Annotated in this window: 217 protein-coding genes, 3 tRNA genes and 1 pseudogene (1 of these 221 only partly in view); 130 read left to right on the top strand and 91 right to left on the bottom strand. The window is 67.3% G+C overall.

The genetic code is table 11. The features are described from left to right. The 3 genes from OCGS_RS12265 to OCGS_RS12255 form a co-directional block, all read left to right on the top strand. A protein-coding gene (locus OCGS_RS12265; RefSeq protein WP_007427569.1) for a heme lyase CcmF/NrfE family subunit crosses the window boundary here: on the top strand, positions 1-651 show its final stretch. The gene continues 1,326 nt to the left of window position 1, outside the view; 651 of the gene's 1,977 nt are visible here — the last part of the coding sequence; its start codon lies beyond the left edge, outside the window; it ends in the stop codon at positions 649-651. Then, positions 648-1,097, top strand: a complete 450-nt coding sequence (locus OCGS_RS12260) for a cytochrome c-type biogenesis protein (protein ID WP_007427568.1) — start codon at positions 648-650, stop codon at positions 1,095-1,097. The genes OCGS_RS12265 and OCGS_RS12260 overlap by 4 nt, the downstream gene beginning before the upstream one ends. 67 nt (positions 1,098-1,164) lie before the next feature. After that, a complete protein-coding gene (locus OCGS_RS12255) occupies positions 1,165-1,941 on the top strand; it encodes an enoyl-CoA hydratase-related protein (RefSeq protein ID WP_007427567.1) in 777 nt (258 codons plus the stop codon). Between the two features lie 54 nt (positions 1,942-1,995). Here OCGS_RS12255 and gltA read toward each other — a convergent pair whose 3' ends face one another. After that, positions 1,996-3,291: a citrate synthase gene (gene gltA / locus OCGS_RS12250; RefSeq protein ID WP_007427566.1), complete on the bottom strand. Its 1,296-nt coding sequence runs from the start codon at positions 3,289-3,291 to the stop codon at positions 1,996-1,998. Between the two features lie 52 nt (positions 3,292-3,343). Further along, positions 3,344-4,804 (bottom strand): glutamate--tRNA ligase, encoded by a 1,461-nt coding sequence (gene gltX / locus OCGS_RS12245; RefSeq protein ID WP_007427565.1) that lies wholly within the window; start codon positions 4,802-4,804, stop codon positions 3,344-3,346. A gap of 63 nt (positions 4,805-4,867) precedes the next feature. On the opposite strand from gltX, the gene OCGS_RS12240 reads away from it, so the two are divergent. Further along, a complete protein-coding gene (locus OCGS_RS12240; RefSeq protein WP_007427564.1) occupies positions 4,868-7,030 on the top strand; it encodes a ComEC/Rec2 family competence protein in 2,163 nt (720 codons plus the stop codon). On the opposite strand, the gene lexA is transcribed toward OCGS_RS12240, so the two are convergent. From lexA to tyrS, 5 genes are read right to left on the bottom strand one after another with little or no spacing between them, the layout of a single operon-like run. Then, positions 7,024-7,758 carry a transcriptional repressor LexA gene (lexA, locus tag OCGS_RS12235; protein WP_040610979.1) on the bottom strand — a complete coding sequence of 245 codons (735 nt, stop codon included), beginning with the start codon at positions 7,756-7,758 and terminating at the stop codon, positions 7,024-7,026. The genes OCGS_RS12240 and lexA overlap by 7 nt on opposite strands. Positions 7,759-7,817: 59 nt before the next feature. After that, positions 7,818-8,990, bottom strand: a complete 1,173-nt coding sequence (locus OCGS_RS12230; protein WP_007427562.1) for a molybdopterin molybdotransferase MoeA — start codon at positions 8,988-8,990, stop codon at positions 7,818-7,820. Beyond that, positions 8,987-9,460, bottom strand: a complete 474-nt coding sequence (gene moaC / locus OCGS_RS12225) for a cyclic pyranopterin monophosphate synthase MoaC (RefSeq protein WP_007427561.1) — start codon at positions 9,458-9,460, stop codon at positions 8,987-8,989. Before moaC ends, OCGS_RS12230 begins: the two co-directional genes overlap by 4 nt. A gap of 4 nt (positions 9,461-9,464) precedes the next feature. After that, on the bottom strand, positions 9,465-10,274 hold the full coding sequence (trpC, locus tag OCGS_RS12220) for an indole-3-glycerol phosphate synthase TrpC (protein ID WP_040610978.1): 810 nt from the start codon (positions 10,272-10,274) through the stop codon (positions 9,465-9,467). Between the two features lie 46 nt (positions 10,275-10,320). Then, positions 10,321-11,574 (bottom strand): tyrosine--tRNA ligase, encoded by a 1,254-nt coding sequence (gene tyrS, locus OCGS_RS12215; RefSeq protein WP_040610977.1) that lies wholly within the window; start codon positions 11,572-11,574, stop codon positions 10,321-10,323. A gap of 61 nt (positions 11,575-11,635) precedes the next feature. Between tyrS and OCGS_RS12210 the strand changes: the two genes are divergently transcribed. From OCGS_RS12210 to OCGS_RS12195, 4 genes are all read left to right on the top strand, one after another. Beyond that, positions 11,636-12,724: an anhydro-N-acetylmuramic acid kinase gene (locus tag OCGS_RS12210; protein ID WP_007427558.1), complete on the top strand. Its 1,089-nt coding sequence runs from the start codon at positions 11,636-11,638 to the stop codon at positions 12,722-12,724. Positions 12,725-12,824: 100 nt separating this feature from the next. After that, positions 12,825-12,908, top strand: a tRNA-Leu gene (locus OCGS_RS12205). Positions 12,909-12,933: 25 nt separating this feature from the next. Further along, entirely contained in the window at positions 12,934-14,283 is a 1,350-nt protein-coding gene (gene tig, locus OCGS_RS12200) for a trigger factor (RefSeq protein WP_040611010.1), read from the top strand. 15 nt (positions 14,284-14,298) lie between these two features. Next, positions 14,299-15,324: a glycosyltransferase family 2 protein gene (locus OCGS_RS12195; RefSeq protein ID WP_007427556.1), complete on the top strand. Its 1,026-nt coding sequence runs from the start codon at positions 14,299-14,301 to the stop codon at positions 15,322-15,324. Positions 15,325-15,381: 57 nt separating this feature from the next. On the opposite strand, the gene rplI is transcribed toward OCGS_RS12195, so the two are convergent. The 4 genes from rplI to OCGS_RS12175 all read right to left on the bottom strand — a co-directional run bounded on the left by rplI (position 15,382) and on the right by OCGS_RS12175 (position 17,239). Continuing rightward, positions 15,382-16,038 (bottom strand): 50S ribosomal protein L9, encoded by a 657-nt coding sequence (gene rplI, locus OCGS_RS12190; RefSeq protein ID WP_007427555.1) that lies wholly within the window; start codon positions 16,036-16,038, stop codon positions 15,382-15,384. A gap of 11 nt (positions 16,039-16,049) precedes the next feature. Continuing rightward, entirely contained in the window at positions 16,050-16,277 is a 228-nt protein-coding gene (gene rpsR, locus OCGS_RS12185) for a 30S ribosomal protein S18 (RefSeq protein ID WP_007427554.1), read from the bottom strand. A gap of 12 nt (positions 16,278-16,289) precedes the next feature. Then, positions 16,290-16,646: a 30S ribosomal protein S6 gene (gene rpsF / locus OCGS_RS12180; protein ID WP_007427553.1), complete on the bottom strand. Its 357-nt coding sequence runs from the start codon at positions 16,644-16,646 to the stop codon at positions 16,290-16,292. A 146-nt stretch (positions 16,647-16,792) separates the two neighbouring features. Next, entirely contained in the window at positions 16,793-17,239 is a 447-nt protein-coding gene (locus tag OCGS_RS12175; RefSeq protein ID WP_007427552.1) for a DMT family transporter, read from the bottom strand. A gap of 138 nt (positions 17,240-17,377) precedes the next feature. Between OCGS_RS12175 and fabD the strand changes: the two genes are divergently transcribed. The 5 genes from fabD (at position 17,378) to mltG (ending at position 22,060) form a co-directional block, all read left to right on the top strand. Beyond that, positions 17,378-18,310, top strand: a complete 933-nt coding sequence (gene fabD / locus OCGS_RS12170; RefSeq protein WP_007427551.1) for an ACP S-malonyltransferase — start codon at positions 17,378-17,380, stop codon at positions 18,308-18,310. After that, positions 18,310-19,047: a 3-oxoacyl-[acyl-carrier-protein] reductase gene (fabG, locus tag OCGS_RS12165; RefSeq protein WP_040611009.1), complete on the top strand. Its 738-nt coding sequence runs from the start codon at positions 18,310-18,312 to the stop codon at positions 19,045-19,047. The genes fabD and fabG overlap by 1 nt, the downstream gene beginning before the upstream one ends. Positions 19,048-19,226: 179 nt before the next feature. Then, positions 19,227-19,466 carry an acyl carrier protein gene (locus OCGS_RS12160; protein ID WP_007427549.1) on the top strand — a complete coding sequence of 80 codons (240 nt, stop codon included), beginning with the start codon at positions 19,227-19,229 and terminating at the stop codon, positions 19,464-19,466. 180 nt (positions 19,467-19,646) lie between these two features. Then, on the top strand, positions 19,647-20,909 hold the full coding sequence (fabF, locus tag OCGS_RS12155; protein WP_040610976.1) for a beta-ketoacyl-ACP synthase II: 1,263 nt from the start codon (positions 19,647-19,649) through the stop codon (positions 20,907-20,909). Further along, positions 20,909-22,060 carry an endolytic transglycosylase MltG gene (gene mltG, locus OCGS_RS12150; RefSeq protein ID WP_007427547.1) on the top strand — a complete coding sequence of 384 codons (1,152 nt, stop codon included), beginning with the start codon at positions 20,909-20,911 and terminating at the stop codon, positions 22,058-22,060. The genes fabF and mltG overlap by 1 nt, the downstream gene beginning before the upstream one ends. Before the next feature lie 59 nt (positions 22,061-22,119). Here the strand turns inward: mltG and OCGS_RS12145 are convergent, their stop codons facing one another. Beyond that, positions 22,120-22,557: an RrF2 family transcriptional regulator gene (locus OCGS_RS12145; protein WP_007427546.1), complete on the bottom strand. Its 438-nt coding sequence runs from the start codon at positions 22,555-22,557 to the stop codon at positions 22,120-22,122. Positions 22,558-22,636: 79 nt separating this feature from the next. On the opposite strand from OCGS_RS12145, the gene OCGS_RS15330 reads away from it, so the two are divergent. Next, a complete protein-coding gene (locus tag OCGS_RS15330; RefSeq protein WP_007427545.1) occupies positions 22,637-22,792 on the top strand; it encodes a hypothetical protein in 156 nt (51 codons plus the stop codon). Beyond that, positions 22,789-23,208: a group III truncated hemoglobin gene (locus OCGS_RS12140; protein ID WP_007427544.1), complete on the top strand. Its 420-nt coding sequence runs from the start codon at positions 22,789-22,791 to the stop codon at positions 23,206-23,208. The genes OCGS_RS15330 and OCGS_RS12140 overlap by 4 nt, the downstream gene beginning before the upstream one ends. Here the strand turns inward: OCGS_RS12140 and OCGS_RS12135 are convergent. Then, a complete protein-coding gene (locus OCGS_RS12135) occupies positions 23,193-24,269 on the bottom strand; it encodes a helix-turn-helix transcriptional regulator (RefSeq protein WP_007427543.1) in 1,077 nt (358 codons plus the stop codon). The genes OCGS_RS12140 and OCGS_RS12135 overlap by 16 nt on opposite strands. Before the next feature lie 197 nt (positions 24,270-24,466). Between OCGS_RS12135 and OCGS_RS12130 the strand changes: the two genes are divergently transcribed. The 19 genes from OCGS_RS12130 to cysE all read left to right on the top strand — a co-directional run bounded on the left by OCGS_RS12130 (position 24,467) and on the right by cysE (position 40,081). Then, entirely contained in the window at positions 24,467-25,096 is a 630-nt protein-coding gene (locus tag OCGS_RS12130) for a LysE family translocator (protein ID WP_007427542.1), read from the top strand. A gap of 190 nt (positions 25,097-25,286) precedes the next feature. Beyond that, positions 25,287-25,616, top strand: a complete 330-nt coding sequence (locus tag OCGS_RS12125) for a hypothetical protein (protein WP_007427541.1) — start codon at positions 25,287-25,289, stop codon at positions 25,614-25,616. Further along, a complete protein-coding gene (locus OCGS_RS12120; protein ID WP_083848259.1) occupies positions 25,537-26,883 on the top strand; it encodes a DNA-packaging protein in 1,347 nt (448 codons plus the stop codon). The genes OCGS_RS12125 and OCGS_RS12120 overlap by 80 nt, the downstream gene beginning before the upstream one ends. 34 nt (positions 26,884-26,917) lie before the next feature. Next, positions 26,918-28,078, top strand: a complete 1,161-nt coding sequence (locus tag OCGS_RS12115) for a phage portal protein (RefSeq protein WP_007427539.1) — start codon at positions 26,918-26,920, stop codon at positions 28,076-28,078. Positions 28,079-28,153: 75 nt separating this feature from the next. After that, complete coding sequence (locus OCGS_RS12110; protein ID WP_007427538.1) at positions 28,154-28,705, top strand: HK97 family phage prohead protease; 552 nt, start codon at positions 28,154-28,156, stop codon at positions 28,703-28,705. Positions 28,706-28,751: 46 nt separating this feature from the next. Beyond that, entirely contained in the window at positions 28,752-29,939 is a 1,188-nt protein-coding gene (locus OCGS_RS12105; RefSeq protein ID WP_007427537.1) for a phage major capsid protein, read from the top strand. Positions 29,940-30,102: 163 nt separating this feature from the next. Next, positions 30,103-30,684, top strand: a complete 582-nt coding sequence (locus OCGS_RS12100) for a head-tail connector protein (protein WP_007427536.1) — start codon at positions 30,103-30,105, stop codon at positions 30,682-30,684. Then, complete coding sequence (locus OCGS_RS12095) at positions 30,684-31,022, top strand: head-tail adaptor protein (protein WP_007427535.1); 339 nt, start codon at positions 30,684-30,686, stop codon at positions 31,020-31,022. Before OCGS_RS12100 ends, OCGS_RS12095 begins: the two co-directional genes overlap by 1 nt. Continuing rightward, complete coding sequence (locus tag OCGS_RS12090) at positions 31,019-31,429, top strand: DUF3168 domain-containing protein (protein ID WP_007427534.1); 411 nt, start codon at positions 31,019-31,021, stop codon at positions 31,427-31,429. Before OCGS_RS12095 ends, OCGS_RS12090 begins: the two co-directional genes overlap by 4 nt. Positions 31,430-31,450: 21 nt before the next feature. Then, positions 31,451-31,864, top strand: a complete 414-nt coding sequence (locus tag OCGS_RS12085; RefSeq protein ID WP_007427533.1) for a phage major tail protein, TP901-1 family — start codon at positions 31,451-31,453, stop codon at positions 31,862-31,864. Continuing rightward, positions 31,861-32,178, top strand: a complete 318-nt coding sequence (locus OCGS_RS12080) for a gene transfer agent family protein (protein ID WP_007427532.1) — start codon at positions 31,861-31,863, stop codon at positions 32,176-32,178. Before OCGS_RS12085 ends, OCGS_RS12080 begins: the two co-directional genes overlap by 4 nt. After that, positions 32,175-32,396: a rcc01693 family protein gene (locus tag OCGS_RS12075; RefSeq protein WP_007427531.1), complete on the top strand. Its 222-nt coding sequence runs from the start codon at positions 32,175-32,177 to the stop codon at positions 32,394-32,396. Before OCGS_RS12080 ends, OCGS_RS12075 begins: the two co-directional genes overlap by 4 nt. Beyond that, a complete protein-coding gene (locus tag OCGS_RS12070; RefSeq protein ID WP_007427530.1) occupies positions 32,380-33,039 on the top strand; it encodes a phage tail tape measure protein in 660 nt (219 codons plus the stop codon). The genes OCGS_RS12075 and OCGS_RS12070 overlap by 17 nt, the downstream gene beginning before the upstream one ends. Positions 33,040-33,096: 57 nt before the next feature. Further along, positions 33,097-33,729, top strand: a complete 633-nt coding sequence (locus tag OCGS_RS12065) for a DUF2460 domain-containing protein (RefSeq protein ID WP_007427529.1) — start codon at positions 33,097-33,099, stop codon at positions 33,727-33,729. Next, positions 33,726-34,613, top strand: coding sequence for a DUF2163 domain-containing protein (locus OCGS_RS12060; RefSeq protein ID WP_007427528.1), 888 nt, complete (start codon positions 33,726-33,728; stop codon positions 34,611-34,613). Before OCGS_RS12065 ends, OCGS_RS12060 begins: the two co-directional genes overlap by 4 nt. Next, on the top strand, positions 34,610-35,041 hold the full coding sequence (locus tag OCGS_RS12055) for an NlpC/P60 family protein (RefSeq protein ID WP_007427527.1): 432 nt from the start codon (positions 34,610-34,612) through the stop codon (positions 35,039-35,041). The genes OCGS_RS12060 and OCGS_RS12055 overlap by 4 nt, the downstream gene beginning before the upstream one ends. Before the next feature lie 2 nt (positions 35,042-35,043). Further along, positions 35,044-38,937, top strand: coding sequence for a baseplate multidomain protein megatron (locus OCGS_RS12050; RefSeq protein ID WP_007427526.1), 3,894 nt, complete (start codon positions 35,044-35,046; stop codon positions 38,935-38,937). Beyond that, positions 38,934-39,275 (top strand): DUF7742 family protein, encoded by a 342-nt coding sequence (locus tag OCGS_RS12045; RefSeq protein ID WP_007427525.1) that lies wholly within the window; start codon positions 38,934-38,936, stop codon positions 39,273-39,275. Before OCGS_RS12050 ends, OCGS_RS12045 begins: the two co-directional genes overlap by 4 nt. Then, positions 39,272-40,081 (top strand): serine O-acetyltransferase, encoded by an 810-nt coding sequence (cysE, locus tag OCGS_RS12040; protein WP_007427524.1) that lies wholly within the window; start codon positions 39,272-39,274, stop codon positions 40,079-40,081. The genes OCGS_RS12045 and cysE overlap by 4 nt, the downstream gene beginning before the upstream one ends. Here cysE and OCGS_RS12035 read toward each other — a convergent pair. Further along, positions 40,072-40,689, bottom strand: coding sequence for a thiamine phosphate synthase (locus tag OCGS_RS12035; protein ID WP_007427523.1), 618 nt, complete (start codon positions 40,687-40,689; stop codon positions 40,072-40,074). The two genes, cysE and OCGS_RS12035, sit on opposite strands and share 10 nt — an antisense overlap. An 85-nt stretch (positions 40,690-40,774) precedes the next feature. On the opposite strand from OCGS_RS12035, the gene OCGS_RS12030 reads away from it, so the two are divergent. Genes OCGS_RS12030 through OCGS_RS12020 form a run of 3 tightly spaced genes read left to right on the top strand, consistent with a single transcriptional unit; the run spans position 40,775 to position 44,158 of the window. Further along, positions 40,775-41,494 (top strand): RNA methyltransferase, encoded by a 720-nt coding sequence (locus tag OCGS_RS12030; RefSeq protein WP_007427522.1) that lies wholly within the window; start codon positions 40,775-40,777, stop codon positions 41,492-41,494. Positions 41,495-41,552: 58 nt separating this feature from the next. Then, positions 41,553-42,692, top strand: a complete 1,140-nt coding sequence (gene ctaA / locus OCGS_RS12025; RefSeq protein WP_007427521.1) for a heme A synthase — start codon at positions 41,553-41,555, stop codon at positions 42,690-42,692. Beyond that, on the top strand, positions 42,689-44,158 hold the full coding sequence (locus tag OCGS_RS12020) for a carboxypeptidase M32 (RefSeq protein ID WP_007427520.1): 1,470 nt from the start codon (positions 42,689-42,691) through the stop codon (positions 44,156-44,158). The genes ctaA and OCGS_RS12020 overlap by 4 nt, the downstream gene beginning before the upstream one ends. Here OCGS_RS12020 and OCGS_RS12015 read toward each other — a convergent pair. From OCGS_RS12015 to OCGS_RS15555, 5 genes are all read right to left on the bottom strand, one after another. Beyond that, positions 44,146-44,919 (bottom strand): glycerophosphodiester phosphodiesterase family protein, encoded by a 774-nt coding sequence (locus OCGS_RS12015; RefSeq protein ID WP_007427519.1) that lies wholly within the window; start codon positions 44,917-44,919, stop codon positions 44,146-44,148. The genes OCGS_RS12020 and OCGS_RS12015 overlap by 13 nt on opposite strands. Then, positions 44,919-46,226 (bottom strand): HlyC/CorC family transporter, encoded by a 1,308-nt coding sequence (locus tag OCGS_RS12010; RefSeq protein ID WP_007427518.1) that lies wholly within the window; start codon positions 46,224-46,226, stop codon positions 44,919-44,921. The genes OCGS_RS12015 and OCGS_RS12010 overlap by 1 nt, the downstream gene beginning before the upstream one ends. A gap of 63 nt (positions 46,227-46,289) precedes the next feature. Beyond that, positions 46,290-47,213 (bottom strand): tyrosine recombinase, encoded by a 924-nt coding sequence (locus tag OCGS_RS12005; RefSeq protein ID WP_007427517.1) that lies wholly within the window; start codon positions 47,211-47,213, stop codon positions 46,290-46,292. Beyond that, the gene (locus OCGS_RS12000) at positions 47,210-48,745 is read right to left on the bottom strand and encodes a hypothetical protein (RefSeq protein ID WP_007427516.1); all 1,536 of its coding nucleotides are present in this window, start codon (positions 48,743-48,745) and stop codon (positions 47,210-47,212) included. Before OCGS_RS12000 ends, OCGS_RS12005 begins: the two co-directional genes overlap by 4 nt. Next, positions 48,735-48,869 (bottom strand): hypothetical protein, encoded by a 135-nt coding sequence (locus OCGS_RS15555; protein WP_007427515.1) that lies wholly within the window; start codon positions 48,867-48,869, stop codon positions 48,735-48,737. The genes OCGS_RS12000 and OCGS_RS15555 overlap by 11 nt, the downstream gene beginning before the upstream one ends. A 144-nt stretch (positions 48,870-49,013) precedes the next feature. Between OCGS_RS15555 and OCGS_RS11995 the strand changes: the two genes are divergently transcribed. Then, positions 49,014-49,565, top strand: coding sequence for a shikimate kinase (locus tag OCGS_RS11995; RefSeq protein WP_156801047.1), 552 nt, complete (start codon positions 49,014-49,016; stop codon positions 49,563-49,565). After that, a complete protein-coding gene (aroB, locus tag OCGS_RS11990; RefSeq protein WP_007427513.1) occupies positions 49,562-50,683 on the top strand; it encodes a 3-dehydroquinate synthase in 1,122 nt (373 codons plus the stop codon). Before OCGS_RS11995 ends, aroB begins: the two co-directional genes overlap by 4 nt. Here the strand turns inward: aroB and ssb are convergent. Next, positions 50,680-51,186 (bottom strand): single-stranded DNA-binding protein, encoded by a 507-nt coding sequence (gene ssb, locus OCGS_RS11985; protein ID WP_007427512.1) that lies wholly within the window; start codon positions 51,184-51,186, stop codon positions 50,680-50,682. The genes aroB and ssb overlap by 4 nt on opposite strands. A 146-nt stretch (positions 51,187-51,332) precedes the next feature. Here ssb and OCGS_RS11980 point away from each other — a divergent pair, with 146 nt between their 5' ends. Further along, on the top strand, positions 51,333-51,929 hold the full coding sequence (locus tag OCGS_RS11980) for a lytic transglycosylase domain-containing protein (protein WP_007427511.1): 597 nt from the start codon (positions 51,333-51,335) through the stop codon (positions 51,927-51,929). Here OCGS_RS11980 and OCGS_RS11975 read toward each other — a convergent pair. From OCGS_RS11975 to miaA, 6 genes are all read right to left on the bottom strand, one after another. Beyond that, the gene (locus OCGS_RS11975) at positions 51,926-52,771 is read right to left on the bottom strand and encodes a DUF1206 domain-containing protein (protein WP_007427510.1); all 846 of its coding nucleotides are present in this window, start codon (positions 52,769-52,771) and stop codon (positions 51,926-51,928) included. The genes OCGS_RS11980 and OCGS_RS11975 overlap by 4 nt on opposite strands. Before the next feature lie 31 nt (positions 52,772-52,802). Further along, positions 52,803-54,887 carry a dipeptide ABC transporter ATP-binding protein gene (locus tag OCGS_RS11970; protein ID WP_007427509.1) on the bottom strand — a complete coding sequence of 695 codons (2,085 nt, stop codon included), beginning with the start codon at positions 54,885-54,887 and terminating at the stop codon, positions 52,803-52,805. A 73-nt stretch (positions 54,888-54,960) separates the two neighbouring features. Then, positions 54,961-56,403 (bottom strand): ABC transporter permease, encoded by a 1,443-nt coding sequence (locus OCGS_RS11965; protein ID WP_007427508.1) that lies wholly within the window; start codon positions 56,401-56,403, stop codon positions 54,961-54,963. A 9-nt stretch (positions 56,404-56,412) separates the two neighbouring features. Further along, on the bottom strand, positions 56,413-57,459 hold the full coding sequence (locus OCGS_RS11960; protein ID WP_007427507.1) for an ABC transporter permease: 1,047 nt from the start codon (positions 57,457-57,459) through the stop codon (positions 56,413-56,415). Positions 57,460-57,530: 71 nt separating this feature from the next. Continuing rightward, positions 57,531-59,210 (bottom strand): ABC transporter substrate-binding protein, encoded by a 1,680-nt coding sequence (locus OCGS_RS11955; protein WP_007427506.1) that lies wholly within the window; start codon positions 59,208-59,210, stop codon positions 57,531-57,533. Between the two features lie 152 nt (positions 59,211-59,362). Beyond that, positions 59,363-60,256: a tRNA (adenosine(37)-N6)-dimethylallyltransferase MiaA gene (gene miaA, locus OCGS_RS11950; protein WP_052026187.1), complete on the bottom strand. Its 894-nt coding sequence runs from the start codon at positions 60,254-60,256 to the stop codon at positions 59,363-59,365. 70 nt (positions 60,257-60,326) lie between these two features. On the opposite strand from miaA, the gene pyrH reads away from it, so the two are divergent. From pyrH to lpxB, 13 genes are all read left to right on the top strand, one after another. Next, complete coding sequence (gene pyrH / locus OCGS_RS11945) at positions 60,327-61,070, top strand: UMP kinase (RefSeq protein WP_007427504.1); 744 nt, start codon at positions 60,327-60,329, stop codon at positions 61,068-61,070. Positions 61,071-61,145: 75 nt separating this feature from the next. Then, positions 61,146-61,709 (top strand): ribosome recycling factor, encoded by a 564-nt coding sequence (gene frr / locus OCGS_RS11940; protein WP_007427503.1) that lies wholly within the window; start codon positions 61,146-61,148, stop codon positions 61,707-61,709. A gap of 50 nt (positions 61,710-61,759) precedes the next feature. Beyond that, on the top strand, positions 61,760-62,476 hold the full coding sequence (uppS, locus tag OCGS_RS11935; RefSeq protein WP_040610974.1) for a polyprenyl diphosphate synthase: 717 nt from the start codon (positions 61,760-61,762) through the stop codon (positions 62,474-62,476). Next, the gene (locus OCGS_RS15495) at positions 62,473-63,261 is read left to right on the top strand and encodes a phosphatidate cytidylyltransferase (protein WP_007427501.1); all 789 of its coding nucleotides are present in this window, start codon (positions 62,473-62,475) and stop codon (positions 63,259-63,261) included. The genes uppS and OCGS_RS15495 overlap by 4 nt, the downstream gene beginning before the upstream one ends. Continuing rightward, on the top strand, positions 63,258-64,430 hold the full coding sequence (gene dxr, locus OCGS_RS11925; RefSeq protein ID WP_007427500.1) for a 1-deoxy-D-xylulose-5-phosphate reductoisomerase: 1,173 nt from the start codon (positions 63,258-63,260) through the stop codon (positions 64,428-64,430). The genes OCGS_RS15495 and dxr overlap by 4 nt, the downstream gene beginning before the upstream one ends. Positions 64,431-64,458: 28 nt before the next feature. Continuing rightward, positions 64,459-65,817 carry an RIP metalloprotease RseP gene (gene rseP / locus OCGS_RS11920; RefSeq protein ID WP_007427499.1) on the top strand — a complete coding sequence of 453 codons (1,359 nt, stop codon included), beginning with the start codon at positions 64,459-64,461 and terminating at the stop codon, positions 65,815-65,817. Between the two features lie 63 nt (positions 65,818-65,880). Further along, positions 65,881-66,006: a hypothetical protein gene (locus tag OCGS_RS15550; RefSeq protein ID WP_007427498.1), complete on the top strand. Its 126-nt coding sequence runs from the start codon at positions 65,881-65,883 to the stop codon at positions 66,004-66,006. A gap of 113 nt (positions 66,007-66,119) precedes the next feature. Further along, positions 66,120-68,507 carry an outer membrane protein assembly factor BamA gene (bamA, locus tag OCGS_RS11915; protein ID WP_007427497.1) on the top strand — a complete coding sequence of 796 codons (2,388 nt, stop codon included), beginning with the start codon at positions 66,120-66,122 and terminating at the stop codon, positions 68,505-68,507. Then, positions 68,461-69,078, top strand: coding sequence for an OmpH/Skp family outer membrane protein (locus OCGS_RS11910; protein ID WP_007427496.1), 618 nt, complete (start codon positions 68,461-68,463; stop codon positions 69,076-69,078). The genes bamA and OCGS_RS11910 overlap by 47 nt, the downstream gene beginning before the upstream one ends. Before the next feature lie 66 nt (positions 69,079-69,144). Further along, positions 69,145-69,603 carry a 3-hydroxyacyl-ACP dehydratase FabZ gene (gene fabZ, locus OCGS_RS11905; RefSeq protein WP_007427495.1) on the top strand — a complete coding sequence of 153 codons (459 nt, stop codon included), beginning with the start codon at positions 69,145-69,147 and terminating at the stop codon, positions 69,601-69,603. A 13-nt stretch (positions 69,604-69,616) separates the two neighbouring features. Further along, the gene (gene lpxA, locus OCGS_RS11900) at positions 69,617-70,414 is read left to right on the top strand and encodes an acyl-ACP--UDP-N-acetylglucosamine O-acyltransferase (protein ID WP_007427494.1); all 798 of its coding nucleotides are present in this window, start codon (positions 69,617-69,619) and stop codon (positions 70,412-70,414) included. Then, positions 70,411-71,238 (top strand): LpxI family protein, encoded by an 828-nt coding sequence (locus OCGS_RS15490; protein WP_007427493.1) that lies wholly within the window; start codon positions 70,411-70,413, stop codon positions 71,236-71,238. Before lpxA ends, OCGS_RS15490 begins: the two co-directional genes overlap by 4 nt. Continuing rightward, on the top strand, positions 71,235-72,386 hold the full coding sequence (gene lpxB, locus OCGS_RS11890) for a lipid-A-disaccharide synthase (protein WP_040610973.1): 1,152 nt from the start codon (positions 71,235-71,237) through the stop codon (positions 72,384-72,386). Before OCGS_RS15490 ends, lpxB begins: the two co-directional genes overlap by 4 nt. Here the strand turns inward: lpxB and mnmA are convergent. Next, on the bottom strand, positions 72,383-73,528 hold the full coding sequence (gene mnmA / locus OCGS_RS11885; protein WP_007427491.1) for a tRNA 2-thiouridine(34) synthase MnmA: 1,146 nt from the start codon (positions 73,526-73,528) through the stop codon (positions 72,383-72,385). The two genes, lpxB and mnmA, sit on opposite strands and share 4 nt — an antisense overlap. Before the next feature lie 141 nt (positions 73,529-73,669). Between mnmA and sciP the strand changes: the two genes are divergently transcribed. The 4 genes from sciP (at position 73,670) to recG (ending at position 79,202) form a co-directional block, all read left to right on the top strand. Continuing rightward, positions 73,670-73,948 carry a CtrA inhibitor SciP gene (gene sciP, locus OCGS_RS11880; RefSeq protein WP_007427490.1) on the top strand — a complete coding sequence of 93 codons (279 nt, stop codon included), beginning with the start codon at positions 73,670-73,672 and terminating at the stop codon, positions 73,946-73,948. Positions 73,949-74,051: 103 nt separating this feature from the next. Continuing rightward, positions 74,052-74,765: a response regulator transcription factor CtrA gene (gene ctrA, locus OCGS_RS11875; protein ID WP_007427489.1), complete on the top strand. Its 714-nt coding sequence runs from the start codon at positions 74,052-74,054 to the stop codon at positions 74,763-74,765. A 64-nt stretch (positions 74,766-74,829) separates the two neighbouring features. Next, positions 74,830-77,118 carry an NAD-dependent DNA ligase LigA gene (gene ligA / locus OCGS_RS11870; protein WP_156801045.1) on the top strand — a complete coding sequence of 763 codons (2,289 nt, stop codon included), beginning with the start codon at positions 74,830-74,832 and terminating at the stop codon, positions 77,116-77,118. Further along, on the top strand, positions 77,115-79,202 hold the full coding sequence (recG, locus tag OCGS_RS11865) for an ATP-dependent DNA helicase RecG (protein ID WP_007427487.1): 2,088 nt from the start codon (positions 77,115-77,117) through the stop codon (positions 79,200-79,202). Before ligA ends, recG begins: the two co-directional genes overlap by 4 nt. Before the next feature lie 314 nt (positions 79,203-79,516). On the opposite strand, the gene OCGS_RS11860 is transcribed toward recG, so the two are convergent. Then, on the bottom strand, positions 79,517-79,966 hold the full coding sequence (locus OCGS_RS11860; RefSeq protein ID WP_007427486.1) for an iron-sulfur cluster assembly scaffold protein: 450 nt from the start codon (positions 79,964-79,966) through the stop codon (positions 79,517-79,519). Between the two features lie 64 nt (positions 79,967-80,030). Between OCGS_RS11860 and hisI the strand changes: the two genes are divergently transcribed. After that, complete coding sequence (hisI, locus tag OCGS_RS11855; RefSeq protein ID WP_007427485.1) at positions 80,031-80,390, top strand: phosphoribosyl-AMP cyclohydrolase; 360 nt, start codon at positions 80,031-80,033, stop codon at positions 80,388-80,390. Here the strand turns inward: hisI and gluQRS are convergent. Genes gluQRS through gyrA form a run of 4 tightly spaced genes read right to left on the bottom strand, consistent with a single transcriptional unit; the run spans position 80,371 to position 85,743 of the window. Further along, a complete protein-coding gene (gene gluQRS, locus OCGS_RS11850; protein WP_007427484.1) occupies positions 80,371-81,231 on the bottom strand; it encodes a tRNA glutamyl-Q(34) synthetase GluQRS in 861 nt (286 codons plus the stop codon). The genes hisI and gluQRS overlap by 20 nt on opposite strands. Beyond that, complete coding sequence (gene trmFO, locus OCGS_RS11845; RefSeq protein WP_007427483.1) at positions 81,231-82,577, bottom strand: methylenetetrahydrofolate--tRNA-(uracil(54)-C(5))-methyltransferase (FADH(2)-oxidizing) TrmFO; 1,347 nt, start codon at positions 82,575-82,577, stop codon at positions 81,231-81,233. Before trmFO ends, gluQRS begins: the two co-directional genes overlap by 1 nt. A 39-nt stretch (positions 82,578-82,616) precedes the next feature. Continuing rightward, positions 82,617-82,961 carry a DoxX family protein gene (locus OCGS_RS11840; protein WP_007427482.1) on the bottom strand — a complete coding sequence of 115 codons (345 nt, stop codon included), beginning with the start codon at positions 82,959-82,961 and terminating at the stop codon, positions 82,617-82,619. A 10-nt stretch (positions 82,962-82,971) separates the two neighbouring features. Further along, positions 82,972-85,743, bottom strand: coding sequence for a DNA gyrase subunit A (gene gyrA / locus OCGS_RS11835; protein ID WP_007427481.1), 2,772 nt, complete (start codon positions 85,741-85,743; stop codon positions 82,972-82,974). A 141-nt stretch (positions 85,744-85,884) separates the two neighbouring features. Between gyrA and OCGS_RS11830 the strand changes: the two genes are divergently transcribed. Further along, positions 85,885-86,184 (top strand): usg protein, encoded by a 300-nt coding sequence (locus tag OCGS_RS11830; protein WP_052026185.1) that lies wholly within the window; start codon positions 85,885-85,887, stop codon positions 86,182-86,184. Between the two features lie 4 nt (positions 86,185-86,188). Here OCGS_RS11830 and OCGS_RS11825 read toward each other — a convergent pair whose 3' ends face one another. Beyond that, the gene (locus OCGS_RS11825) at positions 86,189-86,491 is read right to left on the bottom strand and encodes an FtsB family cell division protein (RefSeq protein ID WP_007427479.1); all 303 of its coding nucleotides are present in this window, start codon (positions 86,489-86,491) and stop codon (positions 86,189-86,191) included. 138 nt (positions 86,492-86,629) lie between these two features. On the opposite strand from OCGS_RS11825, the gene OCGS_RS11820 reads away from it, so the two are divergent. Next, positions 86,630-88,228, top strand: a complete 1,599-nt coding sequence (locus OCGS_RS11820) for an acyl-CoA dehydrogenase family protein (RefSeq protein ID WP_007427478.1) — start codon at positions 86,630-86,632, stop codon at positions 88,226-88,228. Positions 88,229-88,248: 20 nt separating this feature from the next. Here the strand turns inward: OCGS_RS11820 and OCGS_RS11815 are convergent, their stop codons facing one another. The 5 genes from OCGS_RS11815 to hpt all read right to left on the bottom strand — a co-directional run bounded on the left by OCGS_RS11815 (position 88,249) and on the right by hpt (position 91,835). Continuing rightward, positions 88,249-89,421 carry a type III PLP-dependent enzyme gene (locus tag OCGS_RS11815; RefSeq protein ID WP_040611001.1) on the bottom strand — a complete coding sequence of 391 codons (1,173 nt, stop codon included), beginning with the start codon at positions 89,419-89,421 and terminating at the stop codon, positions 88,249-88,251. Between the two features lie 250 nt (positions 89,422-89,671). Next, the gene (locus tag OCGS_RS15325; protein WP_007427476.1) at positions 89,672-89,848 is read right to left on the bottom strand and encodes a hypothetical protein; all 177 of its coding nucleotides are present in this window, start codon (positions 89,846-89,848) and stop codon (positions 89,672-89,674) included. Further along, positions 89,845-90,750 (bottom strand): cytochrome c, encoded by a 906-nt coding sequence (locus OCGS_RS11810; RefSeq protein WP_007427475.1) that lies wholly within the window; start codon positions 90,748-90,750, stop codon positions 89,845-89,847. The genes OCGS_RS15325 and OCGS_RS11810 overlap by 4 nt, the downstream gene beginning before the upstream one ends. 4 nt (positions 90,751-90,754) lie before the next feature. Then, positions 90,755-91,228: a c-type cytochrome gene (locus OCGS_RS11805; RefSeq protein WP_007427474.1), complete on the bottom strand. Its 474-nt coding sequence runs from the start codon at positions 91,226-91,228 to the stop codon at positions 90,755-90,757. Positions 91,229-91,295: 67 nt separating this feature from the next. Next, positions 91,296-91,835: a hypoxanthine phosphoribosyltransferase gene (gene hpt / locus OCGS_RS11800; protein WP_007427473.1), complete on the bottom strand. Its 540-nt coding sequence runs from the start codon at positions 91,833-91,835 to the stop codon at positions 91,296-91,298. A 63-nt stretch (positions 91,836-91,898) separates the two neighbouring features. On the opposite strand from hpt, the gene OCGS_RS11795 reads away from it, so the two are divergent. After that, positions 91,899-92,348 carry a type II toxin-antitoxin system RatA family toxin gene (locus tag OCGS_RS11795; protein WP_007427472.1) on the top strand — a complete coding sequence of 150 codons (450 nt, stop codon included), beginning with the start codon at positions 91,899-91,901 and terminating at the stop codon, positions 92,346-92,348. Then, positions 92,345-93,640, top strand: a complete 1,296-nt coding sequence (locus tag OCGS_RS11790) for an MmgE/PrpD family protein (protein ID WP_007427471.1) — start codon at positions 92,345-92,347, stop codon at positions 93,638-93,640. Before OCGS_RS11795 ends, OCGS_RS11790 begins: the two co-directional genes overlap by 4 nt. Here the strand turns inward: OCGS_RS11790 and OCGS_RS11785 are convergent. The 3 genes from OCGS_RS11785 to OCGS_RS11775 are packed head-to-tail and all read right to left on the bottom strand — an operon-like array spanning position 93,578 to position 95,720. Continuing rightward, positions 93,578-94,078, bottom strand: a complete 501-nt coding sequence (locus tag OCGS_RS11785; RefSeq protein ID WP_040610972.1) for a CinA family protein — start codon at positions 94,076-94,078, stop codon at positions 93,578-93,580. The two genes, OCGS_RS11790 and OCGS_RS11785, sit on opposite strands and share 63 nt — an antisense overlap. Continuing rightward, a complete protein-coding gene (locus OCGS_RS11780; RefSeq protein WP_007427470.1) occupies positions 94,075-94,566 on the bottom strand; it encodes a phosphatidylglycerophosphatase A family protein in 492 nt (163 codons plus the stop codon). The genes OCGS_RS11785 and OCGS_RS11780 overlap by 4 nt, the downstream gene beginning before the upstream one ends. Next, a complete protein-coding gene (locus tag OCGS_RS11775; RefSeq protein ID WP_007427469.1) occupies positions 94,563-95,720 on the bottom strand; it encodes a bifunctional 2-C-methyl-D-erythritol 4-phosphate cytidylyltransferase/2-C-methyl-D-erythritol 2,4-cyclodiphosphate synthase in 1,158 nt (385 codons plus the stop codon). Before OCGS_RS11775 ends, OCGS_RS11780 begins: the two co-directional genes overlap by 4 nt. An 81-nt stretch (positions 95,721-95,801) precedes the next feature. Here OCGS_RS11775 and dusB point away from each other — a divergent pair, with 81 nt between their 5' ends. From dusB to OCGS_RS11745, 6 genes are all read left to right on the top strand, one after another. Beyond that, the gene (gene dusB / locus OCGS_RS11770) at positions 95,802-96,806 is read left to right on the top strand and encodes a tRNA dihydrouridine synthase DusB (protein WP_007427468.1); all 1,005 of its coding nucleotides are present in this window, start codon (positions 95,802-95,804) and stop codon (positions 96,804-96,806) included. Further along, the gene (locus OCGS_RS11765) at positions 96,803-97,867 is read left to right on the top strand and encodes a two-component system sensor histidine kinase NtrB (protein ID WP_007427467.1); all 1,065 of its coding nucleotides are present in this window, start codon (positions 96,803-96,805) and stop codon (positions 97,865-97,867) included. Before dusB ends, OCGS_RS11765 begins: the two co-directional genes overlap by 4 nt. A 4-nt stretch (positions 97,868-97,871) precedes the next feature. Then, positions 97,872-99,224, top strand: coding sequence for a response regulator (locus OCGS_RS11760; RefSeq protein ID WP_007427466.1), 1,353 nt, complete (start codon positions 97,872-97,874; stop codon positions 99,222-99,224). Positions 99,225-99,304: 80 nt separating this feature from the next. Then, complete coding sequence (locus tag OCGS_RS11755; protein ID WP_007427465.1) at positions 99,305-101,575, top strand: sensor histidine kinase NtrY-like; 2,271 nt, start codon at positions 99,305-99,307, stop codon at positions 101,573-101,575. After that, a complete protein-coding gene (gene ntrX, locus OCGS_RS11750) occupies positions 101,572-102,996 on the top strand; it encodes a nitrogen assimilation response regulator NtrX (protein ID WP_007427464.1) in 1,425 nt (474 codons plus the stop codon). The genes OCGS_RS11755 and ntrX overlap by 4 nt, the downstream gene beginning before the upstream one ends. Before the next feature lie 3 nt (positions 102,997-102,999). Continuing rightward, on the top strand, positions 103,000-103,863 hold the full coding sequence (locus tag OCGS_RS11745; protein ID WP_007427463.1) for an alpha/beta fold hydrolase: 864 nt from the start codon (positions 103,000-103,002) through the stop codon (positions 103,861-103,863). Here OCGS_RS11745 and OCGS_RS11740 read toward each other — a convergent pair. Beyond that, positions 103,839-104,303, bottom strand: coding sequence for a YajG family lipoprotein (locus tag OCGS_RS11740; protein ID WP_007427462.1), 465 nt, complete (start codon positions 104,301-104,303; stop codon positions 103,839-103,841). The genes OCGS_RS11745 and OCGS_RS11740 overlap by 25 nt on opposite strands. Before the next feature lie 89 nt (positions 104,304-104,392). Between OCGS_RS11740 and trkA the strand changes: the two genes are divergently transcribed. The 4 genes from trkA (at position 104,393) to hflX (ending at position 108,930) form a co-directional block, all read left to right on the top strand. Beyond that, positions 104,393-105,769: a Trk system potassium transporter TrkA gene (gene trkA, locus OCGS_RS11735; RefSeq protein ID WP_007427461.1), complete on the top strand. Its 1,377-nt coding sequence runs from the start codon at positions 104,393-104,395 to the stop codon at positions 105,767-105,769. 2 nt (positions 105,770-105,771) lie between these two features. After that, a complete protein-coding gene (locus tag OCGS_RS11730; RefSeq protein ID WP_007427460.1) occupies positions 105,772-107,289 on the top strand; it encodes a potassium transporter TrkG in 1,518 nt (505 codons plus the stop codon). Between the two features lie 128 nt (positions 107,290-107,417). Beyond that, positions 107,418-107,657 carry an RNA chaperone Hfq gene (gene hfq / locus OCGS_RS11725; RefSeq protein WP_007427459.1) on the top strand — a complete coding sequence of 80 codons (240 nt, stop codon included), beginning with the start codon at positions 107,418-107,420 and terminating at the stop codon, positions 107,655-107,657. Positions 107,658-107,679: 22 nt separating this feature from the next. Beyond that, complete coding sequence (hflX, locus tag OCGS_RS11720; RefSeq protein ID WP_007427458.1) at positions 107,680-108,930, top strand: GTPase HflX; 1,251 nt, start codon at positions 107,680-107,682, stop codon at positions 108,928-108,930. Positions 108,931-109,117: 187 nt separating this feature from the next. Here the strand turns inward: hflX and OCGS_RS11715 are convergent, their stop codons facing one another. From OCGS_RS11715 to OCGS_RS11705, 3 genes are all read right to left on the bottom strand, one after another. Continuing rightward, positions 109,118-109,567, bottom strand: a complete 450-nt coding sequence (locus OCGS_RS11715) for a hypothetical protein (protein ID WP_007427457.1) — start codon at positions 109,565-109,567, stop codon at positions 109,118-109,120. 273 nt (positions 109,568-109,840) lie between these two features. Beyond that, positions 109,841-111,247 (bottom strand): type I glutamate--ammonia ligase, encoded by a 1,407-nt coding sequence (gene glnA / locus OCGS_RS11710; RefSeq protein WP_007427456.1) that lies wholly within the window; start codon positions 111,245-111,247, stop codon positions 109,841-109,843. A 32-nt stretch (positions 111,248-111,279) separates the two neighbouring features. Continuing rightward, positions 111,280-111,618: a P-II family nitrogen regulator gene (locus OCGS_RS11705; RefSeq protein ID WP_007427455.1), complete on the bottom strand. Its 339-nt coding sequence runs from the start codon at positions 111,616-111,618 to the stop codon at positions 111,280-111,282. Positions 111,619-111,807: 189 nt separating this feature from the next. Here OCGS_RS11705 and OCGS_RS11700 point away from each other — a divergent pair, with 189 nt between their 5' ends. Further along, positions 111,808-113,310 (top strand): bifunctional ADP-dependent NAD(P)H-hydrate dehydratase/NAD(P)H-hydrate epimerase, encoded by a 1,503-nt coding sequence (locus tag OCGS_RS11700; protein ID WP_007427453.1) that lies wholly within the window; start codon positions 111,808-111,810, stop codon positions 113,308-113,310. 8 nt (positions 113,311-113,318) lie between these two features. Here the strand turns inward: OCGS_RS11700 and modC are convergent, their stop codons facing one another. From modC to modA, 3 genes are read right to left on the bottom strand one after another with little or no spacing between them, the layout of a single operon-like run. Beyond that, positions 113,319-114,395, bottom strand: a complete 1,077-nt coding sequence (gene modC / locus OCGS_RS11695; RefSeq protein WP_007427452.1) for a molybdenum ABC transporter ATP-binding protein — start codon at positions 114,393-114,395, stop codon at positions 113,319-113,321. Continuing rightward, entirely contained in the window at positions 114,392-115,090 is a 699-nt protein-coding gene (gene modB / locus OCGS_RS11690; RefSeq protein ID WP_007427451.1) for a molybdate ABC transporter permease subunit, read from the bottom strand. The genes modC and modB overlap by 4 nt, the downstream gene beginning before the upstream one ends. After that, a complete protein-coding gene (gene modA, locus OCGS_RS11685) occupies positions 115,087-115,836 on the bottom strand; it encodes a molybdate ABC transporter substrate-binding protein (RefSeq protein ID WP_007427450.1) in 750 nt (249 codons plus the stop codon). The genes modB and modA overlap by 4 nt, the downstream gene beginning before the upstream one ends. Positions 115,837-116,036: 200 nt before the next feature. Between modA and OCGS_RS11680 the strand changes: the two genes are divergently transcribed. The 5 genes from OCGS_RS11680 to OCGS_RS11660 all read left to right on the top strand — a co-directional run bounded on the left by OCGS_RS11680 (position 116,037) and on the right by OCGS_RS11660 (position 121,530). Then, a complete protein-coding gene (locus tag OCGS_RS11680; protein WP_007427449.1) occupies positions 116,037-117,653 on the top strand; it encodes a peptide ABC transporter substrate-binding protein in 1,617 nt (538 codons plus the stop codon). Between the two features lie 64 nt (positions 117,654-117,717). Continuing rightward, a complete protein-coding gene (gene oppB / locus OCGS_RS11675) occupies positions 117,718-118,641 on the top strand; it encodes an oligopeptide ABC transporter permease OppB (RefSeq protein ID WP_007427448.1) in 924 nt (307 codons plus the stop codon). Positions 118,642-118,649: 8 nt separating this feature from the next. Then, positions 118,650-119,576: an ABC transporter permease subunit gene (locus tag OCGS_RS11670; protein ID WP_007427447.1), complete on the top strand. Its 927-nt coding sequence runs from the start codon at positions 118,650-118,652 to the stop codon at positions 119,574-119,576. Further along, positions 119,576-120,538, top strand: coding sequence for an oligopeptide/dipeptide ABC transporter ATP-binding protein (locus tag OCGS_RS11665; RefSeq protein WP_007427446.1), 963 nt, complete (start codon positions 119,576-119,578; stop codon positions 120,536-120,538). The genes OCGS_RS11670 and OCGS_RS11665 overlap by 1 nt, the downstream gene beginning before the upstream one ends. Next, positions 120,535-121,530: an oligopeptide/dipeptide ABC transporter ATP-binding protein gene (locus OCGS_RS11660; RefSeq protein ID WP_007427445.1), complete on the top strand. Its 996-nt coding sequence runs from the start codon at positions 120,535-120,537 to the stop codon at positions 121,528-121,530. The genes OCGS_RS11665 and OCGS_RS11660 overlap by 4 nt, the downstream gene beginning before the upstream one ends. 10 nt (positions 121,531-121,540) lie before the next feature. Here the strand turns inward: OCGS_RS11660 and OCGS_RS11655 are convergent, their stop codons facing one another. From OCGS_RS11655 to OCGS_RS11640, 4 genes are all read right to left on the bottom strand, one after another. After that, complete coding sequence (locus OCGS_RS11655; RefSeq protein WP_007427444.1) at positions 121,541-121,912, bottom strand: HesB/IscA family protein; 372 nt, start codon at positions 121,910-121,912, stop codon at positions 121,541-121,543. Positions 121,913-121,946: 34 nt separating this feature from the next. Next, positions 121,947-122,312, bottom strand: a complete 366-nt coding sequence (locus OCGS_RS11650) for an SUF system Fe-S cluster assembly protein (protein ID WP_007427443.1) — start codon at positions 122,310-122,312, stop codon at positions 121,947-121,949. A gap of 66 nt (positions 122,313-122,378) precedes the next feature. Beyond that, positions 122,379-124,070, bottom strand: a complete 1,692-nt coding sequence (locus tag OCGS_RS11645) for a mechanosensitive ion channel family protein (protein ID WP_007427442.1) — start codon at positions 124,068-124,070, stop codon at positions 122,379-122,381. After that, positions 124,067-125,455: a RimK family alpha-L-glutamate ligase gene (locus tag OCGS_RS11640; RefSeq protein WP_007427441.1), complete on the bottom strand. Its 1,389-nt coding sequence runs from the start codon at positions 125,453-125,455 to the stop codon at positions 124,067-124,069. The genes OCGS_RS11645 and OCGS_RS11640 overlap by 4 nt, the downstream gene beginning before the upstream one ends. A 131-nt stretch (positions 125,456-125,586) precedes the next feature. On the opposite strand from OCGS_RS11640, the gene tgt reads away from it, so the two are divergent. The 4 genes from tgt (at position 125,587) to OCGS_RS11620 (ending at position 130,282) form a co-directional block, all read left to right on the top strand. Continuing rightward, positions 125,587-126,714: a tRNA guanosine(34) transglycosylase Tgt gene (tgt, locus tag OCGS_RS11635; RefSeq protein ID WP_007427440.1), complete on the top strand. Its 1,128-nt coding sequence runs from the start codon at positions 125,587-125,589 to the stop codon at positions 126,712-126,714. A 163-nt stretch (positions 126,715-126,877) separates the two neighbouring features. Then, positions 126,878-129,277: an endopeptidase La gene (gene lon / locus OCGS_RS11630; protein WP_007427439.1), complete on the top strand. Its 2,400-nt coding sequence runs from the start codon at positions 126,878-126,880 to the stop codon at positions 129,275-129,277. A 318-nt stretch (positions 129,278-129,595) separates the two neighbouring features. Continuing rightward, the gene (locus tag OCGS_RS11625) at positions 129,596-130,195 is read left to right on the top strand and encodes a hypothetical protein (RefSeq protein ID WP_156801044.1); all 600 of its coding nucleotides are present in this window, start codon (positions 129,596-129,598) and stop codon (positions 130,193-130,195) included. Positions 130,196-130,207: 12 nt separating this feature from the next. Further along, a tRNA-Val gene (locus OCGS_RS11620) sits at positions 130,208-130,282 on the top strand. A gap of 38 nt (positions 130,283-130,320) precedes the next feature. Here the strand turns inward: OCGS_RS11620 and trpD are convergent. Together trpD and OCGS_RS11610 are read right to left on the bottom strand one after the other, a co-directional pair. Further along, positions 130,321-131,340: an anthranilate phosphoribosyltransferase gene (trpD, locus tag OCGS_RS11615; protein ID WP_007427437.1), complete on the bottom strand. Its 1,020-nt coding sequence runs from the start codon at positions 131,338-131,340 to the stop codon at positions 130,321-130,323. Then, on the bottom strand, positions 131,337-131,918 hold the full coding sequence (locus tag OCGS_RS11610) for an anthranilate synthase component II (protein WP_007427436.1): 582 nt from the start codon (positions 131,916-131,918) through the stop codon (positions 131,337-131,339). Before OCGS_RS11610 ends, trpD begins: the two co-directional genes overlap by 4 nt. A 139-nt stretch (positions 131,919-132,057) precedes the next feature. Here OCGS_RS11610 and OCGS_RS11605 point away from each other — a divergent pair, with 139 nt between their 5' ends. The 4 genes from OCGS_RS11605 (at position 132,058) to OCGS_RS11590 (ending at position 136,431) form a co-directional block, all read left to right on the top strand. Continuing rightward, complete coding sequence (locus OCGS_RS11605; RefSeq protein ID WP_007427435.1) at positions 132,058-132,495, top strand: hypothetical protein; 438 nt, start codon at positions 132,058-132,060, stop codon at positions 132,493-132,495. A gap of 70 nt (positions 132,496-132,565) precedes the next feature. Beyond that, on the top strand, positions 132,566-133,483 hold the full coding sequence (gene rarD, locus OCGS_RS11600) for an EamA family transporter RarD (protein WP_007427434.1): 918 nt from the start codon (positions 132,566-132,568) through the stop codon (positions 133,481-133,483). Positions 133,484-133,549: 66 nt separating this feature from the next. Next, positions 133,550-134,599 carry a LysM peptidoglycan-binding domain-containing protein gene (locus OCGS_RS14620; RefSeq protein WP_052026182.1) on the top strand — a complete coding sequence of 350 codons (1,050 nt, stop codon included), beginning with the start codon at positions 133,550-133,552 and terminating at the stop codon, positions 134,597-134,599. A 29-nt stretch (positions 134,600-134,628) separates the two neighbouring features. Next, a complete protein-coding gene (locus OCGS_RS11590) occupies positions 134,629-136,431 on the top strand; it encodes an ABCB family ABC transporter ATP-binding protein/permease (RefSeq protein WP_007427432.1) in 1,803 nt (600 codons plus the stop codon). 16 nt (positions 136,432-136,447) lie between these two features. Here OCGS_RS11590 and OCGS_RS11585 read toward each other — a convergent pair whose 3' ends face one another. After that, a complete protein-coding gene (locus tag OCGS_RS11585) occupies positions 136,448-140,173 on the bottom strand; it encodes an efflux RND transporter permease subunit (RefSeq protein ID WP_007427431.1) in 3,726 nt (1,241 codons plus the stop codon). Beyond that, positions 140,170-141,384: an efflux RND transporter periplasmic adaptor subunit gene (locus OCGS_RS11580; RefSeq protein ID WP_007427430.1), complete on the bottom strand. Its 1,215-nt coding sequence runs from the start codon at positions 141,382-141,384 to the stop codon at positions 140,170-140,172. The genes OCGS_RS11585 and OCGS_RS11580 overlap by 4 nt, the downstream gene beginning before the upstream one ends. A 206-nt stretch (positions 141,385-141,590) precedes the next feature. On the opposite strand from OCGS_RS11580, the gene OCGS_RS11575 reads away from it, so the two are divergent. The 3 genes from OCGS_RS11575 to der are packed head-to-tail and all read left to right on the top strand — an operon-like array spanning position 141,591 to position 145,114. Beyond that, the gene (locus OCGS_RS11575) at positions 141,591-142,244 is read left to right on the top strand and encodes a hypothetical protein (RefSeq protein ID WP_007427429.1); all 654 of its coding nucleotides are present in this window, start codon (positions 141,591-141,593) and stop codon (positions 142,242-142,244) included. Continuing rightward, complete coding sequence (locus OCGS_RS11570; protein ID WP_007427428.1) at positions 142,234-143,592, top strand: outer membrane protein assembly factor BamB family protein; 1,359 nt, start codon at positions 142,234-142,236, stop codon at positions 143,590-143,592. Before OCGS_RS11575 ends, OCGS_RS11570 begins: the two co-directional genes overlap by 11 nt. 43 nt (positions 143,593-143,635) lie before the next feature. Further along, complete coding sequence (der, locus tag OCGS_RS11565) at positions 143,636-145,114, top strand: ribosome biogenesis GTPase Der (RefSeq protein WP_007427427.1); 1,479 nt, start codon at positions 143,636-143,638, stop codon at positions 145,112-145,114. Between the two features lie 3 nt (positions 145,115-145,117). On the opposite strand, the gene OCGS_RS11560 is transcribed toward der, so the two are convergent. The 3 genes from OCGS_RS11560 to OCGS_RS11550 form a co-directional block, all read right to left on the bottom strand. Further along, entirely contained in the window at positions 145,118-145,801 is a 684-nt protein-coding gene (locus OCGS_RS11560) for a tryptophan-rich sensory protein (RefSeq protein WP_007427426.1), read from the bottom strand. Positions 145,802-145,826: 25 nt separating this feature from the next. Then, positions 145,827-147,104: a serine--tRNA ligase gene (gene serS, locus OCGS_RS11555; protein WP_007427425.1), complete on the bottom strand. Its 1,278-nt coding sequence runs from the start codon at positions 147,102-147,104 to the stop codon at positions 145,827-145,829. Between the two features lie 70 nt (positions 147,105-147,174). Further along, on the bottom strand, positions 147,175-147,816 hold the full coding sequence (locus tag OCGS_RS11550) for a trypsin-like serine peptidase (RefSeq protein WP_007427424.1): 642 nt from the start codon (positions 147,814-147,816) through the stop codon (positions 147,175-147,177). A 137-nt stretch (positions 147,817-147,953) separates the two neighbouring features. Between OCGS_RS11550 and yajC the strand changes: the two genes are divergently transcribed. From yajC to OCGS_RS11480, 14 genes are all read left to right on the top strand, one after another. Then, on the top strand, positions 147,954-148,277 hold the full coding sequence (yajC, locus tag OCGS_RS11545) for a preprotein translocase subunit YajC (RefSeq protein WP_007427423.1): 324 nt from the start codon (positions 147,954-147,956) through the stop codon (positions 148,275-148,277). Between the two features lie 36 nt (positions 148,278-148,313). Beyond that, entirely contained in the window at positions 148,314-149,990 is a 1,677-nt protein-coding gene (gene secD, locus OCGS_RS11540) for a protein translocase subunit SecD (protein ID WP_007427422.1), read from the top strand. Positions 149,991-149,994: 4 nt separating this feature from the next. After that, positions 149,995-150,963, top strand: coding sequence for a protein translocase subunit SecF (secF, locus tag OCGS_RS11535; protein WP_007427421.1), 969 nt, complete (start codon positions 149,995-149,997; stop codon positions 150,961-150,963). Between the two features lie 9 nt (positions 150,964-150,972). Next, positions 150,973-151,326, top strand: a complete 354-nt coding sequence (locus tag OCGS_RS11530; RefSeq protein WP_007427420.1) for an Mth938-like domain-containing protein — start codon at positions 150,973-150,975, stop codon at positions 151,324-151,326. 24 nt (positions 151,327-151,350) lie between these two features. Continuing rightward, the gene (ccmA, locus tag OCGS_RS11525) at positions 151,351-151,971 is read left to right on the top strand and encodes a heme ABC exporter ATP-binding protein CcmA (protein ID WP_007427419.1); all 621 of its coding nucleotides are present in this window, start codon (positions 151,351-151,353) and stop codon (positions 151,969-151,971) included. Beyond that, a complete protein-coding gene (gene ccmB / locus OCGS_RS11520) occupies positions 151,968-152,624 on the top strand; it encodes a heme exporter protein CcmB (protein WP_007427418.1) in 657 nt (218 codons plus the stop codon). The genes ccmA and ccmB overlap by 4 nt, the downstream gene beginning before the upstream one ends. Positions 152,625-152,675: 51 nt before the next feature. After that, the gene (locus tag OCGS_RS11515) at positions 152,676-153,416 is read left to right on the top strand and encodes a heme ABC transporter permease (protein WP_007427417.1); all 741 of its coding nucleotides are present in this window, start codon (positions 152,676-152,678) and stop codon (positions 153,414-153,416) included. Beyond that, positions 153,416-153,565: a heme exporter protein CcmD gene (gene ccmD, locus OCGS_RS11510; RefSeq protein WP_040610993.1), complete on the top strand. Its 150-nt coding sequence runs from the start codon at positions 153,416-153,418 to the stop codon at positions 153,563-153,565. The genes OCGS_RS11515 and ccmD overlap by 1 nt, the downstream gene beginning before the upstream one ends. Beyond that, the gene (locus OCGS_RS11505) at positions 153,558-154,118 is read left to right on the top strand and encodes a DsbE family thiol:disulfide interchange protein (protein WP_007427415.1); all 561 of its coding nucleotides are present in this window, start codon (positions 153,558-153,560) and stop codon (positions 154,116-154,118) included. The genes ccmD and OCGS_RS11505 overlap by 8 nt, the downstream gene beginning before the upstream one ends. Beyond that, positions 154,115-155,281: an RsmB/NOP family class I SAM-dependent RNA methyltransferase gene (locus OCGS_RS11500; RefSeq protein ID WP_007427414.1), complete on the top strand. Its 1,167-nt coding sequence runs from the start codon at positions 154,115-154,117 to the stop codon at positions 155,279-155,281. The genes OCGS_RS11505 and OCGS_RS11500 overlap by 4 nt, the downstream gene beginning before the upstream one ends. Positions 155,282-155,380: 99 nt before the next feature. Continuing rightward, the gene (locus tag OCGS_RS11495; protein WP_007427413.1) at positions 155,381-157,660 is read left to right on the top strand and encodes a hybrid sensor histidine kinase/response regulator; all 2,280 of its coding nucleotides are present in this window, start codon (positions 155,381-155,383) and stop codon (positions 157,658-157,660) included. A gap of 145 nt (positions 157,661-157,805) precedes the next feature. Continuing rightward, on the top strand, positions 157,806-158,879 hold the full coding sequence (recA, locus tag OCGS_RS11490; RefSeq protein WP_007427412.1) for a recombinase RecA: 1,074 nt from the start codon (positions 157,806-157,808) through the stop codon (positions 158,877-158,879). A 126-nt stretch (positions 158,880-159,005) separates the two neighbouring features. Beyond that, positions 159,006-161,660, top strand: a complete 2,655-nt coding sequence (gene alaS / locus OCGS_RS11485; protein WP_007427411.1) for an alanine--tRNA ligase — start codon at positions 159,006-159,008, stop codon at positions 161,658-161,660. Between the two features lie 2 nt (positions 161,661-161,662). Further along, positions 161,663-161,947 (top strand): DUF1330 domain-containing protein, encoded by a 285-nt coding sequence (locus OCGS_RS11480; protein WP_007427410.1) that lies wholly within the window; start codon positions 161,663-161,665, stop codon positions 161,945-161,947. Positions 161,948-161,980: 33 nt separating this feature from the next. On the opposite strand, the gene typA is transcribed toward OCGS_RS11480, so the two are convergent. The 4 genes from typA to OCGS_RS11460 form a co-directional block, all read right to left on the bottom strand. Further along, positions 161,981-163,798, bottom strand: a complete 1,818-nt coding sequence (gene typA, locus OCGS_RS11475; protein WP_007427409.1) for a translational GTPase TypA — start codon at positions 163,796-163,798, stop codon at positions 161,981-161,983. 55 nt (positions 163,799-163,853) lie between these two features. Then, positions 163,854-164,762 carry a mechanosensitive ion channel family protein gene (locus OCGS_RS11470; RefSeq protein WP_007427408.1) on the bottom strand — a complete coding sequence of 303 codons (909 nt, stop codon included), beginning with the start codon at positions 164,760-164,762 and terminating at the stop codon, positions 163,854-163,856. A 60-nt stretch (positions 164,763-164,822) separates the two neighbouring features. Then, positions 164,823-166,034, bottom strand: coding sequence for an NADP-dependent isocitrate dehydrogenase (locus OCGS_RS11465; RefSeq protein WP_007427407.1), 1,212 nt, complete (start codon positions 166,032-166,034; stop codon positions 164,823-164,825). Positions 166,035-166,131: 97 nt separating this feature from the next. Next, on the bottom strand, positions 166,132-166,785 hold the full coding sequence (locus tag OCGS_RS11460; protein WP_007427406.1) for an alpha/beta hydrolase: 654 nt from the start codon (positions 166,783-166,785) through the stop codon (positions 166,132-166,134). Positions 166,786-166,950: 165 nt separating this feature from the next. Between OCGS_RS11460 and iscR the strand changes: the two genes are divergently transcribed. From iscR to OCGS_RS11395, 13 genes are all read left to right on the top strand, one after another. Then, positions 166,951-167,412, top strand: coding sequence for a Fe-S cluster assembly transcriptional regulator IscR (gene iscR / locus OCGS_RS11455; protein ID WP_040610970.1), 462 nt, complete (start codon positions 166,951-166,953; stop codon positions 167,410-167,412). After that, positions 167,409-168,476 (top strand): cysteine desulfurase family protein, encoded by a 1,068-nt coding sequence (locus OCGS_RS11450; protein ID WP_007427404.1) that lies wholly within the window; start codon positions 167,409-167,411, stop codon positions 168,474-168,476. Before iscR ends, OCGS_RS11450 begins: the two co-directional genes overlap by 4 nt. Beyond that, positions 168,473-170,011 (top strand): Fe-S cluster assembly protein SufB, encoded by a 1,539-nt coding sequence (gene sufB / locus OCGS_RS11445; RefSeq protein ID WP_007427403.1) that lies wholly within the window; start codon positions 168,473-168,475, stop codon positions 170,009-170,011. The genes OCGS_RS11450 and sufB overlap by 4 nt, the downstream gene beginning before the upstream one ends. Further along, entirely contained in the window at positions 170,011-170,235 is a 225-nt protein-coding gene (locus OCGS_RS11440) for a hypothetical protein (RefSeq protein ID WP_007427402.1), read from the top strand. The genes sufB and OCGS_RS11440 overlap by 1 nt, the downstream gene beginning before the upstream one ends. Before the next feature lie 46 nt (positions 170,236-170,281). Next, the gene (gene sufC, locus OCGS_RS11435) at positions 170,282-171,037 is read left to right on the top strand and encodes a Fe-S cluster assembly ATPase SufC (RefSeq protein ID WP_007427401.1); all 756 of its coding nucleotides are present in this window, start codon (positions 170,282-170,284) and stop codon (positions 171,035-171,037) included. After that, a complete protein-coding gene (locus OCGS_RS11430) occupies positions 171,037-172,338 on the top strand; it encodes a SufB/SufD family protein (protein WP_007427400.1) in 1,302 nt (433 codons plus the stop codon). The genes sufC and OCGS_RS11430 overlap by 1 nt, the downstream gene beginning before the upstream one ends. 4 nt (positions 172,339-172,342) lie before the next feature. Then, entirely contained in the window at positions 172,343-172,834 is a 492-nt protein-coding gene (locus OCGS_RS11425; RefSeq protein ID WP_007427399.1) for a YIP1 family protein, read from the top strand. Next, the gene (locus tag OCGS_RS11420) at positions 172,831-173,421 is read left to right on the top strand and encodes a YIP1 family protein (protein ID WP_007427398.1); all 591 of its coding nucleotides are present in this window, start codon (positions 172,831-172,833) and stop codon (positions 173,419-173,421) included. The genes OCGS_RS11425 and OCGS_RS11420 overlap by 4 nt, the downstream gene beginning before the upstream one ends. A 9-nt stretch (positions 173,422-173,430) precedes the next feature. Continuing rightward, complete coding sequence (locus OCGS_RS11415; protein WP_007427397.1) at positions 173,431-174,651, top strand: cysteine desulfurase; 1,221 nt, start codon at positions 173,431-173,433, stop codon at positions 174,649-174,651. A gap of 60 nt (positions 174,652-174,711) precedes the next feature. Then, positions 174,712-174,788, top strand: a tRNA-Arg gene (locus OCGS_RS11410). An 89-nt stretch (positions 174,789-174,877) separates the two neighbouring features. Then, a complete protein-coding gene (locus tag OCGS_RS11405) occupies positions 174,878-175,750 on the top strand; it encodes an ABC transporter permease (RefSeq protein WP_007427396.1) in 873 nt (290 codons plus the stop codon). Beyond that, the gene (locus tag OCGS_RS11400; RefSeq protein ID WP_007427395.1) at positions 175,747-176,544 is read left to right on the top strand and encodes an ABC transporter permease; all 798 of its coding nucleotides are present in this window, start codon (positions 175,747-175,749) and stop codon (positions 176,542-176,544) included. The genes OCGS_RS11405 and OCGS_RS11400 overlap by 4 nt, the downstream gene beginning before the upstream one ends. Next, positions 176,541-177,638 (top strand): ABC transporter ATP-binding protein, encoded by a 1,098-nt coding sequence (locus tag OCGS_RS11395; protein ID WP_007427394.1) that lies wholly within the window; start codon positions 176,541-176,543, stop codon positions 177,636-177,638. Before OCGS_RS11400 ends, OCGS_RS11395 begins: the two co-directional genes overlap by 4 nt. 17 nt (positions 177,639-177,655) lie before the next feature. On the opposite strand, the gene OCGS_RS11390 is transcribed toward OCGS_RS11395, so the two are convergent. The 8 genes from OCGS_RS11390 to OCGS_RS11355 form a co-directional block, all read right to left on the bottom strand. Next, the gene (locus OCGS_RS11390; RefSeq protein WP_007427393.1) at positions 177,656-178,270 is read right to left on the bottom strand and encodes a TetR/AcrR family transcriptional regulator; all 615 of its coding nucleotides are present in this window, start codon (positions 178,268-178,270) and stop codon (positions 177,656-177,658) included. Further along, complete coding sequence (ppk2, locus tag OCGS_RS11385) at positions 178,263-179,144, bottom strand: polyphosphate kinase 2 (RefSeq protein ID WP_007427392.1); 882 nt, start codon at positions 179,142-179,144, stop codon at positions 178,263-178,265. Before ppk2 ends, OCGS_RS11390 begins: the two co-directional genes overlap by 8 nt. A 42-nt stretch (positions 179,145-179,186) precedes the next feature. Beyond that, positions 179,187-180,155, bottom strand: coding sequence for an alpha/beta fold hydrolase (locus OCGS_RS11380; protein WP_007427391.1), 969 nt, complete (start codon positions 180,153-180,155; stop codon positions 179,187-179,189). Beyond that, complete coding sequence (gene metA, locus OCGS_RS11375) at positions 180,130-181,047, bottom strand: homoserine O-acetyltransferase MetA (protein ID WP_007427390.1); 918 nt, start codon at positions 181,045-181,047, stop codon at positions 180,130-180,132. The genes OCGS_RS11380 and metA overlap by 26 nt, the downstream gene beginning before the upstream one ends. 10 nt (positions 181,048-181,057) lie before the next feature. Beyond that, on the bottom strand, positions 181,058-181,912 hold the full coding sequence (locus tag OCGS_RS11370) for a hypothetical protein (protein ID WP_007427389.1): 855 nt from the start codon (positions 181,910-181,912) through the stop codon (positions 181,058-181,060). Positions 181,913-181,980: 68 nt separating this feature from the next. Then, positions 181,981-183,168, bottom strand: coding sequence for an OmpP1/FadL family transporter (locus OCGS_RS11365; RefSeq protein ID WP_007427388.1), 1,188 nt, complete (start codon positions 183,166-183,168; stop codon positions 181,981-181,983). Between the two features lie 154 nt (positions 183,169-183,322). Further along, complete coding sequence (gene guaA / locus OCGS_RS11360) at positions 183,323-184,909, bottom strand: glutamine-hydrolyzing GMP synthase (RefSeq protein ID WP_007427387.1); 1,587 nt, start codon at positions 184,907-184,909, stop codon at positions 183,323-183,325. A gap of 53 nt (positions 184,910-184,962) precedes the next feature. Further along, positions 184,963-185,301 carry a DUF6477 family protein gene (locus OCGS_RS11355; RefSeq protein ID WP_007427386.1) on the bottom strand — a complete coding sequence of 113 codons (339 nt, stop codon included), beginning with the start codon at positions 185,299-185,301 and terminating at the stop codon, positions 184,963-184,965. A gap of 232 nt (positions 185,302-185,533) precedes the next feature. On the opposite strand from OCGS_RS11355, the gene OCGS_RS11350 reads away from it, so the two are divergent. Then, entirely contained in the window at positions 185,534-186,535 is a 1,002-nt protein-coding gene (locus tag OCGS_RS11350; protein WP_007427385.1) for a DUF6456 domain-containing protein, read from the top strand. 63 nt (positions 186,536-186,598) lie between these two features. Here OCGS_RS11350 and OCGS_RS11345 read toward each other — a convergent pair whose 3' ends face one another. Then, positions 186,599-188,137, bottom strand: a complete 1,539-nt coding sequence (locus tag OCGS_RS11345) for a catalase (protein ID WP_476638833.1) — start codon at positions 188,135-188,137, stop codon at positions 186,599-186,601. A 139-nt stretch (positions 188,138-188,276) separates the two neighbouring features. Here OCGS_RS11345 and lipA point away from each other — a divergent pair, with 139 nt between their 5' ends. Continuing rightward, entirely contained in the window at positions 188,277-189,224 is a 948-nt protein-coding gene (lipA, locus tag OCGS_RS11340) for a lipoyl synthase (protein ID WP_007427383.1), read from the top strand. 36 nt (positions 189,225-189,260) lie between these two features. Further along, on the top strand, positions 189,261-190,379 hold the full coding sequence (locus tag OCGS_RS11335) for a S1C family serine protease (RefSeq protein WP_007427382.1): 1,119 nt from the start codon (positions 189,261-189,263) through the stop codon (positions 190,377-190,379). 7 nt (positions 190,380-190,386) lie between these two features. On the opposite strand, the gene mepK is transcribed toward OCGS_RS11335, so the two are convergent. Then, entirely contained in the window at positions 190,387-190,956 is a 570-nt protein-coding gene (mepK, locus tag OCGS_RS11330) for a peptidoglycan L,D-endopeptidase MepK (RefSeq protein WP_040610969.1), read from the bottom strand. Positions 190,957-191,309: 353 nt separating this feature from the next. On the opposite strand from mepK, the gene OCGS_RS11325 reads away from it, so the two are divergent. Genes OCGS_RS11325 through OCGS_RS11310 form a run of 4 tightly spaced genes read left to right on the top strand, consistent with a single transcriptional unit; the run spans position 191,310 to position 195,532 of the window. Continuing rightward, positions 191,310-192,902, top strand: coding sequence for a L,D-transpeptidase family protein (locus OCGS_RS11325; protein WP_007427380.1), 1,593 nt, complete (start codon positions 191,310-191,312; stop codon positions 192,900-192,902). A gap of 36 nt (positions 192,903-192,938) precedes the next feature. After that, positions 192,939-194,030 carry a UDP-3-O-(3-hydroxymyristoyl)glucosamine N-acyltransferase gene (gene lpxD / locus OCGS_RS11320; protein ID WP_007427379.1) on the top strand — a complete coding sequence of 364 codons (1,092 nt, stop codon included), beginning with the start codon at positions 192,939-192,941 and terminating at the stop codon, positions 194,028-194,030. Positions 194,031-194,060: 30 nt separating this feature from the next. Then, positions 194,061-194,327, top strand: coding sequence for an acyl carrier protein (locus tag OCGS_RS11315; protein ID WP_007427378.1), 267 nt, complete (start codon positions 194,061-194,063; stop codon positions 194,325-194,327). Continuing rightward, a complete protein-coding gene (locus tag OCGS_RS11310; protein ID WP_040610968.1) occupies positions 194,324-195,532 on the top strand; it encodes a beta-ketoacyl-[acyl-carrier-protein] synthase family protein in 1,209 nt (402 codons plus the stop codon). Before OCGS_RS11315 ends, OCGS_RS11310 begins: the two co-directional genes overlap by 4 nt. Before the next feature lie 39 nt (positions 195,533-195,571). On the opposite strand, the gene OCGS_RS11305 is transcribed toward OCGS_RS11310, so the two are convergent. Further along, a complete protein-coding gene (locus OCGS_RS11305; RefSeq protein WP_007427376.1) occupies positions 195,572-196,252 on the bottom strand; it encodes an invasion associated locus B family protein in 681 nt (226 codons plus the stop codon). 241 nt (positions 196,253-196,493) lie between these two features. Next, positions 196,494-198,977 carry a penicillin acylase family protein gene (locus OCGS_RS11300; RefSeq protein ID WP_007427375.1) on the bottom strand — a complete coding sequence of 828 codons (2,484 nt, stop codon included), beginning with the start codon at positions 198,975-198,977 and terminating at the stop codon, positions 196,494-196,496. Positions 198,978-199,081: 104 nt separating this feature from the next. Between OCGS_RS11300 and OCGS_RS11295 the strand changes: the two genes are divergently transcribed. Continuing rightward, complete coding sequence (locus tag OCGS_RS11295; protein ID WP_007427374.1) at positions 199,082-199,954, top strand: NAD(P)-dependent oxidoreductase; 873 nt, start codon at positions 199,082-199,084, stop codon at positions 199,952-199,954. A gap of 5 nt (positions 199,955-199,959) precedes the next feature. On the opposite strand, the gene trpE is transcribed toward OCGS_RS11295, so the two are convergent. The 4 genes from trpE to hemB form a co-directional block, all read right to left on the bottom strand. Further along, positions 199,960-201,471, bottom strand: coding sequence for an anthranilate synthase component I (gene trpE, locus OCGS_RS11290; protein WP_007427373.1), 1,512 nt, complete (start codon positions 201,469-201,471; stop codon positions 199,960-199,962). A 3-nt stretch (positions 201,472-201,474) separates the two neighbouring features. Further along, positions 201,475-203,334, bottom strand: a complete 1,860-nt coding sequence (locus OCGS_RS11285; RefSeq protein WP_007427372.1) for a peptidylprolyl isomerase — start codon at positions 203,332-203,334, stop codon at positions 201,475-201,477. A gap of 73 nt (positions 203,335-203,407) precedes the next feature. Next, positions 203,408-203,968: a lipid-binding SYLF domain-containing protein gene (locus tag OCGS_RS11280; RefSeq protein WP_007427371.1), complete on the bottom strand. Its 561-nt coding sequence runs from the start codon at positions 203,966-203,968 to the stop codon at positions 203,408-203,410. 124 nt (positions 203,969-204,092) lie between these two features. Continuing rightward, positions 204,093-205,106 (bottom strand): porphobilinogen synthase, encoded by a 1,014-nt coding sequence (gene hemB, locus OCGS_RS11275; RefSeq protein ID WP_007427370.1) that lies wholly within the window; start codon positions 205,104-205,106, stop codon positions 204,093-204,095. A gap of 107 nt (positions 205,107-205,213) precedes the next feature. On the opposite strand from hemB, the gene OCGS_RS11270 reads away from it, so the two are divergent. Beyond that, positions 205,214-205,741: a hypothetical protein gene (locus tag OCGS_RS11270; RefSeq protein ID WP_007427369.1), complete on the top strand. Its 528-nt coding sequence runs from the start codon at positions 205,214-205,216 to the stop codon at positions 205,739-205,741. Here OCGS_RS11270 and OCGS_RS11265 read toward each other — a convergent pair. After that, complete coding sequence (locus OCGS_RS11265; protein ID WP_007427368.1) at positions 205,738-206,883, bottom strand: sensor histidine kinase; 1,146 nt, start codon at positions 206,881-206,883, stop codon at positions 205,738-205,740. The genes OCGS_RS11270 and OCGS_RS11265 overlap by 4 nt on opposite strands. Positions 206,884-207,022: 139 nt before the next feature. On the opposite strand from OCGS_RS11265, the gene mfd reads away from it, so the two are divergent. After that, positions 207,023-210,529: a transcription-repair coupling factor gene (gene mfd / locus OCGS_RS11260; protein WP_007427367.1), complete on the top strand. Its 3,507-nt coding sequence runs from the start codon at positions 207,023-207,025 to the stop codon at positions 210,527-210,529. A 20-nt stretch (positions 210,530-210,549) separates the two neighbouring features. On the opposite strand, the gene OCGS_RS11255 is transcribed toward mfd, so the two are convergent. Both OCGS_RS11255 and OCGS_RS11250 read right to left on the bottom strand, forming a co-directional pair. Then, positions 210,550-210,897: a CsbD family protein gene (locus OCGS_RS11255; protein WP_007427366.1), complete on the bottom strand. Its 348-nt coding sequence runs from the start codon at positions 210,895-210,897 to the stop codon at positions 210,550-210,552. Between the two features lie 58 nt (positions 210,898-210,955). Beyond that, positions 210,956-212,764: an extracellular solute-binding protein gene (locus OCGS_RS11250; RefSeq protein WP_040610967.1), complete on the bottom strand. Its 1,809-nt coding sequence runs from the start codon at positions 212,762-212,764 to the stop codon at positions 210,956-210,958. A gap of 314 nt (positions 212,765-213,078) precedes the next feature. Here OCGS_RS11250 and OCGS_RS11245 point away from each other — a divergent pair, with 314 nt between their 5' ends. Further along, positions 213,079-213,852: a 3-hydroxybutyrate dehydrogenase gene (locus OCGS_RS11245; RefSeq protein WP_007427364.1), complete on the top strand. Its 774-nt coding sequence runs from the start codon at positions 213,079-213,081 to the stop codon at positions 213,850-213,852. Positions 213,853-213,905: 53 nt separating this feature from the next. Further along, complete coding sequence (locus OCGS_RS11240) at positions 213,906-214,937, top strand: patatin-like phospholipase family protein (RefSeq protein ID WP_007427363.1); 1,032 nt, start codon at positions 213,906-213,908, stop codon at positions 214,935-214,937. Here the strand turns inward: OCGS_RS11240 and OCGS_RS11235 are convergent, their stop codons facing one another. The 3 genes from OCGS_RS11235 to OCGS_RS11225 form a co-directional block, all read right to left on the bottom strand. Next, positions 214,938-215,642, bottom strand: coding sequence for a DUF502 domain-containing protein (locus tag OCGS_RS11235; protein WP_040610984.1), 705 nt, complete (start codon positions 215,640-215,642; stop codon positions 214,938-214,940). It abuts the gene before it with no gap. Positions 215,643-215,724: 82 nt separating this feature from the next. Further along, positions 215,725-216,660, bottom strand: a complete 936-nt coding sequence (locus tag OCGS_RS11230; protein WP_007427361.1) for a pseudouridine-5'-phosphate glycosidase — start codon at positions 216,658-216,660, stop codon at positions 215,725-215,727. Further along, positions 216,657-217,556 (bottom strand): PfkB family carbohydrate kinase, encoded by a 900-nt coding sequence (locus tag OCGS_RS11225; protein ID WP_007427360.1) that lies wholly within the window; start codon positions 217,554-217,556, stop codon positions 216,657-216,659. The genes OCGS_RS11230 and OCGS_RS11225 overlap by 4 nt, the downstream gene beginning before the upstream one ends. Before the next feature lie 234 nt (positions 217,557-217,790). Between OCGS_RS11225 and rpsB the strand changes: the two genes are divergently transcribed. Next, on the top strand, positions 217,791-218,666 hold the full coding sequence (gene rpsB, locus OCGS_RS11220) for a 30S ribosomal protein S2 (protein WP_007427359.1): 876 nt from the start codon (positions 217,791-217,793) through the stop codon (positions 218,664-218,666). A 94-nt stretch (positions 218,667-218,760) separates the two neighbouring features. Next, the gene (gene tsf, locus OCGS_RS11215; RefSeq protein ID WP_007427358.1) at positions 218,761-219,648 is read left to right on the top strand and encodes a translation elongation factor Ts; all 888 of its coding nucleotides are present in this window, start codon (positions 218,761-218,763) and stop codon (positions 219,646-219,648) included. 60 nt (positions 219,649-219,708) lie between these two features. On the opposite strand, the gene aroQ is transcribed toward tsf, so the two are convergent. The 6 genes and pseudogenes from aroQ to pstC all read right to left on the bottom strand — a co-directional run. Continuing rightward, positions 219,709-220,146, bottom strand: a complete 438-nt coding sequence (aroQ, locus tag OCGS_RS11210; protein WP_007427357.1) for a type II 3-dehydroquinate dehydratase — start codon at positions 220,144-220,146, stop codon at positions 219,709-219,711. Positions 220,147-220,203: 57 nt separating this feature from the next. Beyond that, positions 220,204-221,310, bottom strand: a complete 1,107-nt coding sequence (locus OCGS_RS11205; RefSeq protein ID WP_007427356.1) for an AI-2E family transporter — start codon at positions 221,308-221,310, stop codon at positions 220,204-220,206. After that, positions 221,310-222,023, bottom strand: a complete 714-nt coding sequence (gene phoU, locus OCGS_RS11200; RefSeq protein WP_007427355.1) for a phosphate signaling complex protein PhoU — start codon at positions 222,021-222,023, stop codon at positions 221,310-221,312. The genes OCGS_RS11205 and phoU overlap by 1 nt, the downstream gene beginning before the upstream one ends. Positions 222,024-222,026: 3 nt before the next feature. After that, a complete protein-coding gene (pstB, locus tag OCGS_RS11195) occupies positions 222,027-222,788 on the bottom strand; it encodes a phosphate ABC transporter ATP-binding protein PstB (RefSeq protein WP_238538254.1) in 762 nt (253 codons plus the stop codon). Positions 222,789-222,831: 43 nt separating this feature from the next. Then, a pseudogene (gene pstA / locus OCGS_RS11190) lies at positions 222,832-224,170 on the bottom strand (phosphate ABC transporter permease PstA). Then, the coding region (gene pstC, locus OCGS_RS11185) for a phosphate ABC transporter permease subunit PstC (protein ID WP_040610966.1) at positions 224,167-225,081 on the bottom strand (915 nt) is incomplete at its 5' end. The pseudogene pstA and the gene pstC, both read right to left, overlap by 4 nt.

Raw genomic sequence — 225,081 nt, 5'->3', positions numbered from 1 at the left:
CAGACCGGCGGCGCGATGCTTGCGCCTGTCGCGGCGGTCCTTGCGTCGTGGCTGATCCTGGGGGCGCTGGCCGAACTCTGGACCCGCACACGGCGCGCCGACGGCATCGGCGGCCAGCTGCGGCGGCTGCGCAATCTTCCGCGCGCTGATTGGGGCAAGGCGGTCGCCCATGCCGGGTTCGGCGTCACGCTGTTCGGGATCGGCGCGATGACCGCCTGGACGGTCGAGGATATCCGCGTCGCCAAGATCGGCGAACCGTTCGAGGTGGCGGGTTATACCGTCGAACTTCGGGACGTGCGCCGCGCGGCCGGCCCCAACTATACCGCCACGCGCGCGGCAATCGCCATCGGCCGGGACGGGCGGCAGGTCGCGCTTTTGCATCCCGAAAAGCGCGTTTATCCGGTTGCGCGGATGCCGACGACCGAGGCCGCCATCGACGGCGGCATCACCCGCGACCTTTATGTCGTGATCGGGGATCCGCAGGACGGTGGCGGCTGGGCGGTGCGGACCTTCGTCAAGCCTTTCGCCAACTGGATCTGGGCAGGTGCCATTGTCATGGCCCTGGGCGGCGTTCTGTCGCTGTCGGACCGGCGGCACCGTGTCGCTGCCGGGGCCCGGTCCGCGCGTCGCACGACGGTGCCTGCGGAATGATCCGCGCCCTTCTTCTGATCCTCGTGCTGGCGACCCCGGCCTTCGCTGTCCAGCCGGACGAAGTGCTGGACGATCCGGCGCTGGAAACCCGCGCGCGCGAGCTTTCCAAGGGCCTGCGATGCCTCGTCTGCCGGAACGAAAGCATTGACGAAAGCAATGCCGACCTCGCCCGCGATCTGCGCCTGCTGGTGCGCGAGCGGCTTGTCGCGGGCGATACGGATGCCGAGGCGCTGGCCTTCATCACCGACCGTTACGGCGAATATGTCCTGCTCAGCCCGCCGGCGACCGGATCGACGCTGATCCTGTGGCTGGCGGGGCCGGCGATGCTGGTGGCGGCGGGCGGTCTGGCCGCCGTCTATCTGCGCCGCCGCGGCCGGACGGCCGACCGCGACGATCCGCTGGACCCGTCCGAGGAGGCCCGGCTGCGCGAGTTGCTGCGCGACTGACCCCGCGTTTCTGTTCCATTGCCCCGCGAAGCGGCTAGTCTGCGGCCGACCCTTCGGAGAGAGCATCATGGAATACCAGACCATCCGTCTGACCGATCTGGACGGTATCGCCCGCATCGCATTGAACAGGCCCGACGTGATGAACGCGCTCAGCACGCAGATGCGCGCCGAGATTACCCATGCCGTCAAGGACGCAAGCGCCCGGTCGCGCGTGATCGTCCTGACCGGCGAGGGGCGGGCGTTCTGTTCCGGCCAGGATCTGGGCGATGGCGGCAATGCTGCGAACATGGATCTGGAACGCGTGCTGCGCGACGAATACGAACCGATGCTGCGCGCGATCTACGATTGCCCGGTGCCGACGCTGGCGGCCGTCAACGGGGCCGCCGCCGGGGCCGGGGCGAATCTGGCACTTGCCTGCGATGTCGTCATCGCGTCAGAGGTGGCGGTCTTCCTGCAAGCCTTCACGCGCATCGGCCTGATCCCCGATGCGGGCGGAACCTATTGGCTGCCGCGTCAGGTCGGATTCGCGCGGGCCATGGGGGCCGCCCTGTTCGCAGAACCTGTCAGCGCGCGTCAGGCGGCCGAATGGGGCATGATCTGGGAAGCGATCCCCGAGGCCGAGTTCGACGCGCATTGGCAGGCCCGCGCGCGGAAACTGGCCGACGGGCCGACGCTGGCCTATCGACACGTCAAGACGGCGCTGCGGCAAAGCTATGGCAACGACCTCGAAACGCAATTGCAGCTCGAGGCGCGGTTGCAGGGCGATGCGGGACAAAGCCGGGACTTCAAGGAAGGGGTCATGGCCTTCCTTCAGAAGCGTCCGGCGGAATACGAAGGCCGGTAGTCGCGTTGCCGGACGGATGAAGGCCCGCCTGGAAGGGCGGACCTTGCATCGTTCTCAGCGGTTTTCGACGTCCACGTAATCGCGGTAGGTCGCGCCGCAATAAAGCTGCCGGGGGCGACCGATCTTGAGCTGCGGGTCGCTGATCTGTTCCTTCCACTGGCTGATCCAGCCGACCGTTCGCGCCACGGCGAAGATCGGCGTGAACATCGCGGTCGGAAAGCCCATCGCATCGAGGATGATGCCCGAATAGAAGTCCACGTTCGGATAAAGCTTCTTTTCGGCAAAATAGGGGTCTTCCAGCGCCAGTCTTTCCAGCTCCTTGGCGACCTGAAGCGTCGGGTTGTCCTCAATCCCCAGCAGATCCAGAACCTCGTCGGCGCTTTCCTTCATTACCTTCGCGCGCGGATCGAAGTTCTTGTAGACGCGGTGCCCGAACCCCATCAGCCGGAACGGATCGTCCTTGTCCTTGGCGCGCGCGATGTATTCGGGGATGCGATCCACGGTGCCGATCTCGCGCAGCATCTCCAGCGCGGCCTGGTTCGCCCCGCCATGCGCCGGACCCCAGAGGCACGCGATGCCAGCCGCGATGCAGGCGAACGGATTGGCGCCCGACGAGGAGGCCAGCCGCACGGTCGAGGTGCTGGCATTCTGTTCGTGATCCGCATGCAGCGTGAAGATGCGGTCCATCGCGCGGCTGAGGACGGGGTTGACAACATATTCCTCGGCCGGAACCGAAAAGCACATCCGCAAGAAGTTCGACGCGTAGTCCAGATCGTTGCGCGGATACACGAACGGCTGGCCGACGTGATACTTGTAGGCCATCGCCGCGATGGTCGGCATCTTGGCGACGAGACGGATGCTGGCGACCTCGCGCTGCCACGGATCGGCGATGTCGGTGCTGTCGTGATAGAACGCGCTCATCGCGCCGACGACACCGACCATGATCGCCATGGGATGCGCGTCGCGGCGGAACCCGCGGAAGAAGTTGTGCATCTGTTCGTGCAGCATCGTGTGCTGCGTGACCCGATTCTCGAAATCCTCGAGCTGCGCGGCTTGCGGCAATTCGCCGTAAAGCAGCAGATAGCACACCTCCAGAAAGTGCGACTGAGACGCTAGCTGGTCGATGGGATAGCCGCGGTGCAGCAACTCGCCCTTGTCCCCGTCGATATAGGTGATCGTGCTGTCGCAGGCCGCGGTCGAGGTGAAGCCCGGATCGTAGGTGAAGACGCCGGCCTGACCGTAAAGCTTGCGGATGTCGATCACCTCGGGGCCTGCGGTGGGCGTGAGGATCGGCATGTCATAATCCGTGCCGCCGATGGTCAGCCTGGCTGTCTTCTTGTCATCCGCCATGTGAATATCCCCTTGTTTTCAAAGGCAGGCTGCATCGCCCACCTGCCTGGCATCACTTCTGAACGGGGTCGGCCCGGCATGTCCCGGCCGCCATCCGCAGCCGCGCCAGGGTTTCGTCGCGACCCAGCACGATCATCATGTCGAAGACGCTGGGCGTGGCCATCCGCCCGACCAGAGCGGCCCGCAGGGGGGCGGCAATCTGGCCCAGTCCCAGATCGCGCTTTTCGGCCTGCCGCGCGATCTCAGCCTCCAGTTCGTCCCGCGTCCAGCTAGCATTTTGCAGGTGCGGCGTCAATTCGTCCAGCAGGGCGCGGCCCTTGTCGTCCAGCACCTTGGCGGCCTTGTCGTCGGGTATGACCGGGCCGTCGATCAGGGCGAAGCGGGCCTTCTCCAGCAGGTCCGGCCAGGTCCGCGCCCCTGTCAACAGCGGCACGGCCGCGCGCAACGCCTTCGCTTGCGGGGCGGTCAGTGCCGGCTGGCCGGTTGCCGCCAGAAAGTCCGCGACGCCGGCCAACACCTCGTCGGTGGACATGGCGGCGATGTGGCGTCGGGACAGGTTGTCGAGCTTCTTGAAATCCAGCCGCGCCGGTGCGCGGCCGATACCGTCCAGCCCGAACCATTCCACCGCCTGATCGATGGTGAAGAATTCGTCGTCGCCATGACTCCAGCCCAGCCGGGCAAGATAGTTGCGGAGGGCAGCGGCGGGATAGCCCATCGCACGGTATTCCTCGACCCCCAGCGCGCCGTGCCGCTTGCTCAGCTTCTTGCCGTCCTCGCCGTGGATCAGCGGGATATGCGCCCAGACGGGTTCGTCCCAACCCATCGCGCGCCAGATCAGCAATTGCCGCGCGGCGTTGTTCAGGTGGTCGTCGCCACGGATCACATGCGTCACGCCCATATCGTGATCGTCCACCACAACGGCCAGCATATAGACCGGCGTGCCGTCGCTGCGCAGAACGATCATGTCGTCGAGCTGGTCGTTGCGAATCGTGACGCGCCCCTGCACCGCGTCGTCGATCACTGTCTCGCCCTCGCGCGGAGCCTTGACGCGCACGGCATAGGGGCGGTCGGGCCATGTTGCGGGATCGGCGTCGCGCCAGGGGCTGCGGAACAGCGTGCTGCGCCCCTCGGCCTGCGCGGCGTCGCGGAACGCCTGGATTTCAACCTGCGTGGCGAAGCAGCGATAGGCGGTGCCCGCATCCAGCATCGCCCTTGCCACCTGCGCGTGACGATCCGCATTGGCGGCCTGACTGATCGCCTTCCCGTCCCAGTCCAGCCCCAGCCATGATAGGCCCTCGACGATGGCACGGGTCGCGTCTTCGGTCGACCGGGCGCGGTCGGTATCCTCGATCCGCAGCAGAAAGCGGCCGTCATTCGCGCGGGCGAAAAGCCAGTTGAACAGCGCCGTGCGCGCCCCGCCGATATGCAGATAGCCCGTGGGCGACGGTGCAAAGCGCGTGACGACCGGCCGCATTCCGGTGGCGGTGCTGGAGGATGCGGCGGCATTAACCATTCGGAAACCATTCTGCGACGATGCTGCGCGCGGGTGTAGTCAATCGGTTGAAAGGTGACAAGCGTGCGCGCCGCCAGCCAAATCCGCCCCGACGCCCTGCGTCCGGCGTCGATCGCGGGCGCTTTGGGCCGGCGCGTTCTGCCTCGTCTGGCACTGTTCGATGCACAGCGGGGCATGCTGTTTTGCTGGATCCCTGTCTGTCTTGCCATCGGGATCGGCGGCTGGTTCGCGCTGCCATCCGATCCGACGCCGCAGGACTGGATGCTGGTCGCCGCGGGCCTCGGTCTGTCCATCCCGGTCATGGCCGCGGGGGCCTGGCGCTGGCCGGTCGTCGTGGGGCTGGTCTGCATTCTTGCCGGGTTCGCCCTGGCCGGGCTGCGCGGGCAGATGGTGGACGCGCCCGTTCTCGGTTGGCGCTATTACGGCCCGGTCGAGGGGCGCATCGTCGCCATCGACAGATCGGCCTCGGACAAGATGCGCCTGACTCTCGACCGGGTGGTGCTGGACCGGACATCGCCCGCCCGCACGCCCGCACGCGTCCGCGTCTCCCTGCACGGCGATCAACGCTGGCTGGACCCCGCGCCCGGCATGGTCGTCATCATGACCGCGCATCTCGGTCCGCCCGAAGGCCCCGTCGAACCGGGCGGCTTCGACTTTCAGCGCATGGCCTGGTTCGACCGGCTGGGCGCCGTCGGCTATACCCGCACCCCCGCGCTGCTGCTGGAAGGCAGCGATGCCGCCCTGCCCATCGCGCGGCTGCGGCGGCATATCAGCCGGTCCGTCCAGCAAATCCTGCCGGGCGAGACGGGCGCCTTCGCGGCCGCTATCCTGACCGGCGACCGATCGGGGATGCAGGACGATACGCTTGCCGCCCTGCGCGCGGCGAATACGGCGCATCTTCTGGCGATCTCGGGCCTGCATATGGGGTTGCTGACGGGCTGCGTGTTCGTCGCCCTGCGCACCGGGATGGCCGCGATCCCCGCCTTGGCGCTGCGCCATCCGATCCGCAAATGGGCGGCCCTCGGCGCTCTTGCCGCCGGGGCGTTCTATCTGGCGCTGTCGGGCGGCAACGTGGCGACGCAACGCGCCTTCGTCATGGCGGCGGTGATGCTGGGCGCGATCCTGCTGGACAGGCGCGCGCTGACGCTGCGCGCCGTCGCGGTCGCCGCCATCATCGTGCTGGTCCTGCGCCCGGAAGAGCTGACCGGACCGGGGTTCCAGATGTCGTTCGCGGCCACCGTCGCGCTGGTCGCCGCGTTCCGGGGCCTGCGCGGATGGCTGCCGCCGGGTCTTCCGCGCTGGGGCAGGGCGGTTATCGGGCTGGTCGTGTCCTCGGCCGTTGCCGGGGCAGCGACGGCCCCGATCGCTGCCGCGCATTTCAACCAGCTGTCGCAGCTGGGGCTGGCGGCCAACCTCGCCTCGGTTCCGCTGATGGGGGCGGTGGTGATGCCGGCGGCGGTGCTGGCCGCCTGCCTGACGCCGCTGGGGCTGGGCTGGATCGGGCTGGCGATCATGGCGCCGGCCATCGACTGGATCCTCTGGATCGCCCACACCATCGGCGGCATGGACGGCGCGCTACGGATGGTGCCCAGTCCCGGCCCCTGGGTACTGCCGTTGGTTGCGCTGGGGGCGCTATGGTGGATACTGTGGCAAGGGCGCGGACGCTGGGCGGGATTGCTGCCTCTTGCCCTTGCGGCATCGCTCTGGGGCGGGGTCGAGCGGCCCGATCTGCTGATCTCGCCCGACGGCGCGCTGATCGGGTTGGATGTCGGCGGCCAGCGCGCGCTGAACAAGCCCAAGGGGCAGGGATTCGTGGCATCGAACTGGCTGGAGAATGACGGGGACCGGGTCGATCAGGCCCAAGCGGCGGAACGGCCCGGTCTTGCGCGGGACGCGGACGGATTGACGACCTTCTCGCTTGGCGGGCAGCGCATCGCCCATATCGCCGGGCGCAATGCGGCCGAAAGGGCCGCGGCCGCCTGCGGACGGATGGACATCGTCATCATGTCGGGCACCGCAGACGGGCCGGACGATACCAGCAAGCCCCACGAACTGACCGCCCGTTGCGAAATCATCGACGCCACGACCCTGCGCCGGACAGGGGCCATCGCGATGTGGGCCGCGGCCGAGGGCGACGGCCTGCACCGCCTTACGGTTCGTGATGCAAGCGGACGGCGGGCATGGAACGCCACCGCGTGGCGGTCGCGCGCGTCCAGGGATCAATAGGTGCGGATCAGTCCGACCAGACGGCCCTGCACCTTGACCTGATCGTCGCGGAACACCCGCGTTTCATAGGCCGGATTGGCCGCTTCCAGTGCGATCATGCCATTCTTGCGGCGCAGCCGCTTCAGCGTCGCCTCGTGACCCTCGACAAGCGCCACCACGATGTCGCCGTTATCGGCGGTCGAGGTTTCGCGGATCACCACCACATCGCCATCGTTGATGCCGGCGTCGATCATCGAATCGCCCTTCACCTCCAGCGCGTAATGGTTGCCGTGGCCCGACAGCATGGAACCGGGCACGGCGACGTTATGCGTGGCTTCGCTGATCGCCTCGATCGGGACACCGGCGGCGATCCGGCCCATCAACGGCACATCGATGGCGTTCGCCGCCACCGTCATCGCGCCGCCGGGCGCCGGAATATCGGGCCGGTCGCCGTCGATCACGCGGGGCGAGAAGCCGCCGCCGCGCGACACCGGGCTGGCATCGAAGGACGGCAAAGGCTGGCCAGCCTCCATCGCGTCAGGCAGGCGCACGATCTCGATGGCACGGGCACGGTGGGGCAGGCGGCGGATGAAACCGCGTTCTTCCAAGGCGGTGATCAGGCGATGGATACCCGATTTCGACCGCAGGCCCAGTTGTTCCTTCATCTCGTCGAAGGACGGTGGCACGCCGTCGCGCTGAAGCCGCTTGTTGATGAAAGCCAGCAGTTCCAGTTGTTTGCGTGTCAGCATCGGCGGCCCCTTCACCCCATGTTCCCTGGGGTTCTAGGTCTGTTCCCGATTCGTGTCAATCATGCGATGGCGATGCACTCGACCGTCTCGCCGATCCCCCGCGGCGGATCGTGCGGCGGACGCACCAGCAGCGCGTCCGCGTCCGACAGGATCCGCAGCAGCGACGAATCCTGCCGGTCGAAGGGCTGGATGCCGTCCGCCCCGTTCGTCGCGCGCATGTAATGTTCGCGGTCGCCGTTTGCGTCGATTTCCGTCGCCAGCCGGGCATTGAAACGGGGCGCGGGGCCGGCGGGCAGCCCCTGCAACACGCGCAGGACCGGCAGCACGAACAGGATGCCGCAGATCATCGCCGAAACGGGATTGCCAGGCAGACCGATCATCGGCGCGCCGTCGATGCGGCCCGCCATCAGCGGTTTGCCGGGCCGCATGGCGACCTTGTGAAAGGCCGGCACCATGCCTCTTTGCGCGGCGATCCCCGCCACAAGGTCGTGGTCGCCGACCGATGCGCCGCCGACGGTGACGACCAGGTCCGCGCCCCGTGCCAGATCGAAGGCGCCGTTCATCGACGCGGCATCGTCCCGCGCGATGGGCACCATGTTGGCGATGCAGCCCGACGCCTCGAACATCGCGGCCAAGCCATAAGTGTTGCTGGCGAAAATTTGGTCGGGACCCGCGGCCTCGCCCGGCGCGACCAGTTCGTCGCCGGTGGCGATCAGCGCGACCTGCGGCTTCCGCGTCACCGGAACCGCGCCCGCGCCCATCGCGGCCAGCAGCGCGATGTCTGCGGGGTTCAGCGCGCGTCGCGGGAAATGGGTGTCGTCCTTGTGAAAGTCGCCGCCCGAGGGGCGGATGTTCCGCCCCGGCTCGGCCCGTTCGGTAAACGTTACGGTCTGGCCGTCGCGCACCGCGTTTTCCTGGATCACGACCCGATCGGCGCCGGTCGGCAGGGGCGCGCCGGTAAAGATGCGTACTGCCTCGCCCAGACCGACGCGGCCTTGGAACCGCGCGCCGGCGGCCGATTCGCCGATCACGCGGAAGGATGCGCCCGGCGCCGCGTCGTCGGCAATGGCATAGCCGTCCATCGCCGACGCGGCAAAGGGCGGCTGATCGCGGAAGGCGGCGACGGGGCGCGACATCACGCGGTTGCGCGCCTGACGCAGGGGCACGGTTTCGCTGTCCAGCGGATCGACCAGCGCGAAAAGCCTTTCCAGCGCCTCGGTGACGGAAATCACGGCGCGGCCTCGAACAGGCCGGACTTGCCGCCTTCCTTGCGCAGCAGCCGGATGCCGTCGATGACCATGTCCTTCTGCGCGGCCTTCAGCATGTCGTAGATCGTCAGGCACGCGACCGATACGGCCGTCAGCGCCTCCATCTCGACCCCCGTCTGGCCGCCGGTGCGCACCGTCGCCGTCACCCGCAGACCCGGCAAGGCGGGATCGGGGTCGATGTCGATGGCGATGCGCGTCAGGGGCAGCGGATGGCATAGCGGGATCAGGTCGGCCGTGCGCTTGGCCGCCATGATGCCGGCCAGCCGGGCGACGCCCGCGACATCGCCCTTGGCCGCCCGGTCGTCGGTGACGAGGGCCAGCGTCCCCGCGGCCATGACGACACGACCCTCGGCCACGGCCTCGCGGGCCGTGACGGGCTTGCCGGACACATCGACCATATGCGCCTGACCCTTGCCGTCGAAATGCGTCAGCATTGCATTACATGCCCCGCGCGGTCAGCGGGCGTGCCAGTAGGTCTCGGGTCGCCTGGGCCACGTCCGGCTGCCGCATCAGCGCCTCGCCCACCAGGAACGCCCGCGCGCCATAGCGGGCCATGTCCGCCAGATCGGCCGGCGTGAACAGGCCCGATTCGGAAACGATGGTGCGGTCCGCGCCCACCAGCCGCGACAACCGCCGCGTCGTGTCCAGCGATGTGTCGAAGCTGTGCAGATCGCGGTTGTTGATCCCCATCAGCGGCGACGACAGCTTCATCGCGCGGTCCAGCTCCGCCTCGTTGTGAACCTCGATCAGCACGTCCATCTGCCAATCGCGGGCCGCCGATTCCAGGTCCTGCGCCAGCGCGTCGTCCACGGCGGCCATGATGATCAGGATGCAATCGGCCCCAAGCGCGCGGGCTTCGGCCACCTGCCAGGGATCGAACAGGAAATCCTTGCGCAACACCGGCAGGTCGCAGGCCGCGCGCGCCGCCTGAAGGTGGCTTTCGTGGCCCTGGAAGGACGGCGCGTCGGTCAGCACCGACAGGCATGCGGCCCCGCCCGACGCATAGGCGCGCGCAAGGGCGGCGGCATCGAAATCCTCGCGGATGATGCCGCGCGACGGGCTGGCCTTCTTGATCTCGGCGATCAGGCCGTACCCCTGCCGCGTCGCCCCGATCAGCCGGTCGGCGAAGCGGCGCACCGAAGGGGCCGACCGGGCATCGGCCTCGATCTGCGCCTGCGGGCGTTCGGCCTTGCGCGCCGCGACCTCGTCGAGCTTGTAGCTGCGGATGCGGTCCAGAATGGTCGTCATCGCGTCTGCGGCGTCCCAAGCCGCGCCATGCAGGTCAAGCGCACCGTCATCGGGCCGCAAGCGTGACGAGGGCGTGGCGCTTGCGCCCGGCGCTCAGCTTCAGCGGCGCGGCGAAGGCCCCCGCATCGAGGACAAGGCCCGGATCCGTCAGCGGCGCATCGTCCAGCCGCGCGCCGTTCTCGGCGATGAGGCGGCGCGCCTCCTTGCCGGATTTGGCCAATCCCGCGCGCACCAGAACCTGCACGATCGAAATGCCGTCCGCCACGTCGCCCGCGCTCAGTTCCAGCGTCGGCAGCGCATCGCCGGAACCGCCATGCTCGAACACCTCGCGCGCGGTGGCCTCGGCCTGCACCGCCGCGTCGCGGCCGTGGCAGAGCGTCGTCACCTCGTTGGCCAGCACGATCTTGGCGGCGTTGATCTCGGACCCGCCCAGCGCGCCCAGCTTGCGGCATTCGTCCAGCGGCAGTTCGGTGTAAAGCCGCGCGAACCGTTCAACGTCGGCATCGGTCGTGTTGCGCCAGTACTGCCAGAATTCATAGGGGCTCAGCATGTCGGCGTTCAGCCAGACGGCGCCCTGCTGCGACTTGCCCATCTTGCGCCCGTCGCTGGTGGTCAGAAGCGGCGTCGTCAGTCCGAAGACATGCGCGTCGTCCACACGCCGCGCCAGGTCGATCCCGTTGACGATGTTGCCCCACTGGTCCGATCCGCCCATTTGCAGGACGCACCCATACCGGCGGTGCAGTTCCAGAAAGTCGTAGGCCTGAAGGATCATGTAGTTGAATTCGAGGAACGACAGCGACTGTTCGCGGTCCAGCCGCGACTTGACCGATTCGAACGACAGCATCCGGTTGACGCTGAAATGCCGGCCGATGTCGCGCAGGAAGGACAGGTAATTCAGCCCGTCCAACCATTCGGCATTGTCCACCATCAGCGCGCCGCCGCCGCCGTCGTCGTAATCGAGATACTTGGCGAAGACCCGCTTCATCCCGGCGATGTTGGATTCGATCTGCGCGCTGGACAGCAGCGGGCGTTCGTCGGCGCGAAAGCTGGGATCGCCCACCTTGGTCGTGCCGCCGCCCATCAGCGTGATCGGCCGCCCGCCCGTGCGTTGCAGCCAGCGCAGCATCATCACGTTGACCAGATGCCCCACATGCAGCGAACTGGCCGTCGCGTCATAGCCGATATAGGCGGTGAGCCCGTTTCGCGCCGCCGAATCCAGACCTTCGGGATCGGTGCAGTCGGCGATGAAACCGCGTTCCATCATCACCTGCATGAAATCCGATTTCGGCTGGTAGGTCATCGGTCGAGCGTCCATCCTGCGATGGGTCCGCTATAGCGGCGGCAGGATCGAAGGGAAAGGCATGTCGGGACCGCCACATCCGCTGCGGGCGCTGGGGGCGATGTCGGGCACGTCGCTTGACGGTGTGGATGCGGCCGTTGTGGTGACGGACGGCGAGGCGATCCACGGCTTCGGGCCGGTCGCCTATCGCGCCTATGCGCCGGACGAGGTCGCCCTCCTGCGCGCGGCTCTGGGCCGCTGGGACGGTTGCGACAGGGCCGCGCGGCTGGTCGAGGATGCCCATGCCGACGTGCTGGCGGGTTTCGATGCGCCCGATATCGTGGGCTTTCACGGCCAGACCGTCGCCCATGACCCCGAGGCGGGGCGCACCCGTCAGATCGGCGACGGCGCGGCGCTGGCCCGGCGGCTTGGCGTCAAAACGGTGTGGGACTTTCGCAGCGAGGATATGCGCCAGGGCGGGCAGGGCGCGCCGCTGGCGCCGTTCTGGCACCATGCCTGCGCGCGCTGGATCGCGGCCGATGCGCCGCTGGCGTTTGTCAATCTTGGCGGTGTGGGCAACCTGACCTGGGTTGATCCGCGCATCGCAAGGCCCGAAACGCCGGGCGCGTGCCTTGCCTTCGATACCGGACCGGCCAACGCGCCGCTGAACGACCTGATGCAGCAGCGCCTGGGTCGCGCGATGGATGCGGACGGGGCGCTGGCCCTGCGCGGCCGGGTCGATGACGGGGTGCTTGCGCGGCTGGCGGCGCTGCCGTGGTTCGCGCGACGCCCGCCCAAATCGCTGGACCGCGACGCCTTTGCCTGGCTGAACGCCGCGGTGGCGGGGCTAAAGGACGCGGATGCCGCGGCGACGCTGACGGCCTGCGCCGCGCGCGCGGTGGCGCTTGGCATGGCGCATTGCCCTGCGCCGCCGTCGCGGCTGCTGGTCACGGGCGGCGGGCGGCGCAACCCCGCCATGATGGCGCGCCTCGCGGCCGAGATCGGCTGCCCGGTCGATCCGGTCGAAGCCGTGGGCCTCGACGGCGACATGCTGGAAGCGCAGGCTTTCGCCTATCTGGCGGTGCGGGTTCTGCGCGGTCTGCCGACATCGTGTCCGGGCACGACGGGGGCGGCGCGGCCCGTCTGCGGCGGGCGGATCGACGGGCCGTGACGGCGCGCGCTTTTGCCCTCGCATCCCGAAGGCCGCTTTGCTAGGAAGGCGCGGATTTCGGGGCGGCCCCTGCCTGCTTGGCCGGGTCGTCTTGCTGTTTGCGGGTGTGGCGGAACGGTAGACGCACTTGGTTTAGGTCCAAGCGCCGCAAGGCGTGGGGGTTCAAATCCCTTCACCCGCACCATGAGACGTAAAGGATGAACGGCACCATGCAGGTCAACGAGACCCTGAAAGACGGCCTCAAGCGCGGCTACAACGTCACCATCACGGCGGACGAACTGAACGCCAAGGTGACAGAAAAGCTGGAAGAAGCCCGCCCGTCGGTCGAGATGAAGGGCTTTCGCAAGGGCCGCGTGCCCATGGCGCTGCTGAAAAAGCAGTTCGGTCCCCGCCTTCTGGGCGAGGCGATGCAGGAAGCCGTGGACGGCGCGATGTCCTCGCATTTCGAGCAGACGGGCGACCGTCCGGCCATGCAGCCCAAGGTCGAGATGGCCAACCGCGACTGGAAGGAAGGCGACGACGTCGAGGTATCGCTCAGCTACGAAGCGCTGCCCGACATTCCCGACCTCGACGCCTCGACCCTGTCGCTGGAACGTCTGGTGGTGACGGCCGACGACGATTCGGTTCAGGAAACGCTGCAAACGCTGGCCGACAACGCCAAGAATTACGAGACCAAGAAGGGCGGCAAGGCCGCCAAGGGCGATCAGATCGTCCTGGATTTCGAGGGCAAGATCGACGGCGAGCCGTTCGAGGGTGGCAAGGCCGAGGATTTTCCGCTTGTCCTGGGGTCGGGCAGCTTCATCCCCGGCTTCGAGGATCAGCTGATCGGCGCCAAGAAGGGCGAGACGCCCGATGTGACGGTCAATTTCCCCGATGACTACCAAGCCCCCAACCTTGCCGGCAAGGAGGCGGTGTTTTCCTGCACGGTCAAGGAAGTGAAGAAGCCCGTGGCCGCCGCGCTGGATGACGAGCTGGCCAAGAAATACGGGGCCGAGGATCTGGATGCCCTGAAGGCCCAGATCGCCGAGCGGCTGTCGGCCGAATACGCCCAGGCCGCCCGTGCGGTGATGAAGCGCAACCTGCTCGACCGTCTGGACGAGACCATCAGCTTCGAGCTGCCGCCCAGTCTGGTGGATGCCGAGGCGAACCAGATCGCGCATCAGCTTTGGCACGAGGAACACCCGGACGTGCAGGGCCACGACCATCCCCAGATCACCCCCACCGACGAGCATCGCAAGCTGGCGGAACGGCGCGTGCGTCTGGGCCTTCTGCTGGCCGAAGTGGGCCGCAAGGCCGAGATTCGCGTGACCGATGCGGAAATGACGCAGGCGGTGATGAACCAGGCGCGCCAATATCCCGGTCAGGAACGCCAGTTCTTCGAGTTTGTGCAGAAGAACGAACAGGTCCGTCAGCAGCTTCAGGCGCCCATCTTCGAAGACAAGGTGGTGGACCACATCTTCGCGCAGGCCGATGTGACCGAACGCAGCGTCACCAAGGACGAGCTGAAGGCCGCCGTCGATGCGCTGGACGAGGACGAGGCCGAGGCGGCGACCGCCTGACATCCCTATATCCGCGTGACCCGCGATGCGATCCTGCGCGCGGCCGAGGCTGAAGTCTCGGTCGCGCGCAACGCGCCCCTGCCGCGCCCCGGCCTGCCGATGGTCACGCTGGTGCGCAACGAGATGGCGCTGCTGCCTCCGTTCCTGGCGCATTACCGCGATCTGGGTATCGGACATTTCTTCATCCTCGACGATGCGTCAGACGACGGGACGGCGGCCTATCTGGGCGCGCAGGACGATGTCAGCCTGATCGTCTCGCCACACCGCTATGGCGATCCGGTGACGCAGGCCGATTATCCCTATGCGGGGCCGGTCCGGCCGGGGATGCGGCGCAACAACCTTTGGAAGTCGTTGCTGCTGGCCCGCTTCGTCGGCGAAGGCTGGGCCGCGCAATGCGATGCGGACGAATTCATCCATCTGCCGCCGGGCACGGATCTGGCCGATGTCGCCGACCGGCTGGATGCCCAGGGCGCCAACGCCGTTTGGGCTGCGATGATCGACCTCTATCCCCGCCAAGCGCGGGACGTGCTTGGTGGGGGTGCGGCCGATCCCGCCTATTTCTTCGACGGCACGCGCCACGTCACGCTGTCCGGCAGGCGCGTGCCCCGGCACCGCTATGAAAGCGCCCGGCACCGGCTGGCGGTGACGGCGGGCGTCGCCCGGCCGCTGCCGTTCCATCGCAGGATGCAGCTTCGGCTTGTCGGGCGCAGTCAGGGGCCGTCGGGAACGCTGGTCAAGCAACCGCTGGTCCGCTGGCACCCCCAGGCCCGGCATCTGACCGCGCATGTCACGACGCTGGATCGTCCCAGCCGGTCGGTCCTGCTGCCGCTGGCGCATTACTATTACCACCACGGCACGGGCGCCAAGCTGGACGGGATCCTGGCAAGCGGCGGTTATAACAAGGGCAATGCCGCCTATCGCCGTCTGGCCGCCGTCCTGACGGCGCTGGACGGGCGCGGCATCCCGCTGACCTGCCCGCTATCGCGGCCGCTGGACGGCTATGCGGGCTTTGCCGCGACGGGGAACGCGGCCGGTCTTTAGAAAACGCAAAAGGCCGCACCCGAAAATGCGGCCTTCCGTCCGTCGGTGGCGCGGGGATCAGTCCCGCGGATCGCCCAGCTTCGATTCCAGTTCGGACTTTTCCAGCACGGCGGGCTTGCCGGTGCGCTGCTCGACTTCCGATTCGTCCTCGTCCAGTTGCGCGGCGCCCAGATCGTCGAAAAGCTGCTCGATCTCGAATTCGGCGGCGGCTTCTTCCTCGGCGGCGAGTTCCTGGATGGACTTGCCCGACGCCTGAAGCTCGGCCTCCTCGGGGCTGCGGGCGACGTTCAGCTTGATCGTCGCCTCGACCTCGGGGTGCAGCGTGACCAGCACGGTGTGGATCCCCAGTTCCTTGATCGGGGCGGTCAGGCTGACCTGACGGCGATCAACCGAGAAGCCCGCCTCGGTCGCCGCGTCGGCCGCATCGCGGGTCGAGACCGACCCGTAAAGCGCGCCGCCGTCGGATGCGGACCGGATCACCACGAATTGCTGGCCGTCCAGCTTGTCCGACAGTTTCTGCGCCTCGCGCTTCGATTCGAGGTTGCGCGCCTCGAGCTGCGCCTTCTGGCCCTCGAACGCCTCGATATTGGTCTTCGAGGCCCAGAGCGCCTTTTTCTGGGGCAACAGATAGTTGCGGGCGTAGCCTTCCTTGACGGACACGACATCGCCCATCTGGCCCAGCTTGGCCACGCGTTCCAGCAGAATGACTTGCATCGTCGTTCCCCTTATTTGACGGCGTAGGGCAGCAGGGCGAGGAACCGCGCACGCTTGATCGCCTGGGCGAGCTTGCGCTGGTTCTTCTGCCCGACGGCGGTGATGCGCGACGGCACGATCTTGCCCCGCTCGGAGACATAGCGCTGCAACAGGCGCGTGTCCTTGTAGTCGATGGTGGGCGCGCTGTCGCCGGCGAAGGGATCGGTCTTGCGACGGCGGAAGAAGGGTTTGGCTGCCATGTGTCTGTCTCCTTACGGGCGGCGCGGACGGCGATCGTCGCGATCGTCGCGCTTCTGCATCTGGATGGACGGTCCGTCCTCGTGCTTGTCGACCTTGATGGTCAGAACGCGCATCACGTCCTCGTGCAGGCGCATCAGGCGCTCCATCTCCTGCACGGCGGCGGCGGGCGCGTCCGAACGCAGATAGGCGTAATGCCCTTTGCGGTTCTTGTTGATCTTGTAGGCCATCGTCTTGACGCCCCAGTATTCCTGATCGACAAGCTTGCCGCCGTTATCGGACAGCACCGTTCCGAAATGCTCGATCAGGCCCTCGGCCTGGGTGTTCGACAGGTCCTGCCGGGAGATGAAGACATGCTCGTAAAGCGGCATGGATATTCCAGTTCAGTCAGGGGCGCATTTCATAGACCGGGCATCGACGCCTTCCGCGGCCGGGTCACGAGAGGCTGCGCCGTTCAGGTGAGTTGCGGAAAGCCCGCGGGCCTTAGCGCGAAAGCGCATCGCGTGCAAGGCGCGCCCTAGAAACGCGACAGCATCAGCCCGCCCGCCACCATCAGCGCCGCCGCGATCCGGGTCGGCGATACTTCGCGCACCGGCAGGCCGAAGGGCCCCACCGCGTCGATGAAAAGCGCCATGCCGAGCTGGCCCAGAATAAGCGCCGACACCGCCGTCAGCACCCCCAGCGCGGGCAGTCCGGTAATCATCGCCCAGACATAGAACGCGCCCAGCAGGCCGCCGGTCAGCAGAACCGGCGACGCCGTTGCGGCGCGCACGAACCCGCCGCCATGCCCCAGCGCCACCGCCAGAGCCGTCAGCGCCGCGAAGCCCACCCCGAACGAGATGGCCGCCGCGACCAGGCCGCTGGCCGAGAGGCGCGCAAGCGCCACGTTGATCGGCGCCTGCGTGGCCAGCGCGGTCCCGGCCGCGACGATCAGGGCAAGGGACAAGGCGGGGGGAATCGACATGGCGGTCCTTTCGGGTCACTGTCCCGCATCTGCCGCCAGATCGCCGCAAGGTCCAAGGGGCAATTGGCCGGGACCGGCCGGCGTTGCGGTCGGGCGGCGCAGCGGCTATCCCGCGCCCGAACGTCTGGGAGGTTTCGCATGGGACTGGCACTGGTATTTCCTGGGCAGGGGGCGCAGGTTCCCGGCATGGGGCGCGATCTGGCCGACCGCTGGCCCGAGGCGCGCGCCGTCTTCGACACGGTGGACGACGCGCTCGGCGAGCGGCTGTCGGACGTGATCTGGGGTGACGATGCCGACGCGCTGACCATGACCGCCAACGCGCAGCCCGCGCTGATGGCCACGTCGCTGGCGGCCCTGGCGGCACTGAAGGCCGAAGGCTTCGATATGGGCCGGGTCGATTTCGTGGCGGGGCATTCGCTGGGCGAATATTCCGCGCTGGCGGCTGCCGGATCGCTGGACATCGCCGATGCCGCCCGCCTGCTGCGCCTGCGCGGGCAGGCGATGCAGCGCGCCGTGCCGGTGGGCGAGGGCGCGATGGCGGCGCTTCTGGGGCTGGATTTCGCCGCCGCCGCCCGCATCGCGGCCGAGGCGGCGGGCGATGGCGTCTGCCAGGCGGCGAACGACAACGATCCGGGCCAGGTGGTGATTTCGGGTCACAAGGCTGCGGTCGAACGGGCCTGCGCGCTGGCGAAAGAGGCGGGCGCCAAGCGCGCCGTGATGCTGCCCGTCTCGGCCCCGTTCCACTGCGCGCTGATGGAACCCGCGGCCGAGCGGATGGAAGCGGCTCTTGCCGATGCGCGGATCGGCGCGCCGGCCATGCCGCTGGTCGCCAACGTGACCGCCGCCGGCGTGACCGACCCCGAGGAGATCCGGCGCCTGCTGGTCGCGCAGGTGACGGGATCGGTCCGCTGGCGCGAAAGCGTGCAATGGATGGCGGGCCACGGCGTGACCGGGATGTGGGAAGTGGGCGCCGGCAAGGCGCTGGCCGGCATGATCCGCCGCATCGACAAGTCGGTGGCGGTGCGCAGCATCGGCACGCCCGACGACGTGATCGCGGCAATGGAGGGATGATGTTCGATTTGACGGGCAAGGCGGCGCTGGTGACGGGCGCTTCGGGCGGCATCGGGGCGCAGATCGCGCGCACGCTGCACGGCGCGGGGGCGGCGGTGGTGCTTTCGGGCACGCGCGAGGGGCCGCTGGACGATCTGGCGCGCGACCTGGGCGACAGGGCCTGGGCGGTGCCGTGCGATCTGTCGGACGCCGACGCGCTGGCGGCGTTGCCTGGACGCGCGGCCGACGCCGCGGGATCGCTTGACATTCTGGTGAACAACGCCGGCATCACCCGCGACGGGCTGATGCTGCGGATGTCCGACGACGACTGGCAGGCGGTGCTGGACGTGAACCTGACGGCGGTGTTCCGGCTGACGCGGGCATCGTTGCGCGGCATGATGAAGGCGCGCTGGGGACGGATCGTCAACATCTCGTCCATCGTCGGGCAGACGGGCAATCCGGGGCAGGCGAACTATGCCGCCGCCAAGGCGGGCATGGTGGCCATGTCGAAATCGCTGGCATCCGAGGTCGCGTCGCGCGGCATCACGGTGAACAACGTGGCGCCCGGATTCATAGCGACGGCGATGACCGACAAGCTGACCGACCGGCAGCGCGACGACCTTCTGGCCGGCGTGCCCGCCGGACGGATGGGCACTCCGGAAGAGATCGCGGCGGCGGTGCTTTACCTCGCCTCGTCCGAGGCGGGCTATGTCACCGGCGCCACGCTGCACGTCAATGGCGGGATGAGCATGGTGTGACGCCGGGCGCGCGGTGAAACCGTTTGCGCCTTCCGGGCGATATGGTATGAGCGGCGCACATTTTCGGGGCGCCCGGAACACCCGCGTCCCCTCGGCGCGTTCCATCCCCGGACGGAAGCGAAACGGCCTTGGGGCCTGACAGGAAGCGGGCATGTCGCCCGAAGAACAAAGGAAGACACATGAGCGAGAGCGACATCGCAACGCGCGTTCGGAAGATCGTGGTCGAGCATCTGAGCGTGGACGAGGAAAAGGTGACGGAGAACGCGTCGTTCATCGACGACCTGGGTGCCGACAGCCTCGATACGGTCGAGCTGGTCATGGCCTTCGAGGAGGAGTTCGGCATCGAGATCCCCGACGACGCCGCCGAAACGATCCAGACGTTCGGCGATGCCGTGAAGTTCATCAAGGACGCCGTCTGAGGCCTTCGCCCCGGCGACGACCCTACGACGACCCGACGGCGCGCCTTTCAAGGGCGCGCCGTTCCGCGTTGCGGCGGCGGGTTTCGTGCCGGATAACCGCCGACCGGGCGGTTTCGCGGCCTTTCCTCGCCGGTTCGCGGCGTGTATCAGCGGGCGACAGGCGGAAACATGGGGCGCGGTATGCGGCGAGTTGTCATCACCGGACTTGGCATGGTCTCTCCTCTGGCCAGCGGGGTCGAGGCCACATGGACGCGGCTTCTGGCCGGACAATCGGGCGCCGGAAGGATCACCCGGTTCGACGCATCGCATCTGGCGACCGACTATGCCTGCGAAATCCCCCTGGGCGACGGATCGGACGGGACGTTCAACGCCGACGACTGGATGGAGCCGAAAGAGCGGCGCAAGGTCGACGATTTCATCCTCTACGGGATGGCGGCCGCCGAACAGGCCATCGCCGATGCCGGGCTGGGCGACCTGACCCCGGAAGAAAAGCTGCGCGTCGGGGTGATGATCGGATCGGGCATCGGCGGTCTGCAAAGCATCGCCGAGACGGCGGTGGTGCTGAAGGAACGCGGGCCGCGGCGGGTGTCGCCGTTCTTCATTCCGGGCGCGTTGATCAACCTCGTCAGCGGGCAGGTTGGGATCCGCCACGGTTTCAAGGGGCCGAACCACGCGCCCGTCACCGCCTGTTCCACCGGCGCCCATGCCATCGGCGACGCCGCGCGGCTGATCCAGTGGGAAGATGCCGACGTGATGGTCGCGGGCGGCGCGGAAAGCCCCATCAGCGAAATCGGCATTGCCGGATTCAACGCCTGCAAGGCCTTGAGCACGCAGCATAAAGACGATCCGCAGCGGGCGAGCCGCCCGTGGGACGCCGACCGCGACGGGTTCGTGATGGGCGAGGGCGCGGGCGTCGTCGTCCTGGAGGAATACGAACGCGCCAAGGCCCGCGGCGCGACCATCTATGCCGAGGTGATCGGTTACGGCCTGTCGGGCGACGCCTATCACATCACCGCGCCGCCGCCCGATCACGAAGGCGCCGAACGCGCGATGCGGGCCGCCATCGCGCGGGCGGGGATCCGGGCGGACGAGATCGACTATGTCAACGCGCACGGCACCTCGACCATGGCCGACACGATCGAGATGGGGGCGGTGCAGCGGGTGCTTGGCGATGCGGCCGCCAAGGCCACGATGTCGTCCACCAAGTCGTCCATCGGGCATCTGCTGGGTGCCGCGGGCGCGGTCGAGGCGATCTTCGGCACGCTGGCCATCCGTGACAACGTGGCGCCGCCCACGCTGAACCTGGAAACGCCGCCCGAGGATGCGGTGATCGACCTTGCGCCCAAGGCCAAGGTCGAGCGGCGGATCGACACGGTGCTCAGCAATTCCTTCGGCTTCGGCGGAACGAACGCGGTGCTGATCCTGCGGCGGGTCGACGGCTGATGTGGCGGCACGTCGCCTCGAACGGGCTGACGCTGCTGATCGTGGCGCTGGCCGTCGTGGGCGGTGCCATCGCCTGGGGCGTGCGCCAGTTCGACACGGCCGGGCCGCTGGAAACGGCGATCTGCGTCAAGGTCGCGCCGGGATCGTCGATGCGCCGGGTGTCCGAGGATCTGGAGGCGCAGGGTGCCGTCAGCAGCGGCGCGATCTATCGTATCGGTGCGAATTACAAGGAAAAATCAGCCGATCTGAAGGCCGGCAGCTTCCTTGTGCCCGAAGGCGCGTCAATGGCCGAGATCCTGGATATCATCACGCGGGGAGGGCAATCGACCTGCGGGACAGAGGTGGTCTATCGAATCGGGGTCAATGCGCGCGAGGTGCAGGTGCGCGATTTCGATCCGGCGACGGGCAGTTACGGCGAGGTGACGGCGTTCGATCCGGCGGACGAGCCGCCAACGGAATACCGCGATGTCAGGGACGCGACAGATACCCGTTACCGCATCGCACTGGCCGAGGGCGTGACGAGCTGGCAGGTGGTCGATGCGCTGAAGGCGGCCGATTTCCTGACCGGCGAGGTCGAGGCCGTGCCGCCCGAGGGGATGCTGGCGCCCGACAGCTATGAGGTGCGACCTGGCGACGAGCGGGGGGAATTGCTGAACAAGATGAAGGCGTTGCAGGAGGCCCGTCTGGAAGCCGTGTGGCGCAACCGGGCCGCCGACCTGCCGATCGAGACGCCCGAGGACGTGCTGACGCTGGCGTCGATCATCGAGAAGGAAACCGGGATTCCCGACGAGCGGGGCACGGTGGCGAGCGTGTTCGTCAATCGGCTGAACGCTGGGATGCGGTTGCAGACGGATCCGACCGTGATCTATGGCGTGACGAATGGCGAGGGCGTGCTGGGGCGCGGGCTGCGGCGCAGCGAGCTGGACCGGCCCACGCCCTATAATACCTATGTCATCAATGGCTTGCCGCCCGGTCCCATCGCCAATCCAGGGCTGGCGAGCCTTGAGGCGGCGGTCAATCCGCCCGAAACGGACCTGCTTTACTTCGTGGCGGACGGGTCGGGCGGGCATGCCTTCGCGCGCACGTTGGACGAACACAACGCCAATGTGGCGCGCTGGCGGGCGCTGGAGGCGCAGCGCGCCGGGCAGTAGCGTCGGCGCGAAACGTACAATTTGTACAGTTCGGACGCCGAAACGTACAATTCGGCCCGTCAGCGCGGCGGCAGGTCCAGCAGCGCCGCCAGGGCGCGGCGGGGGCGGGTCACATCGGCCAGCGTGTAGGCGTCGAGGGTGGCGAAGAACGCCTCGCGCGCGTCGGCGAGGGGACCGCGCAGGCCGCAGGCGGGCAGGATGCGGCACGATCTGTCCGACCCGAAACATTCGACCACCGGATCGTCGCGGCGCAGGGCGCGCACGACCTGGCCGATGCGGATGTCGGCGGCGGGGCGCGCCAGGGTCAGGCCGCCGCCGCGACCGCGTTCCGAGGTGACGAACCCCTGACGCACGAGTTCGGTCGCGACCTTGGCCAGATGATTCTCGGATATGCCGAACCGCGCCGCGATGTCGCTGGCGGGGATGCGGGCCGGGGCGCCGACCGCGAGGGTCATCAGGACGCGAAGGGCGTAGTCGGTGAACTTGTCGAGCTGCATGGTGCATAATTGGCATTTGCAATGCGGAATTGGAAGGCTTATAAATCCGCATCCGCGATACCTGTTTGGGGGCGATGCCATGAAACTGTCCGAAGCGTTCCTGTGGCCCGGAACCAAGGTATGCGAGCGTCTGGGCGTGGACCCCGAGGGCGAGGCGGCGCTGATCCGCTGGTTCGTCAATACGCTGGTCTATCTGGTCGTCAGCCTGATCGTCGTGGTGATCGTCGTCACGTGACCGTCCCGCCGCGCATTCCCGTCACCCCGGCCGAGATCGACCGTGTGGTCGCCCGGTTCTATGCCCGTGTCCGCCGCGACCCGGATCTGGGGCCGGTCTTTGCCGCGCATGTCGCCGACTGGCCGTCGCACGAGGCCAAGATCGCGCGGTTCTGGCGCAACGCGCTGCTGCTGGAACGCAGCTATGACGGCAACCCGATGCAGGTCCACGCGGCGGCCGGCAATGTCAGGGCCGAGCATTTCCCGATCTGGCTGAGGCTGTTCGACGCCACGCTGGAGGAAGAACTGCCCCTGACGCTGGCGCAGACCTGGTCGGCCATGTCCCATCGGATCGGACGGGGGTTGAGTTACGGGCTGCCGACGGGGGCGGGGTGCCGGTTTTGTGAGGAGCGGACGGCCGTTCAACACGGTGCGTGACCGGTGAGGATCAGTTGCACCAGTTCGGCCTGGGCGTGGGTATCGGTCTTGGCGAAGCTGCGTTTGAGGTTGAGCTGCACCGATCCGAGCGTCAGGCCGGTATCGGCGGCGATGGCGGCGGTCGTGGCGCCTTGCGCCAGACGCAGCACGATGTCGGCTTCCCGCGCCGTCAGGCCGAGATGCCGCTGCGCGGCACGGGCGGTCCAGTCGAGCGGGCGGGCAGCGCGCAGGCCGACTACGATGGTGCGGTCGTCGCGATAGGACGGTCCGGCCTCGAACGTCAAGTTGGCATAGCGGGGGCCGTCGCGGAGGATGACAGGCGCGGGTTCGCGGGCCGCGACCATGCGCGTCAACTGGTCGGCATATTCGGCTGCCGTCACGGGATCGCGCGGTTTAAGCATTTGGCCCCTCGCGGTCAACACCCCCCTACTCAGGGCAGCGGTGGCGGCGGCGTTCGACAGCAGCAGGCGGCCGGACAGGTCGATCAGGAAGGCGGGATCGGGTTCGGCGCCGTCGAGCCGCGCCAGGGCGGCGGCCTTGGCGAAGCGGACCCGCACGCGCATGGCGCGGGTGACGCAGGACAGCATCGCCTGCACGGCCCTTTCTTCTTCCGGGTCGAGCCAGTCGCGGCCCGTGTAGCAGCCCAGGGTCGCGAAGGCGAACCGCCCGTCTGTCGAAGGACAGGAAATCGCACCCGCCTCGCCGACGCCGCTGGGCAGCCAGAAGTCGTTGTAATACTCGGTCGTCTGAAGATAGGCGCGGTCGATGTAGCGGCCGAAATGGTCGAACTTGCCCGGCTCCATCCTCGGCAGCATTTCGGCTTGGGGGCTGGTTTCGGCGGTGGCGAACCGTTGCTGCACCAAGGCCAGAAGGTCGGGATCGGTCCGGGTGTGGCCGCTGAAGACCATCTGGCCGTTTTCGGGATCGTTGTAGGTCGCGACGCTGCGCACCCGACCGATGGCCTGGCACATCGTTTCCAGCGCGGCGCCCGCGTCCTCGGCGCCCTCTACGATGTCCCACGCGGCATTTTGAACCGCTGCGATCGCGTCCATGCCGGTCATCGTGCCTGTCCTTCGTTAACAGGATTCTTCCCGTCGAGGTTGACGTTAGGGCAGTCGCTTCTGCAACCATAGGCCATTCGGCTCGCTCGCGCTCGATTTATTTTCGTCTGATACCAAACGGGTATGGCGCATCCCGGCCGGGACTGGACAGGCTGCGATTGTGCGCGTGTCTTTGGCCCTCGGTCGTGGGGGGATCCATGCAAGACCTTCTTGGCGTGATCGACCCGGCGATGGTGGGGTTCATGTTCGCGACCACCGCCTTTCCGGGGCCGAACGCGGTGCTGATGCTGTCGGTCGGATCGCGTTACGGGGTGCGGGCCGGCCTGCCTGTCCTGCTGGGATTCGGCATCGGCAATGCCGCGGCCAAAGGCGTGACGGCGGCCGGGATGCGATGGGTCGCGTCGCTCGATCCGATGGTGATCGAGGTCGCGCAGTGGATCGCCATCGTTTTTCTGGCGTGGTTCACGATCCGCATCCTGCGCCGGAAGGCCCCGCTGCAAGCGAAGGGCGGGGCCGTCACCGGCAAGGCGCGGTCGCGGCCGGGGCAGGTCGTGGACGGCATCGGGTTCCAGTTCTGCAATCCGAAGGTCTGGGTGACGGGGTTCGCCGCCGCCGCGATCTTCTGCACGCCCGACGTGAACGAGGTGGGGCATGCAATGTCCTTCGCGGCCGTCGCGTTTCCCTGCGTGCTGGTCGGGGCGGGGATCTGGCTGGTCGTCGGTCAGCAGGGCGCGCGGTGGCTGACGGCGCCCATGATCGTGCGCGGGCTGGATCTGATGCTGGTCGGCCTGCTGGCATTGGCGGCGGTGCCGATCCTGTTTCTCTGACTGACGGTTAACCCCTCGTTAACCCTCCCCGCCAACCCCCTGTCACGACTGTCCAATCCGCCCGCGCCGTCACCGCGCGCCGGTTGTCCGCGGCTTTAACCCCGCGAGGCTAGTGTTGGCGGTGCTGGAAGGGGCGGACGGGTTTCGGACGCTTCTCTCGACCGGAGGCCAAACTGGGGGTGGGGCAGGCATGACGGTCACAAGGCTATCGGACGACGAGAGGGATTCCGAGACGCTGCTGGAAATGGCGGAGATCCATTATCGCGACGTTCTGGGGGAAATGGAAATCCTCATCCAGTGCGTCCGCGACCGGGACGATCTGCCCGAAACGGAAACGAAGCGCGTGCTGACCGCCTATCGGCGGGCGGTGCAGACGCTTTACGACGAAAGGAAGCGGGTTGAGGACCTACGACGCAAGCAGCGCGGCATCGTCGGCGACTATGCCATCGACTTCGACGCGGCCCGGACCGAGATCGCGCGCCGACTGGATCGCCTGCGCGCCACGCGCGGTGCGGGCTGAGTTCCTGGACAATCTGAGCGAGGGGGCGCTGCTGGCGCTTCCCTACCTGTTCGAATTCTGGGCGATGCCGCACCAGATGCCGCCCGAGGGCGACTGGCGGTCCTGGGTGATCCTGGGGGGACGGGGCGCCGGCAAGACGCGCGCGGGCGCCGAATGGGTGCGGTCCATGGTCGAGGGGGCGCGCCCCCTCGATCCGGGCCGGGCGCGGCGGGTGGCGCTGGTGGGCGAGACGCTGGAGCAGGTGCGCGAGGTCATGGTGATGGGCGAGAGCGGGATCCTGGCCTGTTCGCCGCCCGATCGGCGCCCGGTCTGGGAAGCGTCGCGCCGCAGGCTGGTCTGGCCCAACGGCGCGGTGGCGACCTGCCATTCGGGGCACGACCCCGAGTCGTTGCGCGGGCCGCAATTCGACGCGGCCTGGGTGGACGAACTGGCGAAGTGGAAGCGGGCCGAGGAGGCTTGGGACATGCTGCAATTCTGCCTGCGGCTGGGCGACGATCCGCGCCAATGCGTGACGACGACGCCGCGCAATGTCGAGGTGCTCAAGCGGCTGCTGGCGGCGGAGGGCACGGTGCGGACCCATGCGCCGACCGAAGCCAACCGCGCGAACCTGGCGGGCAGCTTCCTGGCGGACGTGATGCAGCGCTATGCGCAGACGCGGCTGGGCCGGCAGGAGCTGGAGGGCGAGCTGCTGGAGGATGTCGAGGGCGCGCTGTGGACGCGTGCAATGCTGGATCTGTGCCGCATCCGGTCGGCGCCGGGGCTGCGGCGGGTGGTCGTGGCGGTCGATCCGCCGGTGACGGGCGGGGCGCGGGCCGATGCCTGCGGGATCGTGGTGGCCGGCGTCACGGCCGAAGGGCGCGGCGTCGTGCTGGAGGATGCCAGCGTGGCGGGCGCGTCGCCCGCCGCCTGGGCCGAGGCGGCGGTCGCGGCCTATCGCCGTCACGGGGCGGACCGGCTGGTGGCCGAGGTCAACCAGGGCGGCGATCTGGTCGAGCAGGTCGTGCGGCAGGTGGACCGCACGGTCAGTTACCGCGGCGTTCACGCGTCGCATGGCAAGGTGGCGCGGGCCGAGCCTGTGGCCGCACTCTATGAGCAGGACCGGGTGTGGCATCTGGCCGGGTTGCAGGCGCTGGAGGCGCAGATGTGCCAGATGGCGGTCGGCGGTTTCCGGGGCGCGGGCAGTCCCGACCGGGTGGATGCGCTGGTCTGGGCGCTGAGCGAGCTGATGCTGCGGCGCGATGCGCGGCCGGGGGTGCGGTCGCTGTGAGCGGATATTCGGAACGATCGGGCGGGGGATTGTGATGCTGGGATTTGGAAAGAAGGCCACGATGCAGGGCAAGGCCAGCGCCGCGGGGCGCGTGGCGCTGCCGGGGATCGTCTATGGCGGGTCGGGCCGGGTGGCGTTCAGCCCGCGCGACACGGCATCGCTGGTGCGCAGCGGATTCCAGGGCAATCCCATCGGATTCCGCTGCGTGAAGATGCTGGCCGAGGCGGCGGCGGCGCTGCCGCTGGTGCTGACCGAGCGCGGCGAGCGGGTCGAGACGCATCCCGCGCTGGGCCTGATCGCGCGGCCCAATGGCGGGCAGGGCCGCGCCGAGATGCTGGAGGCGCTTTACGGGCAGCTTTTGCTGTCGGGCGACGGCTATGTCGAGGCGGTGGGGTTCGAGGACGGGCTGCCGGCGGAACTGCACGTGCTGCGGTCGGACCGCATGTCGGTGGTGCCGGGGGCGGATGGCTGGCCGGTCGGCTATGACTACAGTGTCGGCGGGCGGGCGCATCGTTTCGCCGTCATCGACGGGCTGTCGCCGGTTTGTCACGTCCGCAGCTTTCATCCGCTGGACGATCATTACGGGCTGAGCCCGATGCAGGCGGCGGCGGCGGCGATGGACGTCCACAATTCCGCGTCGCGGTGGAGCAGGGCGCTGCTGGACAATGCGGCGCGGCCTTCGGGGGCGATCGTGTTCCAGGGCGGCGACGGCGTTCTGACGCCCGAGCAGCACGACCGCCTGGTGGCCGAGATGGAGGCGCATCACCAGGGCGCGCGCAATGCCGGGCGGCCGATGTTGCTGGAAGGGGGGCTGGACTGGAAGCCGATGGGATTCTCGCCCTCGGACATGGAGTTCCAGAAAACCAAGGAGGCGGCGGCGCGCGAGATCGCGCTGGCCTTCGGGGTGCCGCCGATGCTGCTGGGGATACCGGGCGACGCCACCTATGCCAATTACGCCGAGGCGAACCGAGCCTTCTATCGGCTGACGGTGCTGCCGATGGCGGGGCGCGTGGTGGCGGCGCTGGCGCATTGGCTGGGCACCTTCGCCGGCACGGATCTGGATCTGCGCGTCGATCTGGATCTGGTGCCCGCCCTGGGGGTCGAGCGCGAGGCGCAGTGGCGGCGCGTGGCCGACGCGGCCTTCCTGTCGGACGACGAGAAGCGCGCGCTGCTGGGACTGCCCGCAAGGGGCTGATCCGCGGCGGTGCAGGCGGGGGGCGGCGCAATGCGGGGCCGTCCCCCCGGTGAGGCGATCCCGAGGGAGTGGGCGATGGAACTGGAACGGAAATATTGCGGCGCCGGCGAGGCGCTGCGCGTGATCGAGGACGAACAGGGCACCGGCGTGGCGGGATATGCGTCGCTGTTCGGGGTGGCCGATCAGGGCCGCGATGTGGTGGCGGCGGGGGCCTATGCGGCGACGCTGGCAGCGCTTTCGGCGCGCGGCGGGCGGGTCAAGATGCTGTGGCAGCACGATCCCGCGCAGCCCATCGGCGTCTGGGACGAGGTGCGCGAGGATGCGCGCGGCCTGTGGGTCAAGGGGCGCATCCTGACCCAGATCAAGCGGGGCCGCGAGGCGGCGGCGCTGATCGCGGCGGGCGCGCTGGACGGGCTGTCGATCGGGTATCGCGCCAAGCGCGCCAGCCGCGACGCGCAGGGCCGCCGGGTGCTGCACGAGCTGGAGCTTTGGGAAGTGTCGCTGGTGACGTTCCCGATGCTGCCCGAGGCCCGGATCGGCGCCTCGGCGGGTGCGAAGGGGGCGGATCCCCTGCGCGGGATGGCGGCGCTGCTGCGGCAGGCCGGCCGGGATCTGGCGGGCGGCTGACGCCCGGCGGGATTAGGACGAGAGGCAAGTAACGAAAGGGATGGCGATGGATGCGACCGGGACGAACCGGGCGGACGGGGAAGGTGCGCCCGACGCCCAGGGCGAAATGAAGGCCGCGCTGGCCGAGTTCGTCGGCGAGCTGAAGGGCTTTCGCCAGGGGATCGAGACGAAGATGCAACAGCACGAGGAGCGGATGACCATGCTGGACCGTAAGACGATGATCGCGGGCAGGCGCCCCGCACTTGCCGCCGCCGCCGAGGTGGAGGTGCCGCACGCCAAGGCGTTCGCCGCCTATGTGCGGTCGGGCGACGACGAGGGGTTCCGCGGGCTGGAGCCCGAGGGCAAGGCGATGAGCACCGCCGTCGCGGGCGATGGCGGGTTCCTGGTGGACCGCCAGACCAGCGAGACGATCCGCGCCGTGCTTTATTCCAGCGCGTCGATCCGGTCGGTCGCCAATGTCGTCAATGTCGAGGCCACGTCGTTCGACGTGCTGGTGGACACGACCGATATGGGTGCGGGCTGGGGCAGCGAGACCGGGCCGCAGGCCGAGACGGGCACGCCGGTCTTCGACCGCATCGTCATCCCGCTGCACGAGCTGAACGCCATGCCCAAGGCCAGCCAGCGCCTGCTGGACGACGCGGCCTTCGACATGGAAGGGTGGCTGGCCAACCGCATCGCCGACAAGTTCGCCCGCGCCGAGGCCGAGGCGTTCGTCAAGGGCAACGGCGCGGACAAGCCCAAGGGGTTCCTGGCGCATCCCAACGTCGCCAATGCGAGCTGGGCCTGGGGCAAGCTGGGCTATGTTCCGAGCGGCGCCAACGGCAGCTTCGCCAGCGCCGATGCCATTGTCGATCTGGTCTATGCGCTGGGCGCCCGATACCGCGCTAATGCGACCTTCGTGATGAACTCGAAGACCGCGGGCGTGGTGCGCAAGCTGAAGGACGCGGACGGCCGGTTCCTGTGGTCGGACGGGCTGGCGGCGGGCGAACCCGCGCGCCTGATGGGCTATGGCGTGCTGATCGCCGAGGACATGCCCGACATCGCGGGCGGCGCGCTGGCCATCGCCTTCGGCGACTTCCGCGCCGGCTATACCGTGGCCGAGCGGCCCGACCTGCGCATCCTGCGCGATCCGTTCAGCGCCAAGCCGCATGTCCTGTTCTATGCCACCAAGCGCGTCGGCGGCGATGTCAGCGACTTCGCGGCGATCAAGCTGATGAAGTTCTCGGCCAGCTAGGGCCGGGGGGCGTCCGTTCCGCGCATCGCGGGCGGGCGTCCGGCGGGCGCGCGTGGCCCCTAATCGTCCAGCTACACCTCCGTCCGAGCGAGGCGGGGGGCGCGTGCCCGTCACCGGATCCGGGGATGCCGGGGCGGTGCGGATCCAAGGACAGGAGGACCGAATGTATCTGACGGAAGACAACGTGCCGCAGGCCGCACTGCCGATCGGGCCGCTGCGCGCCCATCTGCGGCTGGGCAGCGGTTTCGCCGACGACGGCGTGCAGGACGGCGTGCTGGAGGCGTGCCTGCGCGCCGCCCTCGCCCGGATCGAGGCGCAGACGGCGCGGGCGCTGGTGCGGCGCGGATTCGTGCAGCATCTGGCGGCCTGGCGCGATCTGGGGCGCCAGTCGCTGATGCGCGCCCCGCTGGAGGCGGTGACGGCCTTGCGCATCGTCGATGTCGGGGGCGCGGTCGAGACGGTGGATCCCGCCCGCTATCACGTCGAGCGGGACCATGCGCGGCCCTGCATCGCGGCGCGCGGCTTCGTGCTGCCGGGGATTCCGGTGGGCGGGCGGGCCGAGATCGCCTTCGTCGCTGGGTTCGGGCCGGACTGGTCGGACGTGCCGGGCGATCTGGCGCTGGCCGCGCTGACGCTGGCCGCCGCCATCTACGAGGAGCGGGCGGGCGCCGACGGGCTGCCCGGATCGGTCGCGGCGCTGCTGGCGCCCTGGCGGCCGGTCCGCATCTGGGGGGGGCTTGTGTGATGCGCGACGTGGCGCTGACGCGGCCCCTGGTGCTGGAGGCGCCCTTCGGGGCGGCGGACGGCGCGGGCGGCCATGTCGAGACATGGGAGGCGCTGGGCGTGCTTTGGGCGGACGTCCGGCTGCGGGGCGGCGGCGACGGGCAGGCCCCCGGCATCGCGCTGGGCCGGACGCGGCTGCGCATCACGGTGCGCGGCGCGCCGCAGGGATCGCCGCGCCGCCCGGTGCCGGGCCAGCGGTTCCGCGACGGGGCGCGGGCCTTTCGCATCGACGCGGTGAGCGAGGCGGATCCCGCCGGCCGCTATCTGACCTGCCTGGCCGAGGAGGAGGTGGCGGCATGACCTATGCGATGGCGGCCCCCCTTCAGGCGGCGGTGTTCCAGGCGTTGAGGGCCGATCCGGCAGTGGCGGCGCTGACCGGCGGGGCGATCCACGACGCGGTGCCGCCCGGCCCGGTGCCCGGCCTTTACGTGACGCTGGGCGACGAGGACGTGCGCGAACGGGGCTGCAAGGACGCGGGCGGCGCGCGGCACGACTTCACGCTGCGGGTGGTCAGCGACGCGGCGGGTTTCCGGCAGGCCAAGCAGGCGGCGGCGGCGATCTGCGACGCGCTGCTGGCGGGATTGCCGCCCCTGCCGCGGGGACGGATCGCGGGGCTGTGGTTCGTGCGGGCGCGCGCCCGGCGGATCGGCGGCGGTGCCGCGCGCGAGATCGAGCTGCGCTTTCGGGCGCAGGTGATGGACGAGTGACAGGATACGGGAGCAGGCGACATGGCGGCACAGAACGGCAGGGATCTTCTGATCAAGATGGACATGACCGGCACCGGCACGTTCCAGACGGTGGCGGGGCTGCGCGCGACGCGGCTGGCCTTCAACGCGCAGAGCGTGGACGTGACCAGCCTGGAAAGCACCGGGGGCTGGCGCGAATTGCTGGGAGGTGCCGGCGTCAAGTCGGCGGCGCTGACGGGGTCGGGCATCTTCAAGGATGCAAGCACGGATGCGCGGGCGCGCAGCGTCTTCTTCGACGGCGCGGTGCCCGAGTTCCAGATCGTCATTCCGGGCTTCGGCACGGTCAAGGGGCCGTTCCAGATCACCGGGCTGGAATATGCGGGCGCGCATGACGGCGAGGCGACGTTCGAGATGTCGATGGCATCGGCGGGCGCGCTGAGCTTCGCGCCGCTATGAGCGCGAACCCCTGGGCCGGAGAGGTCGCGCTGACCTTGAACGGCGAGGTGCTGACGGCGCGGCTGACGCTGGGCGCGCTGGCCGAGCTGGAGGCGGCCCTGGGCACCGGCACGCTGGTCGAGCTGGTCGAGCGGTTCGAGACCGGCCGCCATTCGGCGCGCGACGTGCTGGCGCTGGTCGCGGCCGGTCTGCGCGGCGGCGGCTGGCGGGGCACGGCCGCCGACCTGCTGACCGCCGAGATCGGCGGCGGCCCGGCCGAGGCCGCGCGGGTGGCGGCACGGCTGCTGGTGCGCGCCTTCGCCCCGGCCGAATGAGCGCGCGGTTCGACTGGCCCGCCCTGATGCGCGCCGGGATCGGCGGGCTGGGGCTACGCCCGGCGGAGTTCTGGGCGCTGACGCCGATGGAGCTGCGGCTGATGCTGGGGAGCGGCATCGCGGCCGCCCCCCTGGGACGCGACCGGCTGGCCGAGCTGTCGGCGGCGTTTCCCGATTTCGAGACCTGCACGGAGGACGAGGATGGACCGCGAGATTGAGGCGCTGGACGACGATCTGGTGCAGCTCGAGCAGAGCCTTGGCGGCGCGCGCGCGGTGCTGGCCGCCTTCGACGGCGAATTGCGCGCCATGCAATCGAGCGCCAGCGCCACCGGCCGCGAGGTCGGCGCGCTGAGCAACGGCATCCGACGGGGGCTGAAGGCGTCGTTGGAGGGGCTGATCTTCGACGGCATGAAGCTGAGCGATGCGATGAAGGGCGTGGCGCAGTCGATGATCGGCGCCGCCTACAAGGCCGCGATGGGGCCGGTGAGCAAAGGCCTGGGCGGGCTGCTGAGCCAGGGGGTCGAGGGGGTGATGGGGGCGCTGACGCCGTTCGCCAAGGGCGGGTCGTTCGCGCAGGGGCGGGTGATGCCCTTTGCCACGGGCGGCGTGGTGTCGGGGCCGGTGGCGTTTCCGATGCGCGGCGGCACCGGCCTGATGGGCGAGGCGGGGCCCGAGGCGATCATGCCGCTGCGGCGCGGCCCCGACGGCAAGCTGGGCGTGCAGGCGGCTGGCGGCGGTGGCGGGGGGGTAAACGTGGTGATGAACATCTCGACCCCGGATGTCGAGGGATTCCGCCGGTCGCAAAGCCAGATCGCGGCTCAGATGGGCCGCGCGCTGTCGCGCGGATCGCGCAACCGCTGAGGCGAAAGGCGGCGCGGGGATGCGCGGAGCCGGAAATGACGGACAGGAGGTGCGGCAATGGCCTTTCACGAGGTGAGATTTCCCGTCGCGCTGAGCTATGGCTCGGCCGGCGGACCGGAGCGGCGGACCGAGATCGTGGCGCTGGCCAACGGGTTCGAGGAGCGCAACACGCCCTGGGCCCATTCGCGCAGGCGCTATGACGCGGGCGGCGGGCTGCGGTCGCTGGACGACGTGGCGCGGCTGGTCGCGTTCTTCGAGGCGCGGCGCGGGCAGTTGCACGGGTTCCGCTGGAAGGACTGGGCCGATCACAAGTCCTGCGGCTGCGGGGCGGTGCCGGGCGCGGGCGATCAGGCCATCGGCACCGGCGACGGCACCGAGCGGCGGTTCCGGCTGGTGAAACGCTATGGCGACGGCGCGTCGGATTATCTGCGCCCGGTGACGAAACCCGTCGCGGGCAGCGTCAGGGTCGCGGTGGCGGGCGTGCCGCAGGCCGAAGGCGCGGATTTCACCGCCGATCCGGCGACGGGCTTCGTGACCTTCGTGCGCGCGCCGGTGGCGGGCGCGGCGATCACCGCGGGGTTCGAGTTCGACGTGCCGGTGCGGTTCGACACCGACCGGCTGAGCGTCTCGGTCGCGACATTCATGGCGGGCGAGATTCCCGACGTGCCGGTCGTCGAGGTGCGGGTATGAGCGGTTTGGATGCGGGGCTGGCGGCGCATCTGGCGGGGGGCGTGACCACCCTGGCGCGCTGCTGGCGGGTGACGCGGCGCGACGGGCGGATGCTGGGCTTTACCGATCACGATTGCGACCTGGCCTTTGGCGGCGTGACCTTTCGCGCCAGCGACGGGCTGAGCGCGCGGGCGGTCGAGCAGACGACGGGCCTGGCGGTGGACAATACCGAGGCGCTGGGCGTGCTGAGCGATGCCGGGCTGACCGAGGCCGACATCGCGGCGGGGCGCTATGACGGGGCCGGGGTGACGGCGTGGCTGGTGAACTGGGCCGATCCGGCGCAGCGGATGCGGCTGTTCCAGGGCGAAATCGGCGAGATCGCGCGCAGCGGCGGGGCGTTCCGGGCCGAATTGCGGGGACTGACCGACCTGCTGAACCAGCCGCAGGGGCGGGTCTATCAGACGGCATGCAGCGCGGTTCTGGGGGACGGCGCGTGCAAGGTCGATCTGACGCGGGCCGATCTGTCGGCGGAAGTGAGCGTCGATGCGGTCGAGGGGGCGGTGCTGATCCTGCCGGCGCTGGCGCGGTTCGCGGACCGCTGGTTCGAGCAGGGGCGGCTGGTGGTGCTGACGGGGGCGTCCGCGGGGCAGGTGCGGGTGGTGAAGAACGACCGCAGGACGGGCGAGGCCCGGCGGATCGAGGTCTGGGACGCGCTACGCGGCGGCATCGCGCCGGGCGACCGGGTGCGGCTGGAGGCGGGCTGCGACAAGCGGGCGGAGACATGCCGCGCCAAGTTCGCCAACATGGCCAACCATCGCGGCTTTCCGCATCTGCCGTCCGAGGACTGGCTGATGGCCTATCCCGCCGGCGACGCGACGCATGACGGCGGGAGCCTGCGCGAATGAGCGCCGTCGTGGCGGCGGCGCGCGGCTGGATCGGCACGCCCTATCTTCACCAGGCAAGCTGCCGGGGGGCCGGGGCCGATTGCCTGGGGCTGATCCGCGGGGTCTGGCGCGAATTGCAGGGCGCCGAGCCTGTCGCGATGCCGCCCTATACGCCCGACTGGTCCGAGCCGCAGCGCGAGGAGCGGCTTTGGCGGGCGGCGGCGCGGCATCTGGTGCCCTGCGACGACCGGCCCATCGCGCCGGGCGACGTGCTGCTGTTCCGCATGCGCGAGGGCGGGGTCGCCAAGCATCTGGGGATCGCCGCCGGAACGGGCGAGCTGCCCACCTTCGTCCATGCCTATTCGGGGCATGGCGTCATCGAAAGCGCGCTGGGCGCGCCCTGGCGGCGGCGCATCGTGGCGCGCTTCGCCTTTCCGCAGGAGGTCTGATCATGGCGACACTGGTATTGGGGGCCGTGGGGGCGGCGGCAGGCGGTGCGCTGGGCGGCGGGGTGCTGGGGCTGAGCTCGGTCGTGATCGGGCGGGCGCTAGGCGCCACGCTGGGCCGCGTCGTCGATCAAAGCCTGCTGGGGGCGGGCAGCGAAGCGGTCGAGACCGGGCGCGTCGACCGTTTCCGCCTGACCGGCGCGGGCGAGGGCACGCCCATCGCACGGCTGCACGGGCGGGTGCGCGTCGGCGGTCAGGTGATCTGGGCGTCGCGGTTTCTGGAATCGTCCGAAACGCAAGGCGGCGGCAAGGGCGCGCCGTCGCGACCCGAGGTGCGCGAATACGGATACAGCGTATCGCTGGCCATCGCCCTTTGCGAAGGCAAGGTCGCCGGGATCGGGCGCATCTGGGCGGATGGCCGCGAGATCGGGCGCGACGAGGTGCAGTTGCGCCTGCATCCGGGCGACGACCGCCAGCAGCCCGATGCGAAGATCGAGGCGGTCGAGGGGACGGGCAACGTGCCGGCCTATCGCGGGCTGGCCTATGTGGTGATCGAGGATCTGGATCTGGCGCCCTTCGGCAACCGGGTGCCCCAATTCACCTTCGAGGTGATGCGCGGCGAGCAGGCCGCACCCGCCGGTGCGTCGCCCGACCTGGCGGCAGGCGTCCGGGCGGTGGCAATGATGCCGGGCACGGGCGAATACGCGCTGGCCACGACGCGCGTGCGGCTGGAGGACCGGCCCGGCGTGTCGGCCTATGTCAACGTCAACAGCCCCGGCGGCAAGACCGACTTCGCGGCCTCGCTGGACGCGCTGGGGGCGGAGTTGCCCCGCTGCGGATCGGTGTCGCTGATCGTGTCGTGGTTCGGCGACGATCTGCGCTGCGGAGCGTGCAAGGTCGTGCCCAAGGTCGAGCAGACGGCGTTCGACGGCAAGGAGATGCCCTGGACGGTATCGGGGCTGAAGCGGCGTGACGCGGCCACGGTGCCGGTCCGTGACGGTGGCGTGATATACGGCGGCACGCCTGCGGATGCGTCGGTGGTGGAAGCCATCGCGGCGATGCGCGCGGCCGGGCAGGCGGTGATGTTCTATCCGTTCCTGCTGATGGAGCAGGGGCCGGGCAACGGCCTGGCCGATCCGTGGTCGGATGCCGCGCACCAGCCGGAACTGCCGTGGCGGGGGCGGATCACGCTGTCGAAGGCGCCGGGGCAGGCGGGATCGCCCGACGGCACGGCGGCGGCGGCGGCCGAGGTCGCTTCGTTCTTCGGGACGGCGCGCGTCGCGGATTTTGCGGTGACGGGGCAGCGCGTGCGCTGGACCGGGGGGGCAGATGACGGCTATCGCCGGTTCATCCTGCATTACGCGCATCTGTGTGCCGCGGCGGGCGGGGTGGACAGTTTCTGCATCGGGTCCGAGATGCGCTCGCTGACGCAGATCCGCGATGCGGGCGGGTTTCCGGCGGTCGAGGCGTTCCGGCAACTGGCGCGGGACGTGCGCGCGATTCTGGGACCGGACGTGAAGATCGGCTATGCGGCCGACTGGTCGGAATATTTCGGCTATCGCCCGCAGGACGGATCGGGCGACGTGTTCTTCCACCTCGATCCGCTTTGGGCCGATCCGGCGATCGATTTCATCGGCATCGACAATTACATGCCGCTGGCCGATTGGCGGGACGGCGACGACCATGCCGATGCGGGATGGGGGACGGTCCACAACCTCGATTATCTGCGCGCAAACGTCGCGGGCGGCGAGGGGTTCGACTGGTATTACGGATCGGCGGCCGAGGATGCTGCGCAGATCCGCACGCCCATCGCGGACGGCGCCCATGGCGAGGATTGGGTCTTTCGCTACAAGGATCTGGTCGGCTGGTGGAGCAATCCGCATCACGACCGACCGCGCGGGCTGCGCAAGGCGACCCCGACGCCCTGGGTGCCGCAATCGAAGCCGATCTGGTTCACCGAGATCGGCTGTGCGGCCATCGACAAGGGCGCGAACGAGCCCAACAAATTCCTGGACCCGAAATCGTCGGAATCGGGTTTGCCGAAATATTCCAGCGGCCGGCGCGACGACCTGATGCAGATGCAGTTCCTGCGCGCGTCGTTCGATCACTGGTCGGATCCGGCCAACAACCCGGTGTCGGACGTTTACGGCGCGCCGATGGTGGACGTGACGCGCGCGCATGTCTGGGCCTGGGACGCGCGGCCCTATCCGTATTTTCCCGGGAACGCGGATCTGTGGTCGGATGCCGACAACTACTATCGCGGACACTGGATCACCGGGCGGGCGACGAACCGGGCGCTGGCATCGGTGGTGCGCGAGATCTGCGCGGAATCGGGCGTGCGCGGGATCGATGTTGGTCGGCTTTACGGTCTGGTGCGTGGCTATGTGCAGGGCGACGTGCAATCGGCCCGGGCGGCGTTGCAGCCCCTGATGCTGGCCTACGGGTTCGACGCGGTCGAGCGGGCGGGAACGCTGGTCTTCCGGTCGCGAACGGGGCGGGCGGTGGCGGCCATCGACGCAGGCCAGGTGGCCGTCAGCGGCGAGACGGAGGGCGATGTCGAGCATGTGCGCCTGCCCGACGCCGAGAAGGTGGGGCGGCTGCGGCTGACCTATACCGATGCAGGGGGGTCGTTTGAGACGCGCAGCGCCGAGGCCGTCTTTCCCGACGAGCGCAGTTTCGCGGTGGCGGCGTCCGATCTGCCGCTGGTGCTGACGCAGGCGGAAGGGCGCGCGATCACCGAACGTTGGCTGGCCGAGGCGCGGGTGGCGCGCGACCGTGTGCGGTTCGCGCTGCCGCCCTCGCGGCTGGGGCTGGGCGCGGGCGACGTGGTGACGCTGGGCGACAGTCTGTGGCGGATCGACCATGTGGAACAGGCCGGCCTGCAACTGATCGAGGCGGTGCGGACCGAACCGGGGCTGCACGAGCCGAGCGACACGGCGGAAAGCGCCATGCGCCTGCCGCGCTATGCCGCACCCGTGCCGGTGCTGCCGGTGCTGCTGGACCTGCCGCTGTTGCGGGGGACCGAGGCGCCCCACGCGCCCCATGTCGCGGCGGCGGCGCGGCCCTGGCCGGGATCGGTGGCCGTTTACGGTTCGGCAACGGGATCGGGATACGACCTCGATGCCACGCTGCCCGTTTCGGCGCGGATCGGGGTCACGCAGACGCCGCTGCATCGGGCGGCGTCCGGCATCTGGGATCGCGGGCCGGCGCTGCGCGTCCGCATGATCGGCGGCGCGCTGCAACGGATCGAGGACGCGGCGCTGCTGGCCGGGGCCAACGCGATGGCGATCGGCGGCGGCGCGGATGACATATGGGAGGTGTTTCAGTTCCGCGAGGCGGAGTTGGTCGCGCGCGACACGTTCGATCTGTCGATGCGGCTGCGAGGGCAGGCGGGCACGGACGGGGTGATGCCCGACGAATGGCCCGCGGGCAGCCGCGTGGTGCTGCTGAACCGGGCGGTGCGGCAGATCGACCTGCGGCCCGACGCGCGCGGGCTGGCGCGGCACTATCGCATCGGCCCCGCCGGGCGGCCGCTGGACGATCCGGCTTTCGTCGAGGAGGAGCGGGCGTTTGCCGGCGCGGGGCTGCGCCCCTATGCGCCGGTGCATTTGCGGGTGCGCGAGGCTGGCGGCGGGCTGGACGTGACATGGATTCGGCGCACCCGGATCGGCGGCGATAGCTGGCTGGGGCTGGACGTGCCGCTGGGCGAGGAGGACGAGCGGTATCTGGTGCGGATCCGGCGCGGCGGGGCGATTTTGCGGCAGGTCGAAACTGACCGTCCGGCCTGGCATTACGGCGCGGCGGACCGGGCGGCGGATGGGCCGGGCGTGCGGTTGGAGGTCGCGCAGGTCTCGACAGCCTACGGGCCGGGGCCGTTCGGGGTGCGCGATCTGCCATGAATGCGCGCGCGCCGCGGATGGGCGACCTGATCGCGCTGGCGCGTGCCTGCCTTGCCCAGCCCGCGCATCGCCGGGCCTGGGTCGCGCGGCGCATCCTGGCGGAAGCGGCCCGTGCGGGGACGTGGCGGCGCGCGACGGGTCGCGTGCATCCGCTGTGGGGGGACGGGTCGGTCGCGGCGGCGGCGTTGCGGCGGCGCTGCGCGGCCGAGCCGCCGCTGGAGGACGCCGAATGGCGCGCCTGCCTGACTCTAGGTCTCGACGCTTTCGCCGGGGGTGTCGGCCAGCGCGATTCGCGTCTATATTGTCGTGACACGCCGCCGACCGGAGCCTTCCCATGACCCTGCAAGCCCGCAACATCGCGACGCTGGATCCTGTCTGGTCGCGCATCCGGCTCGAGGCGCAGGACGCGGCCGAGGCCGAGCCTTTGCTGGGCGGGCTGATGCATTCGGCGGTCCTGCATCATCCGACGCTGGAACGCGCCATCGCGTCGCGCGTGGCGCTCAAGCTGGTCTCGGGCGAGATGTCCGAGCAGATCCTGCGCGAGATCGCGGACGAGGCGCTGGGCGACGACCCTGCTTTGGGCGATGCCGCCCGCGCCGATCTGGTCGCTACGTTCGAGCGCGATCCGGTCTGCCACCGGTTTCTGCAACCCCTGGTCTATTTCAAGGGATGGCAGGCGGTGCAGGCCTATCGCATCGGTCACTGGCTGTGGCTGAAAGGGCGCCGCGATCTGGCCTATTTCATCCAGATGCGGGTGAGCGAGGTGTTCGGCATCGACATCCATCCCGGCGCGCGGATCGGGCGCGGCATCATGATCGACCACGCCCATTCCATCGTCATCGGCGAAACGGCGGTGGTAGGCGACAACGTGTCGATGCTGCATTCGGTGACGCTGGGCGGGACCGGCAAGGAGGAGGAGGACCGCCACCCCAAGATCGGCGACGGCGTGCTGATCGGGGCGGGGGCCAAGGTGCTTGGCAATATTCGCGTGGGCGCGTGCTGCCGGATCGCCGCCGGGTCCGTGGTGCTGGAGGACGTGCCGCCCTGCAAGACGGTCGCCGGCGTTCCGGCGCGGATCGTCGGAGAGGCGGGCTGTTCGCAGCCATCCGTGACGATGGACCAGTTGCTGAACGGTCAGGTCTGATCCAGCGCCCGGTTCAGTTCGGCCAGCCGGGCGGCGGGGTCGGGGGATAGCCAGACTTCCTCGCCCAGGGCGATGAAGTCGGCGAAGGGGGCGAGGGCGGCGAGCAGGGCGGCGTCGAAGCCGCCTTCGGCCACGACCGGCAGCTCGATCATCTCGGACCACCAGGCGAAAAGGTCGCGGTCTGCCAGCGTTCCGTCGCCGGGCGCCGCCCCGCCGACCGGGCCGAAGGCGATGTAATCGGCCCCCGCTTCGCCCGCGTTCATTCCGTCGTGCCGCGACGTGCCGCAAAAGGCGCCGACGATGGCGTCCGGCCCCAGTTCGGCGCGGGCATGGCGGACATTGCGCGCCCCGTCGCGCAGATGCACCCCGTCGAGCCCCGCCCGCTGCGACAGCGCGACATGATCGGCGATGACGAGCGCCACGTCGCGCGGTTCGGTCACGGCGCGCAGGGCGTCGGCGGCGCGCAGCAACGTATCCTCGTCGCGGGTGGCGAGGTCGAGGCGCAGGCAGGCGACCGGCGCGGCATCGAGCGTGGCCGATAGACGGCCGCCGAAATCCGCGTCGATCGCGGGCGGCGTGACAAGATAGATCTGCGGGCGGTCGGTCATCGTGTGTCCCTTCGGCGTGCCCGCGTTCTAGCGGGCGATGCGGGGTTTGACCACGGGCGCCTTGGCCCCTATCAGCCGAAGCGCCATGCAGCCTGTCTTCGTCCTCGTGCGCCCTCAACTGGGCGAGAATATCGGTGCCGCCGCCCGCGCCATGCTCAATTTCGGGCTGACCGAGATGCGGATCGTGGCCCCCCGCGACGGCTGGCCCAACCCCCGCGCCGAGGCTTTGGCCGCCGGCGCGTCGCGCGTGCTGGACACGGCGACGATCCACGACGATCTGCCATCGGCCATCGGCGATTGCGCTCATGTGCTGGCCACCACCGCGCGGGCGCGCGATCTGACCAAGGACGTGCACGACCCCCAGCGCGCGATGACGCTGGCGCGGGACCGCGGCGCCGGGGGCGAGCGGGTCGCGATCCTGTTCGGGCCGGAACGCGCGGGGTTGGAGAACGACGATGTGGCGCTGGCCACCGGCATCGTCACGGTTCCGGTCAACCCCGACTTTCCGTCGCTGAACCTGGCGCAATGCGTCCTGTTGATGGGATACGAATGGCGGCGGCAGAAGGCCGCGCCGGCGGCCACCCCGTCCGAGCCGCGCGCGACCGTGCTTGAGGTCGAGCATCTGGCGCGCCAATGGGAAGCCCGGCTGGAGGCGGCGCAGTATTTCTTTCCGCCCGCCAAGGCCGCGCATATGCGGACGGGTCTGCGCAACCTGTGGTCGCGGATGCCGCTGACGACGCGGGACGTGGCGATCCTGCACGGCGCGCTGCGGCAATTGGTGCGGCGGCACGGCGATGGCGGCTGACTTGCGGCCCCCGGCCCGCGCGCATAGCTTGCGCGGCGATTGACGGGGGGCCCGAGCGATGGCAGGCAAGCGCGCGATATTCGAGGAAGTCGGCACGGCCGAGAAGACCGCGCCCAGGGGTGGCATGATCGACGCGCGCCCGCGCGGGGCACGGCGCGGCGTAATGTGGTGGCTGATCGCGCTGTTCGTTCTGGTCGTCGTGATGATCGCCGTGGGCGGGCTGACGCGGCTGACCGATAGCGGGCTGTCGATCACCGAATGGCGGCCCGTCACCGGGGCCATCCCGCCCCTGAACGCCGCCGACTGGCAGGCCGAGTTCGACCGCTATCGCGCGATCCCCGAATACCGGTTGCAGAATAGCGGCATGAGCCTGGCGGAGTTCCAGGTCATCTATTGGTGGGAATGGGGGCATCGGCAGCTTGGCCGCGTGATCGGGCTGGTCTGGGCGGCGGGCTTTCTGGGCTTTCTGGCCGCGCGCAAGATCCCGCCCGGCTGGACGGCGCGGCTGCTGTTGCTGGGGGCGCTTGGCGGTTTGCAGGGACTTGTCGGGTGGTGGATGGTGTCGTCGGGGCTGGAAGGGACGCGCCTCGATGTCGCGTCCTATCGGCTGGCGGTGCATCTGGGCCTGGCTTTCGTCATCCTCGGCGTCATCGCGTGGTATGTGCTGTCGCTGCGCCGGACCGAAGCCGATCTGATGCGGGCGCGCCGCGCGGGCGAGCCGGCCTTGCGCCGCTGGACGACCGTGCTGGCCGCCGTGACGTTCTTGCAGATCGTCTGGGGCGCGCTGGTGGCGGGGATCGACGCGGGACGCAATTATGTGGACTGGCCGCTGATGGCGGGCGGGTTCCTGCCGCCCGATCCGTTCCAGCTTAGCCCCTGGTGGCGCAACTTCTTCGAGGATGACGGGCTGGTCCAGTTCGTGCACCGCATCATCGCCTATGCATTGCTGGCGCTGATCGTCGCCGCCTTCCTGCGCGCGCGCCGCTCGCCCTATCGCGCCAGCCGCGCGGCTTTTCACGGCGTGCTGGGCATGGCGGTGTTGCAGATGGTGCTGGGCATCGCGACGGTGATGTATTCCGCGCCGTGGTCCCTGGCGATCCTGCACCAGTTCGGCGCGGTGGTGCTGTGGGTGCTGGTGCTGCGCGCCCGGCACCAGACGATCTGGCCGCGCGCGCAATCGCTGAGGGATGCCGCATGAGCGCCTATGACGATCTGATGGATTTCCAGCGCGAGACCGAGGCGCTGGCGCAGGTTGCGGGCCGGCTGGGCTGGGATCAGGAAACGGTGATGCCGCGCGGCGCCGCCCATCAGCGCGGCGAGGAGATGGCCGCGATGGAGGGCGTGCTGCATGCGCGGCGGTCCGATCCGCGCATCGGCGACTGGCTGGACCGGGCCGAGGCCGCAGACGACGTGGCCGCCGCCAACCTGCGGCTGATCCGGCGAATGTTCGACCGCACGGCCAAGGTGCCCGCCAGGCTGGCGGCCGAGCTGGCGCGCGTCACCTCGCTGGCGCAGGGCCAATGGGCCGAGGCACGCGCGGCCGAGGATTTCGCCGCCTTTGTGCCGGTGCTGGCGCGCGTGGTCGATCTGCGGCGCGAGGAAGCGCAGCATCTGGCGCAGGGCGGCGATGCCTATGACGCGCTGCTGGACGATTACGAACCGGGCGCCACCGCCGAAAGCCTGACGGCGATGTTCGGTGCATTGCGCCCGCGTCTGCTGGCGCTGCGGGACGCGGCCCTGGGATCGCCGCATCAGCCCGTGCCGTTGACCGGCACGTTTGGCGAGGGCGGTCAGCTTGCCATCGCGACCGAGCTTGCGACCGCCTTCGGCTACGACTTCACGCGCGGGCGGATCGACAAGGCAGTGCATCCGTTCAGCAGCGGGTCGGGCGCGGATGTGCGCATCACCACCCGCACCGCGCCGGACGATCCGTTCAACTGCTTCTATTCCACCGTGCACGAGGTCGGCCATGCCGCCTATGAGCAGGCGATCGACCCTGCCTTCGCGCTGACGCCGCTGGGGCAGGGCGTGTCGATGGGCGTGCACGAATCGCAGTCGCGCCTCTACGAGAACCAGCTTGGCCGCAGCCGCGCCTTTACCGGCTGGCTGCACGGACGGATGACGGCGACATTCGGCGATACGGGCCTGGAGCCGGACGCGTTCTATGGCGCGGTGAACCGGCTGCATCGCGGGTTCATCCGCACCGAGGCCGACGAGGTGCAGTATAACCTGCATGTCCTGCTGCGCTTCGATCTGGAACGCGCGCTGATCGACGGAACGCTGGCCCCCGCCGAGCTGGAGGAGGCGTGGAATGCCCGCTTCCTGACCGATTTCGGCTATCCGGTGGACCGTCCGTCGAAAGGGTGCCTGCAGGACGTGCACTGGTCGGTGGGGCTGTTCGGATATTTTCCGACCTATACGCTGGGCAACGTCTATGCCGGGTGCCTGCATGCGGCGCTGCGGCGGGACCTGCCCGATCTGGATGCGGCCCTGACGCGGGGCGACACGTCGCCCGCGACGGGCTGGCTGCGCGAGCGTCTGCAACGCTGGGGCGGGCTGCGCGGGCCGCGCGCGACCGTGGCCCACGCGACGGAGCAGGAGCCGTCCGAAGGTCCGTTGCTGGATTATCTCGAGGCGAAGTTCGCGGCGATCTATCGGCTTTGAGCCCAGATACCGCGATGGCGGAAGACCTCGCGCAGCGTGTCGGCCCGGTCGCTCATCACGCCGTCGACACCCAGATCCAGCAGCCGTTCCATGTCGGCCGGATCGTCGATGGTCCAGACATGGACATGCGCGCGGGCGCCGTGGGCCGCCTTCAGCAGACGCCGCGTGACCAGCGGGATGCCGTGCCAGTGCGTCGGGATCTGCAAGACCGGGGCCCCGTCCGTCGCCAGCGGCAGGCCCCAGCCGCGCAGCCAGTGCCGCGCGACGCCGCCCTGCGCAGGCGACCAGCACAGGCGCGGACCCAGCGCGTCGCGGATGGCCCGCGTGCGGCGGATGTCGAACGATCCGATGCAGACGCGCTCCACGGCATCCGCACCGGCAATGGCGCGGATCGTCGGGGCGACCGCGCCGTCGGTCTTGGCGTCGAGGTTCAGGTTCAGCCGCGGATGATCCGACAGCACCGCGTCGAGCCGCGTCAGCCTGCCGCCGCCCGCGACCGCGGCGTCGCGCCAATCCGACCAGTCCCGATCCGCGATGCGGCCCGGCCGGCCCATCAAACGGTCGGTCCGGTCGTCGTGGAACAGCACCGCAACGCCGTCGCGGGTCGCCTGCACGTCCGTCTCGACATGGGTGAAGCCCATTGCCACGGCGGCGTCGATGGCTTCGGCGGTGTTTTCGGCGCAACCATCGGCGAAACCGCGATGGGGGAAGGCGATGGGGCCGCCGGTGTCGAGATAGGGAAACCCGGTTTCGACCGGCATTACAGCGGGCGGATGCGCAGGCGGGTGATGCGGTTGTCGATGCGCTGCATCACCTCGAACCGGAAGCCGTGGAAGCTGAAGACCTGGCCCTGGGTGGGGATCGTCTGCGCCTCGTGGATGACCAGCCCGGCAATGGTGTTGGCCTCGTCGTCGGGCAGTTGCCAGTCGGCCGCGCGGTTGAGGTCGCGGATGGTCATGCCGCCATCGACGATATAATCGCCGCCTTCGGTGCGCCGCAGGGGATGTTCGGGATCGAGGTCGAACTCGTCCGTGATTTCGCCGACGATTTCCTCGAGGATGTCTTCCAGCGTGATCAGGCCCTGAAGCGCGCCGTATTCGTCCACGACCAGCGCGAAATGGGTGTGCCGCACCAGAAACTGCCGCATCTGTTCGTCCAGCGTCGTCGTCTCGGGCACGAAATAGGGCGGCATGGCGACTTCGGTGATGTCGAAATCGGTCATCCGGGCACCGTTGGCGGCGGCGTCGGGGCGGCGGTCCCACATGGCGCGCAGCAGGTCCTTGGCATGGACCACGCCGACGATGTTCTCGTGGCTGTCGCGATAGACCGGCAGGCGGGTATGGGGCGAGCGCAGGCATTGTTCCAGGATTTCGGCCGCGGGCATGTCGCCGTCCACCATCTCGATCTGCGAGCGGTGGCGCATCACTTCCTCGACCGTGCGGTCGCCCAGATCGAGCGCGCCGAGGATGCGGTCGCGGTCCTCCTTCTCGACCATGCCTTCGGAATGGCCCAGCGTCAGCGCGCCCTCGATCTCGTCTCGAAAGGCGTGGATCTGGCCGTGCGGGTCGGTCTGCACGCCGAAGCCGCGCAGCACCAGCCGCACCAGCAGCCGCACCGCGCCGACGACGGGCGCGAAAACCCGCACGACGATGCCGATGGGCGCGCTGACCATGCTGGCGGCCTTTTCGGCGTTGGTGATCGCGTAGGTCTTGGGCAGCACCTCGGCGAAGATGAGGACGAGGAAGGTCATCACCAGCGTCGCCAGCGCCACGCCGCTGTCGCCTAGAACGCGTGTGAACAGCGCGGTGGCCAGCGACGTGGCCAGGATGTTGACCAGATTGTTGCCCAGCAGCACCGACCCGATCAGGCGTTCGTTGTCCTCGGTGATGTCCAGCGCACGCGCGGCCCCGCGCGATCCGCGGTCGGCCTGGCTGCGCAGCTTGCCGCGCGACGCGGCCGTCAGCGCGGTTTCCGACCCCGAAAAGAACGCGGACAGGACCAGCAACAGCAGGATCGCCCCGACGGTGACGATCAGCGCGGTGTCGAAGATGGGGGCGGCGGGATCCATGCGGGTCCGAAGGTTGCGAAGACAGCCCCGCTTATGCGCAAGCGCCGTCCCGGTGACAAGCCGTCAGTCCGACCCGGCCAGCGGATGCCGCGTCAGCACCAGATCGTGCAGTGCCCCGTCGAGGACATGGGTATAGATTTCGGTCGTCGCGACATCGGCGTGGCCCAGCATCGCCTGAATCGATATCAGATCCGCGCCGCCGGCCAGCAGATGCGTTGCGAAGGCATGGCGCAGATTATGCGGCGTCACCTTGTCGGGCGCGACGCCCGCGCTGGCGGCCAGCGTCTTGGTCAGCCCGTGAAACCAGTTGCGCGTCAGATGCCCCGCCTTGCCATGCGACGGAAAGAGATAGCGCGCGCCCGGTCCCTGAACGCCCATATCCTCGCGCAGCGACAGCCAGGCGGCCAGCGCAGCGCGCGCGGGGGCCGACAGCGGCACCAGCCGTTCGCGCCCGCCCTTGCCCTTGACCAGCAGCATCCCCGGATCGCCCCGCGCCGCCGCCAGCGGCAGCGTGACCAGCTCGCTCACCCGCATGCCGGTGGCATAGATCAGTTCCAGCAGGCAGGTGTTGCGCAACCGTTCGGCGCGGGTGCGTCCGGTGATGCGGGCGGCGTCGATCAGCTTCTCGACTTCGGCCAGACTGAGCGTGCGGGGCAGACGGCGGGCGCGGCCCGGCCCGCGAATCTGGATGGCGGGATTGTCCGGTCGCCAGCCTTCGTCGAAGGCGAAGCGGTAAAGCTGCCGGATCGCCGAAAGGCGCCGCGCGCGGGTCGCCACGACAAGGCCCTGCGCGTCGCAGTGAACCATATACGCCTCGATATCCTCGCGCGTGGCGGCGATCAGGTCCAGATCGCGGCGGTCCAGCCAACCGGCGAAATCCTTCAGATCGCGCGCATAGGCCAGCTGCGTGTTGCGCGCGGCGTTCATCTCGGCCGCCTGCGCCTCGAGGAAGGCCTCGATCCGGCGCATGGTGCCGGCGGCGATCATATGCGGCGATCCAGGATCAGCAGGTCGAGCGCCGCGTCCCGCGCGGTGTCGTCCTGGCCCGCCGCCCGCAGGATCGCCAGACCGTCGTGCAGGGCGTCGGGATTGCCCGCCTCGCCCGTCTCGATCAGATCCATCGCCATCAGCAGCGCCTCGCCGATGCGGCCGGTCTGTAGCATCTCGCCGGCCCGCGCGGGGGGCGGCGCGTCGAACCCTTCGGCGATGGCGCGTTCGCGGTCCGACGCGGCCGCCGACGGATCGGGCGCGCTGCGCGCCAGCGAAAGAAGGAAAGGCGGGAGCGCGTTCGCCGCATCGGTCGCAAGGATGCGGTCGCGTGCGGGGGACAGCACGCCGATTTCCGCCAGCGTCCGCGCCGCCCCCCCATCGAGGTCGAGCCGCGACAGCGCAGGCCCGTAATGCGCCGCGAAGGCATGGGCCAAACCCGCCGCGCGCATTGCGTCCCAGAGATCCGGCAGCAGATCGGCCACGGCGCCTGCATCGCCCGCCTGCATCGCGGCATCGAGGTCATGCGCCAGCCTGACCCGGTCCCAGACGCCGCCCGATGCCGCCGCCTGCCGCGCCCCATAGACCGACCAAAGCTGCGATCCCGAAATCGCGCCCGCCCGCGCCAGCCGTTCGGCCGCCTCGATCTGCGCCTTCCAGCCGACGGTGTGGCGCAGGTCGGAATGGGCGAAGGCCAGCGGCAGCGACGCGGTGCCGATGGGCAGTCCGATCGCCTCGAACAGCGCGAATTGCAGCGGCGAGGGCTGGCGCGGCGGGATCAGGCTGGCGGCGGGTTCGGTTCCGTCGTCGAGGAACGCGGACAGCAGCGCCGCCTCGGCCGGGCCGACGACGCCAAGCGCGCTGGCCGTGTCCAGCGTCAGTGCCGCCGTCGCCCAGTCGCCGCCCCGCGCCAGGCAGAACACCCTTGCGGCATAGGTCGGCGTGATCGCGGGCAGCGCCTGCATCCGCGCGCAGCCCAGATCCTCGTGCCCGGTCAGCAGCGCGATGTCGAACCAGCGGCGGAAATGGCGCGGCTCCTCGCGCTCGGCCCGGTCGAGAAGGGCGCGCGCCGCGTCGATGTCGCCCATCGCCAGCAGCGCGTCGATCCGCGCGAAGAACAGGACCGCTTCGGGGCCGCTGTCGGCGGGCGGCTCGGCGGCGCTTTGCAGCATCGCGCGCAGCAGATCGCGCAGGGCAGGCAGCGCGCCCGCGCGGTCGTGCGACAGCGCGCGCGCCAGATCCGCCGAGGCCGAGCCGTGCCAAAGATCGTCGGGCAGGCCCACGCGTTCGGCGGGCAGCAGGCCCACCCGGTCGGGCGCGGGCGCCCCCAGCGGCGCGACCGTCACCTGTCGCGGCAGCGCGTTCACCGCCACGTCGGTCGCGGGCGCGCGGCGGGGTTTCGCCGCCGTCGCGGGCTTGCGCACCGAATCCGACAGCCAGTCGATGGCCGAAAGCGGCGTCTGCGCCGCGACCGGCCCGGCGGTCAGAAGGGTGGCCAGCGCGCAGGCGGCCAGGTGGGCGCTATTCGGCATCCAGCGTCACCGGCACTTTCATCTCGCGGCTGTCGGGCGACATGGTGCCCAGATAGGCGAACCCCGTCAGCCCGATCAGCGCCAGCACCGCCAGCACCAGCAGCAGCTTGATCAGTCGGAACATCGGCTCGGTCCTTCACGCTCGTCCTCGGGGCCGTTGCCGGCACGCGGCGCGTCTGCGGCGCCGTCGCGGGGTTTATAACTGGTCTTTCGGGCAAGAACACGCCATTCCGGGCCGAAGGACACGATTTCAGCGGGACTGCGCCATTTGCGATTGAGGTTGCACAAGACGGTGGTGATGGTCGGCATGATGGGTGCGGGCAAGACCGCCGTGGGGCAGGCCGTGGCGCGGCGGCTGGGGGTCGCGTTCCTCGATTCGGATGCCGAGATCGAGCGCGCGGCCAACCGGTCGGTCGCCGAGATCTTCGCCCGCGACGGCGAGCCGTTCTTCCGCCGCAAGGAAAGCCAGGTTCTGGCCCGTCTTCTGGCGGGCCGGCCGGGCATCCTGTCGGTCGGCGGCGGGGCGTTCCTGTCGGCCGACAACCGCGCGGCCATCGGGCGCGACGGCGTGTCGGTCTGGCTGCGCGCCGATCTGGATCTGTTGTGGACCCGCGTGCGCCGCAAGGATACCCGCCCGCTGCTGCGCACCGACGATCCGCGCGCGACGCTGGCCGCCATCCTGTCGCAGCGCGAGCCTGTCTATGCGCTGGCCGATCTGGTGGTGGACACCGCGCCGAACCTCACTATCGAGGCGACGGCCGGCCGCGTCGTCGAGGCGCTGGCGACCCGTCCCGACGTGCTGGACAAGGAAACGACATGAGACAGGACATTCCCGTCGATCTGGGCGCGCGCAGCTATGTCGTGCGCATTGGGCCGGGCCTGCTGGCCGAGGCAGGCGCGCAGATCGCCCCGCTTCTGGCGCGGCCGCGCGTGGCGATCCTGACGGACGAGAACGTCGCAGGGCTGCATCTGCCCGCGCTGGAAAGGGCGCTGGCCGCCCAGGGCATCGACGCCGCCGCGCTGGTCCTTCCCGCCGGAGAGGAAACGAAGGGCTGGCCCTGCCTGCAACGGTCGCTGGACTGGCTGCTTGCGCGAAAGGTCGAACGGCGCGACATCGTCATCGCCCTGGGCGGCGGCGTGATCGGCGATCTGGCGGGTTTTGCCGCGGCGATCCTGCGGCGCGGGGTGCGGTTCGTGCAGGTCCCCACCAGCCTGCTGGCGCAGGTGGACAGTTCCGTCGGCGGCAAGACTGGCATCAACGCCGCCGCGGGCAAGAACCTGATCGGCGCGTTCCATCAGCCCAGCCTGGTGCTGGCCGATACGGACGTGCTGGCGACGCTGCCGCCGCGCGACTTTCTGGCCGGTTACGGCGAGGTGGCGAAATACGGGCTGCTGGGGGATGCGGCCTTCTTCGAGTGGCTGGAGGCGAATGGCCCGGCGCTGGCGGCGAGCGACGGCGCGCTGCGGATGCAGGCGGTGGCCACGTCCGTCACGATGAAGGCCGCCATCGTCGCGCGCGACGAGACCGAGGAGGGCGAGCGCGCGCTTCTCAATCTCGGGCATACCTTCTGTCACGCGCTGGAGGCCGCGACGGGCTATGGCGACCGGCTTCTGCATGGCGAGGGGGTGGCCATCGGCTGTGCGCTGGCCTTCGATCTGTCCGCGAGGATGGGTCTTTGCCCGCAGGAGGATCCGGGCCGCGTGCGCGCGCATCTGCGGGCGATGGGCATGCGTGCGGATCTGGGCGATATTCCCGGCGATCTGCCGGATGCCGAGGCGCTGGTCGGCCTGATGGCGCAGGACAAGAAGGTGCGCGACGGACGCCTGCGGCTGATCCTGGCGCGCGGGATCGGGCGGGCCTTCGTGGCGGAGGACGTCCCGCCGCCGCTGATCGCGCAGGTGCTGCGCGACGCGGCCGCGGAACCGCGCCGGTCCTAGAACGGAATCTCGTCGTCCAGATCGTTCGACGGGCCGCCATAGCCGCCCCGCCCGCCGCCGCCGCCGCCGCCCTGCGACGATCCGCGCGATCCGCCCTGGTCGTAGTCGCGGTCGTCGGAATAGCCGCCGCCGCCCGAACCGCCCCCATCGCCGCGTCCGTCCAGCATGGTCAGCGTCGAGGTATAGGGCCGCAGCACGACTTCGGTGGAATAGCGGTCCTGGCCGGACTGATCCTGCCATTTGCGGGTCTCGAGCTGCCCTTCCACATAAATCTTCGAGCCCTTCTTCAGGTATTGCTCGGCAACGCGGACCAGCGGCTCCGAAAAGATCGCGACGCTGTGCCATTCGGTCTTTTCGCGCCGTTCGCCGCTGTTCTTGTCCTTCCAGGTCTCGGACGTGGCAATGCGCAGGTTGCAGACCTTGCCGCCGTTGCCGAAGGTTCGCACCTCGGGGTCGCGTCCCAGATTTCCGATCAGGATGACCTTGTTGACCGAACCCGCCATCGCATTCCCCTTGGTTCTGTGCCGGTCGATTCCGGCCGTTCGCGCGGACCCTACACCGCCCGCCCGGCGGGGGAAACATGCCTGCGGCGGCTGGATCCGGCCCTACCCTTGGGTTAACGTCCCCGCGACCAGAGCCCGGAGTGCCCATGAAACCGTTCGCCCTGATCTGCGCCGCAGCCCTTCTGTCGCCCGCACCCGCGCTGGCCGACATGCTGGTATCGACCAAGAACGGCCCCGGACCGGGCCGCGCCAGCCAGTTCAGCTTTCTCGACGGACGGGGGGCCACGCAATATGCGGGATCCGTCCGGTTGCAGCCCAAGGTGGCCAAGCCGATGGGCCGCACGGCCGACGGGGCGCTGCCGCTGTTTACCGGGCGCTATGACGGGCCGTATCTGGCCATCGCGCGCGCCGCGGCCCGCAGGCACGGTGTGCCCGAGGATCTGTATCTGCGGCTGGTCCAGCGCGAATCGGGCTGGAACGCCGCCGCCGTATCCCATAAGGGCGCGCTAGGACTGGCGCAGTTGATGCCGGGGACGGCGGCGCTGTTGCGGGTCGATCCGGCCGATCCCGAACAGAACCTCGACGGCGGGGCGCGCTATCTGGCGATGCAGTATCGCAAGTTCGGCACATGGCAACTGGCGCTGGCGGCCTACAATGCCGGGCCGGGCGCCGTCGAGCAGCATGGCGGCGTGCCGCCCTATGCCGAGACGCAGGCCTATGTGCGCGTGATCCTGGGCAGTTAGACCGCGTCCTTGAAGCGCGTCGCCAGCGTTTCGAGGTCGTCGCCCTGCGCCTTCGGCACGATGCGATAGGCGGCGTTGACGGCCAGGAACAACGCGAAGCTGAGCAGCCCGACGCAGAGCAGCCCGACCAGGATCCGCCCGTAAGCCTGCGACGACACCCAGTCGAAGGCCTGTCCCATGCCCCCCGCTTCGCTGGGATCGGCGGTGAAGGCGGCATAGACCAGCAGCGCGCCGATGATGCCCACCACCAGCCCCTGCGCCGCGACGCCGCCGCGCAGCGCCGGGTCCCAGTTGCGGGTAAAATGATTGCCGATAAGGTGTTCGCGGTAATCGCGGCCCCAGGCTTTCTTCAGGTAATAGCCCCCCGCGCCGATGGTCAGCAGCCCGCCAATGCCGACGATCCACCGGCCCGCGGGCCAGCCCATCACCGTCGCCGTGGCGCTGGCGATCGCGGATTGGTCGCCGCTGCCTGCCGACGTGAACAGCACCGCCAGCGCGCCGATGCCGATGGCCAGATGGATCAACCCGGTCACGACCATCCCCAGACGGGCCACGATTCCTTCGCCGTCCGATCCGTAATCCTCCAGATCCCAGATGGCGTCGATCAGGCGCCACACCGCATAGGCCAGCAGCCCCAGAAAGACGGCGATCAGCACGGTGGCGCCCCACCACGAATCCTCGAGCTTCTGGAAGGCCGACGATGTGCCTTCCGCCTGTTGTCCGTGCCAGATCGCCCAAAGGGCAAAGCCGGCGACAGCCAGATAGACCAGCGCGCGGCCGGCATAGCCCACCCGCATGACCGGCACGGCCCAGCCGAAATCCGTCTCGTTCGTTCCGGGCATCGTGGCGTCCTTTCTGGAATGTTGATGCGAGTCAGTCGTCCGCCAGCGTAATCACCGGCTCCATCGAGTCGAGCTTTTCGCGGCTGAGGTGGCACTTGATCTGATGGCCGCCCTCGATCGTCACCATCGGCGGCACGATCGTTTCGCACAGACCGCCCGGCACTTCGGATTTCCAGCGGCAGCGGGTCTGGAACGGGCAACCCGGCGGCGGGTTCATGGCCGACGGCACGTCGCCTTCCAGCACGATGTGCTTTTTCTGCACGCGCGTGTCGGCGATGGGCACGGCGGACAAAAGCGCTTCGGTATAGGGGTGGTAAGGAGGCGCGAAGACCTGTTCGGTCTTCCCGATCTCAACCACGTGGCCCAGATACATGACCAGCACCCGGTCGGCCAGATACCGCACGATGCCCATGTCGTGGCTGATGAACAGCAGCGTGGTCCGATGTTCGCGCTGAATGTCCATCAGCAGGTCGGTCACGGCGGCCTGCACGCTGACATCGAGGGCGCTGACAGGTTCGTCCGCCACCACGATCCGCGCGTCGCCGGCGAAGGCGCGGGCGATGCCGACGCGCTGTTTCTGGCCGCCCGACAGTTGGCGCGGCATCCGGTCGGCGAATTCGCGCGGCAGCTTCACCAGATCGAGCAGCGTCAGCATCCGTTCGCGGCGATCCGCCTCGCTGTCGCCGATGCCGAACACCTCGAGCGCGCGGGTGATCTGGCGACCCACTGTCATCGACGGGTTCAGCGTGTCGAAGGGGTTTTGGAACACCATCTGGATGTCGGCCACGGTGCCGGTGGTGCGGTCGGCGATGGCGGTGTCGCCGATGGGGCGGTCGTCCAGAAGGATCCGCCCCTCGGTCGCGGTTTCCAGCCCCATCAGAACCTTGGCGAAGGTGGATTTGCCGCAACCCGATTCCCCGACAATGGCCAGCGTTTCGCCCTCGCGCGCATCGAAACTGAGCGTCTCGTTCGCCTTGACGACCTTGGGGTCGCCGCCGGAAAAGAGTGTGCTGGCATCGCTTTCGTAGTATTTCTTCACGTTGTCCATGCGAAGAACAACGCGGCCGGGTTCGGTGCGGTCGGTCTGCGCGACCCCCAGCGGCAGGGCCTGCCAGTCGATCTCCTCGAACCGCAGGCAGCGGGTGCGGTGGCGGTCGTCGTCCTTGACGGCAAACATCGGGATCGGCTTCGCGTCGCAGCGGCCTGCCTGGAAATAGTCGCAGCGCGGGCCGAAATTGCAGCCGGGCGGGCGTTCGTGCGGCAGGGGGAAATTGCCGGGAATGGCGACCAGCGGCTTGGTGTTCTTGTCCGCGCCCGGAACCGGGATCGAGCGAAAAAGAGCTTGCGTATAAGGGTGTCGCATCCTGTCGAACACGTCCTCGATGCTGCCCGTCTCGACCGCTTCGCCCGAATACATGACGCAAAGGCGGTCGCAGGTTTCCAGCACAAGCCCCAGATTGTGGCTGATGAACAGCATCGAGGTGCCGTATTTGCGGCCCAGGTCGCGGACCAGTTCCACGACCGCCGCCTCGACCGTCACGTCGAGCGCGGTGGTGGGTTCGTCCAGGATCAGAAGCGAGGGGTTGGCCATGAGGGCCATGGCGATGACGATGCGTTGCTGCTGGCCGCCCGAAAGCTGATGCGGATAGGCGTCGAGGATGCGTTCGGGGTCGGGCAGCTTGACATCAGCCACCAGTTCCAGCGCGCGGGCGCGCGCCTCGGACCGGGTGATGCTTTCGTGAATCCGTGGGACTTCCATGAGTTGCCGGCCGACCTTCATGGCCGGGTTCAGGGACGCCATCGGTTCTTGATAGATCATCGCGATCTCGCGGCCGCGAATGTCGCGCAATTCGCCCGGCGACATTTCCGCCAGATCACGGCCCTTGAAGCGGATGGTGCCGCCGGTGATGCGGCCGTTGGCGCCCAGATCCTGCATCACCCCCAGGGCGACGGTGGATTTGCCGCAGCCGGATTCGCCGACGAGGCCCATCGCCTCGCCCGGCATGACGCGGCACGAAAAGTCCATGACCGCAGGGATTTCGCGGTCGCGGGTGAAGAAGGAGATCGACAGGTTGTCGATTTCCAGTATCGGGCCGTCATGGCTGTCCTTGGGCATCAGTTCGTCCTTCGATCCGCCGCGAAACGTACAATTTGTACAGTTCAGGGCGCGAATTGTACGTTCCGGAGCGTCAGTCGCGCAGGCTTTCCTCGCGCAAGCCGTCGGCCAGCAGGTTCAGACCCAGCACCAGCGTCAGCAGCGCGATGGCGGGGGGCAGGGCGGGGTGCAGGTAGATTGACAGCAGCTTGCGGCCCTCGTTGATGGTGCTGCCCCAGTCGGGCGATTCGGGCGGCAGGCCCAGACCGAAAAATCCCAACGTGCCGAGCAGGATCGTGGTGTAGCCGACGCGCAGGCAGAAATCGACGATCAGCGGGCCGCGGGCATTGGGCAGGAGTTCCCACAGCATGATGTACCACGCGCGCTCGCCGCGGGTCTGGGCAGCGGCGACGTAGTCACGCGTCTTGATGTCCATCGCCAGCCCCCGGACGATGCGGAGAACCGTGGGCGCGTTGACGAACACGACCGAGACGAAGACGACGAGGATGCCGCCGGGAATGTCGAACAGGTCGAGCGGCCGGGGCAGGACGGAAATCGCGCTGCCGGGTTCGCTGATCAGCGACAGATAGATCCAGAACATCGCCCCCAGCACCACGGCCAGCAGCGGGACGTTGAAGCGCGGCCGGGTGCGGTAGCGCGCGTTCAGCAGGATGCCGGTGAAGGCGATGGGAAAGAGGAACATCACCGCGCCCATCCAGGCGGGCAGGCCGGTCTGGACGATCTCGGGCGTGACCAGAAGATAGAAGAGCAGGATCACCGGGAAGGCGAGGATCAGGTTGGCCAGAAACGACAGGACCGTATCGAGCCGCCCGCCGAAATAGGCGGCGGGCAGGCCCAGCGTGATGCCGACCATGAAGGCGAACAGCGTGGCCATCGGGGCGATCTGCACCACCACCCAGGCCCCGGCGATGACGCGCGAGAAGACATCGCGCGCCAGGTTGTCGCCGCCCAGCAGATACCAGTCGTAGACCGCGCCGTCATTGCCGGCGACGGGGCTGCCGGGCAGGGCGTTCTTCATCCCCGAGATCTGCACTAGCGGATCGTGGGTCAGGATCAGGCCCGCGGCGCCGAAGATGGCGGCATAGACCCAGAACATGACAAGCGCGAAGCCGACCATGCCGATGGGGCTGTCGAACAGCTTGCCGTAAAGGCCGAGCCGCCCCTTGAAGGCGATGGACAGCGCGAAAGTCACGGCCAGGGCCAGCCAGACCGGCAGCAGGCGCTGCGCCACGGCGCCGAGGATGCCCGCGCCCGGCCCGGCGACGATGCCGACGACGACGAAGGTGACGACGTAGGCCAGCACGGCGAAGAACGCCATGCGCGCGATCCGGTCGAGCACGGCCAGCGGCCCGGTGCGCGCGGCCAGCGTGCCGTCCGATTGCGTCACCCGGTTGCCTTCGGCGACGAAGACGGAGGCGACGAGGCGGATCGCCGTCGCGGCCGCGAAGACCGCCGCCGCGATCCACAGGACCGGCATCAGGGGCGCCATCACGCCCGTCCATGACAGAGGTTCCATCGGGGTTCCTTACGCGACGCTGATGCGGGGGTTGAGCCAGACATAGCCGATGTCGGAGATAAGCTGCGTGACCAGCACGACGATCACCGACACGACCGAGACGCCCAGCAGAAGCTCCACGTCGTTGTTGCCGGCGGCCTGCACCAGCGTCCAGCCGAAGCCCTTGTAGTTGAACAGCGTCTCGACGATGACGACGCCGTTCAGAAGCCACGGGAATTGCAGCATGATGACCGTGAAGGGCGCGATCAGCGCGTTGCGCAGCGCGTGTTTCAGCACGACGTTGCGGAAGCTGACGCCCTTGAGCCGGGCGGTGCGGATATATTGCGCGGTCATCACCTCGGCCATGCTGGCACGGGTCATGCGGGCGATATAGCCCATGCCGTAAAGCGCGATGGTGAGGACGGGCAGGAAGAAATTCTCGAACGTCGCATGGTCCATGGCGCTGGTGGCGGTGCCCTTGAACCATTTCAGCCCCACCGCCGAGGACGCGAAGACCGCGATCAGGATGACGCCGGACACGTATTCGGGCGTCGCGGTGGACAGGATCGACACGGTGGAAAGCGTGCGGTCGGTGCGCGATCCTTCGCGCATCCCCGCCAGCACGCCGATCAGCAGCGCCGAGGGCACCATCAGCACCATGACCCAGAACATCAGCTTGGCGGTCAGGCCCAGCCGGGTCGCCACGATGTCGGCCACGGGTTCGCGAAAGACGGTGGAATTGCCCCAGTCACCCTGCAACACGCCGCAGAAACGGGGCGCGCCCGGCGGAATCTCGGCCGCGTCGCCGAAGCAGCGGCCCCGCACCCCGGCGGGCGTTTCGATCACATAGCCCGGCAGCACGCCCAGCCATTCGCCGTATTTCACCGGCAGCGGCCGCATATAGCCGTGACCGGCCAGCCACGACGCCACATCGGCATCCGACATGCGCGCGTTGCCCTGGGTCTTGGCGATCTTTTCGAGGTTGGGGCCGAGATTGGTCAGCGTGAAGACGATGAAGGTCAGGCACAGCGCCGTCAGCACCATCACGGCGATGCGGCGCAGGATGAATGTCGCCATGATTGCTCCTCAGAGGGCGGCGGGAATGCGGGACGCGCCGGGGCGCATCCCGCCGGCACCGATATAGCGGATCAGGCGGCCAGACCCAGCTTGTAGAGGTGCAGTTCGTAGGTCGGGTGCATCTCGGCGCCGGTGACACTCTCGCGGTAGTGGCGAAAGAGCGACATCCAGAACGGCTGGATGATGACGCCGTCCTCTTGCAGCATCGTCTCGATCTTCTCCATCACCGCGCGGCGGCGGTCGGCATCGACGATGCCCAACGCCTCGGCCAGCAGGGCGTCGAATTCGGGGTTGGCATAGCCCGTTTCGTTCCACGCCTCGCCCGAGCGGTAGGCCAGCGCCAGAACCTGCACGCCGAGGGGCCGCTGGCTCCAGTTGGTCGAGCTGAAGGGGAACTTGGCCCAGTCGTTCCAGAAGGTGTTGCCGGGCAGGATCGTGCGATTGACGGTGAAGCCTGCATCGCGAAGCTGGGCGGCCACGGCATCGGTGGTGTTGCGGCGCCAGTCGTCGTCGATCGAGATCAGCTCGTGCTCGTAATCGGCCATGCCCGCTTCTTCCATCAGCGCATAGGCGGCGTCGGGATCGTAGGGCTTGCGCGGGACTTCGGCATATTCGGGGTGGATCGGGCAGACATGGTGGTTGTCGGCGACGATGCCGAGGCCGGAATAGCCCAGCTCCAGCAGCACGGAATTGTCGACGGCCAGTTGCAGCGCGCGGCGCACCCGGGGATCGGCATAGGGCCTTTGGCCGTTCACCTCGGCCTGCTGGTTGGTGCGGATGGTGATGGTGTTGGCGGTGACGGCCTCGGACTTGACCAGATCGAGGCTGTCCATGATCTCGATGAATTCGCCGACGCTTTCGTAAAGCATGTCGACCTCGTCCGATTCGATCGCGGCGAGCCAGGCGGCGGGATCGGTGCCGTAGTCGATGAACTCGATCCGGTCGAGCGTCGCGCCGCCGATGCCTTCGGCGGTCTTGCCCCACCATTCGTGGTCGGGCGCGCGGACCAGCACGCCCTTGACGCCCACTTCCAGCATTTCGGGAATATAGGGGCCGGTGCCGATGGGGCGGTCGTCGGTCATGAAGTCGCCGGCGCGATAGCTGGGATGCACGATGGCGGCGGGATAGTCCGACACGTCGGGAATAAGCGCGATATTGGCCGAGGTCAGGTTGAGGCGGATCGTCATGTCGTCGACGATTTCCAGCACGCCGTCGCGGATTTTCTTCGTCTCGGGATCGACCATGTCGCCCATGCGGCTGGCCAGCGAATTGCCCTCGACCGCGCCGTCGCACCAGCGGGTGATGTTGTGGGCCACGTCCCGCGCGGTGAAGGGATCGCCGTTGTTCCAGGTGACGCCGGGACGCACGTGCAGCGTGTAGGTCCGGGCGTCGTCGCTGACATCCCAGTCTTGCAGCAACATGCCGCGGATCGTCCCGTCGCGGTTGTATTCGACCAGGTATTCCAACCAGCCGCGGGCGAAGTTGGCGATCTGCGGCCAGTCCCAGACGCGCGGATCCTTGAGCGCGCGGACCTGCTGCTGGATGCGCAGCGTGCCGCCCTGCTGCACCGCGGGCTGGGCGGCGGCGGGGGCGGGCAGACCGATCAGACCGTAGGCCGCCGCCGCCGAGACGCCGAGCGCGGTGCTGCGGGTCAGAAACTCGCGCCGGTCGAGCGTGCCGTGCCGCACTTCGTCGGCATACATGCGCGCGGCGGGGTGCAGCGGTTTGCGGGTGCGGTCGGTATCGGTCATCGAATCGTCCTTGGTCTGTTTCGGACACGGCCGCCGCCGCCGGTCCCTTGGGGGCCGTCGCCGGGTCATTCGCATCTCTGGATGGTCCCATTCGGCACGATCCTGCCGATGGCGTCAACCCGTTTGTCCGCAAATGGACCGATTGCGCGCGGTCAGCGGGCCATGTCGGGCGCGACCGCCTGCCAGTTGCGCATCCGGGCGCGGAACCACGTGCGCTGGCGCTTGGCGAATTGGCGGGTGGCGACGATCGACAGGTCGCGCGCGTCGCCCAGCGACATCTCGCCGCGCAGATGGGCGACGAGCTGCGCCGCGCCGATGGCCTGCGAAGACGGCGCGCGGGGGGTCCAGCGGGGCAGGCGGGCGCGCGCCTCGTCCAGCGCGCCCTGCGCCAGCATGGCGTCGAAGCGCCGCGCGATGCGGGGGTTCAGCCGGTCGGGCGCCATGTCGAGACGCAGCGGCAGCACGGTATCCAGCGGCATCAGGGGCGGCGGCGTGGCGTCCTGCCAATCGGCCAGCCCGCGCCCGGTGGCGCGCAGCACTTCCCAGGCGCGCTGGACGCGGGCGGGGTTGCGGGTGTCGATGCGCGCAGCCGTGGCCGGGTCGAGATCCGCCAGCAGCGCGCCGATGCCGCCATCCGCCAGGTGCGCGTCGGCCTCGGCGCGCGTCTGGGGCGGAACGGGCGGGACGGGGGCCAGCCCTTCGGTCAGGGCGCGGAAGTAAAGCCCGGTGCCGCCGGTGACGATCAGCCGCGCGCCGGTCGCGGCCAGGGCCGCCACCTCGGCCAGCCAGAGGCCGACGGAATAGGGCGCGTCGTCGGGGACGTGGCCGTAAAGCGCGTGCGGCGCGGCGGCCCGGTCGGCGGCATTGGGCTGCGCGGTCAGGATCGGCCAGCCCCGATAGACCTGAAGCGCGTCGGCATTGACGATCGTGCCGCCATGCGCGCGGGCGATGGCCAGCGCCAGCGCCGACTTGCCGCTGGCCGTGGGGCCGGCGACGAGGATATGGGCCGTTCCGCGCGCGGCGGCGATCGCTGCGTGGCTGTCCATCGCGTCCCGCTTGTTGTGCTGCGCGGGCTTTTGCGACATCTAGCGCGCGATGGCAAAGCGGGGTGATGCGATGGGTGCGACGGCAACGGCGGCGGCGGCGGACGCGCGCAGATACGACCGCGTTCTGCTGAAGATCTCGGGCGAGGCGCTGATGGGTCCGCAGGGATACGGCCTGCATCCGCCCACGGTCGCGCGCATCGCCGCCGAAGTGAAATCGGTGCACGAGCTGGGCGTCGAAATCTGCATGGTGATCGGCGGCGGCAACATCTTTCGCGGATTGTCGGGCAGCGCGCAGGGGATGGAGCGGACGACCGCCGACTATATGGGAATGCTGGCCACGGTGATGAACGCGCTGGCGCTGCAATCGGCGCTGGAAGAACTGGGTATCCATACCCGCGTCATCAGCGCCATCCCGATGGACCAGGTCTGCGAGCCCTATATCCGGCGCCGCGCGGTGCGGCACCTTGAAAAGAAGCGCGTCTGCATCTTCGCCGCCGGCACCGGCAACCCCTATTTCACCACCGATACCGCCGCGACCCTGCGCGCCAGCGAGATGCATTGCCAGGCGATCTTCAAGGGGACGAAGGTGGACGGCGTCTATGACAGCGACCCCAAGCTGAACCCGGACGCGCAGCGCTACGCCCGCATCACCTATGACGAGGTGTTGCAGCGGCATCTGGGGGTGATGGATGCCAGCGCCATCGCGCTGGCGCGCGACAACGACCTGCCGATCATCGTCTTCAGCCTGGACGAGCCGGGCGGCTTTCGCGGGATCCTGGCGGGCGAGGGGACGTTCACCATCGTGCATGGATGATCGGCGCGGCTATACATTCGCTTAACCCTCGGGCTATAGACTGCGCGGCACGACACGGAACGGAACGGAACGGGCATGGCGGACGACCATCAGATCGACACCGACGACCTGCAACGCCGCATGGACGGCGCGATGGCGGCGTTGCGGCAGGAATTCGCGTCTTTGCGCACGGGGCGCGCATCGGGCAGCATCGTCGAGCCGATCATGGTGGACGCCTATGGCCAGCAGACGCCGATCAACCAGGTCGGCACCGTCAACGTGCCCGAACCGCGCATGGTCACGGTGACGGTCTGGGACAAGCAGCTGATCGGCAAGGTCGAACGCGCCATCCGCGAATCGGGCATCGGCATCAATCCGGTGATCGACGGCATGACCATCCGCCTGCCGATCCCCGAACTGAACGAGGAACGGCGCGCGCAGCTCAGCAAGGTGGCGGGCACCTATGCCGAGAATGCCCGCGTCGCGATCCGTAACATCCGCCGCGACGGGATGGACCGGCTGAAGAAGGAAAAGGCCGCCGGCATGTCCGAGGACGACCACAAGGTCTGGACCGCCGAGGTGCAGGAGATGACCGACGCCGCCATCAAGCGCATCGACGAGGCGCTGGCGACCAAGCAGGAAGAGATCATGCAGGTCTGACCTGCTGCGACGGCGCGACCGACAGGGCGCGGATACGGAGGGCGACCCCGATGACTGGGACGACGGGACCGCAGCACGTGGCCTGCATCATGGACGGCAACGGCCGCTGGGCGGCGAAACGCGGCCGCCCGCGCCTTTACGGGCATCACGCTGGCGCGCGGCGCGTCAAGGAAATCGTGTCGGCCTGTCCGGCCCTGGGCGTGCGCTATCTGACGATCTTCGCGTTCTCGACCGAGAACTGGAAGCGCACCCAGACCGAGGTGGCGGGTCTGATGAAGCTGTTCCGCCGCTATATCCACGCGGAAGCGCGCGAATTGCTGGCCTCGGGCGTGCGGGTGCGGTTCATCGGCGACCGCGTGCGGCTGGACGCCAAGCTGGTCAAGCTGATGGACGAGCTGGAGCTGCTGACCAGCGGCAACGACCGCGTGCATCTGACGGTGGCGCTGAACTACGGCGGCCGGGACGAGCTGGGCCGCGCCACGCAGCGCCTGGCGCGCGAGGTGGCGGCTGGGCGCATCGACCCCGCCGACGTGGACGAGACGGTTCTGGCGCGGTTCCTCGATACCCATGTGCTGCCCGACCCCGATCTGGTGATCCGCACCAGCGGCGAGGCGCGGATCAGCAACTTCCTGCTGTGGCAATCGGCCTATGCGGAATACGAATTCATCGAGACGCTGTGGCCCGATTTCACGGCGGACATCTTCGCGCGGGTGCTGCGGGGGTTCGCCGCGCGCGAGCGGCGCTTCGGCGCCGTGCCCGCCGCATGAGCGCGCCCGCCGGACGCTGGGCCGATCTGGGGCCGCGGATGGGCGTCGGCGCCATCGTGGCGGTGATCGGCCTGCTGGGCGTGTGGCTGGGCGGCATCGTCTTCATCGTGCTGACCGTCGCCATCAGCGCGGTGATGGTCTGGGAACTGGTGCGGATGCTGGACCGCGCCGCCCCCGCCATCGCGCTGGCCGGCGGGGCCGGGGCAGCGCTGGCCATCGCCGAGATCCTGCCGCCCGGCTATGCGCTGCCGCTGCTGATCGCGCCGTCCTTCGTGGGGTTCGGGCAACTGAACCGGCACCGGGCGACCTTCGCCATCTTCACGGCGGCGATCCTGCTGGCGGGGTTCGGGCTGTTCACGCTGCGCGACCGCTTCGGGTTCGAATGGATGCTGTGGCTGGCGGCGGTTGTGATCGTGACCGACGTGGCGGGATATTTCGCCGGGCGGTTCATCGGCGGGCCGAAATTCTGGCCGCGCGTCAGCCCCAAGAAGACCTGGGCGGGGACCATCGCGGGCTGGGTCGGGGCGGCCGTGGTGGGCGGCATCTTCATCGGCATCACCGGCGCCAACGGCCAGCTTGTCGGCGTGTCCATCGCCCTGTCGATGGCGTCGCAATTCGGCGACATCGCGGAATCGGCGGTCAAGCGGCGGATGGGCGTCAAGGACAGTTCCAGCCTGCTGCCGGGGCACGGGGGGCTGTTCGACCGGTTCGACGGGATGCTGGGCGCATCGGTGTTCCTGCTGATGGTGCAGCAGATCGTCAACTTTCCGCCCGGATTGCCGTGAGGCGGATCAGCGTTCTGGGCGCCACCGGGTCCATCGGTTGCAGCACGCTGGATCTGATCGGGCGCGATTCCGGCGCGTTCCGCGTCGTGGCCCTGACCGGCGGGCGCAACATCGCGCGGCTGGCCGATCAGGCGCGACGGCATCGCGCCGAGATCGCGGTGACGGCCCATGACGAATGCCTGCCCGACCTGCGCGCGGCGCTGTCGGGCAGCGGGATCGAGGCGGCGGCGGGGCAGGCCGCGCTGATCGAGGCGGCCGACCGGCCCGCCGACTGGACGATGTCGGCCATCGTGGGGATCGCGGGGCTGGCACCGGGATTGCAGGCGCTGCGCCAAGGCAAAACGCTGGCGCTGGCCAACAAGGAATCGCTGGTCTGCGCCGGGCCGCTGCTGATGGCGACGGCGCGCGCGCACGGGGCCGACGTGCTGCCGGTGGACAGCGAACATTCGGGGATATTCCAGGCGCTGGCGGGGCAGGATGCCGGCGCGGCCGAGCGGGTGGTCATCACCGCGTCGGGCGGGGCGCTGCGCGACTGGCCGCAGGAGCGTCTGGCCCATGCCACGGTCGAGGAAGCGGGCCGCCATCCCAACTGGGACATGGGCCAGCGCATCACCATCGACAGCGCCACGCTGTTCAACAAGGCGATGGAACTGATCGAGACGCATGAATATTTCGGCATCCCGCCCGACCGGATCGAGGCGGTGATCCATCCCGAATCCATCGTTCACGCCATCGTCGGGTTCCGCGACGGCGGGCTGCTGGCGCATCTGGGGCCTGCGGACATGCGCCACGCCATCGGCTATGCGCTGCACTGGCCCGCGCGGGGCGACGTGCCGGTCGAACGGCTGGATTTCGCGCGGCTGGGGGCCTTGACCTTCCGCGCGCCGGACGAGGGGCGCTGGCCCGCCCTGCGGCTGGCGCGGCAGGTCATGCAGGCGGGCGGGCTGTCGGGCGCCGTCTTCAACGGGGCGAAGGAAGCGGCGCTGGACGCCTTCATCGCGCGCCGGATCGGATTTTCCGACATGGCGCGGGTCGTCGAGGCGGCGATGGACGCGCTGTCGGGCAGCACGGCGGTGGCGCACAACGCCGTGCCCGACCTTGAGAACGTGCGACGGGCAGACCAATTGGCAAGACAGGCCGCCGAACGCAGCATGGCGGCCCTGGCTTAGGGCGCAGGCTGGCGCGACTGGGGAACAGATGGACATTATCGGGCTGATCCCGTCCTTCGGCGGTCTTCTTTATACCGTCGCCGCGTTTGTCGTGGCGCTGAGCGTGATCGTCGCGATCCACGAATACGGCCATTATATCGTCGGCCGCTGGACCGGCATCCGCGCGGATGTCTTTTCCATCGGGTTCGGGCCGGTGCTGTTCTCGCGCCGCGACAGGCGCGGCACGCTGTGGCAGGTGGCGGCGCTGCCGCTGGGCGGCTATGTCAAGTTTCGCGGCGATGCCGACGCGGCCTCGGTCCGGTCGGCGGACACGCCGGGGCTGGATGCGGGCGCACGGCGCGAGACGATGGCCGGCGCGCCGGTCTGGGCGCGGGCGCTGACGGTCGCCGCCGGCCCGGCCTTCAACTTCGCGCTGTCGATCCTGATCTTCGCCGCGGTGCTGCTGATCCGCGGGATCGCCGCCGATCCGCTGACGGTGGATACGCTGCGCCCGCTGCCGGGGGCCGTCGGGACGCTGGCGCCGGGCGACGAGATACTGGCGATCGAGGGGATGCCGACGCCCGAGCTGGAGCGGATGGACGGGTTCATCGCCGATCTGCCGGTGGCGCCGGAACTGACCTATCGCGTGCTGCGCGACGGGGTCGAACGCAGCGTCACCGGCCCCTATCCCTATCCGCCGCTGGTGGGCGGGGTCAGTCCGCAATCGGCGGCGATGGCGGCGGGGCTTCGAGAAGGCGACGTGATCGTCAGCATCGACGGCCGCCCCGTCGCCGCCTTCGACGAGCTGCGCGAGATCGTCGGCGCGTCGGACGGCGCGCCGCTGGAACTGGGCGTCTGGCGTCCTTTGCCGGGCGACACCGAAGGACGCGGCACCCTGCGCGACGTCACGCTGACGCCCAAGCGCATGGACCTGCCGCTGCCCGAGGGCGGGTTCGAGACGCGGTGGCTGATTGGCATTACCGGCGGGCTGTGGTTCACCCCGCGCACGCAGATGCCGGGCGTGGTCGAGGCGCTGGGATACGGCGTGGATCAGACCGTGTTCATCGTTCAATCCAGCCTGTCGGGGCTTTACCACATGGCGGCAGGCGCGATCAGCAGCTGCAACCTGAGCGGGCCGATCGGCATTGCCCAGACCAGCAGCGCCGCCGCCAGCCAGGGATTGCTGAGCTTCGCGTGGTTCATCGCGGTGCTGTCCGCCGCCGTGGGTCTGCTGAACCTCTTTCCCATTCCGGTGCTGGATGGCGGGCATCTGGTCTTTCACGCCTGGGAGGCGGTGACGGGTCGCCCGCCCGGCGACCGCGCGTTGAACGTGCTGATGACGGTGGGGCTGGCGCTGCTGGGCACGCTGATGGTTTTTGCGCTGACCAACGACATCTTCTGTCCCTGAAGCCGCCACATTCCGGCCCCGATGCGCAGGCAGGTTGCGGGGGAACGGCGGAAGGAGGATTGGATGATCGGACTGGGCGCGCGACGGGGCGGTTTCGGGCTGCTGTGCAGGCTGGCGGTGGATCCGCTGCTGTCGGTCGGGGGGCTGGCAGCGGCGCTGGCGCTGTGGGGCTATCTGCTGCACCCCTGACGCATGGGGGCGGCGATGCCACGATGCCCACGAAACCGCCGGGGCCGTTTTGACAAGTGGGGGCAATCCCGCTAGGCAACGGCCAACGGGGTTCGGGAAATGGAATTGGCCGGATGGGCATCGTATCGGGTCGGCCGCTGTGCCGTTTGTCGGCAATCGTGCGGATTCGGATCGGCCTCGGCCTCGGCCTTGCGCTGGCCGCGATACTGGCGCTGACCCCCCCGAACGAGGCCGCCGCCCAATCCTACAACTTCACCGACGTGCGGATCGAGGGCAACGAGCGCGTCGATCCCGGCACGATCCTGGGTTTCGCGCAGATCGGGCGGGGCGAGGCGCTGACCGGGGGCGAACTGAACGCCGCCTATCAGCGCATCGTCAATTCGGGCCTGTTCGAGACGGTCGAGCTGGTGCCGTCGGGCAATACGCTGATCGTGCGGGTGCGCGAATGGCCCATTGTCAACGTCATCAGCATCGAAGGCAACGACAAGCTGAACGACGAGGAATTGCAGGCGCTGGTCGGCTCGCAACCCCGGCGGGTCTATGACCCGACGCAGGCCGAGGCGGACGCCGCCGCCATCGCCGAGGCCTACGAGGTTCGCGGACGGCTGGCCGCGACGGTGACGCCGCGCATCATCCGCCGGTCGGACAACCGCGTCGATCTGGTCTTCGAGATCGTCGAGGGCCAGGTCGTCGAGGTCGAGCGGCTGAGCTTCGTGGGCAACCGCGCCTTTTCCGATCGCCGGCTGCGCCGCGTGCTGGAAACCAAGCAGGCCGGATTGCTGCGCACCTTCGTGCAGCGCGACACGTTCATTGCGGAACGGCTGGATCTGGACCGCCGCCTGCTGACCGATTTCTACAATTCGCGCGGCTATGTGGATTTCCGCATCCTGGGGGTGAACAGCGAATTCGCGCGCGAACGCAATGCGTTCTTCGTGACGATCAGCGTGCAGGAAGGCCAGCAGTTCCGGTTCGGCGCCATCACCGCATCGACCGATCTGCCGGGCGTCGATGCCGCCGAATTCCTGCGGCTGGCGCGGATCGACAGCGGCGATATCTATTCGCCGCAGGCGGTGGATATCGCGGTGACGCGGATGGAACGGCTGGCGATCCGCAAGGGGCTGAGTTTCGTGCGGGCGGTGCCGGTCATCACCCGCGACGAACGCAACCAGCGACTGAACGTCGATTTCCACCTGGAACGCGGCCCGCGCATCTTCGTGGAACGCATCGACATCGAGGGCAACGCCACCACGCTGGACCGGGTGATCCGGCGGCAGTTCGACATCGTGGAGGGCGATCCCTTCAATCCGCGCGAAATCCGCGCCAGCGCCGAGCGGATCCGCGCGCTGGGCTATTTCTCGCAGGCCGATGTGGAGGCGCGGGACGGCACCGCCGAGGGGCTGGTCATCGTCGATGTGGATGTGGAGGAACAGCCGACCGGGTCGCTGACCCTTGGCGGCAGCTATTCGACCAATAGCGGCGTCGGGGTGAATCTGGGCTTTTCCGAGCGCAATTTCCTGGGGCGCGGCCAGACGCTGAGCTTCGACATCACCACCGGCACCGATGCGTCGGCGGCGCGGTTTTCGTTCATCGAGCCGTATTTCCTGGGGCGCGACCTGTCGGCGCGTCTGGATGTCTTCTACGAGACGTCCGATTTCGACGAGGCGGATTACAACACGCAGGTCGTGGGTTTCAGCCCCGCGCTGACCTTCCCCGTCAGCCTGAACGGCCGGTTGACGCTGCGCTATCGACTGTCGGAGGACACGATCGAGAACGTGGACGACGGCGAGCCGGATCTCGACCCCGATACCGGCGAGCGGATCGACACCGGATCGTCGCCCATCCTTCAGCGCGAGGAAGAGGACCGGCTGACATCGGCGGTCGGCTATACCTACAGCTATGATACAAGGCGCACGGGGATCGACCCCAATGCCGGCGTGCTGTTCCGGTTCGGCCAGGATTTCGCCGGGCTGGGCGGCGACAGCCAATATGTCAAGACGACGGCGCAGGGCATCTATCAGCGGCGCGTCTGGAACGAGGAAGTCACCTTGCGCGCCACGGTCGAAGGCGGTGCGATCAACGCGCTGAACGACAAGGGCACCCGCGTCACCGACCGCTTCTTCCTGTCCACCGCGCAGCTTCGCGGCTTCGCGCCGCTGGGGGTCGGGCCCCGCGATCTGGAAGCGTCGAACGAGGATGCGCTGGGCGGCAACCTGTATTCCGTGGCGCGGCTGGAGGCCGAGTTTCCGCTGGGCCTGCCCGAGGAATACGGCCTGCGGGGCGGCGTGTTCTTCGATGCGGGGTCGGTCTGGTCGCTGGAAGACGTGGAGGGCGAGAACGGCGTCGAGGTCGATGACAGCTTCAACCTGCGCACGGCGGTCGGCGTGTCGCTGTTCTGGACATCGCCGCTGGGACCGTTGCAGTTCAATTTCGCCAAGGCGCTGTCCAAGGAAGACTATGACGAAACCCAGGTCTTCAACCTGTCGCTTCAGACCGCTTTCTGATCTGCCGGCGCTGGCCGCGGCGGCCTTCCTGACGCTGGCCGCGCCGCCTGTCGGGGCGCAGCAGGCGGCGCCCCTGGCCGCGCCGTCCCCCATTCTGGTCGTGGATCAGGACCGTCTGTTCGCCGACAGCGCCTTCGGCCGCCGCGCCGTGGCCGAGATCGAGGCGCGCGCGACCGAGCTTGCCGCCGAGAACCGCCGCATCGAGGCCGACCTTGTCGCCGAGGAACAGGCACTGACCGAACGGCGGCAGGCGATGGACGCCGCCGCGTTCCGAACGCTGGCCGAGGATTTCGACGACCGGGTGCAGGCGCTGCGCGCCGAGCAGGACGCCAAGGTGCGCGATGTCCAGCGCCTGCGCGATACGGCGCGGCAGGATTTTTCGGCGCGGATCGGGCCGATCCTGTCCGATCTGGTGCTGGAGCGCGGCGCGGTGATCCTGATGGACAGCCGTGCGGTTCTGCGCGCCGTCGAGAATGTGGACATCACCGATGCCGCCATTGCGCGGATCGACAGCGTTCTGGGGGAGGGCGCACCGCCACCCGACGCCCCCGGCGCACCGGACGCCGACTGAGCCGTCGCTTGCCCCGCGCGGCCAGCCTTGCTAGGCACGGGCGCAGCCATCCAGACCGGACCGCCCATGACCGACACGCCCCTGAAAAGCGCCGATATCCAGCTGATCCAGCGGATTATCCCGCACCGCTATCCCTTTTTGCTGGTGGACCGGGTCGAGGGGATCGACGGCCATGCATCGGCGACCGGTATAAAGAACGTCACCTTCAACGAGCCGCATTTCCAGGGCCATTTCCCCGGCGCGCCGATCATGCCCGGCGTCACCATCGTCGAGGCGATGGCGCAGACGGCGGCGGTGATGGTGGGGGTGGCGCTGGATCTGGCCGACAGAAATTTCCTGGTCTATTTCATGGCCATCGACAGCGCCAAGTTCCGCCGCAAGGTGGTGCCGGGCGACGTGCTGCGGATGCAGGTGACGACGAAGCGGGGCGGCGGCAAGGTCTGGAAGTTTCACGGCCGCGCCGAGGTGGACGGCGAGCTGGCCTGCGAGGCCGAGTTCACCGCGATGATGGACGTGCCCGCCTGATGTCTGTCCGCGCATGAATATCGACTCCACGGCGCTGATCCATCCCGCCGCCGCGATCGAGGACGGCGCGCGGATCGGCGCCGGGACGCGGATCGGCCCCTTCGCGGTGATCGGCGCCGAGGTCGAGATCGGTGCCGATTGCGTGGTCAAGCCGCATGCGATCGTGACCGGATCGACGCGGCTGGGCGACGGCTGCACCGTGTTTCCCTTCGCGGTTCTGGGCGAAATTCCGCAGGATCTGAAATTCGCCGGCGAACGGACGCGGCTGGAGATCGGCGCGCGCTGCCGTATCCGCGAACACGTGACGATGAATACCGGCACGGATGGCGGGGGCGGCGTGACGCGGGTGGGCGACGATTGCCTGTTCATGGCGGGCGCGCATGTCGCCCATGACGCACAGGTGGGCCACCGGGTCATCATGGCCAACAATGCCGCGCTGGCAGGGCATTGCGTCATCGGCGACGACGTCATCGTCGGCGGGCTGGCGGGCGTGCACCAGTTCGTCCGCATCGGGCGGGGGGCGATCATCGGCGCAGTGACGATGGTGACGCACGATGTCATCCCCTATGCGCTGGTGCAGGCGCCGCGCGGCGAGGTGGACGGGCTGAACCTGATCGGGCTGAAGCGGCGGGGGGTGGACCGGGCCGACATCGCCGCCTTGCGGGCCGCGTTGCAGGTGCTGCGGGACGGCGAGGGCGCCTTTCAGGACCGCGCACGGCGGTTGGGCGACACATCCGACAGTGCCTATGTGCGCGAGATCGCCGATTTCGTGCTGGGCGGGTCAGGCCGCGGTTTTCTGACGCCGCGATGAGGCTGGCGCTGATCGTGGGGTCGGGCAGCCTGCCCGCGGTGCTGGCGCGCGACTGCGCGGCTGCGGGCCACGATCTGCGGATCGCGGCGCTGGACGGGCAGGATCCGTGCGGGATGGCGGATTGGCCGGTGCAGCGGTTCCGGCTGGAGACCCTGGGCAGCCTGATCGCCGGTCTGCGCGACTGGGGGGCCGAGGGCGTGTGCTTTGCCGGCGGCATCGTGCGGCCGCCGCTGGACATGGCCCGCGTCGATGCGGCGACGGCGGCGATGCTGCCGGCTTTGGCGGGGGCGCTGGTGCAGGGCGACGACGGCGCGCTGCGGGCCGTGCTGGCGCTGTTTCAGCAGGCGGGCATCCCGCCCCTGGCCGCGACCGATCTGGTGCCCGATCTTCTGCCGCCCGAAGGGGTGCTGGCCGGCCCCGCGCCGGGCGACGCGATGCGGCGCGACGCCAGCCGGGGGCAGGCGGTGCTGACGGCGATGGGCAGCGCCGATCTGGGGCAGGGATGCGTGGTGGCGGGCGGTCAGGTTCTGGCGGTCGAGGCGCTGCCGGGCACGGAATGGACGCTGCGCAGCGTCGCGCTGCTGCGAAGCGCGGGCACGCCGAAGGTGCCCGAAGGCGGCGTGCTGATGAAGGCCCCCAAGCCCGGACAGGACCGGCGCGTCGATCTGCCCGCCATCGGCCCCGAAACGGTCGCTCAGGTCGTCGATGCGGGATTGCGCGGGATCGTTGTCGAGGCCGGGGGCGTTATGGTGCTGGAGCGGGCCGAGACGGTCGCGCGGGCCCGTGCAGCGAACGTGACGCTCTGGGTGAGGGGGGCGGTTTGAAGGTATTCATCGTGGCGGGCGAAGCGTCGGGCGACCGGCTGGGCGCCGCGCTGATGGACGGGTTGCGGGCGCTGCGGCCCGAAACGCGGTTTCACGGCGTCGGCGGGGCCGAGATGACGCGCCGCGGCCTGAACAGCCTGTTTCCGATGTCCGAACTCAGCGTGATGGGGCTGGCCGAGGTTCTGCCCCGTTATCGCCACCTGCGCCGCCGGATGATCCAGACCGCCGATGCGGTGCTGGATGTGGACCCCGATGTGCTGATCACCGTCGACAGTCCCGATTTCTGCCTGCGTGTCGCCAGCCGCGTGCGCGCCCGTCGCCGCCTGCGGACGGTGCATTATGTGGCGCCGTCGGTCTGGGCGTGGCGGCCGAAGCGCGCGCAGCGGATGGCGCCCTTCGTCGATCAGGTGCTGGCGCTGCTGCCCTTCGAGCCGCCCTATATGGAAGCGGCGGGCATGCGGTGCGATTTCGTCGGTCATCCCGTGGCGACCGAACGCCGCCCCGAACCCGCCGCGATCCGCGCCTTTCGCAGCGAGGTGGCGGGCGAGGACGGTCCGCTGCTGCTGGCGCTGCCCGGCTCGCGGCTGTCCGAATTGCGGCGGCTGGCGCCGGTCTTCGGCGCGGCGTTGCAGCGGCTGGCCGGACGGCATCCGGGTTTGCGCGTGGTGCTGCCGGTGGCGCCCGGAATGGTGACGGATGTGCGGGGGCTGACCGCCGACTGGCGGGTGCGGCCCGTTATCCTGGACCCTGCGCGGCCGGGGGCGGCGCGGCGCAAGCGGCTGGCCTTTCACGCGGCCGATGCGGCGCTGGCGGCCTCGGGGACGGTTTCGCTGGAACTGGCGGCGGCGGACACGCCGATGGTGGTCGCCTACGACATGAACTGGCTGAGTTGGCAGATCATGCGGCGGATGGTGCGGATCGACACCGTGACCCTGGTGAACCTGATCGAGGGGCGGCATGTCGTGCCGGAATTTCTGGGGCCCGCCTGTCGGCCCGACCCGATCGCGGCGGCGCTGGACGGGGTTCTGGCCGATCCGTCGCGTCAGCGTCCGGCCCTGGCGCGGACGATGCGCGCCTTGGGGCGCGGCGGGGGCGCGCCGGGATTGCGCGCCGCCCATGCGGTTCTGAACGGGCTGGGGGCCGGTTAACGGCCGCGCCAGATCCAGCCGCCGCCCAGCACCCGGCTGCCTTCGGGCGCATAGAAGACGCAGGCCTGTCCGGGCGACACGCCGTCCTCGGGGACGATCAGTTCGACCTCGGCCTCGGTCGGGGAAAGCGGTCTGAGGATCGCTTCGCGCGCGGGGCGGGTGGAGCGGACCTTGACCGCGATTTCGCGCGCGCCGGCATCCGTGAAGGCGCCATCGCCAAGCCAGTTGATTTCGCGCACGGGGACGATGCGGGTGGATAGCAGTTCCTTCGGCCCGACGATGACGCGGCGGTTTTCGACATCCAGCCGCACGACATAAAGCGGCTCGTCCAGACCGCCGATGCCGAGGCCGCGCCGCTGCCCCACGGTATAGTGGATGACGCCGCGATGGTCGCCCAGGATCCGGCCGTCGACATGGACGATCTGCCCCGGATCGGCCGCGCCCGGCCGCAGCTTTTCGATGACGGCGGCATAATTGCCATCCGGCACGAAGCAGATGTCCTGGCTGTCGGGCTTGTCGGCGACGGGCAGACCGTGCCGGGCGGCCAAAGCGCGAGTTTCGGCCTTGGTCGCAAGGCCGCCCAGCGGGAAGCGCAGATAATCGAGCTGTTCGGGCGTGGTCGAGAACAGGAAATAGCTTTGGTCGCGGACGGGATCGACGGCGCGGTGCAGTTCGGGTCCGTTGGGGCCGGCCATGCGGCGGATGTAATGCCCCGTCGCCATGCAATCGGCGTCGAGATCCTTCGCCGTTTCCAGCAGGTCGCGGAACTTGACCCGCTCGTTGCAGCGGATGCAGGGCACGGGCGTGGCGCCCGCCAGATAGGCGTCGGCGAATTCGTCGATGACCGATGCGCGGAACGTGTTTTCGTAATCGAGCACGTAATGCGGAAAATTCATGGTTTCCGCGACCCGCCGCGCATCGTGGATATCGCGGCCCGCGCAGCACGCGCCCTTTTTCGCCAGGGCGGCGCCGTGGTCGTAAAGCTGAAGCGTGACGCCCACCACGTCATAGCCCTGCGCGGCCAGTTCCGCCGCGACGACAGAGGAATCGACGCCGCCCGACATGGCGACGACCACGCGCGTCTGGCACGGCGGCTTGGCGAAGCCGAGCGAGTTCAGGGCATCCGTGGTGTCGAGCGCCATCCGCGTCCCTTTCCGCATCGGTTAATCGCGTCGCAAGAGCGATGGAATATAGGAAAATCCCCTGTAATCGCAAGGCCGTGTTTCACCGCTCCTTAAGCGGGGCGCCGCTAGCCAGTCTCCATCGAAGCGATGGGGTGTAAGATGTACCTGAAGAAAGTTCCCGGCCCGCGCGCCGTCACCCTGCCGGGCGGGCAGGTCATCACGCGCGCCGACCTGCCCGACCCGGATACCCGGCGCTGGGTCGCCAGCCGCAAGGCGGCCGTCGTGCGCGCCGTCGCAGGCGGCCTGATCAGCGCCGAGGAGGCCTGCGAGATGTACGAACTGAGCGAGGAGGAGTTTCTGGGCTGGGTCCGTGCCGTAGCGTCGCATGGGGAAAGCGCGCTGAAAACGACACGGTTGCAGCGATATCGACAACTTTAGGTTGTATGGAGGTGCGGCTGCGTTAATGTTCCCTAAGGCTAACCCGCCATTAACCCATTCGGGGCCATAGTCCGGCAGGTGCAGCGACAAACCGGAGAACACAATGCGTATATTGCTGGTCGAGGACGATCCCGCGACTTCCCGCAGCATCGAATTGATGCTGACCCATGCCAACCTGAATGTCTATTGCACCAATCTGGGGGAGGAAGGGATCGACCTGGCCAAGCTCTATGACTACGACCTGATCCTGCTGGATCTGAACCTGCCCGACATGCACGGGCATGAGGTGCTGCGCCAATTGCGCATGGCGCGGGTGGACACGCCCATCCTGATCCTGTCGGGCGCCGACGATACCGAGAACAAGATCAAGGGCTTCGGCTTCGGCGCCGACGATTACCTGACCAAGCCCTTCCACCGCGAAGAACTTGTCGCGCGGATCCATGCGATCATCCGCCGGTCGAAGGGGCATGCGCAATCGGTCATCCGCACCGGCAAGGTGACGGTCAACCTGGACGCCAAGACGGTCGAGGCAGTGGGATCGGCCGTGCATCTGACCGGCAAGGAATACCAGATGCTTGAGCTGCTGAGCCTGCGCAAGGGCACGACACTGACGAAAGAGATGTTCCTCAACCACCTTTACGGCGGCATGGACGAACCGGAACTGAAGATCATCGACGTGTTCATCTGCAAGTTGCGCAAGAAGCTGAGCGTGGCCACCGGTGGCGACAATTATATCGAAACCGTCTGGGGCCGCGGATACGTGCTGCGCGACCCCGAGGCGGTGCCGGCCGCCGCCGCCATCGCCAGGGCGGGCTGAGCGGTCTGGAAACGGCGGCGGACAGGCCCTATTGCTGACGCATCGTCGTGCGACGGAGGATGCGGTGGCCGGACGGACCGGGACGAAAGGTGCAGGGGCAACGGGCGGCACGGCTGGCGGCGGGACGGACGGCGATCCGTCCCCGCAGGACGCGGCGGCCGAAATCGCGCGGCTGGGAACGCTGATCGCGCGGGCCAACGCCGCGTATTACGCCGATGACGCGCCGATCCTGGACGATGCGGCCTATGACGCGGCGCGCCGCCGGCTGGTCGCGTTGCAGGCGCGGTTCCCCGACCTGGCGCTGCCCGACGATCCGACCGCGCAGGTGGGCGCGCCGGCATCGGAGAAGTTCGCCAAGCATCGCCATGCCATGCGGATGCTGTCGCTGGCCAACGTCTTCGACGCGGCGGAGGTGGCGGAGTTCGACCGTTCCGTCCGTGCCTATCTGGGCCTTGGGACGGGCGCGCCGCTGGAATACGTGGCCGAGCCGAAGATCGACGGCCTGTCGCTGTCGCTGCGCTATGAGGACGGCGCGCTGACGGTGGCCGCGACGCGGGGCGACGGAACGGTGGGCGAGGACGTGACCGCCAACGCGCGCACCATCGCCGACATTCCGCAGCGTGTGACCGGCGCGCCCGCGATCCTCGAGGTGCGGGGCGAGGTCTATATGAGCCATGCCGATTTCGCCGCGCTGAACGCCCAGCAGCAGCAGGCGGGCGCGCGGCCCTTCGCCAATCCGCGCAACGCCGCCGCCGGATCGCTGCGCCAGCTCGACCCGGCGGTGACGGCGGGCCGGCCGCTGCGTTTCTTCGCCTATGCCTGGGGCGCGCTGTCGGAGCCGCTGGCCGATACGCAGTTGGGCGCGGTAGGGCGGCTGGCCGGGATGGGGTTCGCCGTCAACGACCTGATGCGCCTCTGCGCCGGGCCGGACGAGATGCTGGCGCAGTATCGCCGCATCGAGGAACAGCGTGCGACGCTGGGCTATGACATCGACGGCGTGGTCTACAAGGTGAACGATCTGGCGTTGCAGGACAGGCTGGGCCTGCGGTCCACCACGCCGCGCTGGGCGGTCGCGCACAAGTTCCCGGCCGAGCTGGCCTGGACGCGGCTGGAACGGATCGACATTCGCGTGGGCCGCACCGGGGCGCTGTCGCCGGTGGCGCGGCTGTCGCCGGTCACGGTGGGCGGCGTCGTCGTCTCGAGCGCCACGCTGCACAATGAGGATTACATCGCGGGGCGCGATTCCAACGGCGCGCCCATCCGCGGCGGCCAGGACATCCGCGAAGGGGACTGGGTCGAGGTTTATCGCGCGGGGGATGTCATTCCAAAGATCCGCGATCTGGATCCCGCACGCCGCCCGACCGATGCCGTGCCTTTCGCGTTTCCGACGGTCTGTCCCGAATGCGGATCGTCGGCGATCCGCGAAGCGGGCGACTCGGTGCGGCGCTGCACCGGCGGGCTGATCTGCCCCGCGCAGGCGGTCGAGAAGCTGCGCCATTTCGTCGGCCGGGCGGCGTTCGACATCGAGGGGCTGGGCGCCAAGCTGGTGGACGAGCTTTACCGCGACGGCTGGATCGCCGAGCCTGCCGACATCTTCACCCTGCGCGCGCGGCATGGCGTCGAAGGGCTGGCCGGGCGCGAAGGCTGGGGCGAGCGCAGTGCCGAGAACCTTCTGGCGGCCATCGACGCGCGGCGGGTCATCGCGCTGGACCGGATGATCTTCGCGCTGGGCATCCGCCATGTGGGCGAGGTCGCCGCCGCCGATCTGGCGCGGCATTACGGCAGTTGGAACGCCTTCACGCGGGCGATGGACCTTCTGCGCGACGCGGCATTGGCCCATGCAGCGGCCGACGAGGCGGAAAGCGCCGAGCGGGCCCAAGCGGCCGCAGAAGGCCGTCGCGCGGCCCCGAAACAGGCGCGCGATGCGGTCTGGCAGGCGGCGAATCTGAACGACGGGACCAGGGCCGCCTGGGACGATCTGACCGGCATCGACGGCGTGGGCAGCAGCGTGGCCACGTCGCTGGCGACCGCCTTCGCGCAGACTGCCGAGCGCGCGTCGATCGAACGGCTGGCGGCACAACTGACGATCGAGGCGCCCGCGCCGGTCGTGCGGACCGACAGCGCCGTGGCCGGGCTGACCGTAGTGTTCACCGGCACGCTGGAGGGCATGACCCGTGCCGAGGCCAAGGCGCGGGCCGAGGCGCTGGGCGCGAAGGTATCGGGCAGCGTGTCGGGCAAGACGGACATCCTCGTCGCCGGGCCGGGCGCGGGATCGAAGGCCGACAAGGCGGCGGCCCTGGGCGTGCGGGTGCTGGACGAGGCCGGCTGGCGCGCCCTGATCGACGCGCGATGAGCCGTCCCGAAATCCTGTTCCCGCTGTTCGCGGATGTGCGGAAGCTGGGCGGGATCGGGCCGAAGTCGGCCGAGGCGCTGAAGGCCCTGCGGATCGAGCGGCCGCGCGACCTGCTGATGACGCTGCCGCAGGGCGGCATCGACCGCCGCCGCGTCGCCACGATCCGCGACATCGTGCCGCCCGCCGTCGCCACGGTCGAGGTCGTCGTTGGACGGCACATGGCCGCCGCGTCTCCCGGCCGCCCCAGCCGGGTCGAGGTCACGGATGCGGCCACGGTGTTTCAACTGGTGTTCTTCCATGCGCGCGGCGACTGGCTGGACCGGACGCTGCCCAGCGGCCAGCGGCGCGTCGTGTCGGGGAAGGTCGAGATTTTCGACGGCATCGCGCAGATGGTCCATCCCGACCACATCCTGCGCCCCGACGAGGCGGATGCGATCCCGCCTTTCGAACCTGTCTATCCGTTGACCGCGGGCGTGACGCAGCGGCTGATGGCGCGGGCGGCGGCGGACAGTCTGGGGCGGCTGCCCGACCTGCCCGAATGGATCGAGCCCGGCCTGCTGCGGCGCGAAGGCTGGCCGGACTGGCGCGCGGCGATGCAGGCCGCGCATGCGCCGACGGATGCCGCCGATCTGTCGCCCGAGGCCCCGGCGCGGGCGCGGCTGGCCTATGACGAAATCCTCGCCCATCAACTGACGCTGGCCCTGGCGCGGGCCAACCGCGCGGCGCGGCCGGGCATCGCATCGGTGCCGACGGGCCAGTTGCAGCGGCGGGTCCGCGGCGCGCTGCCCTATGCGCCGACGCTGGCGCAGGAACGCTCCATCGCCGAGATCGCGACCGACATGGCATCTCCGCACCGGATGAACCGGCTGCTTCAGGGCGATGTCGGGTCGGGCAAGACGCTGGTGGCGTTCATGGCGTTGTTGGTCGCGGTCGAGGCGGGCGGACAGGGCGTGCTGATGGCGCCCACCGAAATCCTGGCCCGCCAGCACCTGCAATCGCTGCGCCCGCTGGCCGAGGCCGCGGGCGTGGTGCTGGAATGTCTGACGGGGCGCGACAAGGGGGCGGAACGCGCGGCGCGGCTGGCCGCGCTGGTGCGGGGCGATATCCAGATCCTCGTGGGCACGCATGCCGTGTTCCAGGCCGATGTGGCCTTTGCCGATCTGCGGCTGGCGATCATCGACGAACAGCACCGCTTCGGCGTCGGCCAGCGGCTGGAACTGGGCGGCAAGGGCGATGCGACGGACGTGCTGGTGATGACGGCGACGCCGATCCCGCGATCGCTGGCGCTGGCGCAATACGGCGACATGGAGATCAGCCTGCTGGACGAAAAGCCGCCCGGCCGGACGCCCGTGACGACGGCGCTGATGCGCACCGACCGTCTGGACGAGGTGATCGCCCGGCTGCGGGCGGCGCTGGCGGACGGGCGGCAGGCCTATTGGGTCTGTCCGCTGGTGGGGGAAAGCGAAACCAGCGACCTGATCGCCGCCGAGGAACGGTTCGCCCGGCTGCGCGCGGCCCTCGGCGACGATGCGGTGGGACTGGTGCACGGACAGATGCCGCCCGCCGAGAAGGATGCGGCGATGGCGCGGTTCGTGGCCGGGCGCACCGGCGTTCTGGTCGCCACCACGGTGATCGAGGTGGGCGTCAACGTGCCCAATGCGTCGATCATGGTGATCGAGCGGGCCGAGACGTTCGGCCTGGCGCAATTGCACCAGCTTCGCGGCCGTGTCGGGCGGGGCAGCGCGGCATCGACCTGCCTTCTGCTTTACCGCGCGCCCCTGAGCGAAGGCGGCAGGCGGCGGCTGGAGACCCTGCGCCAGACCGAGGACGGGTTCCGCATCGCCGAAGAGGATCTGGCGATGCGCGGCGCTGGCGATCTGATCGGCCATGCGCAGTCGGGTCTGCCGCGGTTCCGCATCGCCGATCTGGAGCGGCAGGCGGGGCTGATGGCGATGGCCCGCGACGATGCGCGGCTGCTGCTGGCCACCAACCCGGCGCTGGAAGGTCCGCGCGGGCAGGCGGCGCGCGTGCTGCTGTGGCTGATGGAGCAGGACAAGGCGATCCGCCTGATCCGCGTCGGATAAACGGCTAATGTTCTCCTAAAGTTCTTGATTAAGGTTTCTTAGCGTGCGAACAAAGGGGCAACACGAAGCGGAGGTTGCCCCATGATAGACGAAATCTGCGAAATCGTTGCGACATCGGAGGATTTGGCAGCGGACTGCGCCGGGGTCGTGGCGCTGGTGACGCTGTTGGTCGCGGGACTTTACCTGCCGGTCGTCTTCTAGGTCTGCCTGCATCCCGACGGCCCGCATCTGCCTGTCCCAACACGTGATGCACCTGTCCCCGGCCTGTCCGGGATGCCACTTGCGCCGCCATCCCCCCGGATGGCGGCGTTTTTTCAGGCGCGCAAAGCCTCGGCCGCCTGAAACGACGCATCGGCCGCCGCTTCCAGCGCCAGCAGGATCGACGCATGCCGGTTGCGATAGTCGCGGGCGGGGCGCAGCACTTCCAGCCCTTCGAAGGGGGCGTCGGGAACCGGGCCGCCGGCCTTCAGCATCGCCGTCAACTGGTCGCGCGCCGTGGCCAGTTGGGCGGGGGTGCGACCGATCACCACGCGGCCCAGGACGGAGGCCGCGGCCTGACCCAGCGCGCAGGCCTTCACGTCCTGCGCGAAACGGCTGACGCGGCCATCCGTCACGTCCAGATCCACCGTGACGGTCGATCCGCAAAGCGGCGAGCGGCGCTTGACGCTGGCCTGCGGGCCGTCCAGCCGCCCGGTCAACGGAATGTCGGCGGCCAGTTCCAGGATGCGCCCCGAATAAAGCTGAATCATGTCGCTGTCGGCCATCGCTTTTCCTTTCGTCTGCGCGCCTCTATCTAGGCGCGGTCCCGCCCCGAGAAAAGGATGCGCCATGACGTTCGATCCCGCCGCCTTGCGTTTCGGTGCGAACGGGCTGCTGCCCGCCATCGCGCAGGACGCGACCACGGGCGAGGTTCTGATGCTGGCCTGGATGAACGCCGACGCCGTGGCGCGGACGCTGGAGACGGGGCGCGTGACCTATTGGTCGCGGTCGCGGCAGGCATTCTGGGTCAAGGGCGAGACCAGCGGAAACCTGCAACATCTGGTCGAGATGCGGCTGGATTGCGACCGTGACGCGCTGCTGGTGCTGGTGCGGCAGGACGGCCCAGCCTGCCATACCGGTCGGCGGTCGTGCTTCTACACCGCGATCCGCGACGCGGAGGAGGTCGAAATCATGCAGCCCGAGGCGTGATGCCGACCATGCGGCGGATGTCGTCGGGCGTCGCCCCGTCGGCGCGGTAAAGCGCCAGCGGGAGCGCATCGTCGCGCTTGGCCAGACGCCGGCCGTCCGCATCGCGGATCAGGCGGTGGTGGTGATAGACGGGCGTGGGCAGGTCCAGAAGGCGTTGCAGGATCACGTGGATCTTCGTCGCATCGGACAGATCGCCGCCGCGGGTGACATGGGTGATGCCCTGCGCCGCGTCGTCCAGCACCACCGACAGGTGATAGGACGTGCCCATGTCGCGGCGTGCCAGAACGATGTCGCCGATTTCCGCGATGGCATCGGATGCGGTGAAGGTCGTGCGGCGGATGCGGTCGCCGCCCGTCTCGACAAAGGCGAGATCCGGCATTGCCTCGATGGCCCGCCGCAGATCCAGCCGCAGGGCGGCGTCGTCGGGCATCGGTCCGATACGGTCGGCCTGGCGGCAGGTGCCGGGATAGACGATGCCGTCTGGACCGACCGGCGGCGTGCCCTGCGGGGCCGACGCGGCCTCGACGATGTCGCGCCGCTTGCACGTGCAGGGATAGAGCAGCCCGCGATCCCAAAGGTTGTGCAGAACCTGGCGATAGGCGTCCAGGCGGTCCGACTGGCGCAGCACCGGCGGCGTCCAGTCGAGGCCGAGCCAGCGCAGGTCGTCCATCAGCGCCGCCTCCCATTCGGGGCGGCAGCGGCTGCGGTCGATATCCTCGATCCGCAGATGGAACGTGCCGCCGAGATCGCGCGCCAGATCGTGCGCCACGAATGCGGCATAGGCATGGCCCAGATGCAGCGGGCCGGTGGGGGACGGGGCGAACCGGGTGGCGGGGCGCATCAGGCGGGAACCGTCGCAGCCTCCAGCCACGTCGTCCAGTCGGCCTTGGCGCGGTCGGTATAGGCCTTGTAGCGCGCCGGCCGGTTGCGGCGGCCGCCTTTCAGATCGACCGGCGGAAAGAGGCCGAAATTGACGTTCATCGGCTGAAAGGTCTTCGCATCCGCGCCGCCGGTGATGTGATGAACCAGCGCGCCGGTCGCGGTGGTGCGCGGAACGGACGGCAAGGCGTGTCCGCGCAGATCGGCAGCGGCCAACCGGCCCGCGAGCAGCCCCATCGCGGCGGATTCGACATACCCCTCGACCCCGGTGATCTGTCCGGCAAAGCGGATACTGGGCTGCGAGCGCAGGCGCAGGTTCTCGTCCAGCAGCGTGGGCGAATTGAGGAAGGTGTTGCGGTGAATGCCGCCCAGCCGGGCGAAGCGTGCGTTCTGCAAGCCGGGAATCATCCGCAGAACATCGGCTTGCGCGCCATACTTCATCTTGGTCTGAAAGCCGACGATATTGTAGAGCGTGCCCAGCGCATTGTCGCGGCGCAACTGCACCACGGCATGCGGTTTGACATCGGGCGCATGGGGGTCGGTCAGACCCACGGGCTTCATCGGGCCGTGACGCAGGGTTTCGCGGCCGCGTTCGGCCATCACCTCGATCGGCAGGCAGCCGTCGAAATAGTCCGCCGTCTCGCCCTCGTGGAACTCGGTCGTGTCGGCGGCCAGAAGCGCGTCGATGAACGCCTCGTAGGTGTCGCGGTCGAGCGGGCAGTTGATATAGGCCGTGCGCTCGGCCTCGGTCGCGCCCTTGTCATAGCGCGACTGCATCCAAGCGCGGTCCATGTCGATGCTGTCGAAATGCACGATGGGGGCGATGGCGTCGAAGAAGGCCAGCGCATCGGCCCCCGTCTGCGCCCGGATTGCGTCGGCCAGCGCGCCAGAGGTCAGCGGGCCGGTGGCGACGATCCAATGGCCGGAATTCGGAAGCGATTCGATTTCAGTGGTTTGCACGGTGATGTTGCGATGGGACTTCAACCGCTCGGTCACGGCTGCGGCGAAGGGATCGCGGTCGACGGCCAGCGCGCCGCCGGCGGGCAGGCGGTGCCGGTCGGCCATCGCCATGATCAGCCCGTTCGCGGCGCGCATTTCCCAATGCAGCAGACCCACGGCATTCTGTTCGTCGTCGTCGGACCGGAAGGAGTTGGAGCAGACCATTTCCGCCAGCGATCCGGTGCGATGGGCGAAAGTGCCGACATGCGGGCGCATTTCATGGATGGTGACGGGAATCCCGGCCTCGGCCGCCTGCCAGGCGGCTTCGGACCCGGCCATGCCGCCGCCGACGATGTTGAGCGTTTCCATGCCGCCTAGATAGGCCCGCGCCGGTCCGAAGGAAAGGCGTCAGGGCCGCAGCGCGAACCGCCCCGGCCCATGCGCGGCCAGCAGAAGAAAGCCGCCGGCGATGGACCAGTTCTTGACGAAGATGGTCATTTGCCACGGATCGTCGGGCAGGAAGTGAAAGAGGCTGGTGAAGATGCAGTAGATGGCGGCGGTCAGCGCAAGCGGTCGGGTCAGGAACCCGGCGGCCAGCGAAAGCCCCACCGCGCCGTCATAGAGCGCGGCGGGCCAGACCAGCAGGGCCGGCATCCCGCGATCCGCCAGCAACTGCATGACCGGCGCGGGATCCGCTACCTTTTGCAGCGCGCCCAGGATCAGCAGCAGGGCCAGCAGCAGCCGACCCGCCAAGGCGGCGGCGTCAGTCAGCGCCAGTCTCGGGGCCAGTTTCGGGGGCAATGTCGTCGGCGGCGTCGCCCTGATCGGCGATGCGCGCGACGCTGACCACTTCCTCGCCCGCGCCGGTATTGAACACGCGCACGCCCCCCGCGATACGCGACCGGAACGAGATGCCATCGACCGGCACCCGGATCGACTGGCCGCGCGAGGTGGCCAGCATCACCTGATCGTCCATCTCGACCGGGAAGGACGCGACCAGCGGGCCGCCCCGCATGGCGCGGTCCATCGCCGAAACGCCCTGGCCGCCGCGTCCGCGCACCGGATAATCGTGGCTGGAACTGAGCTTGCCCGCCCCCTGCGCGGTGATGGTCAGGATCAGATCCTCGGCCGCGGACATTTCGGCATAGCGGTCTTGGGTGAAATCGCGCGCCTCGCCGGCGCGATCCTCCTCGTCGGTCTCGGCGCCTTCCATGTCGTCGGACAGCCCGGCCATCGCGCGGCGCATCTTGAGGTAGGTCTGGCGTTCTTCCGGCGTCGCCTCGAAATGGCGGATGACGGCCATCGACACGACGCGGTCGCCATCGGCCAGCCGGATGCCGCGCACGCCGGTGGATTTGCGGCCCTTGAAGACCCGCACGGCGGTGGTCGGAAAGCGGATGGCGCGGCCCAAAGCCGTGACCAGCATAACGTCGTCGTCCTCGGACGCGATGCGCGCATTCACCAGGCTGACGCCTTCGGGCAGTTCCATCGCGATCTTGCCGTTGCGCATGACGTTGGTGAAATCGCCCAGCGCATTGCGCCGCACATCGCCCGCCGAGGTGGCGAAGACGATCTGCAATTCGTCCCAATCCGCCTCGTCCCGGTCGACGGGCATGATCGCGGCGATGCTGGTGCCCGTGGGGATCGGCAGGATGTTGACGATGGCCTTGCCGCGCGCGGTGCGTCCGCCCAGCGGCAAGCGCCACGTCTTCAGCTTGTAGGCCATGCCGTCGGTGGTGAAGACCAGAAGCGGCGTGTGGGTGTTGGCGACGAACAGGGTGGTGACGACATCGTCGTCCTTGGTGGCCATCCCGCCCAGCCCCTTGCCGCCGCGCCGCTGCGAGCGGAATTCGGCCAGCGGCGTGCGCTTGATATAGCCCGACTGGGTGATCGTGACGACCATGTCCTCGCGCTCGATCAGATCCTCGTCGTCCATGTCGCCGGACCACTCGACAATCTCGGTCCGGCGGGGCACGGCGAACTGCTCGCGCACCTCGCGCAGCTCGTCGCCGATGATCGCCATGATCCGGTCGCGCGACCGCAGGATGTCGAGGTAGTCCTTGATCTTCGACGCCAGCGCTTCCAGCTCGTCCGTCACTTCCTTGACGCCGAGCTGGGTCAGCCGTTGCAGCCGCAGATCGAGGATGGCGCGGGCCTGAACCTCGGACAGGTTATAGGTGCCGTCGTCGTTCATCGTGTGGCTGGGATCGTCGATCAGGCGGATGTAATCCGCGATCTCGGCGGCGGGCCAGCGGCGTTCCATCAGGCGCTGGCGCGCCTCGGCCGCGTCGGCGGAGGACCGGATGGTCGCCACCACCTCGTCGATATTGGTGACGGCGACGGCATAGCCGCACAGCACATGGCTGCGTTCGCGGGCGCGGCGCAGATCGAAGGCGGTCCGGCGCGCGACGACATCCTCGCGGAAGGCGATGAAATGGGTCAGGAAGTCGCGCAACGTTAATTGTTCGGGGCGCCCGCCATGCAGGGCCAGCATGTTGCAGCCGAACGAGGTCTGCATCGCGGTAAAGCGGAACAACTGGTTCAGGACGACATCGGCGGTCGCGTCCTTCTTCAGCTCGACCACCACGCGCACGCCGACGCGGTCGGATTCGTCCTGCACCGCGCTGATGCCTTCCAGGCGCCGTTCCTTGGCCAGATCCGCGATGTGTTCGACCAGCCTGGCCTTGTTCACCTGATAGGGGATTTCGTCCAGCACGATGGCATAGCGGTCCTTGCGGATTTCCTCGATCCGGGTGCGGGCGCGGATGATGACGCTGCCGCGGCCTTCCAGATACGCCTTGCGCGCGCCGGACCGGCCCAGGATCAGCCCGCCGGTCGGAAAGTCGGGACCGGGCACGATGTCGAGCAGGCGTTCGGTCGAAAGGTCGGGGTCGTCGATCAGCGCCAGCGTCGCGTCGATCACCTCGCCTAGATTGTGCGGCGGGATGTTGGTGGCCATGCCGACGGCGATGCCGCCCGCGCCGTTGACCAGCATGTTGGGAAAGCGCGCGGGCAGGACCGTCGGTTCGCGGTCCTTGCCGTCGTAATTGTCCTGAAAATCGACGGTGTCCTTTTCGATGTCGGCCAGCAGGGATTGCGCCGGCCGGTCCATCCGCACTTCGGTATAGCGCATGGCGGCGGCATTATCGCCGTCCATCGACCCGAAATTGCCCTGGCCGTCCAGCAGCGGCAGCGACATGGAAAAGTCCTGCGCCATCCGCACCAGCGCCTCGTAAATGGCCGAGTCCCCGTGCGGGTGATACTTGCCCATCACGTCGCCGACGGGGCGGGCGGACTTGCGATAGGACTTGTCGTGCGTGTTGCCGGTTTCGTGCATCGCGTAAAGGATGCGGCGGTGAACGGGCTTCAGCCCGTCACGCAGATCGGGGATCGCGCGGCTGACGATGACCGACATCGCATAGTCGAGGAACGAGGTCCGCATCTCCTCGGAGATCGAGATGGTCGGCCCGTCATGGCGGGGCCGTTCGGGCATGTCGCCGGCGATGTCCTCGGGGGGTTCGGGCGTGTCGCTCAACGAACGGCCCTCCTGCTGGTTCGTAAGGGGATTGTCGTGTTCCTATATGCGCAGGCCCGGCCGGATTCGCAATGGCGCGAAGGGATCGCCGCGCCGCCGCTGCCTTTCGTCTTCATTGATTTTCAACCCGGATGCGGCAGGATGAATTCGGAGGAATATCTGGTCGGGAGACGTGCGATGACCGAGACCGAGATGATGCTGAAGGGATACGGCCTGACCACGGCCGAGATGTTCTATCGGATGCCCGATTACCGCCATGTCCTCAACACCTTCGTCTGGCAGGATTACGACGTGGCGCCGGATCACCCCAAGCTGTTCGGCTTCATCGAGTTCTGGCAGAAAGAGATCGAGGGGCCGCTGCATTCCGTGCGCTTCGTGCATCGCAAGATGATCGCGCCCGGCGAATGGCGCAACGTGCGCGGCGAATTCACGCTGCACTGACTGCCTAGCGCAGCACCACCTCGTCGCTGCGCACGAGGCCCAGAATGTCGCGCGCCTGCTCGTCCAGCAGGTCGAGGTCGAGGTAATCGTCCGACAGCCGCCGTGTGTTGTTGCGGAGCATGGCGATGTCGTCGCGCAGTTCGGCCAGTTCGGCGCGCAGGCGCGCGGCTTCGGTGTCGACCTCGACCCGGCGGAACAGGCCGTAATCGCCCTGCACACTGGCGAATGCGAAATAGAGCGCCAGCACGAAGCACAGGCCGAAATAGATCGCCAGGCCGACGGACGGAATCTTGCGGGACCGGAACATGGCGCGACTTTAGGCGCGGGCGTCGCCTTGTGCCATGCCGAAGCGGTCCTGGGGCGCGGATAGGGCGGCGAAAGGACGCCGGGTGTGATGGGCGTGCAACCGCTGGCGGAACGGCGCGGCAGGCGGTAGGCTGGCCGCATGATCGACCCGCTCGACCGTCTGGGCACGCACGAGGTGGCCAACCAGCCGCTGCCGATCAGGCATGCAAGCTGGGACGGCGACCCGGTGTTGCAGGACTGCACCGCGGAGGCCGACCGGGACGCGCTGCGCGGCTATGCCCGCTTGCTAGACGATCCTGCCTTGCGCGAAGCGGCCGTGCAGGCCGAACGCCACTCGCCCGAATTGCGGCTTTTCGACCGCGCGGGCCGGCGGCTGGACGAGGTGACGTTTCACCCCGCCTATCACGATCTGCTGCGCGCGGGGCTGGAGGCGGGCTATGCCGGCATCGCGTGGGAAGGGCGGCCGGGCGGGCATCTGACCCATGCGGCGATGGTCTATCTGGCCTCGCAGGTCGAGCCGGGGCATTGCTGTCCGATGACGATGACCTATGCAGCGGTGCCCGCGCTGGCCGCGGATCCGGCGCTGGCCGCCGAATGGGTGCCGAAACTGACCGCGCGCGCCTATGACCCGTCCATCGCGCCCCTGTCGCGGAAGGCGGGCGCGACGATGGGCATGGCGATGACCGAAAAGCAGGGCGGATCGGACCTGCGCGCCAACGATACGCGGGCGGTCCGGGGCGCGGATGGCTGGCGTCTGACTGGGCACAAGTGGTTCTGTTCGGCCCCGATGTCGGACGGGTTCCTGACGCTGGCGCAGGCGCCGGGCGGCCTGACCTGCTTTGTCGTGCCGCGCTGGACGGAGGAGGGGCGCAACGGCATCCGGCTGATGCGGCTGAAGGACAAGCTGGGCAACCGCGCCAATGCCAGCGCCGAGATCGAATATGCCGATGCGTTGGCCTTTCCCCTCGGCGAAGAAGGGCGCGGCATCGTGACGATCCTGTCGATGGTGCATCACACGCGGCTGGACACCGCGTTGGCGCCGGCGGGGCTGATGCGCGCGGCCCTGGCCGAGGCGCATCACTGGACCGCGCACCGCACCGCGTTCCAGCGCCGGCTGATCGACCAGCCGCTGATGCGTGCGGTGCTGGCGGATCTGACGCTGGACTGGGAGGGCGCGACGGCGCTGGGTCTGGCGGTCGCGCGCGCCTTCGACGATCCAGCGCAGCGCCCCTTCGCGCGCATCGCCGTCGCGCTGGCCAAGTTCGCCAACAACAAGCGCTGCATCCGCGTCGTGTCCGAGGCGATGGAGGTGCTGGGCGGCATGGGATACGTCGCCGATACGCCCATGCCGATGCTCTACCGCGAGGCGCCGCTGAACGGGATTTGGGAAGGGTCGGGGAACGTCATCTGCCTCGACATCCTGCGGACGCTGGCACGGGATGACGCGGCGGGCGCTGCGCTGGCCGCGCGTCTGGACGGCGCGCGCGGTGCCGATGCGCATTACGACGCGGCCCTGGCCGCGCACCGTGCCCGCTGGCCCCATGCCGCCCCCGAGGCCGAGGCACGCTGGTTCGCCGAAAGCCTGTCGGACCTGCTGACCGCCGCGATTTTGCTGGACGGATCGCCGGTGGCGGGCCGGTTCTGCGCCGCGCGCTTTGGCCCGCGCGGCAGCGTCGCGGGGTCGCTGCCCGAAAGCGACGTGGCGGCGGTGCTGGAACGGTTAGGGCCGGCCGGCTGATCCGCCACCGGCCCCGCGCGTCAGATCACCACGACATCGAGCGGCGGAAAGCCGTTGAAGCCGACCGACGAATAGCTGGACGTATAGGCGCCGCAGTTGCGGATCAGCACCCGGTCGCCGGCGCGCAGCGTCACCGGCAGCGCCACGGGACGCTTTTCATACAGGACATCGACCGAATCGCAGGACGGTCCGGCCAGGATGCAGGGGCCGGTTTCGTCGCCGTCGCGGTCGGTGACAAGCTGATAGCGGATCGCCTCGTCCATGGTTTCGGCCAGGCCCGAAAACTTGCCGATGTCCAGATAGACCCAGCGGTGCATGTCGTCGTGGCTCTTGCGGCTGACCAGCAGCACCTCGGCCGCGATCATGCCGGCATCGGCGACCATGCCGCGCCCCGGCTCGGCCATGATGCGGGGCACGTCGCCGAAACGCCGCGCGATCTGGTCCATGACAGACGCCGCATAAAGGGTGGGGTGCTGCACTTCTTCACCGTAAAAGGCCGGGAACCCGCCGCCGATGTTCAGAAGCGTCAGGTCGAACCCCGCTGCACGCGCGTCCCGCCACACGTCGGCAACCCGGTCCAGCGTTCCGGCCCACATCGACGCATGACGCGTCTGCGATCCGACATGGAACGAGAAGCCCACCGGATCGAGGCTCAGATCGCGGGCCAGCGCCAGCAGTTCCAGTGCCTTGTCGGGTGCGCAGCCGAACTTGCGCGACAGCGGCCAATCGGCTTCGGTCGCGCCGACGATCAGGCGGATATAGACCTGCGCGCCGGGGGCGTTGGTGGCGATCTTCTCCAGCTCCTCCTCGGCATCGGCGGCGAACAGCGTGATGCCCGCGCGATGCGCGAAGGCGATGTCGGACGCGCGCTTGACCGTGTTGCCGAAGCTGATGGCGGACGGATCGGCGCCCTGGCGCAGGCAAAGCTCGATCTCGCCGCGCGAGGCGGCGTCGAAATGGCAGCCCAGACGGACCAGCGTGCCGATGATCCGGGGTTCGGGGTTGGCCTTGACGGCATAGTGGATGTCGGCATGGCCCAGACCCGCGCGCAGGGCGGCGAAATTCCGCGCGACAATGTCGGTATCCAGAACCAGCGTCGGCCGGTCGAACGACGTGTCGGCGATGAACTGCTCGATGCGGGTGGCGCAAGGCTGGGCGATGCGCCCGACGAAATCGGTCACGTAGGCGGTCATGGTCATCTCCAATGGACCCGGCAGAATGCCGTCGAATTCAAGGGAAACGTTACCGTCGCTACGTGAGGCGGGGGTTGTTCCCCGCCCGACCAGAGGCGCGTGCGTTGGCGTCTGTTCGCGCCATATGGGGCGCGTGGGGGATTCTGTAAAGCCGGAAAAACGGGCGTCGGCGGATTTTTTGCGAAGGATGTTACGGAACGCCGCGACAGGTCGGTGACGATCCGGCAAACCCTTGACCAGGCAGCGGTATTCAGCGCGGAATGCGACCCGTTCGATCGGGCGTCAGCCAGTCGGGCCAGCCCCAGACCCGTTCCACGAGATAAAGTGCCGCGATGAAGGCCAGCAGTAGAAGCACCAGCCGCACATTCCGCGGCGCAGGCGGGTTTTGCGCCCAGCGACGCATCCGCAGCAGCCAGTGCGGCGTCATTCCGCGGCGGGGCCTTCGACGGGCGGGATCGCCTTGAGATAGGCGGTGATCGCGTCCACATCCTCGCGCGGCAATTGCGACAGCTTGTCGATGACGGCGACCATGTGGCCGCCCGCGCTGTCGTAATCGGGCGTGAGGCCGGTGGTCAGATACATGGCGATGTCGCCTTCGGACCAGTCCAGATGGCCGGGGTCGATCGCGGGAATCGTGCCCTTGCCCGACGGGTTAGGCGCGCCCGACAGCCAGCGGGACGTGTCAAGACCGCCCAGCGGCCCGCGCGGCGTGTGGCATTCGCCGCAATGGGCCATCGCCTCGACCAGATAGCGGCCGCGTTGCAATTGCGGCGTGGAATCCGTGTCGGTGACGAAATCCGCGTCGAGATTCAGCAGCTTCCAGCCGCCCAGCACGCGGCGGATGTTGAAGGGAAACCCGACCTCGTGCGGCAGGCTGGCGACGTCGGATGGCGGCAGGGTGCGGATATAGGCCGCGATGTCCGCAAGGTCGGCCGGATCGGCCTTGGCATAGGACGTATAGGGGAAGGCGGGGTAATAGTGCCGTCCGCCCGGCGAGACGCCGCGCGCCATCGCATTGACCATCTGCGCCTCGGTCCAGCCGCCAGTGCCTTGTGGCGAGGGCGAGATGTTGGGCGCGATGAACGTGCCGAACTGGGTGACGAAGCGCTGGCCGCCGGACAGGACGGGCGGGCCTTCGGATCGGTCGTCGGGGGCCACATGGCACGACGCGCAGCCGGCGGCGAGGAACGCGTATTCGCCGGCCACCGGATCCCCCGCCAGTCCCGCCGTAACGTCGGCGGGCAGCGGACGGGGCGCGGTGATCGCCCAGCCCGCCGCCGCCCCGACAGCGACCAGCCCGACAGCGGCGGCGATGAGACCCCGGCGCATCGGCTCAGTCGTTCGGGACGCGATAGGTTTCGTGGCAGGCGCCGCAGGCCTTGCCGACCGCCCCGAGCGCGGGGGCCAGCGCCGCCTGGCCGTCGCCTGCGACAGCGGCCATCTGTTCCGCCGCGGCGGCGAGGTCCATGCGCAGATCCTCGAACCTTTCGCGCTCGCTGAAAAGGACGGGAAGGGCGCGCGATTCCTCCAGATCTTCGGACGACGTGCCGTCCGGCCAATAGCCCGTTTCGTCCATCCCGGCCAAAGCCTGAAGGCGCGCGGCGGCGATGGCGGCCTGATCCGCGTCATACGGGATCTCGCCCTTGGCCATCGCGCCGATCTGGCCGAGGTTATAGGCGTAAAGCTGCATGTGGTTGTGCCGCGCCACCACGTTGGGGTCCCTGTCCGGTCCGTTCTGGGCGACGGCAAGGCCAGCGGCCGCGATCAGCGCCAGTCCAGTGGCGAGGGTGGGAAAGGTCAGACGCATCGGGTTTCTCCGGCTGGGGCTACGATACCGAGGCTAGCGCGTCATCGGCTGCGGACAAAGCCCCGATTCATCCGGTGAAGCGAACCTTGCCGATGAAGGGCAGGTTGCGGTTGCGCTGGGCATAGTCGATGCCATAGCCCACGACGAATTCGTCAGGAATCTCGAAGCCGGTCCATGTGGCGCGGATATCGATCTCGCGGCGCGAGGGCTTGTCGAGCAGCGCGATGGTTTCCAGCCGCGCGGGGTCGCGGGACCGCAGCAGGTTCACCACCGCATGCAGGGTGAATCCGGTATCGACGATATCCTCGACCACCAGCACGTCGCGGCCCGCGATCTCGCCGCGCAGATCCTTGAGGATGCGCACCTCGCGGCTGCTTTCCATACCGTCGCCATAGCTGCTGGCCTCGAGGAAATCGACCTCGACGGGCAGATCGAGCTCGCGCACCAGATCGGCGATGAAGACGAAGGACCCGCGCAGCAGGCCGACGACGACCAGCTTCGACGTGCCGGCGAACGCCGTCTCGATCTCGCCGGCCAGGGCCTCGATGCGGGCGGCGATGGCCTTGGCCGAGATCATCTCGTCTATCGCATAAGGCGGTGTGGTCATGCCGTCCCCTTGATCTCGACGGCATTTGTGGCGACATGGCCCCCGTCACAGCCGGGGAAAGATATGCCGTCCCATCACGAAACCCGCAAGCTGCCCTATAGCGCGAAACAGATGTACGATCTGGTGGCGGACGTGGAAAGCTATCCCAAATTCCTGCCCTGGACGGCCGCCGCGCGGATCCGGTCGCGCGATCCGCGTCCCGACGGGCCGGGCGAAATCGTGGTCGCGGACCTGATCATCAGCTTCAAGGTGTTCCGCGAACGCTTCGGCAGCCGCGTCACGCTGCGCCCCGACGACATGGCCATCGACACCGAATATCTGGAAGGACCGTTCCGCCACATGGTGTCCAAATGGCAATTCCGCGAGGCCGAGAAGGGCTGCGAAGTGGTCTTCGACGTGGATTTCGAGTTTCGCAGCCGCATCCTGGGTTCGGCGGCGTCGATGTTCTTCAACGACGCGATGCAACGGATCGTGCGCGCGTTCGAACGGCGCGCGGCGGTCCTTTACGGATGAATACGGGATCGCCCACCGATGCGCTGATCGACTTCGCGCTGGCCCCCGTGCGGCATCGTCCCGCCCGCAACATGCTGCGGCTCAGCCTGCACGACTGGGCCGCCTGCGGCATGGCCGGCCGGTCCGAGCCGGTGGCCCGCGCGCTGCGCGGCAAGGCGCTGGACGAAGGCGGCGCGGAACGGGCGACGCTGCTGGGCGGGGGGCGCGTGCCGGCGCCGGGCGCGGCGCTGGTCAACGGGGCCACGTCCCACGCGCTCGATTACGACGACACGCATTTCGCGCATGTGGGCCATCCGTCCGTCGCGGTGATCCCCGCCGCGCTGGCCGTGGCCGAACGGACGGGCGCCACGCTGGACGCCCTGCGCGACGCGGCGCTGATCGGGGCCGAGGCGTCGGTTCGCATCGGCGTCTGGCTGGGGCGCGACCATTACCTGCGCGGCTTTCATCAGACCGGCACGGCAGGCGCCTTCGGGGCGGCGCTGGCCGCCGGGCGGCTGCTGGGGCTTGACGCGGCCGGGATGCGGACCGCCCTGGGGCTGGCATCGACGCGCACCGGCGGGCTGAAATCGCAGTTCGGAACGATGGGCAAGCCGCTGAACGCGGGCCTTGCCGCCGAGACGGGCGTTCAGGCCGCGCTTTGGGCGCAGGCCGGGCTGACCAGCGCCCAGGACGGTCTGGCCGGGCCGCAGGGATTTGGCGCCACCCATCACGGCGCGGGCGACGGCGCCGCGATGGAGGGTCTGGGGCAAACCTGGCTTTTCGAGCGGATCAGCCACAAGTTCCACGCCTGCTGCCACGGCCTGCACGCGATGCTGGAGGCGCTGGCCACGCTCGACGTTCCGGCGGCGGATGTCGCGTCGGTCGAGGTGCGGACCAACCCGCGCTGGCTGGACGTGTGCGACATCGCGCATCCCCGGACGGGGCTGGAATGCAAGTTCAGCTATGGGATCACGGCGGCGATGGCGCTGACGGGCCGCGATACCGGCGCCATCGCCACGTTCTCGGACGACGCCGCTGGGGATGCGGGGCTGATCGCGCTGGCGGGCAGGGTGCGGGCGGTCGCGGATGCCGGCCTGTCCGATATGCAGGCCGAAGTTACCGTCACGCGTGCATCGGGCGAGGTTCTGCGCGCCCGGCACGACCTGGCCGCCCCCATGGCGATGGACGACCGGCAGGCGCGGCTGCGGCGCAAGGCCGTGTCGCTGGTGGGGCCGGACACCGAGGCGGCGCTATGGAATGCGCCCGACCTTGCCGCGCTGGTCGCCGTCCTGGGTCAACGCGCCGAGCAATAGCGCCAGCGCGTGCTGCACCGTTTCATGCCGCACGGCCGACCGGCCCGGCGCGCCGAATTCGACCGTCTCGACATGGCTGGCCAGCCCCGCCAAGGCGAAACAGACGCGGCCCTCGGGCTTGTATTCCGATCCGCCCGGTCCCGCTATGCCGGTGACGGCGACGGCCAGCGCGGCCTGCGAACGATCCAGCGCCCCCTGCGCCATCTCGTGCGCGACCGCCTCGCTGACCGCACCGTGCGTGTCCAGCGTTTCCCGACGCACGCCCAGCATCCGCATCTTGGCGGCGTTGGAATAGGTGACGAAGCCGCAATCGAACACGTCGCTGGCGCCCGCCGGATCGGTTAGCGTGGCGGCGATCATGCCCGCCGTGCAGGATTCGGCGGTGGCGATCATCGCGCGCCGCGTCCGGGCGGCCGCCAGGATTTCGGGGACGCTCATGCCATCAGCACGCCATGCGCGATCCCGGCCAGCACGACGACGCAGATCGCCGCCAGCAGCCCCGCGACGACATCGTCCAGCATCACGCCGGCCGCGTCGTGCCGCCTGTCGGCCCAGCCGACCGGCCCCGGCTTCCAGATATCGAACAGCCGGAACAGCGCGAAGGCCGCGATCCAGCCGGGCCAGAGCGCCAGAATGTCCGCGCCCATCCGCGCCGCGCCGAAGGACAGCGGCAGAAGGGCGACCCACTGGCCCACCACCTCGTCCACCACGATCTCGCCCGGGTCCTCGGCGCCGGTGCGCGCCGTCTCGCGCAGGGTCGCCCAGTAGCCCAGCGCAAAGAGCGCCAGCGCGGCCGCGATCAGCAGCCACGGGCCGCCCGCGACATGCAGCGCCCAGGCCACGGGCAGCGCGGCCAGCGATCCCCAGGTGCCGGGGCCGGGCCGCAGCAGGCCGACATAGGCGAAGGTGGCGATGAAACGGGTCATGCCGCACCCCCGATCAGTGTGACGCTGGCCAGCGCCGCGATGCCTTCGCCCCGTCCGGTAAAGCCCAGCCGTTCGGATGTGGTGGCCTTGACGCTGACGCGCCCCAGCTCGACCTCGCACAGCGCGGCGAGCGTTTTGCGCATCGCGTCGGCATGCGGCCCGATCTTGGGCCGCTCGCAGATCAGCGTGACATCGGCGTTGCCGAGGCGATAGCCCCGCGAACGCGCCAATCCGGCGGCATGGCGCAGGAAGATGTCGGATGCCGCCCCCTTCCATTGCGGATCGCTGGGCGGAAAATGCCGGCCGATATCGCCCTCGGCCAGCGCGCCATAGATGGCGTCGGTCAGCGCGTGCATCCCCACATCGGCATCCGAATGGCCCAGAAGCGCGCGGTCGTGCGGGATGCGGACGCCGCAAAGCGTCACGCCGTCGCCGTCGGTGAAGGCATGCACGTCGAAACCGTTGCCGCTGCGGATATCCATGATGCGCTCCATGATGCGGGCGGCCCGCGCGAAATCGCCCGCGCCGGTGATCTTCAGATTGTCCTCATCGCCCTCGACGATGGCAACGTCCAGCCCCGCGGCGCGCGCGACCTCGACATCGTCGGCGGCACCGCCCGGATGCGCGGCATGCGCGGCACGGATGGCGGCATAGCGGAACCCCTGCGGCGTCTGCGCGCGGTAAAGCCCGGCGCGGTCCCGCGTGCCCGTCACATGGCCGTCGGCGCCGTGCCACAGCGCGTCCGTCACCGGCAGGGCAGGGGCCGCGGCGGGGCAGGCGGCCAGCGCATCGGCGACGCGCCCGATCAGATCGCGCGTCACGAGCGGACGCGCGACATCGTGGATCAGCACACGATCGGGCGGATCGTCGGCCAGCGCATCGAGGCCCGCTGCCACGCTGCCGGCCCGGTCGGCCCCGCCCATTGCGACGCGGATGCGGGGATCGCCGCGCCACCGTGCGACATGCGCCACGTCCTGCGGATGCACGACCAGCACGATCCGCCCGACGCCCGGATGGCCGAGGAAGGCGGCGACGGTCCAGTCGGCGACGGGGCGCCCCAGCAAGGACCGCCATTGTTTGGGCAGGCCGCCGCCCGCGCGCGTCCCGCGCCCCGCGGCGACGATGATCGCCGCCGTTCCGCCGCTGCCCGCCATCGCCGCCCCCTTTGCCCGTTTGTCGCCGCCTGCGGCGCAGGGTATGGAGGGCGGCGATCCTTCAGGCAACAGGCCCCGCCGTTGAAACCGTCCCGACCCGTCCCCGATGCCGACGACCGCGCCGCCGCGCTGCGGGCGCTGGGCATCGACATGCCCGTGCTTCTGGCCCCGATGGCCGGCATCACCGACCTGCCGTTCCGCAATATCGTCGCCGGGTTCGGCGCGGGCCTCGTCACCAGCGAGATGGTGGCCAGCGACGCGCTGAACGGCGGCAGCGCCGCGACGATCGCCAAGGTCAGCGGCGCGGGACGGCAGGACACATCGGTCCAGATCGCCGGCCGCCAGCCGGCTGAAATGACCGAGGCGGCGCGCCGCGTCGCGGATGCCGGCGCGCGCATCGTCGACATCAACATGGGCTGTCCCGCCAAGCGGGTGACGGGCGGGCTGTCCGGCTCGGCGCTGATGCGCGATCCCGACCACGCCTTGCGCCTGATCGACGCCGTGGCGCGCGCCGTCGCGGTTCCCGTCACGCTGAAGATGCGGCTGGGCTGGGACGGCGATTGCCTGACCGCCCCGCAGATCGCCCGCCGGGCCGAGGCTGCGGGCATCCGCATGGTGACCGTCCACGGGCGGACCCGCTGCCAGTTCTACAAGGGCCGCGCCGATTGGACCGCGATTCGCGCCGTGGCGGACGCGGTGACGATCCCGGTCGTGGCGAACGGCGACATTTGCGACGCGGCGGACGCGCGCGCCGCCCTGGCGGCCTCGGGCGCGCAGGCGGTGATGGTCGGGCGCGGCGCGCAGGGACGGCCCTGGGCGCTGGCCGAAATCGGCGCCGCGCTGGCGGGCGCGGACACGCCGCCGGTGCCGGCGGACCTGACGGCCTTGGCGCTGGCGCATCTCGATGCCGCGCGATCCTTCTACGGGGCCGATCTGGGCGCGCGCACGATGCGCAAGCATCTGGGCTGGTACATGGACCATGCGGGCACCCCGCCCGATCTGCGCCGCGCCGTGCTGACCGCGCCGCCCGCGCGCCTGCCGGCGCTGCTGGACGCGGCCCTCGCGCCCGGACGGCTGGCGGCATGACGGGTGATGCCGATACGCTTTGGTCCGCGCTGCCGGTGCCGTGTCTGCTGATCGACGCGGCGGACCGCGTGGCCGACATCAACCCGGCGGCCGAGGCTTTCCTCAACGCTTCGGCCCGCACGCTTCGGGGCAGGCCGCTGGAAGGCGCGCTGCGGGCCGACACGGCGCTGGACGGGGCCTGCGACAGGTTACGCCGCCGTGGCGTTCCGGTCTTCGTCGGTTCGGTCGCGCTGGATGTGGCGGGCGGCGCGCAGGTCTGCAACCTGCATCTGGCGCCGATGGCCGGCGAAGTCCTGCTGCTGGTCCATCCCCGCCCCGAGGGCGAGCGGCTGGCGCGCGGCGGCACGGCGCGGTCTTCGGCCCGCGCCGCCATCGGCATGGCCGAGATGCTGGCCCACGAGATCAAGAATCCGCTGGCGGGCATCACCGGCGCGGCGCAGCTTCTCAGCATGGACCTGGACGCGCAGGGGCGTGCGCTGACCGACCTCATCGTGGCCGAATCGCGGCGTGTCGTGGCGCTGCTGGATCAGGTCGAACAGTTCGGCAACCTGACGCTGCCCGAGTGTCGCGCCGTGAACATCCACGACCTGCTGGACCGCGCGCGCCGCAGCGCCGTGGTGGGGTTCGCAGCGCATATGCGGCTGATCGACCGCTACGATCCGTCGCTGCCGCCGGCCTGGGTCGATCCCGACCGGATGATGCAGGTGCTGCTGAACCTGATCCGAAACGCCGCCGAGGCGGCCGGCCCGCAGGGCGGCACCGTCACGCTGCGCACCGCCTGGGACGGCGCGTTGCGGCTGCGCCGCGCGGACGGGACAGACGCCGCGCTGCCGATCCGGGTCGAGATTGCGGATGACGGTCCCGGCCTGCCGCCCGACCTGATCGACACCGCCTTCGATCCCTTCGTTTCGGGGCGCGAGAACGGCACCGGGCTGGGACTGGCGCTGGTCGACCGGATCGTGTCCGATCACGGCGGGCTGGTCTCGGTCCAATCTCGGCCCGGATGCACGGCCTTCCGCCTGTCGCTGCCGCAGGCCGCCGCTTTCTCGTCAGAGGATTGACGCCGTGGATGGAACCGTTCTGGTCGCGGATGACGACCGCACCATCCGCACGGTGCTGACGCAGGCGCTGACGCGGGCCGGCTGCAAGGTGCATGCCACGGCCAGCATGGTCACGCTGCTGCGCTGGGTGGACGAGGGGCTGGGCGATCTGGTCGTCACCGACGTGGTCATGCCCGACGGCAACGGGCTGGAATCGCTGCCGCGCATCGCGCGGGCGCGGCCGGGCCTGCCGGTCATCGTCATCTCGGCGCAGAACACCATGACCACCGCCATCCGCGCGGCCGAGGCGCAGGCCTGGGATTACCTGCCCAAACCCTTCGATCTGCCCGACCTGATGAAGCGGGTGGCCCGCGCGCTGAAGGCGCCGCGCGCCGATGCGGCGCCGCTGCCGCCGCCCGATGGCGCCGATCTGCCGCTGGTGGGGCGCACGCCCGCGATGCAGGCGATCTATCGCAGCGTCGCGCGCCTGGTGAATGCCGACCTGCCGATCCTGATCGCCGGCGAATCGGGCACCGGCAAGTCGCTGCTGGCCCGCGCCATCCACGATTATTCGGACCGCCGCGCGCAGCCATTCGTCGTCGCGGGCGCCGGCGATGCCGCCCGGCCCGACGGCATCGCCGGCCTGCTGAACCGGGCGGGGAACGGCACGCTGCTGCTGGACGAGGTGGGCGATCTCGACCCGGCGGCGCAGGGGCTGGCGGTGCGCGCGCTCGATACGCTGACGGATGCCGGGCCGCGTATCCTGGCCACCAGCCAGTCCGACCTTGCCGCCGCGATGGACGACGGCGCGTTCCGGCCCGACCTTTTCTATCGCCTGGGCGGCGCCGGGATCGCGCTGCCGCCCCTGCGCGACCGGGCCGACGACATCCCCCTACTGGCCGAGCATTTTCTGGCCAAGGCCGCGCGCGACGGCGGTGCGCGCCGCCGCCTCGACCGGGGCGCGCTGGACGCGCTGCAAGGCTATTCCTGGCCGGGCAATGTGCGGCAACTCGAAACCGTCATCGCCCGCCTGACGGTGGCCGCGACCGACGGCGAGGCGGGGCGGGACGAGGTCGAGGCGGTCCTTGCCAACCAGCCCGCCCGCGATCGACCATCAGGCGGCACCGACAAGCTGTCGGCGGCGGTCGCGCATCACCTGCAACGCCATTTCGACCAGCATCGCGGGATGCTGCCCGCGCCGGGCCTTTACCAGCGCATCCTGCGCGAGGTCGAAACTCCGCTGATCGAGATCGCGATGGACGCGACCGGCGGCAATCAGGCGAAATGCGCCGAATTGCTGGGAATCAATCGCAACACGCTGCGCAAGAAAATCGCCGAACTGGATATCCGCGTGACACGCCGGCGCAGGTTGATGTAAACGGGCAACAGAAAAATGTGACCGCAAGACGTCACATCCGAGCGGTCGGGCGCCCTGCGCCGCATCTGTTGGAGTCGGCCATGATGCATCCCGCGCGGGTGCTCAGCTGGGACGGTCTGGCGCGGCTGCGCCGGCAGCGGCGCGTCCAGAACGCGGCGACGATCGGTCTGGCCATCCTCGGGCCGCTGCTGGCGCTGGCGACCTTCCTGGTGCTGGGACCACTGGAACAGGGGCAATCCACGGTCGCGCTGCGTTTCGTGATCCTTGCCGATCTGGTTTATGTGCTGGTGCTGGCGACGCTGGTGCTCAGCGCGCTGGCGCGCATGGTCGCGGCCCGGCGCGCGCGGTCGGCGGGATCGCGCCTGCACATGCGGCTGACGGGCGTCTTCGCGCTGATTGCGCTGGTGCCGACCGTGACCGTCGCCGTCTTCGCGGCGCTGACCGTCAATTTCGGGCTGGAAGGGTGGTTCTCGGATCGCGTCAGGCAAGTCGTCGGCGCGTCGCTGGAAGCGGCCGAGGCCTACGAGGACGAGCAGCGCCGCGACCTGCGCGCCGACACCGAGGCGCTGGCCCGCTTCCTGACCGACCCCGACGTTCTGGTGCGCTTTCTGGGCCCCGGACGCGCCGACAGCTTCATCGTCAGCGAGGGCGAGTTGCGCGCGCTGCTGGCGCAGGGCCAGTCGCAGATCCAGCGCGGCCTGCGCGAGGCTTTCGTCATCGACGGCGAGGGCGGGATCCGCGCGCGCGGCGAACGCTCCTATCTGTTCGATTACGACCCGCCCCCGCTCGAGGCCCTGGACGAGGCGCGCACCGGCCGGACCGTCATCGTCGAGGATTGGGACAACAACGAATTTCGCGGCCTCACGCGGCTGGACGGGCCGGGCGACCGGTATCTTTACGTCAGCCGGTCCGTCGATGGCGAATTGCTGGCCCTGCTGGACGACACGCAGGACAGCGCGCGGCTTTACGAGCAGTTGGAACAGGACCGCGGCCGGCTGTTGTTCGAGTTCGGCCTGCTTTACCTCGGCTTCGCGGTGATACTGATCCTGGCGGCGATCTGGATGGGATTGTGGTTCGCCGAACGCCTGTCGCGCCCCGTGGGCCGTCTGGCCGGCGCCGCGCAGCGCGTCGGCGCGGGCGATCTGGACGTTCAGGTGCGCGAGGAAGGCAGCGACGACGAAATCGCCATGCTGGGCCGTCTGTTCAACCAGATGACCCGGCAATTGAAGGGCCAGCGCGACGCGCTGCTGGCCACCAACGCACAGATCGAGGAACGCCGCCGGCTGTTCGATTCGGTGCTGTCGTCGGTCACGGCGGGGGTGGTCGGGCTGGACGATGCGGGCAAGGTGACGTTCGTGAACCGTTCGGCCGAACGGTTGCTGCACCTTGACGCGGCCGATCCGGTGGCGCTGTCGGTCGCGGTGCCCGAATTCGACCCGCTCTGGCAGCGCATCGCCCAGGGCGGCGCCGAGGCGGTGCAGGGCGAGGTCAAGGTGATCCGTTCGGGCCATCTGGAAAGCCTGCTGGTGCGCATCGCCATCCGCCGCGCCGAGGACGGATCGCCCGAAGGCTATGTCGTGGCCTTCGACGATGTCAGCGATCTGGTGGCGGCGCAGCGCATGGCCGCCTGGGGCGATGTCGCCCGCCGCATCGCGCACGAGATCAAGAATCCGCTGACCCCCATCCAGCTCAGCGCCGGGCGCATCCGGCGCAAGTTCGGCCCCGAGGTCAGCGATCCGGCCAAGCTGGAGCAGATGACCGACGTGATCGTGCGCCAGACCGAGGGCCTCCGCCGCATCGTGGATGAATTCAGCCAGTTCGCGCGGATGCCCGAACCCGACCGCCGCCGGCACGATCTGGTCGATCTGGTGCGCGGCGCGGTCCTGTTGCAGCAGGCCGGCCAGACCGGCGTGCGCATCTCGGCCGACCTGCCGGAAGGTCCGGTGACGCTCGATCTGGACGACACGATGATCGGGCAGGCGCTGACCAACCTCATAAAGAACGCGGGCGAGGCGACCGAGACGCTGCGCGCCGATCCCGGCTATCGCCCCGAGATCCGCGTGACGATGCGCGCCGGCCCCGACGAGGTGTCGATCGCCATCGAGGATAACGGCATCGGCCTGCCCGAGGATCGCAGCCGCATCTTCGAGCCCTATGTCACGACCCGCGCCGAAGGCACGGGGCTGGGCCTGCCCATCGTGCGCAAGATCGTCGAGGAACACGGCGGCACCCTGACGCTGGGCGATCCCGTGGCGTTCCCCCGCGGCGCCAGGGCGGAAATCAGACTGCCGGCGGGCCGAACGATGCCCGCGGCCAACAACACCAACCTGATCGAGGAGACACAGGCATGAGCGGTGACATTCTGATCGTGGACGACGAACGCGACATTCGCGAACTGATCTCGGACATCCTTCAGGACGAGGGGCACGCGACCCGGCTGGCATCCAATTCGGCCGAATGCCTGGCCCGGATCGCCGAATCGCCCCCCGCGCTGATGATCCTCGACATCTGGCTCAAGGACAGCGACATGGACGGGATCGACATCCTCAAGCTGGCCCGCCGCGATCATCCGGGCGTGCCCGTCATCATCATCTCGGGTCACGGCAATATCGAGATCGCCGTCGCCGCGATGAAGCAGGGCGCCTACGATTACATCGAAAAACCCTTCAACATCGACCAGTTGACGGTCGTCATCAACCGCGCGATGGAAACCTCGCGCCTGCGCCGCGAAAACGTGCAGCTTCGCCGCCGCGACGCCGAGCCAGCCGAACTGATCGGCGGCAGCGCGGCCTTCCGGGCGCTGAAATCGCAACTCGACAAGGTCACGAAATCGAACGGGCGGGTGATGCTGACCGGCCCCGCGGGCGCCGGCAAGGAACTCGCCGCGCGGTATATCCATGCCAGCTCGGGCCGCAGGGACCGCCCCTTCGTCAGCATCGCCGCCGCCAGCGTCGATCCCGAACGGATGGAGGAAACGCTGTTCGGCCGCGAAAGCCCCGAACGCGGGATCGAGCAGGGTCTGCTGGAACAGGCCGATGGCGGCGTGCTCTATTTCGACGAGGTGGCCGACATGCCCGCCGGCACCCAGTCGAAGATCCTGCGCGTGCTGGTCGATCAGTCGTTCCAGCGCGTCGGCGGCACCGACAAGGTGCGCGTCGATATCCGGGTCATCAGCTCGACCACCCGCGACCTGAATGTCGAGATCGCCGAGGGGCGGTTCCGTCAGGAACTCTATCACCGGCTGGCCGTCGTCCCGATCGAGGTTCCCAGCCTCGACGAGCGGCGCGAGGATATTCCCGAACTCGCCCGCTTCTTCCTGCGTCTTTTCAACCGCACGCAGGGCCTGCCCCTGCGCAATCTGGGGGACGAGGCCGTGGCCCAGCTTCAGACGATGCTGTGGCCGGGCAATGTGCGCCAGTTGAAGAACATGATGGAACGGGTGCTGATCCTGGGCGACAGTCGGGCCGAGATCGCGGCCGCCGAACTGCCGGGCACCGGCGGCGCCACCCCCGAAGACGAGGGCCGCGTCGTGCTGGCCGGCAGCCTCGCCACGCTGCCCCTGCGGGAGGCGCGCGAATTGTTCGAAAAGGAATACCTGCTGACCCAGATCAACCGCTTCGGCGGCAATATCAGCCGCACCGCCAACTTCGTCGGCATGGAACGCAGCGCGCTGCACCGCAAGCTGAAATCGCTGGGGGTCGTCACCACGTCCCGGCCCGGCGGCCGCGTGGCCAGCCTGGGCGCGCCGGCCTTCACGGAATCCGGCGGCTAGGCCATGCCCTTCGCCGACCGCTTCGTCACCGTCGCGGGGCGCGAGGCGGCCTATGTGGACGAGGGGCCGAAGGCCGGCACGCCGCTGGTGCTGCTGCATGGCGGCGGGTTTGACCATGCTGAAATGACGTGGCGGTCCACCATCGCCGCCCTGCGCGGCAGATATCGGGTGATCGTTCCCGATCTGCCCGGCTACGGCGCAAGCGCGGGGTTCGGGCGCCCCCACGATCTGACCGATCTGGGCCTCTGGCTGGACCGGTTCCTCGATGCGGTGGGCGTGGCGCGCGCGGACGTGGCCGGCGTGTCGATGGGCGGCGGCATGGCCCTGTGGCTGGCGATTCACCGCCCGGCGCGTGTGCGGCGTCTTGTGCCGGCCAGCGCCTATGGCCTGATGGCGCACCTGCCTGCCGAAGGGCTGGCGCGGCTGTTCTTGCGGCAGGGCGGCGCGCGGCTGGTCTATGCCATCGCCGCGCGCGGCGGGCCGCTGGCGCGGGCGGGGCTGGCCGCGACCTATGCCGACCCCGCCCGCGTCACCGACGCGGCGTTCCGCGATCTGGTCGCCGTCGCCCGCGATCAGTCTGCGCGGCGCAGCTTCGATGACTTTCTGGCGGCCGAGCTGGGCGCGGACGGGTTGAAATCCGACCTCACGCCGATGCTGGGGCGGATCGTCGCGCCGACCCTGCTGATCCACGGTGCCGCCGACCGGCTGATCCCGCCCCGCCACGCGCGGCGGGCGGCACGGCTCGTTCCCGGCGCGCGTCTGCTGGAACTCGACGCGGGGCACTGGCCGATGCGCGAACGCCCCGATCTGTTCCTGCCCGCCCTCGACGGATTTCTGACGGATCAGCCCGTGACGACGAATCCGTAGCGTCCGTCCTGTCCGCGCACCGAACAGACATTCGGTCCCAAAGGCGGCATCCGGGTCTGCGCCGTCCGGCGCAGCGCCTCGGGCACGTCGGACCCGCAAAGCGGCACCGTCACCGGGCGATAGCCCTCGCGCGCCATGCATTGCCGCACGACGCGCCCCCGCAGCCCGGCATTCACATCCGTCGTATAGGCCCGCCCGCCGGCATACCGCGCGGGATAGGCGATGCAGCGGTCGTCCTTGCAATAGACGCGCGCGGGCTGGGTCTGGAGGATGGGCGTCCGGCGCAACTGGGTGTTGGGCGGCACGCGCTGGACGGCCGCGACCTGGCATTCGGTCAACGCCGCCTCCATCGCGCCGGTCGTGGCCCCGGCGCGGTAATAGCCCGAATAGGGCGCGCAACCCGCCAGCATCAGCGCCCCCAGAAGGGCAAACCTTTTCATTTCCGGTCCCCGCGACTATTCGTGCGAAGGATACGCCACGCGGCGCGCCTTGCAAGCGGCGCAATGGGCGTCAGCATCGTGGGCTTCGCATGAAGATCATCATCTGCGGCGCGGGTCAGGTCGGCTGGCAGATCGCCCGTCACCTGTCGGGCGAACGCAACGACATCACCATCGTGGACAACAACGCCGACCTGGTACGCCGGGCGACCGACATCCTCGACGTGCAGGGGATCGCGGGGCATGCCAGCTATCCCGACATCCTCGACCGGGCGGGCGCGCGGGACGCCGACATGATCGTCGCCGCCACCCATTCGGACGAGGTGAACATGGTCACGTGCCAGGTCGCCCATTCGGTCTTTGCCGTGCCGCGCAAGATCGCCCGGTTGCGCGCCCAAAGCTATCTGACCGCGATCTATTCCGACCTCTACCGGCGCGATCACATGCCCATCGACGTGGTCATCTCGCCCGAAAAGGAAGTGGCCGAGGCCGCGCTGCGCCGTCTGGCCGCCCCCGCCGCCTTCGACACGCAAAGTTTCGTGGACGGGCGGGTGCAGCTGCTGGGTATCGTGCTGGATGCCGACTGCCCGGTGCTGAACACCCCGCTCAAGCAGTTGACGGACCTCTTTTCGACGCTGCGCACCATCGTCGTGGGTGTGCGGCGGGGCAGGCGGCTTTTCGTGCCCAGCCCCGGCGACCAGTTGTTCCAGGACGACCAGATCTATTTCGTGTCGCACCGCGACGACGTGAACCGCGCGATGGAAATCTTCGGCAAATCGGTCAAGCGGCAGGAACGGGTGGTCATCATCGGCGGCGGCAATGTCGGGCTGGCGGTCGCCCGCGCGCTGGAGGGGCGGCCGGAACGCATCCGCGCCCGCATGATCGAGCGCGACCGCCACAACGCCGAGATCGCCGCCGACGCGCTGGAACGCACCATCGTGCTGCATGGCGACGGGATGAGCATGGATCTGCTGTCCGAGGCGGGCATCGCCAAGGCCGACGCGGTGCTGTGCGTGACCGACGACGACAAGACCAACCTGCTGACCTCGGTGCGGGCCAAATCGGCGGGCTGCCGCATGTCGATCTGCCTGATCAACGATCCCACGTTGCAGCCCCTTCTGGCGCCGCTGGACGTTGACGCCTACATCAACCCCCGCTCGACCACCGTCAGTTCGATCCTGCGGCACATCCGCCACGGGCGCGTGCGCGGCGTCTATTCCATCGGCGACGCCGAGGCCGAGGTGATCGAGGCGCAGGTTCTCTCGACCTCGCCCATCGCCGGCCAGTTGATCCGCGACATCGACTTCCCCGAAGGCGCGCTGGTCGGCGCGGTGGTCAAGGGCTTCGACGTGCTGCGCCCCGTCGGCGCCACCCGGATCGAGGAAGGCGACGTGATCGTGCTGTTCGCGCTGGCCGACGACGTGCCGGCGGTCGAAAAGCTGTTCCAGGTCTCGATCGACTTCTTCTGAACATGGGCGCGCATCTCCTCCGGCTGCCGTTCATCCTGCTTCTGGGCGGGATCGGCGCGCTGGCGATGTTCGTGCCGGCCATCCACGGCTGGCAGGTCCGCGACCTGGCCGTGGCGCGCGCTTTCCTTTATTCGGGGCTGCTGTTCTGCATCATCTTCGCGATGCTGGCGCTGGCGGTGGGCGCGCGTCCCTCGCGCCACCCGATCCGCGCGCAGCTTCTGTCGCTGGCGGGCGCGCTGTCGTTGCTGCCCGCACTTCTGGCCGTGCCGCTTTACGAGGGCGCGGGAAACGTCCGCTTCGTCGCCGCCTGGTTCGAGATGATAAGCTGCCTGACCACCACGGGCGCCAGCGTCTTCGACGGGCCGCGCGTCCTGCCCGAAACGCTGCACCTCTGGCGCGGGCTGGTCGGCTGGCTGGGCGGGCTGTTGATGTGGGTCAGCGCCGCGGCGATCCTGGCGCCGCTGAATCTCGGCGGGTTCGAAGTGGTCTCGACCGGGCAGATCGGCGTCGGCGACAGCCTGTCGCGCGGGTCGCGGCCGGTCGATACGTCGGACAGGCTGACGCGGCAGGCGGCGCGGCTGATCCCCATCTATGGCGGGCTGACGCTGGTGCTGTGGATCGCGCTGGTCATCGCCGGGCTGCGGCCCTTCGACGGCGCGATGATCGCGCTGTCCACGATGTCGACCAGCGGCATCGTCGCGGCGAACGGGCCGGGGGCGGCGGGCCTTCTGCCCGAAGCGATCGTCCTGATCTTCCTGGTCTTCGCGGTGTCGCGGCTGACCTTCACTGACGATGGCGGCGGGCGGGGCGCCGTCGGCCGCCTGCTGCGCGATCCCGAAATCCGGCTGGCCGCCGCCATCGTCCTCGCCGTGCCGGTGGTGCTGTTCCTGCGTCACTGGTGGGGCGCGCTCGACGGGCGGGCGGCAGGCGATCCGGTGGCGGCCCTTCGCGCGCTCTGGGGGGCGCTGTTCACCACGCTATCGTTCCTGACGACCACCGGCTTCACCTCGGCGGCGTTCGACGCGTCGCGCGCCTGGTCGGGGTTGCAGACGCCCGGCCTCGCGCTGATGGGGCTGGCGCTGGTCGGCGGCGGGGTCGGCACCACGGCGGGCGGGGTCAAGCTGCTGCGCATCTATGCGCTGGCCCGCCACGGCCAGCGCGAACTGGAAAAGCTGGTCTCGCCCTCGTCGGTCGGATCGTCGGGCACCGGCGGCGCGCGTCAGCTTCGCCGGCTGGGGGCCTATCTTGCCTGGATATTCTTCATGCTCTTCGCGCTCAGCATCACGCTGGTTATGGCGGCGCTGACCCTGGCGGGCATCGACTTCGAAGGGGCGGTGGTGCTGACCATCGCCGCGCTGTCCACGACGGGGCCGCTGGCGGCGGCGGCCCCCGACACGCCGATCCTCTATTCGGCCATGGGCGATCCCGCGCGCCTGATCCTGGCGGTGGCGATGGTGCTGGGGCGGCTGGAAACGCTGGCGCTGATTGCGCTGTTCAACCGCGAATTCTGGCGCGGCTAGCGGATCGCCGCGCGCCCGCGCGATTACGGCTGGAATATCGGGCGGACCGCCCCCATAGTCGCGCCGACATGCCAGCCGCCCGCGGCCCCGATGCGGGCCGCCAACGATAAGAAACGCAAGGACAGCCGATGGCCGCCGAAAAGCAGAACCTGCAGGAGACTTTCCTCAATCATGTGCGCAAGACCAAGGTTCCCGTCACGATCTTCCTGATCAACGGCGTGAAGCTTCAGGGCGTCATCACGTGGTTCGACAATTTCTGCGTCTTGCTGCGCCGCGACGGGCAGTCGCAACTGGTCTTCAAGGGCGCCATTTCCACCATCATGCCCAGCCAGCCGATCAGCCTTTACGAAAGCGAAGAACCGTCCTGATGGCGCGGGGTTGAGCGGCCCGATGCGCGCCCTGGTCCTGCATCCCGACATCCAGACAGACCGCGACCGCCGCCCGGCCGGCCCCGCGCTGGGCGAGGCGCTGGCCCTTGCTGCGGCGCTTCCCGATCTCGACGTCGCGGGCGGCGAGGTGGTGCGCCTGCCGCGCGCGCATCCGGGCCATCTGTTCGGCACCGGCAAGCTGGCCGAACTCAAGGCCCGGATCGAGGCCGACGATGTGGGCCTCGTGCTGATCGACGGGCCGGTCAGCCCCGTGCAGCAGCGCAATCTGGAAAAGGAATGGTCGGTCAAGGTTCTGGACCGAACCGGCCTGATCCTCGAAATCTTCAGCGACCGCGCCCGCACCCGCGAGGGCGTGCTTCAGGTGGAAATGGCCGCGCTTAGCTATCAGCGCACGCGACTGGTGCGGGCCTGGACCCACCTGGAACGCCAGCGCGGCGGACTGGGCTTCGTTGGCGGTCCCGGCGAGACGCAGATCGAGGCGGACCGCCGCGCCATCGACGACCAGATCGTGCGCCTGCGCAAGCAGCTCGACAAGGTGGTGCGCACGCGCGAACTGCACCGCGCGGCGCGTGCCAAGGTGCCCTATCCGATCGTGGCGCTGGTCGGCTATACCAACGCGGGCAAATCGACGCTGTTCAACCGCCTGACCGGCGCGGACGTGATGGCCAAGGACATGCTGTTCGCCACGCTGGATCCGACCATGCGGCGCATCGACCTGCCATCAGGCGCCGAAATCATCCTGTCGGATACGGTCGGATTCATCAGCGACCTGCCGACCCAGCTTGTCGCCGCCTTCCGCGCCACGCTGGAGGAGGTTCTGGCCGCCGATCTGATCGTCCATGTCCGCGACATCGCCCATCCCGAAACCGAAGCGCAGGCCCGCGATGTCGAGGCGATCCTGACCGAACTGGGCGTGGACGACGCGACCCCGCGGATCGAGGTGTGGAACAAGGCCGACCTACTGGCCGAAGACGCCGCATCCGCCACCGCCGCGCAGGCCGCGCGGCGCGACGACGTGCTGATCCTGTCGGCGCTGACCGGGGCGGGCATCGACACGCTGACCGCCGCGATCACCGCCGCGCTGGACGAGGCGCGGATGCGCAAGACGCTGGTTCTGCCCCATGCCGCCGGCAAGCGGCGCGCCTGGCTTTACGAACAGGGCGTGGTCGAGGACGAGCGTCAGTCCGAGGACGGCAATCACCTGACCGTCAACTGGACCGCCCGTCAGGCGCGCCGCTTCCACGATCTCTGACCGGCCTCCGAAAGGCGCGCCATGCGTGAAGGCGCGATGCCAGCCGCTCCACTCCTTGCGGCGCGCGCGTCATGGGCAAGCGTGCAGTGCCAGCCGCTCCAAACCTTCGGACGCGCGCGTCATGCCGGAACGCGACCGTCCATAAGCCGGCCTCCCGCGGTTTCGCCCCCATCCTCGGGCGGGCGCGTCACGCGTGAAGGCGCAGCGCAAGCAGCCCCACATCCTTGTCGCGCGCGATGGCCCGCAGCGCTTCGCGCCGCAGGGGCGACAGGGCCTTGACGGTGCCGTCAAGCGTGGGATGCCAGAACACCGCCCGCACCGGATGGCAGCCCTCGATCCGGCGCAACAGAGCACGCGCCAGATCGGCCGCCATCGCCGCATCCGTCGCGCCCCTGGGCCGCACGGTCAGCACGATGCCGTCCGCGACGCCCCGGTCTGCGCCCGATGCCAGCACGATCTCGGCCGCGTCGGTCGCCAGCCGCACCCGCGATGCCGTGGCGTCGATGCGGTGGTCGCGCAGCGCAAGCTTCAGCCGCCGCAGCGCCCAGACCACCGGCCGTTCGACCGCCCAGACGGGGGGTGTGCGGCCCGGCGGATAATGCAGGGTCGCGGTCACGTTGGGATGGGCGTCGTCCATGTCGGCCTCGCTGATGTCTCGGTCGGGCTGCAACACGGGATGAGCGACGATTGCGGCCCAATCGCGGCGGCCAGGGGATGAGGACGTGACAAACCCCGAAAAGGGCCGGCCATGTCCGCAATGCTGCCGTTAACGATTTGCGCCGAAAACCGCCCCGGTTTCAATCAAGTCCTGACAACATCGCGTGTCCGGCGGGCAGAAACCCGCACGAATCCATCGGCCGACAGCAAAAAGGGGCACCCGCAGGCGCCCCTTTCTCGTCATTTCCCGCAATCAGCAGGAATAATACATCTTGAACTCGACCGGATGCGGCGTGTGCTCGTAGGCATAGATCTCTTTCCATTTCAGATCCATGTAGCCCTCGATCTGGTCTTTCGAGAATACGTCCCCCGCCGTCAGGAAATCCATGTCCGCCTCCAGCTCGCCCAGCGCCTCGCGCAGCGAATGGCAGACGGTCGGGATGTCGGCCAGCTCCTCGGGCGGCAGATCGTAGAGATCCTTGTCCATCGCCTCGCCGGGGTTGATCTTGTTGCGGATGCCGTCCAGCCCCGCCATCAGCAGCGCCGAGAACGCCAGATAGGGGTTCGCCGCCGGATCGGGGAACCGCGCCTCGACCCGCTTGGCTTTCGGCGATTCGGCCCACGGGATGCGGATGCAGCCCGACCTGTTGCGCGCCGAATAGGCCCGCAGCACCGGCGCCTCGAACCCCGGTATCAGCCGCTTGTAGCTGTTGGTCGTGGGGTTGGTGAAGGCGTTCAGCGCCTTGGCGTGGCGCAGGATGCCGCCGATATACCACAGCGCCTCGTCGCTCAGGTCGGCATACCTGTCGCCCGCGAACAGCGGCTTGCCGTCCTTCCAGATCGACATGTTCACATGCATCCCCGACCCGTTATCGCCCGAAATCGGCTTGGGCATGAACGTCGCCGACTTGCCATAGGCATGCGCGACGTTCTGGATGACGTATTTGTGCTTCTGCATCTCGTCGGCCTGATGGCACAGCGTGCCGAAGATCATGCCCAGTTCATGCTGGCACGATCCGACCTCGTGGTGGTGCTTGTCCACCTTCATGCCCATGCGCTTCATCGTCGTCAGCATCTCGGCGCGCAGATCCTGCGCGTCGTCGATGGGGTTGACCGGGAAATAGCCGCCCTTGATGCCGGGCCGGTGGCCCATATTGCCCATCTCGAAAGACGTGTCGCTGTTCCACGCGCCGTCCTGCGCATCGACGTGATAGCTGACCTTGTTCATCGACACCGAAAAGCGCACGTCGTCGAACAGGAAGAACTCGGCCTCGGGGCCGAAATAGGCGGTATCGCCGATCCCGGTCGAACGCAGGTAATCCTCGGCATTGCGCGCGGTGCCGCGCGGATCGCGGCCATAGCGTTCGTTGGTGTCGGGTTCCAGCACGGTGCAATGCACCGCCATCGTGCGTTCGGCATAGAACGGGTCGATATAGGCGCTGCCGGGATCGGGCATCAGCTTCATGTCGGACTGCTCGATGCTTTTCCAGCCCGCGATCGAGCTGCCGTCGAACATGAACCCGTCTTCCAGGAAGTCCTCGTCCACCTGATCGGCGCAGACGGTCACATGCTGCAACGTGCCGCGCGGATCGGTGAACCGGATGTCGAGGTATTCGACATCCTCGTCCTTCATTCTCTTCAGCATGTCCTGCCTGCTCATAATCGCCTCTCTCTTGGGGTGAGCGTTTGGAATTACAGCGCGTCCGGCCCGGTCTCGCCGGTTCGGATGCGGACGGCCTGTTCGACCGGGCTGACGAAGATCTTGCCGTCGCCGATCTTGTCGGTGCGCGCGGCGGCGACGATGGCCTCGATGGCCGCATCGACCTGATCGTCCTCCAGGACGACCTCGATCTTCACCTTGGGCAAGAAATCGACGACGTATTCGGCGCCGCGGTAAAGTTCGGTATGGCCCTTCTGCCGCCCGAAGCCCTTGACCTCCAGCACCGACAATCCCTGCACGCCCACATCCTGCAAGGCTTCCTTCACCTCGTCCAGCTTGAAGGGTTTGATGATTGCCTCGATCTTCTTCATGCCTGCGGATCCTTCTGGTATCGGTCGGGCGTTGCAGAACACGGTCGCCCGCCCGCCGCAACGCGGCATGCAGGCGGTGGACGGGCAGGGGCCGCATATTCCGGGGCATGTGCCGCAGGTTTTGGCGGTCTGCTTAATAATTGGGCACGAAAGGAACGCGTCATCGCCGATCTTCTGACGTCCGCCCGCATGCGCGCCATCGAACGGGCGGCGATCGCCACGGGGGCCGTCACCGGGCGCACGCTGATGGAACGCGCCGGGCGCGGCGTGGTCGATGCGCTGCTGACGCAATGGCCCGCCATGCGCGACGGTCCGCGCCGCGCCGCGGTGCTTTGCGGGCCGGGCAACAATGGCGGCGACGGGTTCGTCGTGGCGCGCCTGCTGCGCGACAGGGGCTGGCGCGTCGACCTTCATTCGTGGGGCAGGGCGGCCGACCTGCCGCCCGATGCGCGGGCGAACGCCGATCTCTGGATGGAAACCGGCGCCCTCAGGGACTGGCCCGAAGGCGGCGATTGGGCCGATGGCGCGGATCTGGTCGTCGATGCCGTCTTGGGCACCGGGCTGGTCCGTCCGGTTCCCGCCGCGATGCACGCGCCGCTGCGGGCGGCCAGCGAACGCGGCCTGCCGTTGGTCGCGGTGGATGGGCTGACCGGCCTCGACCTCGATACCGGGGCGATGCGGATTATGGGGGGCAGCCCGGCGCGCGCCGATCTGACGGTGACGTTCCATGCGGCCAAGGTCGGTCACTACCTTGCGGACGGCCCGGCCCGTTCGGGGCGTCTCGTCGTGACCGATATCGGCCTCGATCCCGTGCCGGGCGCCGATGACGCGCCGTCCTGCCGTCTTGTCGATCTGTCCGCCGGCGATGCGGCGCGATGCCTGCGAAAGACCGACGGTCACAAATACGATCACGGTCACGTGCTGGTCCTGTCGGGCGGCGTCGGGCGGGGCGGGGCCGCGCGGATGGCGGCGCGGGGTGCCCTGCGCATCGGGGCCGGGCTGGTGACGCTGGCCTGTCCCCCCGCCGCCCTGATCGAGAATGCGGCGCAGCTCGACGCGATCATGCTGCGCGCCGTGAAGGACGAAGGCGCGCTGACCGACCTGCTGGGCGATCCGCGCCTCGATACGCTGTGCCTCGGGCCGGGCCTGGGTCTGACCGCGCGCGAGGCGGGGCTGCTGCGCGCGGCCCTTCGGGTGGGGCGCGGGACCGTGCTCGACGGCGATGCGCTGACGCTGCTGGCGCGGGACGACGACCTGTTCTCGCTGCTGCACGAATGCTGCGTGCTGACCCCCCATGCGGGCGAATTCGCGCGCCTCTTTCCCGACCTCGCCGACAGGCTGGCGAAGGACAGCGCGTTCTCCAAGCTCGACGCCGCGCGGCAGGCGGCCCTGCGGGCGGGCTGCACCGTCCTCGTCAAGGGGCCCGATACGGTGATCGCCGGACCGGACGGGCAGGCGGCGCTGGCGCCCGCCAGCTATGGTCGCGCCGTGCCCTGGCTGGCGACTGCGGGGGCGGGGGATGTCCTGTCGGGCTTCATCGCCGGTCTTCTGGCGCGCGGATTCGATCCGATGCGCGCCGCCGAAACGGGCGCCTGGCTGCATGTCGAATGCGCCCGCCAGCTTGGCGCGGGCATGATCGCCCAGGATCTGCCCGACGCCCTGCCGCGCGTCTTCGCGCGCCTCGGTCTCTGACGCGCGTCTTATCCGCCGACATCGTCCGGATGCACGGCCACGGATTTCATGATCGCGTGGCAGGGCTGACCTTCGCGCAAATCCATCGCATCCGCCGACCGCCCGGTGATGCGCGCCAGCAGCAGGTCCCCGCCACAGGCAAGCTGCACCATCGCCCCCGGCCCGTCGCCACGCCGGATCGCCGTGACGATGCCCGGCAGGATGTTGAGCGCCGACAGCCCCACGGGCGCCGCGCGCGACAGGATCACGTCCTGCGCGGCGATCCGCAGTCGCACGCCGTGCCCCACGCCCAGCGCGATGCGCGGCAGGTGCAGCGATCCGCCCGACACCGCCACCTCGCTCAGCCCGTCGGGATGATGCGCGACGATCCGCCCCGCCAGCACCGCGCCTGCCTCGCGCACCCCTAGAAACCGCACCGCGCCCGGATCGGCCAGCATCGCCGCGACCGGCCCCGCGCCCGTCACGCGCCCTGCCTCGATCGTCACCAGCGTCGTGGCCAGCCGCGCGATCTCGGCGACCGAATGGCTGACGTAGAGGATGGGGATCCGCGCCGTATCGCGGATGCGCTCCAGATACGGCAGGATCTCGGCCTTGCGCGCCTCGTCAAGCGCGGCCAGCGGTTCGTCCATCAACAGCAGCCGCGGGTTCGACAGCAGCGCGCGGCCCAGCGCCACGCGGCTTTTCTCGCCGCCCGACAGCGCGGCTGGGCGGCGCGCCAGCAGGGCCCCGATCCCCAGCAGATCGACGACGTCCGAAAACGCCGCATCCCGCCGGCGCGGCCTGCGCCCGTAAAGCAGGTTCGCCGCCACGTCCATATGCGGAAAAAGCCGCCCGTCCTGGAACACATAGCCGATCCGCCGGGCGCTGGGCGGCACGAACCGCCCCGCCCGCGTATCCAGCAGCACGTCGCCGCCCAGCACGATCCGTCCCGCCTGCGGCCGCAGCAGGCCCGCCACCGCGTTGACGATGGTGGTCTTGCCCGATCCCGACCGCCCGAACAGGGCCGTCACCCCGTCGGGCGCGGTGAAAGCGGCGTCCAGCGCGAATCCCGGCCAGCGCTGCGACAGCCGCACCTCCAGCGTCACGACCCGGCCACCCGCCGCGACGCGCGCGCGGCCAGAACCTCGGACACCAGCAGCGCGGTCATCGCCACGGCGACCGACACCAGCACCAGCCGCAGCGCCGGCCCCTCGCCCCCCGGCACCTGCAAGAAGCCATAGATGGCCGAAGGCAGCGTCTGCGTGCGGCCGGGGATGTTGGCGACGAAGGTGATGGTCGCGCCGAATTCGCCCATCGCCTTGGCAAAGGCCAGCACCGCCCCCGCGACGATGCCCGGCGCGATCAGCGGCAGCGTCACGGTCGCGAAGACCCGCAGCCGCGACGCGCCCAGGGTGGCGGCGGCCTCCTCCAGCCGGGGATCGACCGCCTCAAAGGACAGCCGGATCGCGCGCACCATCAGCGGAAACGCCATGATCGCGGCCGCCAGCGCCGCCCCGGTCCAGCGAAAGGCCAGCGTCACGCCGAACCAGTCGCGCAGCGGCCCGCCGACAGGGCCTTGGGTGCCGAAGGTCAGCAGCAGCAGATAGCCGGTGACGACGGGCGGCAGGATCAGCGGCAGATGCACCAGCCCGTTCAGCACCTGCTTGCCCGGAAAGCGCCGCCGCGCCAGCAGCCACGCGATCCAGATGCCCAGCGGCAGGCTCAGCGCCGTCGCGGTCAGACTGACCCGCAGCGACAGTGCCACCGCCTGCCATTCCGCGGGGCCGAGCCAGGCGGTCATTCGCGCGGCAGGACCGTGAAACCGTTGGCCCCGAACACCGATGCGGCCGCGTCGCCCGACAGATAGTCCAGGAAATCCAGCGCCTGCGCGTCGTCCGACAGCGCGCCGGCCGGATAGACGATCGGCGCATGGCTTTCGGCGGGAAACGTGCCCAGCACCGTCACGCGCGGTTCGGCCACGGCGTCGGTGGCATAGACGATGCCCAGCGGCGCCTCGCCCAGCGCCACGAAGGCCAGCGCGCCGCGCACGTTGTCGGCGTGCGCCACGCGGGGCGCGACCGCATCCCACGCGCCCAGCCAGTCCAGCGCCGCGCGGCCATAGAGGCCTGCCGGCACCGCATCGACCTGCGCCATCGCCATGCGCCCCTCGTCGCCCAGCAACCCCGCCAGATCGACGCCCGGCACCAGATTGACGGGCGCCGCATCGCCGCCCGCGGGCGCGATCAGCACCAGCCGGTTGCCCAGCAGGTCGCGGCGGCTGTCCCCTTCGATGCTGCCCTCCACCGCGTCCATCCATTCGACATTGGCCGAGATGAAGACGTCCGCCGGCGCGCCTTGCAGGATCTGCCGGGCCAGCGCCGACGATCCGCCATAGGAAATGGCCACGTCGCGGCCCGTCTGCGCGCTCCATTCCGCGCCGATCTCGTCCAGCGCGGTCTTCAGGCTGGCGGCGGCAAAGATCGTGGGGCCGTCCTGCGCCAAGGCAGGCCCGGACAGAAGGCAGACAAGGGCGGCAAGGCGCAGCATGGCACGCAACTCCGAGGGGGGGGCGGTCGCGCGTGATAACAGCCCAAGCGACCGGGGCTTGCAAGTCGCTCGCCCCCGGCGCGCATGCCGTTTCCTCACGTCAACCGGGATCCGGCTTGCGCCCGGCGGCAAATCGGCCAAACTTGCCCATCGCCATTCGCCCGCACACCAATGACGGGCCTGCCGACAGGAGGATTCCCATGAACCGCAGAACGATCCTTGCCACGACGACCGCGCTGCTCGGTCTTGCGCTGCAACCGGCCCTTGCCGCCGACGTGCCCGAAGGCACCGAACTGGCCGACGACCAGACGTTTTCCTATCGTCTGCTCGACCAGTTTCCGACGCTCGATCCGCAACTGAACGAGGAAACGGCAGGCAGCCATGTGCTGCGTCAGATCATGGAAGGGCTGATGACCCAGGACGCGCAGGGCAACCTGCGGCCCGGCGTCGCCACCGGATACGAGGCCAGCGAGGGCAACACCGTCTATACCTTCACCCTGCGCGACGATGCCCGCTGGTCCAACGGCGACCCGGTGACGGCGCAGGATTTCGTCTATGCGTGGCGTCGCGCCGCCGATCCCGAAACCGCGTCGCCCTATGCGTGGTATGTCGAACTGACCGGCATGAAGAACGCGGGCGCGATCGTGGCCGGCGAAATGGACCCATCCGAACTGGGGGTGGAGGCGGTGGACGATCACACGCTGAAGGTCACGCTGGACAGGCCGCTGCCGTATTTCCCGGCGATGACCACCTATGCCACCCTGTTTCCCGTCCATCAGGAAACGGTCGAACAATACGGCAGCGACTGGACCGCGCCCGAGAATTATGTCGGCAACGGGGCCTACAAGCTGGCCGAGCTGTCGCTGAACGAATACTTCAAGCTGGTGAAGAACCCCGAATACTGGGATGCCGACAACGTCGTCATCGAGGAGGTCGAGGGCCTGATCATCAACGATTCCAGCCAGGCGCTGACCCGCTACGAAGCCGGCGAATTCGACCTGCTGGAACCGCTGCCCGCAGGATCCTATCCGCGCCTGAAGGAACAGCGCCCGGACGAGGCGATTTCCGTGCCGCGCCTGTGCAGCTATTATTATCAGATCAACCAGCGCGAAGGCGCGAAGGAGGAACTGAAGGATCCGCGCGTCCGCAAGGCGCTGTCGCTGGCCGTGGACCGCGACGTGATCGTCGATCAGATCCTTCAGGGCGGCCAGCTTCCGGCCTACAACTTCGTGCACGAGGCGACGGCCGGGTTCGAGATGCCTGAACTCGACTATGCGCAGATGACCCAAGCCGAGCGTGACGCCAAGGCCAAGGAACTTCTCGAGGAAGCGGGCGTCGAGGATCTGGATCTCAAGCTGATCTACAATACCGACGAATCGCACAAGCAGATCGCCACGGTCCTCAGCCAGATGTGGAAGCAGAAGCTGGGCATCACCACCACGCTCGAGAACATGGAATGGTCCACCTATCTCGACGTGCGCAAGGCCGGCAATTTCGATGTCGCGCGGTCCGCCTGGTGCGGCGACTACAACGAAGCGTCCACCTTCCTCGACATCCTGATGACGGATCAGGAACAGAACGACGGCAAGTGGTCGAACGCGGAATACGACGAACTGATGAAGGCGTCCAAGACCTCGGACGATCCGGCGGCCGACTATCGGCAGGCGGAACAGATCCTGGCCGAGGATACGGGAATCATACCGATCTATCACTATTCTAATACGTTTTTGCTCGACCCGCAGATCAAGGGTTTCCCGCTGCAAAACGTCGAGAACAACTGGTACGTCAAGGACTTCTACCGCGTGAAGGCCGACTGACCGCTTGACAAACAAGGCGCCCGGTTTCATGCCGGGCGCCTGACATATCAAGGACTTGCAGCCTTTGTATTCGTTCATCGCCCGCCGCATCGCCATCGCGATCCCCACGATCCTGCTGCTGATCGTCTTCTCCTTCCTGCTGATGGAGGCCGCTCCGGGCAGCCCCTTCGCCACCGAACGCGGCGTCCCCCCCGAAGTCCTTGCAAACCTTGAGAAAAAGTACGGCCTCGACCGCCCGCTGATCGAACGGATGGGCATTTATGTCTGGAACGTCGTCACCCAATTCGACTTCGGCCCCAGCTTCAAATTCAAGGATCGCACCGTCAACGACCTGATCGCGCAGGGTTTTCCGGTGACGCTGACCTATGGCATCTGGTCATTCGTCGTCGCCGTCGCCGTCGGCGGGACGCTTGGCGTGCTGGCCGCGATTTATCACAATTCCTGGCTCGACTACCTTGCCGTCGGCATCTCCATCGGCGCGCAGGTCCTTCCCAACTTCGTGATGGCCCCCATCCTGGTGCTAATCTTCACGCTTTGGCTGGGTTGGCTGCCCGGCGGCGGCTGGCGCGGCGGGCAGTGGGAATACCTGATCCTGCCGGTCATCGCGCTTTCGACCAGCTATATGGCCTCGATCGCGCGCATCACCCGGTCGTCCATGCTTGAGGTGCTGAACGCGGGCTTCATCCGCACCGCGCGTGCCAAGGGCCTGCCGATGCGGCGCGTGATCCTGCGCCACGCGATGAAGCCGGCGCTGCTGCCCGTGATCTCGTATCTCGGCCCGGCCTTCGTGGGCATGATCACCGGATCGGTCCTGATCGACGTGTTCTTCTCGACCGGCGGCATCGGGCAATTCTTCGTCAATTCCGCGCTTAGCCGCGATTATTCGGTCATCATGGGAATCACCATCCTGATCGGGACGCTGACGGTGACGTTCAACCTGGTGGTCGATATCCTTTACGCCTGGATCGACCCGAAAATCCGGTACTAGGAGGCAGCATGGTCGCGCAGCTTGGCACCGCCGAGGACAATGTCGAAGCCGCCGGAATGGAGCCCGTGCGCGGCCGGTCGCTCTGGTCCGATGCGCGGCAGCGCTTCTTCGCCAACAAGGCGGCGACCGGCGGACTGGTCGTGCTGGTGCTGGTCGTGCTTTTCGCGCTGTTCGGACAGACCGTCGCGCAATGGTCCAACGAGGAGATCGACTGGTCGCTTCTGGGCAACATCCCGCAGGCGGGCGGGCCGTCCATCGCCAACGGCCATTATTTCGGCGTCGACGAGACCGGGCGCGATCTTTACGCCCGCGTCGTGCAAGGCAGCCGCATCAGCCTGATGGTCGGCATTGTCGGTGCGCTGATCTCGGTCGTGGTCGGCACGTTGTGGGGGGCGGTCGCGGGCTATGTCGGCGGCAAGACCGATACGGTGATGATGCGGATCGTCGATCTGATGATGTCGATTCCCTATATGTTCGTGCTGATCCTGCTACTCGTCGTGTTCGAGCGCAGTCTGGTGATGCTGTTCATCGGCATCGGGCTGATTTCATGGCTGGACATGGCGCGGATCGTGCGCGGCCAGACGCTGAGCCTGAAGAACAAGGAATTCGTCGAAGCCGCCATCGCCACCGGGGTGCGCACGCCCACGATCATCTTCCGCCATATCGTGCCCAACCTGCTGGGCGTCGTCATCGTCTATGCGACGCTGCTGGTGCCCAGCATGATCATCTTCGAATCGTTCATCAGCTTTCTCGGCCTCGGCGTGCAGGAACCCAGCACGTCCTGGGGCGCGTTGATCAACATGGGCGCGTCGAACCTTCGCAATGAAACGCCGTGGATGCTGGGCTTTCCGTTGGCGGTGTTCGTCATATCGCTGTTCGCGTTCTTCTTCGTCGGGGACGGATTGCGCGACGCCCTCGACCCGAAGGACCGCTGATGCTGCTGGAAGTGGACGATCTGGCGGTGGCGTTTCGCACCGCGGACGGCACCGTGAACGCCGTGAACGGCTTGTCCCTGCGGCTGGAGGCCGGGGGGACGCTGGCGATCGTCGGCGAATCGGGGTCGGGCAAGTCGCAGACCGCCTTTGCCATCATGGGCCTGCTGGCCCGCAACGGCGAAGCCACCGGATCCGTCCGGCTGGACGGCAAGGAGCTGCTGGGCCTGTCCCCGCGCGAGTTGAACAAGGTTCGCGCGGCGCAGGCGGCGATGATTTTTCAGGATCCGATGACGTCGCTGAACCCCTATCTGCGGGTAGGCGACCAGATGGCCGAGGTGCTGACCCTGCACAAGGGCATGTCCAGGCGCGAGGCGATGACGGAAAGCGCCGCGATGCTGGACGCTGTGCGCATACCCGACGCGGCATCGCGGTTGCGGATGTATCCGCACGAGTTTTCGGGCGGGATGCGGCAGCGGATCATGATCGCGATGGCGCTGCTCTGCCGTCCGCGCCTGCTGATCGCGGACGAACCGACGACGGCGCTGGACGTGACCGTGCAGGCGCAGATCATGGAGCTTTTGTCGGAGATCCGCGCCGAGTTCGGGACAGCCATCGTGCTGATCACCCACGATCTGGGCATCGTCGCCGATACCTGCGAGCGAACGGTGGTGATGTATGGCGGCCGGGTGATGGAGCAGGGCGCGACCGAGACCCTGTTCGAGCGGCCGAGCCATCCCTATACGCTGGGCCTGCTGAAAGCGGTGCCGCGGCTGGATATCGACCAAGACGAGCTGGAAACGATTCCCGGCGATCCGCCCGACATGAGCCGTCTGCCCAAGGGGTGCCCGTTCACGCCGCGCTGCGGTTTCGCGATGGAACGATGCGGCCGCATCCAGCCGCCGCTGACCGAATGGTCGGGCCGCCTGCGTGCCTGCCATGCCGATCCCGAGGTGGTGCGATGACCCTTCTGCAAGTGCGCGATCTGGATGTGACCTTCGACATCCGCCCGCGCGGCGCGTGGCCGTGGACGCCGTCCGACCGTCTGTCCGCCGTGGCGGACCTTTCCTTCGATCTGGAGGAGGGGACGACGCTGGGCGTGGTGGGCGAATCGGGGTCCGGCAAATCGACGCTGGCCCGCGCGATCATCGGCACGGTACCCGCGACGGGTGGGGAAATCCTGTGGGACGGGACGGACCTGCGTAAACTGTCGCCGCGGGCCCGGCGCACGCATCGGCGCGAAGTGCAGATGATCTTTCAGGATCCGCTGGCCGCGCTGAACCCCCGCATGAACGTGGGCGAGATCATCGCCGAGCCGCTGCGCACCCATCAGCCCGATGTCACATCGAAACAGGCGCGCGCCAAGGCGTCCGAGATGATGGAGCGGGTGGGCCTGTTGCCAAATCTGATCAACCGCTATCCGCACGAGTTTTCCGGCGGCCAGTGCCAGCGTATCGGCATCGCGCGCGCTTTGGTCCTGTCGCCCCGCCTGGTCATCTGCGACGAGCCTGTCAGCGCGCTGGATGTCAGCGTGCAGGCGCAGGTCGTCAATCTGCTGAAGCGGCTGCAAAAGGAAATGGGCCTGTCGCTGATCTTCATCGCCCACGATCTGAGCGTGGTGAAGCATATCAGCGACCGGATCCTGGTCCTGTATCTGGGCCGCCAGATGGAGCAGGGCGCGGCGCGCGATGTCGTTCGACGCCCGCGGCACCCGTATACGCAGGCGCTGATTTCCAGCGTTCCAATCCCCGATCCCAAACGCGAACGGGCGCGCAAGCGGCCGGTCCTGTCGGGGGAATTGCCGTCGCCGGTCAATCCGCCCTCGGGCTGCGTCTTTCGCACGCGATGCCCCAAGGCGCAGCCCGATTGCGCGGTCGGCCGTCCGCCGCTGCTGGATGTCGGCGACGGCCATCTGGTGGCCTGTCCCTATCAGGAAGTGATGGAAACCGTCGCCTGATGGCGGGCCTTCAGCGGTGATCCGACAATTCGGACACGTCCTTGAACTTGATCGATTCGCCGCAGCCGCAGGCGTCGGTCACGTTCGGATTGCGAAACTGGAAGCCGGATTCCAGCAGCGAGGTGCGATAGTCGATCTCGGTCCCGAACAGGAACATCTGCGCCATCGGCGCGATCATCACCCGCGCGCCGTCCTGCTCGACGACCTCGTCCTGCGGATCGACGCTGTCGGCGTAATCCATGGTGTATTCCATGCCCGCGCAGCCGCCCTTCTTCAGGCCGATGCGCAGGCCGGCATGGCCGTCGCGGGCCATCAGCCGCGCGATCTGGCGGGCGGCGGCGGGGGTCATCGTCACGGCCTGCTTGCCGGGAATGCTGAACATCGCGCTAATCTCCTCGCGTCGGGCGGAACGCCCGTTACATGAACCCTAGTTCCAGCCGGGCCTCGTCGGACATCATGTCCATGCCCCAGGGCGGATCCCAGGTCAGCTGGACATCGACCGTCTTGACCCCCGGCACGGGTTCGATGGCATCGGCGACCCAGCCGGGCATTTCGCCCGCCACGGGGCAACCGGGCGCGGTCAGGGTCATCGTGACCGTGACATCGTTCTCGGCGCTGATCTCGATCGTGTAGACGAGACCCAGATCGAAGATGTTCACCGGGATCTCGGGGTCATAGACGCTGCGGCACGCCTCGACGATTTCAGGATGAAGCGGATGGTCTGTCGTGGAAGGCCGGATCAGCGGCGCGCCTTCCAGTTTGGGTTCGGTCTGCACGGTCATCGGCCACCTGTCGTCTATTCCGACCCAACAGATAGGAATTGATCGCCGCTTCGTCCAGTCCGCGGGTCAGCCTGCCATGTCGTCCAGCCCGCCTTGCGGCAGCATCGGACGCCCGGTCTCGTCCTCGATGCGGCGGGCGGCGGCAAGAACGGCCTCGCGCAGGCGGCATTCCATCGCCCAGCCGGATTTGGGGTCGGCGGCGGGGGCCTGAAACCGCACGACAGGGCCGAAAGCGTCCTGCGAATAGACGATCATCTTGGCCGCGTCGGCATCGGTCACGTCCGGGTCGTCGGCCACCGCCTTGTGAAAGCTGTCGCGCAGCGCGTCGAGATCGGCCTTATGGGCCAGCGTCAGCTTGAAGGTTACGGTCATCGCGGCATCCGAATGGGTCCAGTTCTCGAAATCGTCGCTGACGAAGCGGGAAACGGGGACGACAAGCCGGTTGCCGGTCCAGATCTTCAGCTGGACATAGGTGAAATGGATCCGCTCGACCGTGCACCAGTGTCCTTCATAGATGACCTGATCGCCGATCCTGGCGGACCGGTTCAGCGCTATCTGCAACGACGCCATGATGTTGCCCAGGACCTGCCGTCCGGCGAAGCCGAAGATGACGGTCAGTGCGCCGGCCGATGCCAGCAGCGAAAACCCCAGGGATCGAAAGACGTTCGCTTCGGACAGAACGACGCCCAGCCCGACCAGCAGAACGATCACGATCAGCAACCGCCGCCCGCCCGACAGCACGGTGGCCAGCGTACGATAGTCCGAATTGTCCCGATCCTCCAGCCGGTCGGTGTCGAACGTGACGATGTATTCGAGGATCGTGTCGATCACCTCGACCAGGAACAGCAGCACGGCGACGACATAGCCGATGACGACAAGCGGCGTCAGAACCGACGCGACGATACCCGAGACGGTGAAGACGTGCAGCCCGGCCGTCAGGATCACCGTCGTGACGGCGGCGATCACCAGCGGCCAGTGCAGGGACCGGGCGACCATGCGCGGCCAACCCTGACCGACGCGGTATTCCAGCGCGGCGAAGGGGCGATGGACCAGTCGGCCGACAATCACCGCCAGCACGATGACGACCGGAATACCGATCACTTCCCACACTCGCAGCCCGATGGGCGTTTTCGCCTTCAAGCTTTCGGGCAAGGCGCGTTCCAGCGGCGACGGGCCATGCGCGGCATAAAGCCGGGGGATCTGGCTGACCGTGCGTTCGGAAAAGACCCAGACCGGATCGCTGTCGCCCACCCGCACGCGGTTCAGGCGGATCGCCACCTCGCGGTTCTGCAATTCCAGGACGCCCAGCAACAGCGACCGGCGCGGCTGACCTGCCAGGGCCGCGTTCGAGCTTTGCTGGGAGTCGAGCGCATCGGGTCGTTCCAGAAGTGCGCGCCATGACAGGATCGCGCGACGTTCCAGGATCGTCTGCAATTGCCGCGCCAGACGGGGGCCGACGCTGGCCTGTGCGTCCCGAGGGATGCCGTTGAGGTTCAGCATATGCGCGGCAAGCAGGCTGTCGCCATCCCCCAGCGCGTCGAGATAGCTTTCCACAGCCCCCTGCGGCGTGTCCCGGTCGATCCGTCCGTCGGGCGCGGGCAGTCCGGCATTGAGGGTATCCAGAACGAACCACGTGCCGCGCGGGCCGTCACCCGCGTCCGATTGCTGCGCGGCGGCAACGGTCCCTGCCAGGCAGAGGACGACAACGATGGCCAGCCGGATGACGGGCCGCACGGTCGAGGCGGCGCATCGGGTCATTCCCGCGAACCACGCTTGCGGCGCGAAAGGGAGGGCTGCATCCGCGTCTCGATCCGGTCGAAGACCGCCTGGGCCAGACCGGCGGGCGCGCCTTCGGGTCCGGCAGCCGCTTCCGCAAAACGGTCGAGGCGCGGGGTCGGATCGACGGACAGCACCTTGGGCCCCTCGGCCGTGCGCAGCATGACGACCTCGACCAGACCCAGGCGGAAGATCTTGGCCGCGCGCAGGGCCAGCGCCCGCTCCGCGCGCTTCGGTCGGATCGGGCGCAGCGTGGCGCCCTTCGCATCGCCGGACGATCCGTTGCGCTGCATGGCCGCAACGACATTGCCGTGAACGACGATGCAGCGGATGTCGGTCCATCCGGCTTCCTCGACGAAATCCTGGACCAGAAAATTCGCGCGAAGGCCGCGAAAGGCACCAATGACGGATTCGGCGGCATCGCGGGTCTTCGCATAGACGACGCCGCGCCCCCTGGCGGGGTCGAGCAGCTTGACGATCAGCGGCGCGGTGCCGACCAGCCCGATCAGGTTGCCGGTGTCCTTCGGCGAATCCGCAAAGGCGGTTGCCGGTGTCGGGATCCGGGCCCGCGCCAGAAGCTGCTGCGCATGCAGCCGATCGCAGGCGGCGGCGATGGCGGCGGGTCCGTTCAGGCACCATGTGCCGATCGTTTCGAACTGACGCAGCACGGCGCATCCATAAGCGGTATCGCGCCCGGCGATCCGGGGAACGACCGCGTCGAAACGCGGCAGACGCTTGCCGTCATAGTAGATCTCGGGCGCCAGCGCGTTGAGCGCCATGTAGCATCGCCGCGCGTCCAGGATATCGACGCCGTGACCGCGCCTTTCGCCTTCCGCGACAAGCGACGCGATAAAGGTCTGTTCAGTGTCGCGCCCCAGGATCGCCACGCGCAGCGAACGCGGCGGCGCTTCGGCATAGGTGCGCGCATAGGCGGAATAATCCAGCTTGGGCTGGCAGAAGGATTCGCCCGGCACCACCACCACCTGCGACCCGAAGGCCTGCCGCCCCAGCAGCATCCGATAGGCCATGCTGCCTCGGTCGGTCAGCGTCACCTCGATGGGCCAGTCGCGGTTGCCGACGGACAGGCGCGTCTCGATGACATAGCGCAGTTCCGTCTCGCCGTTCGAGGATGTCACCTCGCGCCGGTCGAGGATCGGCGCGGAACAGGCGACGCTGAACGCGCGCCCCGGCACGGGATGGATCGCGAACCGGACATGGGGCTGCGAAGCGGGGCCGAAAGGCTCGATATCGAAGGCATGCAGGGCCGAAGTGCGCGCCCCGGTATCCACCTTGGCCTTGAGCGCGGGCAGGCCCAGATCGGGCAGGGCGATCCACTCCTCCCAGCCAAGCCGGATCTGGTTGGTCATTCGTCGGTCCCCGTGCTGACGCCGCATCGCAGCCCTTGTTGTCGGTCCTTGTTGTCGGCGGGGGCGACGATTGCAACCTTGCGGCGGGGGCGCTAGTGCGGCGCGCTGACAGATCGTCACCGGGGCACATCATGGCAGGGTTCGGCTTTTCCATCGTCGCGACGGACGTCAAGGCGCGGGCGGGCACCATCCGCACGCCGCGCGGCGAGATACGCACGCCCGCCTTCATGCCGGTGGGCACGGCGGCGACGGTCAAGGCGATGCTGCCCGAAAGCGTGCGCGCCACGGGGGCCGACATCCTGCTGGGCAACACCTATCACCTGATGTTGCGGCCGGGGGCCGAGCGGATCGACCGGCTGGGCGGACTGCATCGCTTCATGAACTGGGACCGTCCGATCCTGACCGACAGCGGCGGGTTCCAGGTGATGAGTCTTTCGGGCCTGCGCAAGCTGACCGAACGCGGCGTGACCTTTCGCAGCCATATCGACGGCAGCCGGCACGAGCTGACGCCCGAACGCAGCATGGAAATTCAGCGTTTGCTGGGATCGGATATCGCCATGTGCTTCGACGAATGCCCCGCGCTGCCCGCCGACCGCGACCGGATCGCGGCGTCGATGGCGCTGTCGATGCGGTGGGCCGCGCGGTCGCGCGACGCGTTCGGCGACCGGCCCGGACATGCGCTGTTCGGCATCCAGCAGGGCGGCCTCGACCGCGATCTGCGCGCGCAATCGGCCGAGGCGCTGACGGCCATCGGGTTCGACGGCTATGCCGTGGGCGGCTTGGCGGTGGGCGAGGGGCAGCAGGCGATGTTCGACGTGCTGGACTTCGCCCCCAGCATGCTGCCCGCCGACCGGCCGCGTTATCTGATGGGGGTGGGCAAGCCCGACGACATCGTCGGCGCCGTGGCGCGCGGGATCGACATGATGGATTGCGTCCTGCCGTCGCGGTCGGGGCGCACCGGTCAGGCTTTCACCCCGCGCGGTGTCGTCAACATCAAGAATGCGCGCCATGCCGACGACCCCCGGCCCCTGGACGAAACCTGTGATTGCCCGGCCTGCCAAAGTTATTCCCGCGCCTATCTGCACCACGTCTTTCGCGCGCAGGAGATGATTTCTGGGATGCTGCTGACATGGCACAACCTGCGCTATTACCAGCGGTTAATGGAGGGGATGCGCACGGCCATTGCCGCGGGCACCTTCGCCGGCTGGCAGGACGACTTTCACGCGACACGCGCATTGGGCGACATCGAGCCGCTGTGACCCTCTTGCCGCCGACCCGGCACGGGGGCAGTGTCGCATCCGGCGCCGTCCGGGGGCGTGGTTGAAAGACGCCGCGCCGTCCCCACATACCCTAACCGAAAGAGGGGGGATCGGACGCCGCCGCAAAGCGGGGCAAGCATCCCCTGCCAACAAGGACATCCAGATGACCGAACAATCCTATCCCGTCCTGCCGCTGCGCGACATCGTCGTCTTTCCCCACATGATCGTGCCGCTGTTCGTCGGACGCGAAAAATCCGTGCGCGCGCTGGAAGAGGTGATGCAGGACGACCGCCAAATCCTGCTTTCCAGCCAGATCGACCCCGCCGCCGACGACCCCGACAGCGACGGCATCTATCGCGTCGGCGTGCTGGCCAACGTGCTGCAACTGCTCAAACTGCCCGACGGAACCGTCAAGGTGCTGGTCGAGGGCAAGACGCGCGTGCGCATCACCGGCTTTCAGCCCAACGACCGCTTCTTCGAGGCGGCGGCCGAACCCCTGACAGAAGAAACCGGCGATCAGGCCAGCGTCGATGCGCTGGTGCGGTCGGTCGGCGAGGAGTTCGAGCGCTATGCCAAGGTCAAGAAGAACATCCCCGAGGAGGCGCTGGCCGCCGTCGGCGAGACGCGGCAGCCCGCGCGCTTGGCCGATCTGGTCGCAGGCCATCTGGGCGTCGAGGTCGAGCAGAAGCAGGAACTGCTCGAGACGCTGGTGATCGCCGAGCGGCTGGAGAAGGTCTATGGCCTGATGCAGGGCGAGATGTCGGTCTTGCAGGTCGAGAAGAAGATCAAGACCCGCGTGAAGTCGCAGATGGAGCGGACGCAGCGCGAATACTATCTGAACGAGCAGATGAAGGCGATCCAGAAGGAACTGGGCGACGGCGAGGAAGGGGCCGGCGAAGTTGCCGAACTGGAAGCGCGGATCGCCGCCACCAAGCTGAGCAAGGAGGCGCGCGAGAAGGCCGATGCCGAGCTGAAGAAGCTCAAAAACATGTCGCCGATGTCGGCCGAGGCGACGGTGGTGCGCAACTACCTCGACTGGATGCTGTCGATCCCGTGGGGCGTGAAGTCGCGCACCAAGAAGGACCTGAACGCCGCCCAGAAGGTGCTGGACGACGATCACTATGCGCTTGAAAAGGTGAAGGAGCGGATCGTCGAGTATCTGGCCGTTCAGCAGCGCAGCAGCAAGCTGAAGGGTCCGATCATGTGCCTTGTCGGCCCTCCGGGCGTCGGCAAGACATCGCTGGGCAAGTCGGTCGCCAAGGCGACGGGGCGCGAGTTCATCCGCATCAGCCTGGGCGGCGTGCGCGACGAGAGCGAGATCCGGGGTCACCGGCGGACCTATATCGGGTCGATGCCCGGCAAGATCATCCAGGCGCTGAAGAAAGCCAAGACGACGAACCCGCTGATCCTTCTCGACGAGATCGACAAGATGGGCCAGGATTTCCGGGGCGACCCCGCTTCGGCCATGCTGGAGGTGCTCGATCCCGAACAGAACGCGACGTTCGTGGACCATTACCTCGAGGTCGAGTACGATCTGTCCAACGTCATGTTCCTGACGACTGCGAACTCCTACAACATGCCCGGTCCGCTTCTGGACCGGATGGAGATCATTCCGCTGTCGGGCTATACCGAGGACGAGAAGGCGGAGATCGCGCGGCGGCATTTGATCGCCAAGCAGATCAAGGCCAACGGCCTCAAGCCTGCCGAGTTCGAGCTGACCGAGGACGCGCTGCGCGAGATCATCCGCACCTATACGCGCGAGGCAGGCGTTCGTAACCTCGAGCGCGAGATCGCCAAGCTGTGCCGCAAGGCGGTGACGCAGATCGTGCGCAAGCAGACCGACAAGGTCGTGGTGACGGCGGATAACCTGGGCGATTTCCTGGGCGTCAAGAAGCACCGTTACGGGCTGGCCGAGGAAGAGGACCAAATCGGCGTTGTAACGGGGCTGGCCTGGACCAGCGTCGGGGGCGAGCTGCTGTCGATCGAGGCTTTGCGCCTGCCCGGCAAGGGCCGGATGAAGACGACCGGAAAACTGGGCGATGTGATGAAGGAAAGCATCGACGCGGCCAGTTCCTATGTCCGGTCGATCAGTCCGCAGATCGGGGTGAAGCCGCCCAAGTTCGACACGCTGGACATCCACGTCCACGTGCCCGACGGCGCGACGCCGAAAGACGGGCCGAGTGCGGGTCTGGCGATGGTGACGTCCATCGTGTCGGTTCTGACGCAGATCCCGGTGCGCAAGGACATCGCCATGACCGGCGAAGTCAGTCTTCGGGGCAACGCGATGCCCATCGGCGGCCTGAAGGAGAAGCTGCTGGCGGCCCTGCGGGGCGGCATCAAGACGGTGCTGATCCCGCAGGAGAACGAGAAGGATCTGGCCGAGATCCCCGATAACGTGAAAGAGGGTTTGACGATCATTCCCGTCCGCCACGTATCCGAGGTTCTGGAACATGCGCTGGTGCGCAAGCCCGATCCGATCGAGTGGGACGATGCGGCGCAGGAAGCGGCGGATGCCGCCGCCGCCGCCCGGATCGCCCAGGCGCCCAGCGCGACGGCGCACTGATCGACGGGTCCGGGCCGTGCCTTGTTGCATGGCCCGGACCGGACGAAGCGGGCAAGAAGGCAATTTCGCACAATGGCTTGGCCCGTCAATCGTCGCGACATCGAAGGATACGAGAGCCGGAGCGCCCTGCGCCTTTGGTGTGAGGGCCTTCCGGTCGAAGCACTGACGCTCGGCAGGCGGGTCTTCGGACGTCCGCCGATCCGCTTTTGCATTTTCGCGCAAGGGCGGACCGGATCGACGCTGCTGACCTCGTCGCTGAATTCCCATCCCGCGATCCGGTGTCGGGACGAGATCCTGCGCCGGCCACGGCTGGCGTCGATGACCTTTCTTGACAATGCGTCGCGCGGGGTCGGTCAGGCGTTCGGTTTCCACCTCAAGCCCATCCATGTGACCCGCCTGCAAGGTCAGCCGGACCCGCATCTGTTTCTCAACGACCTGACGCGACAGGGCTGGCGGCTGATCCATCTACAGCGCCGCGATCTCGTCGCGCAGGTGTTCTCGGTGATCTATGCGGCCCATGCGGGGCGCTATCATTTCACGAACGACCGACGCGACGAAGACCGTCCCCTGGCGATCAAGCCCAAGCGTTTCGTGCGCAAGTTGCGCGCCTGGAACGACATGCGCGAGTTGGAGCAGCGCGCCATCCGCGGTCTCGATGCCATCGACCTGTCCTACGAGGGCGACCTTGTCGATCCGGTTCGCCGCGACAAGGCATTGGCCCGCATCGTGGCGTCCCTGGGCCTGCCGCCCGCGCCGATGTCGTCGAGCCTGCGCAAATCCGTCCGCCGCCCGGTCTGGGAGATGATCGCCAACGCCGACGAGGTGCGCGACGCGATGGTGGCCGCCGGTTTTGACCCGGAAACGGGACGCCGGCTGAACCCCGAACCCGATCTTGCGCCGCAAATGTTTCGCCGCTAAGAGACCCGCGACGGGTGATTAGCTCAGTGGTAGAGCGCTTCGTTCACATCGAAGATGTCAGGGGTTCAAATCCCTTATCACCCACCAGAACGACGAAAGGCGCCCTTAGCGGCGCCTTTCTGCCGTCAGGACGCCAGCGGGCTGATCCGCGCCAGATCGGCCACCTTGCGCGCCGCGATGCCGGAATCGATGCTTTCGGCCGCCATCGCCGCCCCTTCTTTCAGGTCGGATGCCTGCCCCGCCACGACCAGCGCCGCCGCCGCGTTCAGCAACACCGCATCGCGATAGGCACCGGGCGCCCCGCCCAGCAGGGCGCGGAAGGCCTGCGCGTTCTCGGCCGGGGTGCCGCCCACGATGGACGCGAAGGGGTGCATCGGAAGGCCGGCATCCTCCGGCCCGATCTCGGTCTCGGACACGGCACCGTCCGCCAGAATCGCCGCGCGGGTGGATGCCGCGATCGAAATCTCATCGGTGCCGTCCCCGCCATGGACCAGCCATGCGGCCTCCGATCCCAGGGCCAGCAAGGTTTCGGCCATCGGACGCAGGACATCGGCCGAATAGGCGCCGCTGAGCTGACGCGTGACCCCGGCGGGGTTGGTCAGCGGACCCAGGATGTTGAAGATCGTGCGCGTCCCCAGTTCGGACCGGGCAGGCATGACATGCGCGGTCGCGGGATGATGCATCGGCGCCATCATGAACCCGATACCAGCACCCGCAAGCGCGCGTTCCACCACCGCCGGGCCAACCATCACGTCGATGCCCATTTGCCCCAGCAGATCCGCCGCCCCCGATTTCGAGGACAGGTTGCGATTGCCGTGCTTGGCCACGGGCACACCCGCCCCAGCGACGACGAAGGCCGCCGCCGTCGAGATGTTGAGCGTGCCCTTGCCGTCGCCGCCCGTTCCCACGATGTCGACGGCCCCCTTCGGCGCGCGGACCTTGCGGCAGCGCGCCCGCATCGCGGCGGCGGCGGCGGCATATTCGTCCACCGTCTCGCCGCGGGTCCGCAGCACCATCAGCAGCCCGCCGATCTGCGCCGGCGTCGCCTGGCCGTCGAACAGCAAGCCGAAGGCGACCTCTGCCTCGTCGCGCGACAGCGGACGTGCGATGGCCGCCTCGATCAGCGGTTTCAAATCCAGGCTCATGCGGGGACCGGCAGGGAACCAAGGAACGTCTTCAGCATGGCATGACCGTGTTCGGACCGGATGGATTCGGGATGGAACTGCACGCCTTCTATGGGCAAGGTCCGGTGCCGCAAGCCCATGATCGTGCCATCCTCAAGCTCCGCCGTGATCTCCAGACTATCGGGCAGCGTGCCGCGGTCGACGACCAGACTGTGATAGCGCGTCGCCCGCAACGGTGACGGCAGGCCGGTAAAGATCCCTGTATCGCGGTGATGGACGATCCCGGCCTTGCCATGCACGATTTCGGTATGCCGACGCACCTGGCCGCCGAAAGCCTGTCCGATGGCCTGATGTCCCAGACACACCCCAAGAAGCGGCACACCCGCCCCGGCCGCCGCGCGGATCAGCGGTATGCAGATCCCCGCCCGGTCGGGGTCGCAGGGGCCGGGCGACAGGACGATGCCGGCCGGACGACGCGCCAGCGCCTCGTCGGCCGTCAGGGCGTCATTGCGCACGACGTCCACATCGGCCCCCAATTCGCCAAGGTAATGGACGAGATTCCAGGTGAAACTGTCGTAATTGTCGATCAGCAGCAGCATCCGCATTCCTTCGTGCCGGGATCGGGGCAGGGGACCGCCGACCGGGCGTGACCCCGATGCCGGTTTGGGTATAGATGCGCAAAGCGGCGGCGGGGGGCAAGGCCGCGTGGCGGATCGGTGCAGGAAAGCGGGCAGGACGATGGCAAAATCCGACAGGATCGGCGCGCGGCAAGTGTTGACGGGGGCCGTCGCGGGACTGGCCGTGACGGTCTGTCTGGTGATGCTCGCGGTCGTCGTGGGTGGCCCGATGCCTGCGGCCCCCGTTCCGCAGGCATCCGATGTCAGGGTCCCGGCGGGAAGCCGGTTCGCGGGCGAGCGGCCCGATCTCGACCCGGTGGCGCCCGCCCCCGACCGGGCCGCCGGGCTGTCGGAGGTGCCCAGGCTGCCAGCGCCGCCCGATACCACCGAGAACCCCGCATCCACCGCCGATCGTCCCGCCGCGGTGCCGCGCATGACTGTCGTGGCGCCATCACTGGACGCACCGGCGGCCGACGCCGCCGTCGATCCATCTGTCCACCGCGACAGTGCACCCGTCGCGATGCCGGCACCCCGCCAACCCGCGCCACTTGGCGATTGACGCTGCCGCGCGGTCCGACGACACCGGGGTTGCGCCTTTCGTCGCGGCGTGGGTTCGGACGGAGGCGGGCGTGAGTCCCACGACATTGCAGGGCGCCATGGCGATGGTCGGCTGCTGCACGATCTGGGGATTATCGCCGCTTTACTACAAATACCTCGACTTCGTTCCGCCGCTGGAACTGCTGGCCCACCGGACGCTGTGGTCGCTGGTGTTCTTCGGGTTGATCCAGGCCGTTCGCGGCCGTCTGCACATCGTGGTGCAGGCGTTGCGCCCCGGACGCCCGCTTGTCCTTTGCGCGCTGGCGGCCATGCTTATTTCGGTCAACTGGTTCGTCTTCATCAGCGCGATCCAGGGCGGGCGCGGCGTCGAGGCCAGTCTCGGTTATTACATCTTCCCTCTGGTGGCCGTCGCCATCGGGCGTGTCGTCTTCGGCGAAAGGCTGGGCCCGCTGGCATGGCTTGCCATCGCGCTGGCCTGCCTGGGCGTTACTTTGCTGACGGTCGGTTTGCGGGCCGCACCTTGGGTCGCGCTGATCCTGGCGATTTCCTTCGGACTTTACGGCGCGGTCAAGAAAACGCTGCTGGTGGGCGCGCTGGCATCGGTCACGGCCGAAGTCACGCTTCTGGCACCCCTGGCCCTGGCATGGCTGTGGTTCGGCGTTCAGGGGGCGGGCGCCTTCGGACAGGGCTGGGCCGAGGCGGGCCTGCTGATCTTCAGCGGGCCGTTGACAGCGGTGCCACTGATGCTGTTCGGGACCGCGTCGCGGGGGCTGACGATGGCCAGCGTCGGGATCATCGGCTATCTGAACCCGACGCTGCAATTCATCTGCGCCGCGTTCATCTTCGGCGAGGTTGTGACCGGCTGGCATCTGGTCGCCTTCGCGTTCATCTGGACCGCACTGGCCCTTTATTCCGGCGCGATGCTGCGGCGGCCGCGCAAACGAGCGCAGGTTGCCGGCACTTTTGACGCGGTTCCGCCTTCGCGGTAAAGTGACGCCATCGACCGCGATGTTGCGGGCGTGGCAGGACCGATCCCGGTCCGATACGGGCACCCTATGGCAGGCTCACTCGGCGCAGGGCTTCAGACATTCGCCGTCCTCGCGGCTCTGACCGCCGGGGGATCGGGGGCCGTCATTCTTGCCCTCGGCCGCCCCTTCGCCGAGGTTGAGGACGTGGCAGCGAGGGCCGCGGACGATGTGCCGGCGGTTGCCGCGGTGCCGGACGCCGCAGATGGCGGCGGTCCTGTCCTCGATCTGGCGCAGATCGACGCGACAGGCAGGGCGGTGATCGCCGGGCGCGCCCGGCCCGGAACGGTGGTCGAGATCGCGCTCGACGATACCACGCTCGCCAGCGAAGCGGCGGACGATGCCGGCATGTTCGTTGTCACGACAACCGTTTCCCCAGCGTCCCAACCGAGGATGTTGACCCTGCGAACGGCTGGCGATCCGGCGCCACGACGGGTCGAACCGGCGCTGATCGTGGCGCCATCGCGGGACGGGAAGAGCGGGACCGCCCAGCCATCTGCCGCGCCCACGCTTCTGGAGGTCGACGATCGCGGTGTCAGCGTGCTGCAAGAGCCGGCAGACGACGCGGATACGGCGCTCGGCATCGACAGCATCGCTTACGGGAAAAGGGGGCAGGTCGCGTTGACGGGACGCGGCCCGGTGGAATCGGCCGTCCGTCTTTATCTCGATGGCGATCCTTTGGCAGTGGTCCGGCCGGATCGGGGCGGCCAATGGCGCGCGACGTTGCCGAAGATGGCGGCCGGGCTTCATGTCCTTCGCGCGGATCAGCTGGGATCGGACGGATCGGTCGTCGCCCGGATCGAGACTCCGTTCAAGCCGGCAAGCGCGGCCATCCTGGCCGAGGCAGCAACTCTGTCGTCGGACCCGAAAAACAGGGTGGTGGTCGTGCAGCCTGGCCAAAGCCTCTGGCGCATCGCCGTGGATACCTACGGAGACGGATTTCTTTACGTCAAGGTGTTCGACGCCAATGCCGACCGCATCCGAAACCCCGACCTGATCTATCCGGGGCAGGTGTTCACCGTCCCCGAACCGGACCCGGCACCGTCGCCCGGTCTGGCCATCGACGGATCCCGGCCCTAGGCTCGTCCTTCCCTGTCGCAGAGGATCGGATGGACGATCAACATCAGGCCAAGGATGCGGGCGGCCTTGCCGTCATCGCCCGCGTCGCGCCCTATCTGTGGCCCAAGGGCGAAGGTTGGGTCAAACGGCGCGTCGTCCTGTCGCTGGCGCTGCTGGCGCTGGCCAAGGTCATCGCGGTCATCACGCCGCTTTTCTACAAGGCGGCGGTCGATGCGCTGGCCGGCGAGGGACAGCAGGCTGCATGGATGCTGGGCGCCGGGGCGATCGGACTGACGGTCGCCTATGGCGTCACGCGCGCGATGAATGTCGGCTTCCAGCAACTGCGCGATGTCGTCTTCGCGCCGGTGGGGCAACGCGCCCTTCGCGCCCTGGCGCTGGAGACCTTTACCCATATCCATCGCCTCAGCCTGCGCTATCACATCCAGCGCCGGACCGGCGGCCTGTCCCGCATCATCGAACGGGGCGTCAAGGGCGTGGATTTCCTTCTGCGGTTCCTGCTGTTCAGCATCGGGCCACTGATGCTGGAATTGCTGATGGTGGCGGTGATCCTCGCCTTCCTGTTCGACATCCGGTATCTGGTCGTGGTTCTGGTCACGGTCGTCCTTTATGTCGCCTTCACCTTCGCGGTGACGGAATGGCGCGTCCGCATCCGGCGCGAGATGAACGAGCAGGATACCGACGCCAACCAGAAGGCGATCGATTCCCTGCTGAACTTCGAGACGGTGAAGTATTTTGGCGCCGAGGCCCGCGAGGCCGCGCGCTACGATTCGGCGATGGGCAAGTATGTCGGCTTTGCGCTGCGAACGCAGTATTCGCTGGCCTTCCTCAATGCCGGGCAGTCGCTGCTGATCACTGCGGGGCTGGTGGTGGTGATGGTCATGGCCGCCACGGGCGTTCAGCGGGGCGTGCTGACGACGGGCGATTTCGTCATGGTGAACGCCTACATGATCCAGATCACCATGCCGCTCAACTTTCTCGGCACCGTCTACCGCGAGATCCGGCAGGCGCTGATCGACATGGCGCAGATGTTCGGCCTTCTGTCCCAGCCGGCCGAAGTGCGCGACAGACCTGATGCCAAGCCGCTGCACGTGCCGCATGGCGTGGTCGAGTTCCGCAATGTCACATTCGGATACGAGCCCGAGCGTCCAATCCTGAAAGGCATAAGCCTGACCGTTCCGGCGGGGGGCACGCTGGCCCTGGTCGGACCGTCGGGCGCCGGGAAATCGACCGTGGGACGGTTATTGTTCCGGTTTTACGACGTGCAGGGCGGCAGCGTGCGGATCGACGGCCAGGACATCCGCGACGTCACGCAGGACAGCCTGCATGCGCAGATCGGGGTCGTTCCCCAGGATACGGTGTTGTTCAACGATACGATCCGTTACAACATCGCCTATGGTCGGCCCGACGCCGACATAACCCAGATCGAGGATGCGGCCCGCGCGGCGCGGATCCATGACTTCATCGTTTCGCTGCCCCAAGGATACGACACGCAGGTGGGCGAGCGGGGGCTGAAGCTGTCTGGCGGCGAGAAGCAGCGGGTCGGCATCGCCCGGACGCTCTTGAAGGATCCTCCGATCCTGCTGCTGGACGAGGCGACGAGCGCACTCGACACCGAGACCGAACAGGATATTCAGACCGCGCTGAGGCGGCTTGGCGCGGGGCGCACCACGCTTGTGATCGCGCATCGGCTGTCCACGATCGCCGATGCGGACGAGATTGCGGTGCTGGAAGACGGGCGCATCGTCGAACGCGGGTCGCATGCGGCCCTGCTGGCCCGGCAGGGGCGCTATGCCGCACTGTGGTATCGCCAGGACGCCGAGGAAGCGGCCTGACGACAAGGGGGCGCGGTCACTCGGCCGCGCGCAGGACGGGCGGGCCCGATGCGGGCCGCGACGGATCGTCCTCGACATCCCAGACGATTTCGGGCCGCTTCAGACGCCGCGCATCGCGGTTCAGCGCAAGATCGCGCGCCACATCGTCCGACGCCAAGGCGCGCAGCCGCCGCATTCCGCGATAGGCGCCCGCCTCGATCCACACGCGAAGGGCCAGCATCGACGGCGTAAAGATCAGCGTCAGAACGGTGGCGATGCCAAGGCCGAACACCACGGCCGTGGCCAGTTGTTTCCACCACAGGGCCGTGGGGCTGTCGATGGAATAGCCGCCGGCAATGAAATCCAGCGACAGGCCGAACATCATCGGCGCCAGGCCCGCCATCGTCGTGATCGTCGTCAGCAGGACGGGGCGGATCCGATCCTCGGCGGTGCGAACGATGGCCTCGATCCGGGGCATGTAGCGGCTGTAATCCTGGTAGGTGTCGATCAGCACGATGTTGTTGTTCACGACGATCCCGGCCAGCGCGACGATGCCGGTGCCCGTCATGATGATGCTGAAGGGCTGTCCCATCACCAGCATCCCGACCAGGCTGCCCGAAACGGACAGCACCACCGCCGTCAGCACCAGCGCGGAATTGTAAAAGCTGTTGAACTGCGCCAGCAGGATGATGAACATCAGCCCCAGGGCCGCGGCGAAGGCGGTCATCAGGAACGCCTCGCTCTCGGCCTGATCTTCCTGCTCGCCGGTCCATTGCCAGCCGATACCGGGGGGTAAGGGTTCGGCCGATTCAAGCCATTCGGTCAGATGCGCGATGCGTTCGTTGGCGTTGACGGGCTGCGACGACAGATCGTCGGCCGCCGCCTCGATTCCCGCGACGGTGAAGCCGTCCGCGACTTCGACAAGCGCCACGGGCGCGCCGGCGACGGTCAGCATCGCCAGCGCCTGCTGCCCCGGTTCGGCGGGTCGGGCGTAACCGGCGACGGTCCCGTCCGGCGTCACCAGCTTGCGCAGACCCGGCGATACGCCGGCCTTCACGTCGAAATAGCGCTTCTGATCGACGCGGTCGATCTGTCCCAGACTTGCGACCGGCTTGCGCTCGATGAAGTTCGACAGCGGCACAAGCCCGTCAGGCGTGCGGACCTTGAGGCTGTCCAGCGTCGACAGGATACGGTCCTCCTCGGGCAGGCGCACGCGGATGTCGATCTCCTCGTCCGAGGAATCGACCCGCATCGTGTCGAGGAACAGGCCGCGCGTGACCAGCTGGACCATGCCGCCCACGGTGGCCACATCCGCCCCGAACCGGCCTGCCTTTTCGACATCCACGTCGATCTGCCAGTCGATGCCGGGCAACGGGCGGCTGTCCTCGACATCGACGAGACCGGGCGTCGCGGCGAACTTGTCCTCGACGATTTCGGTGGCGGTCAACAGCGTTTCGCGGTCGTCCCCGGTCAGCCGCAGATGCACCGGCTTGGCATCCGCTGGCCCCATCGACAGGTTGAGCGTTTCGAACCGGATGCCCGGAATGGCGGACAGGCGCTGTTCCAGACTGGCCATCACCACATCGCCGTCAAGCTGTTCCAGCGTGATTTCATCGGAATGCGACGCGGCATAGGCGGGTCGATCCTCCCACGGGATCAACTCGATCTGGATCTGTCCGATAGCGTCCAGCGGCCCTTCGGACCCGATCGTGTTGGCATTCAGCCCGCCTTCACCGGCAAAGGCGAAACCGCTCTGGATGCCGGGGGTGGTCAGCACCACCGCTTCCGCCTGCGACAGAAGGTCGTCCTTTTCCGCAAGCGACAGATTCCCGCGCGCCCGGATATAGACGATGGCCTGTTCGGGCTCGCTTTCGACGAAGAACTCCACGCCGTTGTTGTTGGCCGCGTAATAGCCGAAGACCGATACGACGAAGAAGATCACCGCGCCGATACTGACCAGCGGCATGACCGGGTTGCCGGCGATGGCCTTGGTGAAATGGCCGAAGGGCGTCCTGCGATGGCCCGAGCGGATACTTCCGGCGCGCCTGGCGATGCGGACCGATCCCAGCGTGATCGCCGTCAGGAACGCGCCGCCCAGCAACAGCACGGCACCCAGGGCATTCGCGGCAAGGGAAGGGGCCGAGGCGGGCAAAAGATAGGCCGCGTTCAGCGACTGCATGGCGCCAAGAAACACCAGATAGGCGGACGGCACGACCAGCGCCGCGCGCAACAGCCACGGCAGCCGGGCGCGCAGGACGTTGGCGGTGCGGTCGAAGATACGGCTGATACGTCCGGCAACGCCGCCCATGACCGGAAGGTAGATGAGTGCGACGACAAGCGATGCCGACAGCACGAAGATCAGCGTCACCGGCAGCATTCCCATGAACTCGCCCGCGATGCCGGGCCAGAACAGCATCGGCAGGAACGCGCAAAGGGTCGTCGCGGTCGAGGAGACGATGGGCCAGAACATCCGTTTCGCGGCTTCAGTGAACGCCGCCATCGGCCCCGATCCTTCGGTGATCCGGCGGTCGGCGTATTCGACGACGACAATGGCGCCGTCCACCAGCATCCCGACCGCAAGGATCAGGCCGAACATCACGATGTTCGAAATGGTGATGTTCATCACGCCCAGAAGAATGAAGCACAACAGGAACGATGTGGGGATGGCAAAGCCCACCAACAGCGCCGAGCGGATGCCCAGCGATGCCAGCACGACGATCATCACCAGTGCGATGGCGGTCAGGACGGACCCTTCCAGTTGGGTGACCATCGACGCGACCTGCCGCGACTGGTCGTTCGACGTGCCCACGTCGATGGCGCGCCGCAGGTCTTCGGGCCAGTCCACTTCGGCCGCCGCGACCTCGGCCTTGACCAGCGCGACGGTGTCTATCAGGTTGAATCCCTTGCGCTTGACGATCTGAAGGGCGACCGTGGGCTCGCCGTTGAAGCGCGCGGTGGCGGTGCGATCCTCGAACGTCAGCCGGATATCGGCCAGATCGCCCAGCGTGACGACCCGGTCGCCGTTCACCTTGACGGGCAGGTCGTAGATATCGCCGATCTCGTCGAAGCTGGACGGAATCTTGACGGCGAACGTACCGCCGGGGGCCTCGACCTCGCCGGCGGCGATCAGCTGGTTGTTGTTCTGAACGACCTGAAGCAATTCGGCGGCGGTGACGTTGTACGCCTCCAGCCGAAGCGGGTCGATGACGACCTCGATCATCTCGTCACGGTCGCCGGCGATGCTGACGCGCAGGACCGGCTCGAGCGTTTCCAGACGGTCCTGCAATCCGCGCGCGACCCGCAGCAGCGTGCGTTCCGGCAGCGGGCCGGTCAGGTTGACGATCACGATGGGAAATTCGGAAAAGTTGATCTCGTTGATCGAATACTGATCGCCGCCATCGGGAAACTTGGCCTCGGCGTTGTTCATGCGATCGCGCACATCGGCGATGATCTGGCTCTTGTCCCAGCCGAATTCGAATTCGAGCGCGACGCCGGCATAGCCTTCGGCGGCGGTGGCGGTCATCGTCTTCAGCCCGTCGAGATCGCTGAGTTCGGTCTCCATCGGCTTGACCAGCAGCGTTTCGGCATCCTGCGCCGAAATGCCGGGAAACGGCACGGAAACGAAGAGCGCCGGGATCTCGATATCCGGCTCTCCTTCCTTGGGAAGCGAGGTATAGGTCAGCCACCCCGCCGTCAGCGATAGCAGGATGAAGGCGATGACCATACGCGCATGGCTTGCGGCCCAGTCGATGATCCGGGTCATTGCGCCCGTTCCCGCAGCGTTACATCCACCGACGTTCCGTCCGTCACGTATTCCTGTCCGACCACGATAACCGTCGCGAAATCGTCCAGCCCGGTGATCCACACGCCTTCAGGGCTGTCGCGCAGAAGTTGTACCGGCGTGAAAAGGGCGGTTCCATCGTCCACGGTACGCACGCCCAGATCGCCGGTATCGTCCAGCGTTAGCGCCGATTGCGGCAACAGATGGGCGGTCCGCCCGTCCGACGCGATCAGGATCTCGGCGGTCTGGCCGTCCCTGATGGCCAGATCGGCATTGGCGACCTCGACCTCGGTGCGGAACGTGCGCGTCTGCTCGTCGGCGGCACGCGACAGGAAGCTGACGATGCCCTGCACCTGCTGCCCCGATGCCAGCCGCCCGCCCGCGGGGCTGCCCGGTGCAACCTTGTCCACGTCGGTTTCAGGCACGAACCCGACCAGCTTGATCGGATCCAGTTGCACGATGGTGGCGCAGAGGCTGCCGGGCTGCATCAATTCGCCAAGCTCGGCCGTGTCGCTTTCGAGAAGGCCGCCGAAAGGCGCCCGGATTTCCAACCGCTCGATCTCTTTCTCGGCGGCGGCGACGACGGCCTGCGCGGCCTGTTCGCCCGCCGCGGCCGATGTCAGCCCGGACCGGGCCGCTTCTATCGCCGCAAGCGCGGATTCGACCGCAGCATTTGCAGACGCCACGCGGGTATCGGACGCGAATCCGCCTTCCGACAGCTTCTGCGCCGCGTTCTGCTCGATCCGCGCCTCGCTCAGGCGCGCTTCGGCCTCGGCGACACGGGCGCGCGCTTCGGGGGCGCGGGCGCGCGCTTCGGCCAGCCGGGCCTGCGCCTCGGTCAACGTCACCTCGCGCGTTCCGGGGTCGAGCCGGCACAGAAGCTGGCCTTCCTCGACGAAACTGCCCTTGCGCAGGGGGTCCGAGACGATCCTGCCGCTGGTTTCGGCGCGCACATCGACCTGGCGGGCCGCTTCCGTCCGACCGCGCAGGCGTACCGCGCTGTCGATCTGCTGCGCCTGCGACGTCACCGCCACCACGGGAACGGCCCCGGCGCGACCGTCCTGCGGCGCGGTTTCGACATCGATGGGCACCTCGGCCGCACCGGCGAAATCCAGCAGGGCCGGCCGCTCGAACACAAGAAGGTAGAGCGACGCCATGACCAAAAGGGCGGTCAGGATCGAAATCAGGCGCATGAAGCGGTTCCGGTCAATTGCGGGCAATTCCAGCGTCTAGCGACATAAGCAAGGTGGGCGTTCATTGAAAGATGCGACAGTGAACCGAACGGTTCAGATCGGTCGAAATCGGCCGGTCTGCCACATCGGGGCGACACAGCCGGGCCGCGGGCCTTGGCAACGGCGGGGGCTGCGCGCTATGAGCGCAGGGCGGGACGGAGGCAGTGGTGAGCAACAGCGACAGTTTCATCGACGAGGTGACGGAGGAACTCCGCCGCGACCGTCTGTTCGCGATGCTGCGACGGTATGGCTGGATCGCCGTCCTGGTCGTGCTGCTGCTGGTCGGCGGGGCCGCTTTCATTGAATGGCGGCGCGCGCAGGACCGGGCGGCGGCGCAGACGTTCGGCGACGCGATCCTGTCGGCGTTGGAGGAAGGCACGCCCGAGGCGCGCCGCGACGCGCTGCTGGCGATCCCGGTCGAGGGCACGCGGAAGGTTCTGCTGGCCATGCTTGCCGCCGACACGCTGGATGATGCGGATGCGCGGAATCGGACCGCACAGGATTTGCTGGCCGTTTCGCAGGACGCGACAATTCCCGCAATCTATCGCGAACTGTCGACGCTGAAATACGCGATGCTGGCCCAAAACGATCTGACGCCGCAACAGGTGCGCGACCTGCTTGAGCCGCTGACCATTCCGGGTGCGCCCTATCGTCTGCTAGCCGAAGAACAGGTGGCACTGACCTTCATCGCCGAGGGCGACACCGAAGCGGCCATGGCCCGGTTGCAGGCCATCCTGGCGGACGACGCCGCCGGGCGGGACCTGGGCACGCGGGCACGGCAATTGATCGTCGCACTGGGCGGAACGCTCGATGCGGTTTGATACCGGGCAGGAGCGTCTGGGGACGGGACGGATCGTAACCATGCAATCCGCCGGTCTTCTGCTGGCCGTCTGTCTCGGCCTTGCCGGGTGCGGCGCGCGCGAGGTCGTGCTGACGGGCGAACGGCTGAACCCCTGGGCCGATCTCGATGCCCCGTCGGATTTTGAGAAGGGCGATGTCGCCCGGCCGATTTCGCTGCCGCCGCCGGTGACGCAAGGTAATTGGACGCACAGGGCCGGCAATGCCGCACACGACATGCCGCACGCGGCCTTGCGCGCGCAGATCGTGCCGGTCTGGACGGCGGGGATCGGGGCCGGGGAAAGCCGCAAGTTTCGCATCACGGCCGATCCGGTCGTCGCGGGCGGCCGCGTCTTCACCGCCGACAGCCGCGCGCGGGTCATGGCGCACTCGACATCGGGCGCGCCGCTCTGGTCACGCGATCTGGTGCCACCGGGCGAAAGCAGGGATGCGGCATCGGGGGCAGGGCTGGCGGTCGACGGGCAGCGGCTTTACGTGACGACGGCCTTCGGCGATCTGGTGGCGCTGGATGCGGCAACCGGCGTGCCGCTCTGGACGCAGGAACTGGGGGCCGCCCCTGCGGGGGCGCCGACGGTACTGGACGGCACCGTCTTCGTCGTCGCCCGCGACGCGACCGCATGGGCCGTCGATGCCGCCAACGGCAAGGTGCGCTGGACGCTGCCCGGCACACCGTCGCCTTCCGGCGTGGTCGGCGGCGCGGCGCCCGCCGCGCAAGGCCAGCTGGTCGTGCTGCCGTTCGCCAGCCGCGAGCTGATCGGCGCGCGCGCGGCCGGCGGAACGCCGGTCTGGACGGCGAACGTCGCGGGACGACGGCTTGGGCGGGTCTATGCCCGCATCGGCGACATTTCGGGCGACCCGGTGATCGACGGCGGCACGGTCTATGCCGGCAGCCCCTCGGGGCGGATCAACGCGTTCGACTTCGCCACCGGGGATCAACTCTGGTCGGCCGAGGAAGGGGCGATGTCGCCGGTCGTCGTCGCGGGCGGATCGGTTTTCGCCGTGACCGACCGGGCCGAACTGGTCAGGCTCGACGCCGGCACGGGCGCGCGTATCTGGGGCACGAAGTTGCCGTATTTCATCGCGGCAAAGTTGAAGAAGCGGCAGGGGGTGACGGCGCATTACGGCCCGGTTCTGGCGGGCGGACGGCTTTGGGTCGCCTCGACCGACGGTCTGCTGCGCGCCTTCGATCCGGTCTCGGGCGCGCTGACCGCGACGGCACCCCTGCCGGGCGGCGCGGCCAGCAACCCCGTCGTGGCGAACAACACCCTCTATGTCATATCCAAGCGCGGGCAGCTTCTGGCGTTTCGCTAAGCGGCGGTGTAACCCCCCGGTCTGCATCTGATCGGAGCGTCCGATGACCTTTACCCTGGCGATCGTCGGCCGGCCCAATGTGGGCAAGTCCACCCTGTTCAACCGGCTTGTCGGAAAGCGGCTGGCGCTGGTGGACGATCAGCCGGGCGTGACCCGCGATCTGCGCGAGGGCGTGGCCCGGCTGGGGGATCTGCGATTCACGGTCATCGACACGGCGGGGCTTGAGGAAGCCACCGACGACAGCCTGCCCGGCCGGATGCGCAAGCTGACGGAACGGGCCGTGGACATGGCGGATGTCTGCCTAATGCTGATGGACGCCCGCGTCGGCGTCACGCCGGTGGACGAGGCGGTGGCCGAGATCTTGCGCAGGCGGGGCGGCCGCGTCATCCTGGCCGCCAACAAGGCCGAAGGGCGCGCCGCCGATGGCGGTCTGATCGAAGCCTACTCGCTCGGTCTGGGCGAACCGATCCGGCTGTCGGCCGAACACGGCGAGGGGCTGAACGACCTGCTGTCGCAATTGATGCCCCTATCCGACGCGCTGGGCGAGCGGGCCGCCGAAATCGCCGAGGAAGCCCCCGAAACCGACCGCGACGTGACCGATGACGACGACGCGGTTTCCCATGCGCCGACCCGCGCGCGCCCCCTGCAAGTGGCGGTCGTTGGCCGTCCCAATGCAGGAAAATCCACGTTGGTCAACGCGCTGCTGGGCGAGGACCGGCTGCTTGTCGGGCCCGAGGCGGGCATCACCCGCGATGCGATCTCGGTCACGATGGATTGGCCCGGCCCGGATGGCGCGGTCCCCGTGCGGATGTTCGACACCGCGGGCATGCGCAAGAAGGCGAAGGTCCAGGAAAAGCTGGAACGGCTCAGCGTGGCGGACGGCCTGCGCGCGGTGAAGTTCGCCGAGGTGGTAGTGGTGCTTCTGGACGCGGCGATCCCGTTCGAGAGTCAGGACCTGCGTATCGCGGATCTGGCCGAGCGCGAAGGCCGCGCCGTGGTCATCGCCGTCAACAAGTGGGACGCCGAGCCCGATCGCGCGGCCAAACTGGCCCTGCTGCGCGAGGAATGCGAACGCCTGTTGCCGCAATTGCGCGGGGTGCCCCTGGTCACGGTGTCGGCGCTGACCGGAAGGGGGCTGGACCGTCTGCAATCGGCGATCGTCGGCGCGCATGAAGTCTGGAACCGCCGCGTGCCGACGGCCAGACTGAACCAGTGGCTGTCGGGCATGGTCGAGGCGCATCCGCCACCCGCCCCCGGCGGACGGCGGATCAAGCTGCGCTACATGACGCAGGCGAAGACCCGTCCGCCCGGTTTCGTTGTCATGTGCAGCCATCCCGAAAAGGTCGCGGAAAGTTATTCGCGCTATTTGATCAACGGGCTGCGAGCGACGTTCGACATGCCCGGAACGCCGATCCGGCTGTGGATGCGGTCGCAATCGGCGGCGAATCCCTACAAGGGACGGACGAAATCCACACCGTCCCGCCTGCGCAAGCATCTGGGCAAGGGGCGCGCCGACGAGTGACCGTCAGGTCCGCCGCAGCCCGGCCAGGGCCAGTCCGATCATGATGGCGGCGCCGCCGACCGCGCCCCAGCCAAGGTCGGTTTCCCAGTTCTGTGCCGCGATGCCCGCCGACGCCCAAGCGATCGCCGCCGGAAAGGCGGTGCCGCCGCGCGCAAGCCAGACCAGTCCGCCGCAGACGATGACGGCCACCAGAACCGCCCAGGCCGCCGTAATCGGCGACAACAATCCGTATCCGGCCGCCAGAAGGCCGAGCGCGACGAAACTGGCCGCCGTCAACCATCCCGCATAGAGCCCGAGCGGGGCCATCAGCAGCAGACGGTCCGTCGCGGGAGCGCGGATATAGGCGACGAGGGACGCGATCAGCATGACCCAGATCAGCAGGGTCGCCCAGATCGGCGACAGGGCGGCGACCCCCAGCCAGATCGTCCCGACAGCCAGGCTGACGGCAAGGGGCACGCGGATGTCCGCCCAAGCGGGATCGTCGCGGCGCCGGGCGACACCGTAGATCGCGCTGACGACGAGCCACGCATAGATCAGACCCCAGATCGAGAAGGCCCAGCCCGCAGGCTGCGCCGGCGGATCGACCTGCGGCACCGGATATTGGCCGGGGTCGAACCCGGCGAAGTCGGGAAAGACCAGCGGCGACGCGGCGAAGACGAGCGTGAGGATCAGGACGAGATAGGACATTCCACCACCTTGATGCCTGCCGAAATCATGCCGCGATCCGCGTCATGCCGGCCAGATACGGGGCCAGCGCGGGCGGCAGGACGACGCTGCCATCGCCCTGCTGGCCGTTCTCCAGCACGGCGATCAGCGTCCGTCCGACAGCCAGTCCCGATCCGTTCAGCGTATGAACGAAGCGCGGCCGGGGATCGTCGGCCGATCTGAAGCGCGCGTTCATCCGTCTCGCCTGAAAGTCGCCGGTGGTCGAGACGCTGGAAATCTCGCGGTATGTCCTTTGTCCGGGCAGCCACGCCTCGATGTCGAAGGTGCGGCGCGCGCCGAAGCCGGTATCGCCAGAACACAGCTTGACCGTCCGGTAAGGCAGGTCCAGCCGTTCCAGCACCGTTTCCGCACAGCGCAGCATCCGCAACTGTTCGTCCTCGCTGTCTTCGGGGCGGGTGATCGCCACCATCTCGACCTTCTCGAACTGGTGCTGGCGCAGCATCCCGGCCGTGTCCTTGCCTGCCGATCCCGCCTCGGACCGGAAGCAAAGCGAATGCGCCGTCATCCGCAGCGGCAGCGCGTCGGCGTCCAGCACCGTTTCGCGCACCGTGTTCGTCAGGGTGACTTCGGATGTCGGAATCAGCCAGCGTCCGTCCGTCAGGCGAAAGCTGTCCTCGGCGAATTTCGGCAACTGGTTGGTGCCATACATCGCGTCGTCCCGCACGATGACGGGCGCGTTGATTTCGGTCATGCCGTGTTCGGTGGTGTGGATGTCCAGCATGAACTGCGCGAGGGCGCGGTGCAGACGCGCGACGGTGCCGCGCAGCACGACGAAGCGGCTGCCCGACAACCTGGCCGCTGTCGCGAAGTCCAGATCCGCCGCGACGGCCGGGATCTGATAATGTTCCTGCGGCGCGAAGTCGAAGTCGCGCGGCGTGCCCCAGCGCTTGACCTCGATGTTGTCGGCCTCGTCCCGGCCATCCGGCACATCGGGAGCGAGGACATTCGGCAATTCCAGCAGCAGCCGGGACTGCTGTGCGTCGAGATCGCGTGCCTGGGCTTCGCGGTCGGCCATACGCGTCTTGCTGTCGGCGACCTCGGCGCGCAGGCGGGCGAATGCGGCGTCGTCGCCGGCCGCTTTGGCAGCGCCCGCCTCGCGGCTGGCGGCGTTCTGGCGGGCCTTGGCGGATTCAGCCTCGTGAATGGCGGCGCGGCGGGCCTCGTCCAGCGACAGGATGCGATCCGCGATGCCGGTCAACCCCCGACGGCCCATTGCAGCGTCGAAGGCGGCGGGATCGTCGCGGATCAGGCGGATATCGTGCATGGCGTCCTCTGTCTTGGCCTGCAAGGGGTATGCCGGATGCGCCAAGCGATGAGAACAGCAATCTGGGAGGTCAGGGAAACTCGGCCGGGTCGAACGTGACGGCGAGGCTTCCCTGATCGCCGCGCGTGGCGACCATGATGCCCGCAATCCGCCATTCCCCGTTCTCGTATCGCAGCAGAGGCGAGCCCGACATGCCCGAACGGGCCGAACAATCGAGATAGATCAGCCGGTCGGTCCGTTCCTGCACCCCGCAATGGACGATCTGCCGACCGCCGGCCAGATCGCCGGGATAGCCCGCGACGACCAGCGTCTCGCCCTTCTCGGGCGGGCTGGTGACGGTCAGCGGCCGGGCCGAGTCGCGTGGAAGACGCAGCCGCAGGATGGCCACGTCGCGCTCGATCTCGGTCGAGGCCTTGTTCTTGGGCAGGCGCTGGAAGCTTTGGGTCATGCCCAGCGCCGTCGATGCCCCTTCGGTCAGCCCCGCGACGAAAGGCTGATGGGTGCGGCCTTTCTGGCCGGGCGGGCCGGCGCAATGACCGGCCGTGGCGATCCGATCGGGGCCGATGACCGATGCGGTGCAGCCGCCGCCGAAAGGCCCGAGCCGCCCCAGATGTCCGATGGCGCCAAGCGTCGCGGGATCGGGTATTTCGGGGTTCACGGCGCGGGCAGGCAACGCCGCGATCGTCAGAAGCAGGGCGAAAAGGCGGATCATCTGTCGAGTTTCGCACGCGCCCCTCGCCGCCCGCAAGGCATGTCCGGCCTTGCTTGCAAACGGGCCATACGCTCGCTAAAGGTCGGCCGATCAACTCGGGCGTTGCTGCGCCGCGGCCCCAGACAAAGGACCGATCCATGTTCGTTACCCCGGCCTACGCCCAGGCGGCCGGAGGCGCGGCAAGCGCCTTCACCAGCTTCGTTCCGCTGATCCTGATCTTCGCGATCATGTATTTCCTTCTGATCCGGCCCCAGCAGAAGAAGGCCAAGGAACATGCGGCGATGGTCGCCGCCGTGCGGCGCGGCGATGTCGTGGTGACGGCGGGCGGGCTGGTCGGCAAGGTCAGCAAGGTCAAGGACGACGGCGAGATCGAGGTCGAACTGGCCGAGAACGTCCGCGTCCGGGTCGTCAAGGCCACCCTGGCGCAGGTCCGCACCCGCACCGAACCCGCCGAAGCCTGATCGCTTCGGCCTATCGCGTCCGAAAGGCCGTCTGTCATGCTACAGATTCCGTTGTGGAGACGCCTGTTGATCTGGGGCGTCGTGGCGCTTGGGGTCGTGCTTGCGCTGCCAAACGCGTTCTACAGCCGGGTCGAGCAGGCCAATGACGCGCGGATTTCCATCGAACGGAACGGGGCCACGCCCGAGGCGATGATGGCGGCCGAACGGTGGCCGGCCTGGTTGCCCTCGGGTTTGGTGAACCTCGGACTCGATCTGCGGGGCGGCGCGCATCTTCTGGCCGAGGTTCAGGTCGAGGATGTCTATGCCGGCCGGATGGATGCGCTGTGGCCCGAATTGCGCGATGCCCTGCGCGCCGTCCGGGACGAGGTCGGGACGATCCGGCGTGTCGACGAGGGCGGCGATGCCCTGGTCGTGCGGCTGTCCGATGCGGCCGGACTGCCCCGCGCGATGGAAGTCGCGCGCGCCCTTGCGCGGCCGGTGGTCTCGCTGACCGGGGTGGGCGCGACCGACTATGCCGTCAGCGGATCGGCAACCGATGGCGGCGGCGCCGAGATCCGCGTCGCCCTGTCGGAGGAAGAACGGCGCGCGACGGATGATCGCACGATCCGCCAAAGCCTCGAGATCATCCGCCGGCGGGTGGACGAGGTCGGTACGCGCGAACCGACCATCCAGCGCCAGGGTGCGGATCGCATCCTGATCCAGGTGCCCGGCATCGGGTCGGCGGACGAATTGAAGGCGTTGATCGGCACGACGGCCCAACTGACGTTCAATCCCGTCGTCGGCCGCACCGGCGACCCGGACCAGAGCGTCGGCGCGCGCAACGTCATGCTGCCCGCGATGGACGAGCCGAACACCTGGTATGTCGTCGAACGCACCCCCGTCGTGACCGGAGAGGAGCTGGTAGATGCCCAGCCGGCCTTCGACCAGAACGGCCGTCCTGCGGTCAATTTCCGCTTTAACCCCGCGGGCGCCCGCAAATTCGGCGATTACACGGCCGAGAATATCGGTTCGCCCTTCGCAATCGTTCTGGACGAGGAAGTCATCAGCGCCCCCGTGATCCAGTCGCATATTCCAGGCGGCAGCGGCATCATCACCGGCAACTTCACGGTCGAGGAATCGACGAATCTGGCGGTGCTGCTTCGCGCCGGTGCCCTGCCCGCGGAATTGACGTTTCTGGAAGAGCGGACCATCGGGCCGGAACTGGGACAGGACAGCATCGATGCGGGACGACTGGCCAGTGTTGTGGCATTTGTCGCTGTCCTCGTTGTGATGGGCCTGTCCTATGGCCTGTTCGGCTGGCTGGCCAATATCGCACTGATCTTCAACGTCGCGCTGATCTTCGGCGCGTTGTCCCTGATCGGGGCCACGCTGACATTGCCCGGTATCGCGGGCATCGTGCTGACCATCGGCATGGCGGTCGATGCCAATGTCCTGACTTTCGAGCGGATCCGCGAGGAGTTGAAGACGGCACGCGGGCCGGCGCGCGCGATCGAGCTTGGTTATGAACGCGCCCTGTCCGCCATCGTCGATGCGAACATCACCACGTTCATCATCGCGGTTATCCTGTTTACCCTCGGATCGGGCCCTGTGCGTGGCTTTGCGGTGACGCTGGGAATCGGCATCCTGACATCGGTGTTCACGGCGATCTTCGTCACGCGATTGATGGTCGTGACGTGGTTCGAACGCCGACGCCCCAAGACGATCGAGGTCTGATCCCATGCGTCTCAAGCTCGTTCCCGACCATACCGAAATCGACTTTTTCAAGCATGCAAGGCTGACCTTCGGGGCCTCCGTTGTCGCCGTGATCGTTTCGCTGGTCATCTGGGCGACGGTCGGTCTGAACTTCGGCATTGATTTCCTTGGCGGAACGACCATCCGCACGGAAAGCGCGCAACCGGTGGACATCGGCACCTACCGCGGCGCGCTGGATACGCTCGACCTCGGCGATGTGTCGATCACCGAGGTGTTCGATCCGACCTTCGGGCCGGACCGCAACGTCGCCATGATCCGCATTCAGGCGCAGGATGCCGAACAGAGCGTGACGCCGGAAACGGTCGCTACGATCGAAGCGGCATTGCGGGCCGCCGTCCCCGACATAGCTTTCGTTTCGGTGGAATCGGTCGGGCCGAAAGTCTCGGGCGAGCTGATCCGCACGGCCTTCATCGCCGTGGGCGCGTCGATGGCCGCGATCCTGTTCTATATATGGCTTCGCTTCGAATGGCAGTTCTCGGTCGGTGCCGTTGCCGCGTTGTTCCACGATATTATCGTGACCATCGGGCTGTTCTCGCTTCTGGGGATCCGGTTCGATCTGGCCACGATTGCCGCGCTTCTGACCATCATCGGCTATTCCATCAACGACACCGTCGTGATCTTCGACCGCCTGCGCGAGAACCTCAGGAAATACAAGCAGACACCGCTGCGCGACGTCATGAACCTGAGCGTCAACGAGACGCTCAGCCGGACGGTGATGACGAGCGGCACCACCTTGCTGGCCCTGGCGGCAATGCTGATCCTCGGCGGCGATGTGATCCGCAGCTTCGTCTTCGCGATCTTCTGGGGCATCATCGTCGGTACGTATTCGTCGGTTTTCGTGGCCAAGAACATCGTTCTCTATCTGGGCGTGACGCGGGATTGGTCGAAGAAGGACAAGACCGGCGGCAACGCATTCGCGGATGTCGACGCGTAGGGAACAGCGATGCGTCTGAACGAAGTCGATTATGACGGACGCCGGCCCGTAGACGGCTACGGCCCCGGCTTTTTTCGGATAGACGGCAGGGTCTATCGCGGATCCGTCGCCGTTCTGCCCGAGGGGCCACGGATGTGGGGCGGCTATGACGATACCGCGACGCTGCTGGCCGTGGCGGAGCAGGTCGATGTCCTGCTGATCGGCACCGGGGTCGAGATCGCGCCGCTGCCCCGCGCGTTTCGCCAGTTGCTTGAAGATGCTGGTCTGGGGCTGGAGATCATGGCGACGGGTGCTGCCTGCCGTACCTACAACGTGCTGCTTGGTGAAGGGCGACGGATCGGCGCGGCACTGCTTGCCGTCTGACGCCGTTTCGATGCCGGAAGCGGCATGGCGCTGATCCTGCGCGACATCGCCGTGGCGCGCGGCGGGGTTCCCGTGCTAGAGGGGGTGTCGGCCCGCATCGAGACGGGGCAGGCGCTGATCCTGCGTGGCCCGAACGGGATTGGCAAGACATCGCTACTGCGCGCGGTGGCGGGTCTTCAGCCGCTGCTGGAAGGCACTGTCGAACCCGATACCGGGCAGATGGCCTATGGCGCCCACGCTGACGGCATCAAGGCGCAGATGTCCGTTGCGGAGAATCTGCGTTTCTGGGCCGGCCTGCACGGCACTTCCGATATCGACGCGGCGCTGACCGCATTCTCGCTTGACGGACTGGCCGGTCGGCTGGCCGCAACGCTGTCGGCGGGGCAGAAACGGCGGGTGGGTCTGGCGCGCCTGCTGGTGACGGGGCGTCCCATCTGGCTGCTGGACGAACCGACCGTCTCGCTCGACACCGCCTCGACGGCTTTGTTCGGTCAGGCTGTCGACGCGCATCTGCGCCGGGGCGGCACCGCGCTGATCGCCACGCATGTCGGCTGCGGTATTGACGCGCCGGTCCTCGACCTGGCGCCCTACAAGGCCAAGCCGCGGGATTTGGCGGGGTTCGGCGGTAACGGGGGCTTTGCATGATCCGGCTGATCCTGCGCGACGTGACGCTGGCGGTACGGGCAGGGGGCGGGTTCGGTCTGGGGCTGGCCTTCTATCTGATCGTCGTCGTGTTGACGCCCTTCGCCATCGGGCCGGAATCTGGTCAATTATCGCGGATCGCCCCCGGTATCCTGTGGCTCGGGGCGCTGCTGGCCTGCCTGCTGTCGCTCGACCGGATCTTTGCGCTGGATCGCGAGGATGGCACGCTGGAGCTGTTGGCCACCGCACCCGTCCCGATGGAAGGCATCGCCCTGGCCAAGGCCGTCGCTCACTGGCTGACGACCGGCCTGCCGCTGACGCTGTCGGCGCCGATTCTTGCCGTCTTGCTGAACCTGCCGGCGCCCGGTCACGTCTGGCTTGCGGCAAGCCTTGCAATCGGGACCCCCGCGCTCAGTCTGATCGGGACGTTCGGGGCGGCGCTGACCGTGGGGTTGCGGCGCGGCGGATTGTTGTTGTCGCTGCTGGTGCTGCCGCTCTACGTACCGACGCTGATCTTCGGCGCCGAAGTCGCGCGCCGCGGGGCGGAGGGAATGGATTTGTCGGCCCCTCTGATTCTGCTTGCCGCTGTCTCTGCGGGCAGCGTCGCGCTGCTGCCCTTCGCGGCTTCGGCTGCTTTGCGGGTGAACTTGCGCTGACGCAACATGCGGTCCTTGAGGCCGACGGGGGCAGGGGCTAGATGGTGCGGCATGTCGCAAGCCTTTTCCATCTGGAGCTATGCCAACCCGACGCGGTTCATGGCCACGACCGAACGGGCGGTTCCGGTCCTCGGGGGGCTGGCGGGCGGCTTGCTGGCATTGGGGCTGATCTGGGGGTTCTTCTTCACGCCCGATGACTATCGGCAGGGAGCGACGGTAAAGATCATCTACCTTCACGTGCCGTCCGCCATGATGGCGATCAACGCATGGGCGATGATGCTGGTCGCGTCGCTGATCTGGCTGATCCGCCGTCATCACGTCAGTGCCTTGGCAGCGAAGGCGGCGGCGCCGGTCGGGATCACCATGACCCTGATCGCTCTGGTGACGGGTGCGCTGTGGGGACAGCCGATGTGGGGCACGTTCTGGGCGTGGGATCCGCGCCTGACCTCGTTTCTGATCCTGTTCCTTTTCTATCTCGGCTACATCGCCTTATGGCAGGCCATCGAGGATCCCGATACCGCCGCGGACCTGACTTCGGTCCTGTGTCTTGTCGGGTCGGTCTTCGCGGTTCTGTCGCGCTATGCGGTCAACTTCTGGAATCAGGGGTTGCACCAGGGCGCATCGCTGAGCCTCGACAAGGCCGAAAACGTGTCCGACGTGTTTTATTATCCGCTTCTGGTCTGCATTGCTGCCTTCGTTCTGCTGTTCGTAGCACTTGTCCTGGCACGGACGCGGACGGAAATCCGGGCAAGGCGGCTGGCCGTGCTGGAAGCCCGCGAAAGGATGGAATGATGCCCGATCTGGGACGTTATGCGGTGGAGGTGCTGTCGGCTTATGGCATGGCGCTGGGGTTGCTGGGCGCGCTTGTCGGGCTGACCGCATTCAAGGGCCGTCAGGTGCGCCGCCGCCTTGCCGATGCGGAGGCGCGCCGCCGTGGCTAGGTTTCCGGTTCTCGCGGTCATTCCGCCGGTCGTCTTTGCCGGGCTGGCGGCGCTGTTCTTCGTCGGCATGCAGCGCGAGGATCCCGATGCGCTGCCATCGACCTTCATCGGTCGGCCGGCCCCTGCCGTTTCCGTCGCCCCGCTTGGCGATCTTTCCGAGTTCGACGAGGCGATGCTGGCCCAACCGGGCGTCAAGCTTGTTAACTTCTGGGCGAGCTGGTGCGCGCCTTGCCGTGTCGAGCACCCGACGCTGGAGAAGCTTGCAGCGGAGGGAGTTCCGATTCATGGCATTAACTACAAGGACGATCCCGCCAAGGCATTGGGCTTTCTGGACGAGCTTGGATCGCCCTACGCGTCCATCGGCGCCGACGTGGATGGCAGGACGGCACGGGATTGGGGCGTTTACGGTGTGCCCGAAACCTTCGTGATCGACGGCGAGGGCCGGATCGTTCTGCGGTTCGCCGGGCCGGTGACGACCCGGTCGCTGGAGGGCCAGATCCGGCCTGCGATAGCGTCGGCGCAAGGCGAGATTGGCCAGCCGGGCACACCGTGACGCCTGCCGCGCGTGTCGCGACGGCGATCGAGCTTATCGACCGTATCGACGCCGGGGCACCGGCCGAGAAGGTTCTGACGAACTGGGCCAGATCTGCGCGGCATGCCGGGTCGAAGGACCGCGCCGCCATTCGCGATCACGTCTTCGACGTTCTGCGACGCTGGTGGTCGACGGCTGCCGAGGGCGGTGCGGCGACCGGACGCGGACGGATGATCGGCCTGATGCGCCAGCAGGGCATCGCGCCGGAAACGATGTTCACCGGCCAGACCTATGCCCCGGCGATCATCGAGCCGGGGGAAGGCGTGGCGTGGCCGATGGACGGTCCGGTTGCGCTCGACTGCCCTGGCTGGCTGGAACCGTCGATGAGGCGTGCGCTTGGGGCGGATTTTGCCGCAATCATGGACCGTCTGCGCCACCGTGCGCCCCTGCATCTGCGGGTAAACCTGCGCAAGACCGATAGGGCAGGGGCGATAGCGTCGCTCGCAACCGATGGCATCCGGGCGGTGGACGGACCATTGTCGCCGACCTGTCTGGAGGTGGTCGATAACGCGCGGGCGGTGCAGCGAAGCCGGGCCTATCTTGATGGGCTGGTCGAGATGCAGGACGCGGCAAGCCAGCGTATCTGCGATCTGCTGCCTGTGCGGGACGGTCAGCGCGTTCTGGATTACTGCGCGGGCGGGGGCGGAAAGGCCCTGTCGATCCTCGGCCGTGCCGATATAGCGATGGACGCTCACGATATCGACGCCAGCCGGATGGCCGGTTTGCCCGCGCGTGCCGACCGGGCCGGCGTGACGGTGAGAATCGTGGACAGGTCCGCATTGCGTTCCGGCGATTACGATCTGGTGCTGGTCGATGCGCCCTGTTCCGGGTCGGGGGCCTGGCGTCGCAACCCTGAAGGCAAGCTGCGACTGGATGCGGCACGCCTGACCGAGCTTCAGCGTCTGCAATCGAAGATCCTGCGGCAGGCTTCAGCCCTGGTGGCGCGCGATGGCGTGCTGGCCTATGCGACCTGCTCGCTCCTCGCGGAAGAAAACGATGCAATCGTCGACGGATTCCTTGCGGACAGTCCTTCGTGGCATCCGGTCCTCCGTCGCAGGCTGACGCCATTGGAAGGCGGCGACGGCTTTTACGTTGCGCTCATGTCACAAAGACAGGCGTTTTAGCAACCTGCGGTTGATAGATGCACGTCTTTTCGCAGGCTGCGATTAGGGGTTTTTCAATCGATCCGGCGCATCCTCCGGTTTCATCGTATCGAGGGCTATATGCGCATGGACAGTCCGGTTCGCAGCGGCAAATTAGAGCTGGAAAGCCTGCGTCCCTTGGCGGGTCGCCCGTTGGTCGCCGCTGCCGCGATACTGGCGGCTGTCCTGATCCTCGCCGGGATAAAGGAAAGCGGCGGTTATCTTGTCCTGACGGCGATGGCCGGAACGGCCTTCGTCTCGGCCTTGGCCGGCTTTCTCTGCCAGCCAGCGACCGTCCGTGGCAGCGAGGTCCAGACCATCGAAGCGCTTTACGGCGCCGACACCGACCTTGCATTCGTGACGGATGCCCGGGGGGCGATCGTTTGGGTCAACGATGCAGCTCAGAGACGTGCATCTGGAAGCGGACCGAACCATGCCAGAACGATAGTCAGCGATTGCTTTGCCGATCCGGCGGTCGGGGTCACCGACCTGATCGCGCAGGCAGCCGAACAAGGTCGCGCGTCCCGAAGAATTGGCCGCACCCTTGTGACCGTTCGTTTGATGCCCGGCACCCGCCTGTTCTGGACAGTCGAGACGGAAACCGACCTGATGATTGCACCCGATGCGTTGGCGTGGCTTCGGATGGGCCGCTCGGGCGGGATCGTTGCGGCCAGTCCTGCCTTTCTTGCCAAGGTTCCCGACCCGATCCGCTGGCGGCAAGGTCTGGACAGCCAGGATATCGCGATGGCAAGTGACCGTCCGGTGTTGCTGAACGATCAGGCCGGCGGACGGTTGACCGTTCTGCTTGGCGGGCCGGATGGGGCCATCGATGCCGTCCTGCTGCCGTCGGCCGGGCTGTCGGCAGTCGGACACGAAAGCGCGCTGGACCTCGTGCCGGTCCCCGTCCTTCAGATCGATGCGGAAGGCCGGGTCAGCCATGCGAACGGATTGGCACGCGACCTGCTGGAATTGCCGGACACCGCCGCAAAACCGATGCTGGCCGATCTTTTCGAAGGCTTGGGTCGTCCGGTCGGCGAATGGCTCGACGATGCTTTTGGCGGGCGCATTTCCCTCAAGCCCGAGGTGTTGCGTGCGGCACGGCCGGATGCGGAGCTGTTCGTTCAGGTCACCCTGGGCCATGCCGATATGGGAACCGGCCCGAAATTGCTGGCGGTCCTGCATGACGCCACCGAACTCAAGACGCTCGAGGCGCAATTCGTCCAAAGCCAGAAGATGCAGGCGATCGGTCAGCTCGCTGGCGGCGTCGCGCACGATTTCAACAACCTGTTGACCGCGATCGGCGGACATTGCGACCTGCTGCTGCTGCGTCACGACGCAGGCGATCAGGACTTCGCGGATCTCGAACAGATCAACCAGAATGCAAACCGCGCCGCGGCCTTGGTCCGGCAGCTGCTGGCCTTCTCGCGCAAGCAGAACCTGCAACCGGAAATGATCGACCTGCGCGAAGCGCTGTCGGAACTTACCCATCTGCTGAACCGGCTTGTGGGAGAGAAGGTGACGCTGACCTTCGATCACGATCCGGACCTGCATCTGATCCGGGCCGATCGCCGTCAGATCGAGCAGGTCATCGTCAATCTCGTCGTCAATGCCCGCGACGCGATGCCCTCGGGCGGACGGGTTCGAATCTCCACCCGAATGCGGGTTGTGAGCGATCCTTTGCAGCGCGACCGCGTGACGGTGCCGGCGGGCCGCTACGTCCTGGTGCAGGTGAGGGACGAGGGGCACGGCATCCCCCATGACAAGCTGCCCAAGATCTTCGAGCCGTTCTTCACGACAAAAAGAGTGGGCGAAGGAACGGGCCTTGGACTGTCCACGGCTTACGGCATCGTCAAGCAGACCGGCGGATATATTTTCGCCGATAGCGATGCAGGGCTCGGCGCGGAGTTCAGCCTGTTGTTTCCGGCCCATGATCCGGCATGTGTGGTAAAGTCGGAACCCGCGATCATCGCCCGATCCGACGTGGCTTCCAAGGCCGGAGAAGGGGTTGTCCTGCTCGTCGAGGACGAGCCGCCCGTCCGCGCCTTTGCCTGCCGCGCGCTGCGACTGTGGGGCTTTACCGTTATCGAAGCGGAAGATGCCGAAAGCGCGCTGGAAAAGCTCTCGGATCCCGACCTTCATATCGACGTGTTCGTCACGGACGTCATCATGCCGGGCCGCGATGGCCCGTCCTGGGTCCAGGAGGCGCTGCGCACCCGTCCTGACGTGCGGGTCGTCTTCATCTCGGGCTATGCACAGGAGAATTTCCACGACACGCAGACCCGGATCCCCAATTCGGTCTTCCTGCCGAAGCCCTTCTCGCTGACCGACCTGACGAAGATCGTCCAGGATCAGATGGTATGACCGCCATCCGAAGATCCAATCCTGAGCGAATTCAAGATGACGACTTGAAAAGTTCTTCTTATGTTCCCACTATCGGACCAAAGGGAATCCCGGAACCACAGCAGTCATTGCCGCTATCACGCGGGCATGCAACAAGGATCGAAACATGAGCATGGCACGTATTCTCGACATGGCAGACAAGCGCAGCGGCGACAAGCAGAAGGCCCTCGATTCCGCCCTCGCGCAGATCGAGCGGCAGTTCGGCAAGGGCTCGATCATGAAGCTGGGTGGCGACAACCCGTTGCCCGATTTCGAATCGACGTCGACTGGATCGCTGGGTCTGGATATCGCCCTTGGTATCGGTGGCCTGCCCAAAGGCCGGATCGTCGAGATTTACGGGCCCGAAAGTTCCGGCAAGACGACCTTGACGCTTCATGTCGTTGCGGAGGAACAGAAAAAGGGGGGCGTCTGCGCCTTCGTCGATGCCGAACACGCACTCGATCCGCAATATGCGCGGCGGTTGGGCGTGAACCTTGACGAACTGCTGATCAGCCAGCCGGATACCGGCGAACAGGCGCTTGAAATCGTCGATACGCTGGTCCGCTCGGGCGCGGTCAATCTTGTGGTCGTGGACAGCGTTGCCGCGCTGACGCCGAAATCCGAGCTTGAGGGCGATATGGGCGACAGTTCGGTCGGCGTGCATGCCCGTCTGATGAGCCAAGCGATGCGCAAACTGACCGGGTCGATCAGCCGATCTGGCTGCATGGTCATTTTCATCAACCAGATTCGCATGAAGATCGGCGTGATGTTTGGCAGCCCGGAAACGACGACCGGCGGCAATGCGCTGAAGTTCTACAGTTCGGTCCGTCTCGACATCCGCCGGATCGGGTCGATCAAGGACCGTGACGAAGTCGTGGGCAACCAGACGCGCGTGAAGGTGGTCAAGAACAAGGTCGCACCGCCCTTCAAGCAGGTCGAATTCGACATCATGTACGGCGAAGGCATATCGAAGGCAGGCGAGCTGCTCGATCTTGGCGTCAAGGCCGGCGTGGTCGACAAGTCGGGATCTTGGTTTTCCTATGGCGACGAGCGGATCGGGCAGGGTCGCGAGAACGCCAAGCAGTTCCTGCGCGACAATCCGGCCATGGCCATGCAGATAGAGGACAAGATCCGGGCATCCCATGGCCTCGACTTCCACACCTCCGACTCCGAAGATTCGGAGGAGATGCTGGAGGAGTGATGTGACGGCGGGGCCTGTATCCCGGCGCTGACAGTCGGATGCCACCCTTCCGCTTGCCCGATGCGGGGAGCGGCGTTACATCCGAAGCTTGCCGCCATCACCCAAGCGCGAGGACCCGCACGTTTCATGCCATCGCTCAACGACATCCGGTCGACCTTCCTCGATTTCTTTGTAAAGCATGGGCACCGGCAGGTTCCGAGCAGTTCGTTGGTTCCAAAGAACGATCCGACGCTGATGTTCACCAATTCGGGAATGGTGCAGTTCAAGAACCTGTTCACCGGCGTCGAACATCGCGATTATAAGCGTGCGACGACCAGCCAGAAATGTGTACGGGCCGGTGGCAAGCATAACGACCTCGACAATGTCGGATATACGGCCCGGCATCACACGTTCTTCGAGATGCTGGGAAACTTCAGTTTCGGAGATTATTTCAAGGGCGACGCCATACCGTTCGCCTGGGATTTGATTACCAAGGAATTCGGGATCGACCCTTCCCGTCTTCTTGTGACCGTCTATCACACCGACGATGAAGCGGCGTCGATCTGGAAGAAGCATGCCGGTTTACCGGACAGCCGGATCCTGCGGATCGCAACAGACGACAATTTCTGGATGATGGGTCCGACCGGGCCCTGCGGCCCGTGTTCCGAGATCTTCTACGATCACGGCGATCACATCCCCGGAGGGCCGCCGGGCAGTCCCGACGAGGATGGCGACAGGTTCATCGAGATCTGGAATCTTGTCTTCATGCAGTACGAACGGTTCGAGGACGGCAGCCAGCGCGACCTGCCCAATCAATCGATCGATACCGGAATGGGGCTGGAACGGATCGGCGCGCTGTTGCAGGGCAAGCACGACAATTACGACACAGACCTGCTGCGAACGCTGATCGAGGCATCGGCGCACGTCACCCATACGGATCCCGATGGGCCGGGCAATGTGCATCATCGCGTCATCGCCGATCATCTGCGATCGACATCCTTTCTGATTGCCGATGGAGTCATGCCGTCAAGCGAGGGGCGCGGTTACGTGCTGCGGCGGATCATGCGGCGGGCGATGCGCCATGCGCACCTGCTGGGCGCGAAGGATCCGGTGATGTATCGCCTTGTGCCCGCTTTGGTTCGGGAAATGGGCCAAGCATTCCCGGAATTGAGCCAGTCGCAGGCGACGATCGAGGAAACCCTGCTGGGCGAGGAAACGCGGTTCCGGCAGACGCTCGAACGGGGGTTGCGGCTGCTGGATGACGAGTTGGCGGTGCTGCCCGACGGTGCCGAATTGCCCGGCGAGACGGCATTCAAACTTTACGACACGTATGGCTTCCCCCTCGACCTGACGCAGGACGCTTTACGGGAAAGGGGCCGCGGCGTGAACACCGAGGCGTTCACCAGCGCCATGGCCGAGCAGAAGCGGCAGGCGCGGGCCGCTTGGACGGGGTCCGGCGAGGTTGCCGATCAGGCGATCTGGTTCGACGTGTTCGAGCGGCACGGTCCGACCGAGTTCCTGGGCTATGATACCCTGGAAGCCGAAGGGCAGATCACGACGCTGGTCGCGGGAACGGCAGAAGTCGACGATGTGCCTTTGGGGCAGTCAGTTCAGGTCGTCGTCAACCAGACGCCGTTCTACGCGGAGGCAGGCGGCCAGGTTGGCGATCAGGGAACGATCCGCACACCGACGGCCTTGTTGCGGGTGACGGATACGCGGAAAGTCGCGGGCGTCTTCATTCATCTTGCTGACATCGTGGAAGGCAACGTCCGCACCGGCCAACCGGCGCAACTGACAGTCGATGCGGACAGACGTGCGCGGATACGGGCCAATCATTCGGCAACGCATCTTCTGCACGAGGCGCTGCGTCAGACGCTGGGCCCCCATGTCGCGCAGCGCGGATCGCTGAACGCGCCCGACAGGCTGCGCTTCGATTTCAGCCATCCCAAGCCGCTTGCCCCGACGGAGCTTGCAACAGTCGAACGCGAGATCAACCACTTCATCCGCCAGAACTCTGCCGTCGAAACCCGTATCATGACGCCCGACGAGGCCCGCGCGTTGGGTGCGCAGGCCCTGTTCGGCGAAAAGTACGGGGACGAGGTGCGCGTAGTGTCCATGGGTCATGCGAATACCGGACGCGGGTCTAATGGTGCGACTTGGTCGATCGAACTTTGCGGTGGCACCCATGTGCGGCAAACGGGCGAGATCGGGCTGTGCGTTCTGCTGGGCGACGCCGCGTCGTCGTCGGGCGTCCGTCGGATCGAAGCGCTGACGGGGCAGGCCGCGCTCGATCACCTTTCCCTTCAGGCGGCCCGGCTGGCCGAGACGGCCGCAATGCTGCGCACGCCGCCGGGCGAAGTGACGGAGCGCGTGAAGGGCCTTCTGGACGAGAGGCGCGATCTGGCCGCCCAGCTCGGCCGGCTTCGCCGCGACGCGGCGATGGGGGGGGCGGCAATAGGACAGGCTTCCGAAACCGTCGCGGGAATCGCATTCGCGGCGCAGGCGGTCGAAAATGTGAGCGGCAAGGACCTGCCCGCCCTGATTGACGAACTCAAGGGGCGGCTGGGCAGCGGGATCGCCCTGCTGATCGCGGATACGGGTGGGAAGGCGGCGGTGGCCGCTGGCGTCACCGACGATTTGACAGGGCGCATCTCGGCTGTCGATATCGTGCGTACTGCTGTCGGTGAACTGGGCGGCAAGGGCGGGGGCGGGCGACCCGATATGGCGCAAGGCGGCGGGCCGGATGTCAGTCGAGCCGATGCGGCGATTTCGGCCGTACGCACCATGCTGGAAGGGGTCTGACCATGACGGCCTTGTGGATCGCGCATGTGCGTGTCACCGATGCAGACAGGTACGCCCGTTATGCCGCGCTGGCGACCGACGCCATTGCCGCGCATGGTGGGCAGTTTCTGGCGCGGGGCGGCCGGTATGTCACGCTGGAAGGACCGGACCGCCCCCGCAATGTGGTGGCGCGCTTTCCGTCGGTCGAAGCTGCGGAAGCCTGCTATAGATCCGAGGCCTACCAGCAGGCGCTGGCCCATGCGCGCGGTGCCGCCGAACGGGAGTTGTCGATCGTCGAGGAAGCCTAGGCGGCCCGGTTCGAGACGCCGGGCCGTCCAAGGTCAGCTTGCCTTTGCGTGGCGCTTGCGTTCGTGGGGGTCGAGGAACCGCTTGCGCAGGCGGATCGCGTTCGGCGTGACCTCGACCAGTTCGTCGTCGTCGATATAGGCGATGGCCTGTTCCAGCGACATGGTGACGGGCGTGGTCAGGCGCACGGCTTCGTCGGTGCCGCTGGCACGTACATTGGTCAGTTGCTTGCCCTTCAACGGGTTCACTTCGAGATCGTTGTCGCGGCTATGTTCGCCGATGATCATGCCGGTATAGACAGGCTCCTGCGCGCCGATGAAGAACCTGCCGCGATCTTCCAGCTTCCAGAGCGCATAGGCGACGGACGTTCCGTTCTCCATCGAAATCAGGACGCCCTGACGGCGGCCGGGGATCGGACCCTTGAACGGCGCCCAGCCGTGGAACACGCGGTTCAGCACGCCGGTCCCACGCGTGTCGGTCAGAAATTCACCGTGATAACCGATCAATCCGCGCGACGGAACATGGGCGATGATACGTGTCTTGCCCGCGCCGGCCGGTTTCATCTCGACCAGTTCGCCCTTGCGCGCGCCGGTGATCTTTTCGATCACGACGCCGGAATATTCGTCGTCCACGTCGATCGTGGCTTCCTCGATCGGCTCCATCCGTTGACCGTCCACATCGCGCATCAGCACCTGCGGCCGCGAAATCGAAAGCTCGAACCCCTCACGACGCATATTCTCGATCAGGACGCCCATTTGAAGTTCGCCCCGTCCCGCGACCTCGAACGCCTCGCCGCCGGGGGTATCGGACACCTTGATGGCGACGTTCGATTCCGCTTCTTTGAGCAGGCGTTCGCGGATGACGCGGGATTGAACCTTCTTGCCGTCGCGCCCGGCAAGCGGGCTGTCGTTGATGCCGAAGGTGACGGTGATCGTCGGCGGGTCGATGGGTTGGGCCGGCAGGGGCGTTTCGATGGCAAGTGCGCAGATCGTGTCGGCCACGGTGGCCTTCGACATGCCCGCGAGGCTGACGATGTCGCCTGCCTGCGCTTCGTCGATATCCTGCTGGCCCAATCCGCGGAAAGCCTGGATGCGGGTCACGCGGAACTGCTCGATCTTCTGGCCGATGCGGGACAGGGCCTGAACCGTCGCGCCGACCTTCAGCCTGCCGGTCTCGACCCGGCCCGTCAGCAGGCGACCGACGAAGGGATCGGCCCCCAGCGTCGTGGCCAGCATCGAGAAGTCTTCGTCCTGATGCTTTTGCTGCCGCGGGGCGGGAACGTGTCGCACGATCAGGTTGAAAAGCGCCGACAAATCCTTGCGCGGACCGTCGAGTTCGGCATCGCACCAGCCGTTCCGCCCGCTGGCATAGAGATGCGGAAAGTCGAGCTGGTCGTCATCGGCATCGAGGTTGGCGAAAAGATCAAACACCTCGTTCAGGGCACGGTCGGGTTCGGCATCGGGCTTGTCGACCTTGTTCAGCACGACGATGGGCCGCAACCCCAGCGCCAGCGCCTTTGAGGTAACGAATTTGGTCTGCGGCATCGGGCCTTCCGCGGCATCGACCAGCAGCACCACACCGTCAACCATCGACAGGATCCGTTCGACCTCGCCGCCGAAGTCGGCGTGGCCCGGCGTGTCGATGATGTTGATGCGCGTGCCTTTCCATTCGACGCTGGTATTCTTGGCAAGGATGGTGATCCCGCGCTCGCGCTCCAGGTCGTTGCTGTCCATCATCCGCTCGGCCGTGGCCTGATTTTCACGGAAGGCGCCCGACTGCTTCAGCAGTTCGTCCACCAGCGTCGTCTTTCCGTGATCGACATGGGCGATGATGGCGATGTTTCGCAGATCCATTGGGCAGCCTTGATTGAGGGAGTGAGCGGCCCTTACAGCGTGGCCGCGCCGATGGCTAGTCCCCGTCTTGCCGGGACGCCCCATCGTTCACGGTATGGAGAGGGTCGCCGAAAGTCATGCGTCTGTAGGGCACCGGAATTTCGATCCCGGCTTCGTCCAGCGCGCGTTTGACGGCGGCCACCACCTTGTCGCGGCTGGCGCGGATATCGACGGGCCGCGATCCGGTCCACCACGTCACCTCGAAGCGGATGGCGTAGTCGCCGAATTCCTGCGCGAAGATCTGCACGTCCTTCACATCGTTGCGAACAGAATCGACGCCGCGCACGGCGTCTGCGATGACGCTGCGGGCGCGGTCCACGTCCTCGTGCAGGGCGATACCGCAGATGACCGTGGTGCGACGCAGACCCTCGGCGGTGCGGATGGTGACAGGGTTCTTGAAGAACATCGCGTTGGGGGCGACGACAAGCTGACCGTCGGTCTGACGGACATGGGTGTCGCGGATGGTGATGACTTCGACCTGGCCCTCGATCCCCTCGCACTCGATGAAGTCGTGGACGCGAAACGGCTCGCGGATCAACAGCAGGATTCCCGCTAGGAAGTTTTCGAACACATCCTTGAAGGCAAAGCCGATGGCCACCCCGCCAAGGCCGAGCGCCGCCAGCGCGCGGCCCGGCGTGATACCCGGAAAGGCTAACGTCACGGCGATCAGCGCCCCTAGCAGCCACAACCCTACCGTGGCCAGCATTGCGATGACATCGACGATGGAATGGCGCATATGCGCCCGACCCAGCGTGCGCGGAAGACTCCACCGGACCAGCCGCACGATGCCCCAGATGAACAGCAGGAAAACCGCCGCCATGACGATGCCGGGCAATGCGCGCCAGAAGGCGGTGGCATAGCCAGTCAGCTGATCGCGCATGGGGGCGGGAAACATGCCCCAGAAGGGGCCGAAGATTTCGTGCATCGGCCGAAGGCTCCGGTGGGGCGATCCGCCCGGCTTGGGGCCGGGCGGACGGTGCGGGGATCAGCCCAGCGCGCGGTTCAGGTTCTCGTCCACCTTGTCGAGGAAACCCGTCGTCGTCAGCCATTTCTGCTCCGGCCCGACCAGAAGCGCCAGATCCTTGGTCATGTGGCCCGCTTCAACGGTGTCCACGACCACCTTTTCCAGCGTATCGGCGAAGCGTTGCAATTCGGCGTTGTCGTCCAGCTTGGCGCGGTGACGCAGGCCGCCCGTCCAGGCAAAGATCGACGCGATGGAATTGGTCGAGGTCTGCTCGCCCTTTTGATGCTGGCGATAATGGCGGGTGACGGTGCCGTGGGCGGCCTCGGCCTCCACGATCTTGCCGTCGGGCGTCATCAGTTGACTGGTCATCAGCCCCAGGCTGCCGAAGCCCTGCGCCACGGTGTCGGATTGCACATCGCCGTCATAGTTCTTGCACGCCCAGACATAGCCGCCGGACCATTTCATCGCCGCGGCCACCATGTCGTCGATCAGGCGGTGCTCATAGGTGATGCCGGCCTTCTTGAAGGCGTCGGCGAATTCGGCGTCGTAGATTTCCTGGAAGATATCCTTGAACCGGCCGTCATACGCCTTGAGGATCGTGTTCTTGGTCGAAAGATAGACCGGATAGTTCCGGTTCAGTCCGTAATTCAGCGATGCGCGTGCAAAGTCGCGGATGCTGTCGTCGAGGTTGTACATCGCCATCGTCACCCCCGAGGACGGCGCGTCGAAAACCTCGTGCTCGATCGTCTCGCCATCGTCGCCCACGAACCTGATCGTCAGCTTGCCCTTGCCGGGAAAGCGGAAGTCGGTTGCGCGATACTGGTCGCCGAAGGCGTGGCGGCCGACGATGATGGGCTGCGTCCAGCCGGGCACCAGGCGGGGCACGTTCTTGCAGATGATCGGTTCGCGGAAGATGACGCCGCCCAGGATGTTGCGGATCGTTCCGTTGGGGCTGCGCCACATCTTCTTCAGGCCGAATTCCTCGACCCGTGCCTCGTCGGGGGTGATGGTGGCGCATTTCACGCCGACACCGATCTCCTTGATCTTCTCGGCGGCGTCGATGGTGATCTGGTCGTCGGTGCGGTCGCGTTTCTCGATGCCAAGATCGTAGTAGAGCAGGTCGATGTCCAGATAGGGCAGGATCAGCTTCTGCTTGATGACATCCCAGATGATGCGCGTCATCTCGTCGCCGTCGAGTTCCACGACGGGGTTGGCTACCTTGATCTTGTCCATTCCGGCCTCCGGGTTGTGCTTTGCCGCACCCCGTAACCCATCGTGCGGCGGTGGGGAAGGCCAACCCCCGATTCCGCCGGGCCGTGCGGTCGATGTCCTAGCGCGTCGATTCCGTCAGGCGCCGCCTGACATAATCCTGAACCATGCCGATCATCGGTTCCATATGCGGATCCTGAAAGAAGTGGTCGGCACCCTCGATCTGTTCGTGGGTGATCGTGATGCCCTTCTGGTCGTGCAGTTTGTTGACCAGGTTGAGCGTATCCTTGGGCGGCGCCACCCGGTCGGCGGTGCCGTTCACGATCAGCCCCGAGGACGGGCAGGGCGCGAGGAAGCTGAAATCGTACATGTTGGCGGGCGGCGAGACGCTGATGAAGCCGGTGATCTCGGGGCGCCGCATCAGCAACTGCATCCCGATCCATGCGCCGAAGCTGAAGCCCGCGACCCAGCAATGCTTGGCATTGTTGTTCATGCTTTGCAGATAATCGAGCGCCGATGCCGCGTCCGACAGCTCGCCTATGCCCTGATCGTATTCGCCCTGGCTGCGCCCCACACCGCGGAAGTTGAACCGCAGCACCGTGAATCCGAGGTTGAGGAAGGCATAGTGCAGGTTGTAAACGACGCGATTGTTCATCGTGCCGCCGAATTGCGGATGCGGGTGCAAGATGATCGCAATCGGCGCATCGCGCATCTTCTGGGGATGATAGCGACCTTCAAGCCGGCCTTCGGGACCGGGAAAGATGACCTCGGGCATGGCGACCTTCGTGCTGGGCTTGGCGGGGCCGTGCGCGACCGTCGTTGACGGTTTTGCTCGGATACCTTAGAAGCGTTCTAAACTATGGCGCGGCAGAGCGCGGACCTGTCGCAGGTAGAGGCGCGGCAGGCTTGCGTCAACTGTGCCTTCCGGGGGAATGGCGGCATGAAACTGAGTACGAAGGGACGGTATGCGATGGTCGCGCTCGGCGATCTGGCGTTACAGCCGGGCGGAGCGCTGGTGTCGCTGTCCGAACTGAGCAAGCGTCAGAACATCAGCCTGCCCTATCTCGAACAGTTGTTCGTCAAGCTGCGCCGCGAAGGGCTGGTCGAATCGGTGCGCGGCCCCGGCGGCGGCTATCGCTTGGCACGGCCGGCGTCCGATATCCGCATCTCCGAAATCCTCAGCGCCGTCGACGAAACGGTCAGCGCCATGCAGCAGGGCGCGGGAACGACGGGCGGCGCGTCGGGAACGCGGGCGCAGTCGATGGCCAACCGGTTGTGGGAGGGGCTGAGTGCGCATGTCTACGTCTTTCTGCACCAGACCCGGTTGTCGGATGTCGTCGGCAACGGTCTGGCCCCGTGCCCGGCGGTCCCGTCGATCCTTCAGGTGGTGGATGAGCGATGAAGGCGGCGCGCGTCTATCTCGACTGGAATGCATCGGCGCCCCTGCGTCCCGAGGCGCGGCGCGCGATGCTGGACGCGATGGATGTCACCGGCAATCCGTCCTCGGTCCATACCGAGGGCCGGGCCGCGCGCAGGATCGTGGAGCATGCCCGTGCCCAGATCGCGGAAGCGACCGGTGCGCAGGGGGCCGACATCGTCTTCACCAGCGGCGCGACCGAAGCGGCGGCCCTGGCCTGCGCTGGCAGGGGGCTGTCCTGCGCGCCCGTCGAACATCAGGCGATCCTTGCATGGTGCGATAAACGCCTGGGGGTGGATGCCGACGGCGCTATTGCGATTACGGACCCCGGTGGCGCGGCAGTGCAGGGCGCCAATTCCGAAACCGGCATCCTGCAAACACTGCCGCCGGGTCTGGCCGTCACGGATGCGACCCAGGCCTTCGGAAAGATCCCGTTCGCATTCGACTGGATGAATTGCGACATGGCGATCCTGTCGGCGCACAAGTTCGGCGGCCCCAAGGGCATCGGCGCGCTGCTGTTGCGGCGGGGAACCGAGATCGCCGCGCGAATCCGGGGCGGGGGCCAGGAACTCGGACGGCGGGCGGGAACCGAGAACGTCGCGGCCATTGCCGGGTTCGGGGCGGCCGCAGACTGCGCCAGCCGCGACCTGGCGGCCGGTCGGTGGGACGCCGTCGCCGAACTTAGAAATATTCTAGAGAAGGCATTGGCGTCCGGCCCTCGACAGACTATTTTTGTCGGGAACGATGTCGCGCGGCTGCCGAACACCACCTGCATCGTCACGCCGGATCTGAAAGGCGAGACGCAGGTGATGCGCATGGACCTTGCCGGGTTCGCGGTATCCGCCGGATCGGCCTGCTCCAGCGGCAAGGTCCGGGGAAGTTCGGGCCTGGCGGCGATGGGGTTCGACGATGCGCAGGCGCGGTCGGCGGTCAGGGTTTCCATCGGGCCCGCGACCACGAAGGACGATATCCTGCGCTTTGCCGATACCTGGCGGCGCAGCCTTGAGACGCAGCGGACGCCAGCCGTCCACGAGAGGAGCTTGACATGACGCAGACAACGCTTGCCCCCGAAGTCAAGGAAGGCGTCGATCAGCAGACCGTCGATGCCGTGGCCCAGCTTTCGGGTGCCTACAAGCACGGCTGGAACACCGAAATCGAGATGGATTTCGCCCCGAAGGGCCTGACCGAGGATATCGTCCGGCTGATCAGCGAAAAGAACGGCGAGCCGGAATGGATGCTCGATTGGCGGCTGGAAGCGTTCCGCCGATGGCAGAAGCTGGACGAGCCGGATTGGTCGATGCTGAAATATGCGCCTGTCGATTATCAGGAACAGTATTATTATGCCAAACCCGCCAGCATGGCGGTCAAGCCCAAATCGCTGGACGATGTAGACCCCAAGTTGCTGGAAACCTACAAGAAGCTGGGTATTCCGCTGAAGGAACAGATGGTTCTTGCGGGTGTCGAAGGGGCTGCCGCATCGCCGGCCGACGGCGCGTCGCAGGGGCGCAAGGTCGCGGTGGATGCCGTGTTCGACAGCGTGTCGGTCGGCACGACATTCCAAAAGGAGCTGGCCGCAGCCGGCGTGATCTTCTGCTCGATTTCCGAAGCGATCCGCGAACACCCCGAACTGGTCAGGAAATACCTGGGGTCGGTCGTGCCGGTATCGGACAACTACTTCGCGACGCTGAACAGCGCGGTCTTTTCGGACGGCAGCTTCGTCTACATTCCCAAGGGAACGCGGTGCCCGATGGAATTGTCGACGTATTTCCGCATCAACGCCGAGAATACCGGCCAGTTCGAACGGACGCTGATCATCGCCGACGAGCAGAGCTATGTCAGCTATCTGGAAGGCTGCACCGCGCCGATGCGCGACACCAACCAGCTGCACGCCGCCGTGGTCGAGATTGTGGCGCTGGACGATGCCGAGGTGAAGTATTCGACCGTTCAGAACTGGTATCCGGGCGACGAGAACGGCAAGGGCGGAATCTACAACTTCGTCACCAAGCGGGCCGATTGCCGCGGGGACCGGTCCAAGGTCTCTTGGACGCAGGTCGAGACGGGCAGCGCGCTGACCTGGAAGTATCCGTCCTGCATCCTGCGCGGCGACGACAGCCAGGGTGAATTCTATTCCATTGCCATCACCAACAACTGGCAGCAGGCCGATACCGGCACAAAGATGATTCATCTGGGCAAGCGCACGCGGTCGCGGATCGTCAGCAAGGGGATCAGTGCGGGTCATGCGCAGAACACCTATCGCGGGCTGGTGTCGATGCATCCCAAGGCGAAGGATAGCCGCAATTACACTCAGTGCGATAGCCTGCTGATCGGATCGACCTGTGGTGCGCATACGGTCCCCTATATTGAGGTGCGCAACAACAGCAGCCGGGTCGAGCACGAGGCGACGACGTCGAAGGTGGACGACGACCAGATCTTCTATTGCCGGTCCCGCGGCATGGACGAAGAGGAAGCGGTCGCGCTGGTGGTCAACGGTTTCTGCCGCGAGGTGCTGCAAGCGCTGCCGATGGAATTCGCGATGGAAGCCCAGCAACTGGTCGCCATCAGCCTGGAAGGATCCGTCGGCTGATGAGCGGGCTGGACCGTATCCGGGTGCCCGACGACCGGCGCTGGCTGCTGAACCTGATGATCGGTGTGCTGACGGTGCTGGCATTGATGGTCAGCGCGTCGTGGTGGGCAGGCTCGGCTGGACGGTTCGCCATCGCCCTCGTCGGGGCGGCCCTTGCGGCTTGGCTGTTGTCGGCCTTCGTCATCCGGCAGATGAAGCCGCGGCGCGGGCGGAAAAGAAGATGAGGATCGGCGGGCAAAGTGCCGATACCTTTCAGGAATGGAGCGGAAGATGCTGAAGATCGAGAACCTGCACGTCAAGCTGGAGGAGGAGGACAAGCAGATCCTCAAGGGCGTCGACCTTACGGTCGAAGCCGGCACCGTGCATGCGATCATGGGGCCGAACGGATCGGGCAAGTCCACGCTCAGCTATGTGCTGTCCGGCCGGGACGGCTATGAGGTGACGGACGGGACCGCTATGCTGGATGACACCGACCTTCTGGCGCTGGAGCCCGAGGAACGGGCAGCCGCCGGCCTGTTCCTGGCCTTCCAGTATCCCGTCGAGATTCCGGGCGTGGGCAACATGACGTTCCTGCGCACCGCGGTGAACGCACAGCGCAAGGCCCGCGGGCAGGAGGAGATGTCATCGACCGAGTTTTTGAAAACCATCCGCGCGAAGGCGGCGGAGCTGAACATCGACGCTGATATGCTCAAGCGGCCGGTCAATGTCGGTTTTTCGGGTGGCGAGAAGAAGCGCAACGAGATCCTGCAGATGGCGATGCTGGAGCCGCGCATGTGCATTCTGGACGAGACGGATAGCGGTCTGGACGTGGATGCGATGCGGCTTGTCGCCGATGGCGTCAACGCGCTGCGGGGCGAAGGGCGGGGATTTCTCGTCATCACGCATTATCAGCGGCTTCTGGACCATATCGCGCCCGATTTCGTGCATATCATGGCGGATGGACGCATCGTGAAATCCGGCGGCCCCGAACTGGCGCTGGAGGTCGAGAAGAACGGCTATGCCGACATCCTGTCGGAGGTGGCGTGATGTCTGCCTTGCCGAAGCGCCGGCAGGACGCGACCGAGGCCCGCCTGACGAACCTGCGGCTGCCGGTGTCGGGCGGATGGACTTTGCCCGCCCGCGAGGATGCGCTGACCCGCCTGGGGGCGATGGGCTTGCCGCAGCGGCGCGACGAATACTGGCGCTTTACCGATCCGGCGGCCTTCAACGCCGTGGAAGTCGCCGAGGCCGAACCGTTTCAAAACGATGACGAAACGCCGCTCTTCAACGAGTTGAAGCCGATCGAGATCACGTTCGTGGATGGCGTTCTCGACCCCCAAGCCCGCGACGATCTGCGTCATGAAGGTTTGCAAGTTGCCTTTCTATCCAGTGCAGTAGAGACCGACATTCACTGGGCGCGCAAAGTCTTCGGTCGCCTTGAAGCGGCTGGTCAAGTGCCGGTCCCACGTCCTTTCGCGACTTTGAACACGGCCTTTGCCACGGACGGTTTGCTGATCCGGGCGACGAAGCCTGTCGCGCGTCCTGTGGCGATCCGGTACGTCCACCGCGACAGCCGATCCGACGCGATCCTGCATCATGTCGTCCGGGTGGATGAAGGCGCATCCCTGACGCTGTTGGAGACAGGTCCGGCCGCCGCGCGGTTGAATACGGTCATGGAAAGCGACATTGCCGACAACGCGACCTTCCACCATGTCCGCGACCAGGGGCGGACGCATCTGCGACAAGCCGTCACTTCGGTTTTCGCGCGGATCGGTCGCGACGCGACCTACAAGTCCTTCACCATGACCGCCAATGGGGTTCTGACCCGGAACGAGCATGTGGTCGAGATGCTGGGCGACGATTCGGTTGCGCATGTCGCTGGAATTGCCATCGGCGATGGACGGACGGGCCGGTTTCATCATGACGACACGGTGTTCGTCACGCATGACGCGCTGCGCTGCGAAAGCCGCCAGGTCTTCAAGAAGGTGCTGAAAAACGGGGCGGTAGGGGTCTTTCAGGGCAAGATTCTGGTGAAGGACGGCGCGCAGAAAACCGACGGCTATCAGATCAGCCAGTCGCTTCTTCTGGACGAGGACAGCCAGTTCCTGGCCAAGCCCGAGCTGGAAATCTATGCCGACGATGTCGCCTGTTCGCACGGGTCGACCACCGGCGCGATTGACGAAACGGCACTTTACTATCTGCGGTCCCGCGGAATTCCCGAACGCGATGCCACCGATCTGCTGGTTCTGGCATTCCTGGCCGAAGCGCTTGAAGAGGTCGACGATCCCGTCATGGCCGAGGCGCTGCAAGACCGACTGGCCGGATGGCTGGCGCGTCACGCGGGGTGACGGGTTGGCCCTGACCCTGGATATTCTGGCCAGCTATCGCGATCCGGGCAGGGTGCTTCGCCGCAGGCTTGACGGCCCGCGCGACGGCCGCGACGAGGCGCGCGCGCTGGTCACGCTGATGCTGGCCTGTTTCATCGTCTTCGTCGCGCAATGGCCGCGACTGAGCCGCGAAGCGTTCGAGACCGGCAGGCCGCTCGATATGCTGGTCGGCGGTGCCCTGCTTGGCTGGCTGTTCATCGCGCCGCTTTTCTTCTATGGACTGGCTGCCATCAGCCATCTCGTCGCCCGTATGGCAGGGGGGCGCGCCACGTGGCTTCAGGCACGCATGGCCCTGTTCTGGGCGCTGCTGGCGGCGTCACCGCTCTGGCTGCTATGGGGTTTGATGTCGGGCATGCTGGTCGCACATCTTGCCGTCGATATGGTCGGGATCGCGGCTCTGGTCGCGTTTGCCATCATCTGGATTGCCGGCCTCTGGTCGGTCGAAAGGGGCAGATGAGCCTTTTGTCGCTGAACCTGCTTCTGCCGATGGCGCTTGCCTCGATCCGGCAACCGCGCGAGGCATTCGGTCGTCTTCTCCGCCTGGACCTGCCGGCCGGCGTGCTTTGGCAGGCATTGTTGCTGGTCGTCGTGATCTCGGTCCTGATGGCCGAGGCGACGGCGCTGCTGGTCCGGCCGGATCCCGCCCCCGATAATGCCATCGTCGTGCCGGTGCCCTTTGTTTTCGGGGCAATTCAATTTGCGGTCCTTGCCCTGACGGTTCTTGCGATCGACCGTATCGGCCGCGCCATGGGCGGTTCGGGAACGCTGCCGGGTGCCCTGCTGGCGGTCGTCTGGCTGCAATTCGTGATGATCTGCCTTCAGGTCGTGCAGTCGCTGGTGATCATTCTGATCCCGCCGCTGGGCGGTCTAATCGTCATGGGTGGGCTTGTCCTGTTTCTTTACCTGCTCACCAACTTCATCGCGGAACTTCACGGGTTCACGTCGCGGGGGCGGGTTTTCGGCATGATCGTTTTCGTGCTGATCGGCGTGGCGCTGGCGCTGTCCTTTCTTCTGACGCTGCTCGGCGTCACCGTGTCGCGTTAGGAACATTCGATGGCCTTCGATATCGATGCGGTGCGCCGCGACTTTCCGATCCTGTCGCGGCAGGTGAACGGCAGGCCGCTGGTCTATCTAGACAACGGCGCATCGGCGCAGAAGCCGCAGGTCGTCCTCGACGCGGTGCAGCGCGCCTATGCCGAGGATTACGCGAACGTCCATCGCGGGTTACACCATCTTTCGACCGTTTCGACCGAGCGTTATGAGGCGGTCCGCGGCAAGATCGCGTCGTTCCTTGGGGCGTCCGAAGACGAGATCGTGATGAACTCGGGCACGACCGAGGGGATCAACACCGTCGCCTATGGCTGGGCCATGCCCCGGATGCAGGCGGGCGACGAAATCGTCCTCAGCGTGATGGAACATCACGCCAACATCGTCCCGTGGCATTTCCTGCGCGAAAGGCAGGGCATCGTCCTTCGGTGGGTGGATGTGGACAGTGCGGGCGCCCTCGATCCGCAGGCGGTGATCGACGCCATCGGTCCCAAGACCAGGCTGGTCGCGATCACCCATCTTTCCAACGTTTTGGGAACCAAAGTTGATGTAACGGCCATCACCCGTGCCGCGCATGAGAAGGGGGTGCCGGTGCTTGTGGACGGGTCGCAGGCGGCCGTCCACATGCCCGTCGATGTCGGCGAGATCGGTTGCGATTTCTACACCATCACCGGACACAAGCTTTACGGTCCAAGCGGTTCCGGCGCGATCTTCATCCACCGCGATCGCATGGCCGAAATGCGCCCCTTCATGGGCGGCGGCGACATGATCCGCGAGGTGACGAAAGACAACGTGACCTACAACGATCCGCCCATGATGTTCGAGGCGGGCACGCCCGGCATCGTTCAGCAGATCGGACTGGGTGCGGCGCTGGATTACATGCAGGGCCTTGGAATGGAGGCGATTGCCGCGCATGAAGATCATCTGCGCGACTATGCGGTCGAGCGTCTGTCGCGGTTGAACTGGCTGCTGTTGCAGGGCACGACGCGCGACAAGGCCGCTATCTTCAGCTTTCTGATCGACGGGCAGGCGCATGCCCACGACATTTCTACCGTGCTGGACAAGCGCGGCATCGCAGTCAGGGCAGGCCATCATTGCGCCGGTCCGTTGATGGAGCATCTGGGCGTTGCCGCGACCTGCCGCGCGTCCTTCGGTCTTTACAACACGACCGAGGAGATCGACGCGCTGGTCGATGGATTGGAACTTTGCCGTGAACTTTTCTCCTGACGGACTCGCCGATATTCGGCGTTGCACGGCAGGCGTCATGCCAGTATTGACCGCGCGAGTGGACCCATAGCTCAGCTGGATAGAGCGCTGCCCTCCGAAGGCAGAGGCCAGAGGTTCGAATCCTCTTGGGTCCGCCATTCCCGGACAACCCGGTCTGCCCTGCGCCGCCTCAAGGTCGTCGCATGGATGGCCGAAAGTCACGGGCAAGGGGCAGGGACGAGGTGGCATGGGCGCAGGCGCCGACCGGACAGAACGTATTCGGGGCTGGTCGCTGGCTGCGCCGCCTTTCGTCTTTGCGCTGTCGCTGCTGGCGATTCCCATCTGCACGATCATGCTGTTCAGCTTCTGGACGCAGGATTTCTTGACCCTCGACCGCAATCTGACCTTGGCGAATTACGCCGAGATCGCCACCGATCCGCTTTACCGGCAGCTTCTGGTGCGGTCGATTCTCATCGCGGCAGGTGTCACGCTGGCCACGGTCCTTCTGGCTTATCCGGTGGCCTATTTCGTCAGCTTTCACGTGCCGCAGGAACGCAAATCCCTGTGGCTGTTCCTGATTACCATTCCGTTCTGGACCAGCTATCTGATCCGGGTTTTTCTGTGGAAGGTGATCCTGGGGTTCAACGGCGTCTTGAACTCGGCGCTGCTGGGGCTGGGCGTGATTGACGAGCCCCTGGGTTGGGTGCTGTATAATCCCACGGCTGTCGTTATCACATTGGCGCATTCCTTCGCGCCATTCGCGATCCTTCCGATCTATGTCGTGCTGGAACGGATCGACCGCTCGCTTCTCGAAGCGGGGCGCGACCTGGGCGAGACGCGGGTCACGACATTTCTGCGGGTGACGCTTCCACTGTCGGTGCCCGGCATCGTGGCGGCCGTGCTGATCGTCTTTATCCCGACGATAGGCGACTATGTCACCCCGCGATTGGTGGGCGGTCCCGATGGACTGATGATCGCCAACATGATCCAGACGCAGTTTCTTCGGCTGAACAATGCGCCGATGGGGGCGGCGCTGTCGGTCGTGGCGATGGCGTCGGTCGGCTTCGTCGCGGCAATCTTCACGCTTGCCCTCTCGCGCTGGTTGAGGGCGCCGCGATGATTCTGCGTGTCTATGTGCTGGCCTATATGGTCTTTCTCTATGCGCCGATCGTGCTGCTGCCGCTTTTCGCGTTCAACGACGGCACGGTGATCGCCTTCCCCTTGCAGGGTTTCACGACCCGGTGGTTCGCCGAGCTTCCGCAGACACCCGCACTGGTCCAGTCGGTCAGAACATCTGCCATCATCGCCGTCTCCGCCGCGCTCCTGTCCACGATCCTCGGCATCTGTGCCGCGCGGGCCTCGGCGCGATACGATTTTTCTGGAAAGCGGGCCGTGCTGGGCTTCGTGATGCTGCCGCTGGTGCTGCCGGAAATCATCATCGCCGTGTCGCTTCTGGTGGTGGTGCTGGCGTTGGGCCTGCAATTGACCGCCTTCACGGTCATTCTGGGGCATACCCTGATCTGCATGCCGTTCTCGATTGCCATTCTGAACGGTTCCTTTTCTGCACTGGACCGGTCGCTCGAGGAGGCGGCGGTCGATCTGGGGGAAACCCGTGCGTCGAGTTTCCGGCGCGTGACGCTGCCCCTGATCGCGCCGGGCATCGTCGCATCGTTGCTGATCGCGTTCACGATCAGCCTCGACGAGTTCATCATTGCCTTCTTCCTGACCGGCACGAACCCGACCTTGCCGGTCTATCTTTGGGGGCAGTTGCGCTTTCCGGCCAAGTTGCCCGTGGTCATGGCGTTGGGGACGATCCTTGTGCTGTCGTCGGTTCTGCTGCTGTGCCTGGCCGAATGGGCAAGACGGCGTGGCGTCGCGCGAACGGGCCGCATGGATGGAGGGTTTCTGGGATGAAAGAGACGGCACAAAGGCGGCCCATCGTCCAGATGCAGGGCATCGACAAGCGGTTCGACGACGATCTCATCCTGCGGGGGATCGACCTGGAGATCGGGGAAGGCGAATTCTTTTCGCTTCTCGGCCCCTCGGGCTGCGGGAAGACCACGCTGTTGCGGACCATCGCCGGATTCGAGACGCCCTCTGCCGGCCGGCTGATCCTCGACGGACGCGACATGGCGGGCGTTCCGGCGAACCATCGTCCCACCAACATGGTCTTTCAGTCCTACGCGATCTTTCCGCACCTCAACGTCGCTGACAATGTCGGCTTCGGTCTGCGCCGCGACCCGCGCAATGCGCAGGACAAGGCCCGCGCGGTGGCCGAGGCGCTGGAAATGGTCGGGCTGGCCGGATACGGGCGGCGCAGCGCAACCGCGCTGTCGGGCGGCCAGCGGCAACGGGTGGCGCTGGCGCGCGCGCTGATTCTCAAACCGCGCGTGCTGCTGCTGGACGAGCCGATGTCCGCGCTCGACAAGAAGCTGCGTGAAACGATGCAGGCGGAATTGCGGCGCCTTCAACGCCAGGTCGGCATCACCTTCATCCTCGTGACGCACGATCAGGAGGAAGCGCTGATCATGTCTGACCGCGTCGCGGTGATGTTCGACGGACGAATCGCCCAGATGGCCCCCCCGCGCGAGTTGTATCTGCGACCGGCCAGCCGGCAGGTCGCGCAATTCATCGGCTTCATGTCGTTCCTGCCAGCGCAGGTTTCGGGGGCCGAGGTGGACGTGGCGGGGTTGGGTCGCGCAGGGGTCGAACCTGGACAGGCGCCGGGTGGGCTGCATGACGGCCAGGCCGATATCGGCATTCGCCCCGAGATGCTGTCGCTTGTTGAAGACGCGCCACGGCCAGGCCAGCGGCTGAGCGAGGGCGTCGTCACCGAGGTCGAATATTACGGCGACATGTCGTATTACGACATCGTTCTCGACGGGGCCGCGCAGCCGGTCGTGGTGTCGATGAAGAACCTGCCAGGCGGCGTGGCCGCCGAGTTGGGCGACCGCGTGAAGGTTTCCTGGGACGCGTCGTCGCTGATGGTGTTTCCGCCCCGATCCTGACGAAAGCGGTCCGGCAATCAGTCGGGCGGCACCAAGCCCAGGCCTCGCAGATAGATGCCGATGCCGCTTTCCAGCAGGTCTTCGGGCGGGAACGGCGATGTCGTGCCGGGCGACCCGCGGGCGAAAAGCTCGACCACCCCGTGACTTAGCGCCCAGACATGCGCGCTGAACATCTGCGCCGGGGGGCGTTTGTCCTTGGGGATACGCTGTGAAAGGTCTTCGGCAGCCCGTTCGAGGACGCCGTTGGCCCGATTGGCGATGGCGAACAGCTCGGGCGTCCGGTTCAGGCCGATACCCGATTCGAACATCGCCACGTAATGCCCCGGATATCGCCGGGCGAATGCCAGATAGGCACGTCCCGTCGCCTCGAACGAGGCAAGGGCGGACGGCTGACCCGAGCGATAGGCGAACTCCATCAGATCGGCGAAGATCTCGTATCCCTGACGCGCCGCTTCGGCGATCAGATCCTCGCGTCCCTTGAAATGGCGATAGACGGCGGCAGGCGTCACCCCCGCCTTCTTCGCAGCTTCGGACAGGGTAAAGCCGTTGGGGCCCTTTTCCTCGATCAGCAAAAGCACCGCATCGACCAGGGCCTGCCGCAGATTGCCGTGGTGATAGCCTTGCTTAGACATCGGTGTCCCGATGCAGGATGTCCGGCGCGCCGACGATGGCCGGGTCCGGCGCGCCGATGGCCGCAAGATCCTTCCCGGCATAGTCGAGCGGCAGCAGGACGGCCCGTATGGCCTCCAGGCGCGCGCGCCGCTTGTCGTCGGCGCGAATGACGGTCCAGGGTGCCGCCTGCGTGTGGGTGCGCGCGAAGGTCTCTTCGATTGCCGCGCTGTATGCATCCCACAGCGCCAGCCCTTCGACGTCGATGCGGCTCAGCTTCCATTGCTTCAGAGGGTCGCGTTCCCGCTTGAGGAAGCGGCGACACTGCTCGGCGCGCCCGACATTCAGCCACAGCTTTATCAGACGGATGCCGTCATCGACCAGCATGGCCTCGAACTGGGGAACCTGACGGAAAAAACGCGCGCGGTCGTCGTCGGTGCTGAACCCGAATACGCGCTCGACCACCCCGCGATTGTACCAGGACCGGTCGTAAAGCACGATTTCGCCCTGGGTCGGCAGATGACGGATGTAGCGTTGAAAATACCATTCCCCGCGCTCCCGTTCGCCGGGCGTGCCCAAAGCGACGACACGGCAGACGCGCGGATTGAGGTTCTCGCGCAAGCGCTTGATGGTGCCGCCCTTCCCGGCCGCATCCCGGCCTTCGAAGACGACGACGACGCGCTTGCCGGTGGATCGCACGTCGGCCTGAAGACGGGCCAGTTGCAGTTGCAGGGCGTGCATCTCGACCGCGTAGACGGTTTTCTTCAGGCGGCTGTCATAGGGATATGAGGCAGACGCGATGCCGGAATGCGACGTCTGGCGCAGTCGGTCGCGGACAAAATGCGGCGCCTTCTGGTCAGCGAAACGCGTGATGGCACCGTCAAATGGCAGCGGCATGTCCGGCTTCCTGTGCAGTTGATCGCGAAGGCTAGGCCCCCGTCAGGGCAAGCGCAATCCGCTGCGGCGCGCGGCGCGGTCGATGGCCTGTTCGACCGCTAGCGGGGCGGCGTGGTGCGGCATGTGCCCCACGCCTTCAAGCCAGGTGAGATGCGCGTCCGGTATCTGGCGCGCCATCGGCGCGGCATGGACCTGCCCCGGCACGATCTCGTCTTCCATGCCATGCACGATTTCGACCGGAATCTCGATTTCGCCGTAATGCCGCGATAATTCGACCAGATGCGGCCGCAGGGTGTTCACCTGACGGGCATTGGCGATGAAACTTTGACGGCGAAGGGTCAGCGGGGCGCCGACCTGTTCAGCATAGCCCTCCGGCACCGCATTCGGCGTGAAGATGCTGTCGATCACCCAACGGACAAGGCCCGGTGTCGTCCAGGCGGTAATCAGCGGGACAAGCGTTGCATTGCCCAGCCGCGATCCGACAAGGTCGTAGACCGGACCCAGGCTTTCGCCCGGCCAGGGTTCCGTTGCGCCCGACAGGATCACCAGCGCGGCCGCATCGTGATGCACGCCCCATGCCATCGCAACGGCGCCGCCATAGGAATGCCCCAGGACGATGGGATGCTCGACCCCGATCCGGTCCGCGGCCGCGGCAAGAAGGGCGGCCTGCGCCTGTGGGCTGGACGCGCCGTTCGTGGCGATACGATCGGTATAGCCGAGGCCGGGGCGGTCGAATACAGTGACGCGATAGCGGTCGGTCACACGGTCCACGAAGGAAAAGGTCCAATCCCGTGTGCTGCCGCTGGCACCGTGGATCAGCACGAGGTCGGGTCCGTGTCCGCGCTGGACGTAGTGAACGCGTCGCCCCGATACCGTGACGAACCGGCCTTCGGGCGGATAGACCGCTTCGGCCGCATGTTTGCGCGCCGCGATGCGCCTGTCGAGAGCCGCGCAACCTTGAAGCGCCACCGCCGCGGCGGCCAGGCTAGCGGCCAATCTGATCGGTATCATAGGGCGTTGTCTGGTAAATCTGGTTGATCCAGTTGCCGTATAGAAGATGGGCATGACTGCGCCAGCGGTTCAGCGGCTTCTTCGCGGGATCGTCATCGGGATAATAGTTGCCGGGCACGTTGATCGCGACGCCGGCGGCGACATCGCGGTCGTATTCCTGCTTGAGCGTGTCGTCGTCGTATTCGAAATGATTGAGCACATAGACGGCCCGGTGTCCCGGATCCTCGACCAGCGCGGGGCCGGCCAGATCGCTGGACAGCAGCGTCCGCAGACCCTGCGCGCGGTCGATGTCGGGCTGGCGGATCTCGGTCCAGCGGCTGACGGGAATCACGCATTCGTCCGAGAAACCCCGCAGGAGGGGTGACGTAGTGTCGAGGTTGCGGTGCCGGTAGCAACCGAAAAGCTTGGCCGGCAACAGGTGTTTCGGCACATCGTGGAAATGCGCCATCATCGCCATGCCGCCCCAGCAGACGCCCATGGTCGAATGCACATGCGTCTGCGTCCAGTCCATGACGTCGCGCAGTTCGGCCCAATAGGTCACGTCCTCGAAATCGAGATGCTCGATCGGCGCTCCGGTCACGATCAGCCCGTCGAACCGTTCATCGCGTATGTCGCTGAACGGCCGATAGAACGCCTCCATGTGTTCGGCGGCGGTATTGCGGGTCTGATGTTCGCTCATGCGGATCAGGTTCAGGTCGATTTGCAGCGGTGTGGCACCGATCAGACGGGCAAACTGGTTTTCCGTCTGGATCTTCTTCGGCATCAGGTTCAGCAGGCCGATGCGAAGCGGCCGGATGTCCTGACGCGCGGCCTGATCCTCGGACATCACCATGACGCCCTCGCGTTGAAGCACGCTGAAGGCAGGCAGATCTTCGGGCAGTTTGATGGGCATGGCGGCGCTTTCAGGTTCGGTCGTCTATGGCGCGCTCGATCAGATCCTCGAATTGCACGGCATCCGTCACATCGGCCACGTCCTGCGCGCAGATCGTCACGCCACGTCGCGCCATGGCGGCATAGCGCGGCTGTCGATGGGCCAGCGCGCGGGCATAGGTCCAGCGGATGAACGCATCGGGATCGACGCAGCCTTCGGCCCGATCGGCGGTGTAGTCGGCCCAGGCATCGGCCAGAAACCGGGGCTGGTAATACATCGGTTTCGGCGCGCGGTCGAACCGGCGGATCAGCGATGCCGTGTGGTCGTCGCTGCCCGCGATCCAGACCGGCAGAAGCAAGCCGGACAGGTAGTCAAGCAGCGGATCGTCGGGATCGTCGGCGTCCACAACCTCGCAGATCGACCCGCCGGTGTCGCAGACGAAGTTATCGTAGTCATAGATGTCCTGCGCCCGGTCGATGAAGCGACCGACATCGTACAGCGCCTGAACCTCGGCCTGCCGATGCTGGTCCTGACGGGCGCAATATTCGGCGAGGGACAAACCGCCGCGGGCCGGGTCGCCCGGCTTGCCCAGATAGGTCGATAGCGGCGCAAGATTGTCGAACCGGATGTTGGAGCCGACGAAGATGCTGTCGCTCATCAGCAGCTCCCGCAGAAGCGGAACCTTCATCGCCTCGCGCTTGAAGTTGTCGGCGATGTATTCGCCCATGTATCGAGTGCCGATGCGATAATCGACGCTATAGTGAAACCATCTGCCGGTGTTGCGAAGAAGGTTGGCAAGATAGGTCTTGCCCAGCCCGGACATCCCGAACAGCATCACGCGCTTACGGGACGCACGGCGCCAGTCGTCTGAAGTCGGATAGATCATGGCGCGGGTCTTAGCGCGCTGCCGCAAGGGGGGGAAGGGGCGGCCCGTCTCGGTCCGCCCCGCCGCTTTTAAAACCGATAGCCGATCGAGAATCCGACGGCGGTGGCGTCGTTATCCTCGAACCGGGCACGGGCCACGTCGTCGCCGGTTTCGGGGCGCGCATCGTTGATCCAGATATAGCGCACGCCACCGGCGAGGTTGATCGCCTCGCTTACGTCGTAGCTAAGACCGAGAGCCAGCGACCGGCTGCCATTCGTCGGGGCGAGGGGCGAGACCAGATCGTTCGATTCGCGCGCATCGTAGCCGAAGGCAACCGATCCGCTGAGCTTTTCACTCAGGCGGCGACCGATCCCGATGGTGCCGCCCCAATTGTTTTCGATGCTGGTCAAGCTGTCGCCGTCCGTCGCCTGCGCGAAGAAATCGGGCGAAACCTTGGTGTCGTCATACCAGGCGTAACGAAGCGATCCGAAAAGCAGGGTGTCGGGCGCGATGCCTGTCTGGAAATCCAGATTGACGGCTTCGGGCGCTTCGACTTCGGTCACGCTGTCGCCGAATGCCCCGCCGGTGAGCGTGGCGATGTCTATGCCGTTTACCGATTCGGACGTGCGCAGATCGTGCGTGGTTTTGCTGTTGTAGGTCAACGCGACCCGCAGGGCGATCTCGGGCATCTCGTATGCCGCGCCGATGACGTAGCCCAGATCGCCGTCGCTGCCGAATTCGCCGCGATACCCGTTCAGCGTGGTCGGCGCGCCCGCGAAGGGCAGGCCGTAGGCCAGACCGCGCAAGCGAACATCGGCCTCGATCTCTTGGTAGCGCAAACCACCGTGAACGCTCCAGTTGTCGTCGAACTTGTATCGCAGCAGGGCCGTGATCGCGCGGCTGTCCACCGCGACCTCGGTCCCGCCGAAGCGCACGGACTTGCCTTCGTCGTAATGAACATCGACGCCATAGGGCTGGTCGAGGATCACGGCCATCGAGAGGCGATCGTTGAAGTCATACTTCAGGCCCAGCGCCACATTGTTGAAGTCGTCGGCGACGTTGCCGGACCGGGCCCCGCCCGGCGACGTCACCGGCCCCAAAGGTTGCGGCAGGTCGGTGCCGCTAACATCGGGGAAGAAACGCCCGAAGCTGAGCTGAGCGTAATTCCCATCCTCGAACAGGATGTCGATGTTCTGCGCCGACCGATCAAGGCCGATGGCATGCGCCATCAGCGGGCAAAGAGCGATTGCGGCAGCCGATCCCAGAAAAGTTTTCATGTGTCCCCCCGTGAATGTCGTTTGACGCCATTGGGCAGCCAAACTCTGAACGAAGGGTGAATAACCTTGCGTCACGATATGGAACCGCGGCGCACCGACGCTTTCGGGTCACAGTATTTCGATGGTCAAGCCTGGGTCGAGGTGCTGCTGCCGATCACTCCCATTCGATCGTGCCGGGCGGCTTGCTTGTGATGTCGTAGGTCACACGATTGATACCGCGCACCTCGTTGATGATTCGCGTGGCCGTTTCGCCCAGGAAGTCGTGCGAGAAGGGATAATAATCGGCCGTCATTCCATCCACCGACGTTACCGCCCGCAGCGCACAAGCATAGTCATAGGTACGCCCGTCGCCCATCACCCCGACCGTGCGAACGGGCAGCAGCGCGACAAAAGCCTGCCAGATGTCGTCGTAAAGACCGTGTCGGCGGATCTGGTCGATAAAGATGGCATCGGCTTCGCGCAGGATCGCCAGCTTTTCGCGGGTAATCGCGCCGGGACAGCGGATGGCGAGGCCGGGGCCGGGAAAGGGATGACGCCCGATGAAGTGATCGGGCAGGCCCAGTTCGCGGCCCAATTCTCGAACCTCGTCCTTGAACAGCTCCCGCAGAGGTTCGACCAGTTTCATCCCCATCTTTTCGGGCAGGCCGCCCACATTGTGATGGCTCTTGATCGTCACCGACGGTCCGCCCGAGAAGCTGACGCTTTCGATCACATCGGGGTAAAGCGTTCCCTGCGCCAGAAACTCGGCACCCCCCAGCGCATCGGCCTGTTTCTGAAAGACCTCGATGAAAAGCCGGCCGATGATCTTGCGCTTTTCCTCGGGGTCGCTGACGCCGTCCAGGGCGGACAAAAACAGGTCCGATTCGTCCAAGTGGATCAGCGGAAGGTTGTAATGGTCGCGGAACATGCCCGTGACCTGTTCCGATTCGCCTTTCCGCATCAGCCCGTGATCGACATAGACGCAGGTCAGCCGGTCGCCGATGGCTTCATGGATCAGCACCGCGGCAACCGACGAATCCACCCCGCCCGAGAGCGCGCAAATGACCCGGCCATCGCCGACCTGCTGCCGGATGGCGGCAATCGCCTGATCGCGATAGGCGCCCATGGTCCAGTCTCCGTCGAAGCCTGCAATCCTTACGAAGTTTTCCAGCAGGGTGCGGCCAGACGGGGTGTGGTGAACCTCGGGGTGGAACTGCACGGCGTAAAAGCGGCGCGCAGGGTCGGCCACGGCGGCGAAAGGGGCGCCGGGCGACGTTGCCGCGACCGCGAATCCCGGTGCAAGCCGCGCAACACGGTCGCCGTGGCTCATCCAGACCTGTTCCCTGTCCGCGGCGAACCAACCCTTCAGGAGATCGCTTTGCAGATCGGTGCGGCTGACGAACGCGCGCCCGAATTCGGCCGTGCCGGCGCCCCGTTCGACCGTGCCGCCCAGCATTTCCATCATTACCTGCTGGCCGTAGCAGATACCGAGGACCGGAACGCCAAGGTTGAAAACCGCGGGCGGAGGACGCGGGCTGTCCGCATCGGGGACGGATGCGGGGCCCCCTGACAGGATGACCGCCAGAGGGTCGAAATCCCTTAGAAATTCGTCAGTTACAACGTGAAATGGATGTATCTCGCAGTAGACGTTCAATTCGCGCAGGCGGCGCGCGATAAGCTGCGTCACCTGCGACCCGAAATCGACGATCAGCAGTTTCTGATGCGCGGCCTGATAGGCCGGGGCGATGGCGGTATCGGTCATGCGCGCGTCGTAGGGCAGGCCCGGTAGACGCGCAAGGCCGGCCGTTGCCGCCGTCAGCCCGAGACGAGCGTCAGCGCGGGTCGTGCCGGGCGTGCGGCACCGCCCTCCACCTCCTGCATGTGCAGCAGCCGCACCTCGCCCATCAAAGCCGTCAGAACGCCGACATGGCGGACGACATCATAGGCGGCATCCCCCGCGCGGCGCAGGTCATTCAGGTCCGACTCGATTTCGGCCAGCCGGCGCTGGCTTTCGGCGGGGGCGGGCGGACGCGCCGCTCCAAGCAGGCGGTGCAGCGCTTTGTCGCGGTCATGATGCTTCATCGCAATTCGGGCGGCCCGGACCAGAAGGGCAGGACGGTTGAGCCGAGGGGCGGCGGTCAGGGTCAGTTGCACAGGCAATCCTCCAGAAGATGCCTGACCTTTTGCACAACCCAGGGTTGCGTTGCGTTTCTCATGCAGTGCGCGAACGGATCCCTTGGGGTTCGTTAACCAAATCTTAGCAATGTGCCACAGGTCGGCCAAAGGTTGACGCGCGGTCCGGGCCTGCCGCCGCGAGCGTCAGGATCCCGCTTAAGACGCGCGCACCCGGCGGCCATCACGGTGCTTCGATCGAGGACGGACAGCAATGAAAGCGATGCGAAACGACTTGCCCGGCTGGGTGCCGGAAGCCGTGGACGCGTATCTGGCCCATGTCGTCGATGGAGAACCTATCCGGGCGGTCGCGCGGCGGTCGGGCTGTCATGCGTCCACCGTGCTGCGCCGGATCCGGCGCTGCGAAACCCGGCGCGACGACCCGCTGATCGACGCCGCGCTGAACCGTCTGATGCAGCGGCCCGACGGCCAAATTCCCTTTCAAACGACGAACGGAGTCCCCCACGTGACCAGACAAGCCCCCCGCGACCGCTTCATTCCCGACGATGGCGAGATTGCCGCCGAAGCACGGCGCATCCTGGCCAGACTGGTGGAACCGGGCGCCTGCCTGGCGCTGGCGGACGGGATGGAGACGGCCGTTGTCGTCCGCGAAATGGAAGACGGCGAGACCCTGCGGACCGGGACGGTGGACCGCCGTATCGCCGAGGCAATGGCGCTGAACAACTGGATCGGCGGCGGCGGTGCGGGACGGATCATGCGCTATCGCATCCGCCCTGCCGGTCGGGTGGCGCTGAAAGAGCTTCTGGGCAATGGGCGCGACGAAATCGCCGAACGGGGAAGAGCGCGGCGTCCGGTTCAAGCCGAAAGTCCGCTGACCGTCCTTTCCCGCCGCCGCGCCAGGGATGGCAGCCCGTTTCTAAGCCGCGATCTGGTGCGCGCGGGCGAACGTCTGCGTGAGGATTACGAACTGGCGCGGCTCGACAGCGGCCATGATCCGCTGGACGGCACGGATGCCGACCCTTCCGATACCGGACCCGCCGGGGCGCGGGCGCGCGTGGCCGCAGCCCTGGACGCGCTGGGACCGAGCCTGCGCAACGTCGTCCTTCGGGCATGCTGCCAACTGGAAGGATTGCAGGAGATCGAGCGCGAGCTGAACTTCACCGCGCGGTCGGCAAAGGTCATCCTGCGCATCGGTCTGGAGGGATTGAAGGAGCACTATGACGCGCAAGGAAAGTACGCGCCGCTGATCGGCTAGCTCGGGAGGGCTTTCGGCATGGCAGGGGCGCCCGAAGGCGCCCCTTTGTCGTATCGTCGGAACCTATTCCGCCGCTTCGACCGGCGTATCGGAATCGACCGGCAACGCATTCTCTTCCTTCGGAGATTTCGCCGCCGCCCTGACGCCGGCCTCGTAATCGGGGTGCACCCGGCCCAGGACGGCATACCACCGTTCCTTGACCGCATCCGAACAAGGCGCCATCGCGGCCGCCATGTTGGAGTGCAGCCGATCCCGTTCGGCCTGATCCATCACCTCGGTGTAAAGCGCGCGCGGCTGGACGTAATCCGCATCGACGTGGTCCTGATGATAGCGGTCCGCATCGCCGTCGATACGCAGCGGCGGTTCCTTGACCGACGGATCGGCAACCGGTCCGCCATACTGATTCGGCTCGTAATAGGCGTCGGGATTGCCGAAATCATTGGTGAAGAACCGCATAGGACCGTCCTTGTGATAGTGGTTCACATTGGCGGCCTTGGGCGCGTTCGCCGGCAGCATTTCGTAATGCGTGCCAAGCCGATAGCGATGCGCGTCGGCATAGCTGAAAACGCGCGCCTGAAGCATCTTGTCGGGGCTGTAGCCGATGCCCGGCACCACGTTGCTGGGCGAATAGGCCGCGTTCTCGACCATCTGGAAATAGTTGTCGGGGTTGCGGTTCATCTCCAGCTCGCCGACCTCGATCAAGGGGAAGGCGCCGTGGGGCCAGACCTTCGTCAGATCGAAGGGATTGAAGTCCTGCTTGTCGGCGTCGGCCTCGGGCATGATCTGGACGAACATCGTCCATTTCGGGAAGTTGCCCGTGTCGATCGCGTTATAGAGGTCTTCCTGCGTCGCCTCGCGCGTCCTGCCGATGACTTCCTCGGCTTCCTTGTTGGTATAATACTTGTGGCCTTGCTGGGTCTTGAAGTGGAACTTGACCCAGAAACGCTCGCCCGCCTCGTTCCAGAAGCTGAATGTATGGCTGCCGTAACCGTTCATGTGCATCGGATTCACGGGAATCCCGCGGTCGGACATCAGGATCGTGACCTGGTGCACCGATTCGGGTTGCGCAGCCCAGAAATCGAACATCGCCTCGGGCGAGCGCATGTTGGTCTTCGGATGCCGTTTCTGCGTGCGGATGAAGTCGGGAAACTTGTAGGCGTCGCGCACGAAGAAGATCGGCGTGTTGTTGCCCACCAGATCCCAGTTTCCGTCGGGCGTATAAAACTTGAGGCTGAAACCGCGCACGTCGCGTTCGGTATCGGCGGCGCCCATCTCGCCGGCGACGGTGGACCAGCGCGCCAGCACCTCGGTCGTGGTTCCGGGGCGGAAGACCTTGGCACAGGTATACTTCGTGATGTCATGGGTGACAGTGAACTTGCCCTGCGCGCCCCAGCCCTTGGCGTGAACCGCCCGCTCGGGGATGCGTTCGCGGTTCTGATGGGCCAGCTTCTCGATCAGTTGGTAATCCTGCAACAGAACAGGGCCGCGGCGGCCGGCGGTCTGGCTGGTGTCGTTGGATGGGACGGGGCGCCCCCGGTCGTCGTCAGGCGGGGTTTGTCGGACATAACGATGCCTCCTTAGCTTTGCGGAATTTGGAAGTATTCTAATCTTTTGGGCTCTAGAAGGGAAGGGCGAGGGCCGATTTGCCGCGCCGGCGACATGCCCGTCTTGCCGTCGGGGCATTGGACAAGGAGACCGCGCGAGTTTATCACATCGGGTATCCCCGAAAGGATACCGAACGATGCCCCGCGACCTGAAGATCCCCGATCAGCGTCATCCCGAAAAGGCGCGCCGCGCGGAAACCCCGCGCCTGAAAAAGCCCGACTGGATCCGCGTCAAGGCCCCCACCGGCGACGGCTATCGCGCCACGCGCGAGATCATGCGCGAAAACCGCCTGGTGACGGTGTGCGAGGAAGCCGGCTGTCCCAATGTGGGCGAATGCTGGAGCCAGGGGCACGCCACCATGATGATCATGGGCGAGATCTGCACGCGCGGCTGCACGTTCTGCAATGTGGCGACGGGACGTCCCGACGCGCTCGATGTGTTCGAACCGGGGCGCGTGGCCGATGCCGTGATGAAGCTGGGGCTCAAGCACGTCGTCATCACGTCCGTGGACCGCGACGATGTCGAGGATGGCGGGGCGGAGCATATCGCCCAGACAATCCGCGCGACCCGTCGCAAGTCGCCCGGCACCACGATCGAGGTTCTGACGCCCGATTTCCTGCGCTGCGCCGACAGTGCGCTGGAAACGGTGGTCGCCGCCCGGCCGGATGTCTTCAATCACAATCTCGAAACCGTTCCGGGCCTTTATCCGACCGTCCGCCCCGGCGCGCGGTATTTTCATTCCCTGCGCCTGTTGCAGCGGGTGAAGGAACTGGATCCGTCGATGTTCACCAAATCGGGGATCATGGTCGGTCTTGGCGAGGATGCGCAGGCAGTGCGGCAGGTGATGGACGACATGCGTGCTGCCGATGTCGATTTCCTGACCGTTGGACAGTATCTGCAGCCGACGCCAAAGCATCATGCCGTTGCACGCTTTGTAACCCCCGAGGAATTTGCCGCCTATGAAAAGGCTGCCTGGGGAAAGGGTTTCCTGATGGTGTCGGCATCGCCGCTTACCCGGTCCAGTTATCACGCGGGTGCCGACTTCGAACGGTTGCGCGCGGCACGGATCGCCGCCATCGGCTGATCGGACCCGCGCCGACCCTTCGCGCGTAGGACAGCGATGCAGGCTAAAGCGGTATTCCTAGTAATCTGTGCGGCATTCGCTGGGTTCGGCGCCGCCATCGGCTGGTGGTTCGCGCCGGTGATCGAGAGAGTTGTTTTCGACAGCAATGCCGCCCCGGCCCCCATCCTCGCCCGTGGCGACCTGGCCGAGAACGAAGCCGCCACAATCGCCCTTTTCGAAAGTGCGCGCGGATCGGTCGTATTCATCGCCACCACGACGGCGGCGCACGACTTCTGGCGCCGCCGCACTTACGAGACGCCGCGCGGGACAGGGTCGGGTTTTGTCTGGGACGACCGCGGCCATATAGTCACCAACGCGCATGTCATCGCCAACGCGAACCGTGCCACGGTGCGTCTTGCCGATGGCGGCGCCTATCCTGCGCGGCTTGTCGGTATCGACCGGACGCACGATCTGGCTGTGCTGCGGATCGATACACGCGGTGTGCCGTTGTTACCGGTTGCGTTGGGCACCAGTGCCGACCTGCGCGTCGGTCAGACCGTTTTTGCCATCGGCAATCCCTTCGGGCTCGACTTCACGCTGACGACCGGGATCATTTCAGCCTTGGAACGCGAACTTCCGGGCGAGGGCAGCATCGTCATCCGGGGACTGGTGCAGACCGATGCCGCCATCAACCCCGGCAATTCGGGCGGTCCGCTGCTGGATTCCGCCGGCAGGCTGATCGGCGTCAACACGGCCATCTATAGTCCCTCGGGCGCATCCGCCGGGATCGGGTTCGCGGTGCCGGTGGATACCGTCAACCGGGTCGTGCCTCAATTGATCGCGCGCGGGCGTTACAGCCCGCCGGGCATGGGTATCGTCACCGATCCGAGGGCCGATGCGTTACTGGCTCGGACCGGTCGCAGGGGTGCGGTGGTTCTGGCTGTCGAAGAAGGATCGCCGGCGGCCGAGGCCGGTATCGTCGCCGCGCGCCTGATGCGAAACGGCAATCTGGTGCCAGGGGACATTATCGTCGGCATCGACGATCACGATATTTCTACCGGATCGGAGCTTTCGGCGACGCTCGACCGCTATCGGGCCGGTCAATCCGTCACAGTCCACCTGTTGCGCGACGGGCGTCGTCAGCAGGTGGACATCGTTTTGCAAAGCGAAGCCTGAGGGCGTGTCAGCTGCCCCATTGGCGGACACTGCCGCAGTCCATATGCACGAAATCCGATGACGAATAACGCCCGACGCCGCCCGCTTTGCAGGCCGACGCGGCCTTGAACATCTGCCCGACGGAACGCGACCGCAGCCGCAGATCGGCGGCCTGGCCCTTCAGGTGCAGCGAATTGCGCGCCACACCGCTGGACCTGGCGCGCAGCATCGCGTTGGTCTCGGGCGACCGGTATCCCGACAGCAGCATGTAGGGTTCGGACGTGTCGAGCAGATTGTGCGCCGCGGCCATGATGTCCACGGTGCGCGCGTCGATATTCATCATCTTGTTGTTGCGCCAGTCCCGCATGAACAACGTCACTTCCTGCAACGCTTCGGGGATATAATCGCCCTCGATCCAGTAGATCGTGTCGAGGCTTTCGCCGGTTCGACCCGAATACATCTTGATCCGGCGAACGTCGCCGGCACCGCGCAGGATCCCGAAGGCCTGCGAATAGGTCGGTGCGGCGGCGCAGGCCGTCGCGGCAAAGGCACCCAGAAGGGCGCGTCGGGTCAGACCCGAGGTTGTGGTCACTGTCATGTTGCTACCGTGTCCCGCTCGTTGCTTACCGTTTGCCGCTTGTGTCGCGGCTTGCTGCCAGCTTGCCTCAACTGCCCGCTTTCTATGACACGGCGTCGTGAGCCGACCAAGCTTTCTGATCCTTCGCAGTCACGATTGTAGATCTTGTCGGCAAAAAATTGCTTAACGCCGATAGCGGCGTGATTCGCCTCTGAGGCGAGCGAGGTGCGGCATCCCTGCCGCATCTTTCCGCCTGCTGTCCGCGCGGCGTTCTTTTTCGGCGGCGCTTACCCGGCGCTTACGGTCTATCGTTCAAACCGTTCATGAGGAGCGCCGGAACACCATCACCGGCGCGGCGATCGGAGTTTGCGTCGATGAGAAAAACGATCCGGGGATCCGTGGCCGCGCTGGCTGTTGCTGCGACGCTACTATCGGCATCGCACGTTTCGGCAGGCGTGACGGCGTTCGGATTGGCCGTCGCCGAAGCGTCGGCCGACGATTCGGATCTGGCCGCCTATTATCGCGACGGCGCGTATCGGCCACTTTGGGTCGGTTCGGAACCAGCGGCCCTCGCGCGCCGCGCGGCGTTGCTGCGGGCGCTGGACGGGGCGCACCGGCATGGATTGCCCGCCGGCAGATACGGGGGCGAAAAACTGCAAGCGCTGCTGGCAACGACCGTTACGGAAGACGACCGTGGCAAGGCCGAGATCGCGCTGTCCAAGGCATTTCTCGCCTATGCCCGTAACATCCAGTCCGGCGTGCTTGTCCCGAACGATGTGGTTCCGGCGATCAAGCGCGAACCACCCCGCCGCACGGTCGCCGATCTGATGGAGGCTTTGCGGACCAAGCCGGCGGACCGTCTGTTCCGTGACCTGCTGCCGCGATCGTCCGAATACATACGGCTGTTTCGCGAAAAGGCCGCGCTGGAAGCCGTTATCGCCGCAGGCGATTGGGGTTCACCGTTGCCGGAACGAACCCTCGCACCCGGACAAAGCGGCGCCGATGTCACCGCCCTGCGCGACCGCCTGACCACCCTCGGTTATCTGCCCCGATCCGCCGCTTCCCGCTTCGACGAATCCATGACCGACGCCGTTCGCGCGTTTCAGACGGATATTGGCGTGCCGCCAGACGGCGTTGTCGGGGGGGCGACGCTTGCCGGACTGAACGTCGATCCGCTGACCCGGCTGCAATCCGTCATCGTCGCAATGGAGCGTGAGCGCTGGATGCCGCGCGACCTTGGAAGCCGTCATATCCGCGTGAACCTGACGGATTTCCAGGCCGCCATCATCGAGGCGGACGAGGTGGTGTTCGTGACCCGATCGGTTATCGGCGCGCGCAGCGGCGGGCGGGAAACACCCGAATTCTCGGACGAGATGGATCATATGGTGGTCAATCCCAGCTGGTATGTCCCGCGATCCATCGTCGTGGGCGAATACCTGCCCGTGCTGCGCGGCAACCCCTTTGCGCTGTCGCACATGCAGATCACCGACCGCTCTGGCCGACCGGTCCCGCGTGCCGGGGGCTTTTCGCGCTATACGGCCAGCTCGTTTCCCTATTCCATGCGGCAGCCGCCGGGCGACGGCAATGCGCTTGGCCGCGTGAAGTTCATGTTTCCGAACAAATATAACATCTATCTACATGATACGCCGTCGAAAAGCCTGTTCGACCGGGACGTGCGGGCCTTCTCGCACGGATGCGTCCGGTTGAACGATCCTTTCGATTTCGCCTACGAACTGCTGAGCATGCAGTCGGACCAGCCCGAGGCGCTGTTTCAGTCCCATCTGCGCACGGGGCGCGAGACCCGGATCGACCTCGAACGTCCGGTTCCCGTCCATCTGATCTACCGCACGGCCATCGCCAAACCCAACGGCGGCATGCAGTATCGCGACGACGTCTATGGGCGCGACGCGGCAATCCTCGAGGCGTTGATCCGGGCCGGGGTGGCGCTGCCATTGCCGCGCAGCTAGTCTGGGTCGGACCGACGATCAGGAATAGTGCGAGCGATGAAAATTCGGGTCTCTGAACTTGCCAAGGCATTGGGCGCGCGGCTGGAAGGCGATGGCACGATCGTCGTTTCAGGGGCGACCGAGCCTGCCGATGCGGGCCCCGACGACCTGGCCTTGGCCATGGCCCCGGCCTATGCCGATGGCGTGCCCAAGGGCCGCGCGCGGGCGGCGATCCTGTGGCCCGGCGCGGATTGGACGGCGCTGGGGTTGCAGGCGGCGATCTTCGTGCCGCGGGCCCGCCTTGCAATGGCGCAGGTCACGGCAATGCTCGATCCCGGTCCGCATCTTCCTGCGGGCATTCATCCCACGGCCCTGGTCGATTCCAGCGCCCGGATCGGCCCTGGCGCGGCCATCGGTCCCTATACCTGCATCGGGCCGAATGTTCGGATCGGCGCGCGCTGTCGGATCGTCGCCCATGTCACCATCGGTGCGGACACGGTCATCGGCGACGATGCCCTGATGTCCGCCGGCACACGGATCGGCGACCGCGTCGTGATCGGCGACCGTTTCGTCGCCCAGCCCGGCGCGGTGGTCGGCGCCGACGGGCTGTCCTTCGTCACCCCCGAGAAATCGGGTGTCGAGGAAGTGCGCGAAAGTCTTGGCGCGCGGGGCGAAATCAGGCCGCAGGGCTGGTCGCGCATCCATTCGCTGGGAACGGTCATCGTCGGCAACGACGTGGAACTCGGCGCCAATTCCTGCATTGACCGCGGTACCATTCGCGCCACGAGAGTCGGCGACGGATGCAAGATCGACAACCTTGTGCATATCGCCCACAATGTCGTCATGGGGCGCGATTGCCTGCTGGCCGCGCTGACCGGGATCGCCGGATCGACCGTGGTCGGCGACCGCTGCGTCTTTGGCGGCGCGTCGGGTATCGCGGATAATGTGCAGATCGGCGACGATGTCATAATCACCGGCGGCACCAAGGTGCTCTCGAATGTGCCTGCGGGTCGGGTGATGATGGGCTACCCCGCTGTCCGCATGGATCAGAATGTCGACATGTACAAGGCGCTGCGGCGGTTGCCGCGCCTGCTGCGCGATCTGGGCAGCCGGCAGAAAGCGGTTCCAAATGCGGGTCCGAATGACTAGATCGGCGCCAGTCAGGGAACGGACGGGCGCATGGCCGACGAAATCAGGCAAAGGGTGATCGAGATCATCGCCGAGCAGGCGCTGGTCGACGTGTCGGATGTTTCGATGGACCAGTCGCCGGCCGATCTGGGCATCGATTCCATGGGGCTGGTCGAATCCATCTTCGCGCTCGAGGAATCGTTCGACATCCAGATTCCGTTCAACGCCAACGATCCGCAGGCCGGCGATTTCGACATTTCCACGGTGGCGTCCATCATCGGCGCGGTCGAGGGTCTGGTGGCGGCCCAGCGTTCGTGAGGCGGGTGGTCATCACCGGGGCCGGAACGATCAACCCCCTGGGCCACGATGTCGCGTCGACGCTGACCGCCATGTGCGAGGGGCGATGCGGTATCGGGCCGCTGGACATCCCCCTGATCGACCGCCTTACAGTGCGCATCGGCGCGCAGGTCCGCGGTTACGACGAAACGGCGCATTTCGACCGCCCGCAGCTTTCCCTTTACGACCGCTTCACCCAGTTCGCCCTGCTGTCCGCGCAGGAGGCTGTGGAACAATCGGGGCTTTCCTTCGACGGCGCATTGTCGGAACGGGCCGGTGTCGTGGTCGGCACGTCCGGGGGCGGTCTGAACACCCAGGACGACAATTACCGCGCCGTCTATGAGGCGGGCAAGGACCGGGTGCATCCCTTCGTCGTTCCGAAACTGATGAACAGCGCCGCCGCCGCGCATATCTCGATCCGGCACAATCTGCGCGGCCCGTCCTTCACGGTATCGAGCGCCTGCGCCTCGTCCAATCACGCGATGGGACAGGCGCTGGCGCTGATCCGCGCGGGCATGGCCGACGCGATGCTGACCGGCGGGTCCGAGGCGATGTTGTGCTTTGGCGGGGTGAAGGCCTGGGAAGGCCTGCGTGTCATGTCGAAAACCGGGTGCCGTCCGTTTTCCGCCGATCGCGACGGCATGGTGCAGGGCGAGGGCGCGGGCATCTTCGTCTTCGAGGAACGCGAACATGCCATGCGTCGCGGCGCGGCGATCTTGGCCGAAGTCGCCGGTTTCGCCATGAGTTCGGATGCGGCGGACATCGTGGCACCCAGCCGCGACGGTGCGGCACGCGCGCTTGCCGGCGCGATGCGCGATGCGGGCGTGGCGCCGGACAATGTGGGATATATCAACGCGCACGGCACCGGGACGACGGCGAACGACCGCACGGAATGCGCGGCCGTCATGGAGGTGTTCGGCCCCCATGCGCCGCAAGTCGCGATCTCGTCCACCAAGTCGATGCACGGTCATCTGATCGGGGGCACCGGCGCGGTGGAATTGCTGGCCTGCATCCTGGCATTGCGCGACGGGGTGATCGCCCCGACGATCGGTCATCGGCGCGCCGATCCCGATTGTGCGCTGGATGTCGTTCCCAACGTGGCGCGCGAGGCCGATGTCGGTGTCGCGTTGTCGAACGCCTTCGCCTTCGGCGGCATGAATGCCGTCATCGCCCTGCGCCGGGCCTGAGCGGACGGGCGGGGCGCTGCCTGCGTCCCGCCCCGCTAATCAATCGGCGTTGGCGGCCGCCACCGCGTCGTAGCCGGCGGTAAATCCGTTCAGCGAGATCGGCAACGTTATCTTCTGATCGGGGGCCGCCGCGGGCACGATGACCATCTGCGCCTTGGCGCCGCGCTTGAAGGCCAGCACCTCGGCCTCGGTAAAGCCGACGCGCGCGAAACAGCCCTGTTGCGCGCAGAAATCAAAGGGATACCGCTTCGCCGCGCCGCTATCGACCGAAATCGTCAGCGCGCCGGGCAGATAGGTTTCCAGCGGGGTGATGATCGTCGATCCGGCCGCGGCCTGCGCGCCTTCGGGCAGAGCAAAGACGCTCATCTCGGACACGGCATTACCGTTCCCGTCCCGCAGCAACTGGTAAAGCTGGCAGGGATCCTTGCCGTCCTCGGTGCGGATGCAGCGCTGTTCCCAGTCCCCGAACGATTCCGCGACATAGGACTGGCCAGGCTGCGCCGTTTCTTCCGTCGGAATTTCCTGGCCCATGTTCAGGCCCGACGGGGCGGTCTGGTCCGCGTCATCGGTCGCCGGGGCTTCGCCCGTTTCGGCCGGCTGGGTTTGCGCGGGCGGCGTGGCGTCTGCATCTGTCGCCGCTTCGCCGTCTGTTTGCGCGGCAAGGGGTGCCGCGGCCGCAAGCGCCGCCAGCAAGGGGATCGTCTTCCAGAAGTCGGACATCGTCAGCCTGTCTGTTATGAAACTGCCCCGCGCCCCTAACATGGACGCTTGCAAGTGTCAGTGCGATTTTGCGTGTGTCCCGTTCCGGGCTTTCCGCCGCCCGGAACGAAGAAAGGCTCCCGAAGGAGCCTTTCGACGCGTTCGCTTTCCCTGCCGGACTGGCCAGCTTCTCATTGGCGCGACCGTATGAGACGACTTTTCGGGCGTCAACGCACAATGCCTTGCAGGCGTCGACGCGGTCCTATTCGGACTTCGCCGGTTGCAGATGGGTGATGCCGACACTGGCTGCCCGCGCCAGATCGGGGTCGAGCGACATGGGGATGTATTCGCCGCGCCGCCACAATTCGCCCAGATCGTCGTAATGCCGCGACAGAGGATGCCCGGACTGGCCGGTCGAGATCACGAAGACCGAACTGTCGGGATCGGCGAAATCGTAGACGCCGCGATATCCCGCCCCGTGGACGTTGAAGAATGGATGCGGATCGGTTCCCTTGGTGCGGCCGCGCAGCAGCGTGTTGTCGCCGCCGCTGGTCGACTGGCGGATGTTCACCAGCCACCCCAGCCCGCGGATGTCGCCCAGAACCGGATGATCCTGCATGGCCTGGTGCGCATCCCCCCAGCGCAGGCTTTCCAGCGACGTGCCGTATTCCTCGGCAATCCAGATCAGCGCATCGTCCAGCGCCAGCCGCGCCATGTCGAGACAGCTCTCGACGGCGGCGGACTGGATCACGTCGCACCACGCCGCCGCGCCGTCGATATCGCGATAGACGCGTTCAATGAACAATGGCTCGACATGGGTGAACTGCGCCGCCAGCGGCCCCAGCTCGTCCTCGATCAGCCGCGACTGAAGCGCGCGCAGCCACGCGGCATAGATCAGCGGTTCGGGCAGGTGTTCGTTCATCTCGCCGTTCCAGCTCGCCAGCAGATCGAGCGCGCGCTGGCGCAGCCGTTCGGGGGTGCCGTCCGGCGCCGCCTCGCCGGTATACCACAGATCGGCGCCGATGAGCGGCAGCAGCGACCGCGCGGTGAAACTGACGGTGTCGAGCTGCGCCTCGATGAAGCTTTCGCGGGTATGAACCTCGCGCGTCTGCATCAATCGGCGCCATCGCTGGATCCGCTGGGTATCGCCCCACGCGAAGGAGACATGCCCCGGAAAGGGTCGGTCGATCATCTTGTTGTTGGTGTTGCCCAGTATGCCGCCTTCGGGATCGACGAATTCGGGATTGTCGGCGTAGGGCAGCCGGCCGTCCCAACGGTTCTGCGGCAGCCAGCCGGGGGTCGGCAGCCGGCCCATGCTTTGATGGGCCTCGTCGCGGCGGGGCATCGCGCCGATGGTCTTCATGGCAATCGTCCGGCGGTCCGCCAGCACCAGGTTCTGGCTGGGCGCGATGAAGCCCTCGGCGGCGGCGATGCCGTCGGCAACCGTCCTGGACTGCATCAGATCCATGGCCGCCGTCATCGACGTGTCGGCAGGCGACAGCACGGTCCAGGCCAGCGACGCGACGTGGCCGGGCGGCGTGACGGCGGCCAGGTCAAAATGCGATCCGGGCAGGATCGGACCGTTCTCGGACCAGCGCAGCGTCACGGTGACGGGGGCCGAATCCTTGACCCGGATGATCGACGACCGCGTGCGCATCGGCCGGTATCCTTCGGGCGTCAGCAGCCGCTGCGGATCGTCGGGATCGACCTTTTCGATATGAACGTCCTGATCGTCGAGATAGGACGAGGTCAGCCCCCAACCCAGATCCGCGCTGCGTCCCAGCAGGACCGCGGGAATGCCCGGTAGCGTCGCGCCGATGACGCCGCCCGAACGCAGCTCGATCCGCGCCAGATACCAGATCGACGGGGCGGTGAACCCCAGATGTGGATCGTTCGCCAGCAGCGTCCCGCCCGTCGCGGACCGGTCGGGCGCCGCGGCCCAGATGTTGGATGCGCCGCCCAGGCCCCGGCGTGCGACCGGCGACAGGAAATCGGCATAATCCGTCTTCCTGTCCGCCGTGCCGCCGGGCAGTCCGGGCGCATCTGGAACCAGCGCCGCATAGGGGGGCAGGGACGCGATGCCGGGGCCGGGAACATCGGGCATGATGTCCTCGATGCGGGCCTCGTCCTCCAGCGCCAGGCTGACGCGGGCGCGCAGAACTTCCTCGGTCAGGTGCGACGAAAGTTGCAGGCCCATCAATTTGAGGATCGCCAGCGAATCGGCTGGCTGCCAAGGCGCTATTTCGGGCGGAAACAGCCAGAATTCGGGCGCGCCCCGGCCGCGCGCGCCGGTGTTGACCTGCGCCAGCCACGCGTTGACCCCGGCCGCATAGGCGTCGAGGGCTGCCAGCGTTTCGGGCGACTGCGCCGCTACCGACTGGCTGGCGAGGTTGTAGATATCCAGCCGGCGCAGCAATTCGTCGGTCTTCAGCGTGCGCTGGCCGAAGATCTCGCTCAACCGGCCCTGCGCGGTGCGGCGCATCAGCGTCATCTGCCACAGCCGGTCCTGCGCGTGCGTGAAGCCCAGCCCGAAGAACACGTCGGGATCGCTGTCGCCGAAGATATGCGGCACATCCGCATTGTCGCGCACGATCTCGACCGGGGCGGTCAGCCCCTCGACTTCGACCGTGGTATCGTAATCGGGCAGCGACCGCGCCGCGAACCAGTAGGCCAGCGCGCCCGCCAGCAACGCCAGCAGCGCCAGACCGGCAAAAATGCGCAGCGACCATCGAAAGGTGGCGATCATCGAACCTCCGGGCGGACGGCACCCCGGTTGACCGGGCGCGCGGGTATAGTCAGACAGGTCGCCGACGGCACGGGCTTAGACAATCCGCAAGGCGAGGTGAAGGTATGGCGAAAGTGGCGTTTCTGGGGCTGGGGGTGATGGGATACCCGATGGCAGGCCATCTCGTTCACGCGGGCCACGATGTAACCGTCTACAACAGAACGGCGGCCAAGGCCGATGCGTGGGTGCGGGAACACGGCGGCAGCAGCGCGCCGACGCCGCGGGGTGCGGCGGACGGTGCCGATTTCGTGATGACCTGCGTGGGCAACGACGACGATCTGCGCGCCGTCTGCACCGGCGGCGAGGGCGCTTTCGCGGGCATGAAGGCAGGCGCGATCCTTGTCGATCACACCACGGTTTCTGCCGCCGTGACGCGCGAACTGGCGGCAGAAGCCGCGCAGCGCGGCATCGGCTATGTCGATGCGCCGATCTCGGGCGGGCAGGCGGGGGCCGAGAACGGCGCGCTGTCGGTGATGTGCGGCGGCGATGCGGATGCCTTCGCGCGCGCCGAACCCGTCATCGACGCCTATGCCAAAATCTGCCGCCGTCTGGGCGAGACGGGGGCAGGGCAGATGACGAAGATGTGCAACCAGATCGCCATCGCCGGGCTGGTCCAAGGCCTGAGCGAGGCGCTGCATTTCGCCGAGAAGGCCGGCCTCGACGGCGCTGCGGTGGTCGAGGTCATCAGCCAGGGCGCGGCCGGGTCGTGGCAGATGCAGAACCGCCATCAGACGATGCTGGCCGGCCAGTTCGAGCATGGGTTCGCCGTAAGCTGGATGCGCAAGGATCTGGGCATCTGCTTGCAGACCGCCGACGAGACGGGCGCGGCGCTGCCGGTGACGGCGCTGGTCGATCAGTTCTACAAGGACGTTCAGAACATGGGCGGCGCGCGCTGGGACACGTCCGCGCTGATCGAGCGGTTGCGCCGCCTGGGCTGAGGGCGTCAGGAATTGCGCGTCGTGTCGAAGCGGCCCGCATCCTCGGCGGCGCGGCGGATGGCGCGGCTTTTTGCGACCGTTTCGCGGTATTCGGCTTCGGGATCGCTGTCATGCACGACGCCGCCTCCGGCCTGGATGTGCAGCGTGCCGTCCTTGACCACCGCCGTGCGCAGCGCGATGCACATGTCCATGTCACCACCGGCGCTGAAATAGCCGACGCCGCCGCTATAGATACCGCGCTTCTCCGGCTCTAGCTCGTCGATGATCTGCATCGCGCGGATCTTCGGCGCGCCCGACACCGTTCCGGCGGGCAATCCGGCCAGCAGCGCCGAAAGCGCATCCTGTCCCTCGGCCAGTTCGCCGACCACATTCGAGACGATGTGCATGACGTGGCTATAGCGTTCGACGGTGAATTCCTCGGTCGGGCGGACGGTGCCGATGCGCGCAACGCGCCCCACATCGTTGCGCCCCAGATCGAGCAGCATCAGATGCTCGGCCAGTTCCTTGGGATCGGCCAGCAAATCCGCTTCCAGCGCGCGATCCTCGTCGGGGGTGGCGCCGCGCGGGCGCGTTCCCGCGATGGGGCGGATCGTCACCTGTCCGTCCATCACCCGGACCAGTATCTCGGGGCTGGCGCCGACCACCTGGAAGCCGCCGAAGTCGAAATGGAACATGAAGGGCGACGGATTGGTGCGCCGCAACGACCGGTAAAGCGCGAAGGACGATTGCGCGAAGGGCTGCGACCAGCGTTGCGAGGGGACCACCTGGAAGATGTCGCCGGCCGCGATGTATTCCTTGGCACGGCGCACGGCATCCAGATAGCCCGCATGCGTGAAGTTCGACACCGGGTCCGCCACCGATGCGGGCGCTGCCGCGACGGCAAGCGCGGCCGGGATCGGCCGGTCGAGATCGCGCACCGCATCCATCACGCGTTCGGCCGCCTGCGCGAAGGCCGCCTTGGCGGTCAGGCCCGACCCCGCCCAGACCGGCGCCACGACGATGACATCGCCCTTCACGCCGTCCAGCACGACGATCACCGACGGCCGCAGCAACACGGCGTCGGGCACGCCCAGCGGGTCGGGATTGGCCAGCGGTAAATCCTCTACCAGCCGCACCATGTCGTAGCCCAGATAGCCGAACAGCCCCGCCGAGGCCGCCGGCAGACCGGACGGCAGCACGATCCGCGATTCGGCGATCAGCGCACGCAGGGATTCGAGCGGGGGACGGTCATCGTCCACGAACGCATCGGGGTCGAAGCGGGCCTGCCGGTTCGTCCGCGCCATGGTTCCACGGCATTCCCAGATCAGATCCGGCTTCAGTCCGATGATGGAATAGCGGCCGCGGATCTCGCCGCCCGTGACCGACTCCAGCAAGAAGGTGTCGCGCCCCGCGCCGCCCAGCTTCATCATCAGCGAAACAGGCGTGTCGAGATCGGCTGCCAGGCGCAGGTGGACGACCTGATTGTCGCCGCGCGCATGGGCCGAGGCGAAGGTCTCGAAGTCGGGACTGGGGCGCATGGATCAGTTGAACTGCGCGTTGACGGCGTTGACCGCCTGCGCGTTCAGCGTGATGCCCTTTTGCGCCTGAAGCGCGGTCACGAAAGCGCCGGTCACGTCCTCGGCGATGCCCTGTCCGGTCTGGGCGCGGAACACGTCCTTGACCTCGCGCGCCTCGACGCTGTCGCCGTCGGGGGCCTGCACGCGGTCCAGCCGCAGGGTCAGCGCGCCGTCGGCGGTGTCCAGCACCCGCACCTCGGCAGGCGCCATCGCGAAGGCCGCGGTCACGGTCTCGACCGGCAGGTCTTCCAGAAAGGCGTCGCGCCCCAGATCGGTCTCGGTCCGGGCCGTGCCGCCAAGGGTTGCGGGATCGGCCCCGTCCGCCAGCGCCTCTGCGGCTCGCTCGGCCCGCGCGCGCAGGACGGCGCGGCGCTCGGCGGCCTCCCAAGCCTCGATGACGCGCACCTCGACATCGGCGAGGGGCTGAACCTCGGGCTCGATCACCCGGTCGAGGTGCAGCGCGAAGATGCCGCCGTCTGCCAGCATCTCGACCTCGGGGAAATCGCCGGGCTGGATGCCGGCGGCCCTTTCGCGGAACTCCTCATAGGCGTCGATATCCGCACCGCCGAGACCCGCATCCTCGGCCGACCAGACCGTCTGGCCCAGTTCCAGCGGCGTCTCCTGCGCGACCTCCTCGAGCGTGGCACCCGAGGCCAGCAAATCCTCGACCGTCTCGACCTCCTCCTCGATGGCGCGGCGGGCGGCGGCCACGGCGTATTCCGCCCGCAGGTCTTCGCGCGCCTGCTCGAACGTCGTCTCCTGCGCGCCGAGGGTGCCGTTGACGCGGAAAAGCGCGGGGCCGAGCGGGGTCGGCGCCGGCCCCGCAATCCCCAAGGCGGGCGCCGCGAAGACCGCATCGGCGGCGTCGCCCAGATCGTCGCGCGAAACCTCGCCCAGATCCGTGTCGGCCGACGACAGGCCCCGTTCCGCCACCAGGTCGTCGAACGTCGTCTCGCCCGCCGCGATCGCATCGGCGGCCTGACGGGCGGCGGCGTCGTCTGCGAAGACCAGCCGTTCGACCAGCCGCCGCTCGGGCTGCACGAAATCGGCCAGCCTCTCGTCATAGGCGCGGCGCAGCGTCGCCTCGTCCACCTCGACCGTGGCGGTCAGCATGTCGGGCGTCAGCCACGCATAGGTGAGCGCACGTCGCTGGGGCAGGGTGAAAAGCTTGGGGTTGGCATCGTAGAACGCCTCGATCTGCGCATCGGTGGGCGCGGGAATGGGCGTGTCGAGGTCGCCCGGACCGAAAGACACAAGCGTCACGTCGCGGGTTTCGCGCGCATAATCATACAGCGTATCGACGAAGATGTCGGGCGGCAGGATGCCCGCCACCAGCGCGCCCTGCAAAAGCGTGCGCGCGGTTTCGGAGCGCAGGCTTTCCTCGAACTCGGCCACGGTCTGCCCTGCACGGTCGAGCGCGAATTCATAGGCCTCTCGATCGAACGTGCCGTCCAGACCCTGAAACGCCGGGATGCGCAGCACGTCGCGGCGGACCTGCTCGTCGCCGACCGACAGCGCCAGATCCTGCGCCTCGTCCTCCAGCGCGGCCAACGCCAGAAGCCGGCGCAGAACGATCTGGTCCAGCCCGGCCTCGCGCGCCTCGGCGAAGGTCAGGCGCTGGCCGGTCTGCGCCTCGAAGCTGGCAATTTCCTGTTGCAGCGCGTTGGCATAGCGGTCGGCGCCGATGGCCGTGTCGCCGACCGACCCGACCTCGCGCACCGATCCGCCGAACGACGTCGCGCCGAAGCCCGCCAGACCGACGATCAGCAGCAGCAGGATGATCCAGACCACCGCTTTCGACAGCGCCTTCGACGAAGATGCCATGCCCGTCCCCCACAAAATCCGCGCGTCCGTCCTATGTCAGCCCGTCCGCTGCCGCAAGCGGCGCGCCGGAATGTCAGGGGATGATGCGCGCGTATTTCGTGCCCTCGACGGTGGCGCCCACGATCAGGCCGGCCTGCCCGAACACCACCGCGATCACCGGGCTGAGCGAGGTGGTCGTCGTCGTGCCCAGATTGCCGCCCCGGTCGTTGGCGGCATATTCGACATTCGCGCCCGCCTCCCAGCCCGGCGAGTTGCGGAAATCGTAAAGCGCGTCGTTGGTCATGAAGAACAGCACATGCGCGTATTGCTGCGCGCCGATCTGCAATCCGACGCTGGCCTGCGTGGCCGAATAATAGTCGATGACGCTGCCGTTCACCAGCAAGGCGCCGCGCCCGTAGGATCCGCCGACCCCGAACCCCGCCTTGGTCACGACGGGCATGACAAGCTGGCCGGCCGACTTGTCGCGCAGTTCCTGCGTGCCGGGATAGGTGGAATAGAGGTAGTTTAGCGTGCTCTGGACGCGGGCGTCGATGGTGGACGCGCCGCTGCTCGATACGCCGTTGTTGCAGGCGGCCGTCAGCGTCGCGGTCGAAGCCGCGCCTGCAAGCATCGCCCGCCGGGTGAGGATGTTCATGGTCTGCCCTTTTCGTGCTGCCCCGGACGGCCTTATGACGGCCGTTCCACGCCGGACCTTAGCGGCCACGCGACGCTGTGTCACCTGCCGGACACAAGGCGCGGCGTCATGTTGCCGTCCGGCGTCAGCCGTTCAGAAGGCGCGCGGCATGGGGGGCGAAGTAGGTCAGCACCCCGTCGCATCCGGCGCGTCTGAAGCCGGTCAGCGTTTCCAGGATCACCCGGTCGCCATCCAGCCAGCCGTGGTCGATGGCGGCCTTCAGCATCGCGTATTCGCCCGAGACCTGATAGGCGAAGGTCGGCACGCCGAAGCGGTCCCTGACCCTGCGGCAGATGTCCAGATAGGGCATTCCGGGCTTGACCATGACCATGTCGGCGCCTTCGGCCAGATCGCGCGCGACCAGCCGCACCGCTTCGTCGGCATTGGCCGGGTCCATCTGGTAGGTCTTCTTGTCCCCCGTCAGCGCCCCCGACGCGCCCACGGCGTCGCGGAAGGGGCCATAAAAGGCGCTGGCGTATTTCGCCGCATAGGACAGGATCGCGACGTTCTGATGGCCCTCGTCCTCCAGCGCGCGGCGGATCGCGCCGATGCGCCCGTCCATCATGTCGCTGGGCCCCAGGATGTCGGCGCCCGCCTCGGCCTGCGCCAGCGCCATGCGGACCAGGGCGGCGACGCTTTCGTCGTTCACGATGACGCCGTCCCGCACGATGCCGTCATGCCCATTGACGTTATAGGGGTCGAGCGCAACGTCGGTCATCACCGCCAGATCCGGCACCGCATCCTTCAGCGCCCGGATCGCCCGGTTGGACAGGTTGTCAGGGTTCCACGCCTCTTCGCATTCCAGCGTCTTGAGCGCGGGGTCGGTATAGGGAAAGAGGCAGATCGCCGGGATACCCAGCGCGGCCGCCTCGCGCGCGGCGGGCACCAGCAGGTCGATGGACAGGCGCGCGACGCCCGGCATGGACGGCACCGGCTGACGCCGGTCGGTCCCGTCGCACAGAAAGACCGGCCAGATCAGATCCGACGGTGTCAGCCGCGTCTCGGAGACCAGCGCGCGCAGGGCGGCATGGGATTTCAGCCGGCGGAAGCGGGCGGCGGGGAAGGGGGCCACGATCGGCAGCGCGGTGGGGACGGGCATGATAGTGCCTCTTTGCAACGGATGGCCTGACGGATCGTCGGTCGCATGGATTCGCGCAGTGCTCAAGTGTAGGCCCATCCGATCGGGACGGGCGCAGGGAGAGGCCTTTGACTTGGTATGCGACGGTCCTCGAACTGATCGACATGCGGTCGTTTTCCAACCTGTGGTACTGGATCGCGCTGGCAGCGGTCTGGGCGAGGGCCAGCCACTACGTCATGGGCGTGCCTTGGGACATGGTCGGCACCGCCGACAGGCGCGGCGGACAGGCGCAGGCGGATCTGGACCAGATCGTCCGCATCCGGGTGGATCGGCTGCTGGGCATCGTGGATGTGGCGGGGTTGTGGCTGGTCGGGCTGGGGATGGCGGCGCTGACGGCGCTGGCGCTGCTGGGCTTCGTCTATCGCGTCGAATTCGCGCAGGCCGTGTTCCTGATCGCCGCGCCCATGACGGTGATCGGCCTGCTCGACGTGGCCACCGCGCGGGCGATCCGCGACCGCGCCCTGGAGGATGCGGCCCTGCGCGGACGGCTGCTGCGGCACCGCTTGACGACGCAGGGCATCGGCATCGTTTCCATCTTCGTGACGGCCATGTGGGGGATGTATCAGAACCTGAACATCGGCCCGCTGGGCGGTTAGGCCGCGCCGGCCTGCCGTTCGGGCGGGCGTTCGGCGTCCTGAGCGTCGCCCGCGCCTTCGGGCCGGAAGCTGAGGCTGGCGGTCACGCCCCCGGACGCATTCGGCGCGACCGACAGGTCACAGCCGAGCTGCGTGCAGATCGCTTCGGCCACCTGCATCCCAAGGCCGGGTTTCGCCGCGGGCTGGCGCTGCATCCCGATGCCGTCATCGGCGCAGAATATCCCGACCCGCCCGTCCGCCGCTACGGTCACACGCACCGATACATGGCCTGGCCGATTGTTGGGAAACGCATGCTTGAGCGCGTTCGAGACGAATTCGTTGACCAGCGTGCCGACTGCCGCGGCCTCTTGCGACGAGACGCGGATCGGTACCGCGTCATGTGAAAGCGTCACGTTCGCGGGACGGATGCTGTCCAGATAGCCGCACAGATTGGCGACATAGCTGCCCAGATCGACCCGCGACCCGGCATCGGTGCGGTAAAGCTGTTCATGCAGCATGGACACGGCGCGAATGCGATTTTCCATCGTCTGCATCGCTTCGCGCGTCTCGGCCTGCACCGAGACGCGGCCCTGGATCCGCGCCAGAGAGGCCAGCGAGGTCAGCGAATTCTTCACCCGGTGATCGACTTCCTTGCGCAGCATGTCCGCATGGGCCAGCGCGCGCCGCAGGTCGAGCCGCGCCATCACCTGGCCGGCGAGGATCCGCATCGTGTCGCGTTGCAGGTCGGTCAATCGCCGGGGGCGATAATCCAGAACGCAGAGCGTCCCGATGGGCAGGCCCTGATCGGACCGCAACAGCGCGCCGGCATAGAATCGCAGCCCGCGGTCCCCGAGACAAAGGGGATTGTCGGCCATGCGCGGATCGGCCAGCGTATCCTCGATCTCGACGAAATCGTGCTCAAGGATGGCATGCGAGCAGAGCGAGCTGTCCAGCGGCGTTTCGCGCACGCCAAGCCCTGTCTCGGCCTTGAACCACTGACGGCCGGCGTCGATCAGGTTGACGACCGAAATAGGCGCGTCGCAAATTCTGGCGGTCAGATCGACGACCTCGTCAAATTCGGCTTCGCGGTCGGTATCGAGGATCTCATAGCTTGCCAGGGCGATCAGCCGATCATCCTGGCGCGGGTGGGCCGGCGCACGCATAGGCATCTTTCTGCTGGGCTGTTACAGAGCCAACTTTAGGACGAAAGCCGGACGCGGTCATCCGCAAAGCGTCGCGGATGCGTGGTATTTTGCCGAATCGCGATTGACACGGTCGGCGCGCCCTATACCTGCCTTTTCCATGCCGAAGACCGAAAAGATCACGCTGGGCGGGGCGCCCGAAGGGTTCGATGCCCGCCTGACCCTTGCCGAACTCGACCGGGCCGCCAAGGGCGGATCGGGCGCGGTCGTCCATGTCGCGCGCGACGACAAGCGACTGGCGGCGATGCAGGCGGCACTGGCGTTCTTCGACCCCGCCCTGCCGGTCTTCGTGTTTCCCGCCTGGGATTGCCTGCCCTATGACCGCGTGTCGCCCAATGCCGACATCTCGGCCCAGCGCATGGCGACGCTGGCGGCGCTGACCCATGCGATGCCCAAGCGCTTCGTTTTGCTGACGACGGTGGCCGCCGCGACGCAGCGGGTGCCGGCGCGCGACACGTTGCGCGACGCCGCCTTTACCGCGCGCGTCGGCGACCGGCTGGACGAGGACGCTTTGCGCCGGTTTCTGGTGCGCATGGGCTTTACGCAGGCGCCCACGGTGATGGAGCCGGGCGACTACGCCATTCGCGGCGGCATCATCGACATCTGGGCGCCGGGGCAGGGCGGCAAGGACGAGGGGCCGATCCGGCTGGACCTGTTCGGTGACGTTCTGGACGGTGCGCGGCGCTTCGATCCCGCCACCCAGCGCACCACCGACAAGCTGGAAACGGTCGAACTGGCCCCGGTATCCGAGGTGATCCTCGACGACGCCGCGATCACCCGGTTCCGCCAGAACTATCGGATCGAATTCGGCGCGGCGGGCACCGACGATCCGCTCTACGAAGCCGTCAGCGCGGGCCGCAAGCACCAAGGGGTCGAGCATTGGCTGGGCTTCTTCCACGAGCGGCTTGAGACGATCTTCGACTATCTGCCCGAGGCGACGATCTGTCTTGACGATCAGACGACGCCCAGTCGCATCGCCCGATGGGAAGGGATCGCCGACCAGTACGACAACCGGCGCGAGGCGATGACCGCCAAGGGCCGGGTCGATACCGTTTACAAACCCGCGCCGCCCGCCCTGCTTTACCTGGACGAGGCGGGATGGGACGCGGCCACCGCCGATCACCGCACCGTGCAGTTTCACCCTCTGGCGCAGGCCAGCGGGCCGGGCGTGGCGGATGCCGGCGGGCGGATCGGGCGCAATTTCGCGCCCGAGCGGCAGCAGGAAAAGATCAGCCTTTTCGGCGCGCTGGCGGATCACGTGAAGGCAAAGCGCAAGACAGGGCAGGTCATCGTCGCCAGCTATTCCGAAGGCGCGCGCGAGCGCCTGGAAGGGCTGATGAAGGACGAGGGCGTGACCGGTGCCACCCGCATCCGCGATTTCCGCGACGTGCCCGAGGGCAAGGGCGGATTGTTCCTTGCGGTATGGGGGCTCGAGCACGGCTTCGAAGGCGCGGTGAAGGACGACCGGCTTTGCGTCATCTCGGAACAGGACGTGCTGGGCGACCGGCTGATCCGCAAGACGCCCAAGCGCCGCCGGGCCGAGAATTTCCTGACCGAGGCGCAATCGCTCAGCCCCGGCGATCTGGTGGTGCATGTCGATCACGGCGTCGGGCGCTATCAGGGGCTGGAGGTCGTGACGGCGCTGGGCGCGGCGCACGAATGCATTTTGTTGGAATATGCAGGCGGCGACAGGCTGTATCTGCCGGTCGAGAATATCGAGCTGCTCAGCCGCTTCGGTCACGAGGAGGGCCTTCTCGACAAACTGGGCGGCGGCGCGTGGCAGGCCAAGAAGGCCCGCCTGAAGCAGCGCATCCGCGAGATCGCTGACCGCCTGATCCGCATCGCCGCCGAGCGCCTTTTGCGCAAGGGCCCGATCCTGGAGCCGCCAACCGGCATGTGGGAGGATTTCAGCGCGCGCTTCCCCTACGAGGAAACCGAGGATCAGCTAAAGGCCATCGAGGACGTGATGGAGGACATGGCCAGCGGCACGCCGATGGACCGGCTGATCGTCGGCGACGTCGGCTTCGGCAAGACCGAAGTGGCCATGCGCGCGGCCTTCATTGCCGCGATGTCGGGCACGCAGGTGGCCGTCATCGCGCCCACGACGCTGCTGGCGCGCCAGCATTTCAAAAGCTTCAGCGACCGTTTCCGCGGCTTTCCGGTCGAGGTGCGGCAATTGTCGCGCTTCGTCAGTGCGAAGGATGCCACGCTGGCCCGTCAGCGCATCGCGAACGGCACCTGCGACATTGTCATCGGCACCCATGCCCTGCTGTCGAAGTCGGTGAAATTCAAGAACCTCGGCCTGATGATCGTCGACGAGGAGCAGCATTTCGGCGTCAATCACAAGGAACGGCTGAAACAGCTGCGCACCGATGTGCATGTGCTGACACTAACGGCGACGCCGATCCCGCGCACGCTGCAACTGTCGCTGACCGGGGTGCGCGATCTGTCGATCATCGGCACGCCGCCCGTGGACCGGCTGGCGATCCGCACCTATGTCAGCGAATTCGACACCATCACCGTGCGCGAGGCGCTGCTGCGCGAACATTATCGCGGCGGACAATCCTTCGTCGTGGTGCCCCGCATCAAGGATCTGCCCGAGATGGAGGCGTTCCTGCGCGATCAGGTGCCCGAAATCACCTTTGTCACGGCCAACGGACAGATGGCCGCGGGCGAGCTCGACGATCGGATGAACGCCTTTTACGACGGCGCTTATGACGTTCTGCTGGCCACCACCATCGTGGAATCCGGCCTGGATATTCCGACCGCCAATACGATGATCGTGCATCGGGCCGATATGTTCGGGCTGGCGCAGCTTTATCAGATACGGGGCCGTGTGGGGCGGGCCAAGACCCGTGCCTACGCCTATCTGACGACCAAGCCGCGCGCCAAGCTGACGCCCGCCGCCGAGAAGCGTCTCCGCGTTCTGGGATCGCTCGACACGCTGGGGGCGGGGTTCACCTTGGCCAGCCAGGATCTGGATATTCGCGGCGCCGGCAATCTGGTCGGCGAGGAACAATCGGGCAATATCCGCGAGGTAGGATACGAGCTTTATCAGTCTATGCTGGAAGACGCGATCGCCAAGCTGAAATCGGGCGAATTCGACGGCCTGGACGGCATTGGCAACGACGATGGCTGGTCGCCGCAGATCAATCTCGGCGTGCCCGTCCTGATCCCCGAGGAGTATGTGCCCGATCTGGACGTGCGGCTGGGCCTTTATCGCCGTCTGGCCGACCTGACCACCAAGGTGGAGCTGGAAGGGTTCGCGGCCGAGCTGATCGACCGCTTCGGCAAATTGCCGCGCGAGGTCAACACGCTGCTTCTGGTGGTGCGTATCAAGGCGGAATGCAAGCGCGCGGGAATCGCCCGGCTGGATGCCGGACCGAAGGGCGCGACGATCCAGTTCCATAACGACAAATACGCGAACCCGGCCGGACTGGTGCAATTCATCGAGGCGCAGAAGGGCGCGGCGAAGGTGAAGGACAACAAGATCGTGGTCCGGCACGATTGGCCGAAGGAATCTGACCGGATCAAGGGGTGTTTCGCCGTCGCGCAGGACCTCGCGCGCCACCTGAAAGGCGAGCGCGAGAAGGCCAAGGCCGGTTGATCCGGCCGGTCGGGTTCGGATCAGTCGGTTCGGCCCATGGGGCTTTCTGGCACGTTGTCGTCGCCGAATTCACGGTCGTCCGAATACACGTCCTCGCCCACGGGAATGCTTTCGCCCGACTTTCGGATATTGGCGTTGTCCATGTGATCGTCCATCTGCACGTCCGCCGGCACCGCGCCTTCCAGCCATTCGGCCACCTCTTCGTCCGCCTCGGCGCGGGTCAATTCGTGCCGGTCGCCGATATAGGCCACCAGACGGTCGCGGTCGCCGTCGATATCCAGCAGGTCAACCTCGGTCGTCTGCGGCCATCGCTGCTGCATCGGAACCACGAAGGCTTCCCAGTTCTGCTGCACGGTCTTCCACTTCATCGACTTTCTCCGAGGCTGCTACGCCCGGCCAATGCACAGGCCGTTCGCCTGTTCCGTGTCAGTCCTGCCACCACCAGACATCGGGCTGGAATCCGATCCAGTCACCGTAGATCGACGTGTCGGGCGGGTAATGCAGGCGTGCATCGTGCGCGATCCAGGATACCGGGTTGTGCCAGATGGGGATGACATAGCGTCCGGCCGTCAGCAGCCTGTCAAGCGCCCGCGTCGCGGCGACGAAATCCTGCGGCGTCTCCGATGTCAGCATCGCGTCGATCATCGCGTCGATGGCGGGATCGTCGGCACCCATCCAGTTGCGCGATCCGGGCGTGTCGGCCGACCCCTCGCCCCAATAGAGCTTCTGTTCGTTGCCGGGGCTGAGCGACAGCGCGCGGGTGTACCACGTCATGTCGAAGTCGAATTCCTGCGTGCGTTGAACATATTGCGCGCTGTCCACGCTCAGGATGCGCGGCGCGATCCCCAGCCGTTTCAGCGCCGCAGCATAAAGATCGACCACCTGCTGCGACTCGTTGTCGCCCTGGTTGAGAAGGATGGTAAATTCGAACGGCTCGCCGTCCGCATTGCGCAGCGTGCCGCCGGGGCCGACCTGCCAGCCGGCCTCTGCCAACAGGTCGAGCGCGCGGGCAGTGTTGCGACGATTGCGTTCCGTGCCGTCGCTGACCGGCATCTCATACCCGTCCAGCGTGCCGGGCAACAAAGTGTCGGCGAAGGGCGCCAGCAAATCGGCGGTGCGTCCCGTTGCCGCACCGTCCAGCATCCCAAGGTCGGAATTGGAGAAATAGCTGGTGATCCGCGGCGCGTTGCCGCCGTTGAGGGTCTGGTTGATAAACTCGAAGTTGAAAGCAAGAATCATCGCCTCCCGAACGCGCCAGTCGTCGAACGGTGCGCGTCGGGTATTCATGACCAGCCCGGTAATGCCCGAAGGGCGTTGATGGTGAATTTCCGACTTGACGACATCGCCCGAACGAATTGCGGGAAAGTCGTATTGCGTGGCCCATTTCTTTGCGTTGGTCTCGCGCATGGTGTTCAGAAGGCCGCCCTTGAATGCCTCGAACATCACGGTTCCGTCGCCGAAGAATTCCATCCGCACTTCATCGAGATTGCCGGTCCCGCGCCGCAGAGGCAGGTCGGCACCCCAATAATCCTTGTCGCGCAGCAGCGTGACATACCGGCCCGCCTCGTAATCTCCAATGACGTAGGGCCCCGATCCGACAGGAACCGTGTTCAGCCCCGACGCCGAAAAATCCTTGCCGTCCCATTGCGCCTTTTTCAGAATGGGACGCAATCCCATGATCAGCGGCAATTCATCGTCGCGTTCGTTGAACGTGAATCGAACCGTCCGCTCGCCGGTCCGTTCGGCACTGGCGACTTTCTGCCAGGCGCCGTGAAAGCGCGGATGGCCTTCCGTGCCAAGCGTTTCGAACGACCATAATACATCGTCAACGGTCACGGGCGTTCCGTCGGAAAACGTCGCTTCGGGACGTAAGGTGAATTCCACCCAGGACCGGTCGGGCGCGGTCTCGACCGATTCAGCCAACAGGCCATAGAGCGTGAAAGGCTCGTCGTAGTTGCGGCCCATGAGCGATTCGTAGACCAGAAATTGCATCTGCCACGGCGGATTTCCCTTCAGGATGAAAGGGTTGAGGCTGTCGAAGCTGCCGACTTCGCCCTGCACGATCCGCCCGCCCTTCGGTGCGTCCGGGTTGGCATAGGGCAGGGCGGTGAAGTCGGGCGGCAGGGCCGGATCGCCATACATCGCGATTCCATGCCGAGGCTGGGCACTGGCGATGGATGCCAGAAGAAATGCCGTGACGATACACGCTATGCGTGTATTTTGGACGAGACCCATGATGATTCCATGTCTGAATTGCAACGAAGACGATCCGATCACCCAAACCTTACCCGGCTGGAAGCCGCGTTTCAAATTTACCATTTGAAATCAGCAGGACGTCGCGTATATATGAACCACTGCTCGATAGGTTTCGTGCCTGTATGGAACCTGCCTCAATAACTGGACGCCCGCCTTGCGCGGGCGTTTTTTTATTGGAATCAACGCGGTGCAGGCCAAGCGGCACCCCGATTCGCATTCCCGCCCGGTCGCGGCGTTTGCGTTCCTTTCGCAGGTGCAGCATAGTCCGGCCCGAACGACCAGTCGAGGAAGCCATGCAGCTGAAGAACAAGACCGCCGTCATCACCGGATCCACCTCGGGAATCGGGTTGGGCATCGCGCGTGAGCTTGCCCGCGCGGGGGCCGATATCGTCCTGAATTCGTTCACCGATTCCGATGACGACCATGCGCTGGCCGCGTCGGTGGCGGAGGAGTTCGGGGTCGGGGCGCGGTATATTCGGGCGGACATGTCAAAGGGCGACGAGTGCCGGGCACTGATCGCGCAGGCGGGCGTCTGCGACATCCTGGTGAATAACGCGGGAATCCAACACGTTGCACCTGTGGACGAGTTCCCGGTCGAGAAGTGGGACGCGATCATCGCGATCAACCTGACATCGGCCTTCCATACCATCGCGTCGGCGCTGCCGATGATGCGCAAGGCGGGTTGGGGGCGGGTGGTCAACATCGCTTCGGCGCATGGGTTGACCGCAAGTCCTTATAAAAGCGCGTATATTGCCGCCAAGCATGGAATCGTCGGGCTGTCGAAGACGGTGGCGCTGGAGACGGCGGAAGAGCCGATCACCTGCAACGCCATCTGTCCCGGCTATGTGCTGACGCCGCTGGTCGAGGCGCAAATCCCTGATACCATGAAGGAATACGGGATGAACCGCGAGGACGTGATCGCCAACGTCATGCTGAAGCGGCAGCCCAGCAAGCAATTCGCGACCGTCGAGCAGATGGGCGGGACGACGGTTTTCCTGTGTTCGTCCGCCGCCGATCAGATCACCGGAACGACGATCAGCGTCGATGGCGGATGGACCGCGCTCTGACGAAACGTACAAATTGTACATTTCAGAGGCCCAAACGTACATATCGGACGGTCATGCCAAAACGCATCAACATCGCCCTTCAGGGGGGCGGCGCGCACGGCGCCTTCACCTGGGGCGCGCTGGACGTCCTGCTGCAATGTCCCGAGATCGAGATCGCCGCGATCACCGGCACCTCGGCCGGGGCACTGAACGGCGCGGCGGTCAAGGCCGGGATAGTGCGCGGCGGGGTTAACGCGGCGCGCGCCAACCTGGACTGGCTGTGGAGCGAGGTGGCGGGAATCGGGGACGAGCATCTGACAGCCTGGCTGTCCGACCTGGCCCCCCCGACGGCCCAGCTTGCCCGCGCGATCCAGGGATCGCCCGCCTATGCCGCCGCCGACACGATCAGCCGGATGGTCAGCCCCTATGTCTGGGGGCCGTTCTATACCAACCCGTTGGAAGGGCTGCTGTCGCGGATGCAGTTCGAGGATGTCTGCGCGCCCGAAGGTCCGGCGCTGTTCGTCTGCGCCACCAATGTGCGGACCGGCAAGATCAGGGTATTCACGGGCGAGGAGATAGGGCCGAAGACGATCATGGCCTCTGCCTGCCTGCCGACGCTGTTCCAGGCGGTCGAGGTGGCGGACGAGGACGGCACGATGCAGGCCTATTGGGACGGCGGCTATACCGGGAACCCGGCGTTGTTTCCCCTATACGAGGGGCGGTTTCCCGACGATATCGTGGTGGTCAACATCAACCCGATCCACCGCGAGGAATTGCCCGTTTCGCCGCAGGAGATCCTGAACCGGATCAACGAGATCAGTTTCAATTCCTCGCTTCTGCGTGAACTTCGGGCGATAGACTTCGTCAGGCGACTGATTGCCGAGGGGCGGATGCCCGAAGGGGTGATGCGGAACGTCAAGATCCACATGATCGCCGACGACGCGCTGATGAACGAATTGTCGGTCGCCACCAAGATCATACCGACCGCAGTTACAGTGGCGCGGCTGAAGACGGCCGGGCAGGCGGCGGCGCAGCGGTTCCTTGACGCGCATCTGGACGATCTGAACGTGCGCCCGACCGTCGATCTGGGTGCCATGTTCGGCTGATCATTCGGCGGCCTGCGGCCTGCGGGCGGGCGCGCGCGCCGGTTCCTTCGGCTGCGGATAGACGAGGCCGGCGGAGATCACCAGTTTCGCCGCATCCTCGACGCTCATCGTCAGTTCGCGCAGGTCCGAGCGGTTGACGAACAGCAAGAAGCCCGAGGTCGGGTTGGGCGTGGTCGGCAGGAAAACCGATACTTTCTGTTCGTCGCCGGGCATGCTGGCCGCAATTTCGCCCCGCGCGTCGGTCGCCACGAAGGCGATCGCCCAAAGACCCTTGCGCGGATATTCGACCAGAACCGCCTTGTCGAACGACGTGTCGGACTGGGCGAAGACCGTTTCCGCGATCTGTTTCAGGCCGTTATAGACCGACCTTATCACCGGCATCCGATCCACCAGGCTTTCGCCGAAGCGCAGAAGCGACCGCCCGATATAGCCCTTGGCGGCCCAGCCGACGAGAACGGTGAAGACCAGGAAGATGACGACGCCGATGCCGCGCAGGTTGATCCCGATATAATGTTCGGGCTGGAAGCGGTCGGGGATCAGCGGCAGGACGAACCCGTCGATCCAGCCGATCACGGCCCAGATCAGCCAGATCGTCAGGCCGATGGGCGCGATGACGACGAGGCCGGTCAGGAAACTGGCCCGCAGGCCGCCGAACGCGGTGCGGCGGCGGAGAGGCGGAATCGGGTCGAGGTCGGGCTTCGTCATTGGATGCAGATCCCGCAGGGCCTGGTCCATCTAGGGCCAAGCGGGCGCTGCCGCAATGGATTTGGAACGGGGACGCGCGCGGTCAGGATCCGTCGCGCATGACGGTGCGGATCGCGCCGATTTCGTGCGCAATGGCAGCGGCCAAAGCGGCATTGTTGAGAACCAGCGCGATGTTGGCTTCGAGCGAGCGCCCTTCGGTCAGTTCGAATATCCGCGCCAGCAGGAAGGGCGTCACCGACTTGGCGCTGATGCCGCGGGTTTCGGCATCGGCCAGCGCCTGTTCGATGATCGGCGCGAGGTCGGCTGCGGGAATCTCGGCCTCGGGGGGGATCGGGTTGGCGACGAGCTGGCCGCCGGGCAGGCCCATCTTGCCGCGGGTCACATGGGCGCTGGCGATGTCTTCGGGCGAATCGAGCCGCAGCGGCGCGGGATAGGGCGAGGCGGCCGACCAGAAGGCGGGCAGGCTGTCCTGGCCGTAGGCGATGACCGGCACGCCCAGCGTTTCCAGCACCTCCCAGGTCTTGGGCAGATCGAGGATCGCCTTGGCCCCCGACGCCACGACCGTCACCGCCGTCTGCGCCAGTTCGTTGAGATCGGCGGAAATGTCGAAGCTGCGTTCGGCGCCGCGATGCACCCCGCCGATGCCGCCGGTGGCGAACACCTCGATCCCGGCGAGGCGGGCGGCGATCATGGTCGCGGCGACCGTGGTGGCGCCAGTGCCGCCGGTGGCGATGCAGACAGGCAGGTCCGCGCGGCTGAGCTTGGCGACGCTGCCGGCGGCGGCCAGACGGTCGAGCTGATCGCCGGTCATGCCGATATGCAGCGTGCCTTCGACCACCGCGATGGTGGCGGGCGTGGCGCCGCGGTCGCGGATCGCGTCCTCGGCCGCTCGGGCGGTCTCGACGTTGCGGGGAAAGGGCATGCCGTGGGTGATGATGGTCGATTCAAGCGCGACGATGGCGCGACCTTCGTCGCGGGCGGTGGCGACCTCGGGCGAAAGGGACAGGGGGGGTGTCATGATGCGACTTCTCCGGAAACGTAGGATGCGGCGGTGGCGAGCGCGGATCGCAGGGCGGCCGGCCCCTGTTCCCCGCGCAGTTCGGCGGCGATATGCGCGGCCATGAAGGTGTCGCCGGCCCCGGTGACGCGCGCCACCATGACGGCGGGCGGCGCGGCGTCGAACGCGCCCTGCGGATCGGCCAGCGCGGCCGACCGCCCGCCATCGGTCACGAGGACGCGGGCCGCGCCCCGGCCGTGCAGGGCGGCGGCGGCGGCGAGGGCGGTGGCGGGGCCCGCGCCGGGGGCCGCGTTCAGCAGCAGCCGCGCCTCTTCGAGGTTGACGTAGAAGGTGGCGCGCGGATGCGACAGCAGCGGTTGCAGGCGCGCGACCTTGCCGGGCGAGGCGGGGGCCACGCGCAGATCGGCCCGCGCCAGCCACGGACCTTGCGCGATGCGGGCCAGAAGCCCCTCGGTCAGGTTGCCGTCCAGCGCGGCGATGCCGTCGAACGGGGCGTCCGGCGCGCCGAGGCGGCCGTCCTTAAGCGGGGCGAGGATGCGCGCGTCGGCGCGTTCCAGCGAATGCGCGTCGGCGACGGCGGCGACGAGGCCGCCCGCGCCCTCGATCGCCATGTAGCGGTCGGTGGGCAGGTCGTCGGAGCGGTATATCAGGTCGCAGCGCAGCCCGAGGCCCGCGATCTCGGCGATCAGCGCGTCGCCCTCGTCGTCGCGGCCCACGGCGCTGAGAAGGGCGGGCGCCAGGCCGAAGCGGCGCAGCGTCATGGCGATGTTCAGAGCGACGCCGCCCGGCAGGCGGCTGATGCGGCCGGGCACGTCGCTGCCCAGCCCCATCGCGGAAGGCGAGCGGCCGATCACGTCCCAAAGGACGGAGCCGATGCAGAGGATGGCCGGATCCATGCCTGTGGTGATGGCCGCTCGGCGCGCGGGGCGCAAGGGCGGGGCGGCGTCGCGGCCTATCCCCGCGCGGGCCGTCTTGCGGTCGGCGCGCGATCGCTGTAACGGGGCCACACTTCACAGGTGGGACTTGGTCCGCGTCGGGGAGACATCCCGAAGCGGTCCGCCGGTTGAGACGCCCCCATGGGCGGCTTGAGACGTTCCGCCAAGGCATGAAACCGGAAAAAGGATAGCGCGATGGCTCTTCCCGAGTTCAATCTGCGTCAGCTTCTGGAAGCTGGCGTTCACTTCGGCCACCAGACCCAGCGGTGGAATCCGCGCATGGCCGAATACATCTATGGCGACCGCAACGGGATCCACATCCTCGACCTGACGCAGACGGTTCCGATGCTGGACAAGGCGTTGCAGGTCATCCGCGACACGGTGGCGAAGAACGGGCGCATCCTGTTCGTGGGCACCAAGCGGCAGGCGCAAAAGCCCATCGCCGACGCGGCCGAGCGCTGCGCGCAGTATTACATGAACCATCGCTGGCTGGGCGGGACGCTGACCAACTGGCAGACCGTGTCGCAGTCGATCAACCGCCTCAAGCAGATCGACGAGCGGATGGCCGAGGGCGCCGAGGGCCTGACCAAGCGCGAGCGTCTGTCGATGGAACGCGACCAGGCCAAGCTGAACGCGTCGCTGGGCGGGATCCGCGAAATGGGCGGCGTGCCCGACCTGCTGTTCATCATCGACGTGAACAAGGAGGATCTGGCGGTTCTGGAAGCCAAGAAGCTGGGCATTCCCATCGTCGCGGTCGTGGACAGCAATTCGTCGCCCGACGGGATCGACTATATCATCCCCGGCAACGACGACGCGGCGCGCGCCATCGCGCTTTATTGCGATCTGGTCAGCCGCGCGGCGCTGGACGGCATGTCGGCGCAAATGGACGCCGCCGGCGTCGATATGGGCGCGATGGAAGACGTGACCGAGGATCTGGCCGAGCCGATCCTGGAGACGCCGGCCAATGCCGATGCGCCGCTGGATCTGTCGGACGAGGCGGTGTCGAACGACGCCATCGCCAAGGACGCGCCCTACGATCTGGACAACAAGCCGGCCGAGCAGAAGGCCTGATCCCGCGCCGCAGGGCGCAGGCGAACGCGGACGGGGCGGACCCGTCCGCGACAGGACAATCCGCGACAAGACAATCCGAGAGGAGTATCGCGATATGGCGATCACCGCTGCACAAGTGAAAGAGCTGCGCGAAAGCACCGGCGCCGGCATGATGGATGCCAAGAAGGCGTTGCAGGAAACCGACGGCGACATGGAAGCGGCCGTCGACTGGCTGCGCACCAAGGGGCTGGCCAAGGCCGCCAAGAAATCGGGCCGCACCGCCGCCGAGGGGCTGGTGGCCGTCAAGGTCGAGGGCGGGCAGGGCGTCGCCATCGAGATCAATTCCGAGACCGATTTCGTCGCGCGCAATGCCGAGTTCCAGAAGCTGGCCGGCGACATCGCCGAGGTCGCCCTGCGCGGCGGCGCCGAGCGGGACAGCCTGGAGATGCTGAAGTCCAGCGCCATGGGCGAAAAGACCATCGACGAGCAGATCACCGACAAGATCGCCACCATTGGCGAGAACATGACCCTGCGCCGCGTGTCGCGGCTGACGGGCGATACGGTGGTGTCCTATGTCCACAACGCGGTGGCGCCGGGCATGGGCAAGATCGGCGTGCTGGTGGCGATGACCGGCGGCGACGAGGCGTTCGGCCGCCAGGTCGCGATGCATGTCGCGGCGGCGAATCCGGCGGCCCTGGGCGAGGCCGATCTGGACCCCGCGCTGGTCGAGAAGGAGCGTCAGGTCCAGACCGACATCGCGCGCGAATCGGGCAAGCCCGATCAGGTGATCGAGAAGATGCTGGAAGGCCGGATGAAGAAGTTCATGGCCGAGGCGACGCTGCTGGGTCAGGCCTTCGTCGTCGATCCCGACAGGACCGTGGCCGACGCGGCCGAGGCGGCGGGCGTCACGATCACCGGGTTCGTCCGGCTGGAAGTCGGCGAGGGCATCGAGGTGGCGAAAGAGGATTTCGCCGCCGAGGTCGCGCGGGCCGCGCAGGGCTGAACGGACGGTAACGGAACGACCGGAGAAGGCGCCCATCGCGGCGCCTTTTTCATGCGGTTTTCATGCGGCGAGGTGGCGCGCCATCGCGTGCAGCGCCAGATCGTAGCCCGCGGGACCGAAGCCGCAGATCACCCCGATGGCGGCGCGCGCGATATAGGAACGGTGGCGAAAGCCTTCGCGCGCGTGGATGTTCGACAGGTGCAGCTCGATCGTCGGCAGCTCGGCCGACAGGATCGCATCCATCAGCGCGATGGAGGTATGGGTATAGGCCCCGGCATTCAGGATCAGCCCGGCCGAGACGCCGCGCGCCGCATGGATGCGGTCGATCAGGACGCCTTCGTGGTTCGATTGCGCGAAGTCGATTTCGACCTGCAAGGCCGTGGCAGTCTGGCGGCACTGCGCCTCGATCTCGGCCAGCGTCGCGGTGCCGTAGGTGTCGGGCTGGCGTTGGCCCAGCAGGTTCAGGTTCGGTCCGTTGAGAATGAGGATATGGGTCATCGAAGGCTCCGTCAGGATCGCGCAGTCGCTTAGGTTACATAATTCTGATTAGCGGATTTACCCCTCGATCTCGGTCGCCTCGCGTTCGGCGGCGGCGATGTCGTCGCGGGTCATGCGGATTTCGTTGGCCAGCACCATCGCCCAGAGCAGCAGCGGAATGGCGACGATGCCGCCCAGCGGCCCCCAGAACCAAAGGAACGCGATTAGCGCCAAAAACACCAGCAGCGGGTTCACCGACAGCCGCTTGCCCACGGCAGCGGGCGTCACGAACTGCGCCTCGATCAGGTTCATGCCGCCATAGACCAAGGCCGGCAGCAGCGACGCGATGCCGTCGAACTGCACCATGCCGGCGATGACGAACGCGCCGAACAGCATCGCCGGCCCGAGATAGAGAATGAAGTTGAGCAAGGTCGCGGCGGCGCCCCAGACATAGGGTTCGGGCATGCCCAGGGCCGTCATCCCGGCCGTCACCGCAACCCCGAGGCCGGTATTGATGACGGTGATGGTCAGGAAATACCGCGCGACCTGCCGTTCGGCGAGCCGCAGCCGGATCGCCACATCGTGCGTCATCGTGTCGGGCGCGATGCGGCGGGCGATCCAGGCATAGACTTCCTGCCGGGTCAGCAGGAAGAAGAACAGCGTTCCGGCGAACACCGCCGTCTGACCCAGGACCGCGGGCGCAAGAAACAGCGCGTCGGCGGTGTCGGGGATGGCGATGACGGATGTGTCGGCAGGCCCGGCGGCGGTTGGCGGGGGCGCGTCGCCGGTCAGGGCGCGATCGACCTCCTGCCCGACATTGCGCAGCCCCTCGAACGCGGTCTGCAATTCGACCAGGGTGCCGCGCGTTTCGGACAGGATCGTGGGCCAGGCGCTGACGACGCGGAACGCCACCGGCTGCACCAGCATCACCAGCACGATCACGAAGCCCAGCGTCAGCATCAGGCTGGTCAGCGCGCCGATGACGCGCGGCGCGCCGATCCGTTCCCAGAAATCCGAGATCGGCGACAGCACCACGCCGATGACGAGCGCCAGCACCACCGGCGCCAGCAGGCTTTCGGCATATTGCAGCGCGGCGGCGGCGGCGCAGACGCCGAGCACGATCAGCGAGATCTGCGCGGCCCGGTCCAGCCGGGTGGTGCCGCCCCCTGCCCCGATTCCCGCCATCAGGGCGCCATATGCGTGGTCGAGGTGCTGTCGCCCTTGGGACGGTCTTCGACGGGAATGTCGCCGGTCACGGTATAGATGACCTGATCGGCGATGGATGTCGCGTGATCGCCCATGCGTTCGATGTTCTTGGCGATGAAATGCAGGTGCATGCAGGCGGTGATGTTGCGCGGATCCTCCATCATGAAGGTCAGAAACTCGCGGAAAAGCGCGGTATACATCTGGTCGATCTCGTGGTCGCGGTTGCGCACGTCGAGGGCGAGATCGGGGTCGCGCGCGGCGTAGGCGGCCAGCACGTCGTGCAGCATCCGTTCGACTTCGCGGGCCATCCGGCGGATCGAGGCGGCGGCGCCCTCGATGGGCGGCAGTTGCAGCAGCACGCCGGTGCGCTTGGCCAGGTTCTTGGCATAATCGCCGATGCGTTCGAGATTGGCGCTGATCTTGATGACCGACAGGACCAGCCGCATGTCGCGGGCGCGCGGGGCGCGCAGGGCGATGATGCGCGCGGCCTCGTCGTTGATGCGTTCCTCGAGCGCGTCGATGCGGGCATCGTCTGCGCGCACGCGCGCGGCCAGATCCTCGTCGCGGGTATCGAAGGACAGGGCCGCCTCGCGGATGGCGGTCTGGACCAGTGCGCCCATTTCCAGCACCAGCGCCTGAAGCGCCTCGAGGTCGCGGTCGAAGGCGGACGAGATATGCGGGGTGTCTGGCATGGTCTATCCGATCCGGCCGGTGATGTAGTTTTCCGTCCGCTGGTCGCGCGGACGGGTGAAGATGTCGGTCGTGTCGCCATATTCGACCATGTTGCCCAGATGGAAATAGGCTGTCTTCTGGCTGACGCGGCTGGCCTGCTGCATGGAATGGGTGACGATCACCACCGAGTAGTTGCGCCGCAGGTCGTGGATCAGGTTTTCGACCTGATCCGTCGCGATCGGATCGAGCGCCGAGCAGGGTTCGTCCATCAACAGGATCTCGGGCGAGGTGGCGACGGCGCGCGCGATGCAAAGCCGCTGCTGCTGGCCGCCGGACAGGCCGGTGCCGGCGGCGGTCAGACGGTCCTTCACCTCGTCCCAGAGGGCGGCGCGGCGCAGCGCGCTTTCCACGATCTCGTCCAGGGCGGCCTTGCCGTTGGCGAGGCCGTGGATGCGCGGGCCGTAGGCCACGTTGTCGTAGATGGATTTCGGGAACGGATTGGGTTTCTGGAAGACCATGCCGACCTTGGCGCGAAGCTGCACCGGATCGACCTTGCGGTCATAGATATCCTCGTCGTCGATCAGGATGTCGCCGGTCACGCGGGCGCTGGCGATGGTGTCGTTCATGCGGTTGAGACAGCGCAGGAACGTGGACTTGCCGCAGCCCGAAGGCCCGATGAAGGCGGTCACGGTGTTGTCGGCGATATCGACGCTGACATCCTTGATGGCATGGGCGTCGCCATACCAGACATTCACGTCGCGGGCGGCGATCTTGGTGGGCTGCATGGCCGATCCGTCATTCATTTGGGGGGCGTCGAGGTTTGGGGTGTCACCAGCGTCTCTCGAACCGGCGGCGCAGGACGATGGCCAGCGCGTTCATCGCCAGCAGGAACACCAGCAGCACGATGATGGCCCCCGAGGCGCGTTCGACGAAGGCCGGGTCGGAACGCTGCGTCCAGTTGAAGATCTGCACCGGCAGCGCCGTGGCGGGGTCGAAGAAACCTTCGGGCGGCGCGCCCGGATGATCGCGCACGAAGGCCACCATGCCGATCAGCAGCAGCGGCGCGGTTTCGCCCAGCGCCTGCGCCAGGCCGATGATCGTGCCGGTCAGGATGCCCGGCGCGGCCAGCGGCAGGACATGGTGGAATACCGCCTGCATCCGCGACGCCCCTACCCCCAGCGCCGCGTCGCGGATCGAGGGGGGCACCGATTTCAGCGACGCGCGGGTCGAGATGATGATGGTGGGCAGCGTCATCAGCGTCAGCACCAGCCCGCCGACGATGGGCGCCGATTGCGGCAGGCCCATGAAGTTGATGAAGATGGCCAGCCCCAGGATCCCGAACACGATGGACGGCACCGCGGCGAGGTTCGAGATGTTGACCTCGACGATGTCGGTCAGGCGGTTCTTCGGCGCGAACTCCTCCAGATAGACGGAAGCCGCGACGCCGATGGGCAGCGCGAGGACCAGAACGATAGCCATCATGTAGAGGCTGCCCAGAATGGCGACGCCGAGGCCCGCCGCCTCGGGGCGCTGGTCCGACGCGTCGGGATCGGTCAGAAAGCCGAAGTTGAAGCGTTGTTTCAGCGTGCCCGCTTCGCGCAGCGCGTCGGCCAGCCGCAATTGCGCGGGCGACACGTTGCGGTCGCGCTCGGCGCTTTGCAGGGTCACGTCGCCCTTTAGATAGGCGTCGATGCGGCCGCCTGCCAGAAACTCGAACGGCTGGATGGTGCCGATGGCGTCGGGATTGGCGCGGACGTAATTTCGCAGCGTCGCGGGGGCCTGCCGCGAGACCAGCGCCGCCGCGGCCTCGCGGTCGATGGCGTCGGTGTCGAGACCCAGCGCGATCATCCGCGCCTCGAGCGCGTCGGCGATCGAGGGGCGCATAACCGAAGGTCGTGACGCGGGCGATGTCGGCGGCGTCCCGGTTGCCAGCGGGATCGAGCAGATCGGCCGGCAGGGCCACGTCGAGCTGGATGAAGGTCTGGCGGAACGCCGACAGCCCGTTGCCGAGGATCGAGGTCAGCAGCACGACCAGTGCCAGAACGCCCAGCGAGACGGCAAAGAGACCGTAGAGCCTGAAGCGCCGCTCGGCCGCATTGCGGCGGCGGGTGCGGTCGTCGGGAACCAGCAGCGATCCCTTGCGCGGAACGGACGCGGCGTCGGTCATTCGTATTGTTCCCGGTAGCGGCGCACGATGTAGAGCGCCAGCACGTTCAGCGCCAGCGTGATGACGAACAGCGTGAGACCCAGCGCGAAGGCCACCAGCGTTTCGGGCGACGCGAAATCGGTGTCGCCGGTCAGCTGGCTGACGATCTTGACGGTGACGGTGGTCATCGCCTCGAACGGGTTGAGATCCAGCCGGGCCGCCGCCCCCGCCCCCAGCACGACGATCATCGTTTCGCCGATGGCGCGGCTGGCGGCCAGCAGCACCGCGCCGACGATGCCCGGCAGGGCGGCTGGCACGACGACGCGGCGGATGGTCTCGGACCGGGTGGCGCCTAGGCCGAGGCTGCCGTCGCGCAGCGATTGCGGCACGGCGTTGAGGATGTCGTCGGACAGCGAGCTGACGAAGGGGATCAGCATGACGCCCATCACCAGCCCCGCCGTCATCACCGAAGTCGCCGAATTGCCAAGGCCCATCGGCTGCGCGAACCAATCGCGCAGCAGCGGGCCGACGGTGATCAGGGCGAAAAGGCCGTAGACGATGGTGGGAATGCCCGCCAGCACCTCGATCAGCGGTTTGGCCACGGCGCGCACGGGGCGCGAGGCGTATTCGCTGAGATAGATGGCGGAATAAAGGCCGATGGGCACCGCGACAAGCAGCGCGATGGCCGAGATATAGAGCGTCCCCCAGAGCAGCGGCAGGATCCCCAGATCGGAATCGCCGCGGAAATTGGGCGACCAGTTCAGCCCGAAAAGGAAGTCCGTCCAGGGATACTGGCGGAAGAAGGCGGCCGATTCGAAGACCAGCGACGCGACGATGCCGATGGTGGTCAGGACCGCGACCGACGCGGCCGCGATCAGCAGCGCCATCACCCCCCGGCTCGACGCTGTTGCGCGCGCGAAATCGGGCCGCGT

The organism is Oceaniovalibus guishaninsula JLT2003 (assembly GCF_000299575.1).
GTDB classification, from domain to species: Bacteria; Pseudomonadota; Alphaproteobacteria; order Rhodobacterales; family Rhodobacteraceae; genus Palleronia; species Palleronia guishaninsula.
The sequence above is the reverse complement of the archived record's forward strand: the minus strand, read 5'-3'. Positions and strand labels throughout refer to the sequence as shown.

Coding starts and splice junctions, on each gene's coding strand:
- OCGS_RS11785 (WP_040610972.1), bottom strand. CDS start 94,078: ATGAGCGTCCCCGAAATCCTGGCGGCCGCCCGGACGCGGCGCGCGATG.
- OCGS_RS11975 (WP_007427510.1), bottom strand. CDS start 52,771: ATGCCCGGAACGAACGAGACGGATTTCGGCTGGGCCGTGCCGGTCATG.
- sufC (WP_007427401.1), top strand. CDS start 170,282: ATGCTGAAGATCGAGAACCTGCACGTCAAGCTGGAGGAGGAGGACAAG.
- OCGS_RS11235 (WP_040610984.1), bottom strand. CDS start 215,642: ATGACGAAGCCCGACCTCGACCCGATTCCGCCTCTCCGCCGCCGCACC.
- OCGS_RS12050 (WP_007427526.1), top strand. CDS start 35,044: ATGGCGACACTGGTATTGGGGGCCGTGGGGGCGGCGGCAGGCGGTGCG.
- frr (WP_007427503.1), top strand. CDS start 61,146: ATGGCGGACGACCATCAGATCGACACCGACGACCTGCAACGCCGCATG.
- OCGS_RS11650 (WP_007427443.1), bottom strand. CDS start 122,312: ATGACCGTGCAGACCGAACCCAAACTGGAAGGCGCGCCGCTGATCCGG.
- OCGS_RS15555 (WP_007427515.1), bottom strand. CDS start 48,869: ATGTTCCGACTGATCAAGCTGCTGCTGGTGCTGGCGGTGCTGGCGCTG.
- trmFO (WP_007427483.1), bottom strand. CDS start 82,577: ATGGAAACGCTCAACATCGTCGGCGGCGGCATGGCCGGGTCCGAAGCC.
- OCGS_RS11765 (WP_007427467.1), top strand. CDS start 96,803: ATGACGGGTGATGCCGATACGCTTTGGTCCGCGCTGCCGGTGCCGTGT.
- OCGS_RS12055 (WP_007427527.1), top strand. CDS start 34,610: ATGAGCGCCGTCGTGGCGGCGGCGCGCGGCTGGATCGGCACGCCCTAT.
- OCGS_RS11250 (WP_040610967.1), bottom strand. CDS start 212,764: ATGGGTCTCGTCCAAAATACACGCATAGCGTGTATCGTCACGGCATTT.
- phoU (WP_007427355.1), bottom strand. CDS start 222,023: ATGCCAGACACCCCGCATATCTCGTCCGCCTTCGACCGCGACCTCGAG.
- OCGS_RS11910 (WP_007427496.1), top strand. CDS start 68,461: ATGACGAAACCCAGGTCTTCAACCTGTCGCTTCAGACCGCTTTCTGAT.
- OCGS_RS11970 (WP_007427509.1), bottom strand. CDS start 54,887: ATGCCCAAGGACAGCCATGACGGCCCGATACTGGAAATCGACAACCTG.
- mfd (WP_007427367.1), top strand. CDS start 207,023: ATGCCGAAGACCGAAAAGATCACGCTGGGCGGGGCGCCCGAAGGGTTC.
- OCGS_RS12060 (WP_007427528.1), top strand. CDS start 33,726: ATGAGCGGTTTGGATGCGGGGCTGGCGGCGCATCTGGCGGGGGGCGTG.
- tig (WP_040611010.1), top strand. CDS start 12,934: ATGCAGGTCAACGAGACCCTGAAAGACGGCCTCAAGCGCGGCTACAAC.
- ccmA (WP_007427419.1), top strand. CDS start 151,351: ATGGCGCTGATCCTGCGCGACATCGCCGTGGCGCGCGGCGGGGTTCCC.
- OCGS_RS11805 (WP_007427474.1), bottom strand. CDS start 91,228: ATGCGTCTGACCTTTCCCACCCTCGCCACTGGACTGGCGCTGATCGCG.
- OCGS_RS11255 (WP_007427366.1), bottom strand. CDS start 210,897: ATGAAGTGGAAGACCGTGCAGCAGAACTGGGAAGCCTTCGTGGTTCCG.
- OCGS_RS12095 (WP_007427535.1), top strand. CDS start 30,684: ATGCGCGACGTGGCGCTGACGCGGCCCCTGGTGCTGGAGGCGCCCTTC.
- OCGS_RS11205 (WP_007427356.1), bottom strand. CDS start 221,310: ATGGCGGGAATCGGGGCAGGGGGCGGCACCACCCGGCTGGACCGGGCC.
- lon (WP_007427439.1), top strand. CDS start 126,878: ATGACCGAACAATCCTATCCCGTCCTGCCGCTGCGCGACATCGTCGTC.
- OCGS_RS11305 (WP_007427376.1), bottom strand. CDS start 196,252: ATGTCCGACTTCTGGAAGACGATCCCCTTGCTGGCGGCGCTTGCGGCC.
- tsf (WP_007427358.1), top strand. CDS start 218,761: ATGGCGATCACCGCTGCACAAGTGAAAGAGCTGCGCGAAAGCACCGGC.
- OCGS_RS11670 (WP_007427447.1), top strand. CDS start 118,650: ATGGTCGCGCAGCTTGGCACCGCCGAGGACAATGTCGAAGCCGCCGGA.
- moaC (WP_007427561.1), bottom strand. CDS start 9,460: ATGCTGACGCATTTCGACGGCAAGGGTCAGGCGCATATGGTCGATGTG.
- lpxA (WP_007427494.1), top strand. CDS start 69,617: ATGAATATCGACTCCACGGCGCTGATCCATCCCGCCGCCGCGATCGAG.
- hfq (WP_007427459.1), top strand. CDS start 107,418: ATGGCCGCCGAAAAGCAGAACCTGCAGGAGACTTTCCTCAATCATGTG.
- OCGS_RS12110 (WP_007427538.1), top strand. CDS start 28,154: ATGGAACTGGAACGGAAATATTGCGGCGCCGGCGAGGCGCTGCGCGTG.
- aroB (WP_007427513.1), top strand. CDS start 49,562: ATGAGACAGGACATTCCCGTCGATCTGGGCGCGCGCAGCTATGTCGTG.
- OCGS_RS11645 (WP_007427442.1), bottom strand. CDS start 124,070: ATGACCCGATGCGCCGCCTCGACCGTGCGGCCCGTCATCCGGCTGGCC.
- OCGS_RS11790 (WP_007427471.1), top strand. CDS start 92,345: ATGAATACGGGATCGCCCACCGATGCGCTGATCGACTTCGCGCTGGCC.
- OCGS_RS11980 (WP_007427511.1), top strand. CDS start 51,333: ATGAAACCGTTCGCCCTGATCTGCGCCGCAGCCCTTCTGTCGCCCGCA.
- OCGS_RS11680 (WP_007427449.1), top strand. CDS start 116,037: ATGAACCGCAGAACGATCCTTGCCACGACGACCGCGCTGCTCGGTCTT.
- OCGS_RS11460 (WP_007427406.1), bottom strand. CDS start 166,785: ATGCCCGAGGTCATCTTTCCCGGTCCCGAAGGCCGGCTTGAAGGTCGC.
- OCGS_RS11300 (WP_007427375.1), bottom strand. CDS start 198,977: ATGATCGCCACCTTTCGATGGTCGCTGCGCATTTTTGCCGGTCTGGCG.
- OCGS_RS11280 (WP_007427371.1), bottom strand. CDS start 203,968: ATGAACATCCTCACCCGGCGGGCGATGCTTGCAGGCGCGGCTTCGACC.
- gltX (WP_007427565.1), bottom strand. CDS start 4,804: ATGGTTAATGCCGCCGCATCCTCCAGCACCGCCACCGGAATGCGGCCG.
- pstB (WP_238538254.1), bottom strand. CDS start 222,788: ATGCAGCCCACCAAGATCGCCGCCCGCGACGTGAATGTCTGGTATGGC.
- OCGS_RS12125 (WP_007427541.1), top strand. CDS start 25,287: ATGACGGTCACAAGGCTATCGGACGACGAGAGGGATTCCGAGACGCTG.
- OCGS_RS15325 (WP_007427476.1), bottom strand. CDS start 89,848: ATGACGCCGCACTGGCTGCTGCGGATGCGTCGCTGGGCGCAAAACCCG.
- OCGS_RS11230 (WP_007427361.1), bottom strand. CDS start 216,660: ATGACACCCCCCCTGTCCCTTTCGCCCGAGGTCGCCACCGCCCGCGAC.
- guaA (WP_007427387.1), bottom strand. CDS start 184,909: ATGACCGATACCGCCATCGCCCCGGCCTATCAGGCCGCGCATCAGAAA.
- modA (WP_007427450.1), bottom strand. CDS start 115,836: ATGCTGCGCCTTGCCGCCCTTGTCTGCCTTCTGTCCGGGCCTGCCTTG.
- OCGS_RS12255 (WP_007427567.1), top strand. CDS start 1,165: ATGGAATACCAGACCATCCGTCTGACCGATCTGGACGGTATCGCCCGC.
- tgt (WP_007427440.1), top strand. CDS start 125,587: ATGGCAGGGTTCGGCTTTTCCATCGTCGCGACGGACGTCAAGGCGCGG.
- recG (WP_007427487.1), top strand. CDS start 77,115: ATGAGCCGTCCCGAAATCCTGTTCCCGCTGTTCGCGGATGTGCGGAAG.
- OCGS_RS11755 (WP_007427465.1), top strand. CDS start 99,305: ATGATGCATCCCGCGCGGGTGCTCAGCTGGGACGGTCTGGCGCGGCTG.
- OCGS_RS11605 (WP_007427435.1), top strand. CDS start 132,058: ATGGCAAAATCCGACAGGATCGGCGCGCGGCAAGTGTTGACGGGGGCC.
- fabD (WP_007427551.1), top strand. CDS start 17,378: ATGGGACTGGCACTGGTATTTCCTGGGCAGGGGGCGCAGGTTCCCGGC.
- ccmB (WP_007427418.1), top strand. CDS start 151,968: ATGATCCGGCTGATCCTGCGCGACGTGACGCTGGCGGTACGGGCAGGG.
- OCGS_RS11705 (WP_007427455.1), bottom strand. CDS start 111,618: ATGAAGAAGATCGAGGCAATCATCAAACCCTTCAAGCTGGACGAGGTG.
- OCGS_RS12080 (WP_007427532.1), top strand. CDS start 31,861: ATGAGCGCGAACCCCTGGGCCGGAGAGGTCGCGCTGACCTTGAACGGC.
- recA (WP_007427412.1), top strand. CDS start 157,806: ATGAGCATGGCACGTATTCTCGACATGGCAGACAAGCGCAGCGGCGAC.
- typA (WP_007427409.1), bottom strand. CDS start 163,798: ATGGATCTGCGAAACATCGCCATCATCGCCCATGTCGATCACGGAAAG.
- OCGS_RS11415 (WP_007427397.1), top strand. CDS start 173,431: ATGGCCTTCGATATCGATGCGGTGCGCCGCGACTTTCCGATCCTGTCG.
- OCGS_RS15550 (WP_007427498.1), top strand. CDS start 65,881: ATGATCGGACTGGGCGCGCGACGGGGCGGTTTCGGGCTGCTGTGCAGG.
- OCGS_RS11640 (WP_007427441.1), bottom strand. CDS start 125,455: ATGACCAACCAGATCCGGCTTGGCTGGGAGGAGTGGATCGCCCTGCCC.
- der (WP_007427427.1), top strand. CDS start 143,636: ATGACCTTTACCCTGGCGATCGTCGGCCGGCCCAATGTGGGCAAGTCC.
- OCGS_RS11730 (WP_007427460.1), top strand. CDS start 105,772: ATGGGCGCGCATCTCCTCCGGCTGCCGTTCATCCTGCTTCTGGGCGGG.
- ppk2 (WP_007427392.1), bottom strand. CDS start 179,144: ATGCCGCTGCCATTTGACGGTGCCATCACGCGTTTCGCTGACCAGAAG.
- ctrA (WP_007427489.1), top strand. CDS start 74,052: ATGCGTATATTGCTGGTCGAGGACGATCCCGCGACTTCCCGCAGCATC.
- OCGS_RS11225 (WP_007427360.1), bottom strand. CDS start 217,556: ATGGATCCGGCCATCCTCTGCATCGGCTCCGTCCTTTGGGACGTGATC.
- OCGS_RS11405 (WP_007427396.1), top strand. CDS start 174,878: ATGGGCGCAGGCGCCGACCGGACAGAACGTATTCGGGGCTGGTCGCTG.
- OCGS_RS12005 (WP_007427517.1), bottom strand. CDS start 47,213: ATGATCGCCGCCGGCACCATGCGCCGGATCGAGGCCTTCCTCGAGGCG.
- OCGS_RS11440 (WP_007427402.1), top strand. CDS start 170,011: ATGAGCGGGCTGGACCGTATCCGGGTGCCCGACGACCGGCGCTGGCTG.
- OCGS_RS11325 (WP_007427380.1), top strand. CDS start 191,310: ATGAGAAAAACGATCCGGGGATCCGTGGCCGCGCTGGCTGTTGCTGCG.
- OCGS_RS11860 (WP_007427486.1), bottom strand. CDS start 79,966: ATGGCCGACAGCGACATGATTCAGCTTTATTCGGGGCGCATCCTGGAA.
- OCGS_RS11660 (WP_007427445.1), top strand. CDS start 120,535: ATGACCCTTCTGCAAGTGCGCGATCTGGATGTGACCTTCGACATCCGC.
- OCGS_RS11400 (WP_007427395.1), top strand. CDS start 175,747: ATGATTCTGCGTGTCTATGTGCTGGCCTATATGGTCTTTCTCTATGCG.
- aroQ (WP_007427357.1), bottom strand. CDS start 220,146: ATGACCCATATCCTCATTCTCAACGGACCGAACCTGAACCTGCTGGGC.
- trkA (WP_007427461.1), top strand. CDS start 104,393: ATGAAGATCATCATCTGCGGCGCGGGTCAGGTCGGCTGGCAGATCGCC.
- OCGS_RS11335 (WP_007427382.1), top strand. CDS start 189,261: ATGCAGGCTAAAGCGGTATTCCTAGTAATCTGTGCGGCATTCGCTGGG.
- lipA (WP_007427383.1), top strand. CDS start 188,277: ATGCCCCGCGACCTGAAGATCCCCGATCAGCGTCATCCCGAAAAGGCG.
- OCGS_RS12030 (WP_007427522.1), top strand. CDS start 40,775: ATGCAGCCTGTCTTCGTCCTCGTGCGCCCTCAACTGGGCGAGAATATC.
- gluQRS (WP_007427484.1), bottom strand. CDS start 81,231: ATGCGCCCCGCCACCCGGTTCGCCCCGTCCCCCACCGGCCCGCTGCAT.
- rpsR (WP_007427554.1), bottom strand. CDS start 16,277: ATGGCAGCCAAACCCTTCTTCCGCCGTCGCAAGACCGATCCCTTCGCC.
- OCGS_RS15490 (WP_007427493.1), top strand. CDS start 70,411: ATGAGGCTGGCGCTGATCGTGGGGTCGGGCAGCCTGCCCGCGGTGCTG.
- bamA (WP_007427497.1), top strand. CDS start 66,120: ATGGGCATCGTATCGGGTCGGCCGCTGTGCCGTTTGTCGGCAATCGTG.
- OCGS_RS11240 (WP_007427363.1), top strand. CDS start 213,906: ATGCCAAAACGCATCAACATCGCCCTTCAGGGGGGCGGCGCGCACGGC.
- OCGS_RS11550 (WP_007427424.1), bottom strand. CDS start 147,816: ATGATCCGCCTTTTCGCCCTGCTTCTGACGATCGCGGCGTTGCCTGCC.
- gltA (WP_007427566.1), bottom strand. CDS start 3,291: ATGGCGGATGACAAGAAGACAGCCAGGCTGACCATCGGCGGCACGGAT.
- OCGS_RS14620 (WP_052026182.1), top strand. CDS start 133,550: ATGGCAGGCTCACTCGGCGCAGGGCTTCAGACATTCGCCGTCCTCGCG.
- miaA (WP_052026187.1), bottom strand. CDS start 60,256: ATGGACAGCCACGCAGCGATCGCCGCCGCGCGCGGAACGGCCCATATC.
- OCGS_RS11610 (WP_007427436.1), bottom strand. CDS start 131,918: ATGCTGCTGCTGATCGACAATTACGACAGTTTCACCTGGAATCTCGTC.
- trpC (WP_040610978.1), bottom strand. CDS start 10,274: ATGACGACCATTCTGGACCGCATCCGCAGCTACAAGCTCGACGAGGTC.
- uppS (WP_040610974.1), top strand. CDS start 61,760: ATGACTGGGACGACGGGACCGCAGCACGTGGCCTGCATCATGGACGGC.
- iscR (WP_040610970.1), top strand. CDS start 166,951: ATGAAACTGAGTACGAAGGGACGGTATGCGATGGTCGCGCTCGGCGAT.
- OCGS_RS12015 (WP_007427519.1), bottom strand. CDS start 44,919: ATGCCGGTCGAAACCGGGTTTCCCTATCTCGACACCGGCGGCCCCATC.
- OCGS_RS11315 (WP_007427378.1), top strand. CDS start 194,061: ATGGCCGACGAAATCAGGCAAAGGGTGATCGAGATCATCGCCGAGCAG.
- fabF (WP_040610976.1), top strand. CDS start 19,647: ATGCGGCGAGTTGTCATCACCGGACTTGGCATGGTCTCTCCTCTGGCC.
- OCGS_RS12135 (WP_007427543.1), bottom strand. CDS start 24,269: ATGACCGGCATGGACGCGATCGCAGCGGTTCAAAATGCCGCGTGGGAC.
- OCGS_RS11365 (WP_007427388.1), bottom strand. CDS start 183,168: ATGAAAACTTTTCTGGGATCGGCTGCCGCAATCGCTCTTTGCCCGCTG.
- OCGS_RS11665 (WP_007427446.1), top strand. CDS start 119,576: ATGCTGCTGGAAGTGGACGATCTGGCGGTGGCGTTTCGCACCGCGGAC.
- OCGS_RS11390 (WP_007427393.1), bottom strand. CDS start 178,270: ATGTCTAAGCAAGGCTATCACCACGGCAATCTGCGGCAGGCCCTGGTC.
- OCGS_RS11830 (WP_052026185.1), top strand. CDS start 85,885: ATGAATTCGGAGGAATATCTGGTCGGGAGACGTGCGATGACCGAGACC.
- sufB (WP_007427403.1), top strand. CDS start 168,473: ATGACGCAGACAACGCTTGCCCCCGAAGTCAAGGAAGGCGTCGATCAG.
- OCGS_RS11775 (WP_007427469.1), bottom strand. CDS start 95,720: ATGGCGGGCAGCGGCGGAACGGCGGCGATCATCGTCGCCGCGGGGCGC.
- OCGS_RS11700 (WP_007427453.1), top strand. CDS start 111,808: ATGCGCGCCATCGAACGGGCGGCGATCGCCACGGGGGCCGTCACCGGG.
- fabZ (WP_007427495.1), top strand. CDS start 69,145: ATGACCGACACGCCCCTGAAAAGCGCCGATATCCAGCTGATCCAGCGG.
- mltG (WP_007427547.1), top strand. CDS start 20,909: ATGTGGCGGCACGTCGCCTCGAACGGGCTGACGCTGCTGATCGTGGCG.
- OCGS_RS12085 (WP_007427533.1), top strand. CDS start 31,451: ATGGCGGCACAGAACGGCAGGGATCTTCTGATCAAGATGGACATGACC.
- OCGS_RS11825 (WP_007427479.1), bottom strand. CDS start 86,491: ATGTTCCGGTCCCGCAAGATTCCGTCCGTCGGCCTGGCGATCTATTTC.
- OCGS_RS11655 (WP_007427444.1), bottom strand. CDS start 121,912: ATGTTCAGCATTCCCGGCAAGCAGGCCGTGACGATGACCCCCGCCGCC.
- OCGS_RS12120 (WP_083848259.1), top strand. CDS start 25,537: ATGCCATCGACTTCGACGCGGCCCGGACCGAGATCGCGCGCCGACTGG.
- OCGS_RS12045 (WP_007427525.1), top strand. CDS start 38,934: ATGAATGCGCGCGCGCCGCGGATGGGCGACCTGATCGCGCTGGCGCGT.
- OCGS_RS12115 (WP_007427539.1), top strand. CDS start 26,918: ATGCTGGGATTTGGAAAGAAGGCCACGATGCAGGGCAAGGCCAGCGCC.
- hisI (WP_007427485.1), top strand. CDS start 80,031: ATGACGTTCGATCCCGCCGCCTTGCGTTTCGGTGCGAACGGGCTGCTG.
- trpE (WP_007427373.1), bottom strand. CDS start 201,471: ATGCGCCCCAGTCCCGACTTCGAGACCTTCGCCTCGGCCCATGCGCGC.
- lpxD (WP_007427379.1), top strand. CDS start 192,939: ATGAAAATTCGGGTCTCTGAACTTGCCAAGGCATTGGGCGCGCGGCTG.
- OCGS_RS11430 (WP_007427400.1), top strand. CDS start 171,037: ATGTCTGCCTTGCCGAAGCGCCGGCAGGACGCGACCGAGGCCCGCCTG.
- OCGS_RS11815 (WP_040611001.1), bottom strand. CDS start 89,421: ATGACCGCCTACGTGACCGATTTCGTCGGGCGCATCGCCCAGCCTTGC.
- OCGS_RS12260 (WP_007427568.1), top strand. CDS start 648: ATGATCCGCGCCCTTCTTCTGATCCTCGTGCTGGCGACCCCGGCCTTC.
- OCGS_RS11465 (WP_007427407.1), bottom strand. CDS start 166,034: ATGGACAAGATCAAGGTAGCCAACCCCGTCGTGGAACTCGACGGCGAC.
- OCGS_RS12000 (WP_007427516.1), bottom strand. CDS start 48,745: ATGCCGAATAGCGCCCACCTGGCCGCCTGCGCGCTGGCCACCCTTCTG.
- OCGS_RS11450 (WP_007427404.1), top strand. CDS start 167,409: ATGAAGGCGGCGCGCGTCTATCTCGACTGGAATGCATCGGCGCCCCTG.
- sciP (WP_007427490.1), top strand. CDS start 73,670: ATGTACCTGAAGAAAGTTCCCGGCCCGCGCGCCGTCACCCTGCCGGGC.
- OCGS_RS11965 (WP_007427508.1), bottom strand. CDS start 56,403: ATGGAACCTCTGTCATGGACGGGCGTGATGGCGCCCCTGATGCCGGTC.
- alaS (WP_007427411.1), top strand. CDS start 159,006: ATGCCATCGCTCAACGACATCCGGTCGACCTTCCTCGATTTCTTTGTA.
- rplI (WP_007427555.1), bottom strand. CDS start 16,038: ATGCAAGTCATTCTGCTGGAACGCGTGGCCAAGCTGGGCCAGATGGGC.
- OCGS_RS11495 (WP_007427413.1), top strand. CDS start 155,381: ATGCGCATGGACAGTCCGGTTCGCAGCGGCAAATTAGAGCTGGAAAGC.
- OCGS_RS11625 (WP_156801044.1), top strand. CDS start 129,596: ATGACCTTTCTTGACAATGCGTCGCGCGGGGTCGGTCAGGCGTTCGGT.
- glnA (WP_007427456.1), bottom strand. CDS start 111,247: ATGAGCAGGCAGGACATGCTGAAGAGAATGAAGGACGAGGATGTCGAA.
- OCGS_RS11795 (WP_007427472.1), top strand. CDS start 91,899: ATGCCGTCCCATCACGAAACCCGCAAGCTGCCCTATAGCGCGAAACAG.
- OCGS_RS12145 (WP_007427546.1), bottom strand. CDS start 22,557: ATGCAGCTCGACAAGTTCACCGACTACGCCCTTCGCGTCCTGATGACC.
- OCGS_RS12090 (WP_007427534.1), top strand. CDS start 31,019: ATGACCTATGCGATGGCGGCCCCCCTTCAGGCGGCGGTGTTCCAGGCG.
- mepK (WP_040610969.1), bottom strand. CDS start 190,956: ATGACAGTGACCACAACCTCGGGTCTGACCCGACGCGCCCTTCTGGGT.
- OCGS_RS11515 (WP_007427417.1), top strand. CDS start 152,676: ATGTCGCAAGCCTTTTCCATCTGGAGCTATGCCAACCCGACGCGGTTC.
- OCGS_RS11955 (WP_007427506.1), bottom strand. CDS start 59,210: ATGACCGATACCGACCGCACCCGCAAACCGCTGCACCCCGCCGCGCGC.
- OCGS_RS11780 (WP_007427470.1), bottom strand. CDS start 94,566: ATGACCCGTTTCATCGCCACCTTCGCCTATGTCGGCCTGCTGCGGCCC.
- OCGS_RS11350 (WP_007427385.1), top strand. CDS start 185,534: ATGAAAGCGATGCGAAACGACTTGCCCGGCTGGGTGCCGGAAGCCGTG.
- OCGS_RS12065 (WP_007427529.1), top strand. CDS start 33,097: ATGGCCTTTCACGAGGTGAGATTTCCCGTCGCGCTGAGCTATGGCTCG.
- hflX (WP_007427458.1), top strand. CDS start 107,680: ATGCGCGCCCTGGTCCTGCATCCCGACATCCAGACAGACCGCGACCGC.
- OCGS_RS11285 (WP_007427372.1), bottom strand. CDS start 203,334: ATGGCATCTTCGTCGAAGGCGCTGTCGAAAGCGGTGGTCTGGATCATC.
- OCGS_RS11580 (WP_007427430.1), bottom strand. CDS start 141,384: ATGCGCCTGATTTCGATCCTGACCGCCCTTTTGGTCATGGCGTCGCTC.
- cysE (WP_007427524.1), top strand. CDS start 39,272: ATGACCCTGCAAGCCCGCAACATCGCGACGCTGGATCCTGTCTGGTCG.
- OCGS_RS11715 (WP_007427457.1), bottom strand. CDS start 109,567: ATGGACGACGCCCATCCCAACGTGACCGCGACCCTGCATTATCCGCCG.
- OCGS_RS11295 (WP_007427374.1), top strand. CDS start 199,082: ATGGCGAAAGTGGCGTTTCTGGGGCTGGGGGTGATGGGATACCCGATG.
- OCGS_RS11245 (WP_007427364.1), top strand. CDS start 213,079: ATGCAGCTGAAGAACAAGACCGCCGTCATCACCGGATCCACCTCGGGA.
- OCGS_RS11960 (WP_007427507.1), bottom strand. CDS start 57,459: ATGGCGACATTCATCCTGCGCCGCATCGCCGTGATGGTGCTGACGGCG.
- OCGS_RS11380 (WP_007427391.1), bottom strand. CDS start 180,155: ATGATACCGATCAGATTGGCCGCTAGCCTGGCCGCCGCGGCGGTGGCG.
- tyrS (WP_040610977.1), bottom strand. CDS start 11,574: ATGACCTACCAGCCGAAATCGGATTTCATGCAGGTGATGATGGAACGC.
- OCGS_RS11570 (WP_007427428.1), top strand. CDS start 142,234: ATGCGGTTTGATACCGGGCAGGAGCGTCTGGGGACGGGACGGATCGTA.
- OCGS_RS11470 (WP_007427408.1), bottom strand. CDS start 164,762: ATGCACGAAATCTTCGGCCCCTTCTGGGGCATGTTTCCCGCCCCCATG.
- rpsB (WP_007427359.1), top strand. CDS start 217,791: ATGGCTCTTCCCGAGTTCAATCTGCGTCAGCTTCTGGAAGCTGGCGTT.
- OCGS_RS11585 (WP_007427431.1), bottom strand. CDS start 140,173: ATGACCCGGATCATCGACTGGGCCGCAAGCCATGCGCGTATGGTCATC.
- rseP (WP_007427499.1), top strand. CDS start 64,459: ATGGACATTATCGGGCTGATCCCGTCCTTCGGCGGTCTTCTTTATACC.
- OCGS_RS11810 (WP_007427475.1), bottom strand. CDS start 90,750: ATGCGCCGGGGTCTCATCGCCGCCGCTGTCGGGCTGGTCGCTGTCGGG.
- OCGS_RS12175 (WP_007427552.1), bottom strand. CDS start 17,239: ATGTCGATTCCCCCCGCCTTGTCCCTTGCCCTGATCGTCGCGGCCGGG.
- OCGS_RS12105 (WP_007427537.1), top strand. CDS start 28,752: ATGGATGCGACCGGGACGAACCGGGCGGACGGGGAAGGTGCGCCCGAC.
- trpD (WP_007427437.1), bottom strand. CDS start 131,340: ATGAGCCTGGATTTGAAACCGCTGATCGAGGCGGCCATCGCACGTCCG.
- OCGS_RS12020 (WP_007427520.1), top strand. CDS start 42,689: ATGAGCGCCTATGACGATCTGATGGATTTCCAGCGCGAGACCGAGGCG.
- metA (WP_007427390.1), bottom strand. CDS start 181,047: ATGCCCATCAAACTGCCCGAAGATCTGCCTGCCTTCAGCGTGCTTCAA.
- OCGS_RS11530 (WP_007427420.1), top strand. CDS start 150,973: ATGCGTCTGAACGAAGTCGATTATGACGGACGCCGGCCCGTAGACGGC.
- OCGS_RS12075 (WP_007427531.1), top strand. CDS start 32,175: ATGAGCGCGCGGTTCGACTGGCCCGCCCTGATGCGCGCCGGGATCGGC.
- hemB (WP_007427370.1), bottom strand. CDS start 205,106: ATGCCCGTCCCCACCGCGCTGCCGATCGTGGCCCCCTTCCCCGCCGCC.
- ssb (WP_007427512.1), bottom strand. CDS start 51,186: ATGGCGGGTTCGGTCAACAAGGTCATCCTGATCGGAAATCTGGGACGC.
- rpsF (WP_007427553.1), bottom strand. CDS start 16,646: ATGCCGCTTTACGAGCATGTCTTCATCTCCCGGCAGGACCTGTCGAAC.
- OCGS_RS15330 (WP_007427545.1), top strand. CDS start 22,637: ATGAAACTGTCCGAAGCGTTCCTGTGGCCCGGAACCAAGGTATGCGAG.
- lexA (WP_040610979.1), bottom strand. CDS start 7,758: ATGCTGACACGCAAACAACTGGAACTGCTGGCTTTCATCAACAAGCGG.
- modB (WP_007427451.1), bottom strand. CDS start 115,090: ATGACCGCCTGGCTCGGCCCCGCGGAATGGCAGGCGGTGGCACTGTCG.
- OCGS_RS11370 (WP_007427389.1), bottom strand. CDS start 181,912: ATGATCTATCCGACTTCAGACGACTGGCGCCGTGCGTCCCGTAAGCGC.
- OCGS_RS12010 (WP_007427518.1), bottom strand. CDS start 46,226: ATGGATCCCGCCGCCCCCATCTTCGACACCGCGCTGATCGTCACCGTC.
- OCGS_RS11265 (WP_007427368.1), bottom strand. CDS start 206,883: ATGCGTGCGCCGGCCCACCCGCGCCAGGATGATCGGCTGATCGCCCTG.
- OCGS_RS11480 (WP_007427410.1), top strand. CDS start 161,663: ATGACGGCCTTGTGGATCGCGCATGTGCGTGTCACCGATGCAGACAGG.
- OCGS_RS11745 (WP_007427463.1), top strand. CDS start 103,000: ATGCCCTTCGCCGACCGCTTCGTCACCGTCGCGGGGCGCGAGGCGGCC.
- OCGS_RS11740 (WP_007427462.1), bottom strand. CDS start 104,303: ATGAAAAGGTTTGCCCTTCTGGGGGCGCTGATGCTGGCGGGTTGCGCG.
- ctaA (WP_007427521.1), top strand. CDS start 41,553: ATGGCAGGCAAGCGCGCGATATTCGAGGAAGTCGGCACGGCCGAGAAG.
- OCGS_RS12035 (WP_007427523.1), bottom strand. CDS start 40,689: ATGACCGACCGCCCGCAGATCTATCTTGTCACGCCGCCCGCGATCGAC.
- mnmA (WP_007427491.1), bottom strand. CDS start 73,528: ATGGCGCTCGACACCACGGATGCCCTGAACTCGCTCGGCTTCGCCAAG.
- OCGS_RS11560 (WP_007427426.1), bottom strand. CDS start 145,801: ATGTCCTATCTCGTCCTGATCCTCACGCTCGTCTTCGCCGCGTCGCCG.
- OCGS_RS12210 (WP_007427558.1), top strand. CDS start 11,636: ATGTCGGGACCGCCACATCCGCTGCGGGCGCTGGGGGCGATGTCGGGC.
- secF (WP_007427421.1), top strand. CDS start 149,995: ATGCGTCTCAAGCTCGTTCCCGACCATACCGAAATCGACTTTTTCAAG.
- OCGS_RS11420 (WP_007427398.1), top strand. CDS start 172,831: ATGAGCCTTTTGTCGCTGAACCTGCTTCTGCCGATGGCGCTTGCCTCG.
- ccmD (WP_040610993.1), top strand. CDS start 153,416: ATGCCCGATCTGGGACGTTATGCGGTGGAGGTGCTGTCGGCTTATGGC.
- OCGS_RS12070 (WP_007427530.1), top strand. CDS start 32,380: ATGGACCGCGAGATTGAGGCGCTGGACGACGATCTGGTGCAGCTCGAG.
- yajC (WP_007427423.1), top strand. CDS start 147,954: ATGTTCGTTACCCCGGCCTACGCCCAGGCGGCCGGAGGCGCGGCAAGC.
- fabG (WP_040611009.1), top strand. CDS start 18,310: ATGTTCGATTTGACGGGCAAGGCGGCGCTGGTGACGGGCGCTTCGGGC.
- secD (WP_007427422.1), top strand. CDS start 148,314: ATGCTACAGATTCCGTTGTGGAGACGCCTGTTGATCTGGGGCGTCGTG.
- OCGS_RS12130 (WP_007427542.1), top strand. CDS start 24,467: ATGCAAGACCTTCTTGGCGTGATCGACCCGGCGATGGTGGGGTTCATG.
- pyrH (WP_007427504.1), top strand. CDS start 60,327: ATGGGTGCGACGGCAACGGCGGCGGCGGCGGACGCGCGCAGATACGAC.
- hpt (WP_007427473.1), bottom strand. CDS start 91,835: ATGACCACACCGCCTTATGCGATAGACGAGATGATCTCGGCCAAGGCC.
- OCGS_RS11590 (WP_007427432.1), top strand. CDS start 134,629: ATGGACGATCAACATCAGGCCAAGGATGCGGGCGGCCTTGCCGTCATC.
- OCGS_RS11395 (WP_007427394.1), top strand. CDS start 176,541: ATGAAAGAGACGGCACAAAGGCGGCCCATCGTCCAGATGCAGGGCATC.
- OCGS_RS11820 (WP_007427478.1), top strand. CDS start 86,630: ATGATCGACCCGCTCGACCGTCTGGGCACGCACGAGGTGGCCAACCAG.
- OCGS_RS15495 (WP_007427501.1), top strand. CDS start 62,473: ATGAGCGCGCCCGCCGGACGCTGGGCCGATCTGGGGCCGCGGATGGGC.
- ntrX (WP_007427464.1), top strand. CDS start 101,572: ATGAGCGGTGACATTCTGATCGTGGACGACGAACGCGACATTCGCGAA.
- serS (WP_007427425.1), bottom strand. CDS start 147,104: ATGCACGATATCCGCCTGATCCGCGACGATCCCGCCGCCTTCGACGCT.
- OCGS_RS12100 (WP_007427536.1), top strand. CDS start 30,103: ATGTATCTGACGGAAGACAACGTGCCGCAGGCCGCACTGCCGATCGGG.
- OCGS_RS12160 (WP_007427549.1), top strand. CDS start 19,227: ATGAGCGAGAGCGACATCGCAACGCGCGTTCGGAAGATCGTGGTCGAG.